Origin of the sequence: Shewanella sp. ULN5 (assembly GCF_030731885.1) — a bacterium.
GTDB lineage: Bacteria > Pseudomonadota > Gammaproteobacteria > Enterobacterales > Shewanellaceae > Shewanella > Shewanella holmiensis.
In genome coordinates, this window is sequence record NZ_JAPJEE010000003.1 from 115,343 (window position 1) to 285,637 (window position 170,295).

The 170,295-nt window shown below is 41.7% G+C and carries 135 protein-coding genes, 5 pseudogenes and 2 riboswitches (1 of these 142 running past the window's edge); of the genes and pseudogenes, 78 read left to right on the forward strand and 62 right to left on the reverse strand.

Annotation, left to right across the window (positions count from 1 at the left end; genetic code table 11):
* From ORI98_RS04525 to ORI98_RS04570, 10 genes are all read left to right on the forward strand, one after another.
* A protein-coding gene (locus ORI98_RS04525; protein ID WP_306134412.1) for an efflux RND transporter periplasmic adaptor subunit crosses the window boundary here: on the forward strand, window positions 1-117 show its 3' end. The gene continues 924 nt to the left of window position 1, outside the view; only the last 117 of its 1,041 coding nucleotides appear in the window; the start codon falls outside the window, past its left edge; it ends in the stop codon at window positions 115-117.
* 1 nt (window position 118) lies between these two features.
* On the forward strand, window positions 119-1,204 hold the full coding sequence (locus tag ORI98_RS04530) for an efflux RND transporter periplasmic adaptor subunit (RefSeq protein WP_306134413.1): 1,086 nt from the start codon (window positions 119-121) through the stop codon (window positions 1,202-1,204).
* Between the two features lie 6 nt (window positions 1,205-1,210).
* The gene (locus ORI98_RS04535) at window positions 1,211-4,291 is read left to right on the forward strand and encodes an efflux RND transporter permease subunit (RefSeq protein ID WP_306134414.1); all 3,081 of its coding nucleotides are present in this window, start codon (window positions 1,211-1,213) and stop codon (window positions 4,289-4,291) included.
* Window positions 4,292-4,414: 123 nt separating this feature from the next.
* Window positions 4,415-4,792 (forward strand): dihydroneopterin triphosphate 2'-epimerase, encoded by a 378-nt coding sequence (gene folX / locus ORI98_RS04540; RefSeq protein ID WP_261297070.1) that lies wholly within the window; start codon window positions 4,415-4,417, stop codon window positions 4,790-4,792.
* A 22-nt stretch (window positions 4,793-4,814) separates the two neighbouring features.
* Entirely contained in the window at window positions 4,815-5,474 is a 660-nt protein-coding gene (gene folE / locus ORI98_RS04545; protein WP_261297069.1) for a GTP cyclohydrolase I FolE, read from the forward strand.
* 116 nt (window positions 5,475-5,590) lie between these two features.
* Window positions 5,591-6,967 (forward strand): UDP-N-acetylmuramate:L-alanyl-gamma-D-glutamyl-meso-diaminopimelate ligase, encoded by a 1,377-nt coding sequence (mpl, locus tag ORI98_RS04550; protein ID WP_306134415.1) that lies wholly within the window; start codon window positions 5,591-5,593, stop codon window positions 6,965-6,967.
* Window positions 6,968-7,016: 49 nt separating this feature from the next.
* Window positions 7,017-7,676 (forward strand): flavin prenyltransferase UbiX, encoded by a 660-nt coding sequence (locus ORI98_RS04555; RefSeq protein ID WP_261297067.1) that lies wholly within the window; start codon window positions 7,017-7,019, stop codon window positions 7,674-7,676.
* A 7-nt stretch (window positions 7,677-7,683) separates the two neighbouring features.
* Entirely contained in the window at window positions 7,684-8,211 is a 528-nt protein-coding gene (hpt, locus tag ORI98_RS04560) for a hypoxanthine phosphoribosyltransferase (protein ID WP_306134416.1), read from the forward strand.
* 79 nt (window positions 8,212-8,290) lie between these two features.
* The gene (locus ORI98_RS04565) at window positions 8,291-9,226 is read left to right on the forward strand and encodes an ABC transporter ATP-binding protein (RefSeq protein WP_306134417.1); all 936 of its coding nucleotides are present in this window, start codon (window positions 8,291-8,293) and stop codon (window positions 9,224-9,226) included.
* Complete coding sequence (locus tag ORI98_RS04570; protein WP_306134418.1) at window positions 9,226-9,996, forward strand: ABC transporter permease; 771 nt, start codon at window positions 9,226-9,228, stop codon at window positions 9,994-9,996. Before ORI98_RS04565 ends, ORI98_RS04570 begins: the two co-directional genes overlap by 1 nt.
* A gap of 313 nt (window positions 9,997-10,309) precedes the next feature.
* Here the strand turns inward: ORI98_RS04570 and ORI98_RS04575 are convergent, their stop codons facing one another.
* Both ORI98_RS04575 and ORI98_RS04580 read right to left on the reverse strand, forming a co-directional pair.
* Complete coding sequence (locus ORI98_RS04575) at window positions 10,310-12,247, reverse strand: GGDEF domain-containing protein (RefSeq protein WP_306134419.1); 1,938 nt, start codon at window positions 12,245-12,247, stop codon at window positions 10,310-10,312.
* A gap of 457 nt (window positions 12,248-12,704) precedes the next feature.
* Window positions 12,705-13,895 carry a chemotaxis protein gene (locus tag ORI98_RS04580; protein WP_306134420.1) on the reverse strand — a complete coding sequence of 397 codons (1,191 nt, stop codon included), beginning with the start codon at window positions 13,893-13,895 and terminating at the stop codon, window positions 12,705-12,707.
* Window positions 13,896-14,413: 518 nt separating this feature from the next.
* On the opposite strand from ORI98_RS04580, the gene ORI98_RS04585 reads away from it, so the two are divergent.
* The 7 genes and pseudogenes from ORI98_RS04585 (at window position 14,414) to dbpA (ending at window position 25,018) form a co-directional block, all read left to right on the forward strand.
* Entirely contained in the window at window positions 14,414-15,970 is a 1,557-nt protein-coding gene (locus ORI98_RS04585; protein ID WP_306134422.1) for a sensor domain-containing diguanylate cyclase, read from the forward strand.
* Window positions 15,971-16,414: 444 nt separating this feature from the next.
* A pseudogene (locus ORI98_RS04590) lies at window positions 16,415-16,558 on the forward strand (ISAs1 family transposase); the annotation flags it as partial.
* A 185-nt stretch (window positions 16,559-16,743) separates the two neighbouring features.
* Window positions 16,744-18,840: a carboxylesterase family protein gene (locus ORI98_RS04595; protein WP_306134424.1), complete on the forward strand. Its 2,097-nt coding sequence runs from the start codon at window positions 16,744-16,746 to the stop codon at window positions 18,838-18,840.
* A gap of 75 nt (window positions 18,841-18,915) precedes the next feature.
* Entirely contained in the window at window positions 18,916-20,385 is a 1,470-nt protein-coding gene (locus ORI98_RS04600; RefSeq protein ID WP_306134425.1) for a phospholipase D family protein, read from the forward strand.
* 818 nt (window positions 20,386-21,203) lie between these two features.
* Window positions 21,204-22,160 carry a hypothetical protein gene (locus tag ORI98_RS04610; protein WP_306134426.1) on the forward strand — a complete coding sequence of 319 codons (957 nt, stop codon included), beginning with the start codon at window positions 21,204-21,206 and terminating at the stop codon, window positions 22,158-22,160.
* A gap of 435 nt (window positions 22,161-22,595) precedes the next feature.
* Window positions 22,596-23,471, forward strand: coding sequence for a pirin family protein (locus ORI98_RS04615; protein WP_306134428.1), 876 nt, complete (start codon window positions 22,596-22,598; stop codon window positions 23,469-23,471).
* A 227-nt stretch (window positions 23,472-23,698) separates the two neighbouring features.
* A complete protein-coding gene (dbpA, locus tag ORI98_RS04620; protein WP_371931118.1) occupies window positions 23,699-25,018 on the forward strand; it encodes an ATP-dependent RNA helicase DbpA in 1,320 nt (439 codons plus the stop codon).
* Window positions 25,019-25,105: 87 nt separating this feature from the next.
* Here the strand turns inward: dbpA and ORI98_RS04625 are convergent, their stop codons facing one another.
* Window positions 25,106-25,819, reverse strand: a complete 714-nt coding sequence (locus ORI98_RS04625; protein ID WP_306134429.1) for a DUF2057 domain-containing protein — start codon at window positions 25,817-25,819, stop codon at window positions 25,106-25,108.
* A 137-nt stretch (window positions 25,820-25,956) separates the two neighbouring features.
* Between ORI98_RS04625 and ybaK the strand changes: the two genes are divergently transcribed.
* The gene (gene ybaK, locus ORI98_RS04630) at window positions 25,957-26,427 is read left to right on the forward strand and encodes a Cys-tRNA(Pro) deacylase (protein WP_306134430.1); all 471 of its coding nucleotides are present in this window, start codon (window positions 25,957-25,959) and stop codon (window positions 26,425-26,427) included.
* A 73-nt stretch (window positions 26,428-26,500) separates the two neighbouring features.
* Here the strand turns inward: ybaK and ORI98_RS04635 are convergent, their stop codons facing one another.
* Window positions 26,501-27,358 (reverse strand): RNA pseudouridine synthase, encoded by an 858-nt coding sequence (locus ORI98_RS04635; RefSeq protein ID WP_261297053.1) that lies wholly within the window; start codon window positions 27,356-27,358, stop codon window positions 26,501-26,503.
* A gap of 152 nt (window positions 27,359-27,510) precedes the next feature.
* Here ORI98_RS04635 and lgt point away from each other — a divergent pair, with 152 nt between their 5' ends.
* Entirely contained in the window at window positions 27,511-28,305 is a 795-nt protein-coding gene (gene lgt / locus ORI98_RS04640; RefSeq protein WP_306134431.1) for a prolipoprotein diacylglyceryl transferase, read from the forward strand.
* Window positions 28,306-28,524: 219 nt separating this feature from the next.
* On the opposite strand, the gene ORI98_RS04645 is transcribed toward lgt, so the two are convergent.
* The 7 genes from ORI98_RS04645 to ORI98_RS04675 all read right to left on the reverse strand — a co-directional run bounded on the left by ORI98_RS04645 (window position 28,525) and on the right by ORI98_RS04675 (window position 40,760).
* Window positions 28,525-31,098 (reverse strand): family 20 glycosylhydrolase, encoded by a 2,574-nt coding sequence (locus ORI98_RS04645; RefSeq protein WP_261297051.1) that lies wholly within the window; start codon window positions 31,096-31,098, stop codon window positions 28,525-28,527.
* A gap of 494 nt (window positions 31,099-31,592) precedes the next feature.
* The gene (locus tag ORI98_RS04650) at window positions 31,593-32,300 is read right to left on the reverse strand and encodes an oxidative stress defense protein (protein WP_261297050.1); all 708 of its coding nucleotides are present in this window, start codon (window positions 32,298-32,300) and stop codon (window positions 31,593-31,595) included.
* Between the two features lie 252 nt (window positions 32,301-32,552).
* Window positions 32,553-33,647, reverse strand: a complete 1,095-nt coding sequence (locus ORI98_RS04655; RefSeq protein WP_306134432.1) for a sensor domain-containing diguanylate cyclase — start codon at window positions 33,645-33,647, stop codon at window positions 32,553-32,555.
* A gap of 123 nt (window positions 33,648-33,770) precedes the next feature.
* Complete coding sequence (locus ORI98_RS04660; protein ID WP_306134433.1) at window positions 33,771-34,124, reverse strand: DP-EP family protein; 354 nt, start codon at window positions 34,122-34,124, stop codon at window positions 33,771-33,773.
* Between the two features lie 10 nt (window positions 34,125-34,134).
* A complete protein-coding gene (locus ORI98_RS04665; RefSeq protein WP_306134434.1) occupies window positions 34,135-37,464 on the reverse strand; it encodes a winged helix-turn-helix domain-containing protein in 3,330 nt (1,109 codons plus the stop codon).
* Window positions 37,465-37,582: 118 nt separating this feature from the next.
* Window positions 37,583-38,590 carry a 2-dehydropantoate 2-reductase gene (locus tag ORI98_RS04670; RefSeq protein ID WP_261297046.1) on the reverse strand — a complete coding sequence of 336 codons (1,008 nt, stop codon included), beginning with the start codon at window positions 38,588-38,590 and terminating at the stop codon, window positions 37,583-37,585.
* 1 nt (window position 38,591) lies between these two features.
* Window positions 38,592-40,760, reverse strand: coding sequence for a cation:dicarboxylate symporter family transporter (locus ORI98_RS04675; RefSeq protein ID WP_306134435.1), 2,169 nt, complete (start codon window positions 40,758-40,760; stop codon window positions 38,592-38,594).
* A 273-nt stretch (window positions 40,761-41,033) separates the two neighbouring features.
* On the opposite strand from ORI98_RS04675, the gene ORI98_RS04680 reads away from it, so the two are divergent.
* Entirely contained in the window at window positions 41,034-42,347 is a 1,314-nt protein-coding gene (locus ORI98_RS04680; protein WP_306134436.1) for an amidohydrolase family protein, read from the forward strand.
* Between the two features lie 190 nt (window positions 42,348-42,537).
* Here ORI98_RS04680 and ORI98_RS04685 read toward each other — a convergent pair whose 3' ends face one another.
* The gene (locus ORI98_RS04685) at window positions 42,538-42,987 is read right to left on the reverse strand and encodes a MarR family winged helix-turn-helix transcriptional regulator (RefSeq protein WP_306134437.1); all 450 of its coding nucleotides are present in this window, start codon (window positions 42,985-42,987) and stop codon (window positions 42,538-42,540) included.
* Window positions 42,988-43,138: 151 nt separating this feature from the next.
* On the opposite strand from ORI98_RS04685, the gene ORI98_RS04690 reads away from it, so the two are divergent.
* From ORI98_RS04690 to ORI98_RS04700, 3 genes are all read left to right on the forward strand, one after another.
* Entirely contained in the window at window positions 43,139-44,173 is a 1,035-nt protein-coding gene (locus ORI98_RS04690) for an NADP-dependent oxidoreductase (RefSeq protein WP_261297042.1), read from the forward strand.
* Window positions 44,174-44,227: 54 nt separating this feature from the next.
* On the forward strand, window positions 44,228-44,905 hold the full coding sequence (locus ORI98_RS04695) for a type 1 glutamine amidotransferase domain-containing protein (RefSeq protein ID WP_306134438.1): 678 nt from the start codon (window positions 44,228-44,230) through the stop codon (window positions 44,903-44,905).
* A 206-nt stretch (window positions 44,906-45,111) separates the two neighbouring features.
* On the forward strand, window positions 45,112-45,720 hold the full coding sequence (locus ORI98_RS04700) for a hypothetical protein (protein WP_306134439.1): 609 nt from the start codon (window positions 45,112-45,114) through the stop codon (window positions 45,718-45,720).
* Window positions 45,721-45,743: 23 nt separating this feature from the next.
* On the opposite strand, the gene ORI98_RS04705 is transcribed toward ORI98_RS04700, so the two are convergent.
* Both ORI98_RS04705 and ORI98_RS04710 read right to left on the reverse strand, forming a co-directional pair.
* The gene (locus ORI98_RS04705; RefSeq protein WP_261297039.1) at window positions 45,744-46,571 is read right to left on the reverse strand and encodes a TIGR03899 family protein; all 828 of its coding nucleotides are present in this window, start codon (window positions 46,569-46,571) and stop codon (window positions 45,744-45,746) included.
* A 35-nt stretch (window positions 46,572-46,606) separates the two neighbouring features.
* Window positions 46,607-47,821 (reverse strand): MFS transporter, encoded by a 1,215-nt coding sequence (locus tag ORI98_RS04710; protein ID WP_306134440.1) that lies wholly within the window; start codon window positions 47,819-47,821, stop codon window positions 46,607-46,609.
* 197 nt (window positions 47,822-48,018) lie between these two features.
* Between ORI98_RS04710 and ORI98_RS04715 the strand changes: the two genes are divergently transcribed.
* From ORI98_RS04715 to ORI98_RS04740, 6 genes are all read left to right on the forward strand, one after another.
* Entirely contained in the window at window positions 48,019-49,434 is a 1,416-nt protein-coding gene (locus ORI98_RS04715) for an OprO/OprP family phosphate-selective porin (RefSeq protein WP_261297037.1), read from the forward strand.
* Between the two features lie 57 nt (window positions 49,435-49,491).
* On the forward strand, window positions 49,492-50,655 hold the full coding sequence (locus tag ORI98_RS04720; protein ID WP_306134441.1) for an imelysin family protein: 1,164 nt from the start codon (window positions 49,492-49,494) through the stop codon (window positions 50,653-50,655).
* Between the two features lie 73 nt (window positions 50,656-50,728).
* Complete coding sequence (locus tag ORI98_RS04725; RefSeq protein ID WP_371931119.1) at window positions 50,729-52,354, forward strand: di-heme oxidoredictase family protein; 1,626 nt, start codon at window positions 50,729-50,731, stop codon at window positions 52,352-52,354.
* 204 nt (window positions 52,355-52,558) lie between these two features.
* Entirely contained in the window at window positions 52,559-53,080 is a 522-nt protein-coding gene (hemG, locus tag ORI98_RS04730; RefSeq protein ID WP_306134442.1) for a menaquinone-dependent protoporphyrinogen IX dehydrogenase, read from the forward strand.
* A 4-nt stretch (window positions 53,081-53,084) separates the two neighbouring features.
* Window positions 53,085-53,600: a cytochrome b/b6 domain-containing protein gene (locus ORI98_RS04735; protein ID WP_261297034.1), complete on the forward strand. Its 516-nt coding sequence runs from the start codon at window positions 53,085-53,087 to the stop codon at window positions 53,598-53,600.
* Window positions 53,601-53,718: 118 nt separating this feature from the next.
* Entirely contained in the window at window positions 53,719-54,300 is a 582-nt protein-coding gene (locus ORI98_RS04740; protein ID WP_261297033.1) for a hypothetical protein, read from the forward strand.
* Between the two features lie 76 nt (window positions 54,301-54,376).
* Here the strand turns inward: ORI98_RS04740 and ORI98_RS04745 are convergent, their stop codons facing one another.
* Window positions 54,377-55,033 carry a thiol:disulfide interchange protein DsbA/DsbL gene (locus ORI98_RS04745; RefSeq protein ID WP_261297032.1) on the reverse strand — a complete coding sequence of 219 codons (657 nt, stop codon included), beginning with the start codon at window positions 55,031-55,033 and terminating at the stop codon, window positions 54,377-54,379.
* Window positions 55,034-55,179: 146 nt separating this feature from the next.
* The gene (locus ORI98_RS04750) at window positions 55,180-55,836 is read right to left on the reverse strand and encodes a DNA-J related domain-containing protein (protein WP_306134443.1); all 657 of its coding nucleotides are present in this window, start codon (window positions 55,834-55,836) and stop codon (window positions 55,180-55,182) included.
* A gap of 179 nt (window positions 55,837-56,015) precedes the next feature.
* Between ORI98_RS04750 and ORI98_RS04755 the strand changes: the two genes are divergently transcribed.
* The 7 genes and pseudogenes from ORI98_RS04755 to ORI98_RS04780 all read left to right on the forward strand — a co-directional run bounded on the left by ORI98_RS04755 (window position 56,016) and on the right by ORI98_RS04780 (window position 63,192).
* Window positions 56,016-56,582, forward strand: a complete 567-nt coding sequence (locus ORI98_RS04755; RefSeq protein WP_261297030.1) for a phosphoribosyltransferase — start codon at window positions 56,016-56,018, stop codon at window positions 56,580-56,582.
* Window positions 56,583-56,704: 122 nt separating this feature from the next.
* Entirely contained in the window at window positions 56,705-58,618 is a 1,914-nt protein-coding gene (locus ORI98_RS04760; protein ID WP_306134444.1) for a U32 family peptidase, read from the forward strand.
* Between the two features lie 76 nt (window positions 58,619-58,694).
* Window positions 58,695-58,994: pseudogene (locus ORI98_RS04765) on the forward strand (DUF3622 domain-containing protein); the annotation flags it as partial.
* Window positions 58,975-59,019: pseudogene (locus ORI98_RS18135) on the forward strand (hypothetical protein); the annotation flags it as partial. The pseudogenes ORI98_RS04765 and ORI98_RS18135, both read left to right, overlap by 20 nt.
* A gap of 141 nt (window positions 59,020-59,160) precedes the next feature.
* Window positions 59,161-59,826, forward strand: a complete 666-nt coding sequence (locus ORI98_RS04770) for a hypothetical protein (RefSeq protein ID WP_261297027.1) — start codon at window positions 59,161-59,163, stop codon at window positions 59,824-59,826.
* A 128-nt stretch (window positions 59,827-59,954) separates the two neighbouring features.
* Window positions 59,955-60,147, forward strand: a riboswitch (cobalamin riboswitch).
* Between the two features lie 120 nt (window positions 60,148-60,267).
* Window positions 60,268-62,247 carry a TonB-dependent receptor gene (locus tag ORI98_RS04775; protein WP_306134445.1) on the forward strand — a complete coding sequence of 660 codons (1,980 nt, stop codon included), beginning with the start codon at window positions 60,268-60,270 and terminating at the stop codon, window positions 62,245-62,247.
* Window positions 62,248-62,451: 204 nt separating this feature from the next.
* Window positions 62,452-63,192 carry an HDOD domain-containing protein gene (locus tag ORI98_RS04780; RefSeq protein WP_306134446.1) on the forward strand — a complete coding sequence of 247 codons (741 nt, stop codon included), beginning with the start codon at window positions 62,452-62,454 and terminating at the stop codon, window positions 63,190-63,192.
* Here the strand turns inward: ORI98_RS04780 and ORI98_RS04785 are convergent.
* Window positions 63,172-64,077, reverse strand: coding sequence for a LysR family transcriptional regulator (locus ORI98_RS04785; protein ID WP_306134447.1), 906 nt, complete (start codon window positions 64,075-64,077; stop codon window positions 63,172-63,174). The two genes, ORI98_RS04780 and ORI98_RS04785, sit on opposite strands and share 21 nt — an antisense overlap.
* 154 nt (window positions 64,078-64,231) lie before the next feature.
* On the opposite strand from ORI98_RS04785, the pseudogene metE reads away from it, so the two are divergent.
* Window positions 64,232-66,522, forward strand: a pseudogene (metE, locus tag ORI98_RS04790) (5-methyltetrahydropteroyltriglutamate--homocysteine S-methyltransferase).
* Window positions 66,523-66,601: 79 nt separating this feature from the next.
* On the opposite strand, the gene queG reads toward metE, so the two are convergent.
* Window positions 66,602-67,795, reverse strand: coding sequence for a tRNA epoxyqueuosine(34) reductase QueG (gene queG / locus ORI98_RS04795; RefSeq protein WP_371931120.1), 1,194 nt, complete (start codon window positions 67,793-67,795; stop codon window positions 66,602-66,604).
* A 144-nt stretch (window positions 67,796-67,939) separates the two neighbouring features.
* Between queG and ORI98_RS04800 the strand changes: the two genes are divergently transcribed.
* Entirely contained in the window at window positions 67,940-68,719 is a 780-nt protein-coding gene (locus tag ORI98_RS04800; RefSeq protein ID WP_261297021.1) for an ABC transporter substrate-binding protein, read from the forward strand.
* Here the strand turns inward: ORI98_RS04800 and ORI98_RS04805 are convergent.
* Complete coding sequence (locus tag ORI98_RS04805) at window positions 68,716-70,593, reverse strand: tetratricopeptide repeat-containing diguanylate cyclase (RefSeq protein WP_306134449.1); 1,878 nt, start codon at window positions 70,591-70,593, stop codon at window positions 68,716-68,718. The two genes, ORI98_RS04800 and ORI98_RS04805, sit on opposite strands and share 4 nt — an antisense overlap.
* Before the next feature lie 286 nt (window positions 70,594-70,879).
* Between ORI98_RS04805 and ORI98_RS04810 the strand changes: the two genes are divergently transcribed.
* Window positions 70,880-71,392, forward strand: a complete 513-nt coding sequence (locus ORI98_RS04810) for a phosphatase PAP2 family protein (protein ID WP_261297232.1) — start codon at window positions 70,880-70,882, stop codon at window positions 71,390-71,392.
* An 18-nt stretch (window positions 71,393-71,410) separates the two neighbouring features.
* A complete protein-coding gene (locus ORI98_RS04815) occupies window positions 71,411-71,839 on the forward strand; it encodes a DUF3069 domain-containing protein (protein ID WP_261297019.1) in 429 nt (142 codons plus the stop codon).
* 82 nt (window positions 71,840-71,921) lie between these two features.
* Here ORI98_RS04815 and ORI98_RS04820 read toward each other — a convergent pair whose 3' ends face one another.
* From ORI98_RS04820 to ORI98_RS04830, 3 genes are all read right to left on the reverse strand, one after another.
* On the reverse strand, window positions 71,922-73,610 hold the full coding sequence (locus tag ORI98_RS04820) for an NAD-dependent malic enzyme (protein WP_261297018.1): 1,689 nt from the start codon (window positions 73,608-73,610) through the stop codon (window positions 71,922-71,924).
* 176 nt (window positions 73,611-73,786) lie between these two features.
* On the reverse strand, window positions 73,787-74,251 hold the full coding sequence (locus ORI98_RS04825) for a DUF1456 family protein (RefSeq protein WP_261297017.1): 465 nt from the start codon (window positions 74,249-74,251) through the stop codon (window positions 73,787-73,789).
* A gap of 265 nt (window positions 74,252-74,516) precedes the next feature.
* A complete protein-coding gene (locus ORI98_RS04830; RefSeq protein ID WP_371931115.1) occupies window positions 74,517-75,800 on the reverse strand; it encodes an Nramp family divalent metal transporter in 1,284 nt (427 codons plus the stop codon).
* Between the two features lie 233 nt (window positions 75,801-76,033).
* Between ORI98_RS04830 and ORI98_RS04835 the strand changes: the two genes are divergently transcribed.
* Window positions 76,034-78,622 (forward strand): TonB-dependent siderophore receptor, encoded by a 2,589-nt coding sequence (locus ORI98_RS04835; RefSeq protein WP_306134451.1) that lies wholly within the window; start codon window positions 76,034-76,036, stop codon window positions 78,620-78,622.
* Window positions 78,623-78,726: 104 nt separating this feature from the next.
* Window positions 78,727-79,359, forward strand: a complete 633-nt coding sequence (locus tag ORI98_RS04840; RefSeq protein WP_261297014.1) for a glutathione S-transferase family protein — start codon at window positions 78,727-78,729, stop codon at window positions 79,357-79,359.
* Window positions 79,360-79,431: 72 nt separating this feature from the next.
* Here the strand turns inward: ORI98_RS04840 and ORI98_RS04845 are convergent, their stop codons facing one another.
* The 4 genes from ORI98_RS04845 to ORI98_RS04860 form a co-directional block, all read right to left on the reverse strand.
* Window positions 79,432-79,932: a DUF4447 family protein gene (locus ORI98_RS04845; protein ID WP_306134452.1), complete on the reverse strand. Its 501-nt coding sequence runs from the start codon at window positions 79,930-79,932 to the stop codon at window positions 79,432-79,434.
* Window positions 79,933-79,964: 32 nt separating this feature from the next.
* A complete protein-coding gene (locus ORI98_RS04850; protein ID WP_306134453.1) occupies window positions 79,965-80,366 on the reverse strand; it encodes an SMI1/KNR4 family protein in 402 nt (133 codons plus the stop codon).
* Between the two features lie 208 nt (window positions 80,367-80,574).
* Complete coding sequence (locus ORI98_RS04855) at window positions 80,575-81,372, reverse strand: RelA/SpoT domain-containing protein (protein WP_306134454.1); 798 nt, start codon at window positions 81,370-81,372, stop codon at window positions 80,575-80,577.
* Window positions 81,373-81,511: 139 nt separating this feature from the next.
* Window positions 81,512-83,608, reverse strand: coding sequence for a M13 family metallopeptidase (locus ORI98_RS04860; RefSeq protein ID WP_306134455.1), 2,097 nt, complete (start codon window positions 83,606-83,608; stop codon window positions 81,512-81,514).
* A 527-nt stretch (window positions 83,609-84,135) separates the two neighbouring features.
* Here ORI98_RS04860 and rsuA point away from each other — a divergent pair.
* From rsuA to ORI98_RS04875, 3 genes are all read left to right on the forward strand, one after another.
* The gene (gene rsuA / locus ORI98_RS04865; RefSeq protein WP_306134456.1) at window positions 84,136-84,846 is read left to right on the forward strand and encodes a 16S rRNA pseudouridine(516) synthase RsuA; all 711 of its coding nucleotides are present in this window, start codon (window positions 84,136-84,138) and stop codon (window positions 84,844-84,846) included.
* 230 nt (window positions 84,847-85,076) lie between these two features.
* Window positions 85,077-85,313 (forward strand): cytochrome c3 family protein, encoded by a 237-nt coding sequence (locus tag ORI98_RS04870; RefSeq protein WP_261297008.1) that lies wholly within the window; start codon window positions 85,077-85,079, stop codon window positions 85,311-85,313.
* Between the two features lie 321 nt (window positions 85,314-85,634).
* On the forward strand, window positions 85,635-87,497 hold the full coding sequence (locus ORI98_RS04875) for a methyl-accepting chemotaxis protein (protein WP_306134458.1): 1,863 nt from the start codon (window positions 85,635-85,637) through the stop codon (window positions 87,495-87,497).
* A gap of 67 nt (window positions 87,498-87,564) precedes the next feature.
* Here the strand turns inward: ORI98_RS04875 and rpiA are convergent, their stop codons facing one another.
* The 3 genes from rpiA to ORI98_RS04890 form a co-directional block, all read right to left on the reverse strand.
* On the reverse strand, window positions 87,565-88,227 hold the full coding sequence (gene rpiA / locus ORI98_RS04880; protein WP_306134459.1) for a ribose-5-phosphate isomerase RpiA: 663 nt from the start codon (window positions 88,225-88,227) through the stop codon (window positions 87,565-87,567).
* 70 nt (window positions 88,228-88,297) lie between these two features.
* Complete coding sequence (locus ORI98_RS04885; protein ID WP_306134460.1) at window positions 88,298-89,104, reverse strand: mechanosensitive ion channel family protein; 807 nt, start codon at window positions 89,102-89,104, stop codon at window positions 88,298-88,300.
* 21 nt (window positions 89,105-89,125) lie between these two features.
* Window positions 89,126-90,400 carry a hypothetical protein gene (locus ORI98_RS04890; RefSeq protein ID WP_306134461.1) on the reverse strand — a complete coding sequence of 425 codons (1,275 nt, stop codon included), beginning with the start codon at window positions 90,398-90,400 and terminating at the stop codon, window positions 89,126-89,128.
* Window positions 90,401-90,696: 296 nt separating this feature from the next.
* Here ORI98_RS04890 and pbpG point away from each other — a divergent pair, with 296 nt between their 5' ends.
* The 3 genes from pbpG (at window position 90,697) to ORI98_RS04905 (ending at window position 93,792) form a co-directional block, all read left to right on the forward strand.
* Entirely contained in the window at window positions 90,697-91,584 is an 888-nt protein-coding gene (pbpG, locus tag ORI98_RS04895) for a D-alanyl-D-alanine endopeptidase (protein WP_306134462.1), read from the forward strand.
* Between the two features lie 287 nt (window positions 91,585-91,871).
* The gene (locus ORI98_RS04900) at window positions 91,872-92,516 is read left to right on the forward strand and encodes a cupin domain-containing protein (RefSeq protein WP_306134463.1); all 645 of its coding nucleotides are present in this window, start codon (window positions 91,872-91,874) and stop codon (window positions 92,514-92,516) included.
* An 85-nt stretch (window positions 92,517-92,601) separates the two neighbouring features.
* Window positions 92,602-93,792: a GGDEF domain-containing protein gene (locus ORI98_RS04905; protein ID WP_306134464.1), complete on the forward strand. Its 1,191-nt coding sequence runs from the start codon at window positions 92,602-92,604 to the stop codon at window positions 93,790-93,792.
* A gap of 136 nt (window positions 93,793-93,928) precedes the next feature.
* On the opposite strand, the gene metH is transcribed toward ORI98_RS04905, so the two are convergent.
* Window positions 93,929-97,645, reverse strand: coding sequence for a methionine synthase (metH, locus tag ORI98_RS04910; RefSeq protein WP_306134465.1), 3,717 nt, complete (start codon window positions 97,643-97,645; stop codon window positions 93,929-93,931).
* 191 nt (window positions 97,646-97,836) lie between these two features.
* Between metH and ORI98_RS04915 the strand changes: the two genes are divergently transcribed.
* From ORI98_RS04915 to ORI98_RS04955, 9 genes are all read left to right on the forward strand, one after another.
* Entirely contained in the window at window positions 97,837-98,559 is a 723-nt protein-coding gene (locus tag ORI98_RS04915; protein ID WP_306134466.1) for a histidine phosphatase family protein, read from the forward strand.
* Window positions 98,521-98,694, forward strand: a riboswitch (cobalamin riboswitch). It overlaps the preceding gene by 39 nt.
* A gap of 125 nt (window positions 98,695-98,819) precedes the next feature.
* Window positions 98,820-99,722, forward strand: coding sequence for an ABC transporter ATP-binding protein (locus ORI98_RS04920; protein WP_306134467.1), 903 nt, complete (start codon window positions 98,820-98,822; stop codon window positions 99,720-99,722).
* Window positions 99,719-100,795 (forward strand): iron ABC transporter permease, encoded by a 1,077-nt coding sequence (locus ORI98_RS04925; protein ID WP_306134468.1) that lies wholly within the window; start codon window positions 99,719-99,721, stop codon window positions 100,793-100,795. Before ORI98_RS04920 ends, ORI98_RS04925 begins: the two co-directional genes overlap by 4 nt.
* 49 nt (window positions 100,796-100,844) lie before the next feature.
* On the forward strand, window positions 100,845-101,891 hold the full coding sequence (gene cobT / locus ORI98_RS04930; protein WP_261296998.1) for a nicotinate-nucleotide--dimethylbenzimidazole phosphoribosyltransferase: 1,047 nt from the start codon (window positions 100,845-100,847) through the stop codon (window positions 101,889-101,891).
* A gap of 7 nt (window positions 101,892-101,898) precedes the next feature.
* A complete protein-coding gene (locus ORI98_RS04935) occupies window positions 101,899-102,681 on the forward strand; it encodes an adenosylcobinamide-GDP ribazoletransferase (protein WP_261297231.1) in 783 nt (260 codons plus the stop codon).
* On the forward strand, window positions 102,681-103,286 hold the full coding sequence (gene cobU / locus ORI98_RS04940) for a bifunctional adenosylcobinamide kinase/adenosylcobinamide-phosphate guanylyltransferase (protein ID WP_306134472.1): 606 nt from the start codon (window positions 102,681-102,683) through the stop codon (window positions 103,284-103,286). The genes ORI98_RS04935 and cobU overlap by 1 nt, the downstream gene beginning before the upstream one ends.
* Entirely contained in the window at window positions 103,283-104,866 is a 1,584-nt protein-coding gene (locus ORI98_RS04945; protein WP_371931116.1) for a cobyric acid synthase, read from the forward strand. The genes cobU and ORI98_RS04945 overlap by 4 nt, the downstream gene beginning before the upstream one ends.
* The gene (cobO, locus tag ORI98_RS04950; RefSeq protein ID WP_306134473.1) at window positions 104,866-105,492 is read left to right on the forward strand and encodes a cob(I)yrinic acid a,c-diamide adenosyltransferase; all 627 of its coding nucleotides are present in this window, start codon (window positions 104,866-104,868) and stop codon (window positions 105,490-105,492) included. The genes ORI98_RS04945 and cobO overlap by 1 nt, the downstream gene beginning before the upstream one ends.
* Window positions 105,493-106,348: 856 nt before the next feature.
* A complete protein-coding gene (locus ORI98_RS04955; protein ID WP_306134474.1) occupies window positions 106,349-107,527 on the forward strand; it encodes a patatin-like phospholipase family protein in 1,179 nt (392 codons plus the stop codon).
* Window positions 107,528-108,287: 760 nt separating this feature from the next.
* Here the strand turns inward: ORI98_RS04955 and ORI98_RS04960 are convergent.
* The 8 genes from ORI98_RS04960 to ORI98_RS04995 form a co-directional block, all read right to left on the reverse strand.
* A complete protein-coding gene (locus ORI98_RS04960; protein ID WP_306134475.1) occupies window positions 108,288-109,760 on the reverse strand; it encodes a DUF4339 domain-containing protein in 1,473 nt (490 codons plus the stop codon).
* A 61-nt stretch (window positions 109,761-109,821) separates the two neighbouring features.
* Window positions 109,822-110,244 (reverse strand): DUF4339 domain-containing protein, encoded by a 423-nt coding sequence (locus tag ORI98_RS04965; RefSeq protein ID WP_261296993.1) that lies wholly within the window; start codon window positions 110,242-110,244, stop codon window positions 109,822-109,824.
* 322 nt (window positions 110,245-110,566) lie between these two features.
* Complete coding sequence (locus tag ORI98_RS04970; protein WP_306134476.1) at window positions 110,567-112,273, reverse strand: pseudouridine synthase; 1,707 nt, start codon at window positions 112,271-112,273, stop codon at window positions 110,567-110,569.
* A 183-nt stretch (window positions 112,274-112,456) separates the two neighbouring features.
* A complete protein-coding gene (locus ORI98_RS04975) occupies window positions 112,457-112,837 on the reverse strand; it encodes a VOC family protein (RefSeq protein ID WP_306134478.1) in 381 nt (126 codons plus the stop codon).
* Between the two features lie 109 nt (window positions 112,838-112,946).
* The gene (locus tag ORI98_RS04980; RefSeq protein WP_306134480.1) at window positions 112,947-113,324 is read right to left on the reverse strand and encodes a VOC family protein; all 378 of its coding nucleotides are present in this window, start codon (window positions 113,322-113,324) and stop codon (window positions 112,947-112,949) included.
* A gap of 57 nt (window positions 113,325-113,381) precedes the next feature.
* Complete coding sequence (gene blaDIM / locus ORI98_RS04985) at window positions 113,382-114,236, reverse strand: DIM/SIM/IMP family subclass B1 metallo-beta-lactamase (RefSeq protein ID WP_261296989.1); 855 nt, start codon at window positions 114,234-114,236, stop codon at window positions 113,382-113,384.
* A 67-nt stretch (window positions 114,237-114,303) separates the two neighbouring features.
* Entirely contained in the window at window positions 114,304-115,650 is a 1,347-nt protein-coding gene (locus tag ORI98_RS04990) for an AarF/ABC1/UbiB kinase family protein (RefSeq protein ID WP_306134481.1), read from the reverse strand.
* A 56-nt stretch (window positions 115,651-115,706) separates the two neighbouring features.
* Window positions 115,707-116,249, reverse strand: coding sequence for a hydrolase (locus tag ORI98_RS04995; RefSeq protein ID WP_306134483.1), 543 nt, complete (start codon window positions 116,247-116,249; stop codon window positions 115,707-115,709).
* Window positions 116,250-116,381: 132 nt separating this feature from the next.
* Between ORI98_RS04995 and ORI98_RS05000 the strand changes: the two genes are divergently transcribed.
* The 6 genes from ORI98_RS05000 (at window position 116,382) to ORI98_RS05025 (ending at window position 121,025) form a co-directional block, all read left to right on the forward strand.
* Window positions 116,382-117,398: a DUF2235 domain-containing protein gene (locus ORI98_RS05000; protein WP_306134485.1), complete on the forward strand. Its 1,017-nt coding sequence runs from the start codon at window positions 116,382-116,384 to the stop codon at window positions 117,396-117,398.
* A gap of 132 nt (window positions 117,399-117,530) precedes the next feature.
* Complete coding sequence (locus ORI98_RS05005) at window positions 117,531-118,340, forward strand: cobalamin-binding protein (protein WP_261297229.1); 810 nt, start codon at window positions 117,531-117,533, stop codon at window positions 118,338-118,340.
* A 429-nt stretch (window positions 118,341-118,769) separates the two neighbouring features.
* Entirely contained in the window at window positions 118,770-119,153 is a 384-nt protein-coding gene (locus ORI98_RS05010) for an MAPEG family protein (RefSeq protein WP_306134487.1), read from the forward strand.
* 274 nt (window positions 119,154-119,427) lie between these two features.
* On the forward strand, window positions 119,428-119,799 hold the full coding sequence (locus tag ORI98_RS05015; protein ID WP_261297228.1) for a curli production assembly/transport protein CsgE: 372 nt from the start codon (window positions 119,428-119,430) through the stop codon (window positions 119,797-119,799).
* Between the two features lie 10 nt (window positions 119,800-119,809).
* A complete protein-coding gene (locus ORI98_RS05020) occupies window positions 119,810-120,211 on the forward strand; it encodes a curli assembly protein CsgF (RefSeq protein ID WP_306134488.1) in 402 nt (133 codons plus the stop codon).
* 28 nt (window positions 120,212-120,239) lie between these two features.
* Entirely contained in the window at window positions 120,240-121,025 is a 786-nt protein-coding gene (locus tag ORI98_RS05025) for a CsgG/HfaB family protein (RefSeq protein WP_371931121.1), read from the forward strand.
* An 86-nt stretch (window positions 121,026-121,111) separates the two neighbouring features.
* Here ORI98_RS05025 and ORI98_RS05030 read toward each other — a convergent pair whose 3' ends face one another.
* From ORI98_RS05030 to glnD, 3 genes are all read right to left on the reverse strand, one after another.
* Window positions 121,112-121,468, reverse strand: coding sequence for a hypothetical protein (locus ORI98_RS05030; RefSeq protein ID WP_306134489.1), 357 nt, complete (start codon window positions 121,466-121,468; stop codon window positions 121,112-121,114).
* 179 nt (window positions 121,469-121,647) lie between these two features.
* Entirely contained in the window at window positions 121,648-122,241 is a 594-nt protein-coding gene (locus tag ORI98_RS05035; RefSeq protein WP_306134490.1) for a YcxB family protein, read from the reverse strand.
* A 173-nt stretch (window positions 122,242-122,414) separates the two neighbouring features.
* The gene (glnD, locus tag ORI98_RS05040; RefSeq protein WP_306134491.1) at window positions 122,415-125,063 is read right to left on the reverse strand and encodes a [protein-PII] uridylyltransferase; all 2,649 of its coding nucleotides are present in this window, start codon (window positions 125,061-125,063) and stop codon (window positions 122,415-122,417) included.
* A 78-nt stretch (window positions 125,064-125,141) separates the two neighbouring features.
* Between glnD and ORI98_RS05045 the strand changes: the two genes are divergently transcribed.
* The 3 genes from ORI98_RS05045 (at window position 125,142) to ORI98_RS05055 (ending at window position 129,953) form a co-directional block, all read left to right on the forward strand.
* Window positions 125,142-125,864 (forward strand): 16S rRNA pseudouridine(516) synthase, encoded by a 723-nt coding sequence (locus tag ORI98_RS05045; RefSeq protein WP_261296979.1) that lies wholly within the window; start codon window positions 125,142-125,144, stop codon window positions 125,862-125,864.
* Window positions 125,865-126,369: 505 nt separating this feature from the next.
* On the forward strand, window positions 126,370-127,338 hold the full coding sequence (locus ORI98_RS05050) for a LysR family transcriptional regulator (RefSeq protein ID WP_261296978.1): 969 nt from the start codon (window positions 126,370-126,372) through the stop codon (window positions 127,336-127,338).
* 326 nt (window positions 127,339-127,664) lie between these two features.
* A complete protein-coding gene (locus tag ORI98_RS05055; protein ID WP_306134492.1) occupies window positions 127,665-129,953 on the forward strand; it encodes an OmcA/MtrC family decaheme c-type cytochrome in 2,289 nt (762 codons plus the stop codon).
* Between the two features lie 213 nt (window positions 129,954-130,166).
* Here the strand turns inward: ORI98_RS05055 and ORI98_RS05060 are convergent, their stop codons facing one another.
* The 6 genes from ORI98_RS05060 to pepA form a co-directional block, all read right to left on the reverse strand.
* Window positions 130,167-131,699: an MFS transporter gene (locus ORI98_RS05060; protein ID WP_261296976.1), complete on the reverse strand. Its 1,533-nt coding sequence runs from the start codon at window positions 131,697-131,699 to the stop codon at window positions 130,167-130,169.
* A gap of 174 nt (window positions 131,700-131,873) precedes the next feature.
* Entirely contained in the window at window positions 131,874-132,209 is a 336-nt protein-coding gene (locus ORI98_RS05065; protein ID WP_306134493.1) for a PBPRA1643 family SWIM/SEC-C metal-binding motif protein, read from the reverse strand.
* A gap of 247 nt (window positions 132,210-132,456) precedes the next feature.
* Entirely contained in the window at window positions 132,457-135,465 is a 3,009-nt protein-coding gene (locus tag ORI98_RS05070; RefSeq protein WP_306134494.1) for an ImpA family metalloprotease, read from the reverse strand.
* A gap of 168 nt (window positions 135,466-135,633) precedes the next feature.
* The gene (locus ORI98_RS05075; RefSeq protein WP_306134495.1) at window positions 135,634-138,546 is read right to left on the reverse strand and encodes a valine--tRNA ligase; all 2,913 of its coding nucleotides are present in this window, start codon (window positions 138,544-138,546) and stop codon (window positions 135,634-135,636) included.
* A gap of 32 nt (window positions 138,547-138,578) precedes the next feature.
* A complete protein-coding gene (locus ORI98_RS05080; protein ID WP_261296972.1) occupies window positions 138,579-139,028 on the reverse strand; it encodes a DNA polymerase III subunit chi in 450 nt (149 codons plus the stop codon).
* A 157-nt stretch (window positions 139,029-139,185) separates the two neighbouring features.
* Window positions 139,186-140,694: a leucyl aminopeptidase gene (gene pepA, locus ORI98_RS05085; RefSeq protein WP_261296971.1), complete on the reverse strand. Its 1,509-nt coding sequence runs from the start codon at window positions 140,692-140,694 to the stop codon at window positions 139,186-139,188.
* A 274-nt stretch (window positions 140,695-140,968) separates the two neighbouring features.
* Between pepA and lptF the strand changes: the two genes are divergently transcribed.
* Genes lptF through ORI98_RS05100 form a run of 3 tightly spaced genes read left to right on the forward strand, consistent with a single transcriptional unit; the run spans window position 140,969 to window position 143,634 of the window.
* Complete coding sequence (gene lptF / locus ORI98_RS05090; RefSeq protein ID WP_306134496.1) at window positions 140,969-142,081, forward strand: LPS export ABC transporter permease LptF; 1,113 nt, start codon at window positions 140,969-140,971, stop codon at window positions 142,079-142,081.
* Window positions 142,081-143,145, forward strand: coding sequence for an LPS export ABC transporter permease LptG (lptG, locus tag ORI98_RS05095; protein WP_306134515.1), 1,065 nt, complete (start codon window positions 142,081-142,083; stop codon window positions 143,143-143,145). The genes lptF and lptG overlap by 1 nt, the downstream gene beginning before the upstream one ends.
* A gap of 48 nt (window positions 143,146-143,193) precedes the next feature.
* Complete coding sequence (locus ORI98_RS05100; RefSeq protein ID WP_306134497.1) at window positions 143,194-143,634, forward strand: hypothetical protein; 441 nt, start codon at window positions 143,194-143,196, stop codon at window positions 143,632-143,634.
* Window positions 143,635-143,726: 92 nt separating this feature from the next.
* Here the strand turns inward: ORI98_RS05100 and ORI98_RS05105 are convergent, their stop codons facing one another.
* The 4 genes from ORI98_RS05105 to ORI98_RS05120 are packed head-to-tail and all read right to left on the reverse strand — an operon-like array spanning window position 143,727 to window position 145,380.
* A complete protein-coding gene (locus ORI98_RS05105) occupies window positions 143,727-144,236 on the reverse strand; it encodes an RDD family protein (protein WP_306134499.1) in 510 nt (169 codons plus the stop codon).
* Between the two features lie 11 nt (window positions 144,237-144,247).
* On the reverse strand, window positions 144,248-144,505 hold the full coding sequence (locus ORI98_RS05110) for a DUF2960 domain-containing protein (RefSeq protein WP_261296967.1): 258 nt from the start codon (window positions 144,503-144,505) through the stop codon (window positions 144,248-144,250).
* Window positions 144,506-144,522: 17 nt separating this feature from the next.
* Entirely contained in the window at window positions 144,523-144,870 is a 348-nt protein-coding gene (locus ORI98_RS05115) for a DMT family protein (RefSeq protein WP_261296966.1), read from the reverse strand.
* Window positions 144,871-144,873: 3 nt separating this feature from the next.
* On the reverse strand, window positions 144,874-145,380 hold the full coding sequence (locus ORI98_RS05120) for a GNAT family N-acetyltransferase (protein ID WP_261296965.1): 507 nt from the start codon (window positions 145,378-145,380) through the stop codon (window positions 144,874-144,876).
* A 90-nt stretch (window positions 145,381-145,470) separates the two neighbouring features.
* Between ORI98_RS05120 and ORI98_RS05125 the strand changes: the two genes are divergently transcribed.
* Window positions 145,471-146,040 carry a DsrE family protein gene (locus ORI98_RS05125; protein WP_261296964.1) on the forward strand — a complete coding sequence of 190 codons (570 nt, stop codon included), beginning with the start codon at window positions 145,471-145,473 and terminating at the stop codon, window positions 146,038-146,040.
* A 13-nt stretch (window positions 146,041-146,053) separates the two neighbouring features.
* Here the strand turns inward: ORI98_RS05125 and ORI98_RS05130 are convergent, their stop codons facing one another.
* From ORI98_RS05130 to ORI98_RS05150, 5 genes are all read right to left on the reverse strand, one after another.
* Window positions 146,054-146,758, reverse strand: a complete 705-nt coding sequence (locus ORI98_RS05130) for an ABC transporter substrate-binding protein (protein ID WP_261297226.1) — start codon at window positions 146,756-146,758, stop codon at window positions 146,054-146,056.
* Between the two features lie 134 nt (window positions 146,759-146,892).
* Complete coding sequence (locus ORI98_RS05135) at window positions 146,893-147,522, reverse strand: DUF2913 family protein (protein WP_261296963.1); 630 nt, start codon at window positions 147,520-147,522, stop codon at window positions 146,893-146,895.
* A 98-nt stretch (window positions 147,523-147,620) separates the two neighbouring features.
* Window positions 147,621-149,924 carry an EAL domain-containing protein gene (locus ORI98_RS05140; RefSeq protein WP_261296962.1) on the reverse strand — a complete coding sequence of 768 codons (2,304 nt, stop codon included), beginning with the start codon at window positions 149,922-149,924 and terminating at the stop codon, window positions 147,621-147,623.
* A gap of 23 nt (window positions 149,925-149,947) precedes the next feature.
* Window positions 149,948-151,969 (reverse strand): ATP-binding protein, encoded by a 2,022-nt coding sequence (locus ORI98_RS05145; RefSeq protein ID WP_306134500.1) that lies wholly within the window; start codon window positions 151,967-151,969, stop codon window positions 149,948-149,950.
* 163 nt (window positions 151,970-152,132) lie between these two features.
* A complete protein-coding gene (locus ORI98_RS05150; protein ID WP_306134501.1) occupies window positions 152,133-152,762 on the reverse strand; it encodes a peroxiredoxin-like family protein in 630 nt (209 codons plus the stop codon).
* Window positions 152,763-152,864: 102 nt separating this feature from the next.
* Here ORI98_RS05150 and ORI98_RS05155 point away from each other — a divergent pair, with 102 nt between their 5' ends.
* A complete protein-coding gene (locus ORI98_RS05155; protein ID WP_306134502.1) occupies window positions 152,865-153,083 on the forward strand; it encodes a DUF6500 family protein in 219 nt (72 codons plus the stop codon).
* A gap of 52 nt (window positions 153,084-153,135) precedes the next feature.
* Window positions 153,136-153,510, forward strand: a complete 375-nt coding sequence (locus ORI98_RS05160) for a nuclear transport factor 2 family protein (protein WP_306134503.1) — start codon at window positions 153,136-153,138, stop codon at window positions 153,508-153,510.
* A 72-nt stretch (window positions 153,511-153,582) separates the two neighbouring features.
* Here ORI98_RS05160 and ORI98_RS05165 read toward each other — a convergent pair whose 3' ends face one another.
* Together ORI98_RS05165 and ORI98_RS05170 are read right to left on the reverse strand one after the other, a co-directional pair.
* Window positions 153,583-154,884, reverse strand: a complete 1,302-nt coding sequence (locus ORI98_RS05165; protein ID WP_261296957.1) for a DEAD/DEAH box helicase — start codon at window positions 154,882-154,884, stop codon at window positions 153,583-153,585.
* 231 nt (window positions 154,885-155,115) lie between these two features.
* Window positions 155,116-156,909 carry an aminopeptidase P family protein gene (locus ORI98_RS05170; RefSeq protein WP_306134504.1) on the reverse strand — a complete coding sequence of 598 codons (1,794 nt, stop codon included), beginning with the start codon at window positions 156,907-156,909 and terminating at the stop codon, window positions 155,116-155,118.
* A gap of 238 nt (window positions 156,910-157,147) precedes the next feature.
* On the opposite strand from ORI98_RS05170, the gene ORI98_RS05175 reads away from it, so the two are divergent.
* Window positions 157,148-158,368: a Xaa-Pro peptidase family protein gene (locus ORI98_RS05175; protein WP_306134505.1), complete on the forward strand. Its 1,221-nt coding sequence runs from the start codon at window positions 157,148-157,150 to the stop codon at window positions 158,366-158,368.
* A 75-nt stretch (window positions 158,369-158,443) separates the two neighbouring features.
* Here ORI98_RS05175 and ORI98_RS05180 read toward each other — a convergent pair whose 3' ends face one another.
* From ORI98_RS05180 to ORI98_RS05195, 4 genes are all read right to left on the reverse strand, one after another.
* A complete protein-coding gene (locus tag ORI98_RS05180; RefSeq protein WP_306134506.1) occupies window positions 158,444-159,436 on the reverse strand; it encodes a catalase family peroxidase in 993 nt (330 codons plus the stop codon).
* Window positions 159,437-160,868: 1,432 nt separating this feature from the next.
* A complete protein-coding gene (locus ORI98_RS05185) occupies window positions 160,869-161,165 on the reverse strand; it encodes a hypothetical protein (protein WP_261297435.1) in 297 nt (98 codons plus the stop codon).
* 88 nt (window positions 161,166-161,253) lie between these two features.
* Window positions 161,254-161,973 carry a LytTR family DNA-binding domain-containing protein gene (locus ORI98_RS05190; RefSeq protein ID WP_306134507.1) on the reverse strand — a complete coding sequence of 240 codons (720 nt, stop codon included), beginning with the start codon at window positions 161,971-161,973 and terminating at the stop codon, window positions 161,254-161,256.
* A 13-nt stretch (window positions 161,974-161,986) separates the two neighbouring features.
* On the reverse strand, window positions 161,987-163,735 hold the full coding sequence (locus ORI98_RS05195) for a sensor histidine kinase (RefSeq protein ID WP_261297437.1): 1,749 nt from the start codon (window positions 163,733-163,735) through the stop codon (window positions 161,987-161,989).
* Between the two features lie 188 nt (window positions 163,736-163,923).
* Between ORI98_RS05195 and ORI98_RS05200 the strand changes: the two genes are divergently transcribed.
* From ORI98_RS05200 to rsgA, 5 genes and pseudogenes are all read left to right on the forward strand, one after another.
* Complete coding sequence (locus tag ORI98_RS05200; protein WP_306134508.1) at window positions 163,924-165,213, forward strand: serine hydrolase; 1,290 nt, start codon at window positions 163,924-163,926, stop codon at window positions 165,211-165,213.
* Between the two features lie 626 nt (window positions 165,214-165,839).
* Window positions 165,840-166,817 (forward strand): transposase, encoded by a 978-nt coding sequence (locus ORI98_RS05205; RefSeq protein ID WP_306134509.1) that lies wholly within the window; start codon window positions 165,840-165,842, stop codon window positions 166,815-166,817.
* 220 nt (window positions 166,818-167,037) lie between these two features.
* Window positions 167,038-167,151 (forward strand): annotated as a pseudogene (locus ORI98_RS18140) (transposase); the annotation flags it as partial.
* A 172-nt stretch (window positions 167,152-167,323) separates the two neighbouring features.
* On the forward strand, window positions 167,324-168,160 hold the full coding sequence (locus tag ORI98_RS05215) for an AraC family transcriptional regulator (RefSeq protein WP_306134510.1): 837 nt from the start codon (window positions 167,324-167,326) through the stop codon (window positions 168,158-168,160).
* A gap of 57 nt (window positions 168,161-168,217) precedes the next feature.
* Window positions 168,218-169,294, forward strand: coding sequence for a ribosome small subunit-dependent GTPase A (gene rsgA, locus ORI98_RS05220; RefSeq protein ID WP_371931117.1), 1,077 nt, complete (start codon window positions 168,218-168,220; stop codon window positions 169,292-169,294).
* Window positions 169,295-170,295: the final 1,001 nt, after the last annotated feature.

Sequence of the window (170,295 nt, forward strand, 5' to 3'; positions counted from 1 at the left end):
CAGAACGGTCAATTAATAGCGGGTATGGAAGACGGTGACTGGTTGGTGATCGCGGGCGCCTCAGAATTAGCAGACGGTGATGCCGCAGTACAATGGATCAAGGAGCGAGGACTGTAATATGCAAATTTCCCACTATAAGCACTATCGCGTATTAAGCCTGTTGGTATTAGGCTTGCTTGTTAGCGCCTGTCAGCCTGCAGAGCAAATCTTGGCCAAACCCACCTTAATCGATACCTACACTTTACCGACCATAGATAATCAGGTATTGCGAGAGTTTAACGGTGTCTCGCGCGCGCAAGACTTAACCCGATTATCTTTTCGAGTGGAAGGACGTATTGCACAAATTCCGGTTTCGAAAGGGCAAGAGATCAAACAAGGTCAGGTGCTTGCGGTATTAGAAAAACGCGATTATCAAATTACCTTAGAAGATCGCAAAGCTCGTATGGAAGTCGCCGAAAAGCAAGCTAAGCGTGTGAAGCAGTTGGTTGACCAAAAACTCATGGCCCAAGCTGAATTTGATCAAATCAATGCGCAGTATTTAGTGGCTAAAGCCCAGGCCAAGCAAGCAGAGTTAACCTTACAATATACCGTACTTCGCGCACCGTTTGATGGCATGGTCAGTGATGTGTTTTTAGAGTCATTTGAAAACGTTCAACCGGGCGTGGCGGTTTTAAGCGTTCAAAAAGTTGATCAAATTGAAGTTGACATTCAAATGCCCGATACGCTAATTGCTGTAGCATATCGCGGCAAAGAAGAAGGGTCACTAAAAGTGCAATTTGAAGCGTTCGAAGGGCAGTATTTCGACGGCCATTTACTTGAGGTGAATACCGAAAAAGATCCTAAAACCTCCACCTACATAGCCACCATAGTGGTCGATTTAGACCCCAGCTTTAAAGTACTTGAAGGGATGCCAGCCAAAGTGTCTATAAACTTAAGCAATATTACCTACACCTATAATCGTGAATATTTACTGCCGATTAATGCCGTGGTGATGAAAGACGGTGATGATTTGGTTAAACAGGAAAGTGGCGTGTGGTTATATGATGCCGCATCTCAAACCGTGAAATATCAAGCGGTGCGTTTAGGGGTGATTGTGGGCGATCAAATAGAAGTGGTTGAGGGGCTAAAAGATGGTCAAACAATTGTTACCGTCGGAGCCTCAAGATTACTTGAAGGCCAACATGTTGAATTGGTCAAAGGATAATCATCTATGAATATTGCAGGTTATTTCGTTAAAAATACCGTTATTAGTTGGATGTTTACCCTGATTTTACTTGTTGGTGGATTAATGGCATTTACTGGCTTAGGCCAGTTAGAAGATCCACCATTTACCATTAAAGATGCGGTTGTGGTAACTCTCTACCCCGGTGCGACCTCAACCGAGGTCGAAGAAGAGGTGACTTATTTAGTCGAAAAGGCGATTCAAGAATTACCCTATATTGATAAAATTCGTTCGTTAAGTACCTCTGGAATGTCACAAATTACGGTGACCATGAAAAACAATTATGGCCCGAATGAGCTGCCACAAATTTGGGATGAATTACGCCGCAAAGTCAATGACATGTCATCTAGTTTGCCGCCAGGTGCCCGTCCGCCAATGGTTAACGACGACTTTGGTGATGTTTACGGCATCATGTTGATGGTCAGTGGGAAAGACTATAGTTATCGTGATATTTCAGATTATGTCGATTACGTAAAGCGTGAATTAGAGTTAATCCCAGGCGTAGGGAAAGTGTCTTTAGCGGGTAAGCAACAGGAGCAAGTGTTTGTTGAAATGTCGCTTAATAAAGCGGCCAGTTCAAACATTGATCCACAATTAGTCACCAACTTGCTGAACTCCCAAAACTTAGTATCCGATGCCGGTAATATTCAAGTGGCAGGTGATAATTTAAAAATTCGCACCAGCGGCGGGTTTAAATCAGTACAAGAACTTGAAGAGTTAATTATTCCAGGAACTACTGGCGATAAACTCATCTACTTAAAAGACATCGCCACCGTGTCACGTGGATTTCAAAATATTCCCACTAACCTGTTAAGTTTCAATCAAAACCGTGCGATAAATTTAGGTATTTCTTTTTCATCTGGGGTTAACGTGGTGGAGGTGGGCAAGTTAGTTGATGCCAAGCTAGCCTCAATTGATAGCGCCCGTCCCGCAGGGATGAAAATTGAAACCATGTATAACCAGCCTAATGAGGTTGATGCATCCGTTAGCAGCTTTGTGTGGAACCTTATCGCCGCCGTAGTCATTGTGATTGGTGTGCTATTGGTGTTTATGGGATTGAAAAGCGGTATTTTGATTGGGTTAATTTTATTTTTAACCTGCCTTGGCACCTTTATGTTGATGCTACAGGCTGAGATTGAACTACAACGTATCTCCCTTGGGGCATTAATTATTGCCTTAGGTATGCTGGTGGACAATGCCATTGTGGTGGTTGAGGGTATACTCATTGGTCGTCAGCGAGGACAAACGACGCTTGAGGCCGCACAAGCCATCGTTAAACAAACCATGTGGCCTTTATTAGGGGCAACGGTCATTGCCATTACCGCATTCGCACCAATTGGATTATCCCCTGATGCAACAGGAGAGTTTGCTGGGTCATTGTTCTGGGTACTATTGTTCTCCTTGTTTTTATCTTGGATTACCGCCATCACGATTACCCCATTTTTTGCCCAAATGTTTTTTGGGGTTGAAGGTGAAAAACAGCAGGATGGCGAAGTGAAAGATCCTTACGCAGGGGCTTTCTTTGTGTTCTACAAAATGTTGCTCAATATTTGTATGAAGTACCGCTGGGCAAGTACCATTGCAGTTGTTGTGCTTTTTGCAGGCTCAGTAGCAGGCTTTGCTTATGTTAAACAATCTTTCTTTCCGCCCTCGACAACGCCGATATTTTTGGTTGATGTGTGGATGCCTGAAGGCACAGATATTCGTGAAACTCAGCACATTATTGAAGCCATGGAGGCCAAAGCGGCTACTATCGACAACGTCGAGTTTGTTTCAGCCACGATTGGCAAAGGTTTTCCACGTTTCTTATTAACCTACTCGCCAGAGAAAAACTTTGGTTCTTATGGACAAATCGCCATTCGTACTAGCAGTTTTGATACTTTAGAAAACGTGATGCTAACCTTCAGAGAATTTGCTGAAACTCACTTTGCGCAAACTCAACTTAAATTTAAACGTTTAGAAATTGGCCCATCCACCGATGCCAAAATTGAAGCTCGGATCAGCGGTCCAGATCCAGACGTACTGCGTGAAATTGGCGCGCAGGTCATGAGTGTCTTTAATGCCACGCCGGGGACTGTCAACGTACGCCATGACTGGCGCGAACGGGTAAAATATATTTCGCCACGTTTTAACGAAACTCAGGCGCGTCGTTTGGGGATTGTAAAAAGTGATGTTGATAAATCATTTTTATTTGCTTTCTCTGGCGTGCAAATTGGTGTGTATCGGGAAGGAACAACGTTACTGCCAATTATTGGCCGACTTCCCGCAGAAGAGCGTATCGATATTGAGTCTATGGAAAGCTTGCGCATATGGAGCCCTGTGGTTAATGCCTTTGTCCCTATGCAGCAAGTTGTTGATGGTTTTGATGTGAAATTTGAAGATCCCATCATTCAACGTCGTGATAGAAAGCGTACGTTAACCGTGTTTGCTGATGCCGACTTTGCCTATGATATTTTGCCTGCGGCATTATTTGTTCAGGTTAAATCTAAAGTTGAAGCCATCCAGCTGCCAGCTGGTTACGAGTTACAATGGGGGGGCGAATTTGAATCATCAAGTGATGCGCAAGAGTCATTATTTGCTACCTTACCCATGGGTTTTTTGTTTATGTTTCTCATAACGGTGTTCTTATTTAATTCAGTGCGTAAGCCATTGGTGATTTGGTGTTGTGTGCCGTTAGCCCTTATTGGTATTACGTCTGGGTTAATCATTCTTGATAAGCCATTTAGCTTTATGGCCCTATTGGGAATGCTAAGTTTATCGGGCATGTTACTTAAAAACGGTATTGTGTTACTTGATCAAATCAACACCGAAATTAACGAGGGCAAAGAAATCTTTCAGGCGGTGTTTGAGTCTACCGTTAGCCGTGTTAGGCCTGTGTGTATGGCAGCGGTGACAACCATCTTGGGCGTGTTACCGTTAATAACCGACGCATTTTTTGAATCATTAGCTGCTGTAGTGATGTTCGGTTTAGGTGTAGCAACGGTACTAACGCTACTGATTGTGCCGGTGTTTTACATTATTTTCTTCAAGGTAAAATACCGCGATTACAAAACCTTCCAAGCCAATTAAGTTGCTCATATATGTTGGTCTTTAAAGCCCTATTTATTGAATAGGGCTTTTTTATTCGTATGTGAACCGTTGTCAATTTAATTGCGTATCAAAGAGCATGTTAGTTAAATTCGAGCCAATATTATGTCCTTAACAACAGGTGCTTATAGTAATGCGATTATTAACGTCACCAATTTGCGTTTACGCACTTTCATCGGCTTTAATCCTGATGAAAGGGAAAAGCAGCAAGATGTGGTGATCAATATTGAAATCCATTATCCGGCGGATAAGTCATTTCAAACCGATAACGTTGCTGATGCCTTAAATTATAAAGTGATCACTAAAAAGGTGATTCAGCATGTTGAAGAAGGGCGGTTTCTATTACTTGAAAAATTAGTCGCAGATGTTGTCGATATCTGCAGTGAACATCCCTCAGTGACATTAGCTAAAGTGACCATCGACAAACCACATGCCTTAAGGTTCGCTGATTCAGTATCCTTATCTTTAGAGCACCGTCGTTAACCTTACTTACGAGACTTATCTTATGTCAGCAGCAAACAGTACTATTTCAGTCGCCGCACAAAAAGTGCAGTCAGCATTAGTTGAGCACGGGTTAGAAACGCCACTATTACCATCAGAATTGACCTCTGAACAAAAATATCAACGCATTAAAGGATTAATGACAGAAGTCGTGGCAACGTTAGGATTAGATTTAGCCGACGACAGTTTAGCGGAAACACCACACCGTATTGCCAAAATGTATGTAAATGAAATATTTTCCGGATTGGATTACGCCAACTTCCCTAAAATTAGCCAAATTGATAATAAAATGGGCGTAGAGGAAATGGTAAAAGTGAGCAATATCAGTGTGGTTAGCACCTGTGAACATCACTTTATCACCATAGATGGCATCGCCAAGGTCGCGTATATACCTAAAGGTAAAATTATTGGTTTGTCGAAGATCAATCGTATAGTGAGATTCTTTGCCCAGCGTCCACAGGTACAGGAGCGATTAACCCAGCAAGTATTGGTGGCATTGCAAACCTTGCTGGATACCCAAGATGTGGCCGTTAGCATTAATGCTACCCATTATTGTGTTAAGTCGCGTGGCATCATGGACACGACCTCAAGCACCCAAACAACCGCATTAGGCGGCAGCTTCAAAGCCAATCCATCTACCCGAGCAGAGTTTTTGGCAGCATAAAAACTTTGATGCAAACCCGATTAACTAATATGAAGTTAAATTAAGGCATTGTTAACTGACAATGCCTTTGCTACTGGGTAGAATAACGCTCAATGGTTCTTAAATAGAGTTTTTGCATGCACGTACATATTCTTGGCATTTGTGGCACCTTTATGGGCGGTTTGGCATTGTTAGCACGCGCAATGGGGCACAAAGTGACGGGCAGCGATGCCAATGTCTATCCACCGATGAGCACACAGCTAGAGCAGCAGGGCATAGAATTAATTCAAGGCTTTGACACTTCCCAACTAGGTGAAGAAGGTAAAGACCAACCTGATCTTGTGGTGATTGGTAATGCCATGAGCCGAGGTAATCCGTGTGTTGAAGCCGTATTAAACCGCGGTATTAAGTACACGTCTGGGCCGCAATTTTTGTCAGAACATATTTTGCCAAACCGCTGGGTACTTGCTGTATCCGGCACTCACGGTAAAACATCGACCTCAAGCATGTTGGCCTGGATATTAGAATACTGTGGATACGAGCCCGGTTTTTTAATCGGCGGTGTGCCACAAAACTTTGGTGTGTCTGCTCGTTTAGGCAATTCACCTTTTTTTGTAGTTGAAGCCGATGAATATGACAGTGCATTTTTCGATAAGCGATCTAAGTTTGTCCATTACCGCCCACGCACGTTAGTGATCAACAATCTTGAGTTTGATCATGCTGATATCTTTGCCGATTTAGCCGCCATTCAGCGTCAGTTTAACCATGTCATCCGTACCGTACCGAGCGAAGGCAAAGTGATTTGGCCTAAAGATGTTACAGCCGTACAACAAGTGATTGATATGGGGTGCTGGAGCGAGCAAGAGACCTTTAGCCAGCAAGCGGACACAAACGGTTGGCAGGGAAAATGTATTGCCGCAGATGGTCATCAGTTTGAAGTGTTTTTTAAAGGCGAATCACAGGGGATTTTAGACTGGGGTTTAATTGGCCAACACAACATTGAAAATGCGGTAATGGCCATTGCTGCAGCAAGGCATGTTGGCGTTACCCCGATTAATGCGATTGAAGCATTAACCCAATTTAGCCCGCCAAAACGCCGGATGGAATTACTGGCCACGCCAAATAATATCGCGGTTTATGATGACTTTGCTCATCATCCAACTGCGATTGAAACCACATTAAAAGGCTTACGCGCTAAAGTGGGCGATGGCAAAATCATTGTGGTACTTGAGCCGCGCTCAAACACCATGAAAAGTGGCGTTCACAAAGACACTTTAGCCAGCTCAATGGCTTTAGCAAACGAAGCCTGGTTATATCAGGCCAGTAACGTGGGCTGGGATATTGCCGACAACATGCGCTCGGCAACCCTTCCCGTTACGGTGAGCGATGATATTGGCCATATCGTGGCTAAGGTCTGTCAATCAGCTAAACCAGGTGACACCATTGTGGTAATGAGTAACGGTGGTTTTAATGGGATTCATCAGCAAATTATTCAGGCATTGCTGAGCCAATAACCCATGCGCTAAATCAGTGGTTATGGCGCTCACCGAATAAGGAAAAATCATGGCTTATGCCAGAAAAGAGAAAGCAATTAGCCTAGCGTGGACCGGAGCATCAGGTGCACCCTACGGCATCAAGTTACTGCAATGTCTGCTTGCGGCCGACTATCAGGTTTTTTTGATGATATCTAGCGCCGCGAGAGTGGTATTAGCCACAGAACATGCTCTGCAATTGAGCGCAAATCCTGAAAAGGCGCGAGCACAATTATTGAGTTATTTTGCTGAGCAAAAAATCGCCCTGACGGGTGAGTTAGTCGTGTTAGGCAAAGATGAGTGGTTTTCGCCGCCAGCATCAGGCAGTGCGGCGCCGAAGCAAATGGTTATTTGCCCTTGTTCAACGGGCACATTAGCCGCAGTTGCAACCGGAATGAGTAATAATTTATTAGAACGTGCAGCCGATGTGGTATTAAAAGAGCGCGGTCAATTAATTCTTGTTCCTAGGGAAACTCCCTTTAGCGCCATACACTTAGAGCATATGTTAAGCCTAACGCGCAATGGTGCAACCATCATGCCTGCCGCACCAGGGTTTTATCATAATCCCAAATCGATAGAAGATCTGGTAAACTTCATGGTTTCCCGAATTCTGGATCATTTGGGAATATCACACGCACTGACAAATCGCTGGGGTTATGGCGTTGACGCCCCCCAAAATATCGATAATTGAGAACAGTATGAAACACACGATTGAACCTATGATTTCAACCGAAGAAATCAACAATACTTTAGACCAACTTGCCGAGCGTATTAACGCCCACTATGCCAACAGTGAGCGCTTATTAATGGTTGGCCTACTAAAAGGCTCAGTGGTCTTTATGGCCGATTTATGTCGCCGTATAAAAGGCCATGTCGAAATCGACTTTATGTCAGTATCAAGTTATGGCAATGCCACCACTAGTTCTCGCGATGTAAAAATTTTAAAAGATGTACAATCTGATATTGGCGATCGTGACGTGTTAATTGTGGAAGACTTAATTGACTCAGGTAACACCCTAAACAAGGTGCGTGAGATTTTATTACTGCGCAACCCAAAAAGTTTAGCTTTGTGTACCTTATTGGATAAGCCAGAACGTCGTGAAGTGGACGTGCCAGTTGACTTTATTGGTATGACAATTCCTGATGAGTTTATCGTAGGTTATGGTATTGATTACGCAGAGCAATATCGTAACTTACCTTACATCGCCAAAGTTGTGCCGCTGTAAGTAAACAAATACCCTAATAACTCCCGCAAATGCGGGAGTTTTTTTCACCCTTATCAACAGATCAGAAAAGGATATCCACATGAGTGATAACGCCAATGCCTTGGTGATCGAAAACCTGCAAAAAACCTATAAAGGCGGAGTTCAGGCCGTTAAAGGCATCAGTCTAACCGTAAAACAAGGCGATTTTTTTGCCCTGCTTGGCCCTAACGGTGCAGGTAAGTCGACCACAATTGGTATTATTAGCTCATTAGTGCAAAAAACCACTGGCAGCGTGAATGTATTTGGTTTTGATATTGATAAACAGCTTGAAGAGGCTAAATTATGCATTGGTTTAGTGCCGCAAGAGTTCAACTTTAATCAGTTTGAAACCGTACAACAAATTGTGGTTAATCAGGCTGGTTATTACGGTGTACCAAGGCACATCGCTTTTCAAAGAGCTGAAAAATATCTATCCCAGTTAGATTTATGGGAAAAACGCGACAGTCAGGCGCGTACGTTATCAGGTGGCATGAAGCGCCGTTTAATGATAGCCCGCGCATTAATGCATGAGCCTAAATTACTTATTCTTGATGAGCCTACCGCAGGTGTTGATATTGAGCTACGCCGCTCAATGTGGGAGTTTTTAAAGGAAATTAATCAGCAAGGCGTCACCATTATTTTGACGACTCATTACCTTGAAGAAGCCGAAATGCTGTGCCGCAATATTGGCATTATTGATAAAGGCTTATTGATAGAATGCACCAGCATGAAAAGCTTACTCAGCAAACTGGATGTAGAAACCTTTATTTTTGATTTACGCCATAACATCCAAAGCGCGCCAACGTTAACCAATATGACCTGTCGTATTGTCGATAATCACACACTTGAAGTTGATGTGGCTAAAGCCAATAACCTCAATGACTTATTTAACCAGCTAAGTGTATTGAATATTGAAGTGTTATCGATGCGCAATAAAGCAAACCGTCTTGAAGAGTTATTTGTAGAATTAGTCGAAAAAGCCAAAGGGGCGAAATAATGAACAAGCTTTATTGGATAGCCTTTAAAAGTATTTTGATTAAAGAAATTAACCGCTTTACTCGTATTTGGGTGCAAACCTTAGTACCGCCAGCGATAACCATGACCTTATATTTTCTGATTTTTGGTAATCTGGTCGGTAGCCGAATAGGTGAGATGGGTGGCGTAAGTTACATGGAGTTTATTGCCCCAGGTTTAATTATGATGTCAGTTATCACTAACTCTTATTCTAATGTAGCATCATCGTTTTACAGTGCTAAGTTTCAAGGTAACATTGAAGAAATCATGGTAGCACCCGTACCGCATTATGTGATGATTGCTGGTTATGTTGGCGGCGGTGTCGCCCGAGGCTTATGCGTAGGCTTGATTGTGACCTTAGTGGCGATGTTTTTTGTCAATCTAAGCTTGCATCATGTTGGCCTAGTGATCATGACCGTATTTTTAACCTCAGTACTGTTTGCCCTTGGCGGCTTAATCAATGCTGTGTTTGCTAAAAGCTTTGACGATATCAGTATTATCCCCACCTTCATATTAACCCCATTAACCTATCTTGGTGGCGTGTTTTACTCGTTGTCATTGTTGCCAGAATTTTGGCAAGGCGTATCAGGATTAAATCCTGTGGTGTATATGATTAACGTATTCCGCTATGGCTTTTTAGGCTTTGCTGATATTAGCATTCCTTTATCGATAGCTATCATGGTCGGCTTTTGTGCCACGTTATGGTTTGTGGCTTATTATCTGATTTCTCGTGGTATTGGGCTGCGAAGCTAAAAATGTATTTAACCTCGACTCGGGTTAAGGGGTAATTGATATTCTTAATATTCAATTGCTTATAGTAAATTTGATGTGGTGCTGATAACAAGGTGAATTGACACTTCAATAGCGAGTCTATTACAAGCCAATTCAAAGCTGTGAGCGCAGCAAAGAGCTGTTTAATATGCATTTATTCTCGCGATCTGAGGTTAGTTAATTTGTTCCATGTGTTTAAGGGTCTTTATTAAGGCCCTTTTGGCTGACTTAAAGTCAGTATTTTCTAGGATTATTGCTGATACATTAAAATCAATGAGGTGTGTAAACTCGATGATCAAGTGCACTTTTTATGGATAAAAGTGCTTTCAAATTGTTCAGCAGTCATTGGTTTGCCATAAAAATAACCTTGACCCAAGTCACAGCATTCTTTGCGAATAAAGGCATCTTGATTGACGGTTTCAACGCCTTCAGCAATCACTTCTAAATTGAGTTTTTTACCTATCGCTATGATGGTTTTAGTTAGCTCTCTATCTTGTTTATTTTCTTCTAGTTTTTTTATAAAGCAGCGATCTATTTTTAGGGTATTAAATGAGTATTTTTGTAAATAACTTAATGATGAATAACCCGTACCAAAATCATCTAACGAGATTTTTATCCCAAGTTGTTGTAGTTTTTGAATTGTAAAGTGAGCTATGTGCTCATCTTGTAATAATAAACCTTCAGTTATTTCAAGCTCTAAAGCGGTAGCTGGTAGTTGATATAGTTTAAGCAAGTCTGCAACGTGTTCAATAAAGCGAGGATTACGGATTTGTAATGGTGAAATATTAATTGCAATCTTAAAGTCATGCTCTACGGCTTTATACCATTTAGCCGTTTGAGACAGTGCTGTGTGAAGTACAAAATTACCTATATCAATAATTTGGCCATTTCGTTCCGCTAAAGAAATAAATTTATCAGGAGGGACATTACCTAATACTGGATTATGCCAACGAAGTAATGCCTCTGCACCAACAACTCTTTGTGTTTTAAGATGAACTAGCGGTTGATAATTAAGGCTTAATTCATTTTTATTTAATGCATCCATTAACCGTGATTCAAGTTGAGAGCGTAGATTTAAGTTCTGTTGAGTGTGTTGGTTAAAAAAACTATGGCTTGATCCATTTGATTTGCTTATCGTCATGGCCGCACTGGCTTTTTGAATAAGCGAAATGGCTTCAATCCCATCATTAGGAGCTTGCGCAATTCCCATACTTGAGGGAATGGTGATGGTGAAGTCATCGATAGTAAAAGGAGTAGAGCAACAGCCTAATGCAGATTCAATCAGCTCAAATATCGCATTTTTAGAAGATTCATGTGTTTGAATAATGACAAATTCGACGCCTGCAATCCTAGATATAAAGGTATTTTTATTAATCAGTTTTTGTAAACGCTGACTTAATATTAAAAGTGCTTTATCGCCAATCAAGTAACCATAACTATCATTAATTGATTTAAAATTACGTAATCCAAGATACAGTACAGAGACTTTATCTTTAGGCTTTCCTTTTTCTAGCATGCTAGATAATGTATTGATTAGGGTGATGCGATTTGGTAATCCTGTGAGTGGGTCATAGTTTTTGTGGTATTCAAGTGTTGTTTCAGTTAGGGCACTATTTTCAATTTCTTTTATTAACTTTTCACTGAGTTCAACTAACTCTTGAGTGCGAAGTTGTACTTTTCTTTCTAACTCTTGATTCTGGATTTGTAATTTAGTTTGCTGATATAGGGTCATCAAATTTGATTCAATCGCGCTTTGAAAACGCGCCAGAAGACTACGAAAATTTTCGCTATAAACATGCTCTTTGTTATCAAGCATGCAGATCGTTCCAAATATCCCTTTTTGATTAGGCCAACGAAGTGGTAAACCGCAATAGGCGATCATGCCTAGTTTTATATCAGGGTTGTTACTCCAAAGATCGTCTTTAAGAGCATTAGGAATATGGAGCTCTTTTTCTTCATTAATCACGGTTTCACAGTAAAGGCCGTGCCCTAAATTTTCGCTATCATGTTTTTTATAAGGGTTGCCATTAGTCCGACTTGAGGCAAATACTTCGATGCTTGCCTTATGAACACGCATGATTAGTGAAACAGGGGTGTTGGCTAATTCTGAAAGCAAATCTAAGGTCTGTTGCCAGTTATCAAACATTTCATTTGGAACAATGATTTTTGATGTATCAATCTCAAAGGTGGAATCGTCTACTTTGGACTGATTAATGGCAGCAGTGTATGACATAATAGTTAACTCCGGATGGCAGTGCATAAATTGTAGCTGTTTTATAATAAATGTGTAATTTTGTACATTTAACAAGCATCTTATGGCAGTAAACTTATGTTAATTGTTCAAATTAATTAGCCGGGGAAAAACAAATCAAAAACAAAGACAGCTATCTTTAACAACCAAGCGGGCAATCAAACGCATTATTGAACGTTATCAAACACAAGATGGACTCATTGAAGAGCTGGTTACACAAGACTTAAAACAAAAAGAAAATCTTAGGTGCTAATAGCACAGTGAGCTTCAGGCTCAATTTAGGTGCCATTCTATGTAAAATCAAATGCAGTCGATATTGCTTAAATAGCATTTGGCATAGTGATGGTGAAAAGTCATTGCTTCATTAGTCACATCATTCACCGTCATGCTCGTTTCTCTGTTAAACAGTATCTAGTTAGACGTTCAGCTCATCTTCCGATTATTTTTTCATTTCTGACTTAAGTGCCATTCGCTTACCTAGCCATACACCTAATCCTAAAGGTGCAAAAAAGATCACAAATAGGAATAACACAAAGTATAGAATCAAGCTTTTTAGTGTATGGGTTAATTCTTTAAAAACCACTTCTACGGTATGCTTTGAAATATCATCCAGATTTGCCGCAGCGGCAATGCGCTCGCGGGTGATCATTTCTTCTAGCGCTATTCGCTCATTTTTAACCATTAATTCTAATGCCTGACGCTCAATGGATAATTGCGCCAACTTATCATCAGTAGACTCACTTAACTGGGTTAACAGTGGTGTTAGCTCTTTGCGTAAATCACTGGCTAAACTGGCCATCATTTCGGGGCTTTGTGCCATTAATTGCTGAAAACGGGCAGATGTGTTGTTAATACTGGCTAAGGTTTTTTGTAATTCATCGGCGCTGATATTGGAATGCAGTGCATACAATTCAGCTTTCCAAGTTAATAACTTAGGCGTTTGATCTGCGATCATTGCCATGCGATCTGAAATGTCACTCATCACCTCAGGCACAGAGCCAAAGGTTGTAATCGCTTCAAATTCGCTGATATTTCGATATGCTAACCACGCATTAAAAGCGGATGTGCGGGTAAACGTAATATCGGTAATGGGGTGTTCAGCAACATATTGGGTGATAAATTGTTTATATTGTTCAAACTCCCCTGTTTTTACAAAGCCTTTAATGGTCTGTTCAAAATTAGCCTGTAAACGCTCACTTGCGGCGATGGCGATGGCTTGATGTTCGCCAAAAAGCTGATGACCATTGCCCAATGAGAAAAAGGCGTTCATCTGGGCGGTTAATACCCAGGTATCAACCATTGCTGATACTGGTGATGCTTGAAATATGGCGCGCTGTAAAGCTTGTTCGCTGTTAATTTTCCACATTAAACTATTTGATTTTAATGCCACAAACTCAGATGTGGTGAGGGGGTTACTTTCAGGGTTAGATGCTAATAAAATGATTTTGTCTGCACTGGTTTCTACTTCGCTGTAAAAGGTGTGGCTGAAATCTCGGCTAAACACGCGCATATTTAGCTGCGTTTGTGGTAGTGGTTCTATACCACTTTCTAATTTTACTTCGAGTAAAGAACAACTGGATAAAGCCAGCAACATTATCAATACAAGAGATATCTTTTTAGCAACACCCATAACACAACCTCTGGTTATAACAGTAAAAAATAACGTAAGCATATAAAAAATAAGTGTAATTTATCATTATTTACAAGTGGTGACTATTACCTATAAGTAGCAAAGTATCATCCGCTTTCACAATCAGTTGCGTGCTAAGCCTACATCAGGTTGCGAATATTCGTTGATGACAAATTAACTCGTTGCGCTTAATTCATTTATATCTTGAACAATCCTTTATTAGTCAAGATAAACAGGCTCTATTGAGTTCGTTTTAGCACGCTCTACTTACCTTGATTAACACGCTTTTACCTCAAAAAACTTAGGCATTAACCTGCCGTAATCATTATCTTGCTTAACCTCACATATAAAAATGAAATAGTGGAGATTTTAGAGTAAGTATTCAGCAAGATATGTAAATCACTGCTAATCTGATAAATGCAGTAAGTTTCACATATTGCCCCACACTTGAGTCGTATTTTGGAATCGAATGTTCATTGATTGGCAGGTACACAACACATTATGTCGAAGAGTAAGATATGAAAATTTTTTACTTTCTTATCATTATCCTTTGGGGAGGAGGCCTTGTAGCTGTCTATCATCAGGGCCATAGCCATATTGAAAAGCAGCTTATTTCTACATTAAAAGACAATGAGCGTGAGGTGGGCCAGTTGTTAGATGTGGCTATTGCTTACAATGAATCCATCAAAGAACAACTGATTTTCAATTTCGATTTATACGATATATCCAATCCTCATCCATTAATATCTTCATTTAAAAACTTTCCTGAATTAAATGCTTTTGGTTTGCAAGGTAACGAGACCATTGCCGGTCATCCATTGACAGCCAATTTAACCGGTATAGGTTCAATGCAAGATGTGGATGCTGAAATGTGGTCTGAAATCAATGTGCTATTAGGCTTGAATTTATCCGCACCTATCGCAGCTAAAAGTCACCCATTTATATGGTCTTATTATACCTCTCAAAAAGGGTTTATTTTACTGAGCCCAAGTGTGCCGATAGAGCAGTTCCACTTTACAGAGTACAATTATTCTAAGCCTTTCTGGCTCATCGCTACTCCAGAGGAAAACCCAAATAAAGAGACTCGGATATCTGATTTGTATGATGATGCAGCTGGGGCTGGATTGATGATTTCGGTATCCACTCCAGTTTATTATCATGATGTTTTTAAAGGAGCTGTGTCATTAGATGTGGGGTTGGATTACCTGAATAAAGTGTTACATTCTGATTTATCAGCACTGGATAATGACATTAGCCTGATTTCTGATAAAGGTCAGGTGATTGCCAATAAGGCATTTAAAGACTTAGATAATGTGGACTTTAAACTCGATGAACAGGTTGTTAATTATACATTAGCCCAATATTCTGGTGGTTATTACATTTTATCTAATTTGATTAAAGGAAAGTTTTACGTTGCTTATCAGCTTTCTGAAGAGCAATTGCAAAATTTAGTGGTTGAAAACATATATGGTCGTTTGGTCATCGTGTCTATGTTTGTCATTATTTTATGGTTGTTGGTTAAATTGTTCGACATGCTGTGTAAAACTAAAAAGCTAGCAGATTTGGATGGTTTAAGTAAATTGTATAACCGCATGTCTTTAGAGCGGTTATCCAATGAAGCCATCGATATGGCGATTAAAAAAGATGAGCCTATCAGCGTCATTATGATTGATATCGATTTTTTCAAACAATTGAACGATGAACATGGCCATTATGCTGGTGATCAAGGGATTATTAATGTCGCCTCGGTTATCAAGCGCAGTGTGAGAAAAATTGATATTGTTGGTCGCTATGGTGGCGAGGAATTTGTTATTACAGTGCCTAATACCAATCTAGAAACGGCCTCATATTTAGCTGAAAGGATCCGTACCGAGATCGAACGTTCGGCATTTAATGGTAATACCAAGGTGACCGTCAGTATTGGGGTGGCAGAATGTCAGGCTTTTGCGCTTCATAGTTTTCAAGAATTGTGTAAAAAAGCAGATTTAGCCCTTTATCAAGCCAAAGAAAATGGCCGTAATAAATGTGTTGTGTATAGCTACGACATGGAAATATATAATCAACGCCACAGTTAAATGTTAATTCAGCTTCATTTGTATTTTTATCCGTTTTGAAGAGAATAATGGCACTCTGGATAAGAGATTTTATAAAATCTTAATACTATTCGACCTCTTAAATAGAGGCGTATCAATGCAGGGTGAGATCGTGAACGTTTTTTTGCACAGATAATGGCTCGATTTGACGATCACTTTTAGTTGTGATCATATACTCTCTTTTTAGTAGATTGTGTTGCACGACGCCTTTACAAAACACTTTGTCTCAATTAGAAGACCTAAGACAATCTGCAAAGGTGAGTTACCCACTCTTTGATGTTTTTTTCCTAATCAGTCATCACAATGTTTAGGGAGAAGTGCAAGCCAGTGAATTGATAAGTATAAGAGTACCGATGCGTGATACTTGGACGGAGTTACTCGTAGTAGTGAGGAAGCGTTTGTAATGAACGAGGAGCGTCAAGCCGCCTTGCGGCAGTTCGTCATATGGCAATCAATATGTTGAGAAATGACACTTCACGCAAAGCAACTATCCGAAGGAAGACCAAAATGGCCGCGATGGAAATTGGTTACTTAGCGCAAATTCTTGTTGCAAATTTAGGTTTTGGGTAAAAAGTGAGCATTCACGTTCTCACCTCACCCTGTCCTACATAAGAGATTATTTGGTATCAAATTTATTGAGAACTATACTTCTCATTAACAAACACATTACAATGCCGTATCTCAGTCTAATTTAAGTAGGGTCGTATTATCCAATAGACTGAGGCATAGGAATCTAATACAAATGGAGTATATTTATGACAACTTTTTACCGTTCAACTATTGCTGTGTTGATATCGTTATCACTAGCTGCATGTGGCAGTAGTGATAACAAAGATACTCCAGAACCAGAACCAGAGATCCCGGTGGTTGAGCCGTTACCGACTGAGCAAATTGATGTACAAATTGGTGCTAATACCATTCAAGCACTCAAAGAGTCAGTTGTGATAAATAACCTTGAAGGCGAGCCAACACGTGTTGAGCTAGAAGCGTTTAAAGGTATTCCTTATGCAACAGCGGCTCGATTTGAGCACAGCACCTTAGCAGATATTGGCGAGATAACCGATGCTACCGAATTTGGTGATGCCTGTCCGCAATTAGCCTTGACCAAACAAGCTCAATCTGAAGAGTGTTTAAACCTCAACATCTGGCGTCCTGAAAATACCGTTGAATCTGCTGATTTGCCGGTATATGTGTTTATTCATGGTGGTGATTTTGAATTTGGTTCGGGTTCAGATCCTGTTGTTCAAGCTGACAACGTAGTTGCACAAGGGGCTAACGATGGCCAACCTTTTATTGCGGTGAGTTTAAATTATCGCTTAGGTATTTTAGGCAGTTATTGGCTTGATGGTGCTAAAAATCCACAAGGTGGTAACTTTGGTTTAGGCGATCAAAAACGTGCGCTTGAATGGGTGCACAACAATATTCGCGCCTTTGGCGGTGATCCAGAAAAAGTCACCCTTGTTGGTCAAGGTGCGGGTGCGATGTCGGTGGGCATTTTGCAACAAACTGAAACTGAGGAAGTTATCAGTAGTACCTACTTCCAACGCGCCATCATGCAATCAAACCCTTATGGGTTTGATTACAAATCTTATAACCAAGCAAAAACTTATCAAGGTAAGTTACAAGCTTATGGCGATGAATTATTTGGCTCTACAGCTGCCGTTTCGCTTAATGACTTAACCCTTGAACAAATTATGCAAGTGCAAGAAAAAGCACTCAACCCATTAGCAAAAATTGGTGCATGGTCAGGGCTTGACTGCATTGACCTGGATAATTTAGTTGGTAGCGGCTTGTGTTTTACATCAAAATTAAGCGCAGAAATCACACCGTTTGCTAACATGAAACCTTTTGCTCCTTATATGGACTATCGCCCAAGAGGGGGGATTTTTGAGCCAGAAGTGAAAGGTTATCATTTGCAAGCACAGCCTGCGTTAACGGCGCTAAATGTACCGACGGTATTAGGCTTTAACACCAATGACTCTAGAACTGTGTCATTTGTACCTAGCTTAACATCGCTGATCCCTACTATCATTGAGTTGATTGAGCAGCAAAATAATGCACCAGAAGACCCAGATGCCGCCGCGGCCGATATTGAGGCTTGGTTAGCATCGCAAGATAACTTGGCATTATTAGAGCAACAGTTAATGGGGTTGACGGCTGACGAGATTGAAGCTCAACTTGAGTTAGGTGATATTTTACCGAGTACCGCTTATGAACCTATTACCCGTTTTTTCTTTGGTTTAGGCAATGGTGAATTAATTGATAACGTGTTCGCATTAACTGACTTTTATCCGAATGCAGAAAATGAATTAACCGGTGCGACGGGTAATATGGCGCAATTTAATTTGTTAACCAATGACATGTTATTTAGCGGTCCTGCGCATGTTAAAGCTAAGCAAACTAGCGACACAGCAGCGCAATCGGTAACATTATACAATTTTGATTATCAACCAAGTTTTAATGTGTGGACCACCAGTAATGATTCAACCAGCTTTGAACTTGGAACATTGATTAGATCAATCAGTTGTATTGGTAAAATGTGCGCGGGTGCTGAGTTACCGTTTGTATTTAATAAGCCTTACACTGTAACCGGTAATAAGGTTACCCCAAGTGAGTCTGATGCCGCGTTAATGGATAAACTATCGCGTTTATGGTTTAGCGATGCCTTGTTTGACAATTATCAGTTTACTACCGCAGATGACAGTGTGTTAGTGATTGGTGCCGACGCCAGCATTCAGACTGAAGCTGATTGGGATAGAAGAAAACAAGCGGGTCTTGACCCAGAATTAAGAGATGGTCGCTTATCTGGTCTAGAAAGCTTAGGTTTAATACTTGGCTATTTTGATAAGTAAAATACCTGTCAGTGTTAAAATTACGGCTAGCAAACGCTAGCCGTAATTTTATTCAGCATTATTGTAAGGAAGATAATGATTTTTCACACTTTTAGTAAATGGATAACTACGACAGTATTTACCGCCGCTATTTTAGTGCTAACAGGCTGCGCATCATCATTTCCAGATGTTGAAGCCGACTTTGAGGCTGACTACAGTTCCCCTAGATATCCTGCACAGCTTTATTTAATTCCAGCAGCTGATGAAGCAATAGCACGCCGAATTCAGTTTGTTCAACAAGCGCAAAGCTTTATTGATATGACCTATTTCTCATGGAACAAAGACACTTCAGGTTTAATGCTGTTTGCTGAGATCAAAGCTGCAGCAGACCGAGGGGTAAAAGTTCGCATCACTCTTGATGATTTATTAATATTCAATGAAAAATGGATGGCAGAATTAGCCCATCATCAAAATATCGACATTCGCATCTTTAACCCTTTTAATTCCCGTGGCATGGGCTGGATGGGGCGCGCGATGGACTTTCAAATTCATCAGCAACAGTTAGATAATCGGCTACATGAAAAGTATTTCAATGTTGATGGCCACACTATGGTGTTAGGTGGCAGAAACATTGGCGATGATTATTTTGGTTATAGCACCGAAGCTAACTTTTTTGACTTTGATGTTGTATTCAAAGGTGAAGTGATTGCCGCCTTTGAAAATAATTTTAATATGTTATGGGGCACCAAGCACCTGGTGCCAATTGAAATGTTAATAGAGGTTAAGCAAGCTGGCGAGTATACGGTGTTTGATGCCACCTATGAGCAACACGTTACCGAGCGCCCAGATGTGTTTAATGCCATTAACGTTAAAGTGAACAACTTAACGGTGATTAACTATACCCCTGCTTTGGTCATGCCTGTATTTGACTCTTTAGCTAAAATGCAGGATGGCAAGCCGTATTTTAGACGCCGAGTCGAAAATATTATGAGTGAGCCGGTAAATAATGCTAAAAAAGTTTTAATATCAACGCCATACTTAATTCCTACTAATGGTAAGTATGCGATGCTTGAAACATTAACCGCTAATAATGCAGATGTGACAGTGTTAACTAACTCATCGGCTTCAAATGACTCTGGTTTTATTCCGGCTTATTTTGAAGAGCACCGTCCAGTATTATTAGATATGGGCATTAATCTTTATGAATATAAAGATGGTGCTATTCATGATGATCATTTTTATCATGCAGATACATACTTCCATAATAAAACCTTTGTTTTTGATGACTTATATTCTTATATTGGCTCATCAAACTTTGATCCGCGATCAGACTTCATTAATATCGAATTTGGCATGTTAATTCAAAGTCCTGAGTTTGCGCAGATTTTAGAGACTTATTTGCTGAGTCATAAAGACGATCTTTACTGGCATGTCACCAAGCAAGCCGATGGCAGTATTCGCTGGAAATCCGGTGATGAGGAGTATGACGCTTCACCTGGCTATAGTGGTTGGCATAAATTTCCCGACTGGCTTATTCGCAAGTTAAATATCGAGTATGAGCTGTAACCTAACGCTCTGTATTACAGCATAACCACGCACAATACCTTCAACGTTTGTGGTTGTGCTTTAGCTTATTCCCCCTAGCTATGCAGGGCTATCGCATGAGTGATTGGATTTTATACAAATCGTGAAAATTTATTTAACGAAACGCCGTGAAATCATCCATGATGGCCCAAATATAAAACAATAACCGCGTCCATGCGGTTGATATTCGTTTAATAAACGTCTACTAATTGAACGAAAAGTATTCGCGATCTCACCCTACCTAGCTATGCCCCTTCGCAGTTTTATTTTTGTCATGTTTGATAATGACCAGCCGCATTCCATCCTGTGCTCTATGCACCATTTTTAGCAGCTTAAAAATCTAGCTTCAATAAAAGGTACAGCCCTTGGCTTAGCGCTATTTGGGTTCAATCAGAAACTACCATATCACTGCAAAGCCTGTGAAATGGCATTTGTCAGCTTGGAGCATTCTTTGCTTTGTTGTTAGGGTCAGTTGATCTTTTAAGGTTGTTTTGCAGCGAATTGTTGGCCATTTATACAAGGCAGAGGCTTTGCAGTGTAGTTATTCTAGATAATAAGCCGATAATGCAGTAAAAATGGCCAACAAGCGCTGTCCGAAGGATTCGGCTAAAAACGAATGACGCTTTGTTGAGTGAACTTTTTGCGAACAAAGAGTGTTTAGATTGCTAGGCACTCTTTGTTCGCCGCGCTTAATTCGTTTTTATCTCGAACAAAACTTCACCAGCAAAGATCAACAGACCCTTGCGTAAATAGTATATAGTTAACATCGATATTGGGATGTAATGGCAGGGAGTTTTTGCATGACGATAGTTAATTTTTCATCAAAACGATTAAGTCGCAAAGTGATTTATGATTGTGATGGTATGGTATTAAGGTATTTTACTGCCTTATTTTCACCAATGAACACTCTGTTGTTATTGCTCTGTTTGAGCAATGGGGTCAATGCAAATCAAGAGTTGGTATTAAAAACAACACCAGTTCAAGGCTCTGTATTACAAGTACGCATACCAATGGACCAGGACTTGACTGAAAACCATGTTTCATATTTTCCGCAGTTGTTGGCATTGGCGTTAGACAAAACAATTTTGACAGATGGACCCTATAACATATCCTATCTCAATGAAAAATATACTACTAATAGGCTGATTGCTGAGCTTTCCAAAGATACCCATTTACTCAATGTCATGTGGACCGCAAACAGTATTGAACGTCAAGGGCAGCTCCGTCCAATTAAAGTCTCTATTTTAAAGGGACTCAATAGCTACCGTATTTTTCTTATTCGAAAAGATGATTACTCAAAGTTTCAAGAAGTTAATAGCTTAGATGATTTGAGAGGGTTTGTTGCTGGGCAAGGGGCGCAATGGCCTGATGCCGATGTTTTGGTGGGCAATGACATGCCATTGATCACTGTGGCTCAACCCGACTCTTTATTCCCTATGCTAGCGAATAAGCGTTTTGATTACTTTCCGCGAGGGTTATATGAAATTTGGTCAGAGCAACCAAATCATGCTAGCAAAGGTTTAGTCATTGAAGGCTCGTTGCTGCTGAACTATCCATCTCCCATTTATTTTTTTGTCAATAATAACGATATAGCGTTAGCAGACCGTATTGAACGCGGCTTAGCTATTGCCATCAGCGATGGCAGCTTTGATGAACTGTTTTTTAGTTTTGAGGGGTTTAAGAAAGGCTGGGCTGAGTTACATGGTAAAAGTCGTAAATTGCTGAAATTAAAATCAGATTTTCAAGATCAAGATTAGGGAATATATTATAACGCGCGATCAAAAATGTTTTTGTTAGTTATTCGTCCTAATTTATTCAATGCGTTAAGAGTGACATATTTATTGGGTTAATAATCTAAGAGCAATCTATAGAAATATTTTGAAAGAATATTTATCACAACCATTTTAACGAAATTGAGAACAACTGCTGCCCGTAGGATTCGGCTAAAAACGTTTAACTCTTTGTTGAATGGTTTTTGCTTAGATGGCTAGGCATCAATCTATTCGCCTCATTTAAAACGTTTTTTAAATGGAACAAAACTCAACCAGCAAAGATCAACAGGCCCTCGCCATTTTCTAATAAATAGAATGTTTTTACGCATTTTATGCAATTTATCTTCAACTAAATAGTCGATAAAGTGGAGGCAATACACTGATACACTGTTGTGTTAGTGAGGCTATTTAGAGGTCAATATGAATATCATCAGTAAGACTCAGGCGCGACCAGCGATGGACGGTGATGGCGTAAATATTAAGCGTGTCGCCGATTTTGGCCAGCAACGTTTTGACCCTTATTTAATGCTAGATGAAATCAAATCTGATGATAAACAAGATTTCATTGGCGGGTTCCCTCCGCATCCCCATCGCGGCATCGAAACCTTCACCTATATAATGAAAGGCGGTTTTGAACATCGTGATCACATGGGTAATGTTAAAGCGATTCGTGCAGGCGATGTGCAGTGGATGAGTACTGGCAGTGGCGTTATCCATTCAGAAATGCCGCTAGCGGATGCCAATGAAGGCTTACATGGTTTTCAAATCTGGATAAACATGCCCGCGAAAGACAAAATGCGTCCGGCTATTTATCGTGATACTACGATGATCCCAAATCCATCGCTTGTTCACGCCAATGGCGCTTCACTTACCGCTTTAGCGGGCACTTGGCAGTTTGCCGATATGCGTGATTCTAGTATCACCAATACCAGTATTGAAGGGTTGGCGGGTAATGCCGCCATCGCGGATTTAACGCTACCGGCCAATAATCAGGTCGATTTGGCCTTAAACCACTTTGAGGCGGTTAATGTTTACCTGTATCAAGGCACGTTATTTGCCAACGTTGACGGTGAAACGAAATCATTTTCAGCTGGCACTATGCTGTGTATAAACCCACAAATGTTAGCAACATTTCAAGCTGGGGTAACGGGATTAGGGTGTTTAATTTTGGCAGGAACTCCCATTAAAGAGCAGATTGTGCACATGGGGCCTTTTGTGATGAACACCCAAGCTGAAATTAACCAGGCGGTAGAGGATTATCAGCAAGGACGTTTTGGTGCGTTATCATTGAGTTGATGTTTAATTGTGCAAATTTTAGCGTGACGAAAAACAATGATGCAGTAATGTAGACTGTTTATTGCTATAATTAGCGCGTTCCGGCCAAAGCCATTTGCTTTGGCCTTATTATTTTCCGTTAGCTTTAAGCACAGGATATTCCTTTGAGTCAGTCACCTTCGCAAGTTGCCCGTCAGGCATTTTCATCATTAAACTTAAAACCCGAGTTATTAGATAACCTTAGCACTATGGGCTATGACTCTATGACACAAATTCAAGCCGAAAGTTTGCCGCCAATTTTGGCGGGTGATGATGTTATAGGCCAAGGAAAAACTGGCTCTGGTAAAACCGCAGCTTTCGGTTTGGGATTACTCAACAAGCTGGATGTAAAGCGTTTTCGTATTCAAACTATGGTGCTGTGTCCCACCCGTGAATTAGCCGATCAGGTCGCTAAAGAAATTCGTACTCTAGCCCGTGGTATTCATAACGTTAAAGTGCTGACATTATGTGGCGGCGTGCCGATGGGGCCGCAAATTGGCTCGCTTGAACACGGTGCTCACATTATTGTTGGCACCCCAGGGCGTATTATTGATCATTTAGATCGTAACCGCTTGGACCTCAGCAATGTCAATATGTTGGTATTAGACGAAGCCGATCGCATGCTGGAAATGGGCTTCCAAGAACACATTGACGCGATTATCGATCAAACTCCGCATGAGCGCCAAACACTGCTATTTAGTGCGACGTTCCCAGAGCAAATTCAGTCTATTGCTGAGCGTATCATGTACAAGCCTGTGATGGTTAAAGTGGAATCTACCCACGACAATTTAACGATTGAACAGCATTTTTACCGTATTGAAGACAACCAAGGTCGCTTAGAAGCCTTGCGTTTATTACTGCTTGATAAGCAACCAGAAAGTGCCGTTGTATTTTGTAATACCAAGCGTGAAACCCAACAGGTTGCCGATTCATTACTTGAGTTTGGCTTCAGCGTATTAGCGTTACATGGTGATTTAGAACAACGCGATCGCGATCAAATGTTACTGCAGTTTGCCAATAAAAGTGCGCGTATTCTGGTGGCGACCGACGTTGCTGCCCGTGGTTTAGATATTGATGCTTTAGATGCGGTATTTAACTATCACTTAGCCTATGACAGTGAAGTGCATATTCACCGTATTGGCCGCACAGGTCGTGCGGGGAGTCATGGTGCCGCTTACAGCTTTTTTGGCGAGAACGACGGCTACAAAATGGCAATGATTGAAGAAGCGCTCAACAAAGATATCGTTGCCGCGACTTTGCCTCCATTAAGTGCATTAAACAAAGCACCGCTACAAGCGCTAATGCAAACCATTCAAATTGAGGGCGGTAAAAAGCAAAAAATTCGTCCAGGTGATATTGTTGGGGCATTAACGGGTGATAACGGTATTGAGTTTAACGATATTGGTAAAATTAAAGTGACCGATATTCGCGCCTATGTTGCGGTATCTCGTAACGTCGCGCAAAAAGCGATGTCGATAATCACCAAGGGTAAATTAAAGGGCAAGTCTTATCGTGCTTGGTTTATGTAACCAAGCCTTGATTAGCTACCCCTGTTAACACCCAAAAAGGAGCATTTAGCTCCTTTTTTTATGGCTTTAAACTCTCTATCACAATGTTTAGTTGATACTTTGTTTAAACTCGGCCTTGGTATTTTCATTGGCTTTACTGTACCAATAATCAAGCATTTCACGGATCTCAGCTTGATCCTGTTCAATGGTTTTTGGCTCCACAACACTTTTGGATGTGGCAATTGGGCTAGGGGGTACCAGCGAAACAGGTGCAACCGTCGCTGCTGTGGTTACCCCTTGTGGTGGAGCAATACTTACCGGCGCAACGGGCACTGCAACGGCGTAAGCCGAGGCAAATTGGCTTACAGCAGCCCCTTGTTGAGTTTGATTATAGGCCGCAAGTTCCTGCTGGTAATTGCGACCGAGTTGTAAGCCATTTTTAATTAATACATCGGTTTGGATGGCAATTGGGCCGCTGGCACTGTTAATGACAATCTTGGGTTGTTGATTAAAACGGCTGGCCTGTTTGGCCTGGCTGATGTTGGGTAGCACAAGCTGGTAGGATGTATTTTCGGCGTTAAATCGGATAATGACTACCTCTGACTCAAAACGCTCCATACTGCCACGGTCGCGATATGATCCCGTGTAACGTAAAGCCAGTTGGTTAACGCCCTCAGCTAAATCAAGAGTATTCTCTGCTTTAATGGGTTGACCATTAACGGCAATAATATCTGCCGTGCTTGGCAGGGTTAAGGAACTAGCCATTAGCATAGGGCTGGTTAAACCCACCGAGAAAACTACTGCCGTAAAAAGCTGATTCATATATGTATCCTGCACGTGATTATGTATATGCGATATTGGGTTATAGCATAGAATAACCTTAATCGTCTGTAAGTCACCTTATCTCTTTGCCTGAGTTGAGGTTAATTCATTACTATTTTTAACAGGTTTTATCTCACATGACGCCAGCAATTAACTTAGTCAAAAAGCATCGCCTTAAGTTTACCGTGCATGAATATCAGCATGATCCTGCGGCGGTCTCTTATGGTTTAGAGGCCGCTGAAAAATTAAACGTGGCTGCTGCATGGGTATTTAAAACCTTAGTGGTCGAAACCGATACTCACCAACTAGCGGTGGCAATATTACCGGTAGATCAGCAGTTAAATTTCAAAAAGATGGCTAAAGCGTTGAAAGTGAAAAAAGTGCAAATGGCCGAGACGACTAAGGTTGAGCGCACAACAGGATATGTATTAGGTGGCGTGAGTCCGCTAGGGCAAAAAAAGCACTTAGCCACGGTTATCCACCAAAGTGCCGCCAGTTTAACAGACATGTATATTAGTGCAGGTAAAAGAGGGTTAGAGCTGCAAATGACGCCAACTGATTTACAGTCATTATTAACGGCGAGTTTTAGCGACATCGTTAATGATTAACGCCATTATTATGCTGGAGACCATTAATGCTGTTCTATCGCTATTGGCGGTTCAAGTCACCTTATAAGCCACACTATTCAAATTGCGGCCTAAGTGCTTCGGGCAAATTGAAGGTGACAGCCTGATGCGTTACAGGGCAGGTAAACGCAAACTCACAACAGCAAAGTTTTAAATCAGGCGCGTCACTATGGGCATTACCGTGTAAGCGATCGCCAACTACGCTATGGCCTAGGCTGGCCATATGAATACGAATTTGATGTTTACGGCCAGAGGCTATCTTTACCCGTACCTTTGACTGATCAAGCGCGGCATTGTATTCCAGTAAAGTGGCGTAGGATAACGCCGGTTTACCATCAACATCGGTTGCAATTGTTTGGGTTGTTTCAGCAAAACGGCCATGCACAATTACTTGATAAAACTTATCTAGTTGGCGTATTTCAAACAACTTCGCTACAGCTGCCGTGGCTTTTTTGGTGTGACCGATAATAATCAAACCAGATGCTGCGCGGTCTAATCGATGAATAATATAAGCACTGCGTTGCGGCTCAGTGTTTAGCTCAATATAACGATTAATCGTAGTATGGTCGCTCCACTTTGACGCCTGACAACGCAAGCCATAGGGTTTGTACCACAAGCTATATTCACCTTGGTCAAACATCAACTGCGCTGCAGCAGGAACTTCGGCTAAAATATGGCTGTTGTAATAAAGATGAATTTTATCGCCCACTGACAATGCCTTTTTAGCACGCCGTAAACGATTAACCTGTTTTCCGTGGGTGTGCCACACCGCCCCTTTTTGCATTGCCTGTTTAATCACCTGCTTCGACAAACCCGACTGCTGTGACAATAAGGTCACGGCATCCAAAGCGGTATGTGTGATATCAATGTGGCATTCGATAGGGGTATCAGCTGGTTGAGGCAAATCTGGCATAGGGCTCATCATCGTGAAAATCATATAGCGTTATTTTACGTGATTTTGTCACTAAAAAGGCATTCAATTAATAATAATTCAAGTCGCTTTATGGGCGAGATAAAACAGCGTAGCATGAGCGCCATTATCGATTGTGATGTTTGGAGTATACGTTGGACCATTTTGTTTGGAATTTAGACCCTGTTTTGGTGTCGTTTATGGGGTTGACCGTACATTGGTACGGTGCATTATTTGCCACCGCAATAGCAGCGGGTTTTCAGGTAATGAAAAAAATCTATCAAGCTGAAGGCTTAGATTTAGAATCACTCGATAACTTTTTGGTTTACTGCGTTATCGGTATTATTGTTGGCGCGAGATTAGCGCATTGTGCCTTTTACGACCCGAGTTACTTCTTAGCCCATCCGATGAAAATATTCGCTATTTGGGAAGGTGGTCTCGCCAGTCATGGCGGCGGACTAGGGGCAATTTTGGCCTTGTACTATTACAAGCGCAAAGTGGGTTTACCTTTCTTATTTTTACTTGATAGATTGGCGATTGCCACGGCCATTTTTGGCTTCTTTGTGCGGATGGCCAACTTTGCCAACTCAGAAATTCTAGGTGAGCCAACAGATAAACCCTGGGGTATTATTTTTGAACGTATTGATATGCTGCCGCGTCATCCGGCGCAGTTATATGAGGCCTTAGCTTACCTGTTTATCTTTATTATTCTGGTGATCTTGTATCGTACATCTCAATTGAAACAAAAACACGGTGGCCTATTTGGACTATTTTTAGTGTTAGTGTTTAGTGCACGTTTTGCGATTGAATCGGTTAAGGTCAGCCTAACTGCTTATAGTGAAACCTTGATGACAGCGGGGCAGTGGTTAAGTGTGCCATTTTTAATTGTCGGTGTTGTATTACTTGGCCGCGCTATGATGGCAAAAAGTGACTCGGTAACAAAAGCTTAGCTACAGCGATTAATCGTTTTAGCGCAATTCAGGCAGTTTTGTGTATTAAAGTGCGATAACTTTAAGCACTTTTTTCCACAATACGATGGCACCTTAAAACGTTTTGTTCCAAAGAGTCATTCAGGTAATTGATTACAAACAGATAATTGCAATAAGATGATTGCAGTGAGATGCTTGCAGCCAATATAGATTGGCTGCAAGCATGGCTTACTCAATAATCTACTCGAAGTATCCTACACGGCTTGTATGCTCGCCTGAGCGTGAGCGAACTTGTATGGCGTCAGATAAGCTTATAGGCTGATTATACACTTGCCAGTTTTCACCATTATCTAGGCTGTACTCAATTGCTAATCCTGGTAATTGAGTAATTATATGCACTTGATTGTCAATACGTTTGGCACCAGGAATTGGCAAGTAAAAGCTTACCCCAGCTTCCTCAAGCTTTGGATACTCTTTCAGCGCTAGTACACTAGCAAACTCAGCCCATTGGCGCGTTTGCGTTTGTTGCTCACCGGCAGGAACAGTATTTTGATGCCATCCTCGCTCTGCTAGAGCAATAATTCGCGGGAAAATCATTTGTCCTAATTGTTCTGGAGTGCGAATTGTTTCGCTCCAAACTTGTCCTTGAATACCAGCAATGTTCTCAGGCTTGTTGAGCGGAGGTAAAGCGCGTCCAACTAGGTCTTCTAAGTTATCAATTGGCTCACCCGCACGGGTGAAATCCGCGTTGGCGTATACATCGTCAGGAATGAAGTTAAATACCTTTTCGACATCGGTATAGCGCGCTGCCCAATATAATCCTCGTTCTGCAGGATCTGGCTCTTGTGGATGATCAAAGTACAGATGGGTGCCCATAGAAAGAATTGAATGATAGCCTTCATTTGCGAGTCGATAAGCGCGGTCCGATACGCCCCATTCCCAAATATTATCCCAGGCATTAACGTAGACTTTCTTATTAGGAAATTGATCGATAGGGAAGGGGGTTATTGTGTCAAACATAATACCATCCTCCCATAGTGCAATATTTAGCCCGCGTGCGGCTAATACTTCTGCTGCACGACGAGTGAAATAGGCTTTAAGATCTGCAGGGCCTTTTACGCCGCTATCGGCAGCTTGGTATAATTGATTACAAATAGGAGACGCGGACCAAGAGCCTACGCCGACTTCATCGCCACCGATATGGATATTCGTGAGCTTTAAACCTGCTTGACGGTACATTTGTTGAAATTCATAAGCCACTTTATCGACAAAATTATAGGTAGAGTCCATACACACGTTGATGGAGTTGTCGTTAAAGAACTGTGCTGTTGAGTAAACGGATTTATCCAGTGGGTCAGACAACAGATAGGCATTAGCTCCTGCTTTATCGCCGGACTTTATTAACTTATCGTGCCTCAGTTCCATCGCCTTAATTGCTGCGCGGGCATGACCTGGCATATCAACCTCTGGGATGACTTCAATATGCCTTTGCTTGGCATACTTAAGAATATCGATAAACTCCTCTTTGCTGTAAAAGCCATTAGTTTGTGAGGTTTTAAAAGGCCCCGAGCCTCTTGTTGGCAACATACATTCAGTTTCAGATAGGTCAAAACAGCGCTGGCTACCTAAATCTGTCAGCTCTGGTAGGCCGTCAATCTCTATTCGCCAAGACTCATCTTCGGTTAAGTGCAAATGTAACTTATTGAGTTTGTAATGTGCCATTTGGTCGATGAGTTTCTTGGTGATTTCCACGCCATGGAAATTACGGCTCATATCGTACATAAAGCCACGCCATTCAAAATGTGGAGCATCGTTGGCGCTAAGTTGAGGTAATTCAATTTGAGGCTGAGTGCCACTTGGTGTCAAACTCAATAAACTTTGAATAGCATAAAAGACACCCGCGTTATCTGCACCAATAATGTTAATACGATTTTTTTCAATGTCTAAACTGTAACTTTCAGGCTTCCAGTTTTCATCACCATTATAAATAGATAATGAAATAAGGTTTTTATCTTGGGCTGGTAGATGGTTTGGGGTGATTTTTAGCGAGCCGTTTAGCTTATTATCTAGCGTTTTTGATAGTAAGTGAGCTTCTGATTTTAAGCTTCCTTGGTAAGATATTTGCCAATCAGCAGTTAATAGAGTGCTAGCGCTACGGTACTTCACCTTATTGGGGGTCGGGATTATCACTCGCTTGGCAGCGTTTTCTGTAAGCGCATACTTTTGAGTAGGACTATAGCGGTCATAACGCCATGTGCTGGTAGGTTTTTCCCAATGATCTTTAGGCGTATTATAGCGTTGGTATTGCTCAGGCTGATTGAGTGGCTTTATGTACTTGCTGCTATCTTCGGTATCAGTAGAGCTAAAAATTGCAGGGGTAAGTGAGTGTTGAGTAATAAAGCTTCGCGGCATAAAGTCGCTATAAGAAGATGCCCAGTTTTCGGCTTCAAAGGGAATCGTCAGCTTATCACCAGCTTTAAGGCCGTTAAAGTTGACTGTCGGGGTGATTTTATAAAGATCCCCTTGGACAAATTGAAATGCCAATCCTTGGGACTGCTTAGTCAGAATAGGGCGAATAACATTGGTATAAATCACCCAGTCAGCTATGCCTTTAGGTAAATCAACACTAGATTGATTGATTAACTCAATATTGGCGAGGTGCGATTTATCGTCATTATGATAGTTATCGACCACTTGCCATGACCAGCTTGTTTTGTCGGCAAATTCGTTTAGCTCTGTTTGGCTAAAATTGGCGAATGCGTTAAAGCTAGAAAGGGTAATAGCTAAAGGGATTAATCTTGTTAAAGTACTCACTTTTTACTCCTAATTTTATGATTTTATAGTTTGGAATGCATTTTGAGTCGTCCACTAAATCGTGATTAGTTTTTGCTCCACGACATCGTAACTATTTATATTCAGGACAAATCCGCAGTTTATTTTTTACAAAATATTTAAACTTTTGTATCTATACGTCAGATTGACAGCGCTGTCAATTTGTTGTTAAAACGCTGTTGGTGAAATGTAAATGCAAAAAAAAAGCTAGAGCAATCGTATATGCGGCATTACCATATTATATGGCTCGCTTACCAATTTAGGTCCTTTAATACACTTAAAACGCTTTAGTTATCTTGTGGTTGCTAAAAATCGTTACTCAACACTAATTAACTTTCTAACGGGCGAACAAAAAAGTGGTCAAGGCGATATACGCCTGACCACTTTTTTATGCTAATGACAATTATGTCGATAACAATCTAGTTTCGCGTGCTTGTGAGCCGCTATGACTATTTAAAATTCATTTAACTTTAAAATCACTTCAATTTAAATATCACTTCAACGCGATCGCTCACGGTCACTTGTCCTTGCTGATAACCCTGATTGGCGTCACTCGATTCTGCCGCCATTTTGTACTGTACTGGTTGAATAGGGTGTTGATCAAAGTATCGAATTTGCCACACACCATCGACCTTTTTATCAAATCCTTTGGCTAACGATTGGGCTTTTTGCTTGGCATCTTCAATCGCGGCTTGGCGAGATTGTTCGATAAAGTCTGCACGCTTGCTTGAGGTTAACTCAATCGAGTTTACGCGGTTGATGCCTTGCTCTAATGCACTGTCTAATAAGTCGTTAAGCTGTTCAAGTTGCTTAACGGTAATGGTCATTCTGCGGCTGGCTTGATAGCCTTTTAATTTAGCGGGTTCATTTTTTTGGTAATGATATTGCGGGTGTAAGCTTAAATTGGCACTTTGAATATCACTTTTATCCACGCCAGCTTGCTTCAAGCGGCTTAAAAACTGGCTAATGGCTTTATCTGAGGCATCTTTAGCCGCTTTTGATGTTGGCGCGTCTACCACCACTTCAATATTAACCACTGCCATATCGGCATCTATCACTATTTCACTGGCGCCTGAGGTTTCAATGTGGGGAAAGTTGTAATCGGCGGCAAGACCAGGTAATGCAGTAAAGGTTAGCACTGAGGTTAATGATGCAAGGGCAAAGGTTTTAGTTAGTAATGTCATAAATGTACTCCACAAAAAATAAAGATATCGACCAGATTTACAGCAAAGTGCGGCCGACTGATAAATGATTTGTGGATATAAACGACGCTAAAACATAAAAGGGTTATTTTAAATCAATTATTTTTTCATTTTGTTCCGCTGACCTTACCCTAGTGGCAAATCGACATAGCTGGATGCAATATGCCACAGGGCGGTTTTTGGGTTAAGGCGCACAGGATAAAATGTGCTAACTGACTTGGTCATTCCACCTTATTACAAACTTAGGCTAATACGGTTACGGCCTTCTGCTTTTGCACGGTAAAGGGCGGTATCGGCAGCACAAATTAGTGCCATAGCGGTACGAAACTGGCCTTGTTGCTCGCAGGCAATACCCTGGCTGACACTTACTCTTACTTCTTGAGTTAAGCCCATGTCAGTAAATTTAATTTGATTAATTTGGCGCTGAATTTTTTCAGCCACTCGTTGCGCCTGCGTTTGACTGAAGTTAGGCAGAATAACGGTAAACTCTTCACCGCCAAAACGGGCGGCTAAACAGTCGCGGTTAGGCATGGCTGAATTAATCACCTGAGCCACTTTTTGTAAGCACTTATCGCCATTGATATGACCATAGTTGTCGTTGAACATTTTAAAAAAGTCGATATCAATCAGCAGTAAACTTAATGGTTGTTGATGCTGGATACTATCTTCCCAGGCATTTTGCAATGCTTCATCAAAAGCATGACGATTAGCTAAACTGGTGAGTTTGTCGGTATTGGCTAAACGGGTGAGCTCTTCAAACTTTTCTTTGTGGCTAGTGAGGTTGTGCATTACCCCGACAATTAACGGCGTGGCATTTTCACCGACAGGTAAGCACGATAGTGAAATATCGGCATCGACTAAACTGGAGTCAGCGCGCTGCAGTATAATTTCTTTTGGGCCGTGGTTAAATGGGGTGAAGGTTTCACGCCAATGGGCAAACAACTCATAGTATTCTTGTTGGTAGGCTGAGTTAACAAAGTTAGTCCACTTTTGACCAATCAATAACTCTTTTGGCGAGCCAAAAAGTTTAGCGGCATGCTGGTTAATCATCTCAATGACGCCTTCATCATTGACCACAAAAATGGCTTCTGAAATGGCATTCATTAAAAAACCTAGGCTAGATAATTGGGTTGCTTGGTCTAACGTGTGCTCAATAATTTTTGGTGTCGATACTGTTTTTGGGGGGCTGGTTAGCGTCATTTGTGCTGGAGCGACAGACACATTTTTTGGATCTGGCGTGGGGAAGTTTTTACCTGATAACGCCTTAGCAAGTTCGGTGGCACGAATTAATGTGTCATGGATTTCTTGATATTTGTTAGAGGTTATCATGGTCAGTCCCTTTTAAAATATAATGTGTGTCAAACAAATGTATTTCGATGACACACACTTTATTGAAAAAAGTAAAAAACTACCTTCTGTTAACCTTCTGGTTGTATCTTATTGTTTTTAAATTTAATTTTGAGGAGGTCTGTTGAGTACTTGTGGGTCAGGGCTCACAATGCATTCATTTGTATTGAGTGGCGTTAACACGATTCTGAATGAAATATCATCGTCATGGTTACAGTATGTGTCTTGAATTTTTAACTCAGTGGCTTGGTTCTTTATGTTGACTTTTCCGATATCAGGATCATTTGGATTACCAAAAATAACTCCCGCGAATCGATATTTAGCCGCTGTCGCGGTATCTAAGATGAATCTAATTGATGTGTCTTCTTGTACAACTAGTTGACACTTTGGTGAGCCGTTATATAAAAAGCTCGATTGTTCATAAGTTACGGTGACACTAATTTTATTGGTAGATGACATTTTTATTTCCTTATGGTGGGGTTGATATTTTAGAGGTTAAAAGTGGGTAATGATGTGAGATATTAATTTGCATTTGATCTAGTGCATTTAACTGCTCGGTTATTGATACTTTTGATTTTAGGCATAAGTTGGCAGCAACAAATGCTTGATTCAACTCAATGTCATACAGATAAAATCTTTCAGGTATATGAGAGAGTGCTAATTGACAGTATGACTCCATAGCTAGCTTCTGCTGATTCTGTTTTGCTTGCGTTGCAGATAGTAGCGCAGCCTCCATTGAAAAAGAACTTGGTGTTGATTGGGCTATAGTCGATAGCTGGTTTAGCTCGATTAGAAGTAATTCACTTTCCTGCCACAGACCTAGTATTTGAAAATATTTTATGGCGGCAATCAGATTAATAGTTTTAAGCTCTAAGTACTTTTTGTTTTGCTCAGATAAAGAATATTGATCAGCAAATTGAGCGAATAATTCGAGTGGGGTAATAAAACTTGATTGTGATGATTTTTGTTCGCTAATTAAGTGGGCAGCTAAAATCAGCTGCTTGGCTTGTATGTTTAATCTTTCAAACCTCCAGTAGCTATTATCAGGGTCTTGATTATGCATCTTATCCAATAATTCAAATGCCTGTTTGCTCATATCAAATGCAAGCTGCCACTTGGCTTGAGCGGTTAAAATCGCTATTTGATGACTTAAGATATAAGAGAGCACCTCCATTAGTGGTGCATCTTTTGCTTTTTCTTTTAAGAGTAATTCCAATAAATGCTGACCTTGAGCATATAGCGCTAATGCACCTTCTAAATCACCTTGTTTCATCGCGGTACTGGCTATCCATGAATAGGTATCGGCTGTAGATGAGGCAAGTAAACTGTCTTGAGGTGACTGCATTAAAGCTTTTTGTTTTAGTTCTAAAGAGAGTTCAAAATTGCGTTGAGCATTATAGAAATCATCTTGGTTATAAAACAGACTGCCTAGTGAGTTATAGGCATAGGATAATTCGATCCATGAATCGATATTGTCTGGCGCAATTTGATTCATTTTAATGCTGTAATCGCGGTAAAGTTCAAATTGCTTGAGTGTTTCAGCATCTTTTCTGTCATTTAATGCTATTTGACCTACCCAGAAAGCGTTTGCGCCCAATAGTTTGAGTAGTTCAATATCTGGGGCGTTGCTGGTTTCATCATAGAGCGCTTGAAGAATGTGTTGAGAATCGGTAAATGATGTCAATGCTTTGCTGTTATCTCCTCTTGAATAAGCAACCTCTGCTTTTGCTGCCAATGCCTGACCGTGTTGTAAGCGGCTCTGATAACTCAATTTTTTGTAGGTGGCTGATGCATTCGTTTGTTGATCATTACTAGCAAAATATTCCATCGACTTTTGGGTGATACCATCTAATAAATCCATGCGACCGACGCTACGTAATTTATCGGCGAACTCGCCGACCATAAAGCCTAATAAGCTTTCTGCCTGCTGTTGTTTTTGTTTAGCAAATTGCTCAGCTTGAATACTTCTTACACTCATAAAAACAGCCAGCAGGGTCAGCATGCACAGCGCGGCAATGGTGGACATTTTCGCCAGGCGTTTTACGCCAACGCTTTTCTTTGAGGCATGAATAAAGGCGTGTTGCTCAGTATCTAAATTAAACAGCGGGTTGTCGGCCAGTGCTAGTGCTTCTTGCAATGGCTTACCTTCGGCCAGTAAATAAGCTTTGTGCTGTTGCTCGTCTTGCCAACGCTGGCTAAGTACGGTTAAACGTGCGTTAACCCGTAAGCTGTCACGATGTGCCTCAATCCATTGTAAAACCCGTGGCCAGCGTCGTAATAGTGCCTCGTGGGCAACGCTGAAACAGCCCTGGCCATTTTGCAGGTGTGACACAAATAAGCGGTTATCAATCAGGGTTTGTACTAGGGCGGTTTCGTTGTTGTTGCTCAGTTGGCTTAAGCGCGCGGCGCGGCTGGTGATGTTGGTTTCATCGGCGGATAAGGTGACTAATAACGATAATACTTTGCTTAAACTTTGTTGGTGCTTTGCGGCTAATGCGGCAAAAATACCTTCGGCTTTTTGACCAATAGCACCTTCTATTCCGCCGAGTTTTTGATATACAGACACTAATAAGGTGTCGTGTTCATCGCGCTGTAAATACAGCTCTTGTAAGGTGTATTGCAGCATAGGCAGTGCGTCAGGGTTGCTAACCGCTTCGGCACACAGTAGTTCATCTAATGGCGTGTGGGTTTGCGGGTCTGTGTCCCATTTAAGCCCCGCAGCTTTAGCGGGCAGTCGGATCATTTGCAGTAACTCGGTGCGGTTTGGTGCGGTTAAGTCAAAGTGTGATCCGCTGGCTTTACCGGCCATTAAACTGGGGCGACTGACCACCTGCGGGTAAAAGTCATTTCTACAGGCGCTGAACAGCATAAAGCAGCCGCTGGTGGCAAGCGATTCAATAATATCTAATGCGGTTTGAATTTCTAACTCGGTGAATAATGGCGACGATAATAGCACTTCAAGGCGATCAATAAATATCGAGAGTTTGGGCGTAATAGCTGTGTCAGTTTGCTCGATAGTGGCTAAGGCCAGTTTAGCCTGTGCAATCACCTTGGGCATATCTTGCTGCAACATGACGGCGAGGTTTTCAGCGGTCATGCCATCAAATACCGGTATATCGTTGATGTCTAAATCCAGCAGAGCAAGGGCGATGTCGGTAAATAAACGATCCTGACTAATATCGGCCAAATCTAAACAGGTGTGAGACACAATGCCAATGCCATCAAACCCTTGTGGGCGCATAAATTGCGGCACGACTCCTGCGTTTAATAATGATGATTTACCGCTGCCGCTAGGCCCAAGTAATAAACAAAATGCGCGACCAAATTGTACCTGGTTGCTCATGCGTTTGAGTAAGGTGCTGACTTGCTCACTGCGGCCGTAAAAAACCTCGGCATCTTTGGCATCAAATGCCCGCAACCCGGGAAAGGGCGAACCACCTTGCCAGGTGTTTTGTTCAATTTGATTATCATGGTCAATTAACGGGTAATTAACTTCAGCTAAGGTGCGATAGCCGCGTTTACGGATGGTTTCAATAAATTGTGGCTTAGATGCGCTGTCGCCTAAGGCTTTACGCAGTTGGGTAATGATTTTGTGCAGCGGGTTATCGCCCACAACGGTATGGCCCCAGCATTGCTCGACTATGTCGTCTGGGCTGAGTACTTCACCTGGATGTTGGCAGAGTAGTATCAACACATCCATTGCTTTGGGCTCAATTTGCTTGATGTCAGCGCCTTGTTGCAAGCTATTGCTTGCAGGGTTGACTTGCCACGGACCAAAAAAGAAGTGTTGTTTGCTCATGCTATGTTCTCATGTTGTTATTTATGCAGCTAAATAATCTCAACTCTGGTTTAGAGATGAATGAATGTCGCTGAGATCTGTTTGATATGCACTTATTATCCACAGCTGAGGTTAAATATTAATCGGTCAAACGGTTTGGATTTAATTGACTTATATCAAGCGTTTCACCTTGTTCGAGCCTTTTTATCGCAGCACAAATACGTTGATTGATTGGCGTAGCCACATGATATTGCTGACCTAGTTTTACCACAGCACCGTTAAGAAAATCTATTTCGGTTAAGCGTTTGGCCTGTATGTCCTCCCACATAGATGAACGGGCCTTGGGATCAATATCTAACATCGACTTTGCCAACATTGAAAATAACCCATTTGGTAGATTAAGGATCACTGGCACCCATTTGGGCGGCACTTTAGTCAATTGGGCAACAGGGCGGTTGGCTTGCTGACAAACATTAAGCCACTCTTGCATCGCTTGGGCGAGTAAACGCCGAAATGGCCGTTGTTTAAGCTGTGCTTGTATGGGTAAATCACAAATTGCGTTTAGGGCATTATTAAGATTCAGCAACAATTTTCCGTTTATTACTGCGGCCATATCATCATGCAATTGGCAACTTAGGCCGTGTTGGCTCATGGTGTGGCTAATGTGCTGCGTGTGGTGGCATAACGGCCAGATAAATTGCCCCTCGGTACCTTTGTGAAAACAGCCATTGGCTAATTGCAGCACGTTAAACGGGGTAATGCCCTGATAACATTTTCGCTGAGGCAGATGCTGCGCGGCGAGGTCAAAACTGCCAAGGCCATTTTGCATGAAAACAATGCTGCTGTTAGCGTGGGTAATGGTAAGCAGTTGTGGATAGCTTTGTGTGAGCTGATGGCATTTAACGGTGACAAACACGACATCAAAATGTGCGGCAATATGGGGAGCATGTTCGACATCGGTGATCATTTCGGTTGGCATAACTGACTGCGACATGCCCAGATAATCACTGATATGGATGCCCTTGTTGTTGATGATGCTGTGTTTAATCCGCTCGCGGCAAATTAAGCTAACATCAAGCTCTGCTAACAAAAGCTCTGCCGCTAAATAACATCCTGTTGAGCCTGCACCATAAACGGCAATATTCATTTTATTCTACCCAGTGCAATACATCGCGAATAATCGACCAACGAGGCGGGGGATTAGTTGCCCCTTGGCCTAGCATCCAATAGTTATAATATTGCTGCTGATGGCCATCTACTTGGCGCAAGTTTTGCCAATTATTGACATAATTGAGTAGCGACTGGTTACTTGGGGCGACCGCATAGGCTACGGGGTAGCGCACATTATTTTCAAGTAAGGTAATGCCATAACTGGGGAAAAATAAGGTCCAGGCTGATCCGGCTTCAGCACTGATGATTAACGCATCGTATTGATTATTTTTTTGCCTAAAAAACAGCTGATAGCCACTGATTTGTTTAAAGGTGATATTGGCAAACTTTTGTTTGATGGCTTGTATAGCATTATTATGCTCTACATAGGCCACTGTGATGTTATTGAGTGTGTGGATACTGTCGGTAGTTTTGAATTGGTTGACCATATGATCAGGCGCGGCAATGGCAAAGTTAAGCTCCATCACCTGATTGGTGTAGCTAAGATCGCCCATCAGCTCAATGTCCATCGCTAAACCTGACATGGCGATATCAAAATAACCCGCCTGCAGTGATGCGACTAAATCTTTCTTTTTAAAGGGCACAAACTCTACTTTAACGTTTAGGTCTTCGGCAAGTTTACTGGCCATGGCGCTGTCAAAACCAACTAATTCACCTGCATTATTGTAATAGCTAAAAGGCACATTGCTGGGGATGTACCCAACCTTGAGGATGCCACGCTGTTTAATCATGTCGACACTGGCAATCGGGCTGGTGGGCGTTTTACCCAGTTGTGGATATTGGGTTTTAACAATAGTTGGGACTTTATCTGCCACTTGCATGTTGGCAATCACCCCGCTGGTGACCTCTGGGCTATGAATAAATAACCCCATTCCCAAACGACAAACTAGCACAGTAATGATAATGCTGCCTGCTACGCCTAAGGTCATTTTTATCAGTTGTGGTAAAAAACATTTGAGGTTTTTTTGAAACATGGCCGCTGTTAGTAAGGTTAAAATAAATAAATTCATTACTGCGGTGATGGAGTTCAATTTACCGGTAATAAAGCCTGACATAACAAAAAGTTGAAATAAATCTGCCGGTAAGTGGACTAGGTCGAGCATAAAGGGAATGGCCACATACACGCTACCAAACAGGGCGAGTAAACCACTCACCGATAATGACAGTTGATCTAATAACTCGATAGGTGTGCCATTAAACCAGCTGCAAAAGTACACGAATAGAATGACCGTGAGCTTGCCAATATTCGGGAAGGTAAACGCAATTGGCACCAGAATTTCAATTAAGGTGTCGGTATCTTCGCTGGTGGTATTGTGCTTTTTCATTACCTGTTTGCACTCTTCAACAATCACAGGTAGCACAATAAAGATGTTACCCGTGGCAAAGGCGGTAACTAAACTGGCTTTAGACATTTGAATTGTTTGCCAATAAGTAATGGGGGTAAGTGAAGCGACTATCCAAGGTAGCACCGCAAAGGTGAGCACTAAACATAGCGCGAAATAACTGATGAGATACACTTGCATACTCGCAAATTCATCAACGCCCATAGTACCTGCCGCAGAGGCCGACATGGCAAAAATACCAATAGGTAATACTTTCACCATGCCTTGAGTAATGCGGCCAAACATTTCGCCACAGGTGTGCATGAATTCTAATAGCTGGGTTTTGTTGTCGCCCTTCATGCCAATTAACGCTAGCCCCATGGCAATGCTAAATACCACCATAGCGGGCACATATCCTGCGGCCATAGATTCAAACGGGTTAGAGGGAATGTATAGCTTGAAATAATCTATTTCAACCACGGGTTCAATAATGCTGGTACTGAAAAAAGAGGCGGATTCGACAAACGGAAAAGACAGCGGCATTAAGGCAACAAGTAATAATCCCAACGCCCAAAGTAGTAACATGATGATGCCAGCACGGCTAAAGATGAGTTTGGCGGTATCAGGCTTGAGCTTACCTATGCCGCCCACTAACGACACCACAATGTAAGGCAATACGGTCATTTGCATCAGCAAAATGACCCCAGTGCCTATGGTGCTTAACCAACCGACAGATTCGCCAAAAAAAATGCCAACGGCAAAACCAATAAACATGGCGACGATCATTTGGGTGGCGCTGGTCATCGAAAGGAGTTTTTTAAACACGGGTTTTTCTCTCATTTTTTGGACACACGTGAATGAACATTTACGCCTAATCTATACCGAAATCGTTATTAAGGTGTTACGGTTAAAGGCTTATTGTTAATGGTGTAAATTTAACAGTATTTAAAGTTGATTAACACCTTGTTGGTACTGACTTTACATAAGTGGTTTAATAATCGGACAAAGCGACTAAATTAGCCGTAATAACAGCCATAATTCGGTGTTTTTTTACGGCTTTGCAGGTAGGTTTAAAATTCATCATCGAGTGATTAAAATATGCAAACAACTCTATTTAACGTTAACAAACTGGCCATAGCTATGGCTGGCCTGTTATTAGCATTTTCGACACAGGCAGCAGAGATTACCTTACTACACGCCGGACAATTACTTGCTGTGCCAGGAACCAAGCCAACCAAAGAGCAAACCTTAGTGATCAAAGATGGAGTGATTATTGACGTGCTGCAAGGTTATGCCGACACCGTTACCCATAACCAAGATGACACCCTAAAGATTATCGATTTAAAGCAAGCCTTTGTGATGCCAGGTTTAATGGATATGCACGTGCATTTACAGGGTGAGTTAGGCCCTAAAAATGACAGCCAAAAACTGCGTATGTCCGATGCAGATGTTGCCATGCACAGTGCGTATTTTGCTAAAAAAACCTTATTGGCAGGCTTCACAACCGTGCGTGATTTAGGCGCTAAAGCCGAGCAAATATATGCTTTGCGTGATGGGATTAATAAAGGCTGGGTTGATGGCCCAAGAATTATAGCCTCTGGCGGCGTTTCGGTAACGGGTGGCCATGGTGATGTTGATGGCATGAGCCCTGACTTACTGGATTTATACACAGAAAAAACCATTTGTGATGGCCCTTATGATTGTCGTCGAGCCACGCGCCGTGCAATTAAATTTGGTGCCGATGTGATTAAAATTACCTCTACAGGCGGGGTGTTATCGGATACCAATACCGGCACTGGCCAACAAATGGAAAATGATGAGCTTAAAGAAGTGATTGATGCTGCCCACGCTTTAGGGCGTAAAGTGGCCAGCCATGCACATTCCGCATCCGGCATTAACGCGGCATTGCGTGCGGGTGTCGACAGTATTGAACATGGCAGCTATGCCGATAAAGAAAGCATCAAATTATTTAAAAAAGCAGGGGCGTTTTTAGTGCCAACCCTACTGGCTGGTGACACAGTGGTGCAAATGGCTAAAACCACAGATGTGTTGTCTCCTGCGATTAAAGAAAAAGCCATTCGTGTTGGCGGCGATATGATCGCTAACTTTAAAGCGTCATACCAAGCGGGCGTTAAGATTGCTTATGGCACCGACAGCGGCGTATCGCATCATGGTGATAATGCTAAAGAAGCAGTTTTAATGCATCGTGCGGGCATGAGTAATATGGATATTTTAACCAGCGCCACGGTTAATTCTGCTGAATTGATTGATATGTCAGCAAGCTTGGGCACGCTTGAAAAAGGCAAGTATGCCGATATTATTGCCACGTCACAAAGTCCACTTGAAAACATCGAAACCTTGTTAAATATCCCCTTTGTGATGAAGTCCGGCATTGTTTATAAGCAAGATTGATAAATAAATTTAAATATAGGTACTTATCTCAGCCTACTGATCTTAAAGTACAAAATAGTAGGCTGTTTAACACTTAACAATAATTTATAGATAATATTAATTTTTTTAATTGCGCACAATTGATTATCGCGATAACAATGTGCTTTAATAGCCTCACTCACGACATCGTTGCTTGCTGTTAATATTAGGGCTAAGGCAGATTAATGTGCTTTGGTAATTTATGGCGAAAGGCATCTAAGCGTAGTTTGAGATCGGCCATTTCGGCTTCATCAATACCACTTTGGGCTTTTACGTACTGAGTTATTTGCATGGCTTTTTCCTTCAGCGCTACGCCCTTTTCTGTGAGGGTTAATGATAATTGTCTGTCGTCCTCTGGGTGTCTAATGCGTTGAATATAATCTAACGCTTCAAGGCGCTTGACAACAGGGGTTATTGCGCCGGGTTGTTGGGCTAACTTATGGGCGATATCTTTCAGGTTTAAGCCTTCATTTTGCCAAATGATCAACATAACAAGGTATTGCGTGTAGGTAAGCCCGATTGCGCTTAATAAAGGTTTATACAGCTGCGTAATCGCAAGCGATGTCGAATAAACAGCGAAACAAAGTTGATTATCAAGATGTAAATGATGGTCTTCTTTCATAACTCACTCTGCTTGGGCTGTGATCAAAATGGCTCACAGTAACGTAAATAAGTAAAACGTGTGACGATGTTACCACTGTTGTTTTAGCTATTGTAGCTATGATTGCATCAACCCTAGTCAGCGTTTTGTATTGCAATTAAAAGGATTAATCATGTCATCTCACAATCGTCGTATTGTTTTAGCCTCTCGTCCACAGGGTGAACCGACAGCCGAAAACTTTCGTTTAGAAACCGTAAGCAAACCGACACCACAGTCTGGTGAAGTGTTATTGCGTGCGGTTTATTTATCACTAGACCCTTACATGCGAGGGCGGATGAATGATGCTAAATCTTATGCGGATCCGGTGGCTATTGACGAGGTGATGGTGGGCGCGACTGTGTCACAGGTTGAAGCGAGTCAGCATCCAGATTACAAAGTAGGCGATTGGGTATTGGCCTTTGGTGGGTGGCAGGATTACTGCGTATCAAATGGTGAAGGCTTAATGCATTTAGGTGCAAGCCCAAGCATGCCATCTTATGCGCTAGGCATCATGGGCATGCCAGGGTTTACCGCTTACATGGGATTATTGGATATTGGCGCGCCTAAAGCGGGTGAAACCTTAGTCGTTGCTGCGGCAACAGGCCCAGTGGGTGCTACCGTTGGCCAAATTGGTAAGCTTAAAGGTTGTAAAGTGGTTGGTGTTGCCGGTGGCGCTGAAAAGTGTCGCCATGCGGTTGAAGTGCTAGGTTTTGATGCCTGTATTGACCACAAAGCCGTCGACTTTGCTGAGCAATTAGCTGCCCATTGTGACAAGGGTATTGATGTGTATTTTGAAAACGTTGGCGGCAAAGTATTTGATGCCGTTTTACCTTTGTTAAATACGGGAGCACGTGTGCCTGTATGTGGATTGATTTCACAATACAATGCCACCTCTTTGCCTGCGGGACCGGATCGTTTGTCGTTATTGATGGGCACCTTATTGGTGAAGCGCATTAGAATGCAAGGCTTCATTATTTTTGATGACTATGGTCACCGTTACCCTGAGTTTGCCAAGGATATGAGCAAATGGTTAGCTAATGGCGAGATCCAATACCGTGAGCATTTGGTCGATGGAATAGAGAACACTACCAAGGCGTTTATCGGCCTGTTAAAAGGTGAGAATTTTGGCAAGTTAGTGATTAAGTTGAATGAACCGCTAACCGTTTAAATTAGTCGGTCATTTAAAGCGAAATCAATAAATTAACCCGTAGGAATAAATTAAATGAAAGTGTTAATAGTATTAACGTCGCACGACAAATTGGGTGATACAGGGCATAAAACCGGTTTTTGGCTTGAAGAGTTAGCGGCGCCATATTACGTGTTTAAAGACAACAATGTTGAAGTGATTCTGGCATCCCCTTTAGGCGGTCAGCCACCGTTAGATCCTAAAAGTGATGAAGTCGATTTTCAAACTGAGTCCACTAAACGATTTAAATTAGATAGCGATGCACAACAACAATTGGCTAGCACACTCGTATTGTCGACGGTCAATGTAGCCGATTATGATGCGGTATTTTACCCTGGTGGTCATGGGCCATTATGGGATTTAGCTGAAGATAGCTCATCAATTGCGTTAATTGAAAATACGCTAAAACAAGACAAGGTATTAGGGTTGGTTTGTCATGCTCCTGGTGCGCTGAAGCTGGCTAAAAATACTGATGGCACATCAATTGTTAAAGGCAAAAAAGTCACAGGTTTTACCAATGGCGAAGAAGATGCTGTGCAATTAACTGACATAGTGCCATTTTTAGTCGAAGACATGTTGATTGCAAATGGCGCACAGTATGTCAAAGCTGCTGACTGGCACCCGTTTGCCCAGGTGGATGGTAAGTTAGTAACAGGCCAAAACCCAGCATCATCTGAGCTAGTGGCGCAGCATATGTTGGCGCTTTTGGACTAAATTTACATGGCTATTGGCTGATAAATTGACGATGAAAGCAAACTTAGGTTTGCTTTGTTGTTTTATCAGCCGAAAACGTCAGTCTATAGTTGGGTAACACATTAAATATTATTCAATATAGTGGTTAAAGTTTATCCAGATGTAAAAATAATGCTATATTATGCGCCTTACTTCAGCCCTGTAGATTAAAGGATTACGTTAACCCAATGAATTCGTTGACCGAAGAAGAGTTAGCCTGTTTTAGCGACCTATTTACTTCAAGTAAAACGGGTGGCTTGTTGCATGCAAAAACCGATGCAGATGTGATGGCTGACAACGCTTTAAGTGTGTCTACAGAGATCCCTCAGGTGCTTGCCAATATTTTAGGCGAGGCGAAATTGACTTTACTGGCTGAAATTAGCCATTACCGCTTGTGGTTTCCGTTAGTGTTAAAACGTGATGAGTTGGGGCAATTTATCCCTGTGTTAGGCGTACCAGAAGTCGTTGATATTCTTGGTGGTGAGCGCAGTTGGCGAGTCACGGATTTAAAAGATGTTACCGTGATTGATAATGCCGATCAGCCAGTTGAAGTGTTATCATTATCCAGTTCGGGCTTAACCATCAAAATGCGTCATGAAACGCATGCAGACATGCCAAAGTCAGGTAAATTAATGCTAAGTAACGGTCTAGAAGTGGATGTTGATTTTGAACCTGTTCGTGCTGAAAATGGCATTATGGCGGCTAAAATTAATGCCCATGGTGAGGCGAGAGAAGCGTTAAGACAGTTTTTGTTTAGCGCACACAAAGCGAAATACTCCCACTTATACAAAATCTAACTTAACTTTTTATATAGTCCCAGTTAACTTTCTATTTTAAAGTCCCTTTCTAATAATTTTCTCAACACGCTGATAAAGTTAGCGTCGGGTTTTGCGGCAATTAACTGGCAAATCTCATCGCCAATAGCGGTAAATCGGTAATAGGTAAAAAGCAGGTGCGGGTTGTTGGGTTGCACGGTAAAACGGTCATGCACGAACTGTAACGGCAATTTTTCTTTGGTATCAAGCAAGCCTGTTTCAAACTCACTATTATGCAAAATGCCTGCATCCATTAAGGTTAAAATATTGGAATATGGCAATCCGTGTTGTGACAGGGGAATATTAATGTGGTTGTTTTTTCTGAAATATTGCTTCAATCCTCCGTTAGTGCGAAATCCGCTAAGTAATTTATAGCGATTATCAGTGCCTATTCGTGCTGACATCCCCAAGGCTTTTTCTAATAATATTGCTTCACGAAAGGTAAATTGTTTTAGTACCGCGAGTGAGCGCTGGCTGAAATTACCCGGTGAAACAATTTCACTGGCTAAAATTCTGGCCCATAAATCTTGCATCTTAGGGTTATGAATTTGCTCTGCCATTTGAAAAAATTGATATCCCCAGTCGGCATCTAAATCCACTCCCGTCACATCCGATGGCGTGTAATTAAGCGCCAGTGCAAAAATTGTTTCAAGGTTAGCTTGATGGGCGCTGAGCAATTTACGCTGACGATGTTGCGCTCGCTCAGCGACCGATGCAGTAGATGGACGATAATCGTCTTCACTGGCAAGTCCTAACATTCTGCCCAGCAATAATGTTTTTTTGCGTGCGGAAATATCAGTTGTTTCAGTTATTTTTTTATCGGGCTCAGCCATATTTTTATCCATCTACCAAAAATGTTGTGGGTAATCTATTTAGGGGCTTTGGGCCAATAGGTTTCCTGACCAGGTTTTGGCGTGCGAGGCACATTAAAGGCCAGTAATAATGAACATACCGCAAAGCCTGTGCCGATGAAAAACACATATTTAGGGGAGCTTAACCACAGCATGCCAAGCAGTACAGGAATGACGACCGCGGCAATGTGATTGATGGTAAAGCTGACCGACATAGTGGAAGCTATATCTTGTTTATCGGCGATTTTTTGAAAGTAGGTTTTCATGGCAATCGCCATTGCGAATAATAGATGGTCGATAACATATAAGCCTGCTGCGACTTGGGCATTTTCAACGAATGCATAACTGATAAAAATGATAATTAACCCAAGGTATTCAAATATCAGGGCATTGCGTTCACCTATACGACCGATCAAACGGCCAATAGCGGGGGCGAATAATAAGTTGATAACATAATTGATTAGAAAGAGTGCGGTGATTTCAGTAACGGAATAACCGAATTTTTCGACCATCATAAAGCCTGCAAATACCATAAAGATTTGCCGACGCGCCCCTGAAAAAAACGTCAGTAGGTAATACAGCCAGTAACGCTTACGCAGTAACAAATGTTTATGTTGGGTGGCATGAATGGTAAAGCGCGGAAAATAAACGCTCATCATCAGCACCATGCTTAACCCAAGTAATCCTATGATGGCATACATCCACACATAGTCTAATTTCAGCCATGTCATGGTAACCCAAATACTGCCATAACCAATCAAGGCCGCGGCTGAGCGCCATGCTAATGCCTTACCCATAAATCCGGGCGCTTCAGCTTTATCAACCCATTGCAGAGTGAGTGACTGATTGATGGTTTCGAAATAATGAAAACCCACAGACATTAAAATAGTGGTTAAGTACAGGCCAATAACTTGGGGGAAAAAGCCTGTAATGGCCACGCCAATGCATAACAGGGCCAGCGATAGTAAGGCAAAGGCTTGTTCGCGGATCAGTAGCAACACAAAAACGGCGGTAAAGGCTAAAAATCCGGGGACTTCTCGCAGGCTTTGCAATATGCCAATTTCAGCCCCAGTAAATGCCGCTCTTTCAATGACAAAGTTGTTTAACAACGCCTGCCAAACCGCAAAAACCATCGACATCACAAAGGTCATCCATAGCAATAGATGCTGCGGGTTTGCTTGGTAATTTGTTGTTGGTGAAGTGTCGAGTAATTGCGAAGTAGGCGAAGCCATAAAACACCTGAAATAGCGAACAATGGAGAATATCTGACCATAGTCGCAAAAAAACATTTTTATGGGAAGTGTAATTTATTTGTAAATAGTATTACGAAAAAACATCTAAATTTTAATGCAAATGATTATCAATTAGATTAATATGTTGCCGATTATTAAAATAACCTTAATTATTTAGGTGTAAGTGGAGAGTTGATATGAACAGCAAAATCTCACTATTGGCGATGACTTTAGCGAGTGTTATGGGGTTAGGTTCGTTTGCCAGTGCAAATGCAGCTAATGAAACTGATGCACTTGCTAAAGCCATTGCAAAGCAAGAGGCAGAAATAGCCGCGTTAAAGCAGCAGTTGAAGCTAATCACAGAACAGCAGCAGTCACAGTCTGCTCAACAACAAGTTGAACGCGATACCTTAACCTCAAAAGTTGAACAGGTTGCTGGTGAGGTTTCTAGTGCTCAGGATCGTTTCAGCCGATTCAGCTTTAAATCCTACGGCACGGCTAATTACACTAGCGATGAGTACTTCGATAACGTCCAGGACACCACGCCTGAGCGTCGTAACCGTTTTGACTTAGAACGCATAGTCACTGAATTTGGTTATCAATTTACTGATGAGTGGAGCATGGAAGTTGAAATTGAATACGAACATGGCGGTACGGGTTCATCACTTGAATATGATGGTTTTGATGAGTTTGGTGAGTTTGAATCTGAGGTAGAAGCGGGCGGGGAAGTCATTGTTGAAAAAGCTGAAATACGTTATCGCCCAAGCGAAGCCTTTGGGGTTAAGTTTGGTAATATTCATTTGCCAATTGGTTTAACAAGCATATTACATAAACCTAATCAGTATCTTACTGTGCAACGCCATAAAAGCGAAGCCGCAATGTTACCTGCGGTTTGGAATGAAAATGGTATTGGCGTTTATGGCCAAGTCAGTGATTTTCATTATCAAGCCCAAATTGTCAGTGGCTTAAATTCTGAATATTTCCGCACTTATGATTGGTCTGCATCAGGCCACCAAAAACGTTTTGAACATGTGAATGGTGACGACTTAGCTTTTGCTGGCCGTTTAGATTACGGCAACTTTAAAACAGGAAGTGCTGTGGGTGTCGCCTATTACTATGGCAATACTTCAGGCAACCGCCATAAAAGCAACAAGTTAGATGTTGATGGTGCGATCAGCATTGTCTCAGTTGCAGGGGCATTTGTAGAAGGCCCATGGATTTTACGCGGCCAATACCTTTACGGCACCTTAGATAATACTGATGCCATTACCCAAGCCAATAAAACCACCCCTGGTTTACGTCCTGGTAACTTTGCCCAGTTAGGGTCTGAATCACAATCCTTCTTTGTTGAAGCGGGTGTGAAGCTTGATAGTTGGTTCAATATTCCTGTCACTGTTTTTGCCAATATTGATTACTCAAACCCATTAATGGCTGTCGAAACGGGCACTGCCACCAAGCGTTTTGAAAATACCTGGAGCAGCCTAGGGGTGAACTACTTCCCAATTCCTGAAGTGGTGATTAAAGCTGAGGGCGGTTTACATCAAGTGGCGGTTGCCAGTATTCCAGACACAAATTTTTTTGCTTTAGGCGTGGGTTACCAATTCTCGCTATAAACCATTAAGCATCTATTTATTTTTGCTACACATTTACTTGATATACATGGAGTTATTATGAAATTTACCTATTCAGCCGTTGCACTATCTCTAGTTATCAGCTTGTCAGCTTGTGGCGGTTCTGGTTCAGATGAAGCCACCCCGACGACCCCAACTGTACCAGATAACCGTTTTTCATTTGTGGCAACAGAGATGATTACCAACTTAACTGATGACGTTATTGTTGCGGGGTATGCCGATTTAGCCGCAAAAGGTGAGGCATTATTATTAGCCACACAAAGTTTGATTAACACTAACTCGCAAGCCGACTTAGTGGCAGCACAAGCGGCATGGAAAGCCGCTCGTCAGCCATGGGAGCAGGGCGAATCGCATATTTTTGGTCCTGTTGACTCGTTAAGTATTGATCCGCATTTAGACAGTTGGCCACTCAACACTTCTGACTTGCAAACACAGTTAAACAGCGCGGCAGGTTTTGATGCTGAAACCATTAAAGGTTGGAATGATGACGTACAGGGTTTCCACACCATGGAGTATTTATTATTTGGTGATGGTGTCAATGATAACAACAAAGACATTACTGAGCTGACTGTGCGCGAGCGCGAATATTTAGTGGCCTTAGCTGAAGTGTTTCGTGATTACACTAAGCAGTTAGATGATGCATGGCAAATTAGCCATAACCCACAAGATGCCAATGCATTACCGTATGCGGAGTTATTAAAGGGCTCTGGCACGGTGAATAACACGATTTACTCATCTGAACTTGCGGTGATTGAAGAGTTGGTTAACGGCATGATAGGCATTGTTGATGAAGTTGGTAACGGTAAAATTGCTGATCCATTTGGTGACTCATTAGCCACTGCAGACACCTCAAAAGTAGAGTCTCAATACTCGTGGAACTCATTAACAGACTTCGCTAATAACATTATTGGTGTACGTAACGTGTACCAGGGTGAATATACAGGTGCAGCAGACAAGCAAGGCATTATCGACTTTGTTGCCGCCGCCGATGCCACTTTAGCAACCCGAATTGCCAGTGAAATTGATGATGTGATTTTAAAAATTCAAGCGATCAAGGGCAGTAATGACTTGCCATTCCGTCAAGCGATTTTGGATGCCGATGGCCGTGCCCGTGTGCAAGTTGCAGTGGACGCGTTATCTAAATTACAAACGTCTTTAGAGTCAGACGTATTGCCATTGTTATCTAAATGGAAAGCCAGTTAACACTGCACTCATTAGCCTCTGCTTTTATTGAAGCAGGGGCTTTTTTTACACATAACACAGTGTGAGTTATATGATGAAAATAACACGTAAATCTAACACCTTAATGTCAGTGATGATGACAATAGGGTTAATTGGATGTGGTGGTAGCGGTGATGAAACTACCGTGCCCCCTGAACCTCCTGTTGTTACTTACCCAGCGTTTACCGATATGACTGCCGCCGGGGGTGCAACGACCACCTATAATGCCAATAATTCTGGCCACGGCTTTTCAACCCCTGCACCGAACTTGTCAGAAAATGAACTGGCGTTGCATTTAGAGGGCGACGTTAATTTTGAAGCATCTTTTACCACAGCGCCAAATACCGAGCACCCAGAATTAGATGGCTTAGGCCCAGTATTTAATAATGCAGATTGTAACTCTTGTCATCAACGCGATGGCCGTAATTCAACGCCATTTTTAGCGGCAAATGAAACCCGAGTGAAACTTGGCTCTGCCGCTGGGATCTTTTTAAGGATCAGTAAAGCGCCTGATGAGGTATGTACGCAAGGGACAGCAAACAATAACTACTGTGCGCCAATTGCCGTGCCTGATTTTGGCGGACAACTATTTCATCGCGGCGTATTAAAGGCGAGATCCGATTGGGAAAGTAACGCTTTTGTCGGTCAGGCTGATGTGTACTTGTCTTATGAACGTAGCGAAATCACCTATGCCGATGGCAAAGTCGTTAAATTGAAAAGGCCATTGTTTGAGGTTGAAAACCCCTATGATGCCCCTGGCGAAACCAAACAAAGTGCCAATGTGACCTCTAACTTACTGCAAGATGACGTACTGATGGGCTGGCGTAATGGCATGCCTGTATTCGGGTTGGGTTTATTAGAAGCCATTCCCGAGGCAGATATTTTAGCTAACACGGACGAAAACGATGCTAATGGTGATGGCATATCTGGCCGCGCTAACTGGGTATTTGATGCTATAAAAGCCAGAGATGGAGTCGAGCATCCTGTATCACTTGGGCGTTTTGGTTGGAAGGCCAATACGCCCAGTGTCAGAGTGCAATCACTCGGGGCATTAAGAGGTGATATTGGTATCACTAATCCATTGTTCCCTGATGAAAGCATTGCCGGCACCAGTTTGCATGATGCGTATTTAACTCGTACTGGGTTTGTGGATACTGGTAGCGATGAAAATGGCGCGCCAGAAGCCGATGCAGCCTTTAGTGATGCTGTGACTTTTTATGCAGAAACCTTAGCCGTGCCCGCAAGACGCAATGTAGACAATAGTGATGTACGAGAGGGCGCACGCTTATTTGAACATATTAATTGTACAGGCTGTCATGTGGCATCTTTTACCACCAAAACCGTAGGCGACATTGGCGGCGAGCCGATGAGCGACAGCTTAAAAGGTCAAGTGATATATCCTTTCACTGACATGTTATTGCATGACATGGGTGATGAGTTGGCTGATGGTCGTCCTGACTTTTTGGCCAATGGGAATGAATGGCGCACTCGTCCGTTATGGGGCATAGGGTTAACACAAACCGTTAATCCGCAAGCAGGCTTTTTACATGATGGCCGCGCAGCAACGTTGGAAGAAGCCATTTTATGGCATGGCGGTGAAGCTAGAAAAAGCCAGCAGGCGTTTATGGCATTAACCCTGGCAGAGCGTGAGCAAGTGATCGCGTTTTTAATGTCGCTTTAGCGGTTTTAGCCGAAGCGTTTACTTGCCACCAATTTGCAGCAAACAACTTGGAAAGAGTAACAGGTATTAGACTAAAACAAGCAAGGTATTACCTTGCTTGTTTTTTTTGATCTTACTTTGATGTTAATCACGTGATCTGTTTCAAGGTCACGATGGTTTTTATCAAGTAATATAACAGTATTAATGACTTGATTAGGCGGCCTTATGACTCAGATCCTTCTTGTTTATTCCAGTGTGCATGGACAAACGCGCAAAATATGCGAATACATTCAACAAAAAGTACAGCAGTCTGATCATCAAGTGACCTTAGCCGCTTTAGATGACGTTACTGACCTTTCTGGCTTTGATAAAATTTACATAGGTGCCAGTATTCGCCACGGTAAGCATCGGCCAGCGTTGTACGAATTTATTCAGCGTCATCAGGTACAACTTGAAACCAAACCCAGCGGTTTTTTCTCGGTCAGTTTAGTGGCCCGTAAACCCCACAAAAATACCCCTGAAACTAATGCCTATATGCAAGCTTTTTTGCAGCAAACGGTTTGGAAACCCAAATTACTACAAACGTTTGCCGGTAATTTAGATTATCAAGGTTATGGGCCAATGGATCGTAATATTATTCGCTTTATTATGTGGATCACTAAAGGACCAACTGACCCAAATACAAAAGTTGAATACACAGACTGGCAAAAAGTGGATGCTTTTGCACGACAAATGGTAGAGGCATAACTCAATGGCGTTGTTGCCTATTTGGCGTAGCATTCAAACAAAGTTGCATGGGATTGTGTTAGTGATGGCACTAACATTGGTGTGCACGAGTCCGTGGATATTGATTGGTAAACAACTTAGATCTAACGCAGGATTTTGGGACATATTTCATGTTTATGGTGGACTGTTCACTGCAGTGATTGCGGTACTATTTGCCATCAAAGTGTGTGTGAAAGGTCAATGGCGCTTGTTTTTCCCTTGGTTAGTGGCTGATTTTAATCAACTTAACGCCGATATTTCTGGCATGGTAAAAGGTCGCTTACCGCTGTCAGGTGGTAAAGGTCTACTGAGTGTGATTGAAGGTGTTGGTGTTATCTTGCTGTTGCTGGTGGCCTTATCTGGCGTAATTTGGTATCTGGCGGATCCCAGTGATGCCTTAATGTGGCGCAGTTATCATCAGGTATTGGCGCAAGGCTTTATTGGATTTGTTGTCATTCATGTGCTGTTGGCACTACTGCATATTCGCGATTTTTTCGGTTAATTCACTCATCTGCTTATTTTTACCATTAATTAACATTATTTAATTCCTCCCCCTTGCTATTTATGTTGTCGAGAGGTCTAATCGCGCCGCTTTTTAGCATATTTTTGGAGATGGATAAATGCGAACTGCCCTTTGTTGTTTATTGCTTTTAGGCGTGATAAGTGTGAGCGGTTGCAGTGCAACTCCAAACACCTTTGCCTCAAAAGTGAAGTCTGAAGGTGTACAACACCTTGATTTATCTCAGCAATGGGAACAAGGCGATAAAGATGTTAAGACTGGAAGTGAGCAATTAAGGGAAGGCCGTCAGTTAGTGCAAGAGGGGAATCTTGAAATCCGCGAAGGTGAACGATTAATGGCAGAAGCGCAATTGGCTGCAGAGCGTCATCGCCAGACTTTTCAAGCTTTTGCAAGTAACTTGCAAGGGGCACAATCGGGTAAGCGCGCCGCAGAAATGTTGCAGAAACTAGAAGATATTAGCGATCTTTGGGAAGATGCCGACGAAAAGTACCTTGATGGCAAAGAGCTGATTGAAGATGGCAATACTAAGCTAGCCGAAGGCGAAAGTGCCATTGAGCAGGGACAAAGTTTAGTCAACAGTGGTCGTAATCGTATGTCGCAAGCTGAAGCTAAATATCAACAACGTGCAGGCAAAGGGCTTGTTGAGCAAATGTACATTGAAGAGCAACCGCGAAACTTCTAAATTGCGCCAATAAAAAACCGATATTGTGAACACAATATCGGTTTGCATGGCCCAGACCATATACAGGCCCAGGGTGTTACTTTTTCAGCGCCAAATAGTTCATCACATTGACTAAGTCATCAAGAGTACGCATTTCGTTCATATTGATAGCGTATTTGTCGTTAACAATGAATGTTGGCACGCTTTGAATGCGGAACATCACTTGCTGTTGACGCCATAAACTCAGTTTTTTCTCGGTTTCAGGGCTATCAGCTAATGCATCATATTTCGCGCCATCGATATCAAATTTAGCAAACACTTTTTTGATATCATCTCGGCTATTTATTTCTGGTGCGTGTTCATGGCCTGGCGCGCTATGGTCGTGGCCTGAGTCGTTGCCTTCACCTTGAATCGCCCCAAACATCGCCACTTTTAAGGCTTCTTGGTTATCGAATGTGTGAATAACGGCTAATGCCCGCATAACCTCGGTGCCGATGTCGCTATTCATAAAATCAACGTGCTTGGTGTCGAATGTGACTTGCTTGTCTAAACCCGCTTTGATTTCAGGTAAGTACTTGGTTTCCATATTGAAACAGTTATGACAATAAAAAGAGAAGAACTCGGTCACTTTAGGCTCGCTAGGAACCATTTTATTGGAAATTTGAGTATAGTGTTTGCCTTCAACAAATTGAGCGGCAAAGGTGCTCAAAGGAGCAATGGCTAAGGTAACGGCTAGTGCTAAATGTTTAAACATGAAAACCTCAAAAAGTATGTTTATCAATAGTATTTACTGGGCTAATGATGACATATTTTGTCAAAGTCTGCGGCTATATTTGTGTGATCCGGTTGTGATTTGCGACAAATATTCGAATTTGCTAATCAGCTTTGTGATGTTAAGCGTTAGGCTACTAAGCTTTTGTCGCGCAGAGTTTGCCAGGCTTCACACACTTCTTTAAAGCGATCTGCGTTACCCTGATCACGATCAGGGTGCCACTTTAAGGCCAATTTTTTCCATTGTCTTCTGATGTCTCTATCGGACGCGGTTTCATCCAGTTCGAATACTTTTAACGCATGGCCTTTATTCATTAACTGAATATTTATCCCAATGTATTCCTGGTAGCTACTCCAGAAGGATTCCAGCATTTCACGCACCACATTGACGCAGGTATCGTAATTTTTCCAATCTAGGTAGTAGTCACGCAGCGCAGCGTCTTGACGATGTAACAAGTCGGCATTACCCGGGACAATCCGGAATAATTGGATTTCCATAGATTTGACTTGAAGCCATTGTTTTGGCAACAAAATGTCTTGTAATTCATACAGCGCATTCATTAATAAGAAGTTACGTTTAAATAGGTCTTTTTCAGGCAGGGGATCTAAGTCGTGCATTAAGCCTTTATTTTGTAATTCAGTGGCAAGATGGTGCACTTTCCAGCTTTGGTTTGACGACTGCAGCACACTTAACAACGGCCAAATAAGTGGATTGTCACCTTTTTGAGCCGTCATCTTTGAAGATGACTCTGTTAACGCGGCGGTTGAATGTTTTTCAAATAACATGACAAGCGTCTTCATCCTGATTTGGCGATAAAAAATACTATGCCATAGTGAGGATGCAAGGAAAAGCAGATTTTTACGCCGTTAATATCTGAGTAATTACGCAATATCTGCGAACAATGCAGGCAAAGTATTCTAATTTGGTATAAAATTCGCCGCAATAAAAATGGGGGCACAGACCAATGACAGACAAACACTATATAAGCGCACAACAATTACTTGAAGATTCATTTCGTTTAGCCGCGCAAGTTTATGAATCTGGCTTTAGACCGCAATTTATTGTTGGCATTTGGCGAGGCGGCGCGCCAATTGGTATTGCTGTTCAAGAATATTTTGATTTCAAAAAAGTGGAAACAGACCACATCGCTGTGCGTACTTCATCTTATTACGGCATTGGTACAGACAAGCAAGATAAGAATATTAAAGTACATGGCTTGCATTACATTATTGAAAATGCCAATGCTAGTGATGGTTTATTGATCGTTGATGATGTGTTTGATTCTGGTCGCAGCATTCATGCCTTAATTGGCAAATTGCAAAAGTTTATGCGTTTAAATATTCCCAGTGATATTCGCGTAGCTTGCCCATACTACAAGCCAAGCAACACGAAAGTGCCATTAAAACCTGATTATTTCATTCATGAATCTGATGAGTGGCTAGTGTTCCCACATGAAGTCACGGGTTTAACCCCTGAAGAAATTGCAAACGGTAAAGGTGATTTTAAAAACATCCAAGATTTATTTATCTAAACTGGGTATTTTTACAACAAATTTGCTAGAATAGTAAACATTATACTAGTGCGCCAACAAACTTTGTTGGCGCACTTTTTTATCCACCGACTTTTGCTAAACAAGAAGAATTGATTACCCTTATGGCTTCTGTTGAATTATTTACCCCAGCCCCTGTCAAAAAGCGTCAGCTTGAGTTGTTAGCTCCGGCCAAAAATGCCGACTATGGTATCGAAGCCATTCGTCATGGCGCAGATGCTGTATACATTGGTGGGCCTGCTTTTGGCGCGCGTCATAATGCAGGAAATAGTGTTGAAGATATTGCCCGTCTTGCTGAGTTTGCCCATCGTTATCATGCCCAGGTGTTTGTGGCGTTGAATACAATTTTGATGGATGACGAACTGCCTAAAGCACAGCAATTGATTTGGGACTTATACCATGCTGGTGTAGATGCGCTGATTATTCAAGATATGGGCGTATTGCAATTAGATTTGCCGCCAATCGCCTTGCATGCCAGTACGCAGATGGATAACCGTACCCCTGAAAAAGCAGTCTTTTTAGAGCAAGTTGGTTTCTCGCAGGTTGTGTTGGCCCGTGAGTTGAATATTCCTCAAATTCGAGACATTGCCGCTAGCACCAAAATGAAACTAGAGTTTTTCATTCATGGCGCCTTGTGCGTGAGTTACAGCGGCTTATGTAATTTAAGCCATGCTTACTCAAATCGCAGTGCCAATCGAGGTGAATGTTCGCAAATGTGTCGTTTGCCGTGCAATTTAACCACGCGTGATGGTGATGTATTAGCCGAGAATCAGCACTTATTATCACTAAAAGATAATAACCAAACCGATAACCTAGAAGCCTTAATTGATGCGGGGGTCACCTCGTTTAAAATAGAAGGGCGGTTGAAAGATATTACTTATTTGAAAAACGTCACCGCCCATTATCGTAAGCAGCTTGATGCGATTATTGATAAGCGCAGTGATTTAGAGTCAATTTCCCATGGGCGTTGTGAGTTTAACTTTACCCCTGACCCAGATAAAAGCTTTAACCGAGGTAAAACGGATTACTTTGTTAATCAACGTACCGAAGCGATTGAGCACTTCAGTTCACCAAAGTTTATTGGTGAAAAAGTAGGACGTATTACTCAGGTAGGTAAAGATTTTATCAAAATCGATACCACAGAGAGCGGCAAGGATATTGTCTTTAACAATGGTGACGGTTTGTGCTTTTTTGTTGAACATTATGAAACCCAACGTTTATCTGATGATAAACTTGCTGGCACACGAGTTAACCGAGCTGACGGCAATACTTTATACCTCACTGAAGTACCAAAAGATTTAAAAGTTGGCGTGATGATGTTTAGAAACTTTGACCATAAATTTGAGTCAACGTTAAACAAAGATTCTGCTAGCCGTAAAATCAGTGTTGATATGCAGTTTTTTGATACAGATGACGGAGTGGCTATATCGCTAACCGATGCGCATGGTATTAGCGCGAGTGTAAGTTTGCAGTGTGAAAAGCAAGCTGCAAACGATCAGGCTAAATCGGCTGCAAACCTTAAAAAGCAGTTAGGTAAATTAGGCAGTACAGATTTTGTTGCCAATAAAATTAATTTACTCGCTGAGCAAGTATGGTTTTTACCATCGTCAGTGGTTAACGAATTAAGACGTGATGCGGTTGATGCCTTAATGTTGGCAAGGGCCAATGCTTATCAGCGTCCAGCGCGTTGGTTACACGATAAAAATGCGCGCTTCCCACAAAAATCGCTTAGCTTTTTATCCAATGTGGCGAATGAGCAAGCGCGTAGCTTTTATGAGCAACACGGTGTTATTCAAATGGAAGACACCTACGAAAAAAATAAAGTACTGCATGATGCGCCATTAATGGTGACTAAGCATTGTTTGCGTTACAGCTTCAATTTATGCCCTAAAGAAGTTGAAGGCATAAAAGCGGATCCCATGTTTTTAGATGTGGGTAAAGATAAATTGAAATTAGTGTTTGATTGCCAAAAATGCGAGATGATGATTGTTGGCTCAAATCAAATGGTAAAAAGTTAAGTTGTTTATCAACTGCCCGTAAAGAAAAATTAGGCTATGCCTATTAAAGCGTTAATTCACTAGGAAAAATAGACAAATGAGTCAAAGTAAAAAGTATGCATCTCGTGTGTTTCAAGCTGATAGCGGCTGGAAAACAGAAATCACTCGCCGTATGACAGCAACTAAAACGGTTGTGTCAAAAAGTCATGACGGTTTTGCGACAGAAGCAGAAGCAACAGCATGGGGCGAGGAAGCATTAAAAGGCTTCTTAGGCAAACAAGCTGAACGCAATAAACGTAAAACAGAGAAGCACTTAAAAGCAAAAAGTATTGCTGCTGCAATCGCGGCTGAATCAGGTGAGTCTGATGAAGATATTCAAGAAGATGACGATGAAGAGCTTGGTTAATTGTTCTTGTTGTTGAATATGCTGTAAATTGTTAAAGATAAGTTTCAAAAAATGGCTGTTGTGATATATAGTTGGTCGATAATCTCGGCTGTTTTGTATCAATATCAAAATGGCCTCATCAAAGGGTGTTGATGTTTTTTTTAAAGGGAAATGTGAAATGAAATTGTTTGCTGCAAAAAAGCTTTGGTTGGGGCTAGTGTGTCTGGTGCCATGTGCTTTGCTGTTTGCAAAACCATATTTTCCTATCAATACGATTTTTGGTGATGATAACCAGAGTATTGGCAAAGTCGAAATGCCTAAAGATGTACAGCAATTAACAGACTTTGCCTCTAAATTCGGCTTTTTACCCCCACTTAATTGGAAGCTGGCATTTCATGAAATGCAGGGCGATATGTTTATGGCTGAGTTTATTCCAGCTAATGAATCATTAAATGATTGGAGTGGCCTTGTATGTATGCAAGGTTTTAAAGGGTTGGCTAACGACATTGAGCCGCAAAAGTTTCTTGATGGGATGGCCGACACTTATGCCGAAAACTGCGAGGGTAAAGTGGTTTATACCGTTTTAGGCACATCCAAGGTTGAAGGTTTGGATGCGGTACACGGTATTTTAGGTTGTACAGTGATGCCAAACATTCATCACGCCTCGGTTTTTGTTGAAAAAGATTTTGCCAGTATTCCTAAAGGCGAAATTGGATTTTTTACGGTAGTCAGTGGCTCGCAAGATTTGTATTTATTGCACAAGTCGATTCGACAATCCGTGTTTAGAGAAGATGAACCTCCAATTAATGCCAATAATTATCGTGAGTTTATGGCAAACAATTAATCCTAATTTTGATTCATTTTTCAGCTTATGCTGAATAATTATAATGACAATCTGTTGTTGAACCTCCTAGTGCATATATCTAATCCTTAGTATAAAACGTATAATTGCCGCGATTTTATGGTCATGATGACTAGTCAATCTTTTGTGGTGCCATACGTTTAACTGGCGTGTGGATAATCGGGAAATCAGTGTAAATCTGATACTGCCCCCGCAACGGTGAAAGGTTAGGGCGATGTGTAATATCACATGGCTTGTTTGTAAAAAGCATTATGCTTACAAAATACCTCAGTCCGGAGACCGGCCCTAAAGATGATTTTGAGATTTCGGTGGGCAGATCTTAAGATGTAATAAGCTATTTTCAAATACTATTGCGCGTGTTAATTTGAAAGCGTTTTATTGCGACGCAACTGCCCCATTTTCCCTTTTAGGAGTTAAAGGTAAATGGGTATTAATCCAACAAAATTAGCCTTGTCATTAAGCGCTATTCTCGGACTTTCAAGTCTTTCTTTGCCTACGTTTGCCGCCGATGCGCCATCAAACGCAAATGATGCTTCGCGTCAATCTGAAGAGACTATGGTGGTAATAGGCCGTAGTGTTGATTCACCCTTAAACATTGCTGCCAATGTAAACGTTATTGATGCTGCTGACATTCAAATGAGTGGTGCAACAAACTTAGGTGATCTATTACGTGGACAAAGCGGAATCCAAATTTCCAATAACAATACTGGTCCAGTATTTTCAATGCGAGGTTTTAGCGCTTCACAAGCTGCAAATAACACCCTTATTTTGGTTGATGGACGCAGACTGAATAACATTGATATAGCGGCGCCAAGCATCAGTGCCCTTTCATTAAACCAAATTGAACGTGTGGAAATTTTAGCGGGTAGCTCAGGGGTGTTATACGGCGATCAAGCCGTTGGCGGCGTCATTAACATTATTACCAAAAGCCCGACTAACACTGGTGGTGGTTTGGCATTGTCAGGTGGTAGCTTTGATACGTTTGAAGCAAAAGGGGATGTGTCAGGAGCCATTAATGATACTTGGCAATATTACCTCGCGGGTAATTATAACGAATCGGATAATTATCGTGATGATAATGATAATAAAACCAGCTCTATTTTAGGCCGTTTACAATATAAAACTCAAGTTGAAGATTTTTATGTTGAAGCAAACTATTTTGATAATAATCGCAAAACACCTGGATCATTATCAAAGGAGCAGCTGGAACAGAATCCACGTCAATCGAATCCTTGGAATAAAGGGGATTCTCTCCATGAAATGACCACAGCTTTGCGCAGCGGCTATCATTATCAAATTTCTGATACTTGGACGCTAGGCGCTGATGTGAGTTATAGCGACAGTAATAATACCAATTTCCAATGGGGAAGTTATGGCCGTAATGACCGAACGCTATTGTCGATTTCTCCAAAAGCGGTAGCCAACTATCAAGTTAAAAATGGCGAGTTAAAGATCATCACAGGTATCGATTATAACCTTGGTGAGTCTATTTTCAGCTGGGGCAGAAGTAATCAACAAACCCAAAGCAGTGCTTATATTCAGGCCAGCGTACCTTTAACGACTTCATTGTCTTATGTCGTTGGTGGTCGTTATGCTAAAGCTGAAGATGAGTTAGTTGATGGCAATGTGTATCCAAATGGGATCGATTTGGATCAAGATGAAAATGCATTCGAGTTGGGGTTAAATTATCGCCCAAACAACGCGCATCGCTTATATATTCGCGCCGATGATAACTTCCGTTTTGCTAAAGTTGACGAGCAAGCTTATACCTCTCCAGGCACAGTGGGATTAAAACCACAAGTGGGTCGCTCGTATGAGGCTGGATGGGATTATATCAATGACATTCACAGCCTTAAGCTAAATGTGTTTCAACTTGATTTAGAAGATGAAATTATTTGGGACCCCAGTGCGCCTAAACCGATTGGCGGCAGCTTTAATGGTGCTAACGTAAACGCCGACGCTTCACGTCGATATGGTATTAGCCCAAGCTATGATGTGCAGATCACGCCAAACTGGTTACTCGGTTTGTCCTATGATTACATTGATGCAGAGTTTACCGAAGGCGTGAATGATGGCAAAGCGCTGTCATGGGTAGCTAAACATAGCGGCAGAGGTTACATCAGTTATGATTTTGCTGAAAACTGGCAAGTATTTGCTGAAGGTATTTATACCGGCGAGCGCTTTATGGAAGGCGATAATGCCAATGTTGATGCTAAATTAGATAGCTATGTGCTGACCAATATTGCCCTCAATTATACACAATCTCAGTGGTCAGCAAGTTTACGCGTTGATAACTTACTGGATGAGGACTATGTTAGTGCAGGTTATTATTCGGCATGGGGCAGTGGTTATTACCCAGGTGATGGGCGTAATATTCGTTTAACTGCTGGATATCGTTTTTAAGCGCTGTTTTTAAATACTAAAATGGTTAATTCAATCCAGTTAATGTAGAAAATAGCCGCTTAAGATAGATTTATTAATCAAAATTTAGGTTAATTTATAAAGCGACTATACTTTATTAAGCCAACAAGTTTTTTGTTGGCTTTTTTATGATATTGTTTTCCGAACAGCCAAAATACGAATGAATAATTAAGGTGACAGTGGCTTATGACAAACCTTGAGCAAAGAGTATTAACTCAAGTCAGTGCGATTATTAGTAATGAAGAACAGGTGATCGGACGTCGTGGCATTCTTGTGCCGTTAAAAAAAGCACTAATCAATGAAGCTAATATTAAGATTATTATTGATATTGTGTCAGAAGATCCCGCGTTGGCTGCCCATTTGCTGTTACGCAGTAATACTGCAGTTTCAGCGGGTCTGGTATCGACAAAAAATCGCAGTATAAAAGACGCGCTGATCCGTTTAGGTCAGGTGAATATCTATCGTTATGCGTTTTCTTTTTATCTAAAAGAACGTTTAGATGAATTAGAGGAACCTTATAAAAAATTGGTAAAAGGCTACTGGAAGCTCAATGAAGTCATTGCGGTTGATTCTGTCTCATTGTTAAGAGAAGAAACAGACAAAGGTAACGCTTTAAAAATTGATGCTGATGAAATGCAAACCTTAGCCCTATTTAGTGTGTTTGGACAGGTCATCACTTTAACGGCATTTGCTTATTTAAACAGCGAACAAGAAAGACCTATCTCGCTGAAAGTCATAAAAAGTTTAATTGATAGTCATCAACAGACATTGTCTATTGAGGCATTTGAATCATTAGGGCTAGATGATGATTTACGCAATGAATTTTTGATTGCACATAATCTGCAACAAACAACCAACCCTGACTCAGCAGGGCTGCTGTTACGTCGTGTGTTGTCAAAACGTGGTTTACTGATTAACCCTTTGTAGTTGCAACCCTTCCTGAGCCACTAACTCTAACCATTTTTGAATTAAGTTAGCATTAGTGGCATCACGTCTGTACGCTCCAAATAGCGGACGTTTTAATCCTTCAGCGCCTAATTTTACCGAGGTGAGATTTAAGCCTTGGCTTTCTTTAATCGACCATGTCGGTAACGCGGCCACTCCATCATTACACGCCACACGTTGAAGCAACATTGACGTTAAATCACATTGCTTTTGCTCACCAATTTCAATGCCTGCTGGTTCTAAAAAGTGCTTGTAAATATCTAAGCGAGTCAGTGGCACTGGATAAGTTAATAACGTCTGTTTTGCAAGGTTTGCCGGGCTAATAAATGCCTGCGCAGCCAATGCATTATCGTTAGCAACCACAAGTTTTACTTCAAAATCAAAAAGATGTTGATAGGCCAATGTATGCCCAGGTACAGGATCTGACGTTAACACTATGTCGAGTCCGCCTGTTTCAAGCGCATTTAACGAATCAAAAAGATGACGGCTTGAAATATCAATCTGCGCGTCAGGCGCTTGCTGCTTAAACGCCTCAATCACTGGCATTAACCACCTAAAACAACTGTGACATTCAATGCCTAGTTTCAGCTGTTGGTTTTCACCTTCTAAGCCACGCTTTAAGTCTGATTCGGTAGCAATTACCTTCGGCAGAATTTCTTCAGCAAGATTCAGTAAACGGGCACCTTCATGGGTAAAGGTTAACGGTTTACTTTTACGCACAAAAATAGCGGAGTTAATTCGGGTTTCTAATTCTTTAATCTGATGAGAAAGTGCCGATTGGGTTACAAAGCGTTTCTTAGCCGCTCCCGCTAAGCTGCCACTTTCCTTTAACGCCATTAAGGTGCGAAGGTGTCTAAGTTCTATCATTACTCACTCCACATGAAACTTACTCAACTTACCGATGAAATCAATTCGATTGCCTGGCTGCAGGTTAGCACAATAAACTTCTAGACGTCCAGACGCCTGTGTGGTTTTTTTACATTAAGGTAACAACAATTTGCTCATCCACAAGGAAAGTAGTATGAAAATTACAAATCTCGGTTTCCCTCGTATTGGTCGTCAACGTGAACTTAAATTTGCTTTAGAGAAGTATTGGCGTGGTGAAATCGATCAAAGTCAGTTAGTTCAAGTGGCTGATGAGCTAAAAAAATTGCATTGGGATTGGCAATCACAGGCTGGAGTTGAATTATTGCCCGTGGGTGATTTTGCTTATTACGATCAGGTGCTTACCCTTAGTGCAACATTGAATGCTGTGCCTAAGCGTCACCGAGGTGTTGATAGCCAAGGTAATGAATCCCCAATCGACTTAGACACATTATTTCGCGTAGCACGTGGTAGGGCACCCAGCGGTCAGCATGCTTGCGCGGCAGAAATGACCAAGTTTTTTAATACCAATTATCACTACCAAGTGCCTGAACTGAGCCAAGACCAGCAGTTCAATATTGCCTACACGCAAGTTTTTGATGAGGTGGATCAGGCGCAATCATTTGGCTATCAAGCTAAGCCGGTGTTATTGGGGCCTGTGACTTATCTGTATTTGTCGAAAACGATCGGTGAGTTTGATAAGTTAAGTTTATTGCCGCAATTACTCGAAGCCTATCAACAAATTTTAACCCGTTTTGCTGAGCAAGGTGTCAGTTGGGTACAGTTAGACGAGCCTATTCTAGCAGCTGATTTATCGGCTGATTGGCAAGAGGCGATACGTCATAGTTATCAGGTTTTGGCACAGCATAAACCGCAATCAGTAAGCCTATTACTAGCCAGTTATTATGGTTCTATTGTCCATCATCACACCTTAGTCAGCGCTTTACCGGTTGAAGGGCTTCACCTGGATTTAATCAGTGATAAAAACCAACTGGCGTTATTTACTGCCACATTATCAGCGGAGCAAGTGTTGTCGATAGGGGTGATTAATGGTCGTAATGTGTGGGCAGCAGATGTCGATTTGATTGCCGAACAAATACAATCAGTGGCAACAGATTTAGGGGATAGATTATGGATAGCGCCGTCCTGTTCATTACTGCATTCTCCGGTTGATTTAGATAGTGAGCAGCAATTAATTCCAGAATTACAGGGGCAATTGGCTTTTGCTAAACAAAAGCTTTTTGAGTTAAACGATTTACAGGTTTTATTAAGCAATGCTGATCAACAGGCTAAACAGTTGATTATTGCGCGCTGCCAATCTCGCCGCAAAGCTAAGGCCGCTAATGCCGATTTGCAAGTCATTGACCGTGTTGCAAAACTAAAAGCGAGTGATTTTGAGCGTGATAGTGAGTTTTCAAACAGGATATTTGCCCAACATCAAAAACTAAAATTACCATTACTACCCACGACTACCATAGGTTCTTTCCCACAAACCCCAGCGATACGAGGACTACGAAGCCGTTGGCGTAAGGGCGAGGTGAGCGACCAACAATATCAAAGCCAGCTACAGTTGGTGACTAAAGACACCATTGAGCGTCAATTAAAGTTAGGCATTGATGTGTTAGTGCATGGTGAAGCTGAACGTAATGACATGGTGGAGTATTTTGCCGAATATCTCAATGGCGTTGGTTTTACTCAATTCGGTTGGGTACAGAGTTACGGATCACGCTGTGTTAAACCACCATTAATTTACGGTGATGTAAGCCGTCCAAAAGCCATGACAGTTGAGTGGGCTACCTATGCTCAAAGTTTGACTGAAAGCCAGTGAAGGGAATGTTAACGGGGCCTGTGACTATCTTACATTGGTCGTTTGCCCGTGAAGATATCAGTCGTGAAACTATTGCGAATCAAATCGCGTTGGCGATTCGAGATGAAGTTGTCGATTTAGAGCAAGCTGGTATCGGTATTATTCAAATTGATGAGCCGGCGTTTAGAGAGGGTTTACCCATCAAGCAAACTGAGTGGCAGACATATTTAAATTGGGCGGTGGATGCATTTAGACTGTCAGCCGCAGGAGTTGAAGACCAAACACAAATTCATACCCATATGTGTTACAGCGAGTTTAACGACACGATTGAAGCGATTGCGGCGATGGATGCTGATGTGATAACCATAGAAACATCACGTTCGCATATGGTGTTATTAAACGCATTTGAAAGCTTCGCGTATCCAAATGATATTGGCCCAGGGGTATATGATATTCATTCACCTAATATCCCGTCGGTTGAAGAGATGGTTACGTTAATGAGTAAAGCCGCTGATAAAATTCCGGTAAAACAGCTGTGGGTGAATCCGGATTGTGGATTAAAAACACGCACCTGGGATGAAGTCGAACCCGCACTGAAAAACCTAGTTGAAGCGACTAAAATTTTACGCCGTCAGTTTTAACATAACCTGATTTTAGATGTGGTTGATACGGTTTAGTCAACTGCACCAAGATCTCCTCTAATTCAAATTTGCTAAAGGTTTATGCATCACGTGGTAAGCCTTTTTGAATGCTGCGAATAACCCTTTGGGTTTTACGGCTTAGTGGCGTAATGGGGTGAATATCTTGTGCCGCTAATTTGGCTTGCTGTTGTTTAATTGCCCATTCAATGTGTTCCAGTACTAATTCCCCTATATCTGCTTCAAGCGCTTTTTGCTGCAGCGCTTCAATGATATTCAAATTGGCGGGGGCATTTCCTAATGCAACGGCAATGTTGCGTAGCCACAATGTGTGGCCAATTCGACGAATAGCACTACCTTCGGTGAGACTTAAAAAAGTTTTTTCTGACCATGAAAAAAGGCTAAGCAGATCCGGTTGCAGCAGTGTTGGCCGAGTATAGAAATCCGTTTCTTTGGTTAGGGGGGCTTTGGCGTTGACAGGGCAAACTAATTGGCAATCATCACACCCATATATACGGTTGCCGATTAATGGCCTAAATTCTTCAGGAATGGCTGTTTGCAACTCAATGGTCAAATAGGAAATACATCGTCTAGCATCAACCACATAGGGTGCGACTATGGCGTCAGTTGGACATGATTTAATGCACGCCACGCAAGTATTACAACCTTCAGCTATTGGAATATCTGTCGGTAAGGGGAGATTAATTAATAACTCACCTAAAAAAAACCAACTGCCAGCATCGGGGTGTAAAATTAAAGAGTGCTTACCCGTCCAGCCAAGTCCCGCTTTCTCGGCGAGGGGGCGTTCTAATATCGGTGCTGAGTCAACAAAAGGGCGAAAGTCCGTGTGGTCAACATCAAGCTCTTTACAATAAACATCGATTTTTTCGCCGAGTTTTTTCAAACGTTGGCGCATGAGTTTATGATAATCACGCCCGCCAGCGTAACGGGAGATATAGCCTAAGTTGGGATCAGTTAAATTACTGGCAAAACCTGCATCAGGCGGCAAGTAATCCATGCGAGCACTAATAACCCTAATGCAACCGGGATGCAGCTCTGCAGGCCGGGCACGCATCATACCGTGATTAGCCATGTAACCCATGTCACCGTGATAGCCTTTATCCAACCAAGCTTGCAGATCCGCTTCATGTTCAGATAGGTCGACATCGGTAATGCCAATATGCGCAAAACCCAACTCTTTGCCCCATTGCTTAATTTGTCGAGCAAGCTTGGCAAGTTGGTTTACACTTAATACTGAATGTGGCATTTGGGGCATCAAAGAGACTGTACTTTCAGACATGGTTAATCGTTCAATTTGAGTGAATTTTCCTGCTGATTATACGCTATCTGTAACGGACTATCGTTTTTTTTCATCAAGCGGACTGATGTGGTTTCTGTCTTACAGACTTCGGAGTCGTTATTGAAGCAACTTACTTGTTCGTTAAGTTTTATATTGGTTTTATTGTTTAGCTATCACACCACAGCTAATGAATCGTTGATGGTGATTGCCGAAGATTGGCCACCGATGAGCTATCGTATCAATGATAAACCTACAGGCTATGCGGTTGAGCTAATTCAGACCTTGCAGCTACAATTATCCCAAACCGATCCCATTGTGTTTTTACCTTGGGCAAGGGCAAATCAATTAGGTCAATCGCGTAAAAATGTGCTGTTAATTGCGATGTCCAAAAACCCACAACGAGTGAATCAGTTTTCATTTGTGGGTCCTATAGCCGAAGGCAGTATGGGAATATTTGTTCGAAAAGATGATGCTATTCAATTGAAAAATTTAAATGGTTTGACTAACCAGGGGAATATTGGAGTGTATCGTGATGGTGATTGTCAGCAAACACTAAATCAAACTCATGCCACACAGCTAGCCGTGGCGAGCTATCCCGAGCAAACGGCAAAGCAACTATTGTTATCTAGAGTGCGTTTTTGGTGTCAGGCAGATTTGGGCGTGCCTTATACCTTAAATCAAATAGGTAAAAATAAATCAGATGTTAGAATGGCATATCAAATCAAACCACTCGCAATTTATTTGGCTTTCTCTGACGGGACCTCTCCTGAGCTTGTTCGGCAATGGCATCAAGCGCTCGGTCAATACATGCAAACCCCTGAATATACAGCTTTGTATCAAAAGTGGTTTGAAACTGATTTACACCCAAATCAACCAAAGATATTTGCGGTGAGTCATTAAGCGCTTATAACGCAATTTCTACCAGCAGATTTAGCCTTATATAGTGCGCTATCTGCTTTCAATAGTAATGGGGATAATTCAGTTTCATGCTCAAGGGTTGCGACCCCTGCGCTAACTGTTTGTACCAAACTCGGCGCAATATGACTCCAGTCATAATTGGCAATACAATCCAATAATCGCTGAGCAATTTCCATTGCGGTATTATGTGCGATATTGGGTAACAGAATTAAAAACTCTTCGCCACCCACACGACCTACAACATCGCTTTCACGCATCATTCCCATGGTTAATGATGCTAGTTTCATTAATACTTTATCGCCAACATCGTGACCAAATTTGTCATTGACTTGTTTGAAGTGATCCGCGTCAAATAAGATAATCGAAAATGGCTGGCTAGAGAGTTTCGCCTGTTTGATGAAGTGTTCGCTTTGAGCGTAAATAGCACGGCGATTAGATAAGCGAGTTAGTTCATCCGTTAGGGCTAAACTTTGGTATTTACGCTTACGTTTAAGCTGTTTATATGCAAAAACAGACACTATGATTAAAATAATGGCTACCAGAACAATAATCACGATTTGCAAACTTTCATTGCGCTGCATAATCTGCAATTGTAATTCTTTAACTGTACTGACTTCTAATAAATTTTCATTTTCAGCCAGTACTTTATCGGTATTAAATCGGGTTTGCATTTCGGCATTTCGGTCAGACATAATTTGCTTGTCTAACGAAAGGTGCATTTCTAAAAAAGCACTCAAGCTTTTATAGGCATTTTCAATGTCGCCTTTAGCGTGATAAATTTGGCTTTGCAGTTGTAGATTTTGGCTTTCACCGCGTCGATTACCACCGCGTTTGAAATCGATAGACGCTTTTTGGCTATATTCAAGCGCTTTATCCAACTCATTTTTAACCAAATATGCTTTGGCAAAGAATAAGCTCATAAAGCTATGCTGGCCGTCATACTCCACTGGAATATCAGGTTCAGCCTGTATCAACAGCGCTAACGCTTTGTCTACTTCACCTTGGTTGATAAGGTTGCCTGCGATATTCACTTGAGTGCTAGCGATGGCATTGGTTTCTTTTTGAGATTGCCAAAATTTGAGTGATTTATAAAAGCGCTCATTAGATTCTTTGAAACGCCCTAGTTCTTCTAATGAAAAAGCAATTTGGACATTAACGTTGTCGGCTTCAAACAACATGCCGGAATTTAAGTATGTTTGTTCCAGTTTTGTTTGATATTTTATTGCGGTTTCAGGGTCACCAAAGCGTCGATAGCTGGCCGCGAGATTATTTAAATTATCGTTTGCCCAGTAGGTGATATTGAGTTTTTCATAAAGGTGCTGCGCGGTAATTAAATCTTCTAAAGCTGTGGCGTAATCACCTTGGTAAGATTCCATCGCGCCACGAATACTGCGGCCATCGGCAATTAATCTGGGATTTTCAAGCTGGTAAGCATTGCTAATGGCTGTAGAGATATCTTTAAATGCGCCATCCATTTGGCCTACATATTGTTTGTAATAACCTAAGCATAGTAATAAATCGGTATTGATTTCTGAAGGGTAGGGCTCTGCATAAATAAGCAGTTGTTGTTCTGCGTATTGAATGGCTTTGTCTAGTTCAGCTTGAGTCTCTGATGGTTGATTCCAGCAAGTTAAGCGGACTAATAGTTTTTGACGGATTTCATCATCATTGTCGATAATACTTTTGTATTCAGTTAATAAGGCATTGGCCTCTTCTGCCGTGTAATCAACAAGATCAAACTTTTGATAAATCTCATCCGCACGAGCATTTTCGTAATATTCGGCCTTCGCGGGGTGGGATAAAATAATAGTTAATAGCAGGTTAATGCTAAAAAAAATACACAGTCGTTTATTCAATATTATTGGCCACTTAATGATTTTTTATTTTATTTATTTTAAACATTTAAGATTGTTCAAGCATATTTAAGGTATTACAAACTAATTCTAACGGGTAATCTTTGATTTAACAAATTTAACGCTAGCGCTACCTTGGTGTAACAGGCTTCTAGAGCTTGGTTCTGTTTGATCATCTGTTATTGATGTCGCTGTTTGCAATTTAATGCTCTGGCGCGTATAACGTCGCGATTATCTTACTTGCTTTTGAAAGACTGTTGATATGATTTTTACGATTAGTGTGCGCTTGATGTTGATGACTTTGTGTTTGGCTTCATTTTCTGGGCAGGCCAAAGGCAATCTTGAAACCTCGGGAGATGCGCTTCACATCGCATTGCCTGCAGCCGCTCTAGTTGCAGCCTTGACCGTTGAGGATGACTATCAAGGGACATGGCAATTAGTCCAAGCAGGTGTGTCTAGTCGGCTAGCTGTTGAAGCATTAAAATGGGGCGTTGATAAACAAAGACCCGATGGCAGTGGCGATGATTCTTTTCCATCAGGCCATACAGCCGACAGTTTTGCCGCCGCAACTTTTATAAATCAACGCTATGGTTGGGAATATGGAGTGCCGTCTTATATTGCAGCATCTTATGTGGCTTACACTCGGGTGGCGAGTGATAAGCATCATGTTGAGGACGTGCTCGCTGGCGCGGCGATAGGTATGCTAGCGGGGTGGTATTTTACCGACCCTTATGAAGATATTAGTATCATCCCTTTGGCGAATAATGGCACTTATGGTGTGTTTATTAGCGGGCGTTTTTAATTGAAAGAAGGTGTAATTATGGTTGAGCAGACTTATAAAGAAACGGCAAAAACAGTTTGTTATAACGTAGCAAATAAAGTGCTGCCGATGGATCAGTTGCCTGATGGTTTAAAAGAAGCTTACGAAGGCATGTTTGAAGAGCTAATTGCCGATAAGGCGCAAGCATTTAGCTTGGCATGGGGTAAACTTCCAGCCAGCGCACAAAAGCTTATGTCTCAGGCCGAGTTTCATGGTTTTTATATTGCCAATGCTTGGATGCAATTGAGCCGTGTTGCCCAAGAAATTGCAGATAGCAATGATACTGAAGAAGAAATGAACGATAAAGAATATGATGGCGTGTTTGGTCGTTTGGCGGAGCAATCATTAAAAGAATGTTTACGTAAACTGAAAAAAGCCCGCACAGACAGAGTTATGCTGAATAGCTTCAAAAAGGTTATGGCCAAATAAACTGCTTTGTTCATTACCTTGGTTTAAATAAAAATCCCAGTCATTAATGGCTGGGATTTTTTATCGTTACTTGAGCAGGCTATTAGAATGCCGTACGGCGGTAACGACGATACTCTGGCTGCCAGAAGTTATTATCAATCGCCTGTTGTAATAGTTCATCAGTGCAAGGTAAGGCTAAACCTTGTTCAATAGCCACTTTCGCCACAGCGAAAGCAATGTACTTACTGACTTTGTGAATGTCTTCTAGTTTAGGTAATAACGAACCTTCACCCGTTGTACCTAGTGGTGAGCACTCAGATAATGCACGGCTAGATGCCATTAACATTTCATCTGAAACGCGAGTCGCACCGCATGATAATACGCCTAAGCCAATGCCTGGGAAGATGAAGCTGTTATTACATTGGGCAATTTCGAAGGTTTCACCATTAACGACCACAGGTTCAAATGGACTGCCAGTGGCAACAAGTGCTTGGCCAGATGTCCAGTGCAAAATGTCTTTTGGCGTGGCTTCCACTCGGCTGGTTGGGTTTGATAATGGGAATACAATTGGACGAGGGCAATGGCTGTGCATTGCTTTAATAATGTCTTCAGTAAATAATCCTGGTGCACCAGACACCCCAATTAGTACCGTGGGTTTGGCATTATTGACCACATTTAATAGCGAGACGTTATCACTATAATTGTCCCATTTTTCAACGGTATCTAACTTTTGCGCTAAGTTAGTTTGAAATGGTAGCAAGTTAGGCATATTGTCGAGCAATAACCCCCAACGGTCGACCATAAAGACTTGCGATCGGGCTTGTTGATCCGAGATACCTTCAGACACCATTTGGGCGATAATCGCTTCGGCGATACCGCAACCGGCGCTACCCGCACCTAAGAATACAATGCGTTGTTTGCTTAATTGAGTATTAGCCGCTTTACTGGCCGCTAATAATGAGCCTACCGTAACCGCAGCAGTCCCTTGAATATCGTCGTTAAAGCAGCAATATTGGTCTTTGTATCGCTCAAGTAACGGCATGGCATTTTTTTGTGCGAAATCTTCAAATTGAATCAATGCATCAGGCCATCTACGATTAACGGCTTGCATGAAGGCTTCAACAAACTCTTTATATTCATCGCCGCCAATACGCTGATGGCGCCAACCCATATACATAGGATCTTCGAGTAATTGTGGGTTATCGGTACCCACATCTAAGGTTACTGCAAGACAGTAGGCCGGACTGATCCCGCCACAGCTGGTATAAAGTGACAGTTTTCCAATCGGAATCCCCATGCCACCAATGCCCTGATCACCCAAGCCTAAAATTCGTTCACCATCAGTGACCACAATCACTTTGACTTTGTGACGGGTTGAGTTATTTAAAATATCATCGATGCGGTCTTTGTTAGGATAAGAAATAAATAAGCCACGATTACGACGATAGTTTTTTGAAAAACGCTCACACGCTAAACCCACGGTAGGTGTATAAATGATAGGCATCATTTCACTGATGTTATTTCGCACCAATGAGTAAAAAAGTGTTTCGTTGGTATCTTGAATATTACGTAGATAAATGTGCTTATCTAAGTCATTGGTAAAATTAGTGAACTGCTGATACGCACGGGCGACTTGTTCGTCAATGGTTTCAATTACCCAAGGTAATAAGCCTTCAAGGTTAAACGAAATTCGTTCATCTTCAGTAAACGCAGTGCCTTTATTCAGCAGCGGAGACTCTAAAATGGCTGGGCCAGCAAAAGGAAGATAGAGGGGGCGTTTAGTATCGTCCATGGGTAACCTTTATTGTGAGTTGTTTGATAGGTTCAATAGACGAATAGATTAACATGACTAGCATTTATTGTGGTCTGTTAAGTGATGAATTTCACACTTTTTTTGATAGCATACTGTTTGAATTTAATCCAAAAGACAAAAATGCACAGCTCAGGCTGTGCATTTTTGCTTAAAATCTATTTACCGCGATGTTTGATTGACAATCCCTTAAGGAAGTTTCTCAATACTTGATCGCCGCAGGCTTTGTAGTTTTTGTGGTCAGGATTACGAAATAGTGCACCTAATTCAGACTTAGTCATACTGAAATCAGCTAACATTAACATTGCTAAAATATCTTCTTCACGTAAGGTCAGTGCCACGCGTAATTTTTTAAACATCAGGTTATTGGTCAAGTTTTTAACGGGCTTAGGCACCTCAGCACCTTCTTGTAAGCCACGATTGTGGATGATAAAACCATCTAAGAATTGGCACATTAATGTGTCATTAATTGCTTGATATCCTTCCTCTTCTTCCTTTTTTAGCATCGCAATCACTTTATCAGTGGCGACCTCAGCATTGGCTTTAGCAAAAACACTGCTAACCTGGGCGTTAGACAAGTCGAAGATGAATCGAATACGGCGAAGAATATCGTTGTTTATCATAGTTCTCTCTGGCGCGGCTGCGCGAGTTATGTGGATGCACTAATTTGCCGTTATAGTATATCTCAATTTATCCAGCTTGCTTATGAATTATGCTCTTTTCTGAATAGCGAAGGTGATCTAGTCCAGATAACCGAGACGATTGTTTTAGGCGCTTTTACTGCAGTTTATTTCCAGCAATGTTTAAAAATGTCTGCTAAAAATAAACTCAATCATGCCGCTATGACAAATATTTGTACGCTTTATATTGTTGGTGACGCACACTCATTTAATTTTTAGTGCTGTACCAGTAAACAAATACCAAGGCGAAACTGATCAAGTAGAGTAATCCTATCCATGACAAAACACGCATTCTAGTACCATAGCGTTGCGCTTCAGGTAAATGTGTCGAGATCATTAGTTTAAAATTGAGTCCCGCAAAAATAATCGTGGTCATAAACGCCAGTATCATTACAAACTCTAATAACGGAAGTAACCCGCCCTTAAAAAACAAGATTAGCCCTAAACCTAACGCACTGACCGCTAGCATAATCAGATTGAGTCTGTTTGGGTTATCTGGTTGTTTGGCTAATAGTTGCCAGCCCATATTCAGGGTGCGGCTGTAACCATCTATTACCGTGACAGTCGTACTGAAAATACATAAAAAAGCCACAATGCCTATTAAGTAGCGTGTGTCTTCGCCCATGACCTGACTGTATAAACGGATCAATTGATTTGCGAATTGCGCGCCAGAATCGGAAAACTGTTCGCCAGAGCCATGCATAACCAAAGCGCCTAATGCCAAAAACACAATCGCGAGAATAGCGGTGGTGATATAGCCTAAATTGAAATCAAATAGCGCCTGATCTGGTGTAACCGCTTGCGTTTTTTGCTTTTCGAGCAGCCATAAAGAATTCCAGGCGCTTACCTCTATTGGTGCAGGCATCCAGCCCATCATAGCAACCAGAAAACCGACATTTGCCCATTGCCAGGCATCTGCGGCTGAAGTAGGCGTAGGTTGTCCCCATTGGTTAGTGAACGCCAGTGAAACGGCGATTAATGTGGTTAGAGTTAAGATAAGCATGATCACTTTAGTGACGCCATCTAACCATTTGTAATGGCCTAAGATGAGTAGCAGAAGTGAGCTAACCAGTACCAAAAAGGCCAGAATATCAATTGAAAGGGGAATAAATTGAGTCAACATGGCTGCGGTTAACATACAAACCCCAGCGGTACTCGCAATAGCTGCAATCACATTTAGCCCCGTAAATAAAGCGAGATAACCCTTGCCTTGACGCAAATATCCATGCAGCAAACTTTCGCCGGTTGCCGCAGTATAGCGAGCCCCTGCTGCAAAAAAAGGATACTTGAGCAGATTAACCGCCAACACTAACCAAGCCAATTGCCAACCAAACTCAGCTCCTGCTCGGGTAGATGCGACTAAATGAGATGCGCCAATTGCGGCTGCAGCCATTAAAATACCTGGTCCAAGCCCAGATACTAAATGTAACAATTTTGTGGTGTTTGCTGATTTTATTGGCGTCGGTGACTTTTTTACTGTGTTTGTTTTCATTTTTTATGGGGATATTTTTCTTTTATTTTATAAGGTTAGATTGCCATAAGATGTTGCTAGGTAAAACCCTTTACTTGCTACAAAAAAGTAACACTTAATGCTTTTGATGATTGACTTTTTATAATAAGGCTCTAATTTAGTTCAAGCTTGTAATAACTATCAAGTCATTACCTGAAAGTGATGTCAGGTAACTGAAATAAAAATAAAAATGCCAAAATAAATTAAGGAAGATCATGAAAAGACCTCAACTATTGCGCAGCGCATGTGCTGTTGCTATCTCGTTTATCTTAGCCCCACAAGCCATTTCTGCTGAAGAAGTCGAAAGAATCGAAGTCACAGGTACCCATATCAAACGGACCGATATGGAAGGTGCTTCGCCAATGACAGTGTTAACGGCGGAAGATATCGCTAAAAGCGGCGCGCAGGATATTTCTCAATTATTGAGTAAGTTACCAGTATCGGGCAGTGGTACGTTTTCTACTCAAGGTAACAACTCTGACGACACCGCTAACGGCGGTGCTGCGGTATCACTTCGTGGCTTAGGTGCTGACTCGACATTAGTGCTATTAAATGGTCGCCGAATTGCGGTGTCATCATTTGCTAAATCTATCGATACCGCATTTGTGGATATTAACTCTATCCCTATTTCTGCAGTTAAGCGAATTGATATTGTGAAAGATGGTGCCTCTGCAACCTATGGTTCGGATGCGATTGCGGGCGTTATCAACATTATTTTGAAGAAAGATTTTGAAGGTTTTGAAGTGAATGGCAAGGTTGCCGAAACCGTTGAAGATGGTGGTGGGCAGCAATCAGGATCGATTCTTTTTGGTACCGATGCCGCTAACGGCAAAGCACATACCACAGTCATTTTTGATTATTTCAAAGAGCGCGAAACCTTATTTGGCGATCGTGATTACTCTAAATCGGCAAACCAAACCGCTAACGGTGGTTCCGATTTCCGTTCATCTGCCGGTAATCCTGGCTCATATATTCCTGCCACTATTGGTGCGGATGGCTCTATTACCCCTAAGTCAGATCAATTCTCTTGGACTCCCGATGTGAATTGCCCAGCAGCTGATGTCAAAGGTGCGTATTGCCGTTACGATTACGCCCCTGTGATGACATCAACTCCAGAATCAACCCGTGTTGGTTTATCTGTTTTCCAAGATTATGAGTTTAATGACGAATTAAAACTGTTTGCTGAAATGATGTATCAGCATAATGAAAGCGTAGTGAAAGGTGCTGCGAGCCCGTCATTTGGCGAGTTTTATATGCTCAATAGCAACCCGTTATTTACTAGCGGGGCAGCAACAAATCCATTTGCAGGTGAAGACCTCACAATGCGTCGTCGTTTAACTGAAACGGGACCGCGTCAAAAGTCATCTGAGTCAGATAGCGCACGTGTGGTGATGGGACTAAACGGTTTCTTGTCTGATTGGGAGTGGGAGGTGGCTTATACCTACTCTTATAACCGTAATCATGAGTATGGCGAGCAAGGTTTTGTATGGACCCCACGCCTTCAAGAAGCAATTAACTCTGGTGCGTTTAACCCATTAGCAACCACACAAATGGGCGATGTGATAGATCAAATTAGCGTAAACACTACCCGTAGCGGTAAATCAACGACCAATGCGGTAGACGGTAAAATAGCGGGTGAAGTTTTTGCCATGCCAGCGGGCGCTGTGTCAATGGCGGTCGGTTTTGAATACCGCGAAGAGAAGTTATCAGACAATCCCGACGAATTATTTAAGCGCGGTGAAATTTTTGGTACCGAAGCAACAGAAGCCAGTGGCGAACGTGATCAAAAATCATTATTTGTAGAGTTTGCCGTACCATTATTTGAGCAATTAGAAGCCCAATTAGCGGTACGTTACGAAGATTACAGTGACTTTGGTGATACCACCAACCCTAAAGTCGCTTTACGTTATACGCCGCTTGATAATGTGACTATCCGTGCCAGCTGGGGAGAAGCATTCCGTGCGCCATCATTAGTACAGTTGGGACTAGGCCCTTCACAAGAGTCGCCTGGTTTAGTGGATACGGTTCGTTGTCCGCAAACCAATTTACCTGAAGATTGTACCGCGCAGGAACGTACAGTGATTTTCTCCGGTAACCCTAATTTACAACCTGAAGAGTCAACGTCGTATAACCTAGGCGGTGTATGGCAGATGACTGATGAGCTCAGCGTTGGGGTCGATTATTGGAATTATGATCAAGATGGTTTGATCACGTCTGATACTCAGTATCTTGTTAACACACAAGGTGATGATCCTGCCGTGGTTAAGCGTGAGCCGTCAGCGGGTGGTGTACCTGGGCGTATTATTGAAATTTATGACCAATTTGGCAACTTAGGTAGTCAAACTACCGATGGTATTGATTTTGATATGGCGTACAAATTCTCTACCGCAAGTGCCGGTGACTTTGGCTTTAGTTATAACCTTACTTGGGTGAATAGCTTCGACCAAGTGCGTGAGGATGGCACCAAGCGTGAACTCGCTGGTGAATATCAGCACCCAGATTACCGCTGGACAGCTGCGATGGATTGGGGCGTAGATGCATGGCAAGCCAGTGCACGACTAAACTATATTGGTGAGTTCCAAGATAATATTGATGCTGGTGCCGAAGGGACCATTGATTCAATGATCACCCTTGATATGAATGTATCATATATCGGTTTTGATCACTGGAATTTAACCTTAGGTGCAAATAACATCTTAAATGAAGAACCCCCTTTTAGCGGTGCTGATTTTATGGGTTATGATCAAGGCACTCATAGTGCTATTGGTGCGCTATGGTATGCTAAAGCAAGCTATCGTTTTTAATCTAGCCTGATACCTGTCAAGTCTTGGCAGGCTAAACACAAAGCGGCTTCGGCCGCTTTTTAATGGTATTTAACACTGGACCTACATTCTATAAAGGACGTTATATGATCACTTTACATGGTACACCCCGCAGTCGTGCATTACGGGTTTCATGGTTACTTGAAGAATTAAACGTTGAATGGCGGTTTAGGTTCATTAATTTTGCAAAGGGAGATAACCGCAGCAAGGATTTTCTTGCGTTAAATCCTAGTGGCAAAATGCCAGTGATTGAAGACGGTGATTTAGTGTTAACCGAATCGGCGGCTATTTTACGTTATTTAGCTGAAAAATATGGTAAAGGGCAATTTTTACCCGAACCTGGTACCGCGCAATCGGCGAAACATGAAGAGTGGGTCAGCTTTGTTATCTGTGAGCTTGAACAAGCATTATGGTCTATGGGCAAGCATCGCTTTGCCTTGCCAGAAGAGCAGCGGTTAACCACTATGCTTCCGGTTGCCACATTTGAATTTGATCGGGCGGCAAAGATAGCTGAGTCTTGGGTGCCTGAGTCTGACTATTTACTCGGTGAGCAATTTACCGTTGCTGATGTGTTGTTAACGCAAACATTAATGTGGGCGACAGCCTTTAAACAGACGATTCCAGTTAAACTAGGAGCTTATTTAGCGCGGGTACAAACTCGTCCAGCATTGGTTGCGGTATTAGAAAAAACAGAAGCCATTGCTAAAGCTGCGCAATAATCTGAAGGAACCAATATAAAAGGGAAGCACATGCTTCCCTTTTATCATTTTCGCAAACAAGGTTACAAATGATTAAAGCTGAGTTGCGGCCCATTTAGCACGGCTTTCACGACTTTCGCTCATACCATTATCTGCACGGTAAGCTTTATAAGCTTCTGCATCTAATGCGATTAAACTCACATCGACTTCAAGCACTAATTTACATTCTTTTTTGATCCGCCAAGCTGCAGTGTTATATAACTCAGTTAACGGCAAAGAGCTTAAAAACTCAGGATTGTATTGGTTATACAGCGCTTGGGTTGGGTAGACCACAAATGCTAAACGGCGCTTAGGCTCTTTTTTAAATAATTCTTCAATGCCATCAGTCGTGTTAAGTACCTGCATTTCAATAATATCATCTATTTCGAGCAGCTTTTTTTGCGCAGGTACAGGCGCTGAAGTTTCACCGGCTTCCCAGGCTGTAACAGCCTCAGCTGTGGTTTTAGTGATAAGGGCAACTTGCTCAACGCTTAATCCAAATGATTGGCGTAAACACAACATTTCAATGGCATTTAAGCCTGATTCTTTAGACATGATATTTCCTACAAAAAAATTCGCAAAACAACTTACTGAGCAAGCCAGACGTCGTCAACCCAATCCCAAAACGATTCCCAGACTTCATCGGTAAAGTCACCGTCTTGCCAAAATTGCACCTGACCATTTTCTTCAATGCAGTAAAAGCTATCACCGATTTGGCAAATTGGAATTTGCTCTCTCGGTAACCCAATAGACCAAGCATAGCTGGCAACTTCTGGCAGAAAAGTATGCGAGTAGGGATCTGCTGCGGTTACGGGTTCATAAGCGCTATAAATCACATTGCTGGCATGGAGTAAATATTCTTTCAATTCAGCAGGTAGGCCTATTAAAATCTGTTCTTCAACTTCAACCAGTTGCTCAAACGTAGGCAACTCTAGCGGAATTGGAACGGTTTCACTTAACTCTTGTAGCTGGTCAATAATTTCGTGCATTGGGGATCCTCAAGTCGCAATGGCAATCAATGCGATATTGGGCGCGATTATAGCAGAAATAATCATGTAATTAGCACTCAGGTTTTTATGCTGGCTAACTATATGTAAAGCAATAGTTTGTTAGCAATGATTTGATGCAATGTTTGAACGCTTTAGACAAAAAAATGCGCTCATATGAGCGCAAAAGGTGGGTGGAAAGTAGGTGTAATTAGGCGGCTTGTTGAAAGCTAGCGGTAATTGCCTGGCGTTTATAGTCTAACCAGGCTTTGTGGTATTGCTTGTGTGATTGTTGACGGATTTGAGTAATTTTTTGCATTTCAAGCTCGCTTAGTGCGCGGTGCTCTTGATTTGCTTTATTTTCAATACTCTGAATTTGCTCATAATCTTGATGATCTTGACCGCTTTTAATCGCGGCAATGGTTTGTAAATGTAATTGCACTTCAACAATCATCTGACTTTTTGGCAATTTAACCAACACATTTAAATCTCGGTAACCAGAAGCTTTGGGATTGGCAAAACGGTTTTTAATTTGAATGATTTCGCTGTTTTCATGCAACATTTGATAACTCGCCATGAGGTTATCGACATTGTTGGCTACAATACTGCCGCGGGCGATATCGGTAATTAAGCGGGCATCGCCATTAAACTTGTTATTCACTTTTTGTAGCGCACGGTCATAGCTTTTCGTTAGCGGCAGTAACATATCTACTTGGGCGTTATAGCTGATTACCGATAACAGCTGGCTTAGTTCCTGCTGTGCGTATTCAGCTTGTAACATTAATTGATTTAAGTCGGCAGATTGCTGCATTGGAACATACGCCTGATAATCGGGAATGGCGTAAAGATTATCTAATGCATTTTCAGCACTAGGAAGGCTTCCACTTAGGTTTAAACCATATGGGGCTTTATCTGTGGGTCCATTAACTGACACCAGTGGTTGTGCGGTAACTTGGCGGGTCGTTAATAAAATTAAAAAGATGAACAGAGTACGAAAAAGTTTATTCAATGCTAAATTCTCCAAGCTGTTAGCCTAAAGCCACTTTAACTTAACCAAGCTGTACCAATACTGAATCAGTCTTTCTATTTGATGTTAAAGATAAAGAAAAGGGCGCCATAGGCGCCCTTAATGATCTATAAGCGAGTGTTTACCAAATTTTAACGCGTGATTCTGGCGCGATATACATTTTATCGCCTTCTTTCACGTCATAGGTTTGGTAAAATTCTGGCATATTGGATAATGCGCCAAGTGCACGGAAGTGACCTGGTGAATGAGGGTCAGTGGCTACGCGGTTACGCATGGCTTCTTCTTTCATTTTTACGCGCCAAATTTGGCTGAATCCCATAAAGAAACGTTGATCCCCAGTCAATCCATCGATGACTGGTGCTTCTTTGCCGTTTAATGACATTTTGTAAGCTTTATAAGCAATGGTCACGCCTGATAAGTCACCGATGTTTTCACCTAAAGTGAGTTCACCATTTACGTGCAAATCATCAAATACTTGGTAACCATCATATTGAGCAACAAGTGCTTTGCCTTTGGATTCAAACGCTTTTAAATCAGCCTCAGTCCACCAGTCGCGCATGTTACCTTCACCGTCAAACTTAGCGCCCTGGTCGTCAAAACCGTGGCCCATTTCATGACCGATAACCGCACCAATACCACCGTAGTTAACAGCATCATCAGCTTCTAAGTTAAAGAATGGAGGCTGTAAAATTGCAGCAGGGAATACAATTTCATTCATTGTTGGATTGTAATAAGCGTTAACCGTTTGAGGAGTCATGTGCCACTCATCTTTATCGATAGGTTGACCTAACTTAGCCACATTACGATTATGCTCGACGACTGAGGCACGTGTGGCATTACCCACTAAATCATCAGCTTTGATTGATAGTTTACTGTAATCTGCCCATTTTTTTGGATAACCAATTTTAGGGTTGAATTTAGCCAGTTTATCCTTTGCAGCTAGTTTGGTGCTGTCGCTCATCCAGTCAAGTGATTCGATACTTGAGCCGTAAGCGCTACGAAGATTTTCAACTAAACCTTCCATACGATCTTTTGCTTCAGGTACGAAGTGACGTTTAACATACACTTTACCAACCACCTCACCTAAGGTGCCGCTAACTGCTGTCACCCCGCGCTTCCAACGAGGTTCTTGTTCTGCTTGACCGTTTAACGTTTTAGAGAAAAACTCGAAGTTTTCAGTATCTAAAGCTTCTGACAAGTTGCTTGCTGAGTGCGTTAGCGCTTGCCAGGTGATGTAAGTTTTCCAAGTGGCTAAATCATTGGCTTTAAGAACTTCATTTAGACCTTGAATATAGCTAGGTTGGTTAATGATGATATCGGTTTGCTTGTCACCACCTAAAGCAGCCAAGTAACCGTTCCAGTTAATATCTGGTGCTAAAGTTGCTAGCTCACTAACTTGATATTTGTTATAGGTTTTTGTGCTGTCGCGAGTTTCAACAACATCCCAATGTTTCTCTGCAATGGCCGTTTCAAGTGCTAATACAGATTCAGCCGCGGCTTTACCATTAGGTAAACCTGCTAAAGTGAACATCTTTTCAATGTGTTCAACAAAGGCTTTACGGATATTGACGAAACGCTCACCTTCGTTAAAGTAATAATCTTTTTCTGGCAGGCTTAAACCATATTGCCAAATATGCGTTGCATAACGGGTTGAGTCTTTAGCATCAACGTTGATATAAAATACCAGTGGTGTGCCGCCACCATTAACTTGGTTTTCACCAAAAAAAGTAACCAATTCGTTTTTGTCTTTTAACGCGGCGATTTTATCAAATGTAGCTTGAAGAGGAGTGACACCTAACTTATTTAGGGTTTCAACGTCCATGAATGAGCGATATAGATCAGCCACTTTTTGCTCATCTGTACCTTCAGCTAAATTGGCTGATTTACTCAGGTCTTCAATAATCGCTTTAACGTCATCGCGGGCATTTTCACGTAAGTCATAAAAAGCACCAATATTTGTGCGATCGCCTGGGATCTCAGCGGTATTCATCCAGCCGCCGTTCACATATAAATAAAAGTCATCCTGTGGACGAACATTTTTATCCATATTGTCGAAAGTAATACCTGATGTCAGTGCTTTTTCTACAGCTGTTGCAGTGGCTGTTTTGGCCACTTCAGCTTTTGCTACTGTTTCAGTGGTTGACTTTGTATCATTATTACAAGCGCTTAAGCCTGCGATTAGTGAAGCGCATAGCCCACCAATAACCAGTTTTTTCATGTTATTTCCCTTGCATTTAAAGTTGCCCATCAATGGAGCCGAGGTGATTTATTATCTTTTTATCAAATGTTCATTTTGTCACTCAGTTAAATGAAATATGACATTTTTATTTTTGTAACAGCTATGTTAAAGGCTTGTCGTCTCTTAACACAAGTGAGTTGCTGGTTTTTTATCGGATTATTTTGTCACTAGGTGTAACGAAAAGTGAGATTAAGAGTGTCGACTTACTCGCATAAGATAATGTTTATTTGGAGATAGATTTTACAAGCAGGAGAATAGGCACAAACTAAAAATGCTTCAGTGAGCTTTTGACTAAGGCTTGTTGTTTTTCCTTGGTTATTTTTCTGTGTGTTGTGGTCATTTTTAAATTGCTGAAGCTGGTTTTTAAAGGCGGTTTTCACCACAATTGCGGGATCTTTGTCGTTTGTTGTGCCTTGTTGATTTTACGTTTTCTGAGTGGTTGCATGGTTATACTGATTGGCATCATTTCAATTTTTCATTTAAGCCCTCATAATATAGTCAAATTAATGTGGTGGGTATTGATTGTGCGTTTAGACAAGTTTATTTGTGAAAGTACCGAGCTAAGTCGTTCCATGGCTAAAAAAGCCTTACATCGAAGCGATGTGACCTGTGATGGGGTTGTGGTCAAAGATTCAGGTTTTAAAGTGACAGATAAAACCGTTGTACGTTTAGATGGGCAAGTTATTTCTTTAGTGGGTGAGCGCTATATTATGATGCACAAACCTGTAGATACCATCTGCTCTACGATTGACGAGGTGTATCCTTCAGTACTGAGCTTAATGGACATTGAGAAAGCCGATACTCTGCATATCGCTGGCCGACTTGATGCTGATACCACAGGTTTAGTGTTAATCACCAGCGACGGCCAATGGTCGCATAAAATAACCTCACCTAAAAAAGACTGTGGTAAACGCTACTTGGTGGAGCTAGCCGATCCGATTGCAGAAGACTTAGTGTTGATTTTTGCTCAGGGAATTGAGTTACGTAACGAAGATGGGTTAACAAAACCTGCTCTGTTGTCTATTATTGATAGTCACAATGCCCGATTGACTATTAGTGAAGGTAAATACCATCAGGTTAAACGGATGTTTGCTGCAGTGGGCAATAAAGTCGTGAATTTACATCGAGAATGTGTTGGTGAAATTGAGTTAGACTCCGACTTAGCACCAGGTGAATGGCGCCATTTAACTCAAGCTGAGATTAACTCAATTATTTAATATTGCGTTATTTTGTTTGATGATAAATTGCACTAAGTGTTGTGATATTGTTAATATTGATTGAAGTTTACAAAATAAAGCTTAAAATTTTGATGTTGTTAGCGTTTTTGACATTATTTTTTGATCTGTAAGCTAAAATAGTTGTTAATAGATGGATAAACCGAGTGCAGAGAAAGTTGAGCTTTGGAACGCGTAATACTGACCTGCGCCTAAATGACTTAGGAGTATATATGAAATATTCAATCTTATTTGCTGCACTATTCTTTGCTGGTTCTGCCGCTGCTGTTGATTGTGTTGAGTGTCATGAAAGTTTTGAATTGTCATCACACGTTGAAAACGAAGCGACTTTAGCGGTATGTGCTGATTGTCATGCAATTGGTGATGCACACGAAATCGATATGGAAATGCACAGCCCTGAACTGACAATCACTGAATGTGCTGATTGCCACGAGATGGAAAAAAAGTAATTTCCTCTATTGCCGTTAGTGAGCAATGATTAAAGGTCTTCTTAGGAAGGCCTTTTTTATTAAGTTTTGAGTGCAATAGTTGCCAGTTCATCGTAGGGGATCATATCAACTCCACTTCATGTTTTGCCCCTTGCGGCATTGATAGCTGATTTATTCAGCCTATAGTTTTATTGTTGGTTGCCGATAACTCAGTTATCAGCAGTTATTGATTGATTGATTTTTTTCGTTTAATGATTCGCTTATATGTTTAAAAACGACTATATATTAACTTTAACTAAAAAATTCAAAAGCTAACTTTAGATTAGATAAGAAGGGTACTGTATGTTAATCCGTTCTAAGCTGGTATTGAGTGCAGTGGTGTCTATTTCAGCACTGGTGGCGATGTTTGTTTTACAACAATACACTGTCAACATTCAGCAAAAATTATCTATAGCCGCGACAAGTGTGATGGAAATTGAAAAAGAGATCTTTTCGCTGAGAAAAGAAGAGAAAGATTTCTTAACCAGGTTAGATGTCGTTTATCTTGAAAAGCATCAACAGAATTCTGCCGATTTAGCCGTGTTATTTAACCGTGTTGAGCAGGTTTTAAATGATCGAAATATTCCCACAAATGCGCTAGACGGTGTAAGAAATAGTGTTAATCTTTATCTTGACGCATTTAATGATATTGTTGATTTGCAAAAAGAAATTGGTTTAACACCCAAAACAGGGCTGTATGGCCAATTAAGAGAAGCCGTACACAATGTTGAATCGATTTTAGATGCAAACAATGAAAATGCATTATTAGTGATCATGCTGCAACTTCGACGTAATGAAAAAGATTTCATGCTTCGCAACGATATTAAATACAACGACACCTTTAAGGAGAATGTTGGTAAATTTAAACAAGCCGTTGATAGTTCATATTTATCGTCCGATGTGAAATCGCAGTTGCAAAGCAATATTGAACAATATCAAACCGCTTTTCAGGCTTTAGTGAATAAAAAACAAGAGTTCGGTTTATCTGAAACTAGCGGTAAAATGAAAGAGCTTCGTGATGCTATTTATCAAACAGATACAGACAGAGAATTGCTTCACGATCAGACCTTAGCTGAAATTCAAGATGCTGAGGATAATGGAACTTATCTAGGCGGTGGCATATTTTTACTGATAGCGTTAGCCTTGTCTATTTTCACTTATTATATTATTCGCAGCATTATTACGCCGGTGGAAAATATTACTCGTGTCATTTCAGGTGTTGAAAAAACCAAAGATTTGACCCTGCGTTGCGATACCACTGGTGATGATGAGTTATCACTCATTGCGGTTCACTTTAATAGTATGGTAGGGGCGTTTCAGGGGTTGATTGAGCAAGTCAACGAAGCCGTTGATGCAATGAATTACTCATGTCATGAACTTTCAAAGAACGCCAATGTAGCCTCTGAAGGGGTGCTAAGGCAGCTGAATGAAACCGATATGGTTGCCACGGCGATAACTGAAATGGGGGCTACCATTGATGAGATTGCTAAAAATACTGAATTAGCAGCGTTAAAAGCCAGCCAAACACATGACAACGCTAGAACGGGTCAAACTGGAGTAGAAGAAACCATCGCTAAAATTGAATTGTTAGCGAGTCAGTTGAATGATTCCTCAAAAGTTGTGTCAGAGTTAGAACAAGACAGTAAAACTATTGGTAGTGTATTGGATGTAATCCGTGGTATTGCAGAGCAAACTAATTTGCTTGCATTAAATGCGGCCATTGAAGCTGCAAGAGCGGGTGAGCAAGGCCGAGGATTTGCGGTTGTTGCCGATGAAGTACGCAGTCTTGCAATGCGAACTCAAGAATCAACTGAAGAGATAGCAGGTATTATCAGTACCTTACAAACTCGTACTCGCTCGATTGTTCAGTTGATGGAAACCAGTCAAAGACAAGGTACTGAAAGTGCTGAGCAAGCAGCGAGCGCGGGAACATTACTACGTCAAATCAACGATGATGTTACCAATATTATGGATATGAGCACGCAAATTGCAGCGGCGATTGAAGAGCAAAGCATGGTAGCCGCTGAGGTGAATAAAAATGTGGTGGTTATTCGTGATATCGCCGATGAATCATCACATGCCTCTGAAGAAAATGCGGCAGCGTCGGAAGATTTACGCGTTCGTGCTGCGGGTTTACATAAGTCCGTTAGTGTATTTAAAGTCTAGCGCTTTTGATTGAACAATAAAAAACCTAACTCGTTGAGTTAGGTTTTTTTGTTTAAACTTCGGCTAGTTACTTAGATGTTACTGTTTTTACACCTTCAGGTGTGCCTACGAGTAAAACATCTGCGCCACGGTTGGCAAATAAACCGTTAGTGACTACGCCAACAATTGCGTTGATCTTAGTTTCCATGACTTTAGGGTCTAAGATTTTCATGTTGTGAACATCTAAAATAACATTACCATTATCGGTGATAACACCTTGACGATATTCAGGATCGCCACCTAACTTTACTAACTCACGGGCCACGTATGAACGAGCCATCGGGATCACTTCAACCGGTAACGGAAAATCACCTAAAATAGATACTTCCTTGGTGTTATCAACGATACAGATGAATTGTTTAGCCACGGCAGCAACAATTTTTTCACGGGTTAATGCTGCGCCACCGCCTTTAATCATATCCATACGGTCATTAATTTCGTCGGCGCCATCAACATAAACAGCAATCTCTGAAACGTTATTTAAATCAAAAACCTCAATACCTAATTGTTTAAGTTTTGCCGTTGATGCTTCAGAGCTTGATACTGCGCCTTGAATATCATCTTTAATTGTCGCTAAAGCGTCAATAAAGTGGTTGACTGTTGATCCTGTACCCACGCCAACGATTGTATCTCTTTCGACATATTTTAGTGCTGCCCATCCGGCGGCTTTTTTCATTTCATCTTGAGTCATTAGGCTATTCCATAGGTGGCTTTAAAAAGAAGACTTTAAAAAATTAGCAAGATTATAACGCAACTTGTGGTTAAAACGTTTGCTGGCTGTCATAAAATTGTGCATTTTTAAATGCATCTAATACCCTGACATTAATGTCGCTGATAAATTTCTTTTCTAAACGTACATCCATCACATATGCCTTGACTGTAATGGTTTGTAAATGCTGACCAAAGCTAAAATCGGTTCCCAGAATGACATTAATGGGTTTATTTAAAAAGGTATAAGGCGAGCACTGAGTGGCTTCTTTAGCTAGGGCCATCGCTTTTTTATGATCAGCTTGTAACGGTAAGTGAAATTGAATTGCCACCATTTCATCAAGGGCACCACTGTTAGCATTAGACACCGCCGTTTTGAGTGCCTCGGCGTTAGGTACCATGATGGTGTTATCATCAAAAGTACGCAGCCAGGTAACACTCCACTCTAATTTAGTGACTTCGCCATAATGACCACCTAATGTCACCATATCGCCAACACGATAAGGAGGGTTTAGCATGATAATAAAACCTGCAATCATATTTTTAGCCGGCTCTTGCGTGGCTAAACCGACGACAATACTGATTGAGCCTATCATGGCCAATACGACGTTTTGATGTGGGGCTATAATGCCAACTGTGGCGTATGTGATCACACCCCCCCAAATAAATAACCGAATAAATGGATAGAGTCGTCCCCACAGTAATCGGTATTTGGGCAACTTGATGGTGAGCTGATCTAAACTCATTTTTATGCCGATTAGCATTACCCAAGCAAGGCCACATATCAGCATAATAAGGGTCATTTTTTCAAATGAAATAATATTGATCAGTGATTGCAAAGCATCTGTGCTGGATTCCATTCTAACTCCCTTTACTGCTGGTTATAGACTAAATAGCTTGTTGTGATTAACCAAGTGGACTGCCACAACTTTGGTTAATGCTGGGGTTATTTGATAATAATGGCGGACAAAATCATCTTCACAATACTGAGGAATAAGTAATCCCTGACGACTTAAAAACTCTAATGTTAACGAGCTTTTTTCAATTGAAATATTGAAAATAATACTCGAGTTTTCAATAGTTAACCCGCCGTGAACATAAATCTCAGCCAAGGCAAATAGCGATGCTTCATCTAAGCTATTTAATGCCTGAGTATCCACCTCTATCATCTCTTTGGCAGACAGAGTACTTAGCTGCTTGATAGTAAGGGATTCAATCGATCGCTTTAATACCAATAAGGCTAATTTGGGATGTCCCTGACTAATCGTCATTAAGGTTTTACTGTGTTCTTCAATCGCCGTTAACTCAACCTCTAATGGGTCAAGGTGTTCTGTATCATCGGCAGTTTTTACTGCGCTTTGTGCGGGTAAGGTGATCCCTAACTCGGCTAAATGTAAGCTTAAAAGTGTATTCAATGCCGGTTGATTAAGGTATGAAAGGTGCACAACGGTTTTAAAAAAATGGGTTATTTGATATTGAGACGCTAGTCGCTGCCATACATATGTTTCACACCCGATAATCCAGCAATGCTTTTGGCGGGTTTCCATCAAAATAGTGGCTAAGGTGACTAATGCTTGGTAGTTGCCCATTCGTCTCAGCATTAGCTTGTGCATATCATCAATAAAAATGATTTTAGCCGGTTGATTATTGATTAAGCTTATTGCATCGGTAATTGACTGAGGATCATTATTAATATCAAAACAGCTGTATAAGCAGGCAATAGCTTCTTTTGATGATAAGGGGGCATGATAAAAGCTTAGCCACAGAATCGAGTCAGCAGTTGGTTGACTATGCATAATATTATTAATGAAATGGCTTAAGCCTGCACCAAATGGTGCAGTGATGGCACTCAGCTCACCTTGCTGTTTTCGCCATGATTCAATGGCATTGTTTATTTGTTCCAGAGCCAGTTCTCTGCCTAATAGCGGACTAATGCTATCAGTATGTATAGCATAGGATTGCTGCTTTAATTGGCCTCTAGTGCCATGGTGGGGGTAAGTTTGCGCTATGGCTTTTAAAGACAGTTTGTTGGGGGCTCTGATTCTATTTTTTGTGGTGCGAAAATCGCTTTCACCTGAACGACGAATTGTTGCCACTGGGCAGCGATAGTATTGAGAGTGAAAGCCATAATAATATCCGTTTGATAAACTATCCATGAAAAGACTTTAGCGCTATACAAACAATAGCAGATTTTAAAAGTCAGCTAAGTGTAATTAGCTAGATAAAATATACACTATTACAATTAATTAGGTTAGTTATAGTAAAGGCTGAAAGCCAATGTAGTTATCTTTGGGTAACAATAATAGCACCTAAAAAATCCATCTAAGTAGACAGATAAAGCTGTTGTGAAATTGAAGTTAAATTTAAACGCGTTTTTGTGATTATTTGACTCGCTGAGTCATGATTACTTAGCGTATACTTTATTTTATTTATTCACTAAATGTACTTTATTATGCCATTCAAAGCCGTTTGTTCGACAGTCATTTTACTTGCTAGCTTGTCTGCCACTGTAGTGGCAGCTAAACCCGTTGCCACGTCTGAGCAGCAAGAGTTAGCGGCAGGTAGCGCAATGTTGGTGGATTTAAAAACTAATGAGGTACTGTATTCAAGCAATATTAACCAACAAGTACCTATTGCATCTGTGACTAAACTGATGACGGCAATGGTTGTTCTAGATGCTAAGTTGCCCTTAGATGAAATGATCTCGGTCGATATTAGTGACGCAAAAATTATGCGTAATGTACATTCTCGTGTGCGGGTGGGTAGTGTTGTTAGCCGCGAAACCATGATGTTGCTAACCCTAATGTCATCTGAAAATCGTGCAGCAACCGCCTTGGCACATCATTATCCAGGCGGATATTTTGCATTTATTAACGCCATGAATGCCAAAGCGAAAGCTTTAGGGATGGATCAAACTCATTATGCTGAACCGACAGGTTTATCTGCTGATAACGTTTCCAGCGCCAGAGATTTAATTATTTTACTGCAAGAAAGTCAAAAATACCCCTTACTTGGTAAGCTAAGTTCTACACCCAAAAAGCACGTTATTTTTAGTAGCCCAAGATACAAACTCGATTTTTATAATACCAATAAGTTAGTGTCTAAGGACAGTTGGAATATTGCGCTAACCAAGACAGGTTACACCAGTAAAGCAGGCCATTGTTTAATCATGCTAACTGAAATGAATAAACGTAAAGTGGCATTTGTGGTGTTAGATGCGTTTGGTAAATATACCCATATGGCTGATGCTAATCGACTCAAAAAATGGTTGGAAACGGGTAAAGTTACCCCAATTCCTGCTTCGGCCAAAGCCTACAAAAGTCAGAAGCAAAGTAGCTGATATTAGTACTAGAACAGGCAAGTCTGTTGAGGTTTGTCCTCTATTTGGGGGACGCTTTGATCTTCAACAGTGGTTTCAATGCTCAAACTGTCTACTAGTGTAGATTTAGATTCAACCATTGAATGAACATGAACTGCCTTACTCGTCCCAGTTATGCTGATAACTGGGATTTTTTATATGCAATCGACTCGTATACGCAAGAGAAGAGAGGTAGATATGCCGATGTTTAGTGATCATTTTGCCTGTTAAAACGGTATAACATCAGCAGGTAATATCGGGAGATAAAAATGCTTAACATGGATTTCAGCCAACGTGTCAATATCAATACACTTAATGAGCAATGGCAACCCAGCCCTGCACCAGGAGTATGGCGTAAGCGACTTGCTCGAGAAGAGGCTGAGCGCGGTCATGCAACCAGCATTGTTAAGTATGATGCTGGTTCAAGTTTTACTACTCATCCGCATCCGTTAGGGGAAGAAATATTAGTCTTGTCGGGGGTGTTTTCTGATGAAACAGGTGATTATCCTGCCGGCAGTTATCTTCGAAACCCCGAAGGCTTTAGTCATGCTCCTTTCAGCCTACAAGGGTGTGAATTACTGGTGAAATTGCATCAGTTTCAACGTTCGGACATAGAGCAAATCAGAGTGGATACTAATAACACCCCCTGGTTGCCCGGTTACGGTGATTTAAAAGTAATGCCATTGCATCAACATAAAACCGAATCTACAGCGCTTGTATTCTGGCCTGCAGGAGCAAAATTTCAACCTCATCGCCATTTTGGTGGTGAAGAGATTTACGTGATTAGTGGTGTGTTTATGGATGAATTTGGTCAATATCCAGCAGGCTCTTGGCTACGCAGCCCCCATTTAAGTCAACATAATCCTTATGTTGAACAAGACACTATAATTTGGGTAAAGACAGGACATTTATAATTGAGAGGTTCTGCTTTTGCATCTTTTAAAAAATCATTTTTAACGATATATTAACAGTTCACCTATATCAGGATAAATATTAGCAATGGATGCTTTTACTTTACATATATCAACCGCGATTATTAGCGCCATGATGGTCGTCAGTTTACTCACTTTTTATTTTGTCGGTAATCGTGAGCGTAGCCTTATCGACTGGAGCATCGCTGGCGGATTATTTTTTTTTAGCAATGCCGTGGGCATTTCCTCTTATTTTTTTGACATTCCCTATTGGCTTGGTCCGGCATTAACCAACGCCTGTTATATTCTGGCTCATCTGGCTTTACTGGCTGGGTTAAGGCGCCATCTTTTATTATCTCCAAATTGGTCCTTAATGCTAGGGATTGCCGCCGCGGTGTTTTTAGCGCATTTCATTCCCGGTTTATTAGAAACGATAACCTACAGATTACTTTATATTTACCCCTTATTGATGGCTATCAATGTTTACACTGTTATTACTGTGGTTCTGGGAGTTAAGTCGAAAAAACTGCATGCAATTTATTACCCCTTTATGTTTGCTGAGTTAATCTTTTTGGGCCAACAATTAGTGCGCTATATCTTTGTGATATTTGATAATCAGCTGCCTTTAACGACTGCCGGTGATCACTTATTACAAACCTTGGGTACTTTGGCTGTTATGACCTTTTTGTTACTGATGATGTTATCCTGCTGTTTGATTATTTATCGGCAACAGCAGCTTAAATTATTTGATGCCATTGAAGTTGATTCATTAACTGGCTTGCTTAATCGTCAGGCTTTACCTCAACGCGCTAAAGAGATGTTTGAACAAAGTACCCCTTCAACCCCACTGGCGATTATGGTGGTTGAGATTGATGATTTACCTCAATTAAGCGAACAATACGGTTATCCTGCAAGTGATAGCGTGATAAAACATATTGCCAATGTGCTGAAATTTACGACTCACATTGAAGGGGGGATTTTTCGAAGTCAAACCAATAAGTTTGTATTGTTGATAGAAGGGGCAACGGTTGAACAATTAATACGTTTAAGCGAACGCTTAATTGAAAAAGTCGCCAACATGCAAATGAAAGCATTACCCAATGGTGTTCAGACTAACTTGAATATTGGCTATTCGATTCAAAGCGCCCATGATCATAGTTGGCAAATACTGTTTCAGCAGGCTGAGCAAAAATTAAAGCAAACTATGGCAGCGGAACCCGCTGTAGAGAGTAGACATGCTAAAAACATCACTTTAGATAGATTTGGTTTTAGCGCTTAATACTCTCTAGTGGAATGATATGCTTACATCCGCTTACAGAGAGCGTAAATGGATTTTGCGAATCAAAAAATGTGGCTTAAAGGCCACATTTTTTATTCACACTAAGGTTAGATATGCTCAAAGAGTCTGGTGATGATTACTCTGGGTCATAATCTAACACAGGTGCTAACCAGCGCTCAGTTTCCGCCAAACTCATTCCCTTCCGTTTAGCATAATCTTCAACCTGATCCTTACCCACATTGGTTACCCCAAAGTAACGCGATTTAGGGTGAGCAAAATACCAACCAGATACGGCAGCCGTTGGGAACATGGCATAACTTTCAGTAATATTTAAGCCAATGGTTTCATCCGGCTTTAATAGATCCCATAGTAAGCCTTTCTCGGTGTGATCTGGGCATGCAGGGTAACCCGGTGCTGGTCGAATACCTTTATATTTTTCGCGAATTAATGACTCATTATCCAGTGCTTCATCAGCAGCATAACCCCAAAACTCTTTACGTACTCGTTCATGCATGCGCTCGGCAAAGGCTTCTGCCAAACGGTCGGCAAGGCACTTGAGCATAATGGCATTATAGTCATCATGATTAGCTTCAAAGCGGGCAACGTGCTCATCAATACCGTGTCCAGCTGTGACGGCAAAGCCACCCATGTAGTCAGCCACGCCTGAGTCTTTTGGCGCAACAAAATCGGCTAAACAGAAGTTGTCATTGCCAACGCGTTCCAGCTGCATCCGTAAGTGGTGGGTGGTCATTTCCACCTGAGAGCGGCTTTCATCGGTATATAATTCAATATCATCATGGTTAACTGTGTTAGCAGGAAATAATCCCATGACGGCTTTTGCGGTTAACCACTTTTCACTGATGATGGTTTGCAGCATGGCTTGACCGTCTGCAAATAGTTTGCGCGCTTCTTCACCTACGACTTTATCATCTAAAATGTCAGGGTAACGGCCATGAAGCTCCCAACTTCTAAAGAAAGGTGTCCAGTCAATACGTTCAACTAAATCTTCAAGTGGGTAATCATCAAAAACTTGACGGCCTAATATATTAGGCTTAAATGGGGTATAGTTTTGCCAATCATGTGTGCAGCGATTTTCGCGGGCAACTTCAATGGGTACGATGGTTTTGCGCTTAGTTTGTGATAAGCGTTTTTCACGCATGACATCATATTCAGCATATTCTTTATCAATGGTAGCCTGACGTGTTTCATTGTTAATCAACTTAGACACCATAGGGACCGCGCGCGAAGCATCGGCTATATAAATTGCCCCATGAGGGTAATGTGGTGCAATTTTAACTGCGGTATGAATTTTAGAACAGGTTGCGCCGCCAATAATGGCTGGAATAGTCAGCCCTTCACGGTGGAATGTTTTGACGTTATGTACCATTTCATCAAGGCTTGGTGTGATTAGTCCTGACATGCCAATAATATCAATATTGTGCTCTTTCACTGCGTCTAGAATTTTATCAACCGATACCATTACGCCTAAATCAATGACCTCGTAGCCATTACAGGCCAGTACCACGCCGACAATATTTTTGCCGATATCGTGCACATCGCCTTTGACCGTGACCATTAAAATTCGCCCGTTAGATTGGCCTTCTACTTTTTCAAGTTCGATAAACGGGTTTAAATAGGCCACGGCTTTTTTCATTACCCGCGCCGATTTTACCACTTGAGGCAAAAACATTTTACCGGCACCAAATAAGTCGCCAACCACATTCATGCCATCCATCAACGGCCCTTCAATTACATCAAGCGGTCTTGTGGCTTGTAAGCGGGCCTCTTCAGTATCTATATCAATAAATTCAGTGATCCCTTTTACTAGTGCGTGGGATAAACGTTCATTTACTGGCAAACTGCGCCATGCTAAATCTTCTTTTTTAGCCACTTGGCTACCGTCACCACGATATTTTTCGGCGATATCAAGTAGCTGTTCTGTGTTAGTTGAATCGGCAACCGGGCAGGGCAGGTTCAATACCACGTTTTCAACTTTGTCTTTTAAATCGGCGTCAATGTCATCGTAAATAGCCAGCTGGCCTGCGTTAACAATACCCATGTCCATACCCGCTTGAATTGCATGGTATAAAAATACCGCATGGATGGCTTCACGTACTGGATTGTTACCACGGAATGAGAATGATACGTTTGATACGCCACCAGAAATCATGGCATAAGGTAAGGTCGATTTAATGTCTTTAATGGACTCGATAAAATCGACGGCATAGTTGTCGTGCTCTTCAATACCCGTGGCAATCGCAAAAATATTAGGGTCGAAAATAATGTCTTCTGGCGGAAAGCCAACTACGTCGACTAGCAAACGGTAGGCACGGGTACAAATTTCTGTTTTACGGGCACGGGTATCGGCCTGGCCATCTTCATCAAAGGCCATCACAATCGCAGCCGCACCGTAACGCTTAACCAGCGTGGCTTGTTTAATAAAGGCTTCTTCGCCTTCTTTCATTGAAATCGAGTTGACAATCGACTTACCCTGAACACATTTAAGACCCGCTTCAATGACTTCCCATTTTGATGAGTCAATCATGATAGGCACACGGGAAATATCAGGCTCTGAGGCGATTAAGTTCAAAAACTTTTTCATCGACTCAGCACCATCAAGCATGCCTTCATCCATGTTTACGTCGATGATTTGTGCGCCGTTTTCAACCTGCTCACGAACAACATCAAGGGCTTCTTCAAATTTCTCTTCTTTAATAAGACGTAAAAATTTGGCTGAACCCGTCACGTTTGCGCGTTCACCCACGTTAACGAACAAAGAGCTGGCATCAATGGTTAAAGGCTCGAGTCCTGACAGGCGACAAGCGACCGGAATATCCGGAATCGTTCGTGGTTCGTGATTGATCACGGATTCACGAATTGTTTGAATGTGTGCCGGCGTGCTGCCACAACAGCCACCGACGATATTGAGCATACCTTCTCGGGCCCAGTCGCTGATGACTTCCGCCATTTCTTCAGGGGTTTCATCATAACCGCCAAACTCGTTAGGCAAACCAGCATTGGGGTGAGCCGACACGAAACATTCGGCAATGCGTGATAGTTCTTCTACGTATGGGCGCAGCTCTTTTGGCCCTAAGGCACAATTAAGCCCGATAGATAAAGGCTTGATGTGGCGCAGTGAGTTATAGAAACCTTCTGTAGTTTGCCCCGTTAGGGTACGACCTGATGCATCAGTGATGGTGCCTGAGATCATCACGGGCAAGCGATCGCCAAGTTGATCAAAAACTTTTTCAATCGCAAACAGCGCGGCTTTGGCATTAAGGGTATCAAAAATAGTTTCAACCATGATGATATCCGCGCCGCCTTCAATCAGTGCCGTGGTTGATTCAACATAAGCTTCTACTAGCTCATCAAAGCTAACATTTCGAAAGCTTGGATCGTTCACATCTGGGCTGATAGAACAGGTGCGGTTTGTGGGGCCGAGTACCCCAGCAACGTAGCGCGGAGTACCAGTTTGCGCGGCGACTTCATCAGCGGCTTCACGGGCAACTTGGGCGCCTTGTAAGTTTATTTCGGCAGATAACGACTGCATGTCGTAATCTGCCATAGCAATGGTGGTGGCATTAAAGGTATTGGTTTCAATAATGTCAGCGCCCGCCAACAAATATTTAGTATGAATGTCTTTGATAATTTGCCGTTGGCTCAACACCAACATGTCATTGTTACCTTTCACATCGCAATGCCAGTCTTTAAAACGCTCACCACGATAATCAGCTTCTTCCAATTTGTAGTCTTGGATCATGGTGCCCATCGCACCATCGAGAATGACAATTCGCTCTTTAAGCGTAGTTGTAAGTTGTTCAAGAACCTGACTGTAGGAAGTAGACTTCAGCATAACTCATTACCTTTTAATGCAGTGGTGCTTAGCTAACAAGGCACCAAATTTATCTAACTTATTATTTTATCGAGTGTTAATTAATGCATCGTGAATAGCGGGCACTCGACAAGCAGAATTTTGTTTGGACATTTATACGTATAGACGTCCATAATACGCGAGTTGTTATCTTTAGGGCAAGGCAGAAATCCATGAAACATCTTCAATTGGTATTCCTGCGCCATGGCCACTGCCAAGGCGGAGATATTCTGCGTGGAAAAACCAATGTGCCCTTATCAGAACAAGGGCTAATACAAATGCAGCAGGCCTTTGATAGCTTGGGTAAATTACCCGATACCGTGTATTCATCTTCACTTGAACGCTGCCTTCAGTTTAGTGACCTTATCGCAAAACAGTATCAATTGCCCATCAAGGTGTTGGACGATTTACAAGAAATTGATTTTGGTGAATGGGATGGTCAAACATGGCAAACCTTGTATCAACACCATGAACTCAAGTTAAATGCATATTGGGCAAACCCATGGGAGCCTGAGCACACGCCGCCAAAGGGTGAATATTTACGTGATTTTAGTGCTAGAGTGCAAGTTGTTGTGGCGCAAATTGTATGGCAGATGCTGCAGCAATCTGCAGCTGAAGTCGCCACAAAAAACGAACAGTTCGACGCCGTCTTACCACCATCGGTATTAATAGTCACCCACGGTGGTGTGATGCGATGTATAATGGCGGCCATCTTGGGTGTTGAGCAAGCTGCGGGTATTTTTAGTCAGTTTCATTTACCTTATGCCGCGCTATTTCATGTCGATGTTTATGTCGAAGAGCAATATTTTGACAATGTCAGTCAAGAGACATTCGCGTTTAAAAATCTCAGTATGAGATTAAACTGGCCTACCTTGAGTGGTTTAACACAAGGTTAAAGCCAACCGTTAAATATAGTCACGAGTATTGGGAATCGGGAAAGCCCGAACTGTACCCGCAACTGTGAATATGATGCCTGCCTAGATTAGGTCAATCATATAAGTCAGATACCAGCTTGAGACTATTCATTTTTTGCCTGAGCGGGATAACTCAGAGGGGCATATATGTTTGAAATTCTGGTCGCTTTTATAGTGGGCAACCTTGCTATAGGTGGCCTTATTTATTTAGGTGCAAGGCTATACTTAGGAGACGATGTTTGATGTCTTCAAGTATTGATGCCGTGATCGTAACATCTCAGTCTGATAACCTTGCCTTATCCGTAAACGGGATTAGTTGGCATGTTGACGATGTCGCCATTTTAGCGGATATCTCCTTTTCGCTTCACAAAAAGCAAATGCTAGGGGTGATAGGGCCAAATGGTGCGGGTAAGTCGAGTTTACTTCGATGTCTTTACCGTTATATCACACCAACTCAAGGGCAGATACGCCTATTTGATCAAGATATTAGCCAATTTAAGGGCAAGGCCTTTGCTACCCAAGTGGCTGTGGTGCAACAAGACACGCCGCAATTTTTTGATATGAATACTAGCCAACTTGTGGCCATGGGATTAACGCCGCATAAAGGCATGTTCGATGGGCATACCGCCGCAGATAATCAACTGATAAACGATGCCATTCAAAAAGTGGGTTTAACCGACAAAGCTTTTTTGCAATATAGCCAATTGTCAGGTGGGGAAAAACAGCGGGCATTAATCGCAAGGGCCATAGTGCAGCGCCCTAAATTATTAATACTCGATGAACCCACAAATCATTTAGATATTCGTTATCAGATACAAATTTTAGAATTGGTTAAAAGCTTAGGCATTACTGTTATCGCTTCCATCCATGATTTAAATTTAGCCAGTGCCATGTGTGATACTTTGGTATTGCTCAATAAAGGCCGTCTGGTGGCTCAAGGCACGCCTAGCGCGGTACTGACCGAAGCTCAAATTGGCAAGGTATTTGAGGTTTGTTGTGAGGTCAAACCGCACCCTCAACACGCTAAACCCTTAGTCAATTACTTTTACGGTTATATGTCGCATTCTTTATCCCAATCGCCATTTCAACCTAGTCCTAAGGCCGAACAAGATTCATCGCTTTGCGATTTACAGGTACAGCGATGAGCCCAGTAAAAGATCAATATAAATATCGACTATTTCTATGTTTGTTAAGCTTGTTTGCCGCATTAAGCCCTATTGCAGCAGCAAGCTTTGGCGCAGCAAACATCAGTTTCCATGATGTGGTTCAGGCGATAGGGCAACATCTTTCTTGGCAAGATAATGCCCAATCATCAGGCATAACAGAACGAATTGTATTTGAGCTACGTTTTCCACGCATTGTGCTGGCGTTTGTCGCGGGGGCAGGATTAGCCCTAGCAGGTAGTGTGTTACAAACTGTTACCCGTAATCCATTGGCTGATCCCTATTTGTTTGGTATTAGTTCCGGAGCCTCTTTTGGTGCAGTATTAGTGTTCAGTTTTTTGTCTAGCGGACTGTTTAACTTAACACAGGGAACTGCCATGTCTTTAGGACAGCTTGAGTGGTGGAGTTGGCAAAATTTGTTATTGCCTATAGGGGCGTTTGCTGGAGCAAGTTTGTCGGTATTGCTGGTGTTAAGCTTGTCAGGTTTGGGCCGCAGTAGCCAGATAGAGCGTATGTTGCTATCGGGGGTTGCTACTTCATTTTTATTCGGTTCATTGACCAGTTTACTGCTGTATTTTTCAAGCCCGCAAGCCACAGCATCTGTATTGTTTTGGTCATTAGGGAGTTTTGCTAAAGCAAACTGGACTGGAGTGATATTACCCAGCGTTATTGTGCTGGGCAGTTTAGCGATTATTGTTGTTTTTAAGCGGCAAATTGTTGCACTGCAAGCGGGTGATGAAACCGCCCATACCCTTGGGGTTAATGTGGCTAAATTACGCCTCAATATGCTGTTACTTTGCTCCTTGATTACCGCGGTATTAGTGGCCAGTTGTGGTGGCATTGGCTTCGTGGGATTGATGATCCCCCATTGTGTTCGATTACTGTTTCCAGGGCGTCAGCCTATGATAGTGACTGCTATTGTGGGTGGGTTATTTATGGTGTGGATTGATGTGGTGGCCCGCTGCATATTAGGGAATCAAGAGTTACCCGTAGGTATTATCACTGCCGCAATTGGCAGTGTGTTTTTCTTATTTATATTAAGATATAGGCGTTAAATGCTTGTGTCATTAACGCGTTTATCGTTGTTATTTTTGTGGAGCGTATATGTTTGCAGTTGACCATGTAAGTCATAAATTCGACGACATCATCCAACATAAAATTGATCAAAAAACTAAACCCAAAGGGGCGCTTGGTCAGTTGGAAACATTAGCTAAACAAATTGCACAAGTGCAGTTATCCAGTGATCCAAAGGCTAAAAAATTGCATATTACTGAGCCGGGATTACTGGTGTTTGCTGGCGACCATGGTATTGCTCAATATGGTGTGTCGATTGCGCCAAGTGAAGTGACCAGTCAAATGGTGGCGAATTTTGTTCACGGTGGTGCAGCGGTGAATGTGTTTTGCCGACAAATGGGTTTTAACCTTGAGGTGATAGACGCTGGTGTGCTTGCTCCCTTAGGTTTAAAAGGGGTAACTGAGCACAGATTAGGTAACGGAACAGCGGCGATTCATTTAGCCCCAGCGATGACCCTTGAGCAAGTTAAACAAGGTTTTAAAGCGGCCCATGAAGTGGTTGAACGTCATGTCTTGTCAGGGTGTAACCTTATTGCGTTAGGTGAAATGGGGATAGGTAACACCTCATCAGCTGCGGCAATTATGGCGGCTTTGCTAGAGTTTGACGTTAATACTTGTGTCGGCAGAGGGACGGGTATTGATGATAAAACCTTTGCTTTGAAAAAAGCGTTGATCAATGAAGCATTGAAATTACATCGGCCTAAATTAGCTTCACCTGTGCATGTATTGGCTTATTTAGGTGGTTTTGAAATAGTACAAATGACAGGGGCGATTTTAGCGGCCGCTGAACAGAAAATATTAGTGCTAATAGATGGGTTTATCTCTACCGCTGCAGCACTTGTCGCTGTAAGATTACACCCCGCAGCAAGAGACTATTTAGTGTTTGCCCATGAGTCGGAAGAGCAGGGGCATAAATTGATGTTAACCCACCTAGCAGCACAGCCTATTTTGTCTTTAGGCTTACGCCTAGGAGAAGGGACCGGAGCCGCATTAGCGCTACCGATAGTACAAGCCGCAGTGAATTTTTATAATGACATGGCCAGCTTTGAAGATGCTGGTGTCGTGAATGTGGTCTAAGGAAAGTATGTTCAATCTATACCGTGGTTTAAGACAGTTAAATTTATTTTTCGTGGCGTTAAGTTTTTTTACTCGGCTGCCGATTCCATCTTGGGTGGTGATTGATGCTGAAAAACTTAATCAATCAAGCCGATATTTTGGGGTGGTAGGATTAGCTATTGGCCTCATCAGTGGGTTAGTTTTTTGGCTAGCTCAGTTGGTGCTGCCAGCTAATATTGCCGTGCTGCTAGCCATGGTAGCCGGAGTGTTAGCAACAGGTGCGTTCCATGAAGATGGCTTAGCGGACACCGCCGATGGTTTTGGTGGTGGTTGGACCGTTGAAGATAAGCTGCGCATTATGAAAGACTCTCGTCTTGGCAGTTACGGCGCGTTAGCCATTGGTTTAGCTTTGTTATTAAAGTGGCAACTCTTGGTAGAGCTAGCGCTATATAGCCCAATGGCCGCCATTAGTGGTTTTGTGGTGGCGCATACATTAAGCCGTGTATTAGCTGCCAGTCTGATTTTTAGTGAAAAATATGTCCGTGATGACAGCGGTAAGTCCAAGCCTTTAGCACAGCAACAATCAATCAACGACCTGTTGATATTGTTAGCCAGTGGTTTGTTTGTTCTATTGTGGTTAAACGGTGTTGCAGCGTTTGCTTTGTTTATTATCCTTTGGTGCGTGCGTTTTCTTCTGGGTAATTTATTTAGACGCCAAATTGGTGGTTATACCGGTGATACCTTAGGTGCAGCGCAGCAAGTCAGTGAAATTGTGTGTTACCTCGTCATATTGGTAGTTGGATTAAGTTAATGATCCATTTAGTTCTTGGGGGGGCAAGAAGCGGTAAAAGTCGGTTTGCTGAAAGCAGGGTGGCCCAAATAACCGCTTCTATCCCCCAAGTTTGTTCGCCAGTGTATATTGCTACCGCCACCATAGGCCATGATAACGAGATGGCAAGCAGAATTGCTCGTCATCAAGATGATAGAGCCGCCAGTGCTTTATCTTGGTTAACCCTAGAAACCCCCTTGGCTTTAGCCGAGTGTTTAACGCGGATTGATAAAGCCAATCAAGTGATTTTGGTCGATTGCCTTACCCTCTATTTAACCAATCATTTGTTACTAACAAGTTTTGGTGGTGCAGCTGAAACCGCTATCCCTAACTTCGCAACAAATTTAGCATCAAGCGACTGGCAAACAGAAAAAGATTCTCTTTTAGCGGTATTGCCCAAGCTACAGTCAGATGTGGTTTTAGTGAGCAATGAAGTGGGTTCGGGCGTTGTGCCTATGGGGGAACTTAGCCGAGAATTTGTCGACCAAGCCGGATGGCTAAATCAGGCCATCGCCACCATGGCGGATCACGTCACCTTAGTTGTAGCAGGTTTGCCGCTTCCATTAAAAACATCAACAAACTCATGACCACAGATAATCCTCTATCCACTAAACATTTAACCACTCAGCTTAGTCGATTAACTGGCAGCTTAATGGTGCAAGGCACGACATCCGATGCGGGTAAAAGTACTTTAGTGGCCGGTCTATGTCGCGTTTTTGCCCGTCATGGTGTTGAGGTTGCGCCATTTAAGCCACAAAATATGGCACTGAACAGTGCTGTAACTGAAGATGGTGGCGAAATCGGCCGCGCCCAAGCATTACAAGCGGTGGCGTGTAACCTTAAGCCCCATACTGACTTTAACCCTGTATTGCTTAAACCCAGCTCAGACACTGGCGCGCAAGTCATTATTCATGGAAAAGCGTTAACCACCCTTGAGGCTAAAGCTTTTTTCGGACCCCAAAGTCAAGGCTATAAGGCTATGGCCTTGGACGCTGTGATGACATCCTTCCGTCGTCTTTGCCAACAGTATTCATTGGTGGTCATTGAAGGTGCGGGCAGTCCCGCTGAAATTAATTTACGTCAGGGCGATATCGCCAATATGGGCTTTGCAGAAGAAGCTGATTGTCCGGTGATTATCATTGCCGACATTGATAAAGGCGGTGTATTTGCCCACCTCGTCGGCACCTTGGCATTGTTAAGCCCATCAGAGCAAGCGCGGGTGAAAGGCTTTGTGATTAATCGTTTTCGTGGCGATATTAGCTTGCTGCAATCTGGGGTTGATTGGCTTGAAAACTATACCCAAAAGCCTGTTTTGGGGGTGTTGCCCTATTTGCACGATCTGCATTTAGATGCCGAAGACAGTTTAATTGCTGCACCAAATGCTACTGGCAATATTGCCCAGCAAAAAAAGCTGGTGGTATTAGTGTTAGTGTTGCCACGGATCAGTAATCATACCGATTTTGATCCGTTAAGATTACACCCTCAAGTTGAGTTTCGATATGTCAGTATGGCAGATCAACATCAACCCTTTCCCGCTGCCGATTTAATCATTCTACCTGGCAGTAAAAATGTCCGTGCAGATCTCAATTTCATGCGTCAGCAAGGTTGGGATAGTGCTATTTTTAAGCATTTACGCTATGGCGGTAAAGTGATAGGTATTTGCGGTGGTTACCAAATGCTAGGGAAAATGATTAATGATCCCCTTGGTATCGAAGATAAAGCAGGTAGTAGTGCAGGCTTAGGCTTATTAGATATCACAACCGAACTTACCGCCAATAAAGTACTGACTCAAGTCAGCGGCCAGTTACAACTTAATCAACAACAGGTGAGTTTTGACGGCTATGAAATCCACTGTGGAATATCGCATTTTTCTGCAAGCATAATATCTCACCCAGTGACGATTTTTTCAGTTGATCATTCAGGCACCACATCTGGGGCGATGACACAAAGCGATGGTCAAGTGAGCCAAGATAATTTGATTATGGGCACCTATATCCATGGATTATTAGATAACCCATCGGCATGTCAGCTTATTTTACAATGGGCAGGACTTGAACAGGCTCAAGTTATTGACATTAACCAAATCCGCGAACAGCAACTAAACCGTCTTGCCGATGTGCTTGAAGCGCATTTAGATTTAGAAAAGTTAATAGGAGTGATTTCATAATGGACAGCAATAAAGACCAAAATCAGCTTGATGAACAAAAAGCCCAACGTCATAAAGCGCGCCAACAGAAAGTGAAGGATGCAGTGGATGCCAAAATCGCTAAAGCGCAATTAGAGAAAGGCGTGTTACTGGTCTTGACCGGCAATGGTAAAGGTAAGTCTACGGGTGGGTTTGGCAATATAACCCGTGCAGTAGGGCATGGAAAAAAGGCGGCTGTAGTACAGTTTATTAAGGGCAACTGGCCTTGCGGTGAGCGTGTAGTGCTAGAGAAAGTCGGTGTTGAGTTCCACGTGATGGGAACAGGTTTTACCTGGGAAACCCAAGACAGAGAAAAAGATACCTTAGCGGCGATGGGAGCGTGGGAAGCAGCGGAAGCATTGCTCAAAGATGAAACCATCGATATTATTTTGCTCGATGAACTCACTTATATGGTGAGCTATCACTATATCGAGCTTGATCGTGTACTGGATGCACTTAACAATCGGCCACCAATGCAGCATGTGATTATTACTGGCAGAGCGTGTCACCGTGCGATTATTGAGCTAGCCGATACTGTGAGTGAAGTTCAACCGATTAAACATGCGTTTGACGCCGGAGTTAAAGCGCAAATTGGGTTTGATTATTAGGCTCTATCTGTTGCTAAGCCCATAAGTTGACAACAACTTGCTGTGGTGTGCGATCAATATGGTCAGGTAGTGCATGGAATTTTGATGCTCTTCGGCTCAAGCATCCTCGGTAACCGCTCCATGCGTTACCCTACCTCCTAAATCCCTTTAGTCGTGCTTCGCCCCATCTTCTATATCCATATCGTTGTGTTTTAAGGGTATTTACAACATCCCGGTTGATTGTAACGAATGAAGAGCATCGTTTTTCTACTTTCAAACTCGTTAACACAGCATGAAAGCCCTAAAACATGCTGAGTAGAACACTTTTTTGTATTTATTCGTTTTAATATCAATCATCTAAGTTATTTAGATTAAGCGAGAACTGAGTGTGGGTGGCTAAAGAATGCTGTAATAGCATTGATGCTCGTTTGCTAAACTAGGCTTCAAAAGTTTACCTACGGTGAACTTTTCGTAGCCATAGCCAGCGTGTCGTAAACAGCGGAAATAATAAAATGAATTTTATTATTTTACAGGGGCAAACCTAGTATTAGATTGACCTAACGATTAAAACGGATCGGGCAAGGTTAATGTATCTGAGCCATAGCTATCACCCACATTTTCTTTGAAGGGACAAACCCTTCGAACATCGTCAAGTATCTTGATGAAATAGCTGAGTTGTGATTGCAGGGTTTAACCCTTCATATGCGATTAATGGCTGCTCAATTACCAGTATAAAATACCCACAATCAAGTATGTTGCAATGTTGGTACTAAGTTTTATGTTATCTGTGCCATTAAAATAGCTAGGACATAAGGTTGTTGTCCGTTGTTTTCAGTATCACAGTCAGACAGTGGTGATAAATAATTTGGAGATAGTAATGGGTCAAACAAAGTCTTTATCTATGGTGGTGTTTTTGTCGCTGTTTCTTGTGGCGTGTAGTTCAACACATACCCTTGAAAACCGAGTCACAAAAGATAATTACCGAGCGGTAACGGTTGAGTCTAGTTTTGCTGATGCGTCATCTGAGCCCTATCGAGTTTGGGGGGATGACGCTTCGGATTTCTTATTTAACCCGCAAGATGGTACGACTCCGTTAAAGGTGAATGGCGACCAGCTAAATATTCTTGCTCTGTCTGGCGGAGGTGCTAACGGAGCATTTGGTACCGGTATTATTAACGGCTTATACGACAGCAACCAGCTGCAGGAGTACAGCATTGTTACTGGTATTAGTGCAGGCTCACTGATGGCGCCATTTGTATTTGTGGGTGGAGATGAGATCCCACGTCTAAAAGAGGTCATGCTTAGCCTTAATGACGACCTTATTTTAGGTAAACGTAATTTTCTTAATGCGCTGATTAAGGATGCATTTACCGATGGACAAAAGATGTTTGAATTTATCCAGAAAGTCTACACGGCAGAAATGATTGAGCAGATTGCTGTGCAGCATCAGGCTGGTCGTCGGTTATTTATTGGCAGCACACATTTTGACTCTGAAGAGCTGGTTGTTTGGAACCTTGGTCGCATCGCCGAGAGTGATCTACCTAACAAGGTCACATTGATCCATCAAATTCTGGCTGCGAGTTCATCAATACCAGGGGTGTTTCCGCCACAATTTATTACGGTTAACCAAGGTGACAAGACCCTAGAAGAGCTTCACGTCGATGGCGGACTTACGGTGCAAATGTTTTTCGAAGTGGTAAATGTTGATTATGCAAAGATCAATGAGGCTTTGGGATTAACGACGAGTCCGCAGATACATGTTATTCGTAATGGTATGTTAAAAGTTCCCTATCAGGCAACTGAAGATAAGGGCGTTGACTTATTAAGCAGAAGCCTTGGCAGCATGACGATTCAACAAGCTAAAGGTGACCTGTATAGAATGCTTTATTTCAGTAAAAATAGTGGATTAGAACTTTCATTTACTTATATGGATGATGAGTTTAACGCACCTAAAGCGACAAAAGATATGTTCGACTTACAGTATATGAAAGCCTTGTACCAGCATGGCTATAGCAAAGCTAAATCCACTGAACTTTGGTCAACTGAAGTTCCCTAGGAAGGCGTCCAGTTAAGGGACCCTAAGGTATACAAGCTATTACCAATCAATTTTTTAACATGAAGGTACAAATATAAAAAGTTCTCTTGTCACTGGCGTTGGCCGCAAAAAGCACCAGCGCTATGGCTCTTAACGTCGATCGAGCTAGCCCATGAGATGCAGCTAGTGGCTGTTACTGAGGCGTCCGAACTCTTTATCACGATAGATGAAGATGCCAGTTTTGAGTCTGTTGTGTATCAAGGGTTTATCACAGAAAAATTCAGTGATATCTATGTCATGACGGCTCAGGCGAAATCACTATGCCACTTCACGTTGATTCTGTTAAAAGCCAAACATTTTATAGGCCTCTTCCTCGTGATAGGCCTATAAATTCATATCAAGCATGCTTTATTTCTTAGTGCTTTTTTATCGCTTACACACCTGAGTTCGACATCCCTAAATTAATATTACGCTGTCGATGAAGGGTTTGTGTAGTGGCACACTAATTTGGGGCAAGTAACATGGGTCTTTATAAATCAAGACTTACTTGAATTGATTAATTTGGCTAATTAATTTGTCACTAAATTAATGCGTGAACTGACTCATTTCTATCCTAAATAGCATAATGTGATTAATCTGTTTTCCCCGCAATTTAATCATCAATTTGCTTATAGCTTTCATATTAATTGAATAAATCTCGCCCTATAAAAAGGCCAACTAATCTAAGTTGGCCTTTGGTTTTTCTTGTATGACTTAACAGCAGATATATCGTTGCAACAAATTAGCGACGTCTTCTACTGCGACGGCGCATACGGCCTTCTTTGTCAGTTGATGTGCCACCTGTCGTACCATTTTTCTCTTCATGATCATCATGATCATCATGATCATCATGATCTTCGTGGTCGTTATCTAAGTTGTCATTACTGTGAGCGAGTGTGACTGGAGAGTCCAGTTTCACTTCTTGCTCAGGGGCAACTTTTTTGTCGCCTCTGAACACTGATTTTAAAATACTAGTGACTCCCAATTTAGTTGGTGCAACCGTTTTGGTTTTTTCAGTGTCAGGTTGTGTGCTGGCTATTTCAGTCGATACAGCAGGGCTTTGTTCGAAAACTTTTTCCAGCTTTTGTTCTATATTGTTTTTTAGTTCGTCAGAAAATTGAATGCTATCAATTTTCTCTTGCGACTTTTTTGGCGCGATGTCATCTATCGATTCCCCCGGCTTTAAGCGCACGGCAACGTTATCTAAGCTAGCAGATGGGCGTATTGGCTGAGGGTCTAAAGATGCCGTTCTTGGTCTGATTTCGGCAACATTGTCTAAATTCGTGGCTTTAACCGCTACAGGATCTAATGACAGTGATTTTGTCGGCACAGGATCTAGGCTTAAACTAGGGCTAGCGATCGGATCTAATGCGACTCTTGGTGTGGCGATAGGATCTAATGATAGCGATTTTGTCGGCACAGGATCTAGGCTTAAACTAGGGCTAGCGATTGAATCTAATGCTGCCCTTGGTGTGGCGATAGGATCTAAAGATACCGCTGTTGTTGCGACTGGGTCTATAGATGGTGTTATAGCCTCAGAAGGCGATTTTGTGGCTACAGTATCTAAAGGCGATGATATTGGATCATGAGCCGGTTTAGTCACTACTGGTTCTAAAGACGCAGTGATAGGCTCAGAAGCTGTAGCAACAACAGGCTGTAGAGAAATGTTTGGCGCAGTATCAGATAAGGCTTGTGGCGGCGTAGGAATCGCGGCTTGATCTTGGGCTCGATCTGCAACGCGTTTATCAAACTCGCTAGTGACGTCGGTTATTTCAGATTTTGCAATGCTAACGGCATTAACCAGCTCTTCAAATATCTTTTGATAGCCTTCGTATTTGTTTTCAATGCCCTTGATGTTGTTTTTAACATCATCGCTTAATTTGCTCGTAAGGCGTTTGTAGATGTTAATCTCTTGTTCTAGTTCATAAAGATATGTTTTAGAATACTTAACAGACTCATCCATCTCAATGATTGTGTCATTTATTTCATGACGTTTTTTATTGAATTCATTGATCAATTCAGTCGGAATTTGGGCCGGTGACGTGGGCGGAGGTACAATGCCTGCGAACTCAGCAATATGGCTAACCGGAAGCCATTGTGTCAATGAAGGGTGCCAGCCATAGCAGTCAGGTTCGGCCTGTAAAAACGCGATAGCTTCACTTTGGGTTAATGGCCCTGTAACGTCGCCATCATGCGAAAAAAACCATTTTTTCATAGTTATCATTCTTATTTAGTCGTTATCAACAGTGGTTGTGATCGTAATCAGATCAAAAACATTAATTTGCCACACCAGCCAACTTGCGTTGTAAAGCTTCATACTGCTCATTGACGCTACGTATGGTGGCTTTAACTTCTTGATTCAAATTTTGCGTGACTGTTTTAGTTTTATTGGTATCGCGATCAAAATCAGCAAAAGAAGAGGTAATCGCCTTCAAGGTGGTTTCAATGCGGCTTAATTCAGTATTAAGCTCTTGCTCTTTAGCAATAAAACGTTCAACTAATTTTTTAGGGATCGCTTGGGGTGGCGGTGGCGGTGTGATAACAATATCAAACTCATCAACGTGGCTTACGGGTATCCATTGGGCATAAGATGGATGCCAAGCGTAGGTATGCGGATTTTTTTCGATAAACTTGTTGGATTCTGCCAGACCTAAAGGTCCGCTAACTTCACCATTATTTGAGAAATACCACTCTTTCATAGTTCCACTCTTATCCTTAATAGTGTTTAAACTTATAATTATCTATTAATCAGGGGTTTAGCTTGCTTTGTTATTACTGAACTTTAAGGTATTGTTAATTCAAACAGCCTTATTTTTTGCTTGTTTTTTGAGCATTAAAATATTAGCGCGGCAATTGGAATATAAATAGTTGGTTACATTAACCTATATTTTTTAACATGACCACCCTTTATGAATGATCGATCTTTTTCAATGTATCAGCTTAATTTACCCCAGTGGGATAAATTCAGGATTTGATTGGTTTTTAGGCGAATCTGTGTGTGAGTTTTTTGCCATTTACTTATTATTCAAAGTCAGCGGAGGTAGTAAACTCAATCCATTGGCCAGTAGAGGGGTGATTAAATCCAATAAAAGCGGCATGCAGATGTAATCGGTTGGCTTGTTGGCCATACAAATCATCGCCGACGATTGGCAAACCTAAACCGAGGTGGTGAGCACAGTGTACTCTAAGTTGATGGGTTCGGCCTGTTTTAGGGTAAAGATGTAATAGGGTGTTTTCACCTTTGTTTTTATAGACTTCCCAAAAGGTTTCGGCGTTTTTCCCATGCTCATAACAGACTAATTGCTTGGGGCGATCATTCAAGTCGACTCGCAGGGGTAAAGTGATCAAGCCTTGTTGTTGGCTGGGCTTACCTTCTACCAAAGCAATATAGCGTTTAGTGACGGTGCGATTGATAAATTGCTGTTGTAAGGCTTTATTGGCCTCTTTGGTTAGCGCAATAACCATGAGTCCGGAAGTCGACATATCGAGGCGATGCACAATCAAAGGTCCCGTTGCCTGAGGAAAGTGTTGTTGCATTCGGGTTTGCACTGAATCGGTGACATTTTTCCCGGCCACTGACAGCATTTCAGCGGGTTTATTAATAATCGCCAAATCTGCGTCCTGATACACAATATCAACAAGTTTATCTTCGGCGGTATTAATGAGTAATGGGTCAGGGTCGACCAACATATCTGACAGCATATGGCCTAAAATGGGCCGACACTTACTGTGGCAAGCAGGGTAGTAATTTTGGTGTTGTTTTATTTCTGACTTAGGTGATTGTCCCCACCAAAACTCGGCCATGGCTATCGGGGTTAATTGCTGTTTAAAAGCATATTGCAATAATTTAGGTGCAGCACACTCTCCAGCCCCAGCCGGTGACAGATGGTTTGGTGCATCAAAAAATATGCTATTCAAATCTCGAGTTAAACCAGTAATATTTAAAAATTGATATTGATTAAACAGCTTCTTTTGTAACTGATTAGACAATTGCTTCCGCTGTTTTTTAAGCTGTTTAATTTGATGTAGGTACTTATCGACTTGTTGAAATGTGTGCTCAATTTTTGCAGCCCATTGTTGTTTTAACTCTGCTAATTGATATTTTTGCTGCACGCTTTGGCGACTAAGCTCAATTGACAGGGTTTTAAACGATTCGGCGTTAAGCTTTCCCTGAACTAAATCAATATCAGCTTGCTCACGTTTTTCTTTGCGATGTTTACGATTTTCGATGATATCGGCACGTAACAATGCTAATGCCGTGTCAGCCTGTTGTTGCTGCTTTGCAAGCAAGACTTGTAAATTGGCCAATTCAGCGGCGGATTCATGCTGAATAATTAACTGGTTAATGTCGTTAATTTGTTTGTTTTCGGCACTAAAAAAACTGTCTTTAGTGAGCATGTCAAAAATCGGTGGCACAAAAGGTGGCAGAATATTTTGATCGGCCAGTTTGCCGGAAAATCCGGCTAAAAACCCAATTTGTCCCTGGTGATTTTTTACTACCAACACGCCAAACATTTTACCTATGACCATACCGCGATCATTTTCAGGATCTAAACCAAAATTATGCTGCCATGGATTGTTGATTAACAAGTCTTGTTGTAATTGTTGTGCTGCTTGCAAGCAGATTGGATGTGGTTGGTAGTAAAACGGAAAGGTAAAACGGGCGGGTAAACTGTGCTGGGCAATACTGTCATTGAATTGGATAAAACAAGGATCGATAACAGACATGGTAAAAGCCACTCACAGCATAAAAAGGACAGGTATTTTACCTTGTTGGTTTAGGGGATGCATCATTAACTGCGTATATTTCTATTTTGACTGCTATGGCATTGGTGAGCATTTGACGTTGCGGTTATTGCTATGTTTTTACACCCGATGAAAACACCTAGATCCATCACAGCACCTGTGGATTTACGCTAAGGGCAATTCAGCCATTAAGCCGATTAAGTTTTGGTCGGGATCCCGTAAAAAACCTATCCACAAATGATGGTCTGTCATTTTGGCTGCTAATTGTGGTTCACGTTCAAAGTTAATGCCTTTCGCTTTGAGTTGAGCTGTGGCTTGATGGATATCTAAGACTTGGTAATAAATTACAGAGGTTTTATGGTCTTCAGCTTTACCTTGTAAGGTGGTGAGCATTAAGCGTGTGCCGCCACAGTTGAAAAAAGCTAAACCTGATGGGACTTCAAATAATAAGCTTAAACCAAGGGTATCGCGATAAAAGGCTACAGACTGATTGATGTCAGTCACGGCAATGGCAATTTGACCAATTTTTTCAATGTTCAAATTCATCTTAGCGTTATCCTTATCGACTAGGGGACTAGATTAATGGTTTATTGATTCAATCACTGTGCTTTACTCTAATGTAGGATGAGTAAAGCACAATGTGGTTAAAGTGGTTTTACACTCTATGTAGCGCGCATAGCTTGTTGCCATCAGGATCACGTAAATACGCTAGGTATAATTGAAACCCTGGGCCTTGACGAATGCCGGGAGCATCTTCACAAGCCGTGCCGCCATTTTTAACACCTGCGGCTTCCCATGCGTTGGCAAGTTCTGGCGTTGCAGCTGCAAACCCAATGGTCGTGCCATTTCCGTGGGTAGCTGGCTCACCGTTAATTGGTTTAGTTAAGGCAAAAATGCCAGATGGAGTGAAGTAGAAACAACGGCCTTTCTCATCAATCGTCCCCGGTGCATGGCCTAATTCGCCTAAAATAGCATCGTAAAACTTTTTCGATTTTTCAATGTCGTTAACACCGATCATTACGTGGCTAAACATGGTGACTCTCCTTGTAAGGCTCTTATCGAGCTTGTTTAATAAATTTTTAATGGGCTACTACTTTGTTTGAGTATGCTGTTGGTTGTACTGCGCTATAAGCGCCATAGTATGGCTGACTAATGACATATCACCACTGGCGCCATGGCCTGGTATCACTAAGTTAACTTGTGGAAATTGTTGTTGCAGCTTATTTAGGGTTAATGGCCAAGCTTTCATATCTGCCTCGCCCGTGTAGCCCATATTGGTGGAATCTAACGACTTAATTAAGCAACCGCCAAATAATATTTTTTGCTTAGGAAGCCATACCACCAAATTATCTTGGGTGTGGCCTGCACCCAGATCGTATACCTCAATTAAATCGGCTTTAACGCTGTAATGCTTACCAGTAAAAGTGGTTTGAGCTTTTGATTTATGGCTATCGGCTAAAATAAGCTGGGTAGTTTCAGAGACTATAGTATTAATGCCCTGACTATTTAAATAACCAATGCCTCCAGCGCGGTCTTGATGGGAATGGGTTGAAATACTGGCAACTGCGGTGAAACCTTGCAGGGTAATCCACTCAAGTAATTTGGCTGTGTCCTTGTCTGTCCATGGTGTATCAATAATGTATGCTTGATTATCTTGCACCACGACTAAACCATTGGCCTCAACTAAACCAAAGTTTGTTACATTCAAATAAGATTTGTGTTCATAGATACCTTCGGCAACTTGTTTGATCGCGAGTTGATTGTTTTGTGTTGCATTGTCGCTTTGTTTTTTTGCATTCGCCGTTTGGGGCGCAGAGTTTGATACTGCAATTGTGGCACTATTTTTATCTGTATTTGGCGCGACAGAATGTGCTTGGCTGGCAGAATTAACCAAAAGCCCCAGCAAGCAAACGATTTTTAAACGAGTAGATAACCCATGATTCATATATATCTCAACAAGAATTAATAGCGGGAGTGGCGGTTGCCATCACCAAAACGATAGACCGGTTATGTTACTCTTTTCTTCCGCTGGCGACAGATTGATGAACAGAAAATAATGCCCTGACATTTACCTTTGCTTTAATTTTGGCTGCTAATAAATAAATTCCGGCTAACTTACGATGGATGAAAATGGCATCCATTGGCGGTGTATGCCATTGGTCTTGTTTTGTGCTCATGGCCTTTGCGGCATCAGTAACGCGTTTAGCTAACTGACTTTGGGCAAAGTCATATTCACCATCACAGCGCAATGGCTCGCATGCTTGATGGAATATCTCTACGATAAGCTGTTGCTGCTCAGGGGTAATGTTGTCTTGAAAAAAGCCAATGTCAGCTGCAGCGCTGGTAATTAATTCATAGTCACTGGTCATCGCGCCTAGCATTAATCGCCTGTAACCATTCGACAAATATTCAGGAACAGCGCGGGTTGCACCAAAATCTAATAGTACAATTTTGTTGGTATCATTTTGGTATTGAAAATTGCCAAAGTTAGGGTCTGTTTGCACTAACTTGAAGGTAAACAATTCAGCTAAAAATAGTTGTAATAACTGACTGGCAATCTTATTTCTGCTGGTTTGATCAAGTGAAACAACCGACTCTATCGGGACGCCTTCGATAAACTCCATGGACAAAATGCTGTCATTACTGAGTTGTGGGTACACCTTTGGTACAACAAAATGTGGGTATTGCTTCACCCATTCTTGGTATTGATTTAATAAGGCAGCTTCGTGGAGATAATCGGCCTCGTGGTGCAATTGTTGTTTGGCCTGCAGCAGAAGCAGATCAAGTTTGACATTATCCGGCACAAGCCCCGACATTTTTAACAACGTGGCCACGTTATCTATATCGCTGTCGATGCTGTCTTTAATGCCTGGGTATTGAATTTTTACCGCCAGTTTTTCACCTGTGGCTAAGTAGGCTAAATGCACCTGACCAATCGAAGCTGCTGCAAATGGGCGCAATTCAAATTGACCAAATACATCAAGCCAATTGTCACCCCATTGGTTTTTTAGCACGCCGATGAGTTGTTTGTGAGGCATAAAATTTGCTTCAGAACGCAGTTTAGCCAATACCTCAGATAGTTCGGGTGGCAGTAACTCACCAGCGTCCATAGATAACATTTGGCCCACTTTCATTGCGGCGCCGCGAAGCTGGGCCAATTTATCTGCTACGTGGCTAATATTGGTGGGGGTCAATATCAGTTGTTGCAGTTTAGGTGATTGTCCTTGGCTATATTGTTTCACCCCCTCTTTAATCACATTGCCAGCCAGTCGGGTTGCTAAACCGCCAAAGGCAGAAAAACGAGAAAGTCTGCCGCTAGGGATTTTAGCGGCCTTTAAAGAATTGGATTGCTTATTCATACCAACCTAGCAACTGCATTAAGGTAATTGATGATACGCCGTTAAGCGGAAAAAGATCATTTAATCAGTTTTAATAAGGCTTTAAAACGGTCGCCTTCTGCTTGATGTTGCAGCTCAAATAATAACGACTCAACGTTAGTTAGTTGGGCGCCAAGGTTTAGCATCATTTGAATGCCTAGGACTTTATTGTCGATTGAACGCGATGACATGGCATCAGCAACAATATGCACATCAAAATCATGCAGGAGTAAATCTTTGCAGGTTTGATAAACGCAGACATGGGTTTCAATACCGCATAAAATGACTTGCTTACGGCCGTTTTTGGCAAGTAAAGTTTGTACTTGTGCCGACTGCCAGCCGCTAAAATGCTGTTTGGCGATAGGCTGACAAAGTGGTGTGAGTATTTCAGCAAGTTCAGTTGAGGTTTTCCCTAGCTTATCAGGTAATTGTTCTAGCCAAATAACAGGCATACCAAATAGGGCTGTACCTTTAATCAGTGTGGTTAATTGATGATGTAATTGGCCGGAATGCTGCATGACCTGTGCTAGCTTACCTTGAACATCAACCACCATGAGTATGCAATCTGCTGGATTTATCATATTTGGACTCGATTTAGGGTAAGTGGTAAGAATAAAATATCGCTGCAATAACTATGACAGTAGATGGTTTTTTAGACAAGTTTCCAATAGGGCCTTAGTCTAACAGGAATAGGGTTAAATGGATTTGTCACTATGAATAAAAGAATTGTGGTTTGTGCCGACGGCACTTGGAATCGACCAGAGCAGGATGTTGCCAAAGATTATGCTACCAATGTGCTTAAGTTTGCCCGAGCTATTAAACCTTTTTCCGCTGACGGTAAGCCGCAGCAAGTATTTTATGATTGGGGAATAGGTTCGTACCATGATGCTTTAATTGGTGGTGCAACAGGGCGAGGGTTGCACAAAAACATTGTCGATTGTTATCGCTACATAGTACAAAATTACTCGCCTGGGGACGAAATTTGGTTATTCGGTTTTAGCCGCGGCGCCTACACTGTGCGCTGTTTATCTGGCTTAATTAATAATTGTGGCATTGTTAAGCGCCCCGAAGCCAAATACATTCAAAAAGCGTTTGATCATTATAAAACTCAAGCCGCCAAATACGCTCCAGATGGCAGTCAATCGATAGCCTTTCGAGATCAATACTCTCACCCCTCAAGAGATGTCGCCTTTATTGGTGTTTGGGATACGGTTGGCGCCATGGGGATCCCATTTTCATTTTTAGGGTTATTTGAAGACAAAGATGAGTTTTATGACACTAAGATTGGTGGCAATGTCAAAGTTGCGCGCCATGCTTTGGCCATTGATGAACACCGTGAAGACTTTGCTCCTACGATATGGTCACCAAAAGACAGTGTCAGTATTGAACAAATGTGGTTTGCCGGGGCACACAGTAATGTGGGGGGCAGTTATCCGCCAGATGCGGATGGTACAGCGTTATCAGATATTCCATTACAATGGATGATGCAGCAGGCTGAGTTGAGTGGGCTAAACATTGAAAATCATTTATTAGATGGTATTGTGCTTAACCCGCTAGCCAAGATAACCCATTCACGGCGTCGGTTTTATCGTTTAAAGCAAAAATTATTACGGCCAATTGAAGTTGCAGACACCATAAAAGTGCACGATTCAGTTAAGCAACGTTGGCAGCAAGATGAACAATATCGTCCCGATAATTTAATGCCATTTGCTCAGTTACAGGGTTGGTGATAGGTATGTTTAGTCGTTGCAATACAGGGCGATAAACCCATCTATTTAGTTTATCTGATGATATTTACTAACAAGGATTTTAGTTTGCCACATTTTATGATTAACCAAATAACTAGAGTGTTCATGTTGTTTATGGCCCTTACGGGCGGCGCTGTGTTAGCGGCAGAGCAATCAAATGATTTTTCAGCGGTAAAGCGGATTGTCGCCTTGTCTCCCCATGGGGTTGAAATGCTATTTGCTATTGGGGCTGGAGATAAGATTGTGGCGACCACTGATTATGCTGATTACCCAGAAGCTGCGAAATCTATCCCACGCATTGGTGGCTTTTATGGTATTCAAATTGAACGGATTATTGAGCTTAACCCAGATTTGGTAGTGGTATGGCAAAGCGGTAATAAGCTTGAAGATATTAATCAAATTCAACAGCTAGGCTTTAAGGTGTTCAATAGCGATCCTAAGTCATTGGATGATGTAGCAGCCGAATTAGTGCAACTGGGTGAGCTTACGGGGTTACAAACCCAGGCTGAACAGGTTGCCGCTGACTATCGAGCGCAATTAGCCGATATTCGCCAACGAAACCTCAATAAACCGTCAGTGAAAGTATTTTATCAACTCTGGTCAACCCCCTTAATGACAGTGGCTAAAGGTAGCTGGATACAACACAGTATTGCAGCATGTCACGGTGATAATGTGTTTTATGACGCCGCCAGTGAGTATCCACAAATTAGTATCGAGAATGTACTGTTAACTCAAGCAGAGGTAATTTTACAAAGCCAAGATGAGGGCAATATTTTAGGCGTAGATTGGTCTGCTTGGCCTGAATTACCCGCGGTGAAAAACAAGCATATTTATCAACTTAATGCTGATTTACTGCACCGTGCTTCACCTAGAGCCATTTTAGGGGTGGCCGCTTTATGTGAGGCATTAGATAACGCCCGTTAGATAATATTGTTATGCTCATAAAAAGAGTGATGTTTTAATTATTTGATTTGTTTTAGAAAATGTCCAGCCTTGGTTTGTCTTTGTTTAAGGCATGCTGAGGTTGGCTGACCGGCCAATAAATTTCGATATTCAATTTCAAGTGAAACCCGCCATAAATCAGGGTCTTTTGTGGCAAATTAAGCGCTAATGTCATCATCAGTATTTTTAACTACTATGTTTTCTAACCTGAATGTGGCTTTGCTGCTGTGTAGCTGATTGCTGTGTAGCTGATTTGTGTGGGGGGGGAATTCGAATTTGATTGCATTTTACAAGCCCAGAATTCATTTTAATTAGCATATTTATTATGACTGCATGCTAATTAGCACAGATGAGAACGCCTTGATATATTGAATCGGCCTCATCAAACATACATAACAATAAGGACTGAAAATGAATATTTTAATAATCTGTTTATTTATTGCGATGCTATTACCGTATCTGGCTAAAATGCCGGTCGCAGTGGCGATGGCAAAATTAGGCGGCTATGACAATGCCCATCCTCGAGCACAACAAGCCAAACTCACCGGGTTTGGTGCAAGGGCGTTAGCTGGGCATCAAAATGCGTTCGAATCATTGTTGATTTTTGGTTTGGCGATATTAACGGTAATTGCAACCGATACTGCGAATGAAACCTCTAGCCTATTGGCGATTATCCATGTCATTGCTCGAGTGGTTTATCATGTTTTATATTTATTAAATTATGGCACGTTACGGTCATTATCTTGGTTTGTGGCAATCGGCGCGTCTATCGGGATTTTTGTTCAGGCACTGTAATCATATCGATTTTTACGTTTGATTCTAAAGCAGCCTCTTCGCTGCTTTTTCAATATTTAGCCCTACCCAAAAGTACTAATTTACTACTTTTGACCTAGACAAATGGGCTAATTTAGGCGGGTTTTACCCATTGAAGGATGACGTAGCTAGGTGGATATTGTTAATGTAGCCTTTCTATATTTAGGGGAAGGATTACCCACCAATGACAGGAAAGAGTTGCTACTTTTATTCATTAAGCGTGCATTGCTTTGTTGGCAGTTTATTGCTCAGTTTAATGATGGCAATAGCCATACCTTCTAAAGTGTTTGCTGAAGAGTCTGATATTGAAATTAGTGGCTTAGTTATTGATAGGACGTTAACGCGTTTTGGGAAAGATTTTGGTTTCTATTATTCCGGTTATTGGCGCGACCTTCCTTTTACTCAAGGCTTCAATGTTACCTTGTATGAAACTGTTTACCCACAGGCTGGCACCCTATTAACGCTCGAGATCAATGGTACGCAAATATATCGTACCCACTTTGGTCGGCGTGCAATGCCAATTAAAGAGCGGGCAGAGCAAGCAGTATTAATAACCATCGATTACATTGCCCAAATAAAGGCAAATGCTGTAACAACGGATATGGCTAGTTCATCAGACGGATTTTAGGATAAAAATAATGAAAAACAGGATGTTAATACCACTTTTTACACTTTGTATTAGTGCTTTTTTTATGAATGGACTATCGGCTACAGAATTAGTCTATACTCCGGTTAATCCCAGCTTTGGCGGCTCGGCTTTAAATGGATCGTTTTTGCTCAATAAAGCCAATGCGCAGAATGATAATCAATCTCCTACTAATGAAAAAGACTTTGTGACAAGGTTTAAAGAGTCATTAGAAAGAAATATTATTAATACCATCACACGTGGCGTAGCAGATGGTGATATTACCGACGGAATATATGACACCGGAGACTTTCGTATTGAGGTTGTGTCTACTGGAAATGGTGTGATGTTAACTATCACAAACTTGCTATCGGGTGATGTCACAGTCATTGAAATGCCAACTTATGGGGTGTAATTTGATGACAAAATTATTCTCCCAATCAATCGCTCTGATGTGTTTTTTAGGATTATTGTCAGGTTGTAGCTTGATCCCCAAACCTGATCTTAATTTAACAGCTGCACAAGTTAATCCAACAAGTGAAACTATGCTTGCTCTTCAAGCTCAATCAGGGCCTAAATATCCGATCCCTGTTGCCGTGTATTCCTTTAGAGATCAAACTGGTCAATATAAACCTCAAGCAAACGTGAGCTCATTTTCAACCGCTGTGACTCAGGGGGCAACATCAATGTTGATACAAACCCTATTAGAATCTAAGTGGTTTATTCCGGTTGAACGAGAGGGGCTTCAAAATCTATTAACAGAACGTAAAATCAGTAAAAAGCAGGGTACAAAGGATGATGATGTTCCGAGTTTATCTAATGCACGTTTATTGTTAGAGGGGGGAATTATTAGTTATGAAACCAACACGAGTACTGGTGGTGCTGGTGTTGAGTATTATGGTATAGGTGCATCTGAAATGTACCGAGAAGATCAGGTTACCATTTATTTACGTGCTGTAGATGTGCACACAGGTAAAGTGATGATGTCGGTATCGACGACGAAACGTGTGTTATCACAAGAAATGCGCGCTGGATTATTTCGTTTCACGAGTTTGAATCGATTGGCAGAAGCGGAAGTGGGCTTTACTACTAATGAGCCAGTACAGTTTTGTGTATTGCAAGCGATTGAGTTAGCGGTTGCTGAGATGATTGAGAAGGGGATTAAACAAGGCTATTGGCAAGCGGTTGATGATAGTCAAGCTAGCATGACAAGTATTGAGGCAAGTTGATCTCGCGCCAAAAACTGTAAAATTAAGATAATTCAAGTGCATAATAACACCTACCAAAACAGTAGGTGTTATGTTTGCTGCGTTTCTTACTGGTTAACTTCTTCCGGTAATGTGTCTTCTTCAGACAAGGCTTCAACTAAGGACTTTTGATTTTCCTGTGTTTCAGGTGATGCATTATCTGTATCGACCGCGCCGTTTTCACGAGGCGTGACACCTTCTAGGTATTCGACTCTCTCGTAACCGCGTTCATTAAGTTGGTCATTGACGCAATCGAGTAAAAAAGAGGGGATTTCATTTTCTGGTAAAGAGTCTTCTTGAGCGATTGCAGCGCAGGCGGCTTTCAGCGAGATAATATCTTTTAACTGTGCCTGAGGCTGAGCGTTAACGGCAGCCGAAAATAACATTATAGTGGAGCAAAACAAGCTAATAGCAGGGTATTTCATTTTAATGTCCTATTTTCGATAGCACTTTATCATTATTTTGGTGTGATTCATCACCCGTCATGCTAAAACACGCGTCGTTGTTCAGTTACTTATACTGAATGCTGTTAACTAAATATTAATCTAACTTCAACAAATTAACTATACCCTGCACAGTAAGAGTTTTTGCTTGATGGATACTTTTATATTTTGGTGCGGACAAAAGCGATGGCTTCTTCAGATAATCCCCGTTTGCTTAAGTAACTTTTAGCGTTAGCTAGGGTGATCATAAAGCCTGTATTCATTTCACTAATACGGTAAACATCAGTCCATTTGGTGGTCTGATTAACATAAACTGACTCAATTAATATTCCCTCATCACTTAAGGTTAACGAGGCATTGTTATTGGCGGCTTTACTCATCATTTGACGCCACAACCACCAAGTGCGCTTAAACTTTATACTCAGCGCCTCTACCACACTTAATCCAATGAAAAAGTAACCTAAATAGTAAGTATTTTTATGGGCTAGTTCATTATTACCTAGGTTTGTTGACAGTAAGATACCTAAACCAATAACAGCAAAAGTAGCCGTTTTGATAAAGTCTTTGCCTTTGATTTTAGGGTCTATTGAAGCATCATATGTTTCGGCAAAATAGCTTTTATCAAGAGTGAATTCATGGCTGAATGAGAATGGTTTTGTCATAGTTGTTAGCTCTAAGTAAGGTGTACTTTGGGTTATGGCCAATATGATTTCAATAGGTTGCCGGTCAATGAAAAACGCAATGGCTCTCATCATTGATCTCATGGGTATGATACAAACGGCTATTATCTCACAACTGATTTGAATGGCTAGGGCTGTTGGTATTTGCAGTCAAAGTAACCTTGAAAGCTCAGTTTTTTGGCTGTCTAAAAATAAAAACGCCGAGAATAAGCAGCTATTATCAGCGTTAATTACTTTGTCTAAGATTGTTAATCACCTACGGTTTGATTAAGTAATTCTGTCAATTGTTGGCGTTCAGCATAGTCGAGCTGTTGACCTTGGGCATTTGATAGTAAAAACACGTTATCTGCTCTTTCACCCACGGTACTGATATTGGCACTGTGAATGGTCAATTCCTGTTTTCTAAATGCACTCGAAATTTGCTCCATAAATTCGCTGGTATCTAAGGCTGACACATTGAGTACTGTGCGCGTAGATTGGCGGGAATATAAAAACTCAATGCTCAGCTGATTTTCAAAGCTTTTATGGGTGCGTGGTTGGCGAATTTTAGGCAGTTTTGCATCATGGTCGAGCACTCTATAGAGTTTTTGTAGCACTTGATTGCGACGCGTTTCACTGAAAATAGGCATATCATCAAAATCCAATACCTTAAATGACTCAACCACATACCCGTCTTTTGTTTTCGATATTTGTGCTTGTTTTACCGAGATTTTTAAAGTGGCAAGGGCGTTGAATAATTTAACAAACAACCCCGGTCGGTCTTTACTGTAAACGAACACATCGCTACAACCTTTCACGGTAACGTTGTCGATTAATATTAAGGTTTCAAATTGACTATCGTAGTCGGGTTGTAACTGGTGTTTGATTAAGGCTTTACTGTAACGAGCGATATTATCGGCTTCAGCATGGCTAAAAAATGATAATGGAAGTCGTTTCCATAGTGCTTTAATGGTGTCAATCTCACCGCCATCAGCGAGTAACAATTGCAATGCATCTTGTTTGTGATCGCGCACAATCGCCCGTAATTGTTGCACATTTTCAAAGCCGTTATGAAGTGCTTTACGGGTAGCAAAATAGAGTTCTTTTAGCAGTGCCGCTTTCCAGTTATTCCATAAATCATCGTTGGTTGCTTGAATATCGGCAATGGTTAAACAATACAGGGCATCTAGTCGTGTTTGGCTGCCGACAGCTTTGGCAAAGCGATTAACCACATCTGGGTCATGAATATCCATGCGCTGTGAAGTGATTGACATCAGTAGATGATTTTCTACTAACCAACAAATTAATCGTTCTTGAGAAAGTTTAAGTCCATGAAACTTAGCAAATAAGCGCGCATCAACAGCACCTAATTCACTATGGTCACCACCACGCCCTTTAGCTAAGTCATGGAACAATGCTGCAAAAAGTAGTGATGATTTGTTCGACATTTTTTGATAAATATCAGCAGCTAACTGTCTATCTTTGTCTATCGTGCCGTTTTGAATATCTGTACCATATCGATAGATGTTTTTAAGCACCTTATGGGTATGTTCATCCACGGTATAGGCGTGAAAAAGATCGAATTGCATTTGACCGACGACTTCACGCCACTGTGGTAAGTATGACGCCAGAATACCATGTTGATGCATAAGGGTGATTGCCAACCCCATACCTTCAGGGTGATTAAAAATTTGCTTAAAGGTTTGTCGGCAAACTTGAAAATCTTGTAGATCACCCATTAAGCGTCGTCGAACCTGTCGAAGTAAGCGCAGCGTTTCAGGGCTGATACCGATAATTTGGTCATGGTGTGTGGCTATCAATAAAAACAGCGCCATAATTTGTGTACGGTCAATAAACACATCTTCATCGCGGACATGAATATGTTGGTCAACGATTTCAAATTTATCATTAATCGGGATAACGTGAGATGGCGCATTGGGCGCTATTTCACGGGCGAAATAAGCCATAAGAAGTTGGTTTAGCTCACGTATGCGCTTCATTGCTCTAAATATTTGGCGCATCATTTTTTCAATGGCAATATTGCCACCTTCGCCTAATGAGCTACCTTCGCCAAAGCCCATTAACTTAGCCACTTCAGCCTGATATTGAAGTAATAAGCGGTTTTCTGGCCTAGCTGCGGCTTGATGCAGCGCAAAACGCACCCTAAACAAAAAGTTTTGACACTCCATTAACTCGGCATATTCGTCATTGGTAAAAAAGCCGCGACGTCTTAAGGTCAGCATATCTGCGACACCAAAGTGTTTGCGTGCTACCCAAGTTAAGGTTTGTAAATCACGCATACCGCCTGGGCTGGTTTTTAAATTTGGCTCAATACTGTATGCCGTTCCTTGAGCTTTAGTGTGACGCTGCTGTTGTTCGGCCAATTTGGCTTCAAAGAAGGTATCGCTGCGCCACAATTCATCACTGTATAAGGCTTTAAGTACCTTAAGTGCATGTTCTTCTTTACCAATAATATGTCTAATTTCTAATAGGCTGGTGGCGATGGTGACATCATCGCGACAGCTTTGATAAGTGTCTTGAAGCGAGCGAACACCATGGCCTAAGTCTAGATTCAAATCCCATAGTTGGGTTAAAAATGCACTGACTTTAGCTGAGTCTTGCTGATTTAAAGGGGCATCGTGAATAATGCAAATGTCGATGTCAGAAAAAGGATGCAAGGTCTGACGGCCATAACCGCCAACGGCATTAAGTGAGATAGTATCGACATCAAATTGATGTTGTTGCCAAAGTAGGCTGAGTAATTGATCAAAAAAGTGAGCGCGATTGGTCAGCGTTTCGTTAATTGAGCAATGTAGAATGTTGTCTTCTAAAAACTTATCTAATGATGAAATGGCTTGTTTAAGCTCACTAATATTCATCCCAGAGCGCAATTCTGTACTAGCAGGTTGCGAAATCATGTTACTCCTTGTTGGTTTTTTCCTCTTACAGGGTAAGGTATTATGTAACCTAACTCAACTTTGATAAATCGATAACTTATGGTTTCCAAGCGTGGTCGAATTGACACTTTTGTAGCTAAACGCCTGCAAATACCTAAAAAAATGGTTCGTAATTTGATTGCTTCCGAGCAGTTATTTATCGATGGGCATCAGGTATTAACGGCAGATACTCAAATTGATGAATTCAGTCTAATTGAGTGTCAGGGCAATGTGTTGCAACAAAGGCAGCGCGCTTATTGGATGCTTAACAAACCCAAAGGCGTGGTAAGCGCCACGATTGATAATCAACATGTTACGGCATTAGATTTATTAGCTGGTATCGATAAAGACTTGCTACACATTGCCGGAAGGCTAGATCTAAATTCGACCGGATTATTGTTAATCACTAATGACGCCAAATGGTCTCAAAGGTTGATGGCGCCTAAAAGTAAAGTAACAAAACGCTATTTAGTCACCTTAGCTAACCCGATAGATTCAACCTATGTAGCGGCTTTTGCTCAAGGAATGTGGTTTGAATATGAGGGCATAACCACTCAACCCGCTAAGCTAACTGTGCTTTCAAAGCATCAGGCCATGGTCGAGCTAAAAGAAGGAAAGTATCACCAAATAAAACGTATGTTTGGTCGTTTTCAAAACCCAGTGATTGAATTGCACCGTGAATCGGTTGGTGAAATCCGTTTAGATGACGAACTGGGTGAAGGGGAGTTTAGAGCCTTGTCGACAGCGGAGATTCACTCAATCAACGTCAATGCGTCTGTTTGATAATTGATGCAGCAGGTTTGTGGTATTGTTTAGCGATAAAAGTTCATCTATTGGCATTGTGAGTGTTTAGCATAATAGTTTATTCATCATATGTTTGACGTTAACTCGTTCTGCTGGTGATTGTTGGTTCTGTCAATTATTGCTAGGAAGCGTAAATTAACATTTGGTGGAAACACTTGGAGAATATTCAAATAAATAATGGTAGTTATTGTGCAATAAACGGCAATGTTATCATCCATCTCAATAGCTACTTTTTCGTCAGCGTCATTCAACCCATTCAAGCTACATAGGCTGTGTCAGTGTAATAAGTCAGTCGGCGGTAGAAATGATATTTCTTAATGAGCCAGTTTGTAATTAAACATATAATGTGTGTATCAATCTTCGTTTATAGTCTTATTTTCTCATCAAGCTTAAATCAGTAGATACTCATTTAGCGAGACAGATCAATTTTTTAACCTGAATGAAATGTTAGCTTGAATGTATTGGCCGAACACTGAGAAAAAATGTGGATACTCAAGTAATAAAAAAAATAAGCGAGTTAGATGTTTTTTGTTTATTGGTTTTTAAAACCATTTATGAAACGGGCTATGCCAATTTGGCCGCTAAAGCGTTGGGAGTGTCCGCACCTAAAGTCAGCCGTTGTTTAACCTCGTTGCGTAATACATTTGACGATGAGTTATTTTATCGTCGCCAGCAAGGGTTAAAGCCTACCCCTTTAGCGGAACAGCTATATCAGCCTATCTGTCAGTTTAGCGATACCATAGATCAAATTGAATCGGTCGCACAACAAACTAAACGCAATCCATTAAAGCCAGTACTTAATGTAGCAGTGTCACCCAGTATCATTACCAGTTTGGCAATGTCGCTGAGTTTACCTGAGTTTTTTAACCACTTTGGGCCTTTACGCTTACATCCTTGGCAAAATGATACTGAAGAGAAAATTCATAAAGGTGAAATTGATTTTGGAATTGGCTTTGATGAACAAAACCAACATGGATTAAATGTGACCCCAATCATTGAGGTCAGCAGTTTATATGTTGTCGCTAATAAAGATCATCCTATCTGGCAATGCCCAAGCCCTATTTCGATAGAAGATATTGCTGAGTTTGATTATGTGTATTTAAAATGTCATGGCTATAACCACCGTATTGATCCGTTAGAGTTGTATTGCCAAGAAAGTGGCCATTTCTTAACAAATATCGAATATGTTTCAGGATTAGATGATTGGTATTGGCATCTAATGACAATGGGCAGTGTGTCATTAACGATAATGCCTGAGGGGCTGATAGCAAATGATATACCTAGGGTATGTTCGCAACCTTTGCCAACGAAAGAGCTAAACAAATTAAAGAAGGTGATGAACTTCCCAGTTTATTGTTTTTTTGAAGGTGATGAGCAATATCGCCGATATTCTGAAGAGTCCAAGCGAATAATAATTACTCTCATTAATAAGTTGTTTTTAACTGTTTCGTAAATAAAACACTTATACCTCCTCAAAAGATAAAGATAAAGAAGCAACTTCAGTCTTTATATCGTATTGTTTTACAACTAAATATTTAATTGTGTACCTAATTGGTGATATTTCACGCGTATTTGAATAACAATTTAGTGTGTCATTAATTTCAAAAGTGGAAATCACCAATTAGAGGATCTGCAATCCGCAATTTTGAAATTGTAAATTTCATTTAACGAAACTTTAACCTCCGTTCACATCTTCGATACGTAATCCACGCAAACAGTAAGGTTTTCATTATATTTTAAGTATGCAAAAGCATATTTCATTAAATCGGGGGATTTAAAATGAAAACCTATAATAAATCGTTAATCGCCATCGCCTTTATTTCTGCATTCGGTTTAGCCGCGTGTGGATCTGACGGTTCAGATGGTGCCCCTGGAGCACCTGGCGCCCCAGGTCAACCAGGTACTCCAGGCACACCCGGCACACCCGCAGGTGATGTTGTGACTACTGTGAGTTCAGCAGCTGATTTAGTTGTTTCTGTTATGCCTGAAGATATTGTTGTGGTTGGTGACAGCCCATTTACCCTTAAATTTACTGCAACAGGTAAAAATACAGCGGGTAATGCAAAAGCATTCTCTGGTTTAGAGAAAGTGGCGCTGTATGTCATGAGCCAATCTGAAAATACCACAGATACCGGCGCGCCAATGTTGTGGGTAAACCATACGTTAGCAAATGAATTCGGTAGTAGCATGTATTGTACACCAACAGGTAAAGCCGCCGCCCGAGGTGGTGCTGAAGTTGATGCTTGTACCTTAGTTGAAGATGAAGCTAACCCTGGCACCTATACTGGTACTTGGGCCCACGAAGGTAATGCGCCTGTGGTGTTAGCGGCTGGCGATGCCAATGATCTTGTGCGGGTATTTATTCGCGCCTATGACGTTACCATGGCTGATGGTACTGGCGTATCAGATAAGATAATGTCTACTCCAGTGGATTTTATTCCTGCAACTGGCGAGTTAGCTATTTCAGCTAAAGATACTGTGTCGAATGCGGCGTGTATTCAGTGCCATAGCCCAATGGATGGTTATGCTGCTACCGATCTGCGAATTGCAAATATCGGTGCTCACCATAATTACCAAAAAGTAGAAAACTGTGTTGCGTGCCATAATCCAGCTTATGCAGGTGGACAGGACGATCCTGAAAAAGGCTTTAACGCTAACTTTAATGCGATGATCCATACCATTCACGCGGGTCATCATATTGCGGATGATTTAACCGGCGAAGCCAAAGAAATGTTCGGTGAAATCGGTTTCCCAGCAGAGCTTAATCAATGTACCACTTGTCATGATAACGGCACCGCATGGAATGATAATGTGTATGCTGAAGCTTGTTTGTCGTGTCACGTTAATGTTGACTTAGCAACGGGTGAGAACCACCGTGGTATTGTTCCTGGTAGCGATGCTGTGTGTTCAGGTTGTCATGGTGCTGGTTCGTTAAGCCCTATGCAAGCGCATAATGTGGGTGAGCGAGATAGAGTCGCCGATGGCTTAACCTTTGACTTTACCTCTGCAGTAGCAACGACCACCGCTGATCCTTTAATGTCTACCTTAACGGTAACCGCTAAAGTGATGTTAAATGGGGTAGCCATTGCCGATGGTACTGATTTAAGCGAGTACATGACCAGCACTAGACGTGGTTTGTTAATTGGTAACTTAGAAGCTGATGGTACTCCACTTCGTGGTTTAGGTATGTCAGTTGTCAATGATGCAAAAAGTTTAACCGGTGGGGTGATGACCTTTGCCAAAGACTTTGATACAAGCCGCTTAATGGGACCCATATATGTCACTGCAGAAGTTCAGGTTTGTGCTGAAGCTGACAAAATTGTTAAATGTACTAAAAATGCCGATGGCGATATTGAACAACTTGGTGTGGCAAATAATGCACCAATCAAGTACTTCAATTTATCAGACCCAACAGCAGATGAAGTCATAGCCCGTGTTGATGATCCAGCCCGTATCACGGTTAGCGAAGCACAATGTAATACCTGTCATGGTAATCTTACCCATGTAAAAGGTACTCACGGGACAACCGAATTTACTCAATGTATGGATTGTCACAATAACCGTTATCCTGGTTCGTCCCATGGTGATGTAGCCTACGATACCGGTACGGTTGATGCTGACGGTAAACCGATTTTCGCCAATGTCGATGGCCTAAGTTTCAGTAACAGAGATCTTGTTACTGTTGCGCACAGATTCCACAGCGGTGCGTGGGACGGTGGGGCAATATACTTTGATAAAAACATGAACACAGTAGGTTATCCTGCCTTAGCAACAGATTGTCAGGCATGTCATAAAGAAGGCGCAACCTTGTTTGCTGATGATGGTGGGTTAACGTCTGGTAAACGTTCTATTCAAGTGAGTGCGACGGAATATATTTCGCCAATAGCTGAATCTTGCCGCTCTTGTCACATTAAAGGTTCTGCATTAGCTCACTTTGAAAGTAATGGCGCATATGTAGAAGGTAATCCTGCAACAACCGCTAATTTACCTGTTGAGTCATGTGCGACTTGTCACGCAGAAGGTAAAACTTATGGTATCGATAAGGTCCATATGGGAGGTGCACATTAATCCAGAACAGCGCACTATGTAAGGTTAGAATGACTTATTAAACAATCTACGAAGTACACAGGTAAGCAATGACATTCTATTTTATCATTGCTGTGCTATCGAAATAGCTACTTGAAACTTCGACCAAACGAAAGGGAGATGCAAATGCATCTCCCTTTATTATGTGTGTTTGTTGACGAGGATGTGACTCGTTCAAAGACCCATTTTATATCGTTATGCTTGCTGACGCTGCATTTGCAGTAACCATTTGCCGTAGATGAAAATGCCCACAGCAGAAATAATACCAATCGCAGCAATAATATACCAAGCCATACCAATGTTATTGGCTTCATAAAGCATATGAGTTAATGGCTGTGCTTCAATACCGGTAAAATCGACTAAGCGCATGAAGGCTTCACCTTGAGGAATGGCATCCACATCGGTTTGGCTCATGCCGCGAGTGACGAGCTCATTACGGGAAATGATTTCTTTTGATGCATAGATTTGATAAAGCTTAGGTGCAAAATACCCTTCTAATGTCCAACCTATTCCTTGCGGTAACATCACAAAACCTAAGTACATGGCTTTTTTACCTTCAGGGGCAATGTTACCCATAAACTCATTTTTCTTTGGGCTGATCATCATTTCACCAAAAGAAAACATCACAATCGCTAACACCATCATCCATGCTGCATTAAATGCCCCTACTAACATGATGGCGACAATGCTTAAAATACAGCCAACAAGCATGGCGGTAGTAATACGATACTTAGCAGTAAAAGCGGCCACTAAAAAGCAGGTTGTCATAATCATACCTGCATTCAAGTTAAGCATACCTTCAGGCATGACTTTGGTGCCGTCGTTATTTAACCCGAGCCAGAATTGCAAAATACCGTTACTGGTTCCTTCTGGGCCAAATAATGAGGTGACAATAATGCTGGTATCCACCCATTCAGCAATATGAATAGGTAGCACATCAAACAAAGAATTATATAAAAACCAGAAGCCAGCAAACACTAACATATAGTAAATTACTACCGGTTTTTTAAGCTCATGCAGGGCGTCTTTCCATAAGGCATCTTGTTGTATTTCGCCAGACTTTACTTTACGTGCTCGTTCAATTCGTTCATCTTTACCTGGCTCTTTGTAGGCCAATAAAAATAAAAAATTCAATGAAATAATAGCCGCACACGCATAAAACACGTTATCCCAAGATAACTGACGCATATGCACAGCAACCAGTGGTCCTAAAAATCCACCAATATTAACCACTTGATAGAAAATACCCCATGCCATAGAGGTATTCTCTCGTTTAGTCGATAGAACCAATGTGCCTTGGATCCCAGGTTTAAATACCCCAGTACCGGCAGCTAGCAACATTGCTCCTATCAAAAATCCCCAGAAACTTGGGAATAATGCCATGGTTAGATAACCCATGATTTTAATAATGGTTGAGACAAATATGGTTTCTTTGTAGCCGACGCGATCGGATATGCCACCCGTTAAAACTGGAATGAAGGTTTGCAGTAAAGCCCAAGCCGCAAGAATAATACCGTAGTCGTGAAGATCTATCCCTAAACCACCTTCAGACTCTGGCGATTTAGCATATAAACCTGCACTGGCTTTAACACCATAATAGGCAATTCGTTCAACCAGTTCCATGCCGCCTACTAGCCAGAAAATATAGCCAAGGCTGGTAATGGATGCCCACATACCAAGTTGTTTTACTTCACTTAGGTCATTGCCTGAGTGTGAATTAGCACTCATAAGTTACCCTTTATTATTTTGGTTTTTATTAACTATTCTTAATCAAAATAGGTCGGCAGACACTTTACCTAACTTAGTGCCAATTACAAATAACTCTGATGAAATAGAAGAGGAATAACAATTTTTTTTAAAAAAAAGCGAGCTATAAGCTCGCTTGATTCATTTTTATACTGGCTAACCACAACATTTCTTATATTTTTTACCGCTACCACAGGTACAAGGATCGTTACGGTTAATTTTCGCTTCAGCGATAACTGCTTTGGGTTTATTTAAAATCCCTTCTAGTTGAATGATGTTTTCTTCAACGTCACTGTTTACAGTAATAATGGCAAAAAGTTGCTGTTCATCAACCATATTTTGCACCGCTTGCTTACGTTCTTCTGTTTGAACAGTTAACTGCAGCGGACTTGCTTCAGTGCCAACTTTAGTTTGGCGCTTGGTGTTATATCCACTTTCGCCATAGGCCGGTTTTGGGGTTCTGCGACCTTTAAAAAAGAATTTATCTGACATAGTGGTATACCGTTTGATTGGATGATGATTTTGGCTGAAGCTTTTACAGTAATTAAAGCTGTTTTACCAGTGATTTTGATCTTTTTTGCGCAATGTCCCAATGGCTGGCCGCTTTAATATGAGCCAGGTGAATTAGGTTCTTCATTATTCAAAGCGTTAAAAAAGTGAGGTAATGGAATGGTGTACTCGCGAACCTGAGGGCTAAATTTATTAACCCTCAAATTCTCTTATTTGGTTTGTCACTTTTCTAATTGAAAGGCCAGGTTTGAACACCATCAATAGCAACGACTGGCAAGTCTAAGCCATAGCAATAACCATCTTTTTCAAATGCAAAAACCTGTTTTATGGTTGCAGTGTAGCCAAATTGGGCCACTTGTAACTTGGCTTTATCTGAAACCGTTAATCCCCACATATCAAACAGCGGAAGGTAATTCAGTTTAGTTGCATAGCTCATGGCAATGGCGAGAAAGTCATTATTGCTAATTGATTTAGCCTCAGTTTGATCAAAAAGACTAAAGCCAAGTTGGGTTTTAATAGCATCCCACTTATTAAGATCATTTTTGTTAGCTTCAAACTCGCGCAAAATGATGTGCAGCCTAGGTAATAAATGCCAGCCGTTAGATACTGCACCTTGCTTTTGTGCTGTAGCGTACATTTGCACCATTATTGACATGCCTTGGCTCCAACCATTTAGATTTGCAGCTTTCATAAAGGTGAAAGGATCAGCCGTTTGGGCACTTTGCTGTAGTAAATCAAACTCATTTTTAATCGGTAATGATTGGCAGTTTGGTAACTCACCTAAAGATAAGTAGTTCATATACTTGGTGTAATAAGAATATGGGTTGGTTGACGCATGACCATCGACACCATCAAAACGCAGTTTTGAATGCTCTAATCCGTGGCCGAGTTCATGAATATCACCATGACCCAGTGGGTTGAAATTCCAAAACGCATCGTAAGGGTTACCTGAACAGCCAGATCCGCAAGTCGCCTGATCAGCATTCATGTGCTTTACCGTATTTAACTGAGCTACTGTTAAGTTGTGGCTACTGGCAAAATCAACGATTTCAGCAACAGTGTCGATATTCGGACCTTGAAATCCAGCGAGTACGTGCGGCAAATTATGTAAGTTATTATTCATGGCTTCAGCCATGGTGTCCGCAGTATTCCAGCGCGAATAAAGTGTCATCGTTTGCTGCATTTTATCGGTTTGCGAATGGACTTCAAAATGCGGGCTGGCTATTTCTGCCCAATCATAATCAGCTTGGGCAAGCGCCGTTGCAAAAGTATTAGCATCTAGGCCATCACGCCAATATGGATGTTCGCCGATATTGCTAAAGCTGAACTGGGTGTTGATATCTGACTGATCAAAGCGAACTTGCACAGGTCCACCGTAGGCGCTGTTTAGGGTAACCGTTTCGCCTTTTTTGAGTTCAATTTGCGGTGATTGCAGATATTTAGGTCTGTTGTAAGTATTTTCACCAAACTCTTTGGTCGATGCTGAGCGTTGGGTATTGATAAATATCCAGGTACGGACGGCGTTATTGTCCGAGCGCGTGATACTCATTGGTTTACCAGGGATGTGATAAACCCCTGCAGAGCGGAAGCCACTTTTACTGGTAATGCTAACCTGCTTGTCTTTAGGTGTTACATGGCTAAAGTCTGTGCGGCTAAAGTTACCTAGCGAATGAGGTACCATGCTAAATGAGCGCGTATAAAACACACTGTGATCAGCAAAATAGGCTTTGGCAAAGCTTAAATTGTCCAAGCTGGCGACATTCATTGGATAGTTAATCTCTTGGCGATAAATATCGCCTAGCAGTACCAGCTTTTTATAAATTGCATGGCTATCAGGTTGCTCAAAAAGTGTCACTTTATGTTGATCTAATTGATTAATTCGCTGCTTTATCGCTTGTAAACTTGGACGGTAATTATCGCTATAGAGTGCTTCACATTCTGTTTGGCAAAGGCTGAAATTAAATGGAAACTCTTGCTGTAAAAATCCCTTAACCCACTTTTGCTCATCACTGAATAACGGTGAGGCCTGCTGCATATCGGCAACGGTATTCCAATTGGCTTTATCATTACTGAAAAAATTACCTGGGCCGCCTGGTGCTTGCATTGAAAAGTGAATTTTACCCAGTACGATTGCGGTTTGCGGTTTACTATTCCAGGAATGTCTATGGGTATATAACAATGGTTTTTTTTGACTTAAAGCTGAATCTAATACGCTATTAATCTGAAGATCTGTAAAGACTTCATCAGATGCTACTACCACTAAGTCGCTGTCATTAACGCATGTTGTTAAGGTTTCATCTGTTGCTGAACTATCAGCGCAATGGCTGACTGTCATATTAGGGTATTGACTGGCAAACCAAGTTTTAACCCGACTTGCACCTGAGTCATTTAGGCCAAAAATACTGATGCGGTTAGTCGATGTATCAGTTAATGTTTGTTGCATTTGCCAAGCTAATAAACGCTTGAAGCTAGCTTCAAATTCAGGGAAGTGTCCAGCATTGAGTCGATTAAAAATATCGGTACCAAATGCGGCGTGGTTAACGCCCTGTTGTGCGGTCGCAGCGGCGAATATACGCCCCTGATTACCTTTAAGTAACTCAAAGGTTGGATTATTAGGGTATCCATGAATTGCATTATTAATCTCAATCAATTGTGAATGCTGACCAGGTTCAAATGCGATGGCGTCAGTACTAAAAATGCTGTTTAAAAAATCACTTTGTAACTGCTGAGACTGAATAAAATCCTTATCAAGGCGCTTAATTAAACTCGTTACTAGAGGACCGTTAATATCACTGGCATTACCGGTTTTCATGGCGGCAGAAATACGATCGTTTAGGTTGATGTTAACCAAAGTTGAAGCCGTTTTATTTTTACTGTCTGTGACGGTCAACTTAAGTGTGATGGCTGTGTCATTTTCTAATTGTGACGCATCAATAATTACAGTCTGCTTATCAACATCACTCAGAATAACTTCCGCTCCTGCAGTTTGTTGCCATTGATAAGTCGCAGTCACACTGGGATCAAGGGTTACATTTGCGCTAAGGGTAATCGCTTGTTCATTCCACTCGGTAAATGGGGCGATAGTGGCAATTGTTGGTGCAGCGGTTTCTGCTGGTGGCTGAGTGACTGGTGGGGGAGCTATGGGAGGCGTCACTGATGGCTCAGATGATTCTCCTCCACCGCATGCCGTTAACAGTAACAAAAGTGCAGGAGTGGTAAATGCGTAATGTTGTTTCATATCGCCATCTTATTTAACATGTTTGCAGCATTATGCCGTTAGGGGGGATCGAGTGCAAAGCTAAATTGCTAATTAATTTAGCGTATTACAATTTGTCACATTTGTTGGGCAAATAAAAAGCCAGTACAAATGTACTGGCTTTAGGCTTGGGGTAACTATAGGTTATTTTTAAGCTTCTAGTTTAGCCAGCTCTGTTTTTTGTTCGTTTAATTTTTCAATATCACGACTTAAACCGGTCATTTTTTCACGCTCTTTATCAATAACCGCAGCTGGAGCTTTTGCCACAAAACCTTGGTTTGATAATTTACCTTCAATACGGCTAACTTCTTGGCTTAACTTTTCAAGTTGTTTATCGATACGGGCCATTTCGGCAGCAACATCAATTAAACCTGCCATCGGGATCAATAGTTCCATATTGCCGATTAACTGGGTGGTCGACATTGGCGCAGTTTCACCTTCATTCAGAATCGTCATTGACTCTAATTTGGCTAAGCTAGCAAAGAATGGCTGGTTAGCTTCAAGACGAATACGGTCTTCGTAGCTCACCCCTCGCAGTAATGCATTAAGTGGCTTTGATGGGGCAATATTCAGCTCGGCACGAATATTACGCACTGCGACAATCACTTGCTTAACCCATTCAAGATCTGCCATTGCCGCAGCATCAACTTTATCCGCTTGATACGTTGGGAAGCTTGCTAGCATCAAGGTATCACCAGTCGCTCCGGCCAAAGGCTTAACACGTTGCCAAATGGTTTCGGTAATATATGGCATAATTGGGTGCATTAAACGCTGCATTTGCTCAAGCACGGTAACCAAAGTATGACGAGTACCACGTTGCTCTGCTTCGCTGCCATTTTGCATTACCGGTTTAGTTAATTCTAAATACCAGTCACAGAATTGGTTCCATGTGAACTCATATAAGGTATTCGCGGCTAGATCAAAACGGTATGCTGCCATGTGATCTTCAAAGGTTTTCACCGTTTGGTTGAATAACCCAATAATCCAACGATCTGCTAATGAAAGCTTCATCTCACCAGGCTTGCCATCAACTAATAGTTGACCACAATCTAATGGTTCACCTGCTTCATTGCTTTCAGGGTCGGCCTGAACTTCGGTATTCATTAACACATAACGTGATGCGTTCCATAACTTGTTGCAAAAACTGCGATAACCATCAAGACGTTTCATGTCCCAGTTAATATCGCGTCCTGTAGACGCCATTGCCGCTAAGGTAAAGCGTAGCGCATCAGTGCCATGGGCTTCAATGCCATCGCTAAATTCTTTACGGGTACTTTTTTCAATTTTTGCGGCCAACTGTGGCTGCATCATATTGCCAGTACGCTTGCTCACTAAGCTTTCAAGGTCAATACCGTCAATCATGTCTAATGGGTCAAGAACATTGCCCTTTGATTTAGACATTTTGTTACCTGCTTCATCACGGATCAGCCCTGTGACATAAACGGTTTTAAAAGGTACTTGTGGCTTGCCGTCTTCATCTTTAATGAAGTGCATGGTCATCATGATCATACGCGCAACCCAGAAGAAGATGATATCAAAACCTGTTACCAACACATCGGTTGGGTGGAAGGTTTTTAAATCTTCAAGGTTGTCAGGCCAACCTAAGGTTGAGAAGGTCCATAATGCAGAACTAAACCAAGTATCTAATACGTCATCGTCCTGGCGTAAAGTGATGGTATCTGCAAGGTTGTGTTTGCTGCGGACTTCAGCTTCGTTACGGCCAACATACACTTTGCCATTTTGGTCGTACCAAGCCGGAATACGGTGTCCCCACCATAACTGACGTGAAATACACCAGTCATTGATGTCGCGCATCCACGAGTAATACATGTTTTCGTATTGCTGCGGTACAAACTTAATGTCGCCATTTTCAACGGCTTCTAGTGCAGTTTTTGCCATAGGGGCAACGGCAACATACCATTGATCTGTTAGTAACGGTTCGATTACGACACCACTACGGTCACCATATGGGACTTTCAAACCATGTGGAGCAACTTTTTCAAGTAAACCTAAGGTTTCAAATTCCTCCACAATTGCTGTGCGGGCTTTAAAACGGTCAAGGCCAACATAACGCTCAGGTAAAGCGATTTCGATATCTTTGTTTGGGGTGCCGTCAGTGTTAATCACTTCAACATACTCACGTACAGCGGCATCTAAGGTAAAGATGTTGTACATAGGTAATGCATGACGCTTGCCGACTTCATAGTCGTTAAAGTCGTGCGCAGGGGTGATTTTTACGCAACCCGTACCAAACTCCATGTCGACATAGTCATCTGCCACAATCGGAATTAAACGGTTAACGATAGGTAAGTGAATAAATTTACCTATTAATGATTGATAACGCTCATCATCTGGATGTACCGCTACAGCGCTGTCACCTAACATGGTTTCAGGGCGAGTGGTGGCAACTTCAAGGTAGTCTTTACCATCCGCGGTTAATGCGCCTTCTGCTAATGGGTAGCGGAAGTGCCACATATGACCTTGTTTCTCTTTGTTTTCAACTTCAAGATCTGAAATCGCGGTGTGTAACTTACAGTCCCAGTTGACTAAACGCTTACCACGATAAATCAGGTCATCTTCATACAAGCGTACAAACACTTCTTGTACCGCTTTTGATAAGCCTTCATCCATAGTGAAACGCTCGCGATCCCAATCCACCGATGCGCCCATACGGCGAAGCTGTTTAGTAATGGTACCGCCAGACTGTTTTTTCCAGTCCCATACTCTATCCATAAACGCATCACGGCCTAAGTCATGACGGGTTTTACCTTCTTCGGCTTCAATTTTACGCTCAACTAGCATTTGAGTCGCAATACCTGCATGGTCTGTACCCACTTGCCATAGGGTATTTTTACCTTTCATACGCTGATAGCGGGTAAGGGTATCCATGATGGTATCTTGGAATGCATGACCCATGTGCAGGCTACCTGTCACATTTGGCGGCGGGATCATGATGCAATAATTGCCTTGTGATTCATCACCGTGTGGCTTGAAGTAACCTTGCTCTTCCCAGTTTTGGTAAAGCGTTTGTTCGATAGACTTAGGATCGTATGTTTTTTCCATGGGGGCGTTTTATCTCAATCTAAATTTAGTGTTTATTCGGCTAAAGTTTGGGTAGAAACTTGGCACCCAAGGGTTTGATAATCACGGTAGCGCTTTCTTGCGATGCCTTTTAGTGTGTCATCATTAGCCACAAAATCGATAATATGCGCCAAGTTTACCGCAAATTGCGGTACTTGGTCTGCAAGATTAATCAGAACTTGGCGACTTTTATTCGGGCCAAGGGTATCAAAGCCAATTTCAACAGGGGCACCGGTAACCGGGCCTTCACCCTTTAAGTTGTGCGGTACAAAGTAGTTTGGTTCAAATTGCCATAATAGTTCATCAATGGCGTATGCCTGTTGCTTAGTTTGACAGTGAATATACACCTGTTTTTGTTGCCTATAATGTTGCTCTGCTAATTGGCAGGCTGCTAAATAGACCGCATCTAATGCACTCATTTGATTATGATTATCAGGCATAAGGTAAAACACGGTTTGTGACATTGTGTTGATGCTTTTACAGGTTAATTCGGTATGGGAGAGTTTACACTAAAAATGTAATGGGGTTAATGGGGGAAACAGCATGCTTTTAAAGGTAATAAAAAAGGCGAAGAGTTAACTCTTCGCCTTTCACAAAATGTCGCTTTATATTGAAATCAACTTATTCGTTGATTTCAATGCCTGAGCGGTTAATCAAGAACTGAGTCAAAATCGGCACAGGACGACCTGTTGAGCCTTTATTTGCGCCGCTGTTCCAAGCAGTACCTGCCACATCTAAATGTGCCCAGTTGTACTTTTTAGCAAAGCGAGACAAGAAACACGCTGCAGTGATTGAACCCGCTGGACGGCCACCTAAGTTAGTCATGTCAGCAAAAGGACTGTCTAACAAATCTTGGTACTCATCCCATAACGGCATACGCCATGCGCGGTCACCACTTTGCTCGCCGGCATTTAAAATCTCATGGGCTAGCGGGTTATGTGAGCTGAATAAACCTGAAGCATGCTTACCCAGTGCAATCACGCAAGCACCGGTTAAGGTCGCTGTATCGATGACTAACTCAGGATCAAAACGTTCAACGTAGGTTAATACATCACATAGCACTAGACGGCCTTCAGCGTCAGTATTTAATACTTCCACGGTTTGACCTGACATAGTAGTAAGGATATCACCAGGGCGGTACGCACTACCTGAAACCATGTTTTCACAACCCGCAAGCACGCCGATAACATTAATTGGCAGCTTCATTTCACACAGTGCTTTCATCGCACCAATAACACCTGCTGCGCCACCCATGTCGTACTTCATTTCGTCCATGGCTTCGCCTGGTTTTAATGAGATACCACCTGAGTCAAAGGTTAACCCTTTACCCACAAGGACAATCGGCTTTTGAGTGCTGTCGACAGCGCCTTGATATTCCATAATAGTCATGATGGATTCATTAGCACTGGCACGGCCTACTGCAAGGTATGAGTTCATACCTAGTTTAGCCATCTGTTCTTCACCTACGGTTGATACTTTTAGTGTTTCGTAAGTTTCTGCCATTTGGCGAGCTTGAGAAGCAAGGTAGGCTGGGTTACAGATGTTTGGTGGCATGTTAGCCACATCACGGCACAGTGTCATACCTTCAGATACTGCAGCGCCATGCTCAATCGCTTTTTCACCAATGGTTAATTCACGACGAGTAGGAACATTAAATACCATTTTACGTAACGGACGACGAGTTTCGCCTTTACGGGTTTTCAATGCATCAAAGCTGTATAAGCTCTGGTGAGTGGTTTCAACCGCTTGGCGAACCTTCCAATAGGTATCGCGACCTTTAACGTGCAGCTCAGTTAAAAAGCACACTGCTTCCATTGAGCCTGTTTCGTTTAATGTATTAATGGTCTTAGTGATAATTTGTTTGTATTGGCGCTCGTCTAACTCGCGCTCTTTGCCACATCCAACTAGTAATACACGTTCACTCAACACGTTAGGAACGTGGTGTAGTAATAACATTTGCCCTGGCTTACCTTCTAGGTCGCCACGACGAAGAAGATTACTAATGTAACCTTCACTGATTTTATCTAACTGCTCTGCGATACCAGATAGACGGCGAGGTTCGTATACACCAACAACGATACACGCTGAACGTTGCTTTTCGGGGCTACCGCTCTTTACGCTAAACTCCATGAGCACTCCTAGATTCTTAAAGACAAATTTTTATATTTATAAGATAATGTTTGCTTTCGGGCCGAATGGCCGCAGATCAACTTTAAAGTGATAAGCTACTGGCATGTAGGCAAAATAAGCGTTATAACTGAGACGACTTAATTGGCCTGAACCTTAGCTGTTTAGCACCTTCCGAGCTGGTCAGAAAACTATCAAAACTGCTAAAAGTAGACAGTTTACATGAAAGTAACTCTGATACCAGTAAAAAGATACGTTTAGCCCTTGGATCCTATTTGTGATTGTATTTAGATACTTGATTGGCGAAGTTTTAAAAGCACAATTAGCCGTACTTACCGTGCTGTTAACTATTTTTATTAGCCAACAATTTGTCCGTGTTTTAGGCGATGCCTCAGATGGCGAATTTCCGGCATCATTAGTGATGACATTATTGGGGCTAAATCTGCCTCAACTTACTGTATTAATTTTACCGTTAAGTTTCTTTTTGGGTATTTTATTGGCCCACGGGCGAATGTATGCCGAAAATGAAATGGTGGTATTGCATGGTGTTGGTGTCAGCGAATGGTACGTGACTCGTGTGACATTAATCCTTGCTGTTGTAAATATGCTGTTCACAGCATATTTAGCGCTTTATGTGGCCCCTTGGGCTGAAGAAAGGCAAAACCAAGTGCTTGAGCAAGCTCAATCTGAAGCGGGTTTAGCGGCATTAACTCAAGGCCGTTTTCAAACCAGCCCTAACGGCCGCGCGGTGCTTTTTGTTGAAAAAATAAGCAAGGACAATCAGTTAGATAAAGTTTTTGTTGCTCAGTTGCCAGATGAAAATGATGAAAATGGTTTAACGAATATTGTTGTCGCGCAACAAGGTAAAGTGATTGAAGATGAGTATGGTAGTCAACAGTTACAACTTAAAAGTGGCTTGCGATATCAAGGCCGTCCTAATGCCATGAACTATCAAATTATTGAGTTTGGTGGTTATAAAATGGAAATTAAAGAACAAGAGGTCGATGAGCGCGGCCGTAAGCTTTCCGCGATGCCGATTGAGCAGTTACTGGATTCTACAGGCCCTGAAGCCGTTGCTGAATTTCAGTGGCGTTTAGCTATTCCATTGTCTATTCCGCTGTTGACTCTCATTGCAGTACCATTAGCAAGGGTTAATGTACGTCAGGGGAAGTTTGCGAAAATGTTCCCTGCGATTCTATTATACCTAGGGTACTTTGGCTTAATGGTAGCTGGTCGTAAAGCACTACAAGATGAGGTTATTCCTGCTTATTTAGGTATGTGGTGGATCCATGCTTGTGCGTTAATTATGGGAATTTTGCTGTTGGGTAAAGAGCGCCCTTCAAAATTGAAGTTACTTAGCCTGTTTAAGTCCAACAAGCAGGTGGCATGATGAACATTATCGATTTATATATTTCACGTGTCATTCTCAGTACGTCAGCATTGTGTTTACTGGTACTCACCGGGTTATCGGGCATTATTAAATGGGTTGATCAGCTGAGGGTTGTTGGTCGCGGCAGCTATACCATGATGGACGCTGGCGTTTATGTACTGTATTTAATCCCTCGTGATGTTGAGATGTTCTTCCCTATGGCGGTGTTACTTGGTGCTTTAATTGGTATGGGGATGTTAGCGTCAAATTCAGAGCTAGTGGTAATGCAGGCGTCCGGCATGTCTAGGTTGCAAATCACTCAGTCAGCCATGAAAACGGCTATTCCATTGATGATTATGGTGATGGCATTAGGCGAGTGGGGCGCTCCAGTAGCGGAGCAATCTGCCAAAGATCTGCAGGCAACAAAGATATCGGGTGGCAGTTTAATTAAGTCACAACGCGGGATTTGGGCTAAAGATGGCGATTTATTTGTTAATATTTCTGAAGTACAAGATATTGATAAATTAAATAATATCACCTTATATAAATTTGATTCACAATCGAAATTAGTACAATTAACCCAAGCAAAAAAAGCTCAGTTTGAACATGAAAAAGATGAGTGGCGTTTAACCGATGTCACCACCACACTGTTATCAGGTGAGCGTATTGAATTGGTTGAGACATCTTCTGAACAATGGCGTTCAACCTTAACGCCTGACAAACTCAGTGTCGTATCAGTAAAACCAGAAGCTTTATCTATTCAAGGGCTATTAGGATATTTAGAATACCTAGAAGTCAACCAACAAGACGCCAGTCGATATGAGTTAGCCCTGTGGCGTAAAATTATGCAGCCAGTCACAGTTGCGGTGATGATGCTGGTTGCCTTGTCGTTTGTATTTGGCCCATTACGCACTGTTACCATGGGGGCGAGGGTATTACTCGGTGTGGTTGCGGGGTTCAGCTTTTACATAAGTAATCAAATTTTTGGTCCAATGAGCATGGTATATAACTTACCCGCAATGGTTGGGGCGGTTGCGCCGAGTATCTTATTTACTGGCATTGCTTTGTATTACATTCGAAAATAGTCTTAACTTATTCGCATCGGTTAAAACTTTAATTAAAGGGAAATTAGTATGAAAATTTATTACTCTTGTGTCGCTGTTGTTATCGCTGCATTAATGATGCCTGCGGCTATGGCTAAAAACGACAAACAAAACGACCAGCAAAGTGACAAATACAGCGAAAAATATAACGAGAAACAGAAAGACAACGACAAAAAGAAAGATAAAAAGAAAGACGAAGAAAGAGACGATAGTTATGACAGAGATGATTATAACGATAACAATAAATCACTTCCACCAGGGTTGCAGAAAAAGGTTGCTGAAGGCAAGCCATTACCACCAGGTTGGCAAAAAAAGCTCGCTAAAGGGGATATATTAAGTCGTGATATTTTCTCTCGCGGTGAAATTGTTTCTCCTCGAGATAGAGATGGAAGAGTATCGGTCAATGTCGATGGCACTGTCATTAGTGTCATGGAAAACACGCTTGAAATTATCGATATTTTGAAGCGTTAAAATATCAAGCTATTGAAATAATAAAAAACGTGCTTAATGCGCGTTTTTTATTATGTATCATTTTTGAAGCCATGAGTTTTTAAGCTAGGTTTTTAAGCACCATGCCAATTACGCATTTGGTTCGCTTCAACAGACAACACCACCACTTCAGAGCGGGTTAGCTTATCTTGTAGCGCGAGTTTGTCACTATTTAGTAGAATAAACAGGTTGCCTACCCCCGCTAAAGACCATACCACACGGGCACAAGCCGTAATGAAACTGAGGTTTTGTCCATTAGGATGCTGTACTTTCAATCGCCAAGCTCGCATCCCTAGGGTTTGACCGCCTTTACTCCAAAATAGCGCATAAAAACCACATACCCATAATGCCAGCCATAACTGGTAAATTCCTTTGTACATCGGCGTATGATTCAAGGTGTCAGAGATATGTTCATAGCCGCCGAGTGAGATAATTCCCATGGTATGTAAACCGTAAAAAATGCCAAAACCTAATGCTCCAGCAATCATATAAACTGCAACTGCCAGCAATAAATCATAAATCATAGCCCCTAGGCGGCGAAAAAAACTCGCGCGAGGGAAATTGGCATGTTCTGTATTTAACATATTAATGCGCCTTATTTCGCTTCATCTTCATCGCGAACAAATTTGATGCTGGTGAAACCAAAACGGCTAAATTCGGTTTGTCGAAACTCTTTTTCCGCTTTGGCGCCTTTTTTAGAGGTTAATGCCACTTGTTTTTCCATCGCAAGAAAACCCGTTAAGTCGATACCTTCAGCCTCAGCTGCCGCTTCGTATAGGTCATGGTGTTTGTCGTAACTAAAGGCTATGGTTTTTGTTTTACCTTTGTAGGTATAAATTACTTGGCGTGCCATTAACAATCCTCACGCGATCACATATCGCTTCTAAAAATAAAATACACTGCACCGAGAATGCATAAACCTGCCCAAAGATAATCTAGTTTAAGCGGCTCTTTGAGGTACCAGACCGCAAAAGGCACAAATATGCTTAATGTAATTACTTCTTGCAGAATTTTTAATTGTCCCACGTTCATAACCGTATAACCAATACGATTTGCAGGAACCTGTAATAAATATTCGAATAACGCAATTCCCCAGCTAACTAACGCTGCGATAATCCAGGGTTTGCTGTTCATCGTTTTGAGGTGTCCGTACCAAGCAAATGTCATAAAGATATTGCTCAGGCAAAGAAGACCTATGGTTATTGCAGTGGGGTGCATGCCTTATTTAGCCTTATCCGCTTGTAGGTACATGTAGCAGGCATCATCACTATAACTGGCTAATGATGTTAATAAAGGCTCACTAACGTTATTAACAGGCTGAAAGCCAAAGCGTTGCCAAAACTCGGTTGCTCCTTGAATAGCGATTAAGCCAATACCAGAAAACCCTAATCTTGTTGATATTTGAACAACATGACTTATCATTTTTTTGGCAACCCCTAAACCTTGGGCGGAAGGTGATACGGCCATGTCGTGAATATACAGGGAGCAGGCATCTTCAATAGAGGTAAAAACACTATCTAGCTTAGGGGCATCGCCTTTTTGCCAGGGGTGAGTCAACACATAAGCCATTATTTGATTCTGGTGTTCATACACCATGCAAGAATTTGGTGACACTAACCATTTACTCTGCATGCTTTGAAGTGATTCTGGAGCAATATCGTGATAACAATTTTGCTGTATCGCCATTATTGCAGGCCAATCGTTAGCGGTAATTTGTCTTATGTTCATTTTAGTACTACACATCAAAAAATCAGCTGCTAGTATATCTTTGATGATAACGGATAAACAACCGGCCCTTTAATGCATTCAAGGAACACGATGAAAACTTTGCCTCAAACCGTCAATAAAATACTTAATCTTGCTTATTTAATCTTGTTAACTTTCAGTATTGGGAGTCATGCGGAGTCTGGACTTTCGGCATTTAACCCCGGAACGGTGATCAAAGATTTTGGCAGGATAGCGGCGGTAAATAATCAGCTACCTATTCCTGAAGATATGAAATTTAAGGTGGCGTTTGATTTGGGACTGGCTGCGGATGAAGGGAAAATTAATCGACAAATAGACACTTTAGCTCGGTTTATCAATATGCATGTGGCCAATGGGGTTAAATTGGAGGATATAGAGTTGGCTATGGTTGTTCATGGTAAAGCGGCAATGGATATGACAGGGAATTTATATCAAAAGCGTAATAAAGGTACCTTAAATGCTAATCAAGCTTTAATCGCTGAATTAACTAAGCATCAGGTGAGATTTTATGTGTGTGGACAAACTGCTGCGTATTATGGAATCGATGTCGAGGACTTACTTCCTGGTGTCAATATGGCGTTATCGGCATTAACTGCCCACGCAATTTTGGCTCAGCAAGGTTATAGTCTAAATCCATTTTAACCATCAAAATGGATTACTGAGTGAGGACTATTTTCTTGGTGTACTTATCGATAATGGTATCAATGGTGCCATCTGCTTTAAGTTGGGCAATGGCCGTATTGATTTGCGGTAATAATCCCTGATGTTCTTTGCGCAAACGCATCACTAGCACGCCATTAGAATGTACTGCAGCAAGGACCACTTTTTGATTAAGTTTATTGCTCCAATAAAGCGCTGGCAGGTCGCCAGAAATAGCCGCTTGAATTCTATTTTTGTGTAACGCCTTAATCAGTTCTCTTTCTGAGGTAAAATCAACCCGAGTAAACAGACTGTCATCGTGATACAGGTACCCCCTGACCGTACCGATGGGCTGATCTTTTATGACTTGAATATTAGCCCATTTCTGTTCATTTTCTTCAAGGGTAATGACGTTTTCTTTTATTTGAATGATTGCATCTGATTGAACAAAGCTTGTGCCCATATCTTCATTTGGAAACCAACTCGGACTGACTAAATCAAAATCCAATAAACCAGTTTCTAACGCTTGATTAGTGCGCTTGGGGGGGTAGTTATGCTTCTCATTTTTAATTTGTGCCAACATTAAAATTTGCGGGACAATTTCCGCTAAAATGCCAGGTTGTTCTGGTTGGTTTGGGATGTAATAAGGCACCCAACTACTCGAGCCATTAATATTATATTTTAACACGACGTCTGCAACAGCGTTGCTGCAGACAAGCATAAGTACAAATGACCCTAAGGCACAAAATAAAGGTTTCAATGATTATCCTTTTTTGAAAACAACCTATGTATTAGGTATATCAGTTTAAGATAAATGTTCAACCTTTTTAGTTGTTGGTTATACTCACTTTGGTCTTACTCTATCGCTAATAAACACAGGCTTTGGTGTTGGTTTTGGGGGGTGACTAAGTAAGTTTTGTGATGTTTGATGAGACTGTTCTTTTTATTCGCCTGACTTAGCAATAATCCGTGAGCTAAAGCATTTTTTGCTAGTGTGTTTTCATTACCTCTAACATAAAGTGCGATAGGTTTAATGATTTGAGACTCTTTACAGTGCAATTGAAGTTGTTCACTACAAATAACGACACTTGATTGCCCATCACCTTCTAACTTTAATTTGGTTGATAATGGTGTATCTGTCACCACTAACCAATTTTGTTGTTTAAAGTCAGCAAGCATTGCCTCTAAGGCCATCGCTAGTTCTGTCGTTTTAGCGGTTTGATATTGCAAAATGATGCGCTCAAGAAGCAGCTTCAATTGTGCTCCAGCACCTTGACTTCGACCTAAACGAATCCACTGAGTTAAATCATCAGCTACCAGTTTTGAAAAACGTTTTGTTTTAAGGGCATCGACCATCCAACTGCATAAAAAGTGGCTTTCTTGTGCTAAGGTACGTTGGCCTTTATGCGATTTATTGGATTCGGTTAAATCGTGAATACCCGCTAAAGCCAATTCGAGTACTGCTGCGTTATAAGTTTCAATCATGCTTTTATCTATTCCAATGCAGATGTTTTATCATTAATGCATAGTCGGTTTGGTTATATGATGCATAGTGTACTTTGAGTGGATTCATTTCGACATGCTTATATCTGATATTGTGCTGATAAGTTGAGAACTTGTTCGATAGTTAATGGTTTGAAAAAATAAAAACCTTGAATCACATTAACGCCCATCTTTTTGACAACGGCAAGTTGCTGCTCTGTTTCGACGCCTTCAACAATCATTTCTTTGCCAAGTTTGACGCCCATATGAATAATACCCTCTAGAACGATTTGGGCATTTTTGTTGTCGACTAAATGAGACACAAATGCACGGTCAATTTTGATGGTATTTAAAGGTAATCTTAGTAAATACCCTAAAGATGAATAACCAGCCCCAAAATCATCCAGGCACACAGTAAACCCATAATCCGCCAGTCTGTCTAATTCTCTGATCGCGGAATCAGAATGAATTAAGGCATTCTCAGTGATTTCTAGCTCCACCCTATCTAAACCAATATTGGCCTGTCTAAAAATAGCGAAAAGATCATCAACAAAGGTTTCATGGTTAAGTGAATTTGCTGACAAGTTAATTGAAATAGGATGGGTAATTTGAGGGTAGTCATTAAGCATTTTGCAGGTGGCTTTAGCCACGTATAAATCGACATCATAATATAAGCCTGACTTCTCGACAGCGGGAATAAATGCACCTGGTGGAATAGCGCCTTTTTCTGCATGATTCCAGCGCAGTAAAGCTTCATAACCTATGATAGTTTCATCTGGTGTATGAACTTTAGGCTGTAACACTAAGAAGAGTTCTTGATGGGTAATTGCATTACGCAAGTCGTTGAGTAAGTTCATTCTATTGTAGGAGTCAACTTCATAACCAGAATCAAACAGCTCGCCAGAGCCTCTGCGGTTTTCTTTGGCAACTTTCAATGCAATTTCAGCATGGCGAAGCAGTAACCCAGCATCAAAACTGGGCTCAATATCATGACGACTATCTTGAGGTGGATGTTGAATATATTCTTTAGAATACTGAGCGGCACCAACCGTGACACCTAAACGAATGGAGTGTTCGTCAATGTTGAAAGGGAATGAACTTCTTAGGGCTATATCTTGTGCTTTAGTTCGGCCGTTGGGCAGTAGCAATGCAAACACATCAGAATGCAAGCGGGCGAGCAACACTTCATCACCATAAGATGATATTAAGTGGGTTGCGATGCGTTTGAGGATTTTATTACCAAACTCATAGCCCAGACTTTCAATAATGTTATGAAAGTAATCAACATCAATTAAATATAGGCAAATATTATCGCCATGTTGGTGATGGTAGGCGCGCGCATAATCGATAAAACCTGCGCGGCTGTACAAACCAGTTACGTCATCATAGTAGGCGGCTTTGTTCAAATAGTTAAAGAATTTGGCATTTTCTAGGCCTACAGCGACATTCATGCAAAAAACCTGCAATAGCTCCTGGTCAACAAGTTTTAGCTTTGCTGCTTTTTCAGCCACAATAACACCTTCCCAAAGTGAAGGTGTCGACAAATACAGGCAGCTGAAGTCGTCATTAAAAAGATGCGCTTTTTGCTTTAGTACCTGATGTACCGCTTGAATAGCACGGTCTTCACTATCTAGCTTTGTTAACCCTTTACCAAAGAGGGGTTGATATTTATGGCTGGCCGCCACCACGACATAATCATCACTTTGGCTGCTAATAATGGCTGACGGGCCATTTTGCGGCCGCTGAGATACACAAAAAATACTTTCTGCTTCAATATCAAATAGTGCCCCTATTTGATTTAATACGCCGCTAGAGAAATCAAAAACAGAGCGCTCTTGCAGTAAATTGGATGAAGCATCAATAATGGCGCGTAACCCTTGACGGCTTTTTTCTAACGCGGTGATTTGTCGATAACTGCGAATGCCAGTAGCTAGTGCGGTGAAGAGTTTGGCACGTGTAAGTTCGCTTTTGGTTTTGTAGGCATTAATTTCATAATCAATAATGACTTTTTCTTCGGGGGCAAAACCAGGTTGACCTGTGCGTAAAATGATTTGCACGAATTTGTTTTTAAGCTCTTCCCGAATACGTTTTACTAGCTTTAAACCTGCATCATCGGTTTCCATCACTACATCAAGCAGTACCAATGCCATATTGGGATTATCTTTGATGATGTTATAGCCTTCAGTGGCATCATAGGCACTCACAAATGCCAAAGGTCGCCCGAGTATTTCTACCCGAGATAACGCCAGTTTAGTCACTTCATGCATGCCAGGCTCATCATCAATAATCCCGATAATCCAAGGTTCAGCTTTTTGTACTGTTTGTTGCTCAATGATGTTTGTCGATGCCGGTGTATCAGTACTATCTGGTTTATCGTTGATTATTTTTAAGAAAAAATCGCTCATTACTCACGCTCCTTGTGCGGTAATTACTTGGGTGCACTGATAGGCATAATAAGGGTGAAGGTGGTGCCATTGTGACTAGCGACACTAATATCGCCGCCTAAAACATTATTGACTATGTTATAGACAATATTCATACCGAGACCCGATCCACCTTGACCAAGTTTGGTGGTGAAGAAAGGATCAAATATTTTATCTATGTGGCTAGTGGGGATCCCAACGCCATTGTCACTGAATTGCAGCTTTATTCTATCGTTCTCTTGTCGGCTTACTTTGACATTGATGTCACCATTTTTCGCGCCATCAAATCCATGAATAATGGCATTGTTAAATAAATTGGTGATGACTTGACCAAAAGGCCCTGGAAAACTGTCCATCATAATGTCCGATGGACAATCAATTGAAATGGTATAAGTAGAACGCTTAATTTGATGTTTTAAGGTATTGAACACTTCATTGAGCATTTCATCGAGTAAAAAAGTTCGACGTTTATCACTTGATTGATCTATTGCCACTTGTTTAAAGCTATGGATTAGTTCAGCTGCACGATTAAGTGCTCGCTGCATGATCACCAAACCTTCCAGACTTTCTTGTTCGAACATTTCTAAATCAGATAAATTTAGTTGTCCCGTTTTGGCTTGAGTCACGAACTCTTTTACTCGGGATTCAAATGTTGAGCTAATGGTTACCGCAATGCCTATCGGAGTGTTGATTTCGTGAGCTATGCCGGCGACCAATGCCCCGAGAGCGGCCATTTTTTCACTATTAATCAGTTTTTTCTGAGCTTGTTTTAAGGTATTTAACGCTTGCTGTAACTTGTCGCGTTCAAGTTCTAGTTGCTGTTTATATTGAGTTTCATTGTGCTGTAATTCGTCAAGCTGACGTAAATCCTGCTGGAACTTTTCGACGTGACTAAACACTTCGCCTAGCTCGTCATCATTATGGTTAAATTGAATATTTCGCTCGCCAAGACGAAGGGCATCGACTGATTGTGCTAATTTTTTTATCGGAAAATAAATGGTCCGTTTAGTATAAAAACTTAATGATACTAATAAAACGATGGTGATCATGGTACACAATGCTAGCAAAATAATGCTTTTCACATTGGTGCTTTTTAAACCTTCAAGTTGGGAAATAACTTGATTAGAGGTGCTGTTAAGTAGCACTGACATTTGCAGTTCAATACCAGCGATTTGCGAATCTCTCATGTTATGGAACGCTTTAGTCGCAGCCGCGCGGGATTTTGGATCATATATGTCAAATAAGCGATGACCATCATCTAATAACTGTTGAAATAGTTGTTTTATATGGGCGATATCAGCTAATTCATCTTCATCTTGCTCTAAGGGTTCGAGCAGTTTAAGCCATTTGAGAAACTCAATAGCATTATCATCAAACTCTTGTTTTGCATCATTATCATTTAATAAGTAGCGTGCTAATGCACTTTGCATATCGCCTGCTTCATCCACTAATTGAAGATAATATTGAATAGCGGGAATGTCATCATTTCTTAATTCGTCTTCGTCAGAGCTCACCCTTGAACCATCGATTTCATCTTGTGCTCTTAAATCAATAATCGCTTCGAGTGGTTTAGCAACATCTTGCAGAAGTTTGGCGGCAAGCGCTTTTGCTGCGATTTCATCTTCAGGGAAATAGACATTAAAAATGAGATTTTGATATTGGTTATCTAAGATACTGATAAGGTGTTCAATGTGTTTAAAATCATTGAGCTGCTGCGGTGTAGTTAATAATTTATTTTTTGTCACACCCTCTTTCACAGTTTGCAATGTTTTTAAATCGAGTAGGTATTTATTCTTTTGTTGGTGATCGCCAAGTAAGTACAAAGCTGCATTGTTTTGCATATTTTTAAGGGTTGAACTCATTGATTCTACAGCTAATTCTAATGGTAAGTCTGTATGTAAAATAGTATCACTGGTCACTAGCATTCTCTGGCTTGTAAAAGCAAAAATGCTGGCAATAAGAATGACCAGTAATGTAATCGAAATAAAGACCTTGTTAAGCTGGGTCAGGATTGATTTGCGAGCCATAGCCATATTTGTAGAATATTGAATGGCTTAAGTGTAGCAAAGGATATTTAAAATGAAATAAAATAAACACAAAAAAAAGGTATAACACATACTGTTGTTATACCCAAAGTGGAGTATGGAGGTGAGGTGGAATCAGAGGTTATTTCATCAAACAGTGTTTAGGTTATTCTAGTAAACGGGCTGCCGATAAAATCAACTCTGGTGCGGGGCGCACCTTGTAATTTGGATTGGCATACATAAATTGAATAAGTCCTGTTTTGTCGCTCATATAAATAGCAGGTACAGGTAACACCAATCGCGCTTCCCCCGTAGGCAGGTTAAATAAGGTGTTAGAAACCCCTAACTTTGCCTGATACATTTTTGTGACCTTATCACTAGTATAGAATGCTAAGCCAAATGATTGAGCTGCCTGCATTTTTTCATCGGACAACAATAGATAATTGAGTTTATTTTTGGTAATTGAAGCTTTGAGTTTTTCTGGAGAGTCAGGAGAAATACCCACTAACTGGATATTCATTGCCAACAACTTAGATTCAATGGCTTGCAGTTGTCCCATTTGAACGTTGCAAAACGGACACCAGCCGCCACGGTAAAAAAACAATACGGTATTTTTATGGCTAACTAACTCTTTTAAATTAACATCTTCACCTTCAACGGTTTGCAAGCTGATGTTTGGGATCTCATGACCGTTTAGCAATGGGCTTATATTGTTTTCATCTATTGCAATTGGTTTGGCTATGGTGATGAAACTAGAAAGCGCTATCGCAGCAGTGATGATTAATTTAGAAAGCATACAGTGTCCTGAAAGTGTAAAAGTGTGGATTAATGCTATAGACCAGAAGATGGAATAAAAACTTTCAGCAAAAGTAAAAATTGATGATAACAAGGAGATAAAATGCGTCAAACATTAAGACAAACTGTGATAGCCGTGTGTCAGCGTAAAATCCAGCAAAAAGGTGACAATGTCGGCTTATCCTTTTATGCCTTTTTTGCCAATAAAAATGATCAACCTGAATTGTTAATGGAGGCGGCTACTTGGTGGATACAAACCCATCAACTAGACCATTTTGAAAAGGCGGTAAAGATTATGGCTTTGGTTAAAGATGGGAAATAGATTAATGAAGATAAATGATTTTTGTGGGTTAACCATTAAGGGAACATGATAGATGCCAAGCGATTATAGTGCACAGGAGTTAGCGACTATTGCACTGATAGACAAACAGTTAGATGCTTACAATGCCAGAGATATTGAAGCCTTTGTGGCTACTTATCATGATGAAATTGAAGTTTTTACTTTAGTCGGCGGGCTGCAATATCAGGGCAAGGAGATATTAAAAGCAAAATACGCTGCTAAGTTTGCAGGGCTTAAATATTTACATGCCACATCACTAACCCGGATTGTACAAGGCCAGTATTTGGTTGACCATGAGTTAGCTGAGTCTGCCAGTGAAGATGAAAATAACATTGATAGAAGTGTCAAAGTGATTGCCGCCTATGAAGTTGAACATGGTCTTATTCGGCGAGTAACTTTTATGGGCTAACCATATGCTTTTATAATAAAAAAGCGCCACCCAAAGGTCGCGCTTTATAGCTTAATTCAACCAAGATTGAAGTTACTTAATCTTTTTATATTTTACCGAATCTTTGGTTTTACCCACGGTAACACGTCGACCTTGCATACTTTTTTCTGCAATCATCTGTGCGCTAGCGCCGTCATCACGTTGCTTACTCTTTGCAAAGCTGCGGCGTTTTTGAATCTGCTTCAGTAACAACTCGCGGTTACTCACTTCATAGCCAGGTACAGTAATGCGACGAATTTTTTGACCGATGAGTTTTTCAATATCAGCTAAGGTACGTTCTTCTTCACGGCTTACAAATGAGATAGCAATACCTGATTTTCCAGCACGGCCTGTGCGACCGATACGGTGGACATAATCCTCGGCTAAGAAAGGTAGGTCGTAATTTACAACGTACTGTAAATCAGGAATGTCTAAGCCGCGAGCCGCCACCTCGGTTGAAACCAAGACGCGGATTTTACCTTCCGTAAACTCACGTAATGCACGGCGTCGACTACCTTGGGCTTTCTCGCCGTGAACCACTGAGGTAGGAATACCATCTAAATTAAGTTCAGTTACTAAGCGGTCACAGTCTTCTCGTGTGGCGCTAAAAACCATGACTTTATGCCAATTTTTGGTGCCGATAAGTTCAGATAATAACTCGCGTTTGCGACGTTGCTCGACAGGGTAAACCACCTGACTAATAGTGTCAGCGGTACTGTTTTGGTCGTTCGCCGCAATAATTTTAGGCTTGTCTAACATCTCATTCGCCAGTTTTTTAACCGCGGTAGAGAAGGTGGCAGAAAACAGTAAGTTTTGACGATTTTTATTCACGGCTTGCATAATTTTTTCAATATCGGCACTAAAGCCCATATCTAACATGCGGTCTGCTTCATCTAATACTAAAAAGTCGACATGGGATAAACTTAAGTTACACGATAAAATGTGTTCTAGTAATCGACCTGGTGTTGCCACAATCACATCGGTACCCCGTTTCATTTTAACGGCTTGGCTGTCCATTTTTACGCCGCCATAAATGGTCAATACATTGATATCCATGTATTTACCGTAGGCAGTAATGTTGTCAGCAACTTGAGCGGCTAATTCACGTGTTGGCGTTAAAATCAGTACGCGGGTGTTTGAGGCGATTCTATCTTTAGGCTTTTCCATCATTTTTTGTAAGATAGGTAAAGCAAATGCAGCGGTTTTACCTGTACCTGTTTGGGCACTGGCTAACACATCCGAACCACGGCGAATGGCTGGAATGGCTTGACGCTGAATAGGGGTCATTGTCTGATAACCGCATTCAGCGATCGCGCGGAGTAGTTCAGGTGCGAAGCTAAAAGATTCAAATTTCATGGTTTCAGTTCCTAATTAAGCAGCAAGCCGACTGTCTATTCGGCGGGGATGTTGGCATTTTTGTGTATATATCACGTCATAGCTTGGCATATTAATGCCATAACTGTTCGTTTTTGACGGGCGCGGAGTATACCAAACTTTTGGATAGAGTTTGTATAGTTCTTGCGCTTTATCAAATAAAAACGGCGATCTGATGAGGATCGCCGTGGTGTGTTGATAAATTTTATCGACTTAAATTGCCGCGGTTACTTTATTTAACCATTTTAAATCATCACCTTGCATAAATGGTGTTAAGGTTTCACGTACTTTGGCGTGATATTGATTAAACCAGTTGATTTCAGCTGTAGTGAGTAATGACTTGTCAATCAAACGGGCGTCTATTGGGATCAATGTAATTGCATCAAACTCATACATTTCACGCTCGCTACCAGTTAACGCCGCGCAGTGTTGTACTATCACCAAGTTTTCTATACGAATACCAAAGCCATTTGTACGGTAGTAACCAGGCTCGTTCGATAACACCATGCCAGGTACTAAAGCGACATTGTTGACGTTTTTACCGATACGCTGTGGGCCTTCATGTACACTTAAAAAGTGACCAACACCGTGCCCAGTGCCATGATCATAATCAAAACCATGTTGCCATAAGTGTTGGCGTGCAAAGGCATCAAGCTGTTGACCTGAAGTGCCTTTAGGGAAGCGGGCTAAATCTAATGCAATATGGCCTTTTAACACCAAGGTGACCATTTTTCGTTGTTCGTCGCTGACATCGCCAATGGCAATTGTGCGGGTAACATCCGTAGTGCCATCTAAATATTGCGCACCAGAATCCACTAGATAGATACTGTTCATTGTCATGGTGCTAGGCGTGCCATTATTATGATTGTAATGGCACATCGCAGCGTTTGGACCAGTAGCTGAAATCGTGTCGAAGCTTGGCTCGCGGTAAAGTGAATCTTGTAAACGATAACTCTCTAATTGCGCGGCTAATACGGCCTCATCATGCATAATGCCTTGTTCAACTTGGTTATCTAGCCAAGCTAAAAAGCGTGAAACGGCAACGCCATCACGCACATGACAAGCTCTCATTCCCGCTAGCTCAGCAGCATTTTTTTGTGCTTTGGGTAACGCAACAGGATCAAGTCCGGCAATCAGTTTTGCGCCAGCAGCCTGAGCTTGCAGCTGTGAAAATGCGTTGGCTGAATGCGGGTCGGCAAGTAATTTTACGCCTGTTAATGCGGCTAATGCAGTTGCCAGTTCGGCTTCATCTTTTACCGTTACGCCTTGACCTACGTGTTCAGTAAAACCACTAGGCACTTTGCTTAGGTCGGTAAATAAGGTCATGTCGCCATTGGTTGCGAGTAATGCGCTACCTAAAATCACCGGCAAGCGAGGGACATCGTTGCCACGAATATTAAGTAACCAGCAAAAAGAATCTAGTGCAGCAATAAGCGCGACATCAGCACCTTGTTTTTTAACTAAAGCGCCTATTTGCTGACGCTTATCTAGGCTGTTTCTTCCTGCTCCCTCATGGCTGAAAAGTGTGAAAGGAGAGGTTGGCAGTTGTGGACGATCTTGCCAGTGCACATCAATCGGGTTTTGCTTTACATCGACTAACTCAATGTCAGCTTTATCAAATTGCGCTTTAGCTTGTTGGTACCAGGCTAAGGTATGTAAACGGCTATCAATACCCACTTTGCTTCCCGCGCCTAATGTGTCAACTAGCCACTCAATCTGAGGGTCATCAGTTAGGCTTAAATACTGGAACAAAGTACCGTCAACTTGCTGTGGAACCTGAACGGTATAACGGCCATCAGTAAAGATGGCAGCTGTGTCTTTTAACACAATGGCCATGCCTGCAGAGCCTGTAAAACCTGTGGCCCAACGAAGTCGTTCATTTCTCACTGGAACGTATTCACCGAGATATTCATCAGCGCGGGGAATAATGAAAGCATCGATATTTTCGAGGGTAAATTGCTGGCGAATAGCGCTTAAACGTTCTGCAATAACAGCTGATTGGGACATAAAGAGTTGGCTCCAGTGGTAGGATTGAGCAAGAAAGTAACGTGGCCTGATTATCTCAAGCTCGGATGTTATGTTGCAAGTTAACTGTATTTTAACTTGACCTAATTAATTGTAACTTTATATTGTATACAATTTCAATCGAACAACACATAGTATTATTATCCCCCCATCAAACACCTGTATATGGTAGTTTGAATAGAGGATATCAGTTACTTATTCACTTAATATTGGAGTAAAAATGACAATAGGTATTGGCGGCGTTAGCCCACAACAAGCCCTTGATGGCTTAAAGAATATGACTCAAGGTGTTGCACCTATTGCCTTATCAGAGTTTGAGGCGCGTATCGCCAAAGCGCAGCTTATTATGCAGCAACAAGGTATTGATGCTGTTTACTTAAATGCCGGTACTAATCTTTATTACTTTACCGGAACCCGTTGGTACGCCAGCGAGCGCTTAGTGGGTGCCATTTTACCGGCTACTGGAAAGGTGCAATATATTGCTCCAGCTTTTGAGCTTGATACATTGCAGGGCTTCATGGTGGTAAAAGGCGAGGTGAATACCTGGCATGAAGATGAAAGTCCTTATGTGTTAGTTGCGACGACGCTTAATCAGATGGGGTTTGATGTTACTCGGGCAAAATTAGCCATCGATGAGTCAACATCCTATTTTATCAGTAATGGTATTGCTAAAGCCGCGCCGCAATTAACCCTGGTAGATGCTAAAACGGTTACGGCAGGTTGTCGGATGATTAAATCATCGACAGAGCTAGCGTTGATTCAACAGGCGATGAATATGACCCTTGAGGTGCATAAAGCAGCGGCCAGTATTTTACACGAAGGCATTACAACTGATGAAGTGACAGCCTTTATCGATGCGGCGCACCGAAAAGTGGGGGCGAGTCGTGGTTCTTATTTTTGCATTGTGTTGTTTGGCGAAGATACCGCATATCCACATGGCGTTAAGTCGCCTAAAGCTTTATCCAAAAATGATACGGTGCTAATTGATACAGGTTGCCAGTTAGAAGGCTATAACTCAGATATCACCCGTACTTATGTGTTTGGTGAACCCAGTGCCCGTCAACGTGAATTATGGCAATTAGAACAACAAGCTCAGCTTGCGGCGTTTAATATCGCTAAAGTTGATTTACCCTGTGGTGATGTTGATACGGCGGCAAGACAAGTATTAGAAAAAGCAGGCTTTGGCCCTGGCTATGCCGTACCAGGATTACCGCATCGTACTGGCCATGGTATAGGTTTAGATATTCATGAGTGGCCATATTTGGTGAAAAGCGATCGCACGCCATTAGCCGCGGGGATGTGTTTTAGTAATGAACCTATGTTATGCGTACCAGGGGAATTTGGTATTCGTCATGAAGATCATTTTTACATGACTGCAGATGGGGCTAAGTGGTTTACCTTACCCGCCAAATCGATTGATGATCCTTTTTACCTTGGATAACTAACGCGAGTAAATTGGCAATATATAAGCCTCCATCAGCCTAAGTTGATGGAGGCTTTTTATCTGGTGCGTTGTTTAGTTACGTCTAATAAAAGATTCAATATAAGCTGCGGAGCGAGCATTCAATATCGGATCAGCCGACGGCGCTATGCCTTTAGGCAATTGTAGTGGGTTAAAAATACCTTTATCACACTCAAGCGTGGCTTTTGCATCGTCATGCTGACCGTTAATAATCACTTGGCCGATTAATAGTCGTGGTCTAGAGGTTGGCCAAACTATGGTGGGATCATTGACGTTATCTTGTTTTTCTGCAAGTTGAACAAACAGATCCCAGGTTGCCGGTGTCGTGCTAATACGCTCAATCAATTCCTTGTGTAAAAAGTTATCTGGCTTTTGAGCTAGCTCATCGGCTGATGCGGTTATCACGCCATTAGCTGGCTCAAAAATCCATCTTCCGGCAACTGGTTCACCATTTTTTGAGGTGAACATAAAGCTATTGACGCCAAAATAGCGATTGTCTGCATAACTGATCGTCGGCGGCAGCTTTTTTATATAATCAAAAAAAGCCTTAGCATCGGGTTTATTGTCAATCAACCATTGTTTGCCTTCATTACCTTGTTTTACTTTGGTTTGAAATGTAAAAAAATCCTCAAGATTACTGGCAAAAAACACCTCGGCATTTGAGGTGACAAACTGTAGGCTTTCAGTATCACCATTTAGCTTTAGTGACATGAAGCGACCTGCAGTTTTATCTGATGATTGGGGATTGGTGCCACCTAATGAAAAACGGGCAACGATATCAATATTGGCTTGCGTGAAAAACTCAATCGCGAATGTATCAGTGATTTGAGGATTGGGCTTAAACACACCAGAAGTACAAAATCCGTTGGCATGATTGCGTAATTTCACTTTTTTACCCGCATCGCGACTGAGGTCATCAGGGGTTCCGTTTACGGCATCAACTAATTCAGAGATTGTTCTTTCTGTGGCTGCAGCAGGTAACATCAACATGGGAATGGCAGTAAACAGACTTGCTTTGATTAGCATTGATAGTGTGCGAGTTTGCATAGTAATCCTTTTGCATAGTTTTTCTGGGTACAGGATAAAGAAAGGCTTAAGGTGATATTTGTTTCACCATTACAAAAATAAAATGCTTGATGACAAACAATCTAAACTTACCATGATAAGAAATGTTGGTTTGTTATATTTTTTATGTTTGGCTGAGCAGTGTGAGCAGTGTGAGCAGTGTGAGCAGTTTTGGTTTAGTGTCTAGCTGCGTTGGAATTGGTTATGCCCCACTTTTTGTTTGGAATATGGCCTACGGCCACTAACGTCGTGGCGCTTCGCCCACACCAGACTAAAGGGGCAAAACGCACGCTTTTTTACAAAAGAAGCCCTTTGGAAACCCTCAGCGCCCCAGACGAAAAATGCTGAAAAGCGCATAATTTTCGATGGGGATCGATCCAGCTTTAAACCTCATCTGTAATCGGCTTCGGCCATTTTCACCTAATATAAAAAATATCCTAACGCTTCTGATGGGCCGTCCATGGCCCAACGAAAGCTAGCGTGGCATCCATGCCAAGCTCACAGCCTTTTTTCGATGACCTCAATTCAAACCGAACATCCAAGCTTTTCTTATGGAATTGTTACGAATGAAGTTACATCGAAGATGTGAAAATTTCGGGTGCAGATGAGCCAGCGAGTATCCAAAACATGGATGTTTTGGTTAAGCCCACATGGATGCGCTTGCGGCGTCTCGCTGGATTATCTGCACATAAGGTCACTCTTTCACATCCATGTGACCGCGACATTCCGTTCATCCTGAACATCCCAGCGGCAGGCAATTGGTTAGATTGACGCTATGGTCTTCCATAATTGAGCAGAGATAAATGAATTAGACTGTGGGTGTCTGTAACTCACTTTTGCCCCATTCCTTGTTTCGGCACCGTTTGCAAGAAGATTCTGTGACATGGTTGTTGGCCAAATTTTAGTAATGCTACATAGTGACTGTAATTACGGTGGCGATTCATCTTCATAAAGCTTAAAGTGTTAACTTAACTATTATTTTATGCTTGCTAGCGAAGGGATTTGGCATGTCGGTTATTCGTCATATTGATATACAAAACTTTAGAACAATTAAAATCTTTCTTGGAATCCAAAGCTTGGGCTTAACTGTCTAATCGGGCCAGGGGATTCTGGTAGGTCAACAATTTTAGATGCCATTGATTTGGCTCTAGGTGCAGGATGCTCTTACTCATTCAACGATGCAGATTTTTACCAATTAGATACTTCATCTCCATTGACTATCACAGTGACAATTGGCCAGCTTCATGATGAGTTAAAAATGTTGAACGATATGGTTTTTTCTTCGAGGCTTTAATTTTGAGACCAAAGAAATCTTTGACGAGCCACCTAATCGAAAAATTTAGTTGAAAGCTCACTTTGGCTAGATAAAAGTCTAAGTGGCTAAACTCGCCCAAAGCTATACCCTGTAGTTTTTCTATACGTTGTTTTGATAGAGTTTTTCAGTCGCATTCTTAAGTTTAGCGTGCGGGATGAACTGATCTGCGATGGTTAAAATGGCGTGAATATTATTCGTCAATTTTTCGACTTCCAATTCGCCCGGTTTTATAGCGGTTTGCAGCAGATGAATTGCCATGTCAGCAAGCAGTATTCTTTGTTTTTCGAGCCACTGCTCATCGTCTTTTTTTGCTGTATTGCTCAAGTAACTACTTTCAACAATATTGTGCAGTTTGCCACTTTCTTCGATCAATTCTTTACGTTCAAAGTCGTTCATATAGTATTCTTCTTAAGTGTTATGGAGCCTATAAAATCGCGACAATTTTCTACACATTGCGTGCTATTCAAGCCTCTCGATTAAATAGTTAAATACCGCTTAACTGTTTTCTTACTTGTTCATACTTCGTTCTTCCGACAGGAACTTCCTCTCCTGAATTGAGCAATAGTGTGTACTTACTTCCTTCTTGGATTCTAACAGACTTAACTTTTCGCATATCGACCAGATATGAGCGGTGAACGCGCATAAAGCTTTCGGGAAGTAGTTGCTCAATTTTCTCAATGTTTTTACTGTGCAGCACTTTTGTTGGCATGACTTCATCCGAAGAGGAGAGATTAAGCCAAGTGTAGTGACCGTCTGCTTGAATATAATTAATGTCTTCGAGGGATATTAGCTGGAGCTCTCCGGCTTTTTTTACGCTTAAATATTTACAGCTACGGTATTCGCTTTTTCGGTTGTTTAACAGTCTCTCAAAAGCCTGGATAAGCCGTTCTTTGGTAAAGGGTTTGGCGATAAAATCTAAGACGCCATACTCAAAAGCTTCAATTGCTTTTTCTGCATAAGCCGAAATAATAATGGTATGAAATGCCGCTGCAAGTTTACTTTTTAATAGTGTGAAGCCATCACGGCCCATTAAATTCAAGTCAAGCAGTAAGACATCAATGGTATTTTCGCTAAGGAACGATTCGGCATTATCGATATCATCAAAGCAGATTATTTTAGGGGCTTTTGCAATCAAGATCTCTGCAGTAAGACGTTGGATACGTTGCTGTATGAGTGGTTCATCTTCAACAATGACAATTACCATATCGTTCTCGTTATTAATTTGCTGTTGTGTTGATGTTTAAGTAGCTGATCTGTGATATCCAGTTGTCACCAGACTCATAGCTGGCAAACTCGGCTTCTTTTTGATTCAACTCGGCTAGTTTAGCATGAATAAAATGGTTTCCACTGCCTGTACCTTGGTGGTTGGTGTTGTTTTCGATCGGTGTTATCAAGGTCAAATTTACCTGTCTACCTGCTTGAGTTACCTTAAGTTCGAAGGTTCTATCACTGGATATTTTGTTATGGGTAAAACAGTTCTCTACCAAACTATGCAATATAGCAGAGGGGACCCAAATCCCTTCCACTTCGCCAACTACCGCTAATTGATAATCTTTCTGATAGCGGATTGACATGATTTGTATATGGTTTTTGCATAAGGCAATCTCGTCGAATAGCGGGACATAGTCTTGCTCGTTATGCTGAGTCAGTTGCCGGAATTCCTGACTTAAAGCAGAAATCAAGACAAGGGCATCCTGTGGTTTGGTTTCGATCAGTTCCATTAACTGAGTTAAACAATTCATCAAAAAGTGTGGCTGCATGTTACGTCTAAGCAGTTCAGTTTTGATGCGCTCCGCTTTTAATGAACGTGCTTTGTGCTGTCTCATTTCTTTGATTAGTGCCACCAACATGGTGATAACAATAGCGATAAAAAACATCGCAAAACCAAACTCTACAAAATATTCGGGGTAGAAAATAATGAAGCCGATACCAATGAGGATAAGCACAGAAACGGCTTTACCTTGTCCACTTTTTCTTATTTGCAGCAGGTTAATAACAAGCGACCAGAATAAAGCAGCAAAGAAAAGAACCACACTGGTGGTGTCATAACTAAGATCCAGTAAGGAAATAATGATCAAGCTTATTAGGCTGGATGTTACCCATATTTTGACCTGCTTAAGTCTAAAGTATGCGACGTAAAACATAGGTAGCAAGAAACTTGTAATGAAGGTAAGCACAAGGATGACAGACAGCCGCAGTGCATGCCAATTGTAGGGATAATCTAACCAGAACTTTGCTTGTTCTACGCTTAATAGAAGCGCGGCGAATAAGCATAGAACACTGAACATTTGATAGGATTTTTCTGCTTGATACAGCCAATTTACCAGTTGAAAGATAACAAACAGAATCACTAAGACACCGATGAAAAAAGCACTCAACATGCTCACCAATAAAACCATATTAGCTAACTTTTGTTCATCGACTATGGCCAATACATAGCCGATAGAATCGAGCTCTTTGCCAACCTTGAAAGTCGATATGGTTGCACTCAACATGTGCTCCCCATCGTTCAATAAGTCATCTGATAGTCTTACCAAGGTTTTTATTGTCCCAGGATCTTCATCAATAAACGACCGTGCAGGTAAGCCATTTGAAATCAGCGGTTTATTGTCCCATCTAAAATCTGTGGAACCTAACATACCAACTAATAACGAAGGGTTGCTCGATAGTGTTTCCCGCTGAATATTGATCTTTGCTCGCAGACAAAAAAACTGGTTTTGAGGCAGTTCACTGAAGCTAATATGTTGCCAGTCACTTTGGTCTACTCCGGAGGCGTGACATTGAATACTTGTGCTGGATTCATTGCTTTTTATGGGCCTTATTTGAATCTGAGTAAATACATTGTTCGGCATGCTTGGGCGATATTCAGTATCTGCCGAGTTGTTGTTTTGTGACCACGCCGGTAATGCAGAGAAAAAAATAAGCGCAACATGCAAAAGAAAGATGATTGGTTTGTATTTGCCCATGTTTCGATCCGGTTTTTATTTATACCGTGCATTCTACGTTAATTAACCCGAAGTGAAATGTCGTTGGTGATGTTCACGAGCAGTTGAAGCATTTCTGTCACCAAACTAACCACCTGAAGCTTATTGTGATGACCAGTCAAAAATGAATATCGGTTTTTGTGAGCCGAACAACATAGCGAGACACTGTCATGATGAATTTTGTTAAATGGGTATCGGTCGTTCTGGGTGTGATGAGCCTCTGGGTTTTACTTAATGTTGTATCAACCACCCAAGGCTGGTTTAAAGAACCCATTGCTCCGACCAATGATAACGCCTCTTTTATGGCTGAAGCGGTTAAATCAATCAAAACAGAAGCCAAGGGAAACGGTATTTTTGTCTTAATCAATGAGGGAAAAGTATTCGATGAGTTTTCCTATTCTAAAGGCGAAACAGTGACAACAGACACAATATTTGGTGTTGCTTCATTGGGCAAGTGGGTCGCGGCTTATGGTGTTATGAAACTTGTCGAGCAAGGTAAGCTTGATTTAGATGCGCCTGTAGCAAATTATCTCACGCGTTGGCAATTGCCGCCTAGTCAGTTTGATAACGAACAAGTCACCATACGCCGTTTGTTAAGCCATACCGCGGGGATAACCGATGGCTTAGGTCACAATGGTTTTTCAAGCGCAGAACAAGTACAAGCACTTGAACAGCATTTAACCCAAGCCTTAGACGCCGATGAGGGAGTTAACGGCCAAGTATTGGTAGGTATTGAGCCTGGTACTCAATTTAAGTATTCGGGTGGGAGTTACAATTTACTGCAACTGATTGTTGAAGAAGTTAGCGGTATGTCCTTTAGTGCTTACATGCATCGTGCAGTGTTTGAGCCACTGAATATGACAAAGACCAGTTATGACAAAGACCAGTTTGGTGGCAATTTAGCGCAATACTTCGACGATAAAGGCACCGTTAGGCAGTATCCTTATTACACTTCATTGGCTGCAACGGGCTTGTATACCAGCGCGAATGATCTGGTCAAATTCTTAAACCACAACATTACGCTTGCAGAAATGGAAAGTAACACTCCCGATTTACTTTCTGCATCGACGCTTAAACAGATGCGAACCCCAAACGCGACTAGCATGGGAATAGATATTTGGGGCTTAGGCGTCATGCTGTTTGCCAGTAATAATGCTGGCGATTTTATAATTGGGCATGGTGGGCAATCACCTTCTTTGAATGCAAGCTTGCGTGTAAATCCTAGCACAGGCAACGGCATCATTATGTTAACGACTGGTAACAGTGCGCTGGCCGCTGATACTGCTACACAATGGACGTTGTGGGAAACCGGTAACCCAGATATGTACATGCTGCGTCACATGATCCCTAAAATGTTAAAAACAGCAGCTATTGGATGTTTGGTCATTTTTGTTCTGAGCCTGCTGTACATCCTAATGGCTCGACGCAAAGCAAAAAAATTGGCTACTCGAAAGCATTAATCACTGCAAAACAAAACAACGTTATTTAAGAAAGGTAAATTAAAATGAATAAAATCTCAGAATTGGTAGCTGTAGGGTTGGTGTTTTTCTTATCAGGGTGCGCCGTACCGGTAATTGTCTATGAAATTACTACTGAAGTTTTGGATGGAAATCGAATCGATAGGGAAACTAGACGGTCTATTGCCGAAACCTAGAATGACATTGCACAATTGAAAGATAAAACCTCAGGTACTGTCAACACAGTGGGGGTCAGGCCTTAAAAATCACATAATGTCAAATGTAAGGCCTGACCCCATAACCTTATAAAACCACAACTTAAAAACTGCCGCTGAACTCGGCGTTAAGCGAAAAGTCATCAATGGAGTTAGTATGAATATTGATCATCGAATCTTGTATGTTTTGTCATTATTGGTAGTACTACATACAGGTTTAGCCAACGCAGAAGGCGTAACAGCGCAAAATGATTTACGAAAGAACAAAAAATAATTGAGACATCCAAGATTGTTGGCTGATTTTAAAAAATAATTGATACATCCAAGGCTAAATAATTGAGATACCCAAGATTGTTGGCTAAATATTAAGCGCTGAACTACGCTTTATTTACGCTTTTAAAATGGTAAATAAAGATGGCCAGACCAAGACAAACTATCGTTAGCCTAGATGATACGCCTTACTATCACTGTTGTTCGCGTGTGGTACGTAAGGCGTTTTTGTGCGGCTTTGATAAATCAACGGGTGAGAATTTTGAGCATCGGCGCGAGTGGGTTGATTCACGCATTCTAGAGTTAGCGACCGTCTTTGCTATTGATATCTGTGCTTATGCCGTGATGAGTAATCACTTACATGTGGTTATAAAAGTCGATGCTGACAAAGCAAAAAAGTGGTCAGATAAAGAAGTGCTAATTCAATGGCACAAGGGCTTTAAAGGTACGTTACTCACGCACAAATACCTTAAAGAGGAAGACCTTAACCAGTTTGAACTTCAAACGGTTAACGAATGCATTACCGAATACCGTAATCGCTTAATTGATATCAGTTGGTTTATGCGCTCACTCAGTGAGCCTATAGCCAGAATGGCTAACAAAGAAGATAAATGTACCGGAAGATTCTGGGAAGGCAGATTTAAATCTCAGGCTTTGCTTGATGAAGCCGCAGTTTTAGCCTGTATGGCTTATGTCGATTTAAACCCAATTCGTGCTCAAATGGCCGCAACCCCTGAAAAATCAGATTACACCAGTATTCAGCGCCGTATCAATTCAGCAATGAAAGGCGAGCAACCACCAGAGCTATTACCGTTTGTGGGTAATGAGCGACTTAATATGCCTAACGGGCTTATGTTCAGCGTGAAAGACTACATCGTCTTAGTTGAAGATACCGGTCGGATAATTCGAGAAGATAAGCGTGGTGCCATTAGCTCAAGTAGCCAGGACATACTGAATAGACTCAACATCCCCGCAGAGAATTGGCTTAAAATCACTACTGAATTTGGTGCATTATTTAAAGGAGCTGTCGGAGCATTACCCGCATTAACTGAATATTGTGAGCATTTAGAGCGAAAGCGACGACAAGGCGCTGCAAATTGTCAGCGCTGGCTGTGCGCTTAAGTCATCATCCCCAATCAAATTACAATTCTTTTAACACTTGATGGTTAACAAGTTTTTCTGATGTGCTAAATTTCTTAGATGACCATAAATCACTCATTTAAGGATAATATTTTAGCCATATCGATAAAAATTGATGAGTTGAACACATCGATCGTAACCCTCGCCAAAGCCATGAAAACGAGTTATGTTCTTTGTTCAAAAAATGGGTGGCATTTTTGTGTTGGTACGTAAGGCGTTTTTGTGCGGCTTTGATAAATCAACGGGTGAGAATTTTGAGCATCGGCGCGAGTGGGTTGATTCACGCATTCTAGAGTTAGCGACCGTCTTTGCTATTGTTCAAAAAATGGGTGGCATTTTTGTGCCTGGCTGTTAAACCGAATTGTTCGGATTGAATTTGACTCCAAATAAACCGTCAACCCTTTACGAGACCCTAGCAGGGGATTATTTATGCTTGTGCTGATCTGGTTTATAGTATTAATTCCCTATCCAAGCAGTCGGTGAACGGCATGAACCATTGGCTACAACCCCCTCAATCCTCTCGCATTGCCAAATATGTTGAATGCTACTGGTTGATCGAAAAACTCCATGATTCAGAGTGCTTTCAGTATCCAAAGCTCAACCCTGATCCTTCGGCGCATTTGATTATTTCGCCTCATAGCCAAGCCTACCTTTATGATCTCAACCCCGGTACTGTTATGGGAGTTGGAAGTCATTGGCTTTATCCTCATCAACAAACCTTCGAGTTAGACCACTCTAAGGCCTTTGTTCATCTTGGGATAAAGTTCCAAGTAGGCGCTCTATATTGCTTACCTGAATTTTCTGAAAACCCACTGGCACTTGATAAGGTTGAGCTAGCTAAAGACTCAATGCTGTTCAAGCAGTTGGGCGTGGATGAAAACGCTTTAATTGAATTAGCTCAAACCAATCCACAGCAATGTGTTGACCAGTTAGATACTGTACTCGGCCCTTGGCTAGAACAATGCGTTGAGGATCAGCACAGCAAGATCACCCGTAAGGCGCTGCAACATCTCGATCAAAGTACCATTTCCGGTTTGGGTGAGATGCTTTACTGCTCGCAGCGGACATTAGAAAGAAGCTTTCAGCGCACAACTGGGCTAACCCTCAAACAGTGCCAATCCATGAATCGCCTAGAGGCGATGCTAGCATACCTCTATCAACGGGATTCTACTGAGCTAGATTGGGTTGAGGTTGCGTTCATGTTTGGCTTTAGCGATCAACCTCATTTGATCCGCTACCTAAAAAAGACGTTAGGCTTTACCCCCAAAACCTATGAGAAACAGCGAGGGCTGACAATTGATGCTTATGGTGGCGTTAGCTCATAGTCAGATTAAGGTTGTCGGAAATATTCAATCATCACAGACAAGGACACTCTATGATGAGTGAAATCATTAAACGTGAGAGTACAACGCATGAGTAGTCAAATCCCAACATTTCAACAACTTGGGTGGAAACCTTTTTTTCAGCAGCAACTTAGTCTAGAAGATTTGACAGATTATAGTGTGGCTCGAGTGATTGAGCATCATCGTGACCGTGTTGTGGTTATCTCGGAACAAGGCCAGCAAAGCCTAACTTTTACAGTTAATGATGAAAAAATTTGTGTTGGTGATTGGCTGCTATTTGATGACCAACTAAGAGTACATCGAAGCCTAGAGCGTCAATCACTGTTTGAACGCAAAGCGCCGGGTTCAAAGGTCTCTACCCAGCTAATCGCCTCCAATATTGATACGGTGATGATCGTCTCTTCACTCAATCATGACTTTAGCCTGAGCAGAATTGAGCGCTACCTAACGCTAGCTCGTGAAGCGATGGTAGAGCCGGTGATCCTCTTAACTAAAGCAGATCTGTGTGAAGACGCTGACAGTAAGCGAGAGCAAGTGCAGGAGCTAGACTCCATGCTAGAAGTGCACACTCTTAATGCGCTAGATGAGCAGGATATTAAGTCACTTGAACCTTATTGTCGTAATGGAAAAACTATCGCCTTTATGGGCTCATCAGGCGTTGGCAAATCAACCCTCGTGAATAACTTGTTGGGCTTTGAATCTCAGCAGACGAGCGGTATTCGAGAAGATGACAGTAAGGGTCGCCACACCACCACTCACAGAGCGTTAAAAGTAATGTCAAACGGCGGCATTCTAATGGATACCCCCGGAATGCGTGAGTTACAGTTAGGTAGTAGTGAACAAGGGGTTAGCGAGACCTTTGCAGAGATAACAGAGCTCGCACAGCAATGTCGTTTTTCAGACTGCTCGCATGGCAGTGAACCGGGATGCGCTGTTCAACGAGCAATAAAAGCGGGTGAACTAGCAGAAAGGCGTCTGCATAGTTATCAAAAATTGCTCAAAGAGCAAGCGCTAAACGGAGCGACTCTGGCTGAAAAACGCTCTAAAGATAAAGCCCTCGGAAAGCTAATCAATAGCACTCAGAATGCCTCAAAGCAATTTAAGAAAGGTTATTGAACCGCGCTTACTTAAATGATTAATCCTGCATTTTTCCAATTGTTGTGTGTATGGAGGTATGGTTAATTAGGCATGCAGTTTATAGGTTTTGCCATACCTTAGATAATCCGTTAAATGCTGATTTAGCAAAATCGCTGACTCACAATTGTCCATTTTTGAGTCAGCGAAGATGTCGCTGACTCACTTATGCCCCAAAACGAGTTTTGATTATGGCCTTTGGCCCTAAACGTCGTGGTGCTTCGCCCACACCAGACCAAAGGGGCAAAACGCTTGCGCCCCTTTAGAAACCCTCAGCGCCCCAGACGAAAAATACTGAAAAGCGCATAATTTTCGATGGGGATCGATCCAGCTTTAAACTTCATCTGTATCCAGCGTCGGCCATTGTCACCTAATATAAAAAATATCCTAACGCTTCCGATGGGCCGTCCCTGGCCCAACGAAAGCTAGCGTGGCATCCATGCCAAGCTCACGGGTTCTCGGAATAAAGAGTCTCGATGACCTCAATTCAAAATGGACATCCCAGCTTTTCTTATGGAATTGTTACAAATGAAGTTGAATCGAAGAAGCGAAAATATCATCTGCATAAGAACCTGCGGCAGGCAATAGATTAGATTAAAGTCACGGACGGACTTAATCTAACTAATTTAACTTCTATTAAAACATTGAATTAAAGCCATAAAGTAGATTAAAGTATCAAACTTAAGGACAAAGTTGGGTAACCTCGAACACAATCATCGAGCGCACCATTTAGGGAAGAAAAAGCCATTCAATAGCATGTGCCCATCAGCTCCCTTTTTAAAGTTTACTCTGACCCTGACGAATCCCCACAAAAGAATGAATAAAAATAATGAGATAGGTTAAAAACTGAGGAACATTCATGGCATTTGGTGATCAAATTTATCGCCAAACAAATATTACCACGAATAAATGCCATGAATGCAAAACACGTTTTATCAAAATGCCTATCCCTTGTCACCCCGTTAATGCACAAAACTCGCCGA

Coding starts and splice junctions, on each gene's coding strand:
- ORI98_RS04530 (WP_306134413.1), top strand. CDS start 119: ATGCAAATTTCCCACTATAAGCACTATCGCGTATTAAGCCTGTTGGTA.
- ORI98_RS04535 (WP_306134414.1), top strand. CDS start 1,211: ATGAATATTGCAGGTTATTTCGTTAAAAATACCGTTATTAGTTGGATG.
- folX (WP_261297070.1), top strand. CDS start 4,415: ATGTCCTTAACAACAGGTGCTTATAGTAATGCGATTATTAACGTCACC.
- folE (WP_261297069.1), top strand. CDS start 4,815: ATGTCAGCAGCAAACAGTACTATTTCAGTCGCCGCACAAAAAGTGCAG.
- mpl (WP_306134415.1), top strand. CDS start 5,591: ATGCACGTACATATTCTTGGCATTTGTGGCACCTTTATGGGCGGTTTG.
- ORI98_RS04555 (WP_261297067.1), top strand. CDS start 7,017: ATGGCTTATGCCAGAAAAGAGAAAGCAATTAGCCTAGCGTGGACCGGA.
- hpt (WP_306134416.1), top strand. CDS start 7,684: ATGAAACACACGATTGAACCTATGATTTCAACCGAAGAAATCAACAAT.
- ORI98_RS04565 (WP_306134417.1), top strand. CDS start 8,291: ATGAGTGATAACGCCAATGCCTTGGTGATCGAAAACCTGCAAAAAACC.
- ORI98_RS04570 (WP_306134418.1), top strand. CDS start 9,226: ATGAACAAGCTTTATTGGATAGCCTTTAAAAGTATTTTGATTAAAGAA.
- ORI98_RS04575 (WP_306134419.1), bottom strand. CDS start 12,247: ATGTCATACACTGCTGCCATTAATCAGTCCAAAGTAGACGATTCCACC.
- ORI98_RS04580 (WP_306134420.1), bottom strand. CDS start 13,895: ATGGGTGTTGCTAAAAAGATATCTCTTGTATTGATAATGTTGCTGGCT.
- ORI98_RS04585 (WP_306134422.1), top strand. CDS start 14,414: ATGAAAATTTTTTACTTTCTTATCATTATCCTTTGGGGAGGAGGCCTT.
- ORI98_RS04595 (WP_306134424.1), top strand. CDS start 16,744: ATGACAACTTTTTACCGTTCAACTATTGCTGTGTTGATATCGTTATCA.
- ORI98_RS04600 (WP_306134425.1), top strand. CDS start 18,916: ATGATTTTTCACACTTTTAGTAAATGGATAACTACGACAGTATTTACC.
- ORI98_RS04610 (WP_306134426.1), top strand. CDS start 21,204: ATGACGATAGTTAATTTTTCATCAAAACGATTAAGTCGCAAAGTGATT.
- ORI98_RS04615 (WP_306134428.1), top strand. CDS start 22,596: ATGAATATCATCAGTAAGACTCAGGCGCGACCAGCGATGGACGGTGAT.
- dbpA (WP_371931118.1), top strand. CDS start 23,699: ATGGGCTATGACTCTATGACACAAATTCAAGCCGAAAGTTTGCCGCCA.
- ORI98_RS04625 (WP_306134429.1), bottom strand. CDS start 25,819: ATGAATCAGCTTTTTACGGCAGTAGTTTTCTCGGTGGGTTTAACCAGC.
- ybaK (WP_306134430.1), top strand. CDS start 25,957: ATGACGCCAGCAATTAACTTAGTCAAAAAGCATCGCCTTAAGTTTACC.
- ORI98_RS04635 (WP_261297053.1), bottom strand. CDS start 27,358: ATGCCAGATTTGCCTCAACCAGCTGATACCCCTATCGAATGCCACATT.
- ORI98_RS04650 (WP_261297050.1), bottom strand. CDS start 32,300: ATGACATTACTAACTAAAACCTTTGCCCTTGCATCATTAACCTCAGTG.
- ORI98_RS04655 (WP_306134432.1), bottom strand. CDS start 33,647: ATGATAACCTCTAACAAATATCAAGAAATCCATGACACATTAATTCGT.
- ORI98_RS04660 (WP_306134433.1), bottom strand. CDS start 34,124: ATGTCATCTACCAATAAAATTAGTGTCACCGTAACTTATGAACAATCG.
- ORI98_RS04665 (WP_306134434.1), bottom strand. CDS start 37,464: ATGAGCAAACAACACTTCTTTTTTGGTCCGTGGCAAGTCAACCCTGCA.
- ORI98_RS04670 (WP_261297046.1), bottom strand. CDS start 38,590: ATGAATATTGCCGTTTATGGTGCAGGCTCAACAGGATGTTATTTAGCG.
- ORI98_RS04680 (WP_306134436.1), top strand. CDS start 41,034: ATGCAAACAACTCTATTTAACGTTAACAAACTGGCCATAGCTATGGCT.
- ORI98_RS04685 (WP_306134437.1), bottom strand. CDS start 42,987: ATGAAAGAAGACCATCATTTACATCTTGATAATCAACTTTGTTTCGCT.
- ORI98_RS04690 (WP_261297042.1), top strand. CDS start 43,139: ATGTCATCTCACAATCGTCGTATTGTTTTAGCCTCTCGTCCACAGGGT.
- ORI98_RS04695 (WP_306134438.1), top strand. CDS start 44,228: ATGAAAGTGTTAATAGTATTAACGTCGCACGACAAATTGGGTGATACA.
- ORI98_RS04700 (WP_306134439.1), top strand. CDS start 45,112: ATGAATTCGTTGACCGAAGAAGAGTTAGCCTGTTTTAGCGACCTATTT.
- ORI98_RS04705 (WP_261297039.1), bottom strand. CDS start 46,571: ATGGCTGAGCCCGATAAAAAAATAACTGAAACAACTGATATTTCCGCA.
- ORI98_RS04710 (WP_306134440.1), bottom strand. CDS start 47,821: ATGGCTTCGCCTACTTCGCAATTACTCGACACTTCACCAACAACAAAT.
- ORI98_RS04715 (WP_261297037.1), top strand. CDS start 48,019: ATGAACAGCAAAATCTCACTATTGGCGATGACTTTAGCGAGTGTTATG.
- ORI98_RS04720 (WP_306134441.1), top strand. CDS start 49,492: ATGAAATTTACCTATTCAGCCGTTGCACTATCTCTAGTTATCAGCTTG.
- ORI98_RS04725 (WP_371931119.1), top strand. CDS start 50,729: ATGAAAATAACACGTAAATCTAACACCTTAATGTCAGTGATGATGACA.
- hemG (WP_306134442.1), top strand. CDS start 52,559: ATGACTCAGATCCTTCTTGTTTATTCCAGTGTGCATGGACAAACGCGC.
- ORI98_RS04735 (WP_261297034.1), top strand. CDS start 53,085: ATGGCGTTGTTGCCTATTTGGCGTAGCATTCAAACAAAGTTGCATGGG.
- ORI98_RS04740 (WP_261297033.1), top strand. CDS start 53,719: ATGCGAACTGCCCTTTGTTGTTTATTGCTTTTAGGCGTGATAAGTGTG.
- ORI98_RS04745 (WP_261297032.1), bottom strand. CDS start 55,033: ATGTTTAAACATTTAGCACTAGCCGTTACCTTAGCCATTGCTCCTTTG.
- ORI98_RS04750 (WP_306134443.1), bottom strand. CDS start 55,836: ATGTTATTTGAAAAACATTCAACCGCCGCGTTAACAGAGTCATCTTCA.
- ORI98_RS04755 (WP_261297030.1), top strand. CDS start 56,016: ATGACAGACAAACACTATATAAGCGCACAACAATTACTTGAAGATTCA.
- ORI98_RS04760 (WP_306134444.1), top strand. CDS start 56,705: ATGGCTTCTGTTGAATTATTTACCCCAGCCCCTGTCAAAAAGCGTCAG.
- ORI98_RS04770 (WP_261297027.1), top strand. CDS start 59,161: ATGAAATTGTTTGCTGCAAAAAAGCTTTGGTTGGGGCTAGTGTGTCTG.
- ORI98_RS04775 (WP_306134445.1), top strand. CDS start 60,268: ATGGGTATTAATCCAACAAAATTAGCCTTGTCATTAAGCGCTATTCTC.
- ORI98_RS04780 (WP_306134446.1), top strand. CDS start 62,452: ATGACAAACCTTGAGCAAAGAGTATTAACTCAAGTCAGTGCGATTATT.
- ORI98_RS04785 (WP_306134447.1), bottom strand. CDS start 64,077: ATGATAGAACTTAGACACCTTCGCACCTTAATGGCGTTAAAGGAAAGT.
- queG (WP_371931120.1), bottom strand. CDS start 67,795: ATGCCCCAAATGCCACATTCAGTATTAAGTGTAAACCAACTTGCCAAG.
- ORI98_RS04810 (WP_261297232.1), top strand. CDS start 70,880: ATGTTGATGACTTTGTGTTTGGCTTCATTTTCTGGGCAGGCCAAAGGC.
- ORI98_RS04815 (WP_261297019.1), top strand. CDS start 71,411: ATGGTTGAGCAGACTTATAAAGAAACGGCAAAAACAGTTTGTTATAAC.
- ORI98_RS04820 (WP_261297018.1), bottom strand. CDS start 73,610: ATGGACGATACTAAACGCCCCCTCTATCTTCCTTTTGCTGGCCCAGCC.
- ORI98_RS04825 (WP_261297017.1), bottom strand. CDS start 74,251: ATGATAAACAACGATATTCTTCGCCGTATTCGATTCATCTTCGACTTG.
- ORI98_RS04830 (WP_371931115.1), bottom strand. CDS start 75,800: ATGAAAACAAACACAGTAAAAAAGTCACCGACGCCAATAAAATCAGCA.
- ORI98_RS04835 (WP_306134451.1), top strand. CDS start 76,034: ATGAAAAGACCTCAACTATTGCGCAGCGCATGTGCTGTTGCTATCTCG.
- ORI98_RS04840 (WP_261297014.1), top strand. CDS start 78,727: ATGATCACTTTACATGGTACACCCCGCAGTCGTGCATTACGGGTTTCA.
- ORI98_RS04845 (WP_306134452.1), bottom strand. CDS start 79,932: ATGTCTAAAGAATCAGGCTTAAATGCCATTGAAATGTTGTGTTTACGC.
- ORI98_RS04850 (WP_306134453.1), bottom strand. CDS start 80,366: ATGCACGAAATTATTGACCAGCTACAAGAGTTAAGTGAAACCGTTCCA.
- ORI98_RS04860 (WP_306134455.1), bottom strand. CDS start 83,608: ATGAAAAAACTGGTTATTGGTGGGCTATGCGCTTCACTAATCGCAGGC.
- rsuA (WP_306134456.1), top strand. CDS start 84,136: ATGTGGTGGGTATTGATTGTGCGTTTAGACAAGTTTATTTGTGAAAGT.
- ORI98_RS04870 (WP_261297008.1), top strand. CDS start 85,077: ATGAAATATTCAATCTTATTTGCTGCACTATTCTTTGCTGGTTCTGCC.
- ORI98_RS04875 (WP_306134458.1), top strand. CDS start 85,635: ATGTTAATCCGTTCTAAGCTGGTATTGAGTGCAGTGGTGTCTATTTCA.
- rpiA (WP_306134459.1), bottom strand. CDS start 88,227: ATGACTCAAGATGAAATGAAAAAAGCCGCCGGATGGGCAGCACTAAAA.
- ORI98_RS04885 (WP_306134460.1), bottom strand. CDS start 89,104: ATGGAATCCAGCACAGATGCTTTGCAATCACTGATCAATATTATTTCA.
- ORI98_RS04890 (WP_306134461.1), bottom strand. CDS start 90,400: ATGGATAGTTTATCAAACGGATATTATTATGGCTTTCACTCTCAATAC.
- pbpG (WP_306134462.1), top strand. CDS start 90,697: ATGCCATTCAAAGCCGTTTGTTCGACAGTCATTTTACTTGCTAGCTTG.
- ORI98_RS04900 (WP_306134463.1), top strand. CDS start 91,872: ATGCTTAACATGGATTTCAGCCAACGTGTCAATATCAATACACTTAAT.
- ORI98_RS04905 (WP_306134464.1), top strand. CDS start 92,602: ATGGATGCTTTTACTTTACATATATCAACCGCGATTATTAGCGCCATG.
- metH (WP_306134465.1), bottom strand. CDS start 97,645: ATGCTGAAGTCTACTTCCTACAGTCAGGTTCTTGAACAACTTACAACT.
- ORI98_RS04915 (WP_306134466.1), top strand. CDS start 97,837: ATGAAACATCTTCAATTGGTATTCCTGCGCCATGGCCACTGCCAAGGC.
- ORI98_RS04920 (WP_306134467.1), top strand. CDS start 98,820: ATGTCTTCAAGTATTGATGCCGTGATCGTAACATCTCAGTCTGATAAC.
- ORI98_RS04925 (WP_306134468.1), top strand. CDS start 99,719: ATGAGCCCAGTAAAAGATCAATATAAATATCGACTATTTCTATGTTTG.
- cobT (WP_261296998.1), top strand. CDS start 100,845: ATGTTTGCAGTTGACCATGTAAGTCATAAATTCGACGACATCATCCAA.
- ORI98_RS04935 (WP_261297231.1), top strand. CDS start 101,899: ATGTTCAATCTATACCGTGGTTTAAGACAGTTAAATTTATTTTTCGTG.
- cobU (WP_306134472.1), top strand. CDS start 102,681: ATGATCCATTTAGTTCTTGGGGGGGCAAGAAGCGGTAAAAGTCGGTTT.
- ORI98_RS04945 (WP_371931116.1), top strand. CDS start 103,283: ATGACCACAGATAATCCTCTATCCACTAAACATTTAACCACTCAGCTT.
- cobO (WP_306134473.1), top strand. CDS start 104,866: ATGGACAGCAATAAAGACCAAAATCAGCTTGATGAACAAAAAGCCCAA.
- ORI98_RS04955 (WP_306134474.1), top strand. CDS start 106,349: ATGGGTCAAACAAAGTCTTTATCTATGGTGGTGTTTTTGTCGCTGTTT.
- ORI98_RS04960 (WP_306134475.1), bottom strand. CDS start 109,760: ATGAAAAAATGGTTTTTTTCGCATGATGGCGACGTTACAGGGCCATTA.
- ORI98_RS04965 (WP_261296993.1), bottom strand. CDS start 110,244: ATGAAAGAGTGGTATTTCTCAAATAATGGTGAAGTTAGCGGACCTTTA.
- ORI98_RS04970 (WP_306134476.1), bottom strand. CDS start 112,273: ATGTCTGTTATCGATCCTTGTTTTATCCAATTCAATGACAGTATTGCC.
- ORI98_RS04975 (WP_306134478.1), bottom strand. CDS start 112,837: ATGAATTTGAACATTGAAAAAATTGGTCAAATTGCCATTGCCGTGACT.
- ORI98_RS04980 (WP_306134480.1), bottom strand. CDS start 113,324: ATGTTTAGCCACGTAATGATCGGTGTTAACGACATTGAAAAATCGAAA.
- blaDIM (WP_261296989.1), bottom strand. CDS start 114,236: ATGAATCATGGGTTATCTACTCGTTTAAAAATCGTTTGCTTGCTGGGG.
- ORI98_RS04990 (WP_306134481.1), bottom strand. CDS start 115,650: ATGAATAAGCAATCCAATTCTTTAAAGGCCGCTAAAATCCCTAGCGGC.
- ORI98_RS04995 (WP_306134483.1), bottom strand. CDS start 116,249: ATGATAAATCCAGCAGATTGCATACTCATGGTGGTTGATGTTCAAGGT.
- ORI98_RS05000 (WP_306134485.1), top strand. CDS start 116,382: ATGAATAAAAGAATTGTGGTTTGTGCCGACGGCACTTGGAATCGACCA.
- ORI98_RS05005 (WP_261297229.1), top strand. CDS start 117,531: ATGGCCCTTACGGGCGGCGCTGTGTTAGCGGCAGAGCAATCAAATGAT.
- ORI98_RS05010 (WP_306134487.1), top strand. CDS start 118,770: ATGAATATTTTAATAATCTGTTTATTTATTGCGATGCTATTACCGTAT.
- ORI98_RS05015 (WP_261297228.1), top strand. CDS start 119,428: ATGATGGCAATAGCCATACCTTCTAAAGTGTTTGCTGAAGAGTCTGAT.
- ORI98_RS05020 (WP_306134488.1), top strand. CDS start 119,810: ATGAAAAACAGGATGTTAATACCACTTTTTACACTTTGTATTAGTGCT.
- ORI98_RS05030 (WP_306134489.1), bottom strand. CDS start 121,468: ATGAAATACCCTGCTATTAGCTTGTTTTGCTCCACTATAATGTTATTT.
- ORI98_RS05035 (WP_306134490.1), bottom strand. CDS start 122,241: ATGATGAGAGCCATTGCGTTTTTCATTGACCGGCAACCTATTGAAATC.
- glnD (WP_306134491.1), bottom strand. CDS start 125,063: ATGATTTCGCAACCTGCTAGTACAGAATTGCGCTCTGGGATGAATATT.
- ORI98_RS05045 (WP_261296979.1), top strand. CDS start 125,142: ATGGTTTCCAAGCGTGGTCGAATTGACACTTTTGTAGCTAAACGCCTG.
- ORI98_RS05055 (WP_306134492.1), top strand. CDS start 127,665: ATGAAAACCTATAATAAATCGTTAATCGCCATCGCCTTTATTTCTGCA.
- ORI98_RS05060 (WP_261296976.1), bottom strand. CDS start 131,699: ATGAGTGCTAATTCACACTCAGGCAATGACCTAAGTGAAGTAAAACAA.
- ORI98_RS05065 (WP_306134493.1), bottom strand. CDS start 132,209: ATGTCAGATAAATTCTTTTTTAAAGGTCGCAGAACCCCAAAACCGGCC.
- ORI98_RS05070 (WP_306134494.1), bottom strand. CDS start 135,465: ATGAAACAACATTACGCATTTACCACTCCTGCACTTTTGTTACTGTTA.
- ORI98_RS05075 (WP_306134495.1), bottom strand. CDS start 138,546: ATGGAAAAAACATACGATCCTAAGTCTATCGAACAAACGCTTTACCAA.
- ORI98_RS05080 (WP_261296972.1), bottom strand. CDS start 139,028: ATGTCACAAACCGTGTTTTACCTTATGCCTGATAATCATAATCAAATG.
- pepA (WP_261296971.1), bottom strand. CDS start 140,694: ATGGAGTTTAGCGTAAAGAGCGGTAGCCCCGAAAAGCAACGTTCAGCG.
- lptG (WP_306134515.1), top strand. CDS start 142,081: ATGAACATTATCGATTTATATATTTCACGTGTCATTCTCAGTACGTCA.
- ORI98_RS05100 (WP_306134497.1), top strand. CDS start 143,194: ATGAAAATTTATTACTCTTGTGTCGCTGTTGTTATCGCTGCATTAATG.
- ORI98_RS05105 (WP_306134499.1), bottom strand. CDS start 144,236: ATGTTAAATACAGAACATGCCAATTTCCCTCGCGCGAGTTTTTTTCGC.
- ORI98_RS05110 (WP_261296967.1), bottom strand. CDS start 144,505: ATGGCACGCCAAGTAATTTATACCTACAAAGGTAAAACAAAAACCATA.
- ORI98_RS05115 (WP_261296966.1), bottom strand. CDS start 144,870: ATGCACCCCACTGCAATAACCATAGGTCTTCTTTGCCTGAGCAATATC.
- ORI98_RS05120 (WP_261296965.1), bottom strand. CDS start 145,380: ATGAACATAAGACAAATTACCGCTAACGATTGGCCTGCAATAATGGCG.
- ORI98_RS05125 (WP_261296964.1), top strand. CDS start 145,471: ATGAAAACTTTGCCTCAAACCGTCAATAAAATACTTAATCTTGCTTAT.
- ORI98_RS05130 (WP_261297226.1), bottom strand. CDS start 146,758: ATGCTTGTCTGCAGCAACGCTGTTGCAGACGTCGTGTTAAAATATAAT.
- ORI98_RS05135 (WP_261296963.1), bottom strand. CDS start 147,522: ATGATTGAAACTTATAACGCAGCAGTACTCGAATTGGCTTTAGCGGGT.
- ORI98_RS05140 (WP_261296962.1), bottom strand. CDS start 149,924: ATGAGCGATTTTTTCTTAAAAATAATCAACGATAAACCAGATAGTACT.
- ORI98_RS05145 (WP_306134500.1), bottom strand. CDS start 151,969: ATGGCTCGCAAATCAATCCTGACCCAGCTTAACAAGGTCTTTATTTCG.
- ORI98_RS05150 (WP_306134501.1), bottom strand. CDS start 152,762: ATGCTTTCTAAATTAATCATCACTGCTGCGATAGCGCTTTCTAGTTTC.
- ORI98_RS05155 (WP_306134502.1), top strand. CDS start 152,865: ATGCGTCAAACATTAAGACAAACTGTGATAGCCGTGTGTCAGCGTAAA.
- ORI98_RS05160 (WP_306134503.1), top strand. CDS start 153,136: ATGCCAAGCGATTATAGTGCACAGGAGTTAGCGACTATTGCACTGATA.
- ORI98_RS05165 (WP_261296957.1), bottom strand. CDS start 154,884: ATGAAATTTGAATCTTTTAGCTTCGCACCTGAACTACTCCGCGCGATC.
- ORI98_RS05170 (WP_306134504.1), bottom strand. CDS start 156,909: ATGTCCCAATCAGCTGTTATTGCAGAACGTTTAAGCGCTATTCGCCAG.
- ORI98_RS05175 (WP_306134505.1), top strand. CDS start 157,148: ATGACAATAGGTATTGGCGGCGTTAGCCCACAACAAGCCCTTGATGGC.
- ORI98_RS05180 (WP_306134506.1), bottom strand. CDS start 159,436: ATGCAAACTCGCACACTATCAATGCTAATCAAAGCAAGTCTGTTTACT.
- ORI98_RS05185 (WP_261297435.1), bottom strand. CDS start 161,165: ATGAACGACTTTGAACGTAAAGAATTGATCGAAGAAAGTGGCAAACTG.
- ORI98_RS05190 (WP_306134507.1), bottom strand. CDS start 161,973: ATGGTAATTGTCATTGTTGAAGATGAACCACTCATACAGCAACGTATC.
- ORI98_RS05195 (WP_261297437.1), bottom strand. CDS start 163,735: ATGGGCAAATACAAACCAATCATCTTTCTTTTGCATGTTGCGCTTATT.
- ORI98_RS05200 (WP_306134508.1), top strand. CDS start 163,924: ATGATGAATTTTGTTAAATGGGTATCGGTCGTTCTGGGTGTGATGAGC.
- ORI98_RS05205 (WP_306134509.1), top strand. CDS start 165,840: ATGGCCAGACCAAGACAAACTATCGTTAGCCTAGATGATACGCCTTAC.
- ORI98_RS05215 (WP_306134510.1), top strand. CDS start 167,324: ATGAACCATTGGCTACAACCCCCTCAATCCTCTCGCATTGCCAAATAT.